At 62.9% G+C, this 225280-nt stretch carries 215 protein-coding genes and 5 pseudogenes (2 of these 220 cut by a window edge); 120 read left to right on the top strand and 100 right to left on the bottom strand.

The annotated features are described in order from the left end of the window. A protein-coding gene (gene aspS / locus ACVWVY_RS30985; protein WP_456629933.1) for an aspartate--tRNA ligase crosses the window boundary here: on the top strand, positions 1-956 show its 3' portion. Its footprint begins 820 nt before the window's first position; 956 of the gene's 1776 nt are visible here — the last part of the coding sequence; its start codon lies off the left edge, out of view; its stop codon occupies positions 954-956. 13 nt (positions 957-969) lie between these two features. Here aspS and ACVWVY_RS30980 read toward each other — a convergent pair whose 3' ends face one another. Beyond that, entirely contained in the window at positions 970-2937 is a 1968-nt protein-coding gene (locus tag ACVWVY_RS30980; RefSeq protein ID WP_456629932.1) for a hypothetical protein, read from the bottom strand. A 259-nt stretch (positions 2938-3196) separates the two neighbouring features. Between ACVWVY_RS30980 and ACVWVY_RS30975 the strand changes: the two genes are divergently transcribed. Together ACVWVY_RS30975 and ACVWVY_RS30970 are read left to right on the top strand one after the other, a co-directional pair. Then, positions 3197-5506 carry an NADP-dependent malic enzyme gene (locus ACVWVY_RS30975; protein ID WP_456629931.1) on the top strand — a complete coding sequence of 770 codons (2310 nt, stop codon included), beginning with the start codon at positions 3197-3199 and terminating at the stop codon, positions 5504-5506. Positions 5507-5769: 263 nt separating this feature from the next. Further along, complete coding sequence (locus ACVWVY_RS30970) at positions 5770-6222, top strand: DoxX family protein (protein WP_456629930.1); 453 nt, start codon at positions 5770-5772, stop codon at positions 6220-6222. Positions 6223-6229: 7 nt separating this feature from the next. On the opposite strand, the gene ACVWVY_RS30965 is transcribed toward ACVWVY_RS30970, so the two are convergent. The 4 genes from ACVWVY_RS30965 to ACVWVY_RS30950 all read right to left on the bottom strand — a co-directional run bounded on the left by ACVWVY_RS30965 (position 6230) and on the right by ACVWVY_RS30950 (position 10352). Further along, positions 6230-6745 (bottom strand): dihydrofolate reductase, encoded by a 516-nt coding sequence (locus ACVWVY_RS30965; protein WP_456632349.1) that lies wholly within the window; start codon positions 6743-6745, stop codon positions 6230-6232. Between the two features lie 67 nt (positions 6746-6812). Continuing rightward, positions 6813-7757 (bottom strand): polysaccharide deacetylase family protein, encoded by a 945-nt coding sequence (locus ACVWVY_RS30960; RefSeq protein WP_456629929.1) that lies wholly within the window; start codon positions 7755-7757, stop codon positions 6813-6815. Between the two features lie 197 nt (positions 7758-7954). Further along, positions 7955-8545, bottom strand: coding sequence for a glutathione peroxidase (locus tag ACVWVY_RS30955; protein WP_456629928.1), 591 nt, complete (start codon positions 8543-8545; stop codon positions 7955-7957). An 82-nt stretch (positions 8546-8627) separates the two neighbouring features. Continuing rightward, the gene (locus tag ACVWVY_RS30950; RefSeq protein WP_456629927.1) at positions 8628-10352 is read right to left on the bottom strand and encodes a L,D-transpeptidase; all 1725 of its coding nucleotides are present in this window, start codon (positions 10350-10352) and stop codon (positions 8628-8630) included. Positions 10353-10680: 328 nt separating this feature from the next. Here ACVWVY_RS30950 and ACVWVY_RS30945 point away from each other — a divergent pair, with 328 nt between their 5' ends. Next, positions 10681-11229: a CreA family protein gene (locus ACVWVY_RS30945; RefSeq protein ID WP_456629926.1), complete on the top strand. Its 549-nt coding sequence runs from the start codon at positions 10681-10683 to the stop codon at positions 11227-11229. 51 nt (positions 11230-11280) lie between these two features. Here the strand turns inward: ACVWVY_RS30945 and ACVWVY_RS30940 are convergent, their stop codons facing one another. After that, complete coding sequence (locus tag ACVWVY_RS30940; RefSeq protein WP_456629925.1) at positions 11281-11526, bottom strand: hypothetical protein; 246 nt, start codon at positions 11524-11526, stop codon at positions 11281-11283. A gap of 385 nt (positions 11527-11911) precedes the next feature. On the opposite strand from ACVWVY_RS30940, the gene ACVWVY_RS30935 reads away from it, so the two are divergent. The 4 genes from ACVWVY_RS30935 (at position 11912) to ACVWVY_RS30920 (ending at position 13545) form a co-directional block, all read left to right on the top strand. Beyond that, positions 11912-12073 (top strand): hypothetical protein, encoded by a 162-nt coding sequence (locus ACVWVY_RS30935; RefSeq protein WP_456629924.1) that lies wholly within the window; start codon positions 11912-11914, stop codon positions 12071-12073. 58 nt (positions 12074-12131) lie between these two features. Beyond that, a complete protein-coding gene (locus tag ACVWVY_RS30930; RefSeq protein WP_456629923.1) occupies positions 12132-12530 on the top strand; it encodes a hypothetical protein in 399 nt (132 codons plus the stop codon). A 204-nt stretch (positions 12531-12734) separates the two neighbouring features. Continuing rightward, complete coding sequence (locus ACVWVY_RS30925; RefSeq protein WP_456629922.1) at positions 12735-12929, top strand: hypothetical protein; 195 nt, start codon at positions 12735-12737, stop codon at positions 12927-12929. A 166-nt stretch (positions 12930-13095) separates the two neighbouring features. Next, positions 13096-13545: a nuclear transport factor 2 family protein gene (locus tag ACVWVY_RS30920; RefSeq protein WP_456629921.1), complete on the top strand. Its 450-nt coding sequence runs from the start codon at positions 13096-13098 to the stop codon at positions 13543-13545. An 18-nt stretch (positions 13546-13563) separates the two neighbouring features. Here the strand turns inward: ACVWVY_RS30920 and ACVWVY_RS30915 are convergent, their stop codons facing one another. Next, positions 13564-13818: a DUF6719 family protein gene (locus tag ACVWVY_RS30915; RefSeq protein ID WP_456632348.1), complete on the bottom strand. Its 255-nt coding sequence runs from the start codon at positions 13816-13818 to the stop codon at positions 13564-13566. A 14-nt stretch (positions 13819-13832) separates the two neighbouring features. After that, positions 13833-13985 (bottom strand): hypothetical protein, encoded by a 153-nt coding sequence (locus ACVWVY_RS30910; RefSeq protein WP_190241957.1) that lies wholly within the window; start codon positions 13983-13985, stop codon positions 13833-13835. Between the two features lie 525 nt (positions 13986-14510). Between ACVWVY_RS30910 and ACVWVY_RS30905 the strand changes: the two genes are divergently transcribed. Then, the gene (locus ACVWVY_RS30905) at positions 14511-15641 is read left to right on the top strand and encodes an FAD-dependent oxidoreductase (protein WP_456629920.1); all 1131 of its coding nucleotides are present in this window, start codon (positions 14511-14513) and stop codon (positions 15639-15641) included. A 19-nt stretch (positions 15642-15660) separates the two neighbouring features. Here ACVWVY_RS30905 and pdxR read toward each other — a convergent pair whose 3' ends face one another. Continuing rightward, a complete protein-coding gene (pdxR, locus tag ACVWVY_RS30900) occupies positions 15661-17112 on the bottom strand; it encodes a MocR-like pyridoxine biosynthesis transcription factor PdxR (protein WP_456629919.1) in 1452 nt (483 codons plus the stop codon). A gap of 48 nt (positions 17113-17160) precedes the next feature. Here pdxR and ACVWVY_RS30895 point away from each other — a divergent pair, with 48 nt between their 5' ends. Together ACVWVY_RS30895 and ACVWVY_RS30890 are read left to right on the top strand one after the other, a co-directional pair. Further along, positions 17161-17913: a pyridoxamine 5'-phosphate oxidase family protein gene (locus ACVWVY_RS30895; RefSeq protein ID WP_456629918.1), complete on the top strand. Its 753-nt coding sequence runs from the start codon at positions 17161-17163 to the stop codon at positions 17911-17913. A gap of 56 nt (positions 17914-17969) precedes the next feature. Continuing rightward, on the top strand, positions 17970-19247 hold the full coding sequence (locus ACVWVY_RS30890) for an ArgE/DapE family deacylase (protein WP_456629917.1): 1278 nt from the start codon (positions 17970-17972) through the stop codon (positions 19245-19247). A gap of 10 nt (positions 19248-19257) precedes the next feature. Here the strand turns inward: ACVWVY_RS30890 and ACVWVY_RS30885 are convergent, their stop codons facing one another. Then, on the bottom strand, positions 19258-20214 hold the full coding sequence (locus ACVWVY_RS30885; protein ID WP_456629916.1) for a LysR family transcriptional regulator: 957 nt from the start codon (positions 20212-20214) through the stop codon (positions 19258-19260). 98 nt (positions 20215-20312) lie between these two features. On the opposite strand from ACVWVY_RS30885, the gene ACVWVY_RS30880 reads away from it, so the two are divergent. Beyond that, positions 20313-21188, top strand: a complete 876-nt coding sequence (locus ACVWVY_RS30880; protein WP_456629915.1) for an ABC transporter substrate-binding protein — start codon at positions 20313-20315, stop codon at positions 21186-21188. Positions 21189-21218: 30 nt separating this feature from the next. Continuing rightward, positions 21219-22388: an ABC transporter substrate-binding protein gene (locus ACVWVY_RS30875; RefSeq protein WP_456629914.1), complete on the top strand. Its 1170-nt coding sequence runs from the start codon at positions 21219-21221 to the stop codon at positions 22386-22388. Between the two features lie 8 nt (positions 22389-22396). Here the strand turns inward: ACVWVY_RS30875 and ACVWVY_RS30870 are convergent, their stop codons facing one another. Next, positions 22397-23179, bottom strand: coding sequence for a cobalamin-binding protein (locus ACVWVY_RS30870; protein WP_456632347.1), 783 nt, complete (start codon positions 23177-23179; stop codon positions 22397-22399). Between the two features lie 124 nt (positions 23180-23303). On the opposite strand from ACVWVY_RS30870, the gene ACVWVY_RS30865 reads away from it, so the two are divergent. Next, the gene (locus tag ACVWVY_RS30865; protein ID WP_456629913.1) at positions 23304-23702 is read left to right on the top strand and encodes a PaaI family thioesterase; all 399 of its coding nucleotides are present in this window, start codon (positions 23304-23306) and stop codon (positions 23700-23702) included. 2 nt (positions 23703-23704) lie between these two features. Here ACVWVY_RS30865 and ACVWVY_RS30860 read toward each other — a convergent pair whose 3' ends face one another. The 3 genes from ACVWVY_RS30860 to ACVWVY_RS30850 all read right to left on the bottom strand — a co-directional run bounded on the left by ACVWVY_RS30860 (position 23705) and on the right by ACVWVY_RS30850 (position 26918). Then, entirely contained in the window at positions 23705-24754 is a 1050-nt protein-coding gene (locus ACVWVY_RS30860; protein WP_456629912.1) for a phenylacetaldoxime dehydratase family protein, read from the bottom strand. 31 nt (positions 24755-24785) lie between these two features. Then, positions 24786-25799: a carbon-nitrogen hydrolase family protein gene (locus ACVWVY_RS30855; protein WP_456629911.1), complete on the bottom strand. Its 1014-nt coding sequence runs from the start codon at positions 25797-25799 to the stop codon at positions 24786-24788. Positions 25800-25964: 165 nt separating this feature from the next. Beyond that, a complete protein-coding gene (locus ACVWVY_RS30850; RefSeq protein ID WP_456629910.1) occupies positions 25965-26918 on the bottom strand; it encodes an AraC-like ligand-binding domain-containing protein in 954 nt (317 codons plus the stop codon). 259 nt (positions 26919-27177) lie between these two features. Between ACVWVY_RS30850 and ACVWVY_RS30845 the strand changes: the two genes are divergently transcribed. Further along, positions 27178-27798, top strand: a complete 621-nt coding sequence (locus ACVWVY_RS30845) for an N-acetyltransferase family protein (RefSeq protein WP_456629909.1) — start codon at positions 27178-27180, stop codon at positions 27796-27798. 162 nt (positions 27799-27960) lie between these two features. Here ACVWVY_RS30845 and ACVWVY_RS30840 read toward each other — a convergent pair whose 3' ends face one another. The 3 genes from ACVWVY_RS30840 to ACVWVY_RS30830 form a co-directional block, all read right to left on the bottom strand. Then, positions 27961-28263, bottom strand: a complete 303-nt coding sequence (locus tag ACVWVY_RS30840) for a hypothetical protein (RefSeq protein ID WP_456629908.1) — start codon at positions 28261-28263, stop codon at positions 27961-27963. A gap of 87 nt (positions 28264-28350) precedes the next feature. After that, positions 28351-28650 (bottom strand): putative quinol monooxygenase, encoded by a 300-nt coding sequence (locus ACVWVY_RS30835; RefSeq protein ID WP_456629907.1) that lies wholly within the window; start codon positions 28648-28650, stop codon positions 28351-28353. 27 nt (positions 28651-28677) lie between these two features. Continuing rightward, complete coding sequence (locus ACVWVY_RS30830; protein ID WP_456629906.1) at positions 28678-29364, bottom strand: DUF2161 domain-containing phosphodiesterase; 687 nt, start codon at positions 29362-29364, stop codon at positions 28678-28680. Positions 29365-29557: 193 nt separating this feature from the next. On the opposite strand from ACVWVY_RS30830, the gene ACVWVY_RS30825 reads away from it, so the two are divergent. Next, positions 29558-30271 carry a GrlR family regulatory protein gene (locus tag ACVWVY_RS30825; protein ID WP_456629905.1) on the top strand — a complete coding sequence of 238 codons (714 nt, stop codon included), beginning with the start codon at positions 29558-29560 and terminating at the stop codon, positions 30269-30271. On the opposite strand, the pseudogene fabG reads toward ACVWVY_RS30825, so the two are convergent. Continuing rightward, positions 30268-30949, bottom strand: a pseudogene (gene fabG, locus ACVWVY_RS30820) (3-oxoacyl-ACP reductase FabG). The gene ACVWVY_RS30825 and the pseudogene fabG sit on opposite strands and share 4 nt — an antisense overlap. 242 nt (positions 30950-31191) lie before the next feature. Between fabG and ACVWVY_RS30815 the strand changes: the two are divergent. After that, positions 31192-31392: a hypothetical protein gene (locus ACVWVY_RS30815; RefSeq protein ID WP_057839937.1), complete on the top strand. Its 201-nt coding sequence runs from the start codon at positions 31192-31194 to the stop codon at positions 31390-31392. An 80-nt stretch (positions 31393-31472) separates the two neighbouring features. Continuing rightward, positions 31473-32168, top strand: a complete 696-nt coding sequence (locus ACVWVY_RS30810; protein WP_456629904.1) for a hypothetical protein — start codon at positions 31473-31475, stop codon at positions 32166-32168. A gap of 14 nt (positions 32169-32182) precedes the next feature. On the opposite strand, the gene ACVWVY_RS30805 is transcribed toward ACVWVY_RS30810, so the two are convergent. Next, positions 32183-32929 (bottom strand): tyrosine-protein phosphatase, encoded by a 747-nt coding sequence (locus ACVWVY_RS30805; RefSeq protein ID WP_456629903.1) that lies wholly within the window; start codon positions 32927-32929, stop codon positions 32183-32185. A 94-nt stretch (positions 32930-33023) separates the two neighbouring features. On the opposite strand from ACVWVY_RS30805, the gene ACVWVY_RS30800 reads away from it, so the two are divergent. Then, entirely contained in the window at positions 33024-33341 is a 318-nt protein-coding gene (locus ACVWVY_RS30800; protein WP_456629902.1) for an MliC family protein, read from the top strand. 93 nt (positions 33342-33434) lie between these two features. Here ACVWVY_RS30800 and ACVWVY_RS30795 read toward each other — a convergent pair whose 3' ends face one another. Further along, a complete protein-coding gene (locus tag ACVWVY_RS30795; protein ID WP_456629901.1) occupies positions 33435-33632 on the bottom strand; it encodes a DUF2735 domain-containing protein in 198 nt (65 codons plus the stop codon). Between the two features lie 572 nt (positions 33633-34204). Here ACVWVY_RS30795 and ACVWVY_RS30790 point away from each other — a divergent pair. The 4 genes from ACVWVY_RS30790 (at position 34205) to ACVWVY_RS30775 (ending at position 37988) form a co-directional block, all read left to right on the top strand. Continuing rightward, on the top strand, positions 34205-35242 hold the full coding sequence (locus ACVWVY_RS30790; protein ID WP_456629900.1) for a glutamine synthetase beta-grasp domain-containing protein: 1038 nt from the start codon (positions 34205-34207) through the stop codon (positions 35240-35242). 211 nt (positions 35243-35453) lie between these two features. Beyond that, positions 35454-36158, top strand: coding sequence for a GrlR family regulatory protein (locus tag ACVWVY_RS30785; protein ID WP_456629899.1), 705 nt, complete (start codon positions 35454-35456; stop codon positions 36156-36158). 6 nt (positions 36159-36164) lie between these two features. Beyond that, positions 36165-36851 (top strand): substrate-binding domain-containing protein, encoded by a 687-nt coding sequence (locus ACVWVY_RS30780; protein ID WP_456629898.1) that lies wholly within the window; start codon positions 36165-36167, stop codon positions 36849-36851. Between the two features lie 90 nt (positions 36852-36941). After that, a complete protein-coding gene (locus ACVWVY_RS30775; RefSeq protein ID WP_456629897.1) occupies positions 36942-37988 on the top strand; it encodes a GDSL-type esterase/lipase family protein in 1047 nt (348 codons plus the stop codon). A gap of 41 nt (positions 37989-38029) precedes the next feature. On the opposite strand, the gene ACVWVY_RS30770 is transcribed toward ACVWVY_RS30775, so the two are convergent. Next, positions 38030-38485 (bottom strand): DMT family transporter, encoded by a 456-nt coding sequence (locus tag ACVWVY_RS30770; RefSeq protein ID WP_456632346.1) that lies wholly within the window; start codon positions 38483-38485, stop codon positions 38030-38032. 129 nt (positions 38486-38614) lie between these two features. On the opposite strand from ACVWVY_RS30770, the gene ACVWVY_RS30765 reads away from it, so the two are divergent. Together ACVWVY_RS30765 and ACVWVY_RS30760 are read left to right on the top strand one after the other, a co-directional pair. Further along, complete coding sequence (locus tag ACVWVY_RS30765; RefSeq protein ID WP_141686549.1) at positions 38615-38764, top strand: hypothetical protein; 150 nt, start codon at positions 38615-38617, stop codon at positions 38762-38764. Positions 38765-38844: 80 nt separating this feature from the next. Next, positions 38845-39549, top strand: a complete 705-nt coding sequence (locus ACVWVY_RS30760; protein ID WP_456629896.1) for a GrlR family regulatory protein — start codon at positions 38845-38847, stop codon at positions 39547-39549. Between the two features lie 100 nt (positions 39550-39649). On the opposite strand, the gene ACVWVY_RS30755 is transcribed toward ACVWVY_RS30760, so the two are convergent. The 3 genes from ACVWVY_RS30755 to ACVWVY_RS30745 form a co-directional block, all read right to left on the bottom strand. Beyond that, the gene (locus tag ACVWVY_RS30755; RefSeq protein ID WP_456629895.1) at positions 39650-39850 is read right to left on the bottom strand and encodes a hypothetical protein; all 201 of its coding nucleotides are present in this window, start codon (positions 39848-39850) and stop codon (positions 39650-39652) included. After that, positions 39847-40950, bottom strand: coding sequence for a PepSY-associated TM helix domain-containing protein (locus ACVWVY_RS30750; RefSeq protein ID WP_456629894.1), 1104 nt, complete (start codon positions 40948-40950; stop codon positions 39847-39849). Before ACVWVY_RS30750 ends, ACVWVY_RS30755 begins: the two co-directional genes overlap by 4 nt. Before the next feature lie 61 nt (positions 40951-41011). Beyond that, positions 41012-42979 carry a TonB-dependent siderophore receptor gene (locus ACVWVY_RS30745; RefSeq protein WP_456629893.1) on the bottom strand — a complete coding sequence of 656 codons (1968 nt, stop codon included), beginning with the start codon at positions 42977-42979 and terminating at the stop codon, positions 41012-41014. A 49-nt stretch (positions 42980-43028) separates the two neighbouring features. Between ACVWVY_RS30745 and ACVWVY_RS30740 the strand changes: the two genes are divergently transcribed. From ACVWVY_RS30740 to ACVWVY_RS30725, 4 genes are all read left to right on the top strand, one after another. Then, a complete protein-coding gene (locus ACVWVY_RS30740) occupies positions 43029-43472 on the top strand; it encodes a hypothetical protein (RefSeq protein ID WP_456629892.1) in 444 nt (147 codons plus the stop codon). Positions 43473-43588: 116 nt separating this feature from the next. Continuing rightward, positions 43589-44464, top strand: a complete 876-nt coding sequence (locus ACVWVY_RS30735) for a S1C family serine protease (RefSeq protein WP_456629891.1) — start codon at positions 43589-43591, stop codon at positions 44462-44464. Beyond that, positions 44461-44838 (top strand): response regulator transcription factor, encoded by a 378-nt coding sequence (locus ACVWVY_RS30730; protein ID WP_456629890.1) that lies wholly within the window; start codon positions 44461-44463, stop codon positions 44836-44838. Before ACVWVY_RS30735 ends, ACVWVY_RS30730 begins: the two co-directional genes overlap by 4 nt. Positions 44839-44996: 158 nt before the next feature. Then, complete coding sequence (locus ACVWVY_RS30725) at positions 44997-46619, top strand: ABC-F family ATP-binding cassette domain-containing protein (protein WP_456629889.1); 1623 nt, start codon at positions 44997-44999, stop codon at positions 46617-46619. A gap of 3 nt (positions 46620-46622) precedes the next feature. Here the strand turns inward: ACVWVY_RS30725 and ACVWVY_RS30720 are convergent, their stop codons facing one another. Beyond that, the gene (locus ACVWVY_RS30720) at positions 46623-47603 is read right to left on the bottom strand and encodes a glycerophosphodiester phosphodiesterase family protein (protein WP_456629888.1); all 981 of its coding nucleotides are present in this window, start codon (positions 47601-47603) and stop codon (positions 46623-46625) included. 107 nt (positions 47604-47710) lie between these two features. Next, the gene (locus ACVWVY_RS30715; protein WP_456629887.1) at positions 47711-48586 is read right to left on the bottom strand and encodes a dienelactone hydrolase family protein; all 876 of its coding nucleotides are present in this window, start codon (positions 48584-48586) and stop codon (positions 47711-47713) included. 124 nt (positions 48587-48710) lie between these two features. Here ACVWVY_RS30715 and ACVWVY_RS30710 point away from each other — a divergent pair, with 124 nt between their 5' ends. Genes ACVWVY_RS30710 through ACVWVY_RS30700 form a run of 3 tightly spaced genes read left to right on the top strand, consistent with a single transcriptional unit; the run spans position 48711 to position 50905 of the window. Beyond that, on the top strand, positions 48711-49586 hold the full coding sequence (locus tag ACVWVY_RS30710) for an MBL fold metallo-hydrolase (protein WP_456629886.1): 876 nt from the start codon (positions 48711-48713) through the stop codon (positions 49584-49586). Positions 49587-49594: 8 nt separating this feature from the next. After that, a complete protein-coding gene (locus tag ACVWVY_RS30705; RefSeq protein ID WP_456629885.1) occupies positions 49595-49732 on the top strand; it encodes a hypothetical protein in 138 nt (45 codons plus the stop codon). Between the two features lie 12 nt (positions 49733-49744). Then, the gene (locus ACVWVY_RS30700; protein WP_456629884.1) at positions 49745-50905 is read left to right on the top strand and encodes an acyl-CoA dehydrogenase family protein; all 1161 of its coding nucleotides are present in this window, start codon (positions 49745-49747) and stop codon (positions 50903-50905) included. 10 nt (positions 50906-50915) lie between these two features. Here ACVWVY_RS30700 and ACVWVY_RS30695 read toward each other — a convergent pair whose 3' ends face one another. Continuing rightward, entirely contained in the window at positions 50916-53000 is a 2085-nt protein-coding gene (locus tag ACVWVY_RS30695; RefSeq protein WP_456629883.1) for a methyl-accepting chemotaxis protein, read from the bottom strand. A 167-nt stretch (positions 53001-53167) separates the two neighbouring features. On the opposite strand from ACVWVY_RS30695, the gene ACVWVY_RS30690 reads away from it, so the two are divergent. Beyond that, entirely contained in the window at positions 53168-53917 is a 750-nt protein-coding gene (locus tag ACVWVY_RS30690) for an SDR family oxidoreductase (RefSeq protein ID WP_456629882.1), read from the top strand. A gap of 62 nt (positions 53918-53979) precedes the next feature. Here ACVWVY_RS30690 and ACVWVY_RS30685 read toward each other — a convergent pair whose 3' ends face one another. Beyond that, on the bottom strand, positions 53980-54234 hold the full coding sequence (locus tag ACVWVY_RS30685; RefSeq protein ID WP_456629881.1) for a hypothetical protein: 255 nt from the start codon (positions 54232-54234) through the stop codon (positions 53980-53982). A gap of 217 nt (positions 54235-54451) precedes the next feature. Between ACVWVY_RS30685 and ACVWVY_RS30680 the strand changes: the two genes are divergently transcribed. Beyond that, positions 54452-54691: a hypothetical protein gene (locus ACVWVY_RS30680; RefSeq protein ID WP_456629880.1), complete on the top strand. Its 240-nt coding sequence runs from the start codon at positions 54452-54454 to the stop codon at positions 54689-54691. 28 nt (positions 54692-54719) lie between these two features. On the opposite strand, the gene ACVWVY_RS30675 is transcribed toward ACVWVY_RS30680, so the two are convergent. Continuing rightward, entirely contained in the window at positions 54720-55154 is a 435-nt protein-coding gene (locus ACVWVY_RS30675; RefSeq protein ID WP_456629879.1) for a hypothetical protein, read from the bottom strand. Between the two features lie 493 nt (positions 55155-55647). Between ACVWVY_RS30675 and ACVWVY_RS30670 the strand changes: the two genes are divergently transcribed. The 3 genes from ACVWVY_RS30670 (at position 55648) to ACVWVY_RS30660 (ending at position 57790) form a co-directional block, all read left to right on the top strand. After that, positions 55648-55848 (top strand): hypothetical protein, encoded by a 201-nt coding sequence (locus ACVWVY_RS30670; RefSeq protein WP_456629878.1) that lies wholly within the window; start codon positions 55648-55650, stop codon positions 55846-55848. 35 nt (positions 55849-55883) lie between these two features. Continuing rightward, on the top strand, positions 55884-56843 hold the full coding sequence (locus ACVWVY_RS30665; RefSeq protein WP_456629877.1) for an aliphatic sulfonate ABC transporter substrate-binding protein: 960 nt from the start codon (positions 55884-55886) through the stop codon (positions 56841-56843). 158 nt (positions 56844-57001) lie between these two features. Then, complete coding sequence (locus ACVWVY_RS30660) at positions 57002-57790, top strand: SDR family NAD(P)-dependent oxidoreductase (protein ID WP_456629876.1); 789 nt, start codon at positions 57002-57004, stop codon at positions 57788-57790. 103 nt (positions 57791-57893) lie between these two features. Here the strand turns inward: ACVWVY_RS30660 and ACVWVY_RS30655 are convergent, their stop codons facing one another. Together ACVWVY_RS30655 and ACVWVY_RS30650 are read right to left on the bottom strand one after the other, a co-directional pair. Then, positions 57894-58049 carry a hypothetical protein gene (locus ACVWVY_RS30655; RefSeq protein WP_456632499.1) on the bottom strand — a complete coding sequence of 52 codons (156 nt, stop codon included), beginning with the start codon at positions 58047-58049 and terminating at the stop codon, positions 57894-57896. 9 nt (positions 58050-58058) lie between these two features. Then, positions 58059-58292, bottom strand: a complete 234-nt coding sequence (locus ACVWVY_RS30650) for a DUF6894 family protein (protein WP_456629875.1) — start codon at positions 58290-58292, stop codon at positions 58059-58061. A 244-nt stretch (positions 58293-58536) separates the two neighbouring features. Between ACVWVY_RS30650 and ACVWVY_RS30645 the strand changes: the two genes are divergently transcribed. Then, positions 58537-58722 carry a hypothetical protein gene (locus tag ACVWVY_RS30645; protein WP_456632345.1) on the top strand — a complete coding sequence of 62 codons (186 nt, stop codon included), beginning with the start codon at positions 58537-58539 and terminating at the stop codon, positions 58720-58722. Between the two features lie 198 nt (positions 58723-58920). Here the strand turns inward: ACVWVY_RS30645 and ACVWVY_RS30640 are convergent, their stop codons facing one another. The 3 genes from ACVWVY_RS30640 to ACVWVY_RS30630 all read right to left on the bottom strand — a co-directional run bounded on the left by ACVWVY_RS30640 (position 58921) and on the right by ACVWVY_RS30630 (position 60574). Beyond that, positions 58921-59892 carry a hypothetical protein gene (locus ACVWVY_RS30640; RefSeq protein WP_456629874.1) on the bottom strand — a complete coding sequence of 324 codons (972 nt, stop codon included), beginning with the start codon at positions 59890-59892 and terminating at the stop codon, positions 58921-58923. 256 nt (positions 59893-60148) lie between these two features. Further along, positions 60149-60331, bottom strand: a complete 183-nt coding sequence (locus ACVWVY_RS30635; protein ID WP_456629873.1) for a hypothetical protein — start codon at positions 60329-60331, stop codon at positions 60149-60151. Positions 60332-60340: 9 nt separating this feature from the next. Continuing rightward, entirely contained in the window at positions 60341-60574 is a 234-nt protein-coding gene (locus ACVWVY_RS30630; RefSeq protein ID WP_456629872.1) for a DUF6894 family protein, read from the bottom strand. 448 nt (positions 60575-61022) lie between these two features. Between ACVWVY_RS30630 and ACVWVY_RS30625 the strand changes: the two genes are divergently transcribed. The 3 genes from ACVWVY_RS30625 (at position 61023) to ACVWVY_RS30615 (ending at position 62442) form a co-directional block, all read left to right on the top strand. After that, the gene (locus tag ACVWVY_RS30625; RefSeq protein WP_456629871.1) at positions 61023-61613 is read left to right on the top strand and encodes an NADPH-dependent FMN reductase; all 591 of its coding nucleotides are present in this window, start codon (positions 61023-61025) and stop codon (positions 61611-61613) included. 175 nt (positions 61614-61788) lie between these two features. Further along, entirely contained in the window at positions 61789-62139 is a 351-nt protein-coding gene (locus ACVWVY_RS30620) for a hypothetical protein (protein ID WP_456629870.1), read from the top strand. A gap of 120 nt (positions 62140-62259) precedes the next feature. Further along, a complete protein-coding gene (locus ACVWVY_RS30615) occupies positions 62260-62442 on the top strand; it encodes a hypothetical protein (RefSeq protein ID WP_456629869.1) in 183 nt (60 codons plus the stop codon). A 101-nt stretch (positions 62443-62543) separates the two neighbouring features. On the opposite strand, the gene ACVWVY_RS30610 is transcribed toward ACVWVY_RS30615, so the two are convergent. Then, entirely contained in the window at positions 62544-63455 is a 912-nt protein-coding gene (locus tag ACVWVY_RS30610) for a ketopantoate reductase family protein (RefSeq protein ID WP_456629868.1), read from the bottom strand. Positions 63456-63611: 156 nt separating this feature from the next. Here ACVWVY_RS30610 and ACVWVY_RS30605 point away from each other — a divergent pair, with 156 nt between their 5' ends. The 3 genes from ACVWVY_RS30605 (at position 63612) to ACVWVY_RS30595 (ending at position 66171) form a co-directional block, all read left to right on the top strand. Next, positions 63612-63887 (top strand): hypothetical protein, encoded by a 276-nt coding sequence (locus ACVWVY_RS30605; RefSeq protein ID WP_456629867.1) that lies wholly within the window; start codon positions 63612-63614, stop codon positions 63885-63887. 121 nt (positions 63888-64008) lie between these two features. Then, a complete protein-coding gene (locus ACVWVY_RS30600) occupies positions 64009-65415 on the top strand; it encodes a DUF5939 domain-containing protein (protein WP_456629866.1) in 1407 nt (468 codons plus the stop codon). Between the two features lie 168 nt (positions 65416-65583). After that, a complete protein-coding gene (locus ACVWVY_RS30595) occupies positions 65584-66171 on the top strand; it encodes a septal ring lytic transglycosylase RlpA family protein (protein ID WP_456629865.1) in 588 nt (195 codons plus the stop codon). Positions 66172-66230: 59 nt separating this feature from the next. Here ACVWVY_RS30595 and hisC read toward each other — a convergent pair whose 3' ends face one another. Together hisC and pdxY are read right to left on the bottom strand one after the other, a co-directional pair. Continuing rightward, on the bottom strand, positions 66231-67295 hold the full coding sequence (gene hisC, locus ACVWVY_RS30590; protein ID WP_456629864.1) for a histidinol-phosphate transaminase: 1065 nt from the start codon (positions 67293-67295) through the stop codon (positions 66231-66233). 13 nt (positions 67296-67308) lie between these two features. Then, the gene (gene pdxY, locus ACVWVY_RS30585; RefSeq protein WP_456629863.1) at positions 67309-68157 is read right to left on the bottom strand and encodes a pyridoxal kinase PdxY; all 849 of its coding nucleotides are present in this window, start codon (positions 68155-68157) and stop codon (positions 67309-67311) included. Positions 68158-68266: 109 nt separating this feature from the next. On the opposite strand from pdxY, the gene ACVWVY_RS30580 reads away from it, so the two are divergent. From ACVWVY_RS30580 to ACVWVY_RS30570, 3 genes are all read left to right on the top strand, one after another. After that, complete coding sequence (locus ACVWVY_RS30580) at positions 68267-68536, top strand: DUF2312 domain-containing protein (protein WP_334387805.1); 270 nt, start codon at positions 68267-68269, stop codon at positions 68534-68536. Positions 68537-69057: 521 nt separating this feature from the next. Beyond that, the gene (locus ACVWVY_RS30575) at positions 69058-69180 is read left to right on the top strand and encodes a hypothetical protein (protein ID WP_456629862.1); all 123 of its coding nucleotides are present in this window, start codon (positions 69058-69060) and stop codon (positions 69178-69180) included. A gap of 40 nt (positions 69181-69220) precedes the next feature. Then, positions 69221-70078, top strand: coding sequence for a hypothetical protein (locus tag ACVWVY_RS30570; protein WP_456629861.1), 858 nt, complete (start codon positions 69221-69223; stop codon positions 70076-70078). A gap of 207 nt (positions 70079-70285) precedes the next feature. Here the strand turns inward: ACVWVY_RS30570 and ACVWVY_RS30565 are convergent, their stop codons facing one another. Next, positions 70286-70459: a hypothetical protein gene (locus ACVWVY_RS30565; protein ID WP_456629860.1), complete on the bottom strand. Its 174-nt coding sequence runs from the start codon at positions 70457-70459 to the stop codon at positions 70286-70288. A gap of 141 nt (positions 70460-70600) precedes the next feature. Here ACVWVY_RS30565 and ACVWVY_RS30560 point away from each other — a divergent pair, with 141 nt between their 5' ends. From ACVWVY_RS30560 to ACVWVY_RS30540, 5 genes are all read left to right on the top strand, one after another. After that, positions 70601-71524 (top strand): DMT family transporter, encoded by a 924-nt coding sequence (locus ACVWVY_RS30560; protein ID WP_456629859.1) that lies wholly within the window; start codon positions 70601-70603, stop codon positions 71522-71524. Positions 71525-71709: 185 nt separating this feature from the next. Continuing rightward, complete coding sequence (locus ACVWVY_RS30555) at positions 71710-72354, top strand: FMN-binding negative transcriptional regulator (RefSeq protein ID WP_456629858.1); 645 nt, start codon at positions 71710-71712, stop codon at positions 72352-72354. Positions 72355-72573: 219 nt separating this feature from the next. Next, positions 72574-73287, top strand: a complete 714-nt coding sequence (locus tag ACVWVY_RS30550; RefSeq protein WP_456629857.1) for an ROK family protein — start codon at positions 72574-72576, stop codon at positions 73285-73287. Between the two features lie 189 nt (positions 73288-73476). Then, a complete protein-coding gene (locus ACVWVY_RS30545) occupies positions 73477-73692 on the top strand; it encodes a hypothetical protein (protein WP_456629856.1) in 216 nt (71 codons plus the stop codon). A gap of 277 nt (positions 73693-73969) precedes the next feature. Beyond that, positions 73970-74944, top strand: coding sequence for a tripartite tricarboxylate transporter substrate binding protein (locus ACVWVY_RS30540; RefSeq protein WP_456629855.1), 975 nt, complete (start codon positions 73970-73972; stop codon positions 74942-74944). A gap of 88 nt (positions 74945-75032) precedes the next feature. Here ACVWVY_RS30540 and ACVWVY_RS30535 read toward each other — a convergent pair whose 3' ends face one another. Beyond that, complete coding sequence (locus ACVWVY_RS30535; protein ID WP_456629854.1) at positions 75033-75881, bottom strand: hypothetical protein; 849 nt, start codon at positions 75879-75881, stop codon at positions 75033-75035. 99 nt (positions 75882-75980) lie between these two features. Between ACVWVY_RS30535 and ACVWVY_RS30530 the strand changes: the two genes are divergently transcribed. The 3 genes from ACVWVY_RS30530 to ACVWVY_RS30520 all read left to right on the top strand — a co-directional run bounded on the left by ACVWVY_RS30530 (position 75981) and on the right by ACVWVY_RS30520 (position 78356). Further along, positions 75981-76256, top strand: coding sequence for a hypothetical protein (locus ACVWVY_RS30530; protein ID WP_456629853.1), 276 nt, complete (start codon positions 75981-75983; stop codon positions 76254-76256). A gap of 96 nt (positions 76257-76352) precedes the next feature. Further along, positions 76353-77288: an oxygenase MpaB family protein gene (locus tag ACVWVY_RS30525; RefSeq protein WP_456632344.1), complete on the top strand. Its 936-nt coding sequence runs from the start codon at positions 76353-76355 to the stop codon at positions 77286-77288. Between the two features lie 477 nt (positions 77289-77765). Continuing rightward, on the top strand, positions 77766-78356 hold the full coding sequence (locus ACVWVY_RS30520) for a hypothetical protein (RefSeq protein WP_456629852.1): 591 nt from the start codon (positions 77766-77768) through the stop codon (positions 78354-78356). A gap of 160 nt (positions 78357-78516) precedes the next feature. Here ACVWVY_RS30520 and ACVWVY_RS30515 read toward each other — a convergent pair whose 3' ends face one another. Beyond that, complete coding sequence (locus tag ACVWVY_RS30515) at positions 78517-79305, bottom strand: hypothetical protein (protein WP_456629851.1); 789 nt, start codon at positions 79303-79305, stop codon at positions 78517-78519. Positions 79306-79635: 330 nt separating this feature from the next. Further along, the gene (locus ACVWVY_RS30510; RefSeq protein WP_456629850.1) at positions 79636-81036 is read right to left on the bottom strand and encodes a serine hydrolase domain-containing protein; all 1401 of its coding nucleotides are present in this window, start codon (positions 81034-81036) and stop codon (positions 79636-79638) included. 139 nt (positions 81037-81175) lie between these two features. Between ACVWVY_RS30510 and ACVWVY_RS30505 the strand changes: the two genes are divergently transcribed. The 4 genes from ACVWVY_RS30505 to ACVWVY_RS30490 all read left to right on the top strand — a co-directional run bounded on the left by ACVWVY_RS30505 (position 81176) and on the right by ACVWVY_RS30490 (position 85226). Continuing rightward, complete coding sequence (locus ACVWVY_RS30505) at positions 81176-81895, top strand: Crp/Fnr family transcriptional regulator (protein WP_456629849.1); 720 nt, start codon at positions 81176-81178, stop codon at positions 81893-81895. Between the two features lie 152 nt (positions 81896-82047). Next, positions 82048-83043, top strand: a complete 996-nt coding sequence (locus ACVWVY_RS30500; RefSeq protein ID WP_456629848.1) for an SH3 domain-containing protein — start codon at positions 82048-82050, stop codon at positions 83041-83043. Between the two features lie 1147 nt (positions 83044-84190). Continuing rightward, positions 84191-84757 (top strand): hypothetical protein, encoded by a 567-nt coding sequence (locus tag ACVWVY_RS30495; protein ID WP_456629847.1) that lies wholly within the window; start codon positions 84191-84193, stop codon positions 84755-84757. Between the two features lie 169 nt (positions 84758-84926). Next, positions 84927-85226, top strand: a complete 300-nt coding sequence (locus ACVWVY_RS30490; protein WP_456629846.1) for a cytosolic protein — start codon at positions 84927-84929, stop codon at positions 85224-85226. A 178-nt stretch (positions 85227-85404) separates the two neighbouring features. On the opposite strand, the gene ACVWVY_RS30485 is transcribed toward ACVWVY_RS30490, so the two are convergent. Further along, the gene (locus ACVWVY_RS30485; RefSeq protein ID WP_456629845.1) at positions 85405-86100 is read right to left on the bottom strand and encodes a hypothetical protein; all 696 of its coding nucleotides are present in this window, start codon (positions 86098-86100) and stop codon (positions 85405-85407) included. A 312-nt stretch (positions 86101-86412) separates the two neighbouring features. Here ACVWVY_RS30485 and ACVWVY_RS30480 point away from each other — a divergent pair, with 312 nt between their 5' ends. Then, on the top strand, positions 86413-87528 hold the full coding sequence (locus ACVWVY_RS30480) for a toll/interleukin-1 receptor domain-containing protein (protein ID WP_456629844.1): 1116 nt from the start codon (positions 86413-86415) through the stop codon (positions 87526-87528). Between the two features lie 79 nt (positions 87529-87607). On the opposite strand, the gene ACVWVY_RS30475 is transcribed toward ACVWVY_RS30480, so the two are convergent. From ACVWVY_RS30475 to ACVWVY_RS30465, 3 genes are read right to left on the bottom strand one after another with little or no spacing between them, the layout of a single operon-like run. Further along, entirely contained in the window at positions 87608-88666 is a 1059-nt protein-coding gene (locus ACVWVY_RS30475) for a TIR domain-containing protein (RefSeq protein WP_456629843.1), read from the bottom strand. Then, entirely contained in the window at positions 88659-89087 is a 429-nt protein-coding gene (locus ACVWVY_RS30470) for a hypothetical protein (protein WP_456629842.1), read from the bottom strand. Before ACVWVY_RS30470 ends, ACVWVY_RS30475 begins: the two co-directional genes overlap by 8 nt. A 10-nt stretch (positions 89088-89097) precedes the next feature. Then, positions 89098-92835, bottom strand: a complete 3738-nt coding sequence (locus ACVWVY_RS30465) for a vitamin B12-dependent ribonucleotide reductase (RefSeq protein WP_456629841.1) — start codon at positions 92833-92835, stop codon at positions 89098-89100. 745 nt (positions 92836-93580) lie between these two features. Between ACVWVY_RS30465 and ACVWVY_RS30460 the strand changes: the two genes are divergently transcribed. The 3 genes from ACVWVY_RS30460 to ACVWVY_RS30450 all read left to right on the top strand — a co-directional run bounded on the left by ACVWVY_RS30460 (position 93581) and on the right by ACVWVY_RS30450 (position 95970). After that, on the top strand, positions 93581-94477 hold the full coding sequence (locus ACVWVY_RS30460; protein WP_456629840.1) for a DMT family transporter: 897 nt from the start codon (positions 93581-93583) through the stop codon (positions 94475-94477). 169 nt (positions 94478-94646) lie between these two features. Beyond that, a complete protein-coding gene (locus ACVWVY_RS30455) occupies positions 94647-95711 on the top strand; it encodes a ketopantoate reductase family protein (RefSeq protein ID WP_456629839.1) in 1065 nt (354 codons plus the stop codon). Then, a complete protein-coding gene (locus tag ACVWVY_RS30450; RefSeq protein ID WP_456629838.1) occupies positions 95692-95970 on the top strand; it encodes an FCD domain-containing protein in 279 nt (92 codons plus the stop codon). The genes ACVWVY_RS30455 and ACVWVY_RS30450 overlap by 20 nt, the downstream gene beginning before the upstream one ends. Here ACVWVY_RS30450 and ACVWVY_RS30445 read toward each other — a convergent pair. Beyond that, positions 95967-96305 (bottom strand): HNH endonuclease, encoded by a 339-nt coding sequence (locus ACVWVY_RS30445; RefSeq protein ID WP_456629837.1) that lies wholly within the window; start codon positions 96303-96305, stop codon positions 95967-95969. The two genes, ACVWVY_RS30450 and ACVWVY_RS30445, sit on opposite strands and share 4 nt — an antisense overlap. 284 nt (positions 96306-96589) lie before the next feature. On the opposite strand from ACVWVY_RS30445, the gene ACVWVY_RS30440 reads away from it, so the two are divergent. Together ACVWVY_RS30440 and ACVWVY_RS30435 are read left to right on the top strand one after the other, a co-directional pair. Continuing rightward, positions 96590-97084, top strand: coding sequence for a GDSL-type esterase/lipase family protein (locus ACVWVY_RS30440; protein ID WP_456629836.1), 495 nt, complete (start codon positions 96590-96592; stop codon positions 97082-97084). Between the two features lie 53 nt (positions 97085-97137). Then, positions 97138-97431, top strand: a complete 294-nt coding sequence (locus tag ACVWVY_RS30435; protein WP_456629835.1) for a hypothetical protein — start codon at positions 97138-97140, stop codon at positions 97429-97431. 59 nt (positions 97432-97490) lie between these two features. Here the strand turns inward: ACVWVY_RS30435 and ACVWVY_RS30430 are convergent, their stop codons facing one another. Together ACVWVY_RS30430 and ACVWVY_RS30425 are read right to left on the bottom strand one after the other, a co-directional pair. Further along, positions 97491-99734, bottom strand: coding sequence for a CHASE3 domain-containing protein (locus ACVWVY_RS30430; protein ID WP_456629834.1), 2244 nt, complete (start codon positions 99732-99734; stop codon positions 97491-97493). An 18-nt stretch (positions 99735-99752) separates the two neighbouring features. Next, the gene (locus ACVWVY_RS30425; protein ID WP_456629833.1) at positions 99753-100157 is read right to left on the bottom strand and encodes a response regulator; all 405 of its coding nucleotides are present in this window, start codon (positions 100155-100157) and stop codon (positions 99753-99755) included. 181 nt (positions 100158-100338) lie between these two features. On the opposite strand from ACVWVY_RS30425, the gene ACVWVY_RS30420 reads away from it, so the two are divergent. Continuing rightward, entirely contained in the window at positions 100339-101229 is an 891-nt protein-coding gene (locus ACVWVY_RS30420) for a DMT family transporter (protein ID WP_456629832.1), read from the top strand. A 61-nt stretch (positions 101230-101290) separates the two neighbouring features. Here ACVWVY_RS30420 and ACVWVY_RS30415 read toward each other — a convergent pair whose 3' ends face one another. Further along, a complete protein-coding gene (locus ACVWVY_RS30415) occupies positions 101291-101956 on the bottom strand; it encodes a BA14K family protein (protein ID WP_456629831.1) in 666 nt (221 codons plus the stop codon). Positions 101957-102221: 265 nt separating this feature from the next. Between ACVWVY_RS30415 and ACVWVY_RS30410 the strand changes: the two genes are divergently transcribed. Beyond that, the gene (locus tag ACVWVY_RS30410) at positions 102222-102632 is read left to right on the top strand and encodes an NADH:ubiquinone oxidoreductase subunit NDUFA12 (protein ID WP_456629830.1); all 411 of its coding nucleotides are present in this window, start codon (positions 102222-102224) and stop codon (positions 102630-102632) included. 382 nt (positions 102633-103014) lie between these two features. Here the strand turns inward: ACVWVY_RS30410 and ACVWVY_RS30405 are convergent, their stop codons facing one another. Further along, complete coding sequence (locus tag ACVWVY_RS30405; RefSeq protein ID WP_456629829.1) at positions 103015-103719, bottom strand: DJ-1/PfpI family protein; 705 nt, start codon at positions 103717-103719, stop codon at positions 103015-103017. Positions 103720-103831: 112 nt separating this feature from the next. On the opposite strand from ACVWVY_RS30405, the gene ACVWVY_RS30400 reads away from it, so the two are divergent. Continuing rightward, positions 103832-104770 carry a GlxA family transcriptional regulator gene (locus tag ACVWVY_RS30400; RefSeq protein WP_456629828.1) on the top strand — a complete coding sequence of 313 codons (939 nt, stop codon included), beginning with the start codon at positions 103832-103834 and terminating at the stop codon, positions 104768-104770. A gap of 50 nt (positions 104771-104820) precedes the next feature. Here ACVWVY_RS30400 and ACVWVY_RS30395 read toward each other — a convergent pair whose 3' ends face one another. Continuing rightward, complete coding sequence (locus tag ACVWVY_RS30395) at positions 104821-105291, bottom strand: Lrp/AsnC family transcriptional regulator (RefSeq protein WP_456629827.1); 471 nt, start codon at positions 105289-105291, stop codon at positions 104821-104823. Positions 105292-105486: 195 nt separating this feature from the next. Here ACVWVY_RS30395 and ACVWVY_RS30390 point away from each other — a divergent pair, with 195 nt between their 5' ends. The 6 genes from ACVWVY_RS30390 (at position 105487) to ACVWVY_RS30365 (ending at position 112745) form a co-directional block, all read left to right on the top strand. Continuing rightward, the gene (locus tag ACVWVY_RS30390) at positions 105487-106209 is read left to right on the top strand and encodes an aspartate/glutamate racemase family protein (RefSeq protein ID WP_456629826.1); all 723 of its coding nucleotides are present in this window, start codon (positions 105487-105489) and stop codon (positions 106207-106209) included. Positions 106210-106332: 123 nt separating this feature from the next. Beyond that, a complete protein-coding gene (locus tag ACVWVY_RS30385; protein ID WP_456629825.1) occupies positions 106333-108642 on the top strand; it encodes a molybdopterin guanine dinucleotide-containing S/N-oxide reductase in 2310 nt (769 codons plus the stop codon). A gap of 39 nt (positions 108643-108681) precedes the next feature. Then, the gene (locus tag ACVWVY_RS30380; protein WP_456629824.1) at positions 108682-109623 is read left to right on the top strand and encodes a 4-hydroxy-tetrahydrodipicolinate synthase family protein; all 942 of its coding nucleotides are present in this window, start codon (positions 108682-108684) and stop codon (positions 109621-109623) included. A 19-nt stretch (positions 109624-109642) separates the two neighbouring features. Further along, entirely contained in the window at positions 109643-110422 is a 780-nt protein-coding gene (locus tag ACVWVY_RS30375) for an SDR family oxidoreductase (RefSeq protein ID WP_456629823.1), read from the top strand. A 24-nt stretch (positions 110423-110446) separates the two neighbouring features. Further along, positions 110447-111421, top strand: a complete 975-nt coding sequence (locus ACVWVY_RS30370) for a Bug family tripartite tricarboxylate transporter substrate binding protein (protein WP_456629822.1) — start codon at positions 110447-110449, stop codon at positions 111419-111421. Beyond that, entirely contained in the window at positions 111312-112745 is a 1434-nt protein-coding gene (locus ACVWVY_RS30365) for a D-amino acid dehydrogenase (RefSeq protein WP_456629821.1), read from the top strand. Before ACVWVY_RS30370 ends, ACVWVY_RS30365 begins: the two co-directional genes overlap by 110 nt. A 27-nt stretch (positions 112746-112772) precedes the next feature. On the opposite strand, the gene ACVWVY_RS30360 is transcribed toward ACVWVY_RS30365, so the two are convergent. The 4 genes from ACVWVY_RS30360 to ACVWVY_RS30345 all read right to left on the bottom strand — a co-directional run bounded on the left by ACVWVY_RS30360 (position 112773) and on the right by ACVWVY_RS30345 (position 116674). Next, positions 112773-113285 (bottom strand): hypothetical protein, encoded by a 513-nt coding sequence (locus ACVWVY_RS30360; RefSeq protein WP_456629820.1) that lies wholly within the window; start codon positions 113283-113285, stop codon positions 112773-112775. A 166-nt stretch (positions 113286-113451) separates the two neighbouring features. Next, positions 113452-114348: a hypothetical protein gene (locus ACVWVY_RS30355; RefSeq protein WP_456629819.1), complete on the bottom strand. Its 897-nt coding sequence runs from the start codon at positions 114346-114348 to the stop codon at positions 113452-113454. Positions 114349-114512: 164 nt separating this feature from the next. Continuing rightward, entirely contained in the window at positions 114513-114638 is a 126-nt protein-coding gene (locus ACVWVY_RS30350; RefSeq protein ID WP_456629818.1) for a hypothetical protein, read from the bottom strand. A 167-nt stretch (positions 114639-114805) separates the two neighbouring features. Then, a complete protein-coding gene (locus tag ACVWVY_RS30345) occupies positions 114806-116674 on the bottom strand; it encodes an adenylate/guanylate cyclase domain-containing protein (protein ID WP_456629817.1) in 1869 nt (622 codons plus the stop codon). A gap of 114 nt (positions 116675-116788) precedes the next feature. Here ACVWVY_RS30345 and ACVWVY_RS30340 point away from each other — a divergent pair, with 114 nt between their 5' ends. After that, complete coding sequence (locus ACVWVY_RS30340; RefSeq protein WP_456629816.1) at positions 116789-116944, top strand: hypothetical protein; 156 nt, start codon at positions 116789-116791, stop codon at positions 116942-116944. Here the strand turns inward: ACVWVY_RS30340 and ACVWVY_RS30335 are convergent. From ACVWVY_RS30335 to ACVWVY_RS30325, 3 genes and pseudogenes are all read right to left on the bottom strand, one after another. Then, on the bottom strand, positions 116941-118158 hold the full coding sequence (locus ACVWVY_RS30335) for a citrate transporter (RefSeq protein ID WP_456629815.1): 1218 nt from the start codon (positions 118156-118158) through the stop codon (positions 116941-116943). The genes ACVWVY_RS30340 and ACVWVY_RS30335 overlap by 4 nt on opposite strands. A 40-nt stretch (positions 118159-118198) precedes the next feature. Continuing rightward, entirely contained in the window at positions 118199-119146 is a 948-nt protein-coding gene (locus ACVWVY_RS30330) for an alpha/beta hydrolase (protein ID WP_456629814.1), read from the bottom strand. 32 nt (positions 119147-119178) lie between these two features. Next, a pseudogene (locus ACVWVY_RS30325) lies at positions 119179-119268 on the bottom strand (SDR family oxidoreductase); the annotation flags it as partial. A gap of 360 nt (positions 119269-119628) precedes the next feature. On the opposite strand from ACVWVY_RS30325, the gene ACVWVY_RS30320 reads away from it, so the two are divergent. After that, on the top strand, positions 119629-120618 hold the full coding sequence (locus ACVWVY_RS30320; protein ID WP_456629813.1) for a DUF2155 domain-containing protein: 990 nt from the start codon (positions 119629-119631) through the stop codon (positions 120616-120618). Between the two features lie 90 nt (positions 120619-120708). Here the strand turns inward: ACVWVY_RS30320 and aat are convergent, their stop codons facing one another. Further along, entirely contained in the window at positions 120709-121383 is a 675-nt protein-coding gene (aat, locus tag ACVWVY_RS30315) for a leucyl/phenylalanyl-tRNA--protein transferase (RefSeq protein ID WP_456629812.1), read from the bottom strand. A 94-nt stretch (positions 121384-121477) separates the two neighbouring features. Between aat and ACVWVY_RS30310 the strand changes: the two genes are divergently transcribed. From ACVWVY_RS30310 to ACVWVY_RS30300, 3 genes are all read left to right on the top strand, one after another. Beyond that, entirely contained in the window at positions 121478-122920 is a 1443-nt protein-coding gene (locus ACVWVY_RS30310) for a DASS family sodium-coupled anion symporter (protein ID WP_456629811.1), read from the top strand. A 222-nt stretch (positions 122921-123142) separates the two neighbouring features. Continuing rightward, positions 123143-128680: an AAA family ATPase gene (locus ACVWVY_RS30305; protein ID WP_456629810.1), complete on the top strand. Its 5538-nt coding sequence runs from the start codon at positions 123143-123145 to the stop codon at positions 128678-128680. 27 nt (positions 128681-128707) lie between these two features. Next, positions 128708-129649 (top strand): AEC family transporter, encoded by a 942-nt coding sequence (locus ACVWVY_RS30300; protein WP_456629809.1) that lies wholly within the window; start codon positions 128708-128710, stop codon positions 129647-129649. 22 nt (positions 129650-129671) lie between these two features. Here the strand turns inward: ACVWVY_RS30300 and ACVWVY_RS30295 are convergent, their stop codons facing one another. The 6 genes from ACVWVY_RS30295 to ACVWVY_RS30270 all read right to left on the bottom strand — a co-directional run bounded on the left by ACVWVY_RS30295 (position 129672) and on the right by ACVWVY_RS30270 (position 134313). Then, positions 129672-130547, bottom strand: coding sequence for an amidohydrolase family protein (locus ACVWVY_RS30295; RefSeq protein ID WP_456629808.1), 876 nt, complete (start codon positions 130545-130547; stop codon positions 129672-129674). 24 nt (positions 130548-130571) lie between these two features. Next, entirely contained in the window at positions 130572-130955 is a 384-nt protein-coding gene (locus ACVWVY_RS30290) for a RidA family protein (protein WP_456629807.1), read from the bottom strand. Between the two features lie 27 nt (positions 130956-130982). After that, positions 130983-131786: a 2-oxo-hept-4-ene-1,7-dioate hydratase gene (gene hpaH, locus ACVWVY_RS30285; RefSeq protein ID WP_456629806.1), complete on the bottom strand. Its 804-nt coding sequence runs from the start codon at positions 131784-131786 to the stop codon at positions 130983-130985. A 3-nt stretch (positions 131787-131789) separates the two neighbouring features. Continuing rightward, complete coding sequence (locus tag ACVWVY_RS30280) at positions 131790-132641, bottom strand: fumarylacetoacetate hydrolase family protein (protein WP_456629805.1); 852 nt, start codon at positions 132639-132641, stop codon at positions 131790-131792. A gap of 73 nt (positions 132642-132714) precedes the next feature. Further along, the gene (locus tag ACVWVY_RS30275) at positions 132715-133332 is read right to left on the bottom strand and encodes a flavin reductase family protein (protein WP_456629804.1); all 618 of its coding nucleotides are present in this window, start codon (positions 133330-133332) and stop codon (positions 132715-132717) included. Between the two features lie 3 nt (positions 133333-133335). After that, positions 133336-134313 (bottom strand): Bug family tripartite tricarboxylate transporter substrate binding protein, encoded by a 978-nt coding sequence (locus ACVWVY_RS30270; protein WP_456629803.1) that lies wholly within the window; start codon positions 134311-134313, stop codon positions 133336-133338. Between the two features lie 169 nt (positions 134314-134482). On the opposite strand from ACVWVY_RS30270, the gene ACVWVY_RS30265 reads away from it, so the two are divergent. Next, positions 134483-135283: an IclR family transcriptional regulator gene (locus tag ACVWVY_RS30265; RefSeq protein WP_456629802.1), complete on the top strand. Its 801-nt coding sequence runs from the start codon at positions 134483-134485 to the stop codon at positions 135281-135283. A gap of 326 nt (positions 135284-135609) precedes the next feature. Here the strand turns inward: ACVWVY_RS30265 and ACVWVY_RS30260 are convergent, their stop codons facing one another. The 10 genes from ACVWVY_RS30260 to ACVWVY_RS30215 all read right to left on the bottom strand — a co-directional run bounded on the left by ACVWVY_RS30260 (position 135610) and on the right by ACVWVY_RS30215 (position 145221). Beyond that, complete coding sequence (locus tag ACVWVY_RS30260; RefSeq protein ID WP_456629801.1) at positions 135610-136029, bottom strand: hypothetical protein; 420 nt, start codon at positions 136027-136029, stop codon at positions 135610-135612. 90 nt (positions 136030-136119) lie between these two features. After that, entirely contained in the window at positions 136120-137211 is a 1092-nt protein-coding gene (locus tag ACVWVY_RS30255) for a sensor histidine kinase (RefSeq protein ID WP_456629800.1), read from the bottom strand. After that, a complete protein-coding gene (locus ACVWVY_RS30250) occupies positions 137208-137648 on the bottom strand; it encodes a response regulator (protein ID WP_456629799.1) in 441 nt (146 codons plus the stop codon). The genes ACVWVY_RS30255 and ACVWVY_RS30250 overlap by 4 nt, the downstream gene beginning before the upstream one ends. Continuing rightward, complete coding sequence (locus ACVWVY_RS30245; protein WP_456629798.1) at positions 137645-139192, bottom strand: sensor histidine kinase; 1548 nt, start codon at positions 139190-139192, stop codon at positions 137645-137647. The genes ACVWVY_RS30250 and ACVWVY_RS30245 overlap by 4 nt, the downstream gene beginning before the upstream one ends. Before the next feature lie 116 nt (positions 139193-139308). Continuing rightward, positions 139309-140667 carry an acetyl-CoA carboxylase biotin carboxylase subunit gene (accC, locus tag ACVWVY_RS30240; protein ID WP_456629797.1) on the bottom strand — a complete coding sequence of 453 codons (1359 nt, stop codon included), beginning with the start codon at positions 140665-140667 and terminating at the stop codon, positions 139309-139311. Between the two features lie 23 nt (positions 140668-140690). Next, a complete protein-coding gene (gene accB / locus ACVWVY_RS30235; protein WP_456629796.1) occupies positions 140691-141185 on the bottom strand; it encodes an acetyl-CoA carboxylase biotin carboxyl carrier protein in 495 nt (164 codons plus the stop codon). A 77-nt stretch (positions 141186-141262) separates the two neighbouring features. Beyond that, entirely contained in the window at positions 141263-141742 is a 480-nt protein-coding gene (gene aroQ / locus ACVWVY_RS30230; RefSeq protein WP_456629795.1) for a type II 3-dehydroquinate dehydratase, read from the bottom strand. Positions 141743-141980: 238 nt separating this feature from the next. Further along, positions 141981-142727, bottom strand: a complete 747-nt coding sequence (locus ACVWVY_RS30225) for a DUF1236 domain-containing protein (RefSeq protein WP_456629794.1) — start codon at positions 142725-142727, stop codon at positions 141981-141983. A 197-nt stretch (positions 142728-142924) separates the two neighbouring features. Beyond that, positions 142925-143692, bottom strand: a complete 768-nt coding sequence (locus ACVWVY_RS30220) for a DsbA family protein (RefSeq protein ID WP_456629793.1) — start codon at positions 143690-143692, stop codon at positions 142925-142927. Positions 143693-143814: 122 nt separating this feature from the next. Then, a complete protein-coding gene (locus ACVWVY_RS30215; RefSeq protein WP_456629792.1) occupies positions 143815-145221 on the bottom strand; it encodes a M48 family metalloprotease in 1407 nt (468 codons plus the stop codon). A 292-nt stretch (positions 145222-145513) separates the two neighbouring features. On the opposite strand from ACVWVY_RS30215, the gene ACVWVY_RS30210 reads away from it, so the two are divergent. The 3 genes from ACVWVY_RS30210 to ACVWVY_RS30200 all read left to right on the top strand — a co-directional run bounded on the left by ACVWVY_RS30210 (position 145514) and on the right by ACVWVY_RS30200 (position 148813). Next, the gene (locus ACVWVY_RS30210; protein ID WP_456629791.1) at positions 145514-146701 is read left to right on the top strand and encodes a pyridoxal phosphate-dependent aminotransferase; all 1188 of its coding nucleotides are present in this window, start codon (positions 145514-145516) and stop codon (positions 146699-146701) included. A 53-nt stretch (positions 146702-146754) separates the two neighbouring features. Beyond that, the gene (locus ACVWVY_RS30205) at positions 146755-147372 is read left to right on the top strand and encodes a biotin transporter BioY (RefSeq protein ID WP_456629790.1); all 618 of its coding nucleotides are present in this window, start codon (positions 146755-146757) and stop codon (positions 147370-147372) included. Positions 147373-147484: 112 nt separating this feature from the next. Beyond that, on the top strand, positions 147485-148813 hold the full coding sequence (locus ACVWVY_RS30200) for a dicarboxylate/amino acid:cation symporter (protein WP_456629789.1): 1329 nt from the start codon (positions 147485-147487) through the stop codon (positions 148811-148813). 71 nt (positions 148814-148884) lie between these two features. Here the strand turns inward: ACVWVY_RS30200 and ACVWVY_RS30195 are convergent, their stop codons facing one another. Continuing rightward, on the bottom strand, positions 148885-152037 hold the full coding sequence (locus ACVWVY_RS30195; protein WP_456629788.1) for an Rne/Rng family ribonuclease: 3153 nt from the start codon (positions 152035-152037) through the stop codon (positions 148885-148887). Positions 152038-152771: 734 nt separating this feature from the next. Here ACVWVY_RS30195 and ACVWVY_RS30190 point away from each other — a divergent pair. From ACVWVY_RS30190 to ACVWVY_RS30155, 8 genes and pseudogenes are all read left to right on the top strand, one after another. Beyond that, on the top strand, positions 152772-154124 hold the full coding sequence (locus ACVWVY_RS30190) for an N-acetylmuramoyl-L-alanine amidase (protein WP_456629787.1): 1353 nt from the start codon (positions 152772-152774) through the stop codon (positions 154122-154124). A 234-nt stretch (positions 154125-154358) separates the two neighbouring features. Further along, a pseudogene (locus ACVWVY_RS30185) lies at positions 154359-156858 on the top strand (penicillin-binding protein 1A). A gap of 165 nt (positions 156859-157023) precedes the next feature. Next, on the top strand, positions 157024-159519 hold the full coding sequence (locus ACVWVY_RS30180) for a penicillin-binding protein 1A (RefSeq protein WP_456629786.1): 2496 nt from the start codon (positions 157024-157026) through the stop codon (positions 159517-159519). A gap of 81 nt (positions 159520-159600) precedes the next feature. Then, a protein-coding gene (gene prfB / locus ACVWVY_RS30175) for a peptide chain release factor 2 (RefSeq protein WP_456629785.1) occupies positions 159601-160732 on the top strand; the annotation gives its coding sequence in 2 pieces (ribosomal slippage) (positions 159601-159669 and positions 159671-160732; 1131 coding nt in all). A 3-nt stretch (positions 160733-160735) separates the two neighbouring features. Beyond that, on the top strand, positions 160736-161605 hold the full coding sequence (locus ACVWVY_RS30170; RefSeq protein ID WP_456629784.1) for an NAD(P)-dependent oxidoreductase: 870 nt from the start codon (positions 160736-160738) through the stop codon (positions 161603-161605). A gap of 73 nt (positions 161606-161678) precedes the next feature. Further along, positions 161679-162584, top strand: coding sequence for a DMT family transporter (locus ACVWVY_RS30165; RefSeq protein ID WP_456629783.1), 906 nt, complete (start codon positions 161679-161681; stop codon positions 162582-162584). An 84-nt stretch (positions 162585-162668) separates the two neighbouring features. Beyond that, a complete protein-coding gene (locus ACVWVY_RS30160) occupies positions 162669-163352 on the top strand; it encodes a helix-turn-helix domain-containing protein (protein WP_456629782.1) in 684 nt (227 codons plus the stop codon). Beyond that, complete coding sequence (locus tag ACVWVY_RS30155) at positions 163349-163846, top strand: cupin domain-containing protein (protein WP_456629781.1); 498 nt, start codon at positions 163349-163351, stop codon at positions 163844-163846. The genes ACVWVY_RS30160 and ACVWVY_RS30155 overlap by 4 nt, the downstream gene beginning before the upstream one ends. A gap of 35 nt (positions 163847-163881) precedes the next feature. Here ACVWVY_RS30155 and ACVWVY_RS30150 read toward each other — a convergent pair whose 3' ends face one another. Further along, positions 163882-166050, bottom strand: a complete 2169-nt coding sequence (locus ACVWVY_RS30150) for a carbamoyltransferase C-terminal domain-containing protein (protein ID WP_456629780.1) — start codon at positions 166048-166050, stop codon at positions 163882-163884. 174 nt (positions 166051-166224) lie between these two features. On the opposite strand from ACVWVY_RS30150, the gene ACVWVY_RS30145 reads away from it, so the two are divergent. Continuing rightward, a complete protein-coding gene (locus ACVWVY_RS30145; protein ID WP_456629779.1) occupies positions 166225-167448 on the top strand; it encodes an ABC transporter substrate-binding protein in 1224 nt (407 codons plus the stop codon). A 37-nt stretch (positions 167449-167485) separates the two neighbouring features. Here ACVWVY_RS30145 and ACVWVY_RS30140 read toward each other — a convergent pair whose 3' ends face one another. From ACVWVY_RS30140 to ACVWVY_RS30130, 3 genes and pseudogenes are all read right to left on the bottom strand, one after another. Beyond that, entirely contained in the window at positions 167486-167935 is a 450-nt protein-coding gene (locus ACVWVY_RS30140) for an SRPBCC family protein (protein WP_456632343.1), read from the bottom strand. A gap of 231 nt (positions 167936-168166) precedes the next feature. After that, positions 168167-169523 (bottom strand): annotated as a pseudogene (locus ACVWVY_RS30135) (peptidoglycan DD-metalloendopeptidase family protein). A gap of 123 nt (positions 169524-169646) precedes the next feature. Then, positions 169647-170705, bottom strand: a complete 1059-nt coding sequence (locus ACVWVY_RS30130) for a peroxiredoxin (RefSeq protein WP_456629778.1) — start codon at positions 170703-170705, stop codon at positions 169647-169649. Here ACVWVY_RS30130 and ACVWVY_RS30125 point away from each other — a divergent pair. Continuing rightward, positions 170649-174332: a hypothetical protein gene (locus tag ACVWVY_RS30125; protein ID WP_456629777.1), complete on the top strand. Its 3684-nt coding sequence runs from the start codon at positions 170649-170651 to the stop codon at positions 174330-174332. The genes ACVWVY_RS30130 and ACVWVY_RS30125 overlap by 57 nt on opposite strands. Here the strand turns inward: ACVWVY_RS30125 and ACVWVY_RS30120 are convergent. Continuing rightward, on the bottom strand, positions 174329-175576 hold the full coding sequence (locus ACVWVY_RS30120; protein WP_456629776.1) for an MFS transporter: 1248 nt from the start codon (positions 175574-175576) through the stop codon (positions 174329-174331). The genes ACVWVY_RS30125 and ACVWVY_RS30120 overlap by 4 nt on opposite strands. Before the next feature lie 68 nt (positions 175577-175644). Continuing rightward, positions 175645-176898 (bottom strand): tyrosine--tRNA ligase, encoded by a 1254-nt coding sequence (tyrS, locus tag ACVWVY_RS30115; RefSeq protein WP_456629775.1) that lies wholly within the window; start codon positions 176896-176898, stop codon positions 175645-175647. Positions 176899-177075: 177 nt separating this feature from the next. Between tyrS and ACVWVY_RS30110 the strand changes: the two genes are divergently transcribed. The 3 genes from ACVWVY_RS30110 to ACVWVY_RS30100 all read left to right on the top strand — a co-directional run bounded on the left by ACVWVY_RS30110 (position 177076) and on the right by ACVWVY_RS30100 (position 179416). Beyond that, complete coding sequence (locus ACVWVY_RS30110; protein WP_456632342.1) at positions 177076-178176, top strand: anhydro-N-acetylmuramic acid kinase; 1101 nt, start codon at positions 177076-177078, stop codon at positions 178174-178176. A 224-nt stretch (positions 178177-178400) separates the two neighbouring features. Next, positions 178401-179078: a glutathione S-transferase family protein gene (locus ACVWVY_RS30105; protein ID WP_456629774.1), complete on the top strand. Its 678-nt coding sequence runs from the start codon at positions 178401-178403 to the stop codon at positions 179076-179078. Between the two features lie 8 nt (positions 179079-179086). Beyond that, on the top strand, positions 179087-179416 hold the full coding sequence (locus ACVWVY_RS30100; RefSeq protein WP_456629773.1) for a DMT family transporter: 330 nt from the start codon (positions 179087-179089) through the stop codon (positions 179414-179416). A 103-nt stretch (positions 179417-179519) separates the two neighbouring features. On the opposite strand, the gene ACVWVY_RS30095 is transcribed toward ACVWVY_RS30100, so the two are convergent. After that, a complete protein-coding gene (locus ACVWVY_RS30095; protein WP_025589847.1) occupies positions 179520-180167 on the bottom strand; it encodes an alpha/beta hydrolase in 648 nt (215 codons plus the stop codon). Positions 180168-180459: 292 nt separating this feature from the next. Between ACVWVY_RS30095 and ACVWVY_RS30090 the strand changes: the two genes are divergently transcribed. From ACVWVY_RS30090 to ACVWVY_RS30050, 9 genes are all read left to right on the top strand, one after another. Beyond that, positions 180460-181614 carry a cysteine desulfurase family protein gene (locus ACVWVY_RS30090; RefSeq protein ID WP_456629772.1) on the top strand — a complete coding sequence of 385 codons (1155 nt, stop codon included), beginning with the start codon at positions 180460-180462 and terminating at the stop codon, positions 181612-181614. A gap of 88 nt (positions 181615-181702) precedes the next feature. Next, positions 181703-183184: a Fe-S cluster assembly protein SufB gene (gene sufB, locus ACVWVY_RS30085; protein ID WP_456629771.1), complete on the top strand. Its 1482-nt coding sequence runs from the start codon at positions 181703-181705 to the stop codon at positions 183182-183184. Positions 183185-183309: 125 nt separating this feature from the next. Further along, entirely contained in the window at positions 183310-184062 is a 753-nt protein-coding gene (gene sufC, locus ACVWVY_RS30080) for a Fe-S cluster assembly ATPase SufC (protein ID WP_456629770.1), read from the top strand. Positions 184063-184079: 17 nt separating this feature from the next. Then, positions 184080-185405: a Fe-S cluster assembly protein SufD gene (gene sufD, locus ACVWVY_RS30075; protein WP_456629769.1), complete on the top strand. Its 1326-nt coding sequence runs from the start codon at positions 184080-184082 to the stop codon at positions 185403-185405. 8 nt (positions 185406-185413) lie between these two features. Further along, positions 185414-186661, top strand: coding sequence for a cysteine desulfurase (locus ACVWVY_RS30070; RefSeq protein WP_456632341.1), 1248 nt, complete (start codon positions 185414-185416; stop codon positions 186659-186661). Next, positions 186658-187029, top strand: coding sequence for an SUF system Fe-S cluster assembly protein (locus ACVWVY_RS30065; RefSeq protein WP_025589839.1), 372 nt, complete (start codon positions 186658-186660; stop codon positions 187027-187029). The genes ACVWVY_RS30070 and ACVWVY_RS30065 overlap by 4 nt, the downstream gene beginning before the upstream one ends. Positions 187030-187038: 9 nt before the next feature. Then, entirely contained in the window at positions 187039-187452 is a 414-nt protein-coding gene (locus ACVWVY_RS30060) for a VOC family protein (RefSeq protein WP_456629768.1), read from the top strand. 128 nt (positions 187453-187580) lie between these two features. After that, positions 187581-187970, top strand: a complete 390-nt coding sequence (locus ACVWVY_RS30055) for a HesB/IscA family protein (RefSeq protein WP_456629767.1) — start codon at positions 187581-187583, stop codon at positions 187968-187970. Positions 187971-188119: 149 nt separating this feature from the next. Further along, positions 188120-188542, top strand: a complete 423-nt coding sequence (locus ACVWVY_RS30050; RefSeq protein ID WP_456629766.1) for a TfoX/Sxy family protein — start codon at positions 188120-188122, stop codon at positions 188540-188542. Here the strand turns inward: ACVWVY_RS30050 and ACVWVY_RS30045 are convergent. The 3 genes from ACVWVY_RS30045 to ACVWVY_RS30035 form a co-directional block, all read right to left on the bottom strand. After that, complete coding sequence (locus ACVWVY_RS30045; protein WP_456629765.1) at positions 188539-189606, bottom strand: GGDEF domain-containing protein; 1068 nt, start codon at positions 189604-189606, stop codon at positions 188539-188541. The genes ACVWVY_RS30050 and ACVWVY_RS30045 overlap by 4 nt on opposite strands. A gap of 129 nt (positions 189607-189735) precedes the next feature. Beyond that, entirely contained in the window at positions 189736-191289 is a 1554-nt protein-coding gene (locus ACVWVY_RS30040) for a DEAD/DEAH box helicase (RefSeq protein WP_456629764.1), read from the bottom strand. Positions 191290-191538: 249 nt separating this feature from the next. Next, positions 191539-192222 carry a helix-turn-helix domain-containing protein gene (locus tag ACVWVY_RS30035; protein WP_456629763.1) on the bottom strand — a complete coding sequence of 228 codons (684 nt, stop codon included), beginning with the start codon at positions 192220-192222 and terminating at the stop codon, positions 191539-191541. A gap of 308 nt (positions 192223-192530) precedes the next feature. Here ACVWVY_RS30035 and ACVWVY_RS30030 point away from each other — a divergent pair, with 308 nt between their 5' ends. Both ACVWVY_RS30030 and ACVWVY_RS30025 read left to right on the top strand, forming a co-directional pair. Further along, positions 192531-194030 (top strand): caspase family protein, encoded by a 1500-nt coding sequence (locus ACVWVY_RS30030; protein WP_456629762.1) that lies wholly within the window; start codon positions 192531-192533, stop codon positions 194028-194030. A 504-nt stretch (positions 194031-194534) separates the two neighbouring features. Then, the gene (locus ACVWVY_RS30025; protein WP_456629761.1) at positions 194535-195854 is read left to right on the top strand and encodes an O-antigen ligase family protein; all 1320 of its coding nucleotides are present in this window, start codon (positions 194535-194537) and stop codon (positions 195852-195854) included. Between the two features lie 80 nt (positions 195855-195934). On the opposite strand, the gene ACVWVY_RS30020 is transcribed toward ACVWVY_RS30025, so the two are convergent. Next, positions 195935-196600 (bottom strand): response regulator, encoded by a 666-nt coding sequence (locus ACVWVY_RS30020; protein ID WP_456632340.1) that lies wholly within the window; start codon positions 196598-196600, stop codon positions 195935-195937. Positions 196601-197077: 477 nt separating this feature from the next. Then, a pseudogene (locus ACVWVY_RS30015) lies at positions 197078-197521 on the bottom strand (histidine kinase); the annotation flags it as partial. Between the two features lie 1261 nt (positions 197522-198782). On the opposite strand from ACVWVY_RS30015, the gene ACVWVY_RS30010 reads away from it, so the two are divergent. The 4 genes from ACVWVY_RS30010 to ACVWVY_RS29995 all read left to right on the top strand — a co-directional run bounded on the left by ACVWVY_RS30010 (position 198783) and on the right by ACVWVY_RS29995 (position 202698). After that, positions 198783-199241: a hypothetical protein gene (locus tag ACVWVY_RS30010; protein WP_456629760.1), complete on the top strand. Its 459-nt coding sequence runs from the start codon at positions 198783-198785 to the stop codon at positions 199239-199241. Between the two features lie 295 nt (positions 199242-199536). Continuing rightward, the gene (locus ACVWVY_RS30005; protein ID WP_456629759.1) at positions 199537-200571 is read left to right on the top strand and encodes a catalase; all 1035 of its coding nucleotides are present in this window, start codon (positions 199537-199539) and stop codon (positions 200569-200571) included. Next, the gene (locus tag ACVWVY_RS30000; protein WP_456629758.1) at positions 200555-201280 is read left to right on the top strand and encodes a hypothetical protein; all 726 of its coding nucleotides are present in this window, start codon (positions 200555-200557) and stop codon (positions 201278-201280) included. The genes ACVWVY_RS30005 and ACVWVY_RS30000 overlap by 17 nt, the downstream gene beginning before the upstream one ends. A 5-nt stretch (positions 201281-201285) precedes the next feature. Then, the gene (locus ACVWVY_RS29995; protein ID WP_456629757.1) at positions 201286-202698 is read left to right on the top strand and encodes a Dyp-type peroxidase; all 1413 of its coding nucleotides are present in this window, start codon (positions 201286-201288) and stop codon (positions 202696-202698) included. Positions 202699-202755: 57 nt separating this feature from the next. Here the strand turns inward: ACVWVY_RS29995 and ACVWVY_RS29990 are convergent, their stop codons facing one another. Further along, complete coding sequence (locus tag ACVWVY_RS29990) at positions 202756-205974, bottom strand: adenylate/guanylate cyclase domain-containing protein (protein WP_456629756.1); 3219 nt, start codon at positions 205972-205974, stop codon at positions 202756-202758. Between ACVWVY_RS29990 and ACVWVY_RS29985 the strand changes: the two genes are divergently transcribed. Beyond that, on the top strand, positions 205973-206230 hold the full coding sequence (locus ACVWVY_RS29985) for a hypothetical protein (RefSeq protein ID WP_456629755.1): 258 nt from the start codon (positions 205973-205975) through the stop codon (positions 206228-206230). The two genes, ACVWVY_RS29990 and ACVWVY_RS29985, sit on opposite strands and share 2 nt — an antisense overlap. Here ACVWVY_RS29985 and ACVWVY_RS29980 read toward each other — a convergent pair. The 4 genes from ACVWVY_RS29980 to ACVWVY_RS29965 all read right to left on the bottom strand — a co-directional run bounded on the left by ACVWVY_RS29980 (position 206206) and on the right by ACVWVY_RS29965 (position 211149). After that, positions 206206-207900, bottom strand: coding sequence for a sulfatase-like hydrolase/transferase (locus ACVWVY_RS29980; RefSeq protein WP_456629754.1), 1695 nt, complete (start codon positions 207898-207900; stop codon positions 206206-206208). The two genes, ACVWVY_RS29985 and ACVWVY_RS29980, sit on opposite strands and share 25 nt — an antisense overlap. A 40-nt stretch (positions 207901-207940) precedes the next feature. Then, a complete protein-coding gene (locus ACVWVY_RS29975) occupies positions 207941-208159 on the bottom strand; it encodes a hypothetical protein (RefSeq protein ID WP_456629753.1) in 219 nt (72 codons plus the stop codon). A 454-nt stretch (positions 208160-208613) separates the two neighbouring features. After that, positions 208614-209699 (bottom strand): transporter, encoded by a 1086-nt coding sequence (locus ACVWVY_RS29970; RefSeq protein WP_456629752.1) that lies wholly within the window; start codon positions 209697-209699, stop codon positions 208614-208616. Between the two features lie 598 nt (positions 209700-210297). Then, positions 210298-211149, bottom strand: coding sequence for an outer membrane protein (locus tag ACVWVY_RS29965; RefSeq protein ID WP_456629751.1), 852 nt, complete (start codon positions 211147-211149; stop codon positions 210298-210300). A gap of 568 nt (positions 211150-211717) precedes the next feature. Here ACVWVY_RS29965 and leuC point away from each other — a divergent pair. Genes leuC through ACVWVY_RS29930 form a run of 7 tightly spaced genes read left to right on the top strand, consistent with a single transcriptional unit; the run spans position 211718 to position 218908 of the window. Then, entirely contained in the window at positions 211718-213121 is a 1404-nt protein-coding gene (gene leuC / locus ACVWVY_RS29960) for a 3-isopropylmalate dehydratase large subunit (protein WP_456629750.1), read from the top strand. A 1-nt stretch (position 213122) separates the two neighbouring features. Beyond that, a complete protein-coding gene (leuD, locus tag ACVWVY_RS29955; protein WP_456629749.1) occupies positions 213123-213770 on the top strand; it encodes a 3-isopropylmalate dehydratase small subunit in 648 nt (215 codons plus the stop codon). Beyond that, a complete protein-coding gene (leuB, locus tag ACVWVY_RS29950; protein ID WP_456629748.1) occupies positions 213767-214906 on the top strand; it encodes a 3-isopropylmalate dehydrogenase in 1140 nt (379 codons plus the stop codon). Before leuD ends, leuB begins: the two co-directional genes overlap by 4 nt. Next, entirely contained in the window at positions 214906-215952 is a 1047-nt protein-coding gene (locus tag ACVWVY_RS29945) for an ABC transporter substrate-binding protein (protein WP_456629747.1), read from the top strand. The genes leuB and ACVWVY_RS29945 overlap by 1 nt, the downstream gene beginning before the upstream one ends. Then, entirely contained in the window at positions 215949-216782 is an 834-nt protein-coding gene (locus tag ACVWVY_RS29940; protein WP_456629746.1) for an ABC transporter ATP-binding protein, read from the top strand. Before ACVWVY_RS29945 ends, ACVWVY_RS29940 begins: the two co-directional genes overlap by 4 nt. After that, positions 216779-217651, top strand: a complete 873-nt coding sequence (locus ACVWVY_RS29935) for an ABC transporter permease (protein ID WP_456629745.1) — start codon at positions 216779-216781, stop codon at positions 217649-217651. Before ACVWVY_RS29940 ends, ACVWVY_RS29935 begins: the two co-directional genes overlap by 4 nt. 48 nt (positions 217652-217699) lie before the next feature. Further along, on the top strand, positions 217700-218908 hold the full coding sequence (locus ACVWVY_RS29930) for an FAD-dependent oxidoreductase (RefSeq protein WP_456629744.1): 1209 nt from the start codon (positions 217700-217702) through the stop codon (positions 218906-218908). A gap of 69 nt (positions 218909-218977) precedes the next feature. On the opposite strand, the gene ACVWVY_RS29925 is transcribed toward ACVWVY_RS29930, so the two are convergent. The 4 genes from ACVWVY_RS29925 to ACVWVY_RS29910 all read right to left on the bottom strand — a co-directional run bounded on the left by ACVWVY_RS29925 (position 218978) and on the right by ACVWVY_RS29910 (position 222182). Then, entirely contained in the window at positions 218978-219748 is a 771-nt protein-coding gene (locus ACVWVY_RS29925; protein WP_456629743.1) for an outer membrane protein, read from the bottom strand. Between the two features lie 374 nt (positions 219749-220122). Then, entirely contained in the window at positions 220123-220851 is a 729-nt protein-coding gene (locus ACVWVY_RS29920) for an outer membrane protein (protein ID WP_456629742.1), read from the bottom strand. 252 nt (positions 220852-221103) lie between these two features. After that, the gene (locus tag ACVWVY_RS29915; RefSeq protein WP_456629741.1) at positions 221104-221874 is read right to left on the bottom strand and encodes an SDR family NAD(P)-dependent oxidoreductase; all 771 of its coding nucleotides are present in this window, start codon (positions 221872-221874) and stop codon (positions 221104-221106) included. A gap of 122 nt (positions 221875-221996) precedes the next feature. Beyond that, a complete protein-coding gene (locus ACVWVY_RS29910) occupies positions 221997-222182 on the bottom strand; it encodes a hypothetical protein (protein WP_057835483.1) in 186 nt (61 codons plus the stop codon). 152 nt (positions 222183-222334) lie between these two features. On the opposite strand from ACVWVY_RS29910, the gene ACVWVY_RS29905 reads away from it, so the two are divergent. Then, on the top strand, positions 222335-222985 hold the full coding sequence (locus ACVWVY_RS29905) for a hypothetical protein (RefSeq protein WP_456629740.1): 651 nt from the start codon (positions 222335-222337) through the stop codon (positions 222983-222985). Positions 222986-223078: 93 nt separating this feature from the next. Here the strand turns inward: ACVWVY_RS29905 and ACVWVY_RS29900 are convergent, their stop codons facing one another. The 3 genes from ACVWVY_RS29900 to parE all read right to left on the bottom strand — a co-directional run. Then, entirely contained in the window at positions 223079-223873 is a 795-nt protein-coding gene (locus ACVWVY_RS29900) for an outer membrane protein (protein WP_456629739.1), read from the bottom strand. Between the two features lie 271 nt (positions 223874-224144). Next, a complete protein-coding gene (locus ACVWVY_RS29895; protein WP_456629738.1) occupies positions 224145-224930 on the bottom strand; it encodes an outer membrane protein in 786 nt (261 codons plus the stop codon). Between the two features lie 252 nt (positions 224931-225182). Continuing rightward, positions 225183-225280: the final stretch of a DNA topoisomerase IV subunit B gene (parE, locus tag ACVWVY_RS29890; RefSeq protein WP_456629737.1), read on the bottom strand. It continues 1957 nt past the right edge of the window; 98 of the gene's 2055 nt are visible here — the last part of the coding sequence; its start codon lies beyond the right edge, outside the window; its stop codon occupies positions 225183-225185.

The following is a 225280-nucleotide window of genomic DNA, read 5'->3' as shown; positions in this document are numbered from 1 at the left end:
GGCCACGGATTCCGTTCGCCGAAGCGCTGAAGAAATACGGCAGCGACAAGCCCGACCTGCGCAACCCGATCATCATGCAGGACGTCTCCGAGCACTTCCGCGGCTCCGGCTTCAAGGTGTTCGCGCGGATGCTGGAAGACCCGAAGAACCAGGTCTGGGCAATCCCCGGCGTGGGCGGCGGCTCACGCGCGTTCTGCGACCGCATGAACTCCTGGGCGCAGGGCGAAGGCCAGCCCGGCCTCGGCTACATCATGTGGCGTGAGGGCGGTGAGGGTGCGGGGCCCTTGGCCAACAACATCGGCGCGGAGCGGACGGCGGCGATCCGTGCGCAGCTCGGCACGAAGGAGGGCGATGCCGCCTTCTTCGTCGCAGGTGACCCGGAAAAATTCTGGAAGTTTTCAGGCCTTGCCCGCACCAAGGTGGCTGAGGAACTGAACCTGATCGACAAGGATCGGTTCGAACTCGCCTGGATCGTCGACTTCCCGATGTACGAGTACAACGAGGAAGACAAGAAGGTCGACTTCTCGCACAACCCGTTCTCGATGCCGCAGGGCGGCCTCGACGCGCTCAACGGGCAGGATCCGCTGACCATCAAGGCGTTCCAGTACGACATCACCTGCAACGGCTATGAGATCGCCTCCGGCGGTATTCGTAACCACAAGCCGGAAGCGATGGTGAAAGCGTTCGAGATCGCGGGCTATGGCGAGAAGGATGTCGTCGAGCGTTTCGGCGGCATGTATCGCGCGTTCCAGTACGGCGCCCCGCCGCATGGCGGCATGGCGGCCGGCGTCGACCGCATCGTGATGCTGCTGTGCGGCACCACGAACCTGCGCGAAATCTCGCTGTTCCCGATGAATCAGCAGGCCGTCGACCTGCTGATGGGCGCGCCGTCGGACGTCGCGATGAAGCAGCTGCGTGAACTGCACATCCGGCTCAATCTGCCGGACAAGACATAGGGCTCGGGCTAGCTCACAGTCCCGTCGAAGCCTCGATCCGGAATTGCGCCAGCGCGAGGAGCGGATCGGTCTTCAACAACTGGACAAGCTGCAGCGCCGGCACCTTGGCGCGCGGCGTCAGCTTGATGACCAGTGTCTGCCCCGGGCTCTCGAGAAAGCTGACCAGCGGGCCCCTGATCGCCTCCGTAATTGTCTCGGTTGTGCTGGTGTCCCTGATGCCTTGAGCGATCGCTTGCCGCGCGGCCTCTTGGCTGACGTTCTGGGTGCGCGCATATTGGGCGACCGCGACATCGACGCCGCCCAGATCGCGCAGCGTGAGCTCGATCGTGCCGGCTTCGATCTGCGCCGCCGCGCCCATCGCCTGGGCTGCGTTGGCCGAAAATACCTGCCGCGGTACGTTGGCGAGCGCGATCCGCGCCGATGCTTTCACGATCCCGCCGATCTCGAGCTTCGGGATGTCGACAACGAAGTTGCGGGCCGCCTCGGTCCATTCCGCGCCGATATCACCATCAGCCGAAAGCGTGTCCAGCCCGGCCGCAATGAGCGCTTTCATCGAAGGATTGGTCGCATCGACCGGCGTGGTCATTTTCGCGGTCAGGCGCACCTTGCTCGGAATGGGTCCGACGAATTGTCCCCAGTTCACGTCGAAGCCATCGAGGTTGACGAACTTGCCGGTGCTCCTGAAGGGCGCCGTGACGCCCTTGATCTCGACACCCCCGATGAGAGGAAACAGCCCCGCGATCAGTTCAGGGGTGGGCGTTTGCGCCGGATTCGCGAACTGCGCCGACATTCGCATGAAGTTGGCGATATCCAGCGACTTGAGCGCGAAGCGTCCGATTTTGACGGGCCCTTTCGGCGCGCTTGTATCGAGCCCTTCGAGCGCAAACTCGCCGATCTTGCCGTCTTCCAGGTTGAACCTGATCGCCTCGAGCTTGAACGGGCCTTGCGGTGTTTCGGCCGAAAGGCCGCGCATCTCGGCCGTTCCGATACGCATGCCCTCGTAGATCGTGGCCGCTCTATCGATCAGTTCGCGCACCTGCGTGGGTGAAGGCTGGGCGGTTCCGGCAGCCTGTATCGTCGCAAGCAGCGCCGGAAGTTGCAGTTTCGACGGGCGTACGGCGACGTCGTCGAGCGTCATCGCGTCGATGCGCATGCGAAGACCTTGCGCAGAAGTGACGGTGTAGGGGCCGGCGGTCGTCTTGCCGTAGGCGCGAATATAGCGATCGTCGTTCGCCTTTTGCGGGTCCAGGGTGGCGGCAAGCGCAGCGGCATCGAAGTCGCGCGAGGCAAGATTGGCCATTTCGCCGGTCATTTTGTCAGGCTTGCCGGCGTGTTGCGTATTGATCGTAAAGTTAACCCGCTCGACCTGCATGGTCGCGATCCTGCCGCCCTTGATGTCCTGCAGGGCCATGCCCGAATAGGCGAACTCTCCCGACATGGCGGCGCCGAAGTTGATCGTCCCCGTAAAGCTCGGTGCCGAGACCGATGCCGCCGAGATCGCGGCGAACCGCTCCAATCCGGATCGATACGCGTCGATGATGGACGTCGAAGTCGATGGCGTCTGCATGCTCGCGGGGCAGGAATAGTCCTTCACCACGAGGCGCGGCATTTTGTAGGTGAATTTCGCGTCCGTCGGGCCCGCAGCGCTGCTGCCGATCTCGATATCCGAAGCTTCGATCGTGTCGGCCGAGAAGCGGCCCGCTTCCTGCTGGCCGACCCCTGAGGCGGTGACGCCGGCGATCTTCAGGCGGAGTGGCGGCTGCGTCGCCGTTTCAGTCGCGATATCGTCTATCCGGAGCGTGCGGCTCTTCAGGTCGAACGACACCTTGCCGTGGCTTGCCTTGCCGCCGCCCGCGCGAATCTGTGCGAATGCGGCCTCGACGTCGCCTTCGATCCGGTGCTGCGTATAAAACTCGAAGCCGAAGAAGCCACCCACCGCGATCACGACCGCAGCGGCCAGGCCCATCAGTATCTTTACCATTAGTTGTGCTCCGGGCACCGACATTAGCGGGAGGCAAAATTGCCACATGTCGGTCAAGGGGATGGGGTAGGGAGGATAATATGCTACCGGCTTTGCTGCTTTGCGTCGATGCCCCCTGTTGATGGGAACGCTCTCGGATATTGCATCCGAGCGGTTGCCCGTGCTTCACATCCGGCTCAATCTGCCGCACAACTAACGGTTCGAACGAAGACCGGCCTCGGCGCGTAATTCGGGGTCGAGGAAGCCCGTGGGGGAGTGTATGTCGTCCTATTCTGAAGATCTGCGCTCTGCGGCGCTCGCGTATCACCGGCTGCCGCGCCCGGGTAAACTCGAAATCCAGGCCACCAAACCGCTCGCCAACCAGCGTGACCTCGCGTTGGCCTATTCGCCGGGCGTTGCTGCGGCCTGCACCGAAATCGCTAACAATCCGGCCGAGGCGGCGTCACTGACGTCCCGGGCGAATCTGGTCGCAGTGGTCTCCAACGGTACCGCGGTGCTCGGGCTCGGCAATATCGGGCCATTGGCCTCCAAGCCCGTGATGGAAGGCAAGGCGGTCCTGTTCAAGAAATTCGCCGGGATCGACGTGTTCGACATCGAAATCGCCGCCGACACCATCGAGCGCGTGGTCGAGACGGTGGCAGCGCTGGAACCGACCTTCGGCGGCATCAATCTCGAGGACATCAAGGGACCGGAGTGTTTTGAGATCGAGGCGCAGCTCAAGGAGCGCATGAAGATCCCGGTGTTCCACGACGACCAGCATGGCACCGCCATCATCGTGGGCGCCGCCATCGTCAATGCGTTGCTGCTGAACGGCAAGAAGCTGCCTGATGTGAAGATCGTCTGTTCGGGCGCCGGTGCTGCGGCGATCGCGTGCCTGAATCTCCTCGTCTCAATGGGTGCGCAACGCAAGAACATCTGGGTCTGTGACATCGACGGCGTGGTGCACGAGGGCCGAAACACGCTGATGGACCGCTGGAAAGCGGTCTATGCGCAGAAGACCAATGCCCGCGTGCTGGCGGACGTGATTGGCGGCGCCGATATCTTCCTGGGGGTTTCCGCGCCCAACGTGCTCAAGCCCGAGATGGTCCAGTCGATGGCGGACCAGCCGCTGGTGATGGCGCTGGCCAATCCGAACCCGGAAATCATGCCGGACGAGGCGCGGAAAGCGCGCTCCGACGCGATGATCTGCACCGGGCGCTCCGACTTCCCGAACCAGGTCAACAACGTCCTGTGCTTCCCGTTCATCTTCCGCGGCGCGCTCGACGTCGGCGCCACCAGCATCAACGAGGAAATGAAGCATGCCGCCGTCGACGCGATTGCGCAGCTCGCGCGCGATCCGCCGTCGGATGCGGTCGCCCGCGGGTTTGACAGCGGCGAGACGCAGGGCTTCGGTCCGGGCTCGCTGATCCCGAGCCCGTTCGATCCGCGGCTGATCCTGCGCATCGCGCCGGCGGTGGCGAAAGCGGCGATGGAATCCGGCGTGGCGACGCGGCCGATCACGAATTTCGACGAGTATACCGCATTGCTGGAGCGCTTTGCGTTCCGCTCCGGCCTCGTCATGAAGCCGGTGTTTGCCAAGGCGAAGACGCAGCCGGTCCGCGTGATCTATGCCGAGGGCGAGGACGAGCGCGTGCTGCGCGCCACGCAGGTCGTGCTCGAGGAAAAACTGGCGCGGCCGATTCTGGTCGGACGCCCCTCCGTCGTCGAGGCAAGGCTCCAGCGGTTCGGCCTCTCGATCAAGGCCGGGCAGGATTTCGATCTCATCAATCCCGAGGACGATCCGCGCTACCGCTCCTATGTGCAGACCTATATCGACGTTGCCGGCCGGCGTGGCGTGACGCCCGAAGCCGCGCGCACCGTGGTTCGCACCAACAACACGGTGATCGCAGCGCTTGCGGTGGTCCGCGGCGAAGCCGATGCCATGATCTGCGGCGTCGAAGGCCGCTATATGAGCCATCTACGCCATGTCCGGGAGATCGTCGGTTTCCTGCCGGGCGCCAGCGATTTCGCGGCGCTGTCGATGATGATCACCAGCAAGGGATCCTATTTCATCGCCGATACGCAGGTGCGCCCGAACCCGAGCGCCGAGGAACTCGCGGAGGTGGCCTCGCTGGCGGCAAACCACGTGCAGCGGTTCAACATGAAGCCGCGCGTCGCCTTCGTGTCACATTCCGACTTCGGCAGTTACGACACCGACTCCTCGCGCAAGATGCGCCGCGCCACCGCGCTTCTGAAGGAGAAGCATCCGGAGATCGAGGCCGATGGCGAAATGCAAGGCGATACCGCGCTCTTGGCCGCGGCGCGCAAGCTCGTGCTGCCGCATTCTAACCTGGAAGGCGATGCCAACATCCTGATCATGCCGAACCTCGACACCGCCAACGTCGCCTACCAGATGATCAAGACGCTGGCGGATGCGCTACCGGTCGGTCCGATCCTGATCGGGCCGGCGCGCCCGGCGCATATTCTCACCCCGGGGGTGACGGCGCGCGGCGTGCTCAACATGACGGCGGTTGCCGCTGTCGAAGCCCAGGAGCGCGCAGGCCGCCAGCAGCCAACCTTATTTGGCTAGATCCCGGTTCAGATTGAACCAAAATCGGGATCTAGCATTTTGTTCCGGCGTATTTTCTTCACGCGGACCGCTACCAGCGTCGCTTGAAAACGCTATGATCAAAAAAGGGCCTTGGTTCTGCTTCTATCAGAAGGTCTGGTGAGGCCCGTGCAGGCCCCTGCGCGGATGGTTTCGATTTGAGCGTTTGAAAAGCGGAGACGGAACGCCCATAATCGTTTCGCGCCGCCTGCTACCATTGCATGCCATTCAGTGAGGCCATTCCCATGCCAGCGTTAGTTACCTTCGGGCGAGTCCTGTTCGCCGTCCTCTTCATGTACACGGGAGCGACCAAGCTCTTCGCGATTCAGCAGACGGCGGACTTCATCGCAACCAAGGTGACCATCCCGGCGATGCTCGCGCCCTATGCCTCGCAGCTCGAAACCATGACGGGGATGCCGATGCCGCAATTGCTGGCGTTCGGCGTCGGCGGCTTCGAGATCCTCGCCGGGCTGATGATCGCAGTCAATTTCGGGGCGCGCTTCTTCTCGATCCTGCTGATCTTCTTCGTCATCGCGGCGACCTTCTACTTCCACGATTTCTGGAACCAGCCGGCGCCCGAAAATGCCAAGACGCTGATCGACGCCTTGAAGAACCTGTCGCTCATCGGCGCGCTGTTCATGATCGCGGGCTACGGCCGCGGGCCGCGGCCGAATGAACCGGCCTACGGGGACGTATAGTTTCAATTCATTCTAAGGCGTCGCGCCGCCATGGCGTGACGCTGACCTCGTTAGCTGCATCAAGCATCTGCGGCTGGCCGGCGCGCAAGCCGTGCGCCGCGAGGATTTGCTGCGGCGTACGGGCCGGGACGCCGGGAAAGCAGGGTTCGCCGCCGGGAAGGCGGATATGCGGCGCCACCGAGAGCCAGAACTCGTCATAGCGGTCCATGAACATGCCGAATACGCCGGGGCCGCCGATCACGGCGACGGTGCCGGCGTCGACGCCCGCATGTTTGCATGCGGCGTCAAACGACGCGCCCGCGGGATTCCACAAGAGCGCTTTCGGATTGGACGGATCGGGCGCGATCGCGTCGACCGTCCGCGTCAGGATGATGCGCCTGCGTCGCGGTGAGTTCGGCTGGTCTTCATAGGAATTGCGGCCGTGCAGGATCAGATCGGCGCGGTCGAGGGCAGCAGTAAAAAATGCCTTGTCGCCCTCGAACTTCAATTCGTCCGGCATGACATTGCGCGCGTCGGCCAGCATGCCGTCCGCGGAGACGATGACATAGCCTTCGAAACGCAGCAACGGCACGGGCTTGTGTCGCCTGGTGTTATTCCGAGATCGTCTGCACGACGCTGGAGACCGGGCGCGAACTCACGGTCGGCAGCTTCAGATCCTTGACGATGTCTTCGTCATACTGGGCGATGGTCTGCACCGGCGTCTTGGCGCGCATTGCCACCACCTTGTAGCCACCTTCCTTCAGCTTCTTCAAGAGCTCGGGCAGGGCTTCGGCGGTATGCTTCTGGAAGTCGTGCATCAGGATGATGCCCTTGCCGTGCTTCTCGACCTTGCGCATCACGTTGTCGATGATGGTTTGCGCCTTGCTTGCCTTGAAGTCGAAGGAATCGAGGTCGCAGGAGAATATCCCGATGTTGCGGGTGCCGAGATAGGTCACCATCTCCGGCGGGTGTTGCAGTGCCGGGAAGCGGAAGAACGGCGCCGGCGCCTTGCCGCCCAGCGCCCATTTTACGGCGCTGAATCCCTTTTCGATTTCGTCCTTGCGCTGCTGCTCGTTCAGCTTCTTGTTGACGAGGGCGGCATGCGACCAGGTGTGCGACCCGATGGAATGGCCGGCCGCCATCACCTGCTTGAGAATTTCCGGATAGTAGGTGGCGTGCTTGCCGATCGGGAAGAAGATGCCGGTGGTGCATTCCTCCGCCAGCGCCTTCAAGACCGCAGGCGTATTCACCGGCCACGGACCGTCGTCAAACGTCAGAACCACTTCCTTGTCGCGCAGGAAGTCGAGTTCCTTGAAATGTTCGAAGCCGAAACCGGGACCGCCGGTCGTGTCGATCTCGACGGTGCGGCCGATGCCGAGCGCGTTCGGATTGTTGCAGGGCGGACGGGTCGAGGCCGGCGCCGGCGGCGGGGCGGGGGCTGGAGCTGCCTGCGGCGGAGCAGCCGCGCCCTTGGCGGGTGGCGACTGCGACCACGCCGCGCTTGATGCCAAAAGCGAAACCGCGCCTGCAAAGATCAACCCTGCCGCAATACGCATCTTGTTTTCCCTAGATTCGAATCCCGCTCCCGGTCGCGGCATTGCCGTCGTCCGGTCTGCCTCCATGCCCCGGAGCACATAGTAACCTAGTTGGAGCAGACGCGCCAACGCAACCGCTGTGGTTACGCCCAGCCGATTTGTCGCTCATTTCAGGAGTCTTGTAGTCTTTTTGACACGCGTTTCCTTTACGCGAACCGCTACCCACTTCGCTCGGAAACGCCTTGGGTCAGCGCCCGCGCGATGGCGGTTTTCACCCGTGTATCCACGGGTTCGACGGATTCCGGGAAGACGTCGGCGATATAGCCGTCGCGGCCGATCAGGTATTTGTGGAAGTTCCAGCGTGGAACATCCTTCGGCCGCGCCTCAGCGGCCCATTTGTAGAATGGATGCGCGTCCGGCCCCTTCACGACGGCCTTCGCGGCGATCGGAAAGGCGACGTGGTGGTTCTGCGCGGTCGCAGTGATTTCGGCCGTGCCGCCCGGCTCCTGGCCGCCGAAATCGTTGGAGGGGACGCCGATGATCATCAGGCCGCGTCCGCCGAACTCGGTCCACAATTCCTGCAGCCCGCCATATTGCGGCGTGAAGCCGCAGAGCGAAGCGGTGTTGACGATCAGGATCGGCCGGCCTGCAAACTCGGAAAGCCTGATATCGCCGCCGGCCAATCCCGGAAATGAAAACGCGTAAGCCGTGATCCGGCTCATGCCGGCCTGCGCCAGGGATTGCCGGTTCGAGGCGACGGCGGCGATCGCGGCCAGCGCCGCTGATATCACGCTCCTGCGGTCCATCATGAAAAGCCTCGCGCTGCGGTTCAGCAGCGCAGAGCATAGCGCAACGCGCGGGCCGCTACCGCTCAACAAGCTGTTATGGGGTCTACCGCAGGGGCACGATGAAGTCGGTGCCTTCGCCGGTTTCGCCGCCCTGGTTGATGCCGTGATCGGACACTATGATCGAGCTGCCGGTGCTCAGGACTTCTGCGATCCGCGCCATCGCCTCGGGAGCGATGGTGATGCGGTCCAGAGCCTCGGCAGGGCTGTTCGACGCCGGCAATGGCTTGGCCTCGGCTCCGCCGGCTATCTTGCGGCGCCGTGCAGCGCGGTCGTCCTCGTCGGTCCGGGTCGCATTGCGCGCCGTGACCGGCAGCGAGACCACCGACCAGCGCAACAGGTTCGGATCCTTCTTGTCGGCCTCGGCAGTGAAGACGTGCGTGCCCAGCGGCCGGTCGCTCGGCGCGATGGTGATCGGAACGTCGAACTGCGGCTTGAAGTTCTCGCGGACATACAGCTTGGAATCCTTGCGGCTTACGAACACCGCGATCTGGCCTGGACGCCTGGGCGGTTCGGCCTTGGCAGCCTTGTCCCCGCCAGGCAGCCGCGCCGTATCCTTCTTCACGTCAGGTGCAACGGCCGGTGCAGCCGGCGCATCGGCGACCGCCTTGACGGGCTCGGCGGGCTTTTCGGCGGCCTTGGATTCAGCTGGCTTGGACTCAGTGGGCTTGGATTCAGCAGGCTTGGATTCGGGAGTCTTGGCTTCCTCGCCCTTGGTAATCGCTGCCGTCGGAGCCTCGGCGTTCACTGCGTCGGATTTCGCTTCGACTTTCGCCTCGCTGGACTCGGCGGACGGCGCGGGGGCCGCGGCCTCCTCGACTTTCTTGTCATCCGTCCCAGCCGTGCCGGTCTCGGCCGATTTGAGGTCAGTTGCCGCGGGTTCAATCGCCGGCTCGGATTGCGTCGCGTCCGGCGCATCGCTGGCAGTTGGAACCTTGGCTGCAGACGGCATTGCATCGGACATGGTCACGACGGCGTTGTTGGCTGGCAATGCGCTGCGGGCATCCGCGGTGTGGGTCTGTTCGCGCAACGGCGCCGCGTGGCCGACAGTCGGTCGGAGATCGAGGCTCGCCTCCGAATTAGCAAGACGTGCATTCGCAGGCCTGGTCGCATGGCCTGCGTCCGCGCCCTTGTCGCTCTTCACCGCGGGCGCGTCGGTCGCCGGATCGTTGGCGATGAGAGGCTGCGGCACGACCTTTTGTGCCACCAGCAACGGATGGGAGAAGCTGGCCGGCGTGATCGGGCCGGGCGTGACGATGACGCGCGCGCCCATCCTCGTCCAGTTCCACATCTTCACGGCAAAAGCCATCGGCATGCGGATGCAGCCGTGTGACGCTGGATAGCCGGGCAATACGCCAGCATGCATCGCAACGCCCGACCACGTGATGCGCTGCATGTAAGGCATCGGCGCGCCGCTGTAGATGTTGGAGCGGTGCATCTTGTTCTTCTGAATGACGCTGAACACGCCCATCGGGGTCGAGTGACCCTTCATGCCCGTCGACACCGGGCTTTCGGCGAACAGGCCATTGGCGTCGTAGACGCGGACCTTCTGCTGATCGATCGAGACGGCGATGATCAGCGGGCCCTGCGGCTTGGCGTTGGTTTCCTTGATGGCGGCCCCGGCCTTGGCCGAAGGCCGGCGGGCTTTCGGCTTGCGCGGCTGCGCCATCGGCGCCGGCCGGTAGTAGCTGGGATCGGAGTCCTGCCAGTAGAACATGGCGGCAGCATCTGCCTGCGGGGCGGCAACCAGGGTGCCGGCCGCCGTCAACATCGCAATCTGCCAAAATCGCCGTTTGGAATTGGTTGCGCCCGCAATACCCGCACTAGAAAGCCGATGCCCGCTCACGCGCTTGATCCTCAAATCCGGTTACTCGAATCTACTCTTTTCTTCCGATAATTATTTGTTGTTGCAGAGGCAAAAAGCGTTCACCAGCGTAGGCCTTCTAATTCCAGCGCTTTTCGCCCCAATCGTAGCAAAAAAGCCTCACATTCCGTTAAACGGCGGCCGGTCGGGCGCCTTCGGCCGGCACCCGGACGGCGGTCTTCCCGTGCGGCTTTCTGCCACTACATAGGCGGCGAGCCATTCAGTGGAGAAATCAATGACATCCAAGGCCATCGTTAAGTATGACAGGAAGTGGCGAAGTCTGGCCTTGGGAGTGTTGGCGCTGGTGCTTTGGCAGGCCGGCCCGGCGTCGGCGGGCGACGAACCTGACCTGATTTTCCGCCGTTCGACGGTATTCAAGCTGCTCAGCCCGAACGACAAGCTCGCGACCTACGCCGTCGACGACCCCGAGGTCGAGGGGGTGGCCTGTCACTTCACGGTGCCGGAAAAGGGTGGCTTCAAGGGCTGGCTCGGCCTCGCCGAGGAGGTCTCGGACATTTCGCTGGCGTGTCGCCAAATCGGCCCCATCAAGTTCCAACATAAACTGGAACAGGGCGACGACATGTTCCGGCGGCGCCGCTCGCTGTTCTTCAAGAAGATGCAGATCGTTCGCGGCTGCGACGCCAAACGCAACGTGCTGGTCTATATGGTCTATTCAGACAGGCTGATCGAGGGTTCACCCAAAAACTCGACGTCCTCGGTGCCGATCATGCCCTGGGGGGCCGCCGACGCCGCGATTCAGAAATGCGGTGAATTCGTCCAGTAAGTCCGATGCCAGCCGGGATCCCAGATCGGATCCGGGTTCAGGGGTTTGGGCTTACCGTTTGACCGGATTGGAATATTGGCGGACCTCCTGGCCGGGCTCGACTTTGCGGTCACGGCAACCGACCAGATGCACGAATTTTTGCGGCGCCGAGACATTGCCGCAAAATTCGCTGCCTTGCTGCGACATCGCGCCACAAAGGCTCACGGGATGCTCTGAGGTTTTTCCCTCGCGCTCCACCGGCTGGCCGGGTTTGCGGGTCGGGGTTGCACTGCCAACATCGATGTTGCCACTACCCACGACGACTATCCTTTGTTGAGGAAGGGGTCACAACGCACAAGCACGCGCAAGGTTGCACGTCGTTCGTCTGAGTCGGCCGGACCGAGGCTTTGGTTCATCCAGTCGGCCAGTGAACGAGGCCGTACTCATCCACGGAAGGATGGCCAAAGTGGCCCCAATGGCCGGTTTTCCGGGTTCAGCCTGATCCTTTCAAGCGAGGACGTCACCGCTGAATTCATTGAATTTTTCCGGCTATTGTTTCGTTCGCTCGAACTGACGAAACAATTCTCCTGGGCGATGAAACCATTTTGCGTTTTTGGTGCAGAGGTCCGGAAACAACCGATGGCTATCACGTGTTCAACGAGACGGCGGGCGCTGCCGGCCACGGACAACCGGAGACTGTCAGATGCGGACCCTCAGCTTCATCCTCGCCTTCGCCTTCATCCTGGCGGGTCCCTCGATGGCTGGTTCGTCAGACCAGAACTTGCCGGGCGTCGGCACCTTCGCCTATACCGGCTCGCCGGTTGCGTCCCCGGCGTCGCAGCCGATCGTTGTGGCCGCCAACTAAGCGTAGCGGACCTTTGAAAGGTCGCCGACAGCAAAAAGATCGTCGATAAAGGCTCTGTATGTTCGCACGCATCTGTTCTGCTGTAATCCTGTCGTTCCTCCTTATCAGCGGCGCGGCGCAGGCGCAGGTCCAGTTTCAGCCGCCGCAGACCTCGTTCCGTTCCCTGTTCAAAGTGCCCGATCCGCGCGGCGAGTTCGTGCGGCTTTGCGCGCCCCATATGGTCGGACGCTGGGCGCATCCCGAAAGCGTTTGCGGCTGCCTGCACGACTACGCCGCCGCGACCGTGGAAGATGCCGACCTGCGCGAAGCGCTGCTGCGCGGCATCAGCGAGACCGGGGTGCCGACCATCGAGACCGCGTGGGTGCCGCCGTCAAAGCAGTCCGAGATCGGCCCGACCTTCACCAAGATCGCAAAGCCGACGCTGCAATGCATGTTCGATCCGGCGACGAAGCAGTAACGCGGGCTCGCCAACCTCCATCGTTAAAGTTGTGTCGCTTGCCGACTGATACCTTGCGCCCCGGCCTCGCGGGCCGGTAGGCTTTGCGGTATCGAACGGGCAGGGGCGACGGCCATCGACGCTTTAATCTACTTTCTCCACTTGGGCCTGCTTCTGTTTTCGGCATGGCTTTGTTTTGTCATTCGGTACTGGCATGCATGGACCGTGTATGCGCTGGTGACGATCCTGCTGCTAACTCCGGTCTCGGTTGTCTCGTTTCAGTGCTTCATGGCCACGATTTGCGATTTGGGCATGGGATTGGCGGTGCTGTTCACCGGTTCATGGCCCCTGGCCTGGCTCATCGGATCGCTGCTCGGACTGGCGTTTCGTTTCCTGAACAGGCCGCCAAAGCCAAACTGAACCTTAACAACCGCCAAGGTGCAGCAATGGCCTGTCGGCGCCGTTGCCGGCTCGATATGCTGGGGCGTTTGCGCGGTGATGCGTCCGCTATGGCGCAGGGTCGTCGCCAGATACGGAAGCTGGTAGGTTGGCGCTCATACCTGCAACAAACTGTATAGGGGCAACCATGCGATTCATCCTCATCGGCCTCATCGGCGTATTGCCGTTGATTGCTTCCCCGGTTCTCGCCGCCGATGCGGCGACACAGGAAGCCAACAAGAAGGCCGTGCTCGAATTCTACGATGCGGCGCTCAATCGCAAGGATTTCGACGCCGCTGCGAAGTTCTTCGGACCGCACTACATCCAGCACAACCCGACGGCGCCTGACGGCATCGAAGGCTTCAAGGCGTTCCTCGGCTTTCTGCGCGAAAAATTCCCGGACTCGCACAGCGAGATCAAGCGTGCTTTCGCCGACGGCGATAACGTGATCCTGCACGTTCACAGCGTGCGCGAGAAGGGCACGCGCGGCCGCGCCATCGTCGACATTTTCAGGCTCGAGAACGGCAAGATCGTCGAACACTGGGACGTCGTGCAGGAGATTCCCGAAAAGGCCGCCAACACCAACGGCATGTTCTAGCGCCAACGAAAATTGCAGCTAGCGCTTCTTCGTCCCCAGCCGCTGAATGCATTTGCGGGTGCGCAGCACGCCTGAGGTCGTCATCTGCGAGCCCATGACTTCCATGATCTGCCCAGCCGGGCAGGATCCGTCGTCAACGAGGACACGCTGGCCGAGACGCAGGTCGGCTATATCCTGCTCGCGCGAAAACACTTGGGCGAGGGCGGGGCTTGTGAGCAGCCACAGGGCGAGGCCGGCGGGCAGGGCAAGGCATCGGGCGGCCTTTGTCGTCATCATTCCTGCCTCGCTCACTTGGTCTTGATCTTCAGCCCGTCGGGCCCGACATTGATCTGCAGGCCCTCGGGTTCCTGCTTGGCCTTATAGAGATTGTAGCTGAGTACGCCGACCGCGACGATCAACACGCCGATGACGAGATACAGAACGTTGCGATTGCCGGGCATTCGGTGTTTCCGCCGTGATTGAATCCGGCGTCGAGCTTAGTGACGCGCCGGCGATTCTGATAGGCCGCCGGCCGGTGTGCGGTCAGGTCGCGGCCTTCGGCCGCTTGACCATGCTGGTTCCGCCCGTGGCGCTGGCAAACGGATCGCGCGGGATGTGCTTGCCAGCGGCGGCCGGCATTCAAGCAGAATTTGGTCGGCACATGGCCGCGGACAGGCTGGCGAAGCTCCCCCCATAGAAATTGCATCTGATCCATCAGGCATAGCCCGCCCAGCCGCAGTCGCCATGACAAGCCGCATGGCGATTCATCTTGCTTCGCCCGGTGAATCGATCTACTTCACCGCCGTCGCGAAAAACGACTGCCTGACCTCGGCGTGACACGCTGGGCAGGCTGTCGAATACACGTCAACCATGCGCTTCGCACGGTTCGGCCAGCGTCTCCGAAAGCAACTGTCTGACGACACACGTCAGGCGGATGGCAGCCGTCAGCACCAACGAACGCTGACTGCGACAACAGGAGCGCGAAAATGCGAAATCCGATTACGATCATCGGTGCTGGACTTGGTGGGCTCACGCTCGCCCGCGTTCTGCATCTTCATGGCGTCGCAGCCACGGTCTATGAAGCGGAAGTCTCGGCTGACGCGAGGGGACAGGGAGGACTGCTCGATATTCACGAATATAACGGTCAGATCGCCCTCAAGGCCGCAGGTCTGTTTAAATCATTTCTTCGACTTGTTCGTCCGGGCGAAGACGCAAAACGCATTGTCGATAAAGGCGGCAATGTTTTATTTGACAGACCTGGCCGCCACACCGGCGAGTGCCCCGAAGTGGACCGGGGCGATCTTCGGAAGATGCTTATCAATTCGATCCCGACCGGAATGATTCATTGGGATCACAAGGTTACGTCTGTGGCAGCGATCGGGGGCGGACGACACCAAGTCACCTTCGCGAACGGCTCCACGGTTACTTGCGACGTTATTGTAGGCGCCGATGGTGCGTGGTCGAAGGTCCGTCCACTTCTTTCGGATTCAAGGCCCACCTACACGGGCACCTGTTTCGTCGAGATATTCCTTTTCGATGGTGACACGCGCCATAAAGCAAGCGCGGACGCGATCGGCAGCGGCACGCTCATGGCAGTTGCTCCGGGCAAAGGCATCCTGGCGCATCGCAATGCAGACGGAACACTGCACATCTACGTAGCGTTAAATAAGCCAGAAGACTGGGCCAATTCCTTCGATCTCAGCAACGCAAAAGTTGGCCTGGCTCAAATCGCTGATCAATTCAAAGGATGGGCTCCGCAGCTGACTGCCCTTATTGCGGGTAGCGACATCGATCCAGTGCTTCGACCGATCTATGCGCTCCCGGTCGGACATCGATGGAACCGGGTGCCTAGCTTAACTTTAATTGGCGACGCGGCGCACCTGATGTCTCCTTTCGCAGGCGAAGGCGCCAACCTTGCCATGTATGATGGCGCGGAGCTTGCCCAAGCGCTTCTTGCCAATCCTGATGACATCGAAGCCGCACTCGCGGTCTATGAAAGCGGCCTCTTCCCCCGAAGCGGTGAAGTTGCCCGAGAGACTGCGCAGAACCTCAAGCGGTTTTTCGACGATACCGCGCCCCAGAGCGTGGTCGCCCTGTTCAGCAAGCATCTTGCGTGAACGGAGAGACCGTATGACTCTATCTAGTTTGCAAGGCGGCCAGCGATGACTTCGCCAGCCGTTCGGCGGACGCGATCAGTTGCGGCAGGGCGTGGCCGGCAAATCCCAGCACGAATCCCGGCAGCGGGCGCGCACGAAAATAGGTTTCCGCCAGCAGCCAGCCCGCGACGCCGGCCTCGGCCTTTGCCTTGGCGGCCACTAGCGGATCGGTCGATGGATCGAACCGCGCGACCAGATGCAGGCCCTGCGAGGGCACGGGCACCGACAGCTTGCCATTCGATGCGGTCGACAGCGTCGAGGCCAACACGTCGCGCGCTTCGCGATAGATCCCGCGCACCTTGCGCAGGTTGGCCGCGAACGCGCCGGAATTGAGCATGTCTGCCACCGCGCCCTCCATCAGCGTGCCGGGAAAGCGGTCGAGCGCGGCGCGGGCCGTCGTCACTGGTCCGACCAGCCGCTCGGGCAGCGCGCAGTAGCCGATGCGCAATCCCGGAAACAGCGTCTTTGCAAATGTGCCCATGTAGATGACGCGCGAGAGGTGATCGATGCCGGCGAGCGACAGCAAGGGCGCTCCGTCGTAGCGAAACTCGCTGTCGTAATCGTCCTCGATCACGAAGGCGCCAGCATCCCTTGCCCAGTCAAGCAGTTCCAGCCGCCGCGGCATCGACATCTGCACGCCGAGCGGAAACTGGTGCGACGGTGTCACATAGGCCGCGCCCGCGGACGGCGCCAGCGCCCGGCCTTTCGCCACGATCATGCCTGATCCGTCGACCGGGACGGAGACGGGGCGCAGGCCATAATGTCCGATCGCTCGTCTCGCGGCGGGATAGCCCGGATCCTCGCACCAGATGTGATCGCCGGGCTTGAGGATAGCGCCGAGCACGATCCGCAACGCGTGCTGCGTTCCCGACGCCAGCATGATCTGGTCCGGATCGCAGCGCAGTCCGCGCGCCGACAGCAAATGATCGGCAATCGCGGCGCGCAGCTCACGGCTGCCCCTGGGGTCGCCGTATTGCAGGTGCTCGGCGCCGAAGGCGCGCATGCGCCGGCCGGCAAACGACCTGAAGCGCTGCAATGCCCTTTCATCGATATGCGTGCAGCCAAGTGCCAGCGCGCCTTGCTGCGGCGCCTCGATCTCGATCCTGGTCTTGCGGGCGTCGCTGGCGCGCGCGGGAATGCGTGCGGCGACGAAGGTGCCGGAGCCTGTGGTGGCGACCGCAAAGCCGTCCGCGATCAGCCGCTCATAGGCCGAGGTGACGGCGTTGCGGCGAAAACCGGTCTGTTTTGCCAGCGTCCGCTGCGGCGGCAGCGGCTCGCCGGGCTTTGCAATCCCGCCCGTGATGGCGTGGCAAAGCGCCTGATAGAGCCGGTGCTGTGAGGAGGCATCCGGCGTCACGTGAGGCCCATCAAGGTCGAGCGGAAGCTCCGCCTTGGGCAGCGTCGCCGGAGAATTGGTCGGAATTTTTCGCATGGAATTGGCACTATCGCAGACCAAATTGGCAGCTACAACTGGTTCGACATGCCAATACCGCAAGGAGCTGCCGTGACGATCGAAGGCGAGACCACCACTTCCTATCCATTGTCGCCGCGCAACCGCGTCAAGCGCTTGCACGAGCGTGGCTCCTATGATCGGGCGAAGATTCACGGCCTGCTGGACGCCTCGATGCTCTGCCACGTTTCCTACGTGGTCGACGGCCAGCCTTACTGCACGCCGACGTTCTTCTGGCGGGAAGGAAACACGCTGTACTGGCACGGCAGCAGCGCGAGCCGCATGTTGCGCAACCAGTCTGACGGCCAACGCGCATGTCTCACCGTCGCGCATCTCGACAGCCTGGTGCTTGCAAGATGTGGCTTCAATCACTCGGCCGATTACCGCGCCGTGATGGCGTTCGGCACTGCCCATCTCGTCGACGATCCCGCCGAGAAGGAGCGCGCGCTGGTCGCCATGGTCGACCGCTTCTTTCCCGATCGCACTGCCGGCCTGCGGCAAAGCACGGTGCAGGAGATCAAGGCGACATCCGTCATCGCGATGGAGATCGAAGAGGCTTCCGCCAAAATTCGCGCCAAGGGCGTTGGCGACGACGAGGAGGATTATGCCTTGCCCATCTATGCCGAGCGCATTCCGGTGCGCACCGTGCTGGGCGCGCCCGAACCCTGTCCGCGGCTTCTCGATGGCGTCGAGCGCCCGGCGTCGCTGCGCGGCTATTCGGAAGGCCGCCTGCTCGAAGATGCATTGCGGGATGCGCATTTTGCGCATTACGCCGGCGGCTGAGATCGGGGTAGGGTGCGCGCTCCCGACCTCTTTGAATTCGCGACTGGAGCCGCCGCATGACGACCGATACGCAACGAAAAATCCTCGACGCCGTTGATGCCGGCTTTGATGCGCAACTGGCGACGACAAGGGATTTCGTTGCGATCCCCTCGACCCGCGGCGCCGAGGGGCCGTGCCAGGACATGATCGGCGACCTCCTGCGCCAGCGCGGCTATGAGGTCGACGACTGGCATATCGACGTCGAGGATTTGAAGGATCTGCGCGGTTTTGGACCGATCGAGCATGATTTCTCGAAAGCGCGGAGCGTGGTCGGCACCTACCGGCCTTCAAACAATGCCGGCAAATCGCTGATCCTGCAGGGCCACTGCGACGTCGTTCCGACAGGCCCCCTCGACATGTGGGAGACGCCGCCATTCTCGCCGGTTATCAAGGACGGCAAAATGTACGGCCGTGGCGCTTGCGATATGAAGTCCGGCACCATCGCCGCGCTCTATGCGCTGGATGCGATCAAGGCGGCGGGCCTGAAGCCCACGGCGCGCATTCACTTTCAGTCCGTGATCGAGGAAGAGTCCACCGGCGTCGGCGCGCTCTCGACCTTGCAGCGCGGCTACCGTGCGGACGCCTGCTTCATCCCGGAGCCGACCGGCGAGACGATGGTGCGCTCGCAGGTCGGCGTGATCTGGTTTCGCCTGAAGGTGTGCGGATTGCCCGTTCATGTGGCCGAGGCCGGCTCCGGCGCCAACGCGATCATGGCCGCCTACCATCTGATCCATTCGTTGCAGAAGCTCGAAGAAGCGTGGAACGCGCGCGCCAAGGCGGATCGCCATTTCAAGGCGGTCCCCCATCCGCTCAACTTCAACCCCGGCATCATCAAGGGCGGCGACTGGGCTTCCAGTGTGCCGGCGTGGTGCGACGTCGATTGCCGGATTGCGATCCTGCCGGGCTGGTCGATCGCCGAATGCCAGAAGGAGATTCTGGCCTGCGTGTCGGCCGCCGCGCGCGACCACAGATTCCTCTCCAACAACCCGCCGCAGGTCGAATGGTCGGGCTTCTTGTCGGAGGGCTATGAATTGACGAATTCCGCCGAGCCGGAAGCCGCATTTGCAAAAGCGTTTGACGCGGTCTATGGCGGCACGGTGCCGGACCGGGCGTTCACCGCGCTGACGGATACGCGGTTCTACGGCTTGAACTACAACATCCCGAGCCTCTGCTTCGGCGCAAAGGGCGCGGCGATGCACGGCTTCAACGAATATGTCGAACTGGACTCGCTGCGGAAGTCGACCAAAGCGACCGCGCTGTTCATCGCGGAATGGTGCGGGGTGGAAAAGATCTAGTTGACCGCGATCAATCTGATGCGACGGTCCGCCCGCGCATGCTTGCCGCTGCGCCAAAGAGTTCGGAGGTAATCGACCTGAACCAGCGATGAGCGGGATCGCGATGATACCGTTCGTGCCAATATTGCGTGATCTCGATGCGTGGCAGGGCGATCGGCGTTTCGAATGCCGCCAGGCCAAGCGGCCCTGCAAGCCGCTTGGCCAGATTGGCCGGCAAGGTGGTGAGCCCGTCGGTCTCCGCCGCGACGATGGCGCCGGCAATGAAGCTTGGCACGCGCAACATGATATTCCCGGGTGCTATCTGCGAAGCGAGCACGCGCTGGGCGGTTCCGTGCGCGGCATGACCGGTCTCCGAGGCGGTGATGAGGATATGCCGCTGGGCGAGAAAGCCTGCGCGCGACCTCACGGCGGGTATTTTGGGATGTTCCTTCCGGACGACGGTGACATAGCCGTCGAAATACAATCGCTGACGCCGCAAATGGCGCGGTGCTTTTGGAAAGGCGCCGAGCGCCAGATCGGCTTCACCTGCTTCCAGTTTGAGTTCGAACTGACGTGAGTCCAGCGGCATCGCCCGGATGTTGACCCTGGGCGCGATGGCAGCCACGTGCGCGATCAGGGGAGGCAGGAAGCGGATCATCCCGACATCGGTCAGCAGCAGGCTGAAGGTGCGGTCCGATCGAACGGGATCGAACACGGTCGCGGAGGCGCGCAGACTGTCGGCGACGCCGAGCAGCGTGCGGACCTGATCCGCGATTTCGAGCGCCTTGGCCGTCGGCTGCATCGCATGTCCGTTCCGGACGAACAGCGGATCGCCGAACTGCGCACGCAGATGCCGCAGCACCTTGCTGATGCCGGGCTGCGTGGTCGCCAGCAGCTCTGCGGTCCGGGTGATGCTGCGTTCGTGCAGCAGCGCGTGCAGGATCCGCAATTCTCTCAGGTTCAACTCTGATGATGCAATATCGGCCATATCATCTATTCCCATATGGACATGGCGATAATGACGCTTGTCGGATAGGCTCCTGTCAAACAGAAACTTGAAAATGTTGCGCTTCAGGGAGATACGCCGTGAGCAAATTCATCATCGAACCGCACTTCCGGCTGCAGGAATGGGTTGCCGAGGAGAAGGGCTATTTCCGCGCCGAAGGCCTGGACTACGAATTCCGCGAATTGATCCGCTCAACGGCCGGCCAGCATCACAACAAGGTCAATGAGGGCGCCTTCCAGAGCATCGAGAAGGGGCGCGAAGCCGATGTCAGCTGCGCCTGCCATTGGACGGTGAACGTGGCGGCCTCAAACGGCCACGCCAAGCTGTACGCCGATGCTTATTCGGTCGCCCCGTCAGGGATTTTCGTTCCCGCCGATTCCCCGATACGCACTCCGCGCGATCTTGCGGGCGTGCCAATCTCGGTTGGGTTCCAATCGGGAAGCCATTACTCGACCATCCAGGCGTTGGAACAGTATATGACGGCAGCCGAGATCAACCTGACGTTCGAGGACGGCATGCTGTTTCATCGGATGGCGCAGCTGATCGAGGGCAAGAGCCCGGCGGCGGCGCTATTCAACGGGCCTTATTACCTCGCCGAGCAATTGGGCTTCCGCAAGGTGATCGATACCACCTTCATGATTGCGGCCATGATCAAGGGCACGGTCGATCCCGAAGACGTCAGGCGGTACTTCCGCGCCTTGCGGCGGGCGCAGCGCGATATCGATCTGCGGCCGGAACTTTATACGCATTACTACAAGAACGAATTCCCGGAGCGTTTCCATGCCGTCATGGATACGCGCAGCTGGGGGCCCGGCGAGCGGATTGTGTTCGAGACGTATTCGAAGGAAGTCTTTGAACAATCATTCGACTGGATCGCCGAGCACGAGATCTTTGCCAAGGGGCGGATGGGATCCGGCGAATACGACCGATCGACCATCTCGTTTGCGGCGGAGTAGGGCTCTTTCAACTCTGCCGGAGAACGCGCCATGCGAAAGCAAATCCTGGCTTGTCTGCTCACAGCCTTCGGTTTTGGATGGGGGGCTTCCGCGGCATCGGGTCAGGAGACGGTCAAGATCGGCTTGATCGTGCCGCTGACCGGCGGTCAGGCCTCGACCGGCAAGCAGCTTGATAACGCCGTCAAGCTCTATATGCGACAGCACGGCGACATCGTCGCCGGCAAGAAGATCGAGGTGATCGTCAGGGACGATGGTGCAATCCCTGATAACACCAAGCGCATCGCCCAGGAATTGATCGTCAACGACAAGGTCCAGATCATCGCCGGCTTTGGCATCACGCCGGCCGCGCTGGCGGCGGCGCCGCTGGCGACGCAGGCCAAGATTCCCGAGATCGTGATGCTGGCCGGCGCTTCGATCGTGACGGAACGGTCGCCCTATATCGTCCGGACCAGTTTCACGCTGGCGCAGTCCGCCGTCATCATCGGCGACTGGGCGGCAAAGAACGGCATCAGGAAGGTCGCGACACTGACCTCCGATTATGCTCCCGGGAACGACGCACTGCAGTTCTTCAAGGCGCGCTTCACCGCAGCCGGCGGTGAAATCGTCGAAGAGGTCAAGGTACCCTTGATGAATCCCGATTTTGCGCCGTTCCTGCAGCGGATGAGGGATGCGAGACCCGACGCGATGTTCGTGTTCGTGCCCGGCGGCCAGGGCGGCAATTTCATGAAGCAGTATTCCGAGCGTGGCCTCGACAAGAGCGGCATCAGGATCATCGGTCCCGGCGACGTCATGGATGACGACCTGCTCAACGACATGGGAGATGCCGCGCTGGGCACCGTCACCGCGCACATGTACTCGGCAGCCCATCCTTCGCCCGTCAACGAGCAGTTTGTCACGGGCTATAGGAAGGCCTTCAACTCACGTCCGGGGTTTGTCGCGGTTGGCGGCTACGACGGCATTCATCTCGCTTACGAGGCGCTGAAGAAGACCGGGGGCAAGACGGACGGCGATCTGCTGATCGCGGCGATGAAGGGAATGGCCTGGGAAAGTCCGCGCGGGCCGATCTCGATCGACCCTGAAACACGGGATATCGTTCAGAACATCTACATCCGCAAGGTCGAGAGGGTGAAAGGCGAGCTTTACAATGTCGAGTTCGAAACCTTCAAGGACGTCAAGGACGCGGGCAAGTCGCAGAAATAGCTCGGGTATCAACGCGCCCACAACGCCTTCACGATCGCGTCCAGCCCGTCGGTCAGTGCCGCCGGTCCTGGCTGCAGAATGATCGTCGACTTGATCTCGACAATGCGGTCGTTGCGCACCGCCGGAATATCGCTCCAGCCCGGACGCTGCCGGATGCGATCCGGCACGACCTTCTTGCCGCACCAGGACGCGAGGATCACGTCGGGCGCGGCTTGGCGCACCACGTCAGGCGCAATGATCCGGTCCTTGGCCGCCTGCTGAAACCGCAGTTTTGGTAACGCGTCCTCGCCGCCGGCGACCTCGATCAGTTCCGACACCCAGCCGATGCCGGAGATCAGCGGATCGTCCCATTCCTCGAAATAGACTTTTGGCTTGGGCGAGGGGCGGGGTGTCGCCGCGATATGCGCGAGGCGCGCTTCAAGGCTTTGGGCCAGTTGATCGGCGCGCTCGGCGGCACCGACGATGGCGCCGAGCGTGCGGATCATCGCGAAGATGCCCGCTATGTCGCGCTGGTTGAAGACGTGGATGGCGATGCCCGCGCGCACCAGATCGGCGACAATGCCGGCCTGCAGATCGGAGAAGGCCAGCACCAGATCGGGCTCGAGCGCGAGAATTTTCGGAATGTCCGCGGAGATGAAGGCGGAAACCCGCGGCTTCTCGCGGCGGACCTGCGGCGGCCGCACCGCATAGCCGGAGACGCCGACGATGCGGTCCTGCTCGCCGAGCAGGTACAGCGTTTCGACGGTCTCTTCGGTAAGGCAAACGATCCGGCGGGGTGGGAACTGGCGCATGGCGCCCATATGCCGAATTCCGGACGCCATGTCACGGCAGCCATTACCTCAGAGGTCATTGCCTGATTTACCGGCACCTTCCATTCTGCTTAAGAGATCGCTTCAAGGAAAAACCGGAGGACTGATGACGCCGCTCGAAAAGATCCAGTCGATGAAGATGCCGTTTGCAGAACTGAAGGGGGTGACCTTCACGGAAGCCGGAATGGATCGGGTGGTGGCGAAGATGCTGGTGCGGCCGGATCTGTGCACGCTCCATCATGCCCTTCACGGCGGCGCGATCATGGCATTCGCGGATTCGGTCGGCGCGGCCGCGACCGTCATCAACCTGCCCGCGGACGCCAAGGGCACCACCACGATCGAGAGCAAGACCAATTTCATCGGCGGTGCCAAGGAGGGGTCTACGGTGATCGCCACCGCGACCCCGGTGCATCGGGGACGCCGCACGCAGGTCTGGCAGACGCGGCTGGAGACCGAGGACGGCAAACTCGTGGCAATCGTGACCCAGACCCAGATGGTGCTGTAGCGTCAGGCCGCCTCCACCGTCTGCACGGCGTTCAGCATCCCGGTTTGCGGATGACAATCCACATATTCGAAAAGCTGTTCGTCGGCGCGGGCGACGGTGACCTCGTGGTAGAGCCGCAGCTTTGCGGCCGGCCCCAGCGTCGATAGATACTTCATGGCGGCACCGAATATCTTGACGTGGGTCGGATGCGATTCAGCCCAGCGTTCGAGCGCCGACAGGCTTTTCCACCAGCTCATGCCGTAGGACTTTTCGGTTGTCGCGCCGTCGGGGCCGAAGACGGTCATGTAGCGGTTGGCGTAGCAGCCGATCGAACGCCCCTGGTCGCGCAGAAAATCCATGCCTTCGCGCAGCACCGGCTCGACATCGCCGAGATACATTTTGCGTTCGGCCGCTTCGGTGTCGCCCCAATCCTGGCCCGACCGGATCAGGCAGAGATTGTCATGTGGGACGATGCGAATGCGCGCGCCATCGCGGACCGCACGGGCAGCGCCTGAAGGCGCCATCTCGCTGGTTTGGGACAACGGGATGCGGTCGCGCATGCCGCCCCAATAGGCGTGCTCCAAAACCTCGCCGCTCATACCGTCAGCGAGAACAGCAACGCCTTCGGGCCTGTCGAGGGATGAGAACAGCGTCTCATAGCCCTCCACGGAGGGATAAAGCGCTTCGATGAAGGTCCCGAACCCGCTGTTGGTCCGCTGCTCGCCGGTCCAGCGCGCGCGTGCGGCCGGAAACCAGCGATCGAATTTTTGACGGTCGTCCCAGTACGCCACTGTAACGACGTTGGTGAAACCGGCCTCGTCGACATAGCTCGCCCGGTCCCAATGGGTTGGGCCATCGGCCGCTGCAAATTCCGACGCGAGCCGGGCCAACGCCTGCTCCGCGGCGGCCGGGGGCGCGCCGCGGGTCTGGATGCCGAAATAGGCCATCACCACCCGCGCCACGCTTGGCTTGTGCCGCGCCACGAAGGACGGGTAGGGCGGCGCATAGTCGTCGCCGACACGGCGGTGGCGGGTGCGTGCGGTCTGCAGATGCTCGGGGATCGCGGATTCCATCGGCCTGCTCCTTGTCCGAATTGAAGCGCCTTTAGGCCTGCAGCCTGACTTCGCTCATGACCTCGGCATCGACGGGAAGTGAGAAGTGCTCGACGCGGTTGGCGCGCGTGGTGTTGAGCAACAGCCGCGTGACGTCGGGTCGCGAATAATGCCCGGCCGGGTCGGCGGCGTTCTTCGCCACCCCGATCATGCCGAGATCGATATCGGCGTACAAAATGCCTTCCTGGTCGGGCGGCAGTTTTTCGGCCAGCGAACTGCCGTCCGGTCCGTAAATCACGGCGTGGCCGCCGCCGGCATGCAGGAAGGCGTGTTTTTCGGGGGAGTCGCAGAGTTCGTCGATCATCGCCTGCGAGACGACGGCGCAGGGACCGAGGAAGAAACAGGAGCCTTCGACCGCATAGACCTTGCTGGCGGCGTTGTTGACCTCATGGCCAAGCGCATGCGCGAACGGATCGTACAGCGAAAAGCTCGGCCAGGCGCCGACATGCACCTGCTCGTTCTGGGCGTACATCGCGTATTTCGATAGCGGCTGCAGGTGCTCCCAACAGCACATCGCGCCGAGCCGTCCAACGTCGGCGCGATCGTGCACCGCGAGATCGCTGCCGTCGCCTTCGCCGAACACGGTGCGTTCGGCATGGGTCGGGCGCAGTTTCCGGCGCTTGGCGATGGTCTCGCCGTCGGGGCCGATCAGCCATTGCGCGATATAAAGGCTGCCGCCGTCGCGTTCGGACAGTCCGAGCACTGCGGTCAATTTGGCGCGCTTCACGGCTTGGCGGATCTTCTCGGCTTGCGGGCTGTTGAACGCGAGCGAATTATCAAAATAGCGCTGCACAAAGCCGCGGCCGATCGCCCAGGCCGGCGCGCCAAGCCAGATCTGCCACGGATATCCGGGAATGAAGGTCTCGGGGAACGCGATCAGCTTGGCGCCTTGCGCGGAAGCTTCCTCGATCAGTGCGATGGTCTTGTCGACGGTTGCATCGAGATCGAGAAAGACCGGCGCCGCCTGAACCACCGCCACCTTGTATTTCTGATGAACCAGACCCATCGCACCATTCCTTTCGCGTTGGCGACCGACACTCGCTCGGTCGCCAGCCTACGGCCATGACAACGCGCGCCGCTTGTCTGCAGCGGAACGAAAACTTGTCTTAACGCGCAGATCGTCGCCGGATGGCTGGTGGCGTGGCAGGAAGGAGAGCGCCGGAGGAAGGCGCTATTGGCGCAGCTGCTCGCGCCATTCGCGCGGTGAGACACCGAACCGCTGCTTGAAGATGCGGCTGAAATGGGCGAGGTCGTTAAAGCCCCACGCGAAGGCGATCTCGCCGATGTGCCGGGCCAGGTGCGCGGGGTCGCCAAGGTCGCGCTTGCAGCGTTCCAGCCGCTGCGTCTGGACGTAGCCGCGGAACGAGGTCTGTTCGGCGGCCATCAGATCGCTGGCGTAACGCGGCGAGATTCCCGTCGCCGCCGCGGCGCGCGGCAGCGATAGTTCGGGATCGGCGAGATGCGTCAGGATATGATTCTTGAGGCGATAGAGCAGCGCCGAGCGGTGGACCGACTGATCCGGCAGGCGCGCGTGCAGCCTGTCGGCAAGCGTCATCGCGAGCAGGTCGAGCGTCTGGTCGAGCAGGCGGCTTGCGGCCGCGGGATCGACCTGCTCGATCGTCCTGCTCACATTGCGCGCGAAATCATAGGTCAGTCGTTCCAGCGGACGATCGCCGGCGAACGTGGTCGCGGTCAAACCATCGAACGAGCCGACGCGCTGTTGCAGCAGCTTGCGCGGCATCTGGAAGATGGTTTGCGAAAAGCTGTCGTTGAAGCGCAGCTCGTAGGGGCGGGTGGTGTCGTAAATGACGAATTGTCCCGCGGAGACGATCGCCTCACGGCCGTCCTGGAAGACGCCGTTCACGCCGTGGTTGCCCAGCGCCATCAGCACGAAATCTTCGCTGGCGCGGGCTATTCGCGACGGCGTGCGAAATACCCGTTGCGCGGTGGAATCGACCTGCGTGAACGCCACCGGTCCGATTCTGGATTGCGACACCGCGCCCCAGAAGGCGCCGCGCATGTCCGATTTGCAGTCCAGGCCAACGAAAGTGTCGCAGACGATGTCCTGCCACACCGCCAGCCGACGTTCCGGAAGGCACGAACTCGTGTCGAGCACGACAGCCACGACGGACCTCCACGAACCATCCGAGCGTTCTTTGGACCTTGGCTCGTTCAGAAATAAGCAATCCCCATGCCCAGTCTGCGCCGGGCGGCCAGCGTTAACAATTGGTTAATGAATATGCCGGTAAGCCGCTGCAATTACTGCCATTATTTAGGGCAATATACCGGGAATTCGGGCTTGAATTTCATGCTGCGACGCACAATATTGGTGGTCTAGGGATTCGACGCCTCCTCGAGGGCTTCTCTCAGAGGAGTTTTAAGATATGTACCTCACCCACATTGCGGCCGCGCTCGCCAACTCCAGCGTGCGCACGCTGAGCCAGCAGGAAGAATTGCCGCTGTTGCGCGATCACCTGCTGCGGCTCGACCGCACCAGCCGCCATGACCGCTTCCATGGCTTCATGGACGACAGCTTCATCGAGCGATACGCCGAGAAATGCGCCAATGACGGCACGGTCATTATCGCCTTCTTCGAAAACGGCGTGGTTCGGGGCGCAGCGGAGCTGCATACGCCGGACCAGTCACCGGACTCGCTGCCCGAGATCGCGTTCAGCGTCGAAGCATCCGTGCGGCGGCGGGGCGTCGGCAGCATCCTGTTCCGCAAGCTGATCGCGGAAGCGCGCGCCAAGGGCTACAAGAGCCTGCGGATCACCACCGGTGCGCAGAACGAGGCGATGCGGGCGCTCGCCAACAAGTTCGGCGCGCAGCTCGTGTTCCGCCACGGCGAATCCACCGGCACCATCGACCTGACGAAACAGGATCAGACGGAGCTCGCGACCACCTGGGCGGATAACACGCTGAATGCCGCGCGCACGGTCGCGAATATGAACCGTGCCTATTGGCGGATGCTGATTCGGATGTCTGGCTGGAGCCGCGCCGCCTGAGCAGCGCGTTTAATCCGGGCAATTCGCTGGCTTTTGATCCAGCGAATTGCCCAAAACCTTCAGAGCCCGGTTCTGATGAATCAGAACCGGGCTCTGGTCTTTTGTTTTGACGTGTTTCTTTACGCGAACCGGTATCCGCTTCGCGCAAAAACGCTACGGGCTTCAGGTACCGGTCCGCTTGTCGTTACCGAATCGCCTGATGACGCGGCGCTCGACCACGACGGCGCGCTGGGCGCCTTGTTCGCCCGCAATGATGCGGGTGGCCGATCGCGCTACCGCGCGGCCGGTCTTTTTCACTTCAGTCAGCACTTCCTCGTAGGGCAGGCCCATCAGCGCAGCGGCGATTTCCGCCTGCTGCTGCTGGTCGTCGGTAATCCCGACCGCGGCGAAGATTGCCTCCTCCAGCGTCGGCGGATCCCGCCGGACGCGCCGTGTGCCGTATTTCGTGTTCCAGTCTTCGCTCATGGGGCCTCGCAATATGATTGCAGAGATACCTAGGTGCCCTCATGTTGCATTGCAATATGAATTTGGCATGGCAATCCAGCCATGCATCTACAATTTCTCCAGTCTGGTAGCTTCATACAGTTCGATGGTGGTGGCCTGGTCCGCGAGCGATTGCAGCGCGCGGACGAAATCGCGCGAATCGGGGACCGCAAAATGGGCCAATAGGGCGGCGCGATCGGCCCATTGCTCGAAAAACACCAGCCGCAGCGGATTTTCGCAATCGACATGGACGGCGTGGGAAATGCAGCCGGGCTCGGTCCGCGAGCGACGGACGTGCTCGAGACTAAGCTTCCTTACCTCGTCAAAACTGTTCGCGCGCGCGGTCACGCTGCCGGTCACCACGATCATGTTGTCCTCCCGTTTTTGTCGCAGCTCTCATGCCGCCGAATCGCCGGCGGCGGTCAGATCCAGCGGCTGCTGCGGCCAGCGTTTCAACGCGGCATGTCCGGCATCGGTCAGCACATAGATGCCGCGCTCGGCGCGGTCGAACCAGCCGTAGACATTATGCAGCAGGATCTTGCCGGCGTCGGGAATATCAGCCCGCAAATCCTTCACACGTCGCGGCCCACCTGACAGCGCCGAGGCGCAGGCCAGCGCCTGCTGGCGATAGGCCGTCATGATCGGCGCGCGCGTCGAGCCGCCCATCGCCGGATCGCCCTTGCGCTTCTGATGCTCGGCGACCAGCCGCGACCGCTTTTTGGGATTGCGGCGAGGGGCTGCCGTCGCAGGCTGCACGATCACCTCGACGTCGCCCGTGTTGGTGACCGCCAGCATGCCGAAACCGAGCCGGCGGCAGAGATTGCGATAGCGCGCGTCGCTCTCGCGGCCCTTGCCGCGGGCCGATAATTTGGCCGCGAGCCAGACCTCGTCGGCGGCGGCGGCGCGATCGACCGCCTGCAGGATCAGTTCCAGGTTGAAGGAAAGCTTCAGCTCGCCGATCACCACGATCGGCGGATCGCCGCCGCTCAGCGCCACCAGATCGCAGCCCCCGACCTCGCCCTTGACGGTAAAGCCGAGCTTTTCGAGGAAGCGTTTGACGGGAAGATAAAGCGCGGTTTCCAAAATTCGCTCCGGCGGCCGGTATGGCTGCGACTCAATGCCCGAACTCTAGCCGAATTCCGGCAAAGCGTTTGATTGGGCGCCAACGCAGCGGCTATTCTGGGCTAAGGGACAAGGCCATGCGGCAATTGCGGGAACCTGCGAATCGAGTGTTCGCGGGCAAATTGGCATTTGCCGAATTCGAAGCGAGCAGGGCGTGTTGCAAGGACTGTATAAGTTCCGTTTCACCACCGAGCGCGGGACGGGCTGCGGCGTGATGTTCGCCACCGCGGGCGGCAGGCTGTATGGCGGCGATTCCGGCTCTTCCTTTGTCGGCAGCTTCACCGAGGCCGACGGCGTCGTCTCGTGCGAAGTCACGATGTCGCGCCATTATCACGATGCCAAATATGTTCCGATGTTTGAAGTCGAAAATGCGGTGATGAACTTTACGGGCGCGCCCCGCGGCGAGGAAATTCATTTTGAGGGCGGCAGCGCGGCCTTACCCGGCGTCCATTTCACGACCATTCTCAGCCCCATCGATGATGCCGATGCGCCGCCGCCCGGTGCAGTCGGCCCCGACGGGATCGGCAACGGACTCTATTCCATCCACATCCGCATGCTCGACGGTATCGATGCCGGCAACAGCGGTGTGATGATGCTGCGTGACGGCCTGATCAGGGGCGGCGATGCGTTCTTCGATTATGTCGGAGCGTATTCGGCTTCGAACGGCCGATGGAAGGGGGAGATCGTCAACCGCGAACATACGCCCAGCCGCGGCGAGCGGCCGGTGTTCGGTGGTCATGAGGTCGGCATCGGCTTTTCCGGAACCTATGACGACAAAGGCGCGGAAGGCGAAGCCACCGCGCTTGCCGGCAAGCGCAGCATCCGCTTCAAGGCGGTGCTGCGAAAGCTGGTGGAGGTCGAGGGTTAAACCCTCCCGCTCACCGGCAGCAGCGCGCCGGTGACGGCGCTTGCCGCGTCGCTGGCGAGGAACAGGATCACGTCGGCCAATTCCTTCGGCGTCACCCATTTGGTGAAATCGGCTTTGGGCATGCTGGCGCGGTTGGCCGCGGTGTCGATGGTCGACGGCAGTACGGCGTTGACCGTGATCTTGCCTTTGAGTTCGGCGGCCAGGGCCTCGGTGAGGCGATGCACGGCGGCCTTCGATGCGGCGTAAGCGCCCATGCCATTGCCGGCCTGTAGCGCGCCCATCGCCCCGATATTGACGATGCGGCCGGCACCCGACGAGACGAGATGCGGGATCGCCGCGCGCGAGGCGTTCAGCGCGGTCATGACGTTGAGCGCGTACATCCGTTGCCAGGTCCTGGGATCGCCGTCCGCCACCGTCTCGAAGGCGAAGCCGCCGGCGATGTTGATCAGCGCATCGAGCTTGCCCGAAATGCGCCGCCGCGGCATCGATTGCTTTTCTGGCATGGGCCGCATCGGTCAGATCGACGCCGCCGAGTTCGAACAGATCTGCCGTGGCCGGGGCTTGCGTCGGCGCATGATCGACGCTTGCAATCCGGGCTCGGCGCGCCAGCGCTTCGTCCACGACCACCCGACCGAGCGCACCCAGCGCGCCCGTTACGACAACGACTTTTCCATCCATGAAGGGCCTCCGCCTGCCGGGTAACGGGAGCTCAGCCTATCAGGAGTTTCGCGGGCAATGCGGTGAATTTCTGCATGGAACGATCTGTCTGACGCGCCCAAATTGCCGCGGGGCCCGTCCGCGCGGCTACGTAGGACTACGGGATGGGGCGGAATCGATAAAATTTGCCGGAGTTCTGTAAGCCGTTTTCAGAATCCGTTCGGTACAACCGGCTACCAACAAAAGGCGCAGGGGGATTTGTCATGGGTTTGCCGGATCATGGTTTACCGCTTGTTCAGCTTAAGGAGCAGCGGCGCGACCTGGTCGTAGCGCTGCAAAATCGCAGCGGTCCGGTCTCGAGCTGGGAATTGATGCAGATCGCTGCGATCCAGCAGGCGATCTCGGCGTTCGAGGATGTCATCGCCGATCTCGATGCCGAAATGGAAATGGAAGCCGCGGCCTGAGCCGATAGCGCTGACGTTCCGCGCCGCCCAAGGCTTGTTTTTTGGGTGCTTTACTCGCGCGTAGCGGGTAGGATCGCGGTATGCACCGCGCTTGGGCATTCCCGTTCGTTCTCATCGCACTCTATGTGCAGCAAGCCGCTGCCGTGCATGCGCAGGTCTGCGTTGCCGATCAACAAGGCGGCCTCGTGTGCGGCGAGGGGAAGGCCGCGATGCGTGTCGTTGCCGACACCACCTCGCCTTCGAAGACTTATGCATTCGCCTGGCGCGGCGATCAGGGCCTGCCGTCAGGCCGCGATCAGCCGCCATCCGGCGTCGAAAATCTCCTGATCCGCATCAGTGACGGTGCCGTGCTGGCCAAGCTCGGCGGCGAGTATTGGGCGACCGGAGAAATGCGCGCCAACCGCCACGATCTGCTGGCGGCCTGGTCGCCGGACAGCCAAGCCGTCATCGAGGTCTCGAACAGCCGCTGGAACAGCGATTCCTTCGCCTATTATCGAATTTACGGTGAAACGGCGACCAAGCTCGATCTGCGTGCGCTGGTTGAGCCTGCCATGATGGCCCGGCTGCCGCCGCGAAATCGCCAGGGCAATTCCTTTCGCGTGCGTGAGGATCTGCCGGTGACGCTCGATGCGCGCGGCCGCGTGCGCTTTACCGCGATGCTCTATGTGCCCAAGGGCGAAACCAGCAACGACTACAAGGTCCACGTCAATGTAAGGACGACGGGCGGCAAGCCGTCCGCGCAGGTCGTGTCGCTGCGGCGGGTGAAGTCGAAATAGGTCAGCGCTGTAAATCAGTCTTCCAGATAGCGCGCTTCGAGATGGGCGCGTTCGGCTTTGCCGAGACCTAGGCCATCGCGAAGATAGCTTTCGAGATCGCCATAATCCGCCTCGATGGCCTCGAAGGCGGCGGCGAGGAACGATGCCTGCACCGAGCCGAGCACTTGCCTGATCTCGTCGGGCAGATCGGTGCTGTGATTGGGATCCCTGCGGTAGAAGCGGTTGGTCAGGAGATAGTCTTCCGAGATGATCTGCTCGGAAACGCCGAGCGTATGCAGGATCAGCGCGCACGCGAAACCGGTGCGGTCCTTTCCGGCGGTGCAATGGATCACCAGCGGCGCGCGATCCTCCAGCAGATGCGCAAACAGCGTGCGGAAATGCTGCGTGTTGTTCTGCACATAGCCGCTGTAGGAGCCGCGCATCACCTCGACGGCGTGCTCCGTCGACAGCGGCGTGCCGGCGGCCGCGATGGCGCGCAGCGCGGCTACGACGGTGGGTTCGACCGGCAGCGAATGAACTGATATTTCAGGCATGCCGCATAGCGCGGCGGCGCGCTCCTCGGTGCCGCGAAAGTCGAACGCGCTGCGGACGCCGAGCTCCCGCAGGATGGTGACATCGTCGTCGGTGAGATGGCCGAGATGGTTGGAGCGGAAGATCTGCCGCCAGCGCACGGTCCGGCCGTCGTTCGTCGGATAGCCGCCGAGATCGCGGAAATTGCTGGCGCCGGCGAGGTCGAGATGGCGGGCGGGGGGAGCTGACATTGGCTGGTTCGGACGATCTTGAGTGGCGGAGGGGCGGGAAGGGCATGTCGCCCGCTCCCGTCTCGTCTATACTGGAGTCTGCAGGGGGCGAAATATGAATTGTCTTGGGAACACGATTTTTGGCGCGGCGCTATGCGCCGTGGCTGTTGCAGCCGCACCGTCGGCCGCGTTGGCACAGTCGACTTTCCGGAACTATCGCTGTGCCGACGGGGCGCAATTCATCGTCGGGTTTTTCCAGTACGATTCCCGCGCCCATCTGCAGCTCGACGGCAAGGCGCTGACTCTGCCCAAGCGCGTGGCGCTGTCGGGCTCGCGTTATCAGGCGAAGGGCGTGACGCTGAGGATCACCAAGGCCGGGGTCGCAACGCTCAAGCATGCCAAGCGGCCAGTCACCACATGCGAGCAGACATGAAAAAGGGCCGAAACGGCGTTGTTTCGACCCTTTTTTAGTTCACCGTCCGCGCCTCACTGATCGGGCGCGTCCCTGCAAAACACCTCCCGGACATCAGTGGTCTCGCCCGCTCTTGTCGTCCTCGATGGCGGCGGCGTGGTACCAGCTGTCGCTGCAAGCTGCGAGGTTGGCCGGCGGGGCGGCAAACTCGGTCTTGGTCTCGCCGTAGCGACGTCCCCCGAGAGCCGCACGGCCCCCGGCAGGGAATTGGTAGATCTTGGCGGATCCCTGATTCAAACCCGTATTCATCATCTCCAGTTTCTCCTTTTGTCGAAGCGCCAGCCTTCATGGTGCGCCCGACTCGTTCTCTAGTGGTTACATAAGTCGATATTGTCGGTGCTCCGAGCGAGGGCAAGGTGATCAAGAGAGCGCCACTTGCTGTCTAAATCGTAGGCATTCTTGGCATTGCTACCTGCAAGGCAGCGGGCGGATGACCAACGCGTGAGCCGGCGGGGTGGTTGCGTGGATAGGTCGGCATCCCCCACGGATGCCTCGAAGGGGTGGCGCAGCTTTAATCGCGGAGCGGTCTGGAAGCGGAATTGCCGTGGAAATGGGCTGGATTCGGACAGCAAACCTGCCGCTGCGCCGCCCGATTTGTGGGCCTGCCGCGCTTCTATGTCGCAGCTTTTATTTTGGACTGTAGCCAAGTAGCCCTGTGGATAGCCTCTACCGCAGTGCAGCGATTGGCACGTTACGTGCTTAGTAAGGTGTGGCCTGACGTGGCCGGGTACACGTATGCGGAAACTTCCAGGGGGCTGGGCGTCAAAATCCAGATTTCAAGGCTTCGGTTTTCCGCATTCCACTAGCAACTCAAGAGAGGCTCAATGACCAAGTACAAGCTCGAGTATATTTGGCTCGACGGCTATACGCCGACGCCGAGTCTGCGCGGCAAAACGCAGATCAAGGAATTCGACAAGTTTCCGACGCTGGAACAGCTTCCGCTGTGGGGTTTTGACGGCTCGTCGACCATGCAGGCCGAAGGCCACAGCTCCGATTGCGTGCTGAAGCCGGTCGCTGTCTATCCGGACGCCGCGCGGGAAAACGGCGCGCTCGTCATGTGCGAAGTCATGATGCCCGACGGCAAGACCCCGCACGCCTCGAACAAGCGCGCGACCATCCTCGACGATGAAGGCGCCTGGTTCGGCTTCGAGCAGGAATACTTCTTCTACAAGGACGGCCGTCCGCTCGGCTTCCCGTCGGATGGCTATCCTGCGCCGCAGGGCCCGTACTACACCGGCGTTGGCTACTCGAACGTCGGTAGCGTTGCGCGCAAGATCGTCGAAGAGCACCTCAACCTCTGCCTCGCCGCCGGCATCAACCACGAAGGCATCAACGCCGAAGTGGCGAAAGGCCAGTGGGAATTCCAGATTTTCGGGAAGGGCTCCAAGAAGGCCGCGGACGAAATGTGGATGGCGCGCTACCTGATGCTGCGTCTCACCGAATCTTACGGCATCGACATCGAGTTCCACTGCAAGCCGCTCGGCGATACCGACTGGAACGGCTCCGGTATGCACGCCAACTTCTCGACCAAGTTCATGCGCGAAGTCGGCGGCAAGGAGTACTTCGAGAAGCTGATGGCGGCCTTTGACAAGAATCTCATGGACCACATTGCCGTCTACGGGCCGGATAACGACAAGCGCCTGACCGGCAAGCACGAGACCGCCCCCTGGAACAAGTTCTCCTACGGCATTGCCGACCGCGGCGCCTCGATCCGCGTTCCGCACTCCTTCGCCAACAACGGATACAAGGGCTATCTGGAAGACCGCCGTCCGAACTCGCAGGGCGACCCATACCAGATCGCGTCCCAGATCCTGAAGACCATTGCGGAAGTCCCGACCGGCGCCAAGGCGGCTGCGGCCTGAGGACCTGCGATTTGACCCGGGCGCGCCCGGGCTGCAAAGCTGATCCGCCAAGGCGAAACCGCCTTGGCGGATCATTGCGTTTTGATGACACGGCGCATCCTGATGACACGACGTCTTGATGAGTTTGATTCAATTCCGCGGGTTCAAGGCCGTTTCCCTGCGTTGTGAACCGCGCTAGACAACGGCCGTGGCGCTTGCCGGGGACACGGCATTGTTTGAGGGATTTTACAAAGTCAGGTTTCAGCTTGGCGCTGCGGTCGGCCGCAGCGTGATGTATGCGCGCGACGGCAGGATGCTGGGCGGCAATTCGGCCTTTGCCCATATCGGCACCTACGAAAAACGGGACGATGGCGTCGACATCGTGATCCAGACCGTCCGTCATAACCCCGACCCGAACTACCGCGCGATGGCCGGCACCGACGATGCCACGCTGCTGGCGAAGGGCAGCGCGGACGGAGACCTCTACCGTTTTGAAGGCGGCTTGAAGGAATTGCCCGGCGTGGCGTTCCACTCGCTGATGACGCCGATCGAGCAGGACGCCGGACCGATCGCCGGTGGCGTCGGCGAGGGGGGCGTCGTCAACGGCCTCTATTCCATTCACATCCGCATGCTTGACGGTGTCGAGGGCGGCCTGACCGGCGTCATGCTGCTCAATGATGGCCGCATCCTGGGCGGCGACGCCTCGTTCTATTATCTCGGCACCTACACCTCGGAGAAGGGCCGCTGGAAGGGCCAGATCCTGAATCAGGAGCACACGCCGGCCATGGGGGAGAACCCCATCTTCGGCGGCCACGAAGTCGGCATCGGCTTTTCCGGCACCTGCGACACGGAGGGCGCGCTGCTGGAGGCAACCGCGCTCGCCGGCAAGCGGAGCCTTCGCATGACCGCAGTGCTGAAGCTGATGCACCGGGTGTAGCAGACAATGAGCGACGCCATTCGCGTGCTCTCGACGCTTGCGTTGAAGGGCGCCGTCCACGGCCTGGCCGGCCAGTATCAGGCGGCCTGCGGCGCCCGTATCGACGCCGATTTCGCTCCGACATTGGCGCTGCTGGAGCGGTTGCGGGCCGGTGAGGCCGCCGACGTCGTCATCCTGACCCGTGAGGGGCTGGACGAGGTCGCCCGCGAGGGGCGGGTGGCGACGGAAAGTTGCGTGGATCTCGCGCGATCCTTTGTCGGTATCGCCGTGAAAGCCGGCGCGGCTCGGCCGGATATCTCAACCGAGGTGGCGCTGCGCGCAGCATTGCTCGGCGCGCGCTCGGTGGCCTATTCGCGGCTCGGCGCCAGCGGCATTCTGTTTGCAAAACTGATCGAACGGCTCGGCATTGCCTCCGACGTCAATGCAAGGGCGCAGATCATCCCGCAAGGCTTCACCGCTGAGAAGCTCGTGACCGGCGAAGCCGATCTCGCGGTCCAGCAGATCAGCGAGTTGAAGCAGGTCGGCGGCATCGACGTGGTTGGGCCAATTCCATACGAACTGCAAACACCCGCGGTGTTTTCCGCGGGACGCATCACGGCATCGCGCCGTGCCGCCCAGGCGGACCGGCTGTTGCGGTTTCTCGCCTCGAGCGAGGTCGCGCCTGTGCTTCGCGAGAGCGGGCTTGAGAAGTAGGCTTTGCGGGAAAGGCGGGCTCATCGCCCCTTGCTTGAATTAAACCACGAGTTGTACAGTGTCGCGGTTTATTCACGAAAGGGGAATTACATGGCAAAGAAATCGAAAGCCGATGCCGGAAAGACTCCATTCCATGCCGTTGTCGAAAAGATTCAGCGCGGCACCATTACCGACAAGGAAATTTCAGATTATTTCGTTGCGCAGCCCAATCCGCAAAAGCCGTTTGACTTCACGGTCGGTCTGAATCGCGCAGCTGTCGACTTTCAGGGCGTCGAAAAGTCGAGCAAGCTTGCCGACGCGCTGGCACAGGATGCCACGATCGGTCGCGACCGGCAGATGCGCGCGGCGGCCCCGCCCAAGGGGTTTCAGCGCAAGGCTCCCATCGTTGCCGAGGGCGATTCATGGTTTCGACTGCCCCATCTGATCATGCCGCCGACGCTGGTCGATCTGTTGCAGCAAACCTACGGCTATCCGATCACCAACATGGCGCATTGGGGCGATACCCTTGCCGATATGATTCTGGCCGGGCAATTCTGGCCTCCGCTCGTATCGGGGGAGGCTGACACCTTTCTGTTTTCGGGTGGCGGCAACGACGTGCTTGGCGGCGAGAGCGGAATCGCGCGATTCCTGAGACTGTTCGATGTCGATCACACCAAGCCTTCCGATGCGGCGTACTACATCAAGCCTGAATTCTACGACAACCTGAAGCTGATCCTGCAGAACTACGAATCGCTGATCCAGCGCGTCCACGTGCGCGCGCCGGACGTGATCATGCTCGGGCACGGTTATGATTACGTCATTCCGCGCGTCGACGGGCCATGGATTGGAAACGGCATGATGTTTGTCGGGCTCGATCCAACTTTTCACGCCAACCTCTGCCAGGCTATCGTGCGGATCATGATCGATGCTTTCAATGGCGCCTTGGCAGCGTTCGAGACGACTTATTCCAACTACCGTTATGTCGATCTCCGCGGCGCGATCGGCAAGAACCAATGGCGAGACGAGCTGCATCCGACGGCGGCCGGCGCTGCGAAGACAGCGGCACGATTTGATAGTGCTTTGCGCAAGCTGCCGAAGTCCGACACGTTTGCATCGCCGTTGATCGCTTCGCGCGCGATGTTCAGGCGAGCGGCATGACACCGACAGCGGCGGGCATCTCGCGCGCCCGCCACTGATTTTCAATCCCTGATCAGGACGACGCCGGCGATCAGAAGCGCCGCGCCTGCCAGCCGCGCAGCGCCGATGGGGTGCGGCGTCAGCCCAAACGCGCCGAAATGATCCAGCGTGACCGCGGCGAGCACCTGACCGGCAATCACCAGCGCAAACAGCGTCGCCGCCCCGAGCGAGGGCAGCAGCAGGATCGCCAGCAGGATGAAGGCGGCACCGAACACGCCGCCGGACCACGCATACCACGGCACACCGGCCGCGGTTTTCCACGATGGCACCTGCTCGCCGAGCGCGATCACCGCAACGATCATGGTGATGAGGCCGCCGGCATAGCTGATCAGTCCCGCCCAGGCCGGCGACGCAAGCGCCGTGCGCAGGCTGCCATTGAGCACCTGTTGGGTGGCGACGCTGACACCGGCGCCGAGTGCGAGGAGATAAAGGAGGAAATGCTGCACCGAAGCCCCCATTGATTCCGTGCCGGCAGAGTGATCCGGCATCGCAAGGCCTGAAGACAACGCGAATAGCCGGACCGGAACAAGAGGGCACGCAGCGCAATTGTTGCGGACGGGGGGCTCGCCAACAAGCGGTGCATTTCCATGATCCGAAAACTGCAATCGGGCGAATACCGGCTCTATTCCCGCAAAATCAACCCGAAAACGGGCAAGCGCCGCAACCTTGGAACCTTCAAATCCCGCGCGGCGGCGGAAAAGCACGAGCGCGCCGTGCAGTATTTCAAACGACATTGAACGTGCGTGAAAAGGCGGCTGGTTCCGGGCTTCCGGCGGTGCTATGCCCCGGGACAATTCCATAATGCGGGACATCTTCGTTGCTGAACGGGCTCTACAAGGTCGAGTATGGCGTGAACGATGCGTTCGGCCGCAGCATCATGTGCATGCACAATGGCAAGCTGCTGGGCGGAAATTCCGCCTTTGCCCATCTCGGCACCTATCAGGAGAGCGGCGAGGAAATTCTCGGTGAAGTCATCACCCAGCGTCACAATGACGATCCCCACTACAAGCCGCTGATGGACACCGACGTCGCCGCCATCAGCGTGCGAGGCAAGCTGCAAGGCAATAAGATTCGCTTTGAGGGCAGCGCCGCGCCGCGGCCCGGCGCCTTGTTCTGGGCCGAACTGACGCGGCTCGACGACGAGGGGTTGCCGCCGGTCGGTACCGTCGGGCAGGGTGGTGTCGTCAACGGGCTCTATTCCCTCCAGCTTCGCGCGCTCGACGGCGTCAAAGCCGGCCTGTCGGGCGTCATGCTGCTTTTGAACGGCCGCATCCTCGGCGGCGACGCTTTCTTCTATTATCTCGGCGCCTATTCCTCGGCCGACGGCCGGTGGAAGGGCGAGATCCTCAATCAGGAGCACACGCCGGCCAAGGGTGAAAACCCCGTGTTCGGCGGCCACGAGGTCGGCATCGGTTTTGCCGGTACCTGCGACGTGGCGGGTGCTGAACTCGAAGCCATTGCGCTCGCGGGAAAGCGCAGCCTTCGGCTGGCCGCCACTCTGAAGCTGATGCGGCCAGCGTAGCGTTTTCAAGCGAAGTGGACGCCGGTTCGCGTGAAGAAAACGCGTCAAAACGAGAATCTAGGGCGGTATCGCTTCTGATTTAATCAGAAGCGATACCGCCCTAGCCCTGCTTGCGCCGCGAAAAAAACCACGCGGTGATGACGATGGGCGCACCAACGGCGAGCCAGGAAAAATAGCGGCCGGCACCTTCGGAGAGCAGCGCCGTTAATAGCCCTGCGGCCGACAGCACACCGAGCAGGAGTGGGCCGCCATACACGGCGCGCCAGTTGCCGCTGGATCGTGATTTGCGTGCCGCGGTCATTCGGACGGCTGCAACAATGGCTGCCTCGCGATCGCGTGGCTGCGGTGCTTGCGGCGTTTGACGACCCATAGATAGAGCCCGCTGCCGATCACCACGATGGTCATAACGTCCAACAGTGCCCAGATGATCTTCAGCGGCATGCCGCCATAGTCGCCAAAATGCAGCGGCTGCGAAACCAGCAGCGCCTTGAGATAGACGGGAAGGTCGCGCGCATCGGACACTTCCCCGGTTTCGCCGTCCAGCAGCACCGGCTTGAGCAGCCGCGACGTCAGCGGCGTGTGGCCGCGCATGAACACCGCGAAGTGGTGCGAGCTCGTGAACGGCGTGCCTGGAAAGGCAACGAACGAGACATTCATGTCGGGCGCGCTCTTCCGTGCTTTATCGAGCGTTGCGTCAAGCGAGGCGAGGTGCACCGGCGGCGGCTTGCCGGCATAGGGCTTGACCATGTCAGCGAGTTCGTTGGCCTTCCACTGGCTCAGCATCACCTCGGCCAGTGTATTGATGACGCCGGTGGCGCCAACCACCAGCGCCCAGGCGATGGTTATGGCGCCGAGCAGATTGTGCCAGTCGAACCAGGCAATACGGCGCGACTTGTCCCGCAGCGTGCCAAACCTCAGGCGGCGCGTGAACGGCCAGTACAACACGACGCCGGAGATGATCGCGACCAGGAACAGGAACCCCATCGCGCCGAGGAACAGCTTGCCGGGCTGTCCCGCAAACATATCGACGTGAAGCTTCAGGAATATCAGCATCGGGCCGCCGCCGACCGGGCCGAGCGGCTTGGCTGTGTGGGCGTCGTAGGCCCTGAGCGTCGCCGCATCCGGATCGCCATCGACCTTGTTGTTGGTGAAGGCGATCACCGTGTTCGGTTCATCCTTGTCCCACAGGATATACTGCAGGACGCGGCCGGGATCGTGCGTGAGCGCAGTCCGGGCGATCTCGTCGATGCTCCGCTTCACCGCGCCCGGCTGGGCGATTTCGGGCTTCGGATCGTAGCCCAGCAGTTCGTCGATCTCGTGATGGAAGATCAGCGGCAGGCCGGTGACGCACAACAGCAGCAGGAACAGCGTCGATATCAGGCTGCTCCAGGTGTGAACCACCGACCAGATGCGAACGGTTCTCGCTTTCAGCGCGGCCTCCTTCCACTCGACCTTCGGCGCGTTACCATTTGTACGACAGGCTCGCCGTCGTCCGGCGCCGATCGCCGTAGAAGCAAGCGTTCGCCGACGAACAGCTCGCCACGTAGATCGTGTCGGCGATGTTGATGACGTTGAGCGCCGCGCGCCAGTTCTGCCATTCGTAGTGGATGGTGGCGTCTCCCAGCACGACGGAGGGAACGGGCATCGTGTTCGCCTGATCGGCAAAGGACGAGCCGATATAACGCACGCCGCCGCCGAAGCCGAAGCCGGTCAGCGCTCCCTCCTGGAAGGTGTAATCCATCCAGCCCGAAGTCAGTTGTCGCGGCGTGTTGGTCGGGACCTTGCCGATCAGCGCCGGGTTCAGATCCTTGCTGACGAACAGATCGTAGGTGGTGAACGCGCCGACCAATTTGAGCCCGGGGAGTGGATTGGCGACGGCCTCAAATTCGAAGCCGCGCGACGTGACTTCGCCGCTCTGGGACGGCTGCAATACATTGTTCGGATCGGTCGTCAGCGCGTTCTGCCGCTTCAAATCGAACCATGCCACACCAAAGTGACCGTTGAAGCCGTTCGGCTGGAATTTGAACCCGACCTCGGTCTGCTGGCCGGTCTCCGGCAACAGCAACTGACCGGAATTGATGCCGATGACCGGATTGTAGCTCGTTGCGTAGGAGACATAGGGCGCAAGGCCAGAATCGAAATTGTAGATCAGGCCCGCACGTCCGCTGAACTTGCTGTCTTCGCGGCTCTGACCGGCTCCGATGTGATTGTCGTTATTGGTTGCAACCCAGTCGTTGCGGCCGCTCAGCACGAGCGTAAAGCGGTCCAGTTTGATCTGATCCTGAATATAGAGGCCCGCCTGCTTCTGGGTGAGCGTCGTATCCGCAAGTGTAAAGCCGCCGAAGGGCGCGTTGTATCCGTAAACCGGATTCAACAGACTAAGTGAGGGGGCGCCGCCAAAACCCTGCCAGTCGTCAATCTTGTAATGCTTGAGATCGAGGCCGAACAGCGCAGTGTGGCGGAGAATGCCGGTGTTGAAGCGGTATTCGAGCTGACTGTCGAGATTGCCCTGATTGGCAATGCCATGGGTGAGGAAGTAGCCGCGCGACAGAGACGCTGTGGCGGGGTCCGCGTTGACATAGCCGAGACCAAACAGCGTCGACAGGGTGACGTCGACATGGGCGAAGCGGGCGTTCTGCCGAAAGGTCACGTCGTCGGACAGATGGCGCTCGAACTGGTAGCCCAGCATTTCCTGCTCGCGCGTGAACCGATCGACGCCGGGATCGCTGGCGAATAGTTTTGTCGGAATCCGGCCGAACGGCGCAGCGGTGACGGTACCGACATAGGGCAGAAAGTTGAGGCTGCGGGTCTCGTACTTCGAGGCTGACGCCAACACGGTGAAGGTCGTATCGGCGTCGGGCTTCCAGGTCAGCGACGGCGCGATGAAGTAGTTGTTGTCGGGCGTGAAATCGACCTGGGTGCCACCGTTCTGAACTTGCCCGACCAGGCGGTAGAACAGTCTTCCGTTCTCGGGAGAGGTCGCGACCGGGCCGCCGAAATCGAACGACAGATAGGCATTGCCGAAATTGTTCACCCCGGTCTCGAGATAGCGGATCGGCTCCGTCGGAGGCGTTTTGCTGATGGCGTTGACGATGCCGCTCGGGCTGGAGCCGCCATACAGCACGGCGGAGGGACCGCGCAGCACTTCGACACGGGCGAGATTGAACGGCTGCAGCTTCCAGCTTGCGTAAGACGTGTAGAACAGCTGCAGCCCGTCGAGGAACAGGCCGACATCGTCGGATTTGAAGCCGCGGATCAAAAACCAGTCGTTGCGGGTGTCGGCGCCGAAAGTCCCGGCGACAACGCCTGGCGTGTAGCGCAGGATCTCGTCGAACTTGCCGGGTTTCTGGTCGCGAATCTGTTCGCTGCCGATCACCGAAAGCGACTGCGGCGTCTGCATGATCGGCGTGTTGGTCTTGGTGCCCGACATCGAACGGCCGGCGACGTAACCTTGGACCGCGCCGCGCGGATCTTCGACGATGGTGGTTGCCTCGCGTTTCGGTTGGGCCCTTCGTGAAGCGGCCGCGGTTTGCGCTATTGGGCGCCGGCTGCGCCGCGTCGTCGTTGCGGCGGTTCGCTTTTCGGGTGAGGTGACCACGACTGACGGGAGTGATTGCGACGCGGAGCTGGAACTCGACTGCGCGAATGTCGCCTGCGGCCACAACACCAATACGGACGCGGTCGCCGACGCGGCGACCCTCAACAAATCACGAGACTTCAAAGCGTCACCCACCTGCGAGCACTTGTCGCGCTTTCAGGAAACTGGGCAGCGCAACTCCAGTGCGACGCATAACGCGAGGGACGACGATTCCTCTAATGGAAGAGTTCTTAGAGCAGCTCTTAGATCATCTCCAAAAATGAATGCAGAAAATTGCTCCTCGTCGCAACAACACGCGGTAGCTGAGAAGTCGGTACACGGCTGATATTGGTTCCGTGCTGATACGCTCGTCGTCGAAAGCACTCCGCGCCTCCCCATCAGGCTAGTTCCCGATCGCAATCAGAACTCCCACATTGGACCAAACAATCAGGAGCTCCTGCCATGACCGACCCGAGCGCAACCATCCTTTCCTCGTTCTCCTCCGCCCTTGCCGAACTCGTCGCCCGAACAAAGTCCGCGATCGTCTCGGTGCATTCGCACCGCTTGAGGGCCTCGGGCTTCGTGTGGAAACCCGGCCTGATCGTGACCGCCGACGAGGCGTTGGCTGACGAAGGCGAAGTCTCGGTCAAGCTTGCAGACGGAACGACGCGACCCGCCAGCATCGCGGGACGCGATCACACGACCGACATCGCGCTGTTGCGATTTGATGCCCAGAATATTGCGCCGGTAGCACTTGCATCGGTCGTTCCGGATCTTGGCTCGCTGTCGGTCGTGGTCGCCGCCGAGCACGGCATTCCCACCGCCGCGCTGGGTACCGTGTCGCTGGTTGGCGGCCGCTGGCGAAGCCTGCGCGGCGGTGAGATCGACGCCAGAATCGAACTCGGCGTGCGACTGCGACACAGTCACGAGGGAGGGCTTGCGCTCACCGCCTCCGGCGAAGCCATTGGCATGGCTGTCCAGGGCGTGCGACGTGTGCTTGTCATTCCGAGCGCGACAATCGGCCGGGTCGCGGGAAGACTTGAAACCCACGGCCGGATCGCGCGGGGCTATCTCGGGGTTGGGCTGCAGCCCGTCAAGCTCGACGATGGGGTCGGCGCGATGGTGATGAGTGTCGATAGGTCGGGCCCATCGGCCGCCGCCGGCATCCGGCAAGGCGATATTATCGTCGGCTGGAACGACGAGAAGCTCTCCGGGGTGCGTTCGTTGTTAAGATCGCTCGGGCCCGACAGCGTCGGCTCGGTCGTTGACGTCACGATTCGGCGCGGCGGCGAGCCGGTGCGGATCAAGCTCACGATCGGCGAAAGGGCGGACACGTGAGCGAGGAGGTTGCACCGGTCGTTGTCGTCGCCATCGAGATTTCCGATGCCGCGTTGGCGGACCGGCTTGCATCGCTGCTCGGCGGCGTTACCGGCATCCGACTGGCGGCACCGGGGGAGGCCGCCGCGGTCGCGCTCGTGTCACGTGAGGCGCAAGCGGTCATCGAACCTGACGACATCGAGCTTACGCCGCGCGAACGCGACGTGCTGGTGCTGATGGCCGAAGGCGCATCGAACAAGGCGATTGCGAGACGGCTTGGAATATCCGTTCACACGGCCAAATTCCACGTCGGATCGCTGCTCGAAAAGCTCGACGCCACCGGCCGCACCGACGCCGTAGCACACGCCGCGCGCCGCGGCGTCATCCACCTGTAACGCCGCGCGCCCGGCGGCGAGGGAGCAGTCGCAGACCCTTGGTATATAATCCTAAAGATGGCGGGATCTGCGTCGGGAGAGCGGTCCGGAACCGCTTCCACTAGCGCGCCGGATGTCCTAAGCAGCGGGCCGCAGCGATTTCCTCACTTCAGGCCCCAATGATCCGTCTCGATAACGTCAGCAAGCAAGTCGGCCACCAGATCCTCTTCATCGAAGCCTCCGCGGCCCTCCAGAAGGGCGAAAAGATCGGCTTGGTCGGCCCAAACGGGGCCGGCAAAACTACGCTTTTCCGGATGGTCTCGGGCCAGGAACTCCCCGACGAGGGCCAGGTCTCCCTCGATCGCGGCATTACCATTGGCTATTTCAGCCAGGACGTCGGCGAGATGTCGGGCCGTAGCGCCGTGGCCGAGGTCATGGACGGGGCGGGGCCCGTGAGCGTCGTGGCGGGCGAGTTGAGGGAACTCGAGGCCGCGATGGCCGATCCTGATCGGGCCGATGACATGGACGAGATCATCGCGCGCTATGGCGAGGTGCAACACCGCTTTGAGGAACTCGACGGCTATGCCCTCGATGGCCGGGCGCGCGAGGCGCTGTCGGGCTTGGGTTTCAGCCAGGAGATGATGGAGGGCGACGTCGGCACGCTGTCGGGCGGCTGGAAGATGCGGGTCGCGCTGGCGCGCATTCTCCTGATGCGGCCCGACGTGATGCTGCTGGACGAGCCGAGCAACCATCTCGATCTCGAAAGCCTGATCTGGCTCGAGCAGTTTCTGAAGGGATACGAAGGCGCGCTATTGATGACGTCGCATGATCGCGAATTCATCAACCGCATCATCAACAAGGTCGTGGAGATCGACGGCGGCACGCTGACGACCTATTCCGGCGACTACGAATTCTACGAGCAGCAGCGCGCGCTGAACGAGAAGCAGCAGCAGGCGCAGTTCGAGCGCCAGCAGGCGATGCTGGCCAAGGAAATCAAGTTCATCGAACGGTTCAAGGCCCGCGCCTCGCACGCCGCCCAGGTGCAGAGCCGGGTCAAGAAGCTCGACAAGATCGAGCGCGTCGAGCCGCCGAAGCGCCGCCAGACGGTGGCGTTCGAATTCCTGCCGGCGCCGCGCTCGGGCGAGGATGTCGTCAGCCTGAAGAACGTCCACAAGGGCTACGGCAGCCGCAGCATCTACCAGGGGCTCGATTTCATGATCCGCCGCAAGGAGCGGTGGTGCGTGATGGGCATCAACGGCGCCGGCAAGTCGACGCTGTTGAAACTGGTGGCGGGCTCAGCCGAGCCTGACGACGGCACGGTCGCCGTCGGTGGCAGCGTCAAGATGGGCTATTTTGCCCAGCACGCCATGGACCTGCTCGATGGCGAGCGCACGGTGTTCCAGTGGCTGGAGGATTCGTTTCCGCAGGCAGGCCAGGGTAGCTTGCGCGCGCTCGCCGGCTGCTTCGGCTTCTCCGGCGACGACGTCGAGAAAAAATGCCGGGTGCTTTCGGGCGGCGAGAAGGCGCGGCTGGTGATGGCGCAGATGCTGTTCGATCCGCCGAACTTTCTGGTGCTGGACGAGCCGACCAACCATCTGGACCTCGCGACCAAGGAGATGCTGATCAATGCGCTCTCCGAGTTCGAGGGCACGATGCTGTTCGTCTCCCATGACCGGCATTTTCTGGCGGCGCTTTCCAACCGTGTGCTCGAGCTGACGCCCGAAGGCATCCATCAATTTGGCGGCGGTTACACCGAATATGTCGCGCGCACGGGGCACGAGGCACCGGGATTGCGGAGCTAGCGGCTAGTTTTTCTTACTGGCGAGCGGCGCGATGGCCTCGATCTCGTTGGTCCAGATGCCGCCGGAATAGTCTTGTGGCAGCCGCGCAAATTGCTCGGGCGTGTCTATTCCGGTCGAGAACTCACCACCGCGGTACGGACCGAGCACGAACACCTCGCTGTTGGCGGCCTTCATGCGGTTGAGGAAGCGGTCCGGCCAGCCCCACATCCACGGGGCGGCGTTGATCGGCAGCATCACCATCGCGTTACGGCAGGCTTTCGGCACCACGCCGCTCCAGCCGTAGCCGATGTAGCCGAGCAGACAGCTCTTGATGTTCGCGCGCGAGATTGTTCGGACATCGGGCATGCGCGTACGCACGATTTCGACCGGCTCGTCGCCGCCATAGACCATGATCTGCGCCCGGCGTTCGGCGGGAAGCTTGTTCAGCACGGCTGCGAGATTCTCTCCCTCGGACGGGTCGCGGCTCTTTACATTGATCAACAGCCGCTGCTGCGGGAAGGCCTCCAGCACCTCGCCTAGCGACGGCATCATGCCAACGGCCTTGCCGCGAAAGGGAAAGGTCTTGCCGCCATCGGCGGTATAGCCGTGGCCGATGTCGAGCTTCTTCAAATAGGCCATGGAGTGTTCGCGGGTGACGCCCTGACCGTCGGTGCGGCAATCCAGCGTCCAGTCGTGAAACACCGCGAACTCGCCGTCGGTGGTCGGATGAACATCGAGTTCGACGATATTGGCGCCGGCCGCGAAGCCGGCCCGCATCGAACTGATTGTATTCTCCAGATATTCGTGCGTCGGTGGCAACATCCGCGCCGCGGTGCAGGTGTCGTTCTTCAGCTCGCGTTCGTCGAAACGTTGCGCCATTCCGCGATGCGCGAGAAGGACAGGTGGGCCGTCATGATGCCTGGCGAGAAGATTGGTGTTGTTTAGGTAGATCGCGGCCGCGAGCACGGCAATTGCCGCCGCGGCATATTTGAGTTTCTTCTTCAAGGCTTGCCCCCGCGTACGAGGTGCATTCGCTAGGCAGCATTTCTGTTCGATTTGCGGCGGAGAACACGGGAAAGCCGAAACGATGGCGATGACGTCCTTCCGCGCTGCTAATCCCTTATCCTCTCCACAAACGCGATCGCGCGCATCAGTGCATCCTCGAGCGCAGAGCGGTTGCCTGGAATGGATTGGTGGCTTCGTCCGGGGTCGTCAAAGCCATGTGTCGCGCCGGGATAGAGCACGACATCGACCTTGCTGCCCGCGGCGATGGATCGCTGGGCCATGTCCTGGCACCTCGCAGGCGAGACCTCTTCGTCGTCTGAACCGAGCAACAAGGCGACCGGCGCAGTTGTCGCGAGGTCAGGTGCAAGCAAGGCTTTCGGCCCGCAGCCGGGATAGAACGCCAGTGCGGCGCGATAGCCCGAAGTCTTCGCGCCCTGCCGTTGCATCACATTCAGCGCGGTGCTGCCGCCGTTCGACCATCCCTGCAGGAAGATTCGATGGGGAATGACGTCGCGCTGACTGCGCAGCCAGTTCAGCGCGCCCTCGGCATCGAGCGGCCGCACGGTCTTTTCATTGACGTCGGTGCGATCGGGATCATCATGGGTGAAGCGGTCAAATCCGTGCGCCTTGCCGCGCGGTCCAAAACTGTCCGGAAGCAGTGCAATGTAGCCGCGCTCCGCCCAATACTGGCCCCACATCATGTGCCGCTTCGACAGGCCGCTCGCATCGCACGCCGACGGACTGGCACGCGACACCAGCGTGCAGCCCTTGTTGACGTTGGCCGAGTAGGGCCCGCCACGACCGTGCAGCATGACGACGGCGGGGTGGGGGCCCCGCGTTTGCGGCCTGAAGAGATAGGCGACGATTTCGGTCGAGCCATCGGCGCTCGGAAAGAACACCGTGTCCGGAGCCGCGAGGGCCGCCGACGTTGGCAGCATTGCAAGCGTCAGGAGGGCGAGAAGCTCTATCGGTCGGTTAGCCATCTGCGCAGCATTAGCAACGTTTCGGACGGGCAATGCAAGGACGCATGGCATAGCATGCCGTACTCGGCTTGTGGAGATTGAGGCTCGCAGCTACGCTTTTCAAAAATTGGGGAGCGTAACAGCCATGAAGCAGCTCAGGATCGGCGATGTCACCATCGACGCTGTCATCGAGCGCGAGGGACCATGGCGGCGGCCGCAGGATTTCTTCCCGGCTTATGACGAGGCGGTATTCAGGCATCATCTCGCCGGGATGGAGCCGGAGGTGTTCGACACCGCGCTGGGCATGATGATGATCACCTATCAGACCTTTGTCGTCCGTACGCCGCGCTACACCATCCTGGTCGATACCTGCACCGGCGAGGACAAGGGCCACCCGCCGCCGTTCGATTTTCCCGGCAAGGAGCGCTGGCGCAACGAGCTGTTCGCGCTCGGCATATCCTACGAGCAGGTCGACTACGTGTTCTGCACCCATCTGCACATCGACCATACCGGCTGGAATACCACGCTGCGTGACGGGCGCTGGGTGCCGACATTTCCAAATGCCAAATACATATTTCACAAGAAGGAATATGCGGCGTGGGAGGCGGAGAATGCCAAGGGCGCCAACCCGCCCGGCACGGTGTTTCGCGACAATTGCCTGCCAATTGTCGAGGCTGGGCAGGCCGTTCTGGTTGACGACGATTACGCGCTCGACGATACCGTTACGCTAACGCCGACGCCGGGGCATTCGCCCTGTCACTGCTGCGTCAACATCTTCTCAAGGGGCAAGCGCGCGGTCGTGGCCGGCGATCTCATGCATCACGTCATTCAGTGCCGCGAGCCGGAATGGTCGGCGAAGCCCGACTGGGATCCGAAGCAGTCGGCGATCTCGCGGCGCAAGTTCTTTGCTTCCGTCGCCGGCACCGACACGCTGATCCTGCCGGTCCATTTTCCGGCGCCCACCGCAGGCCTGATTACCGCCGATGGTGACCGCTTCGATTATCGTTTCAAAAGGGACTGAAGATGGGAATGCAACGGACGGACGGAATGCAACGGATGGATTTCGAGACGCTGGTTCAGACCCGCAAGAGCGTGCGCGGGTTCACCAAGGAGCCGGTTGCCCGCACGAATGGCGATTTCGTGCGGTATGTCGGGTTTGCGAACTGAGAGGTTTTGTCGATGAGCAGCGATGAAGAGACCGCCATGATCCGCGAGACGGTCGCTAAATTCGTCGACCGCGAGCTGATTCCACTCGAGCCGCATTACCTGAAGTCCAAGCTGCCGGGCTCCGATCATCCGGAACTGACCATCGAGCAGAAGCAGCGGCTGCGGACGGTCTCAAAGGATCTGGGATTGTGGGGCCTCGATGCCCCCGAAGATCTGGGTGGCCACGACCTGCCGACCCGAACGATGGCGGCAGTCCACGAGGAACTTGGGCGGACCTGCGTACCCTTCGTGCTGCCACCGGACTCGCCGAATTTGCGGATGCTGCAGGCGGTCGGGACCGATGCGCAGAAACGAAAGTACATGCAGCCCTATATCGAGGGGCGCATGACGTCCGAGATCGCGATCTCCGAACCTGGCGCCGGCGGCGATCCGGCTGCGATGAAGACGCGGGCGGTGCGCGACGGCGAACAATGGGTGCTGAACGGTCGCAAGATCTGGATCAGCAATGCCCGCGCTGCCGACTTCATCATCGTCATGGCCCGCGTCGGCAACGATGCGCGGCAGGGCGGCATCACCTCCTTCATCGTCGAGAAGGGAACGCCCGGCTTCATCATCGAGCGCGAAATCCCGATGATCGGCGGCGGCTCGACCTACGAAATCGTGTTCGAGGATTGCCGCATCCCGGCAGACTCGGTACTCGGCGAAATCGGCAAGGGCTACGCGCCGATGCAATTGCGGCTGCGCACGCGCAGGCTCGAAATGGGTTCGACCTGCATCGGCATCGCGCGGCGGGCCTGCGACATGCTGTGCGAGCACGCCAAACAGCGCGAGACCTTCGGCGTCAGGCTCGCCGAGCGCCAGGCGATCCAGTGGTGGGTCGCCGACATCACCACCCGCATGCACGCCTGCCGGCTGATGGTGCTGGACGCCGCCGACAAGGCCGACCGCGGCGAGGACGTCCGCCACGAAGCCTCGATGATCAAGGTGTTCGCGACCGAGATGGCCTATGATGCCTGCGACCATGCCATGCAGACGCTGGGCGCGCTCGGCATGACGCTGGAATTGCCGCTCAACGCGTTGTGGCAGAAGGCGCGGCTGATGCGGATGTACGAGGGACCGAGCGAGGTCCATCGCCAGTCGATCGCCCGTCGCGTGCTGGGCCTGCGCGGCTAGCGCAAGCGCCTTACGCCGAACGCACCTCCGACAGGAAGCGGTTGACCTGCCCGGCGAGATCCTTCGACTGCGAGGACAATTGCTCGGCAGCGCCAAGCACCTGATTGGCGGCGGCGCCGGTGTCGTCGGCGGCCTTCTGCACGCCGGTGATGTTGGAATTGACCTCCTGGGTGCCGCGCGCGGCTTCCTGGACGCTGCGCGAGATTTCCTTGGTCGCGGAGCCCTGTTCCTCGATCGCGGCTGCAATCGCGGTGCCGATCTGGTCGATTTCGGCGATCACGTTGGCGACGTTCTGGATCGCCGTCACGGTCTGGTCGCTCGCTGCCTGAATCGAGGCGATCTGCTCGGAGATTTCGGTAGTCGCCTTCGCGGTCTGGCCGGCCAGCGATTTGACTTCGGAAGCGACGACGGCAAAGCCGCGGCCGGCATCGCCGGCGCGCGCGGCTTCGATAGTCGCGTTCAGCGCCAGGAGGTTGGTCTGCGCGGCAATGCTCTGGATCAGCGTCACGACGTCGCCGATCTTCTGCGCGCCATCGGCGAGCGAGCGAGCGCTGTCGCCGGTGCGTCGCGCATTGTCGACCGCGCGGGCGGCGATTTCGGTCGATTGCGCGACCTGGCGGCCGATTTCCGAAATCGAGGAGGCCAGTTCCTCGGTGGCGCTTGCCACCGTCTGCACGTTGGCGGAAGTCTGTTCGGACGCGGCGGCGACGATGGCCGCCTGACGATTGGTGAGGGTCGCGGTCGATGACATCGACTGTGCGGTGTCTTCCATCACGGACGATGCCGACGAAAGCCCGCCGACGAGTTCGGTGACCTTGGCTTCGAATACGCGGGTGAGTTCGTCGAGCACCTGGGCGCGGCGCATCTTGCCGTCGCTCTCGGCGGCCTTCTCGGCGGCGAGCCGTTCCGCCTCGATCATGCTGTCCTTGAAGACGGCAACGGCAGCAGCCATCGCGCCGATCTCATCGCCGCGCCCGGTGCCGGCGATTTCACCGGAGACGTCGCCGCTTGCCAGCCGCGACATCGTGGTGGTGAGGTCGACGATCGGCCTGCAGACGCGGCGTCGCACCATCACGATAAGCCCGGCGCTGGCGGTGGCAACCGCAATGAGGACCGCGAGCGCGATCAGGAAGCTGAAGCGCGCGGAGGAATAGTTGGCGCCGAGGATTTGCTCGGCATTGTCGTAGAAGGCGTTACGAACATCGACGACGGCGCCGAGGGCCACCTGGGATTCGGCATAGAAGAAGTCGACGTTATGTTCGTATTTGCCTGAAGCCGCGCCGTCCTTGACGAGCTTCAGTTCCTTGCCAAAACGCGTGACGAAGAGGTCGCTCATCTTCTCCAGCGCAGCTGCCACGTTGGCAGGCGTTGCCGGGTTGCCGCGCAATTCCAGCAGCGACATCTGGATCTGGTCGGCACGGCCCTGCGAGCGCGAATACTCCATCTTTTCCGCTTCGGTGGCGGCGCGGTTAGCGCCAACGAGGTTCTTGTGGAGGCTGGAGTTGTAACCGCCGACGTCGCGCAAATTCCAGGCGATGTTGGCATAGATCGCCTGCCGGTAGGCGTCACCGTCGAGCTGCGCCATGCGGCGCACCTGCTCGTCGAGCAGCTTGGTGGCCGCGGCGTTGAACACGGCATTGTCGGCGACGATTTTTCTGGCGGCATCCTTGCGCGGTTCGGCCGGGCCGTCCATCGCCTTGTCCATGGCGTCGCGCAGCGCGTTGAACTTCACGTTCAGATCGTCGATGCCGGTGCCTATCGCCATGGCGTCGTCGAGGCCGCCCGACAGGTTCTTGCGTACCGCGTTCATCTTGTCGCGCGCGCCATCAGTATTCTTGCGCACCTTCTCGTTGAGCTCCCTACGGATCGCGGGGTCCACCGCCGGCGGCCCGTAGAGGATGTTGGTGGCAAAGCCGCGCTCGGAGTTCATGTAGCGCGGGATGTCGCCGACCGCGCGCACCACCTCCAGCCGGCTCTGCGCCAGCGAGACCTTCTCCATGGTCTGGTACTTCGAAGCCGCCACATAGACGGCGAGCCCGCCGCCGACGGCGGAAAGCGAGACGATGGCAGCGGTGAGGAGGGTGCCGATTTTCATGGGATTTTAGACCATTTGCGCTGGCGCGGGCGTGCGGGGCCACCAGTATAGGTGGTGCAAATTAATCCAGAGTTTACAGTGGGGCGTTTCACAACGGCACCTTGCAGCTCGTCTTGGTGATGCAGCGCGCGGGGTTGCCGGGCTTTCGGGATAGAGGAGCTAAGGAAATGAAGATCGTTATCATCGGCGGTACGGGCCTGATCGGCTCGAAATTGGCCCCGTTGCTTCGGTCGCGCGGTCAAGAGGTGCTGCAGGCGTCGCCGAGCAGGGGCGTCAACGCCGTGAGCGGGGAGGGCCTGCAACCAACGCTTGCAGGCGCCGATATTGTCGTCGATGTGTCGAATTCACCCTCGTTCGAGGACCAGGTGGTGCTGCACTTCTTCGAGATGGGGACGCGCAATCTGATCGCGGCTGCGAAGCAGGCCGGCATACGGCATTGCGTCGCGCTGTCGGTCGTCGGCACCGACCGGCTCGAGAGCAGCGGCTATTTCCGTGCCAAGCTGGCACAGGAGCGGCTGATCGTGAATTCCGGCCTGGCCTACACGATCCTGCGCGCCACCCAGTTCTTCGAGTTCGTCGGCGGGATCGCGGATTCCGGGCGCAGGGATGGCGCGATTCATGTCTCCAGCCAGTTGATGCAGCCAATGCTTTCCGACGACGTCGCCGCAGCGCTCGCCGACGTCACCCTGGGCGAGCCCGCCAACGGCATCCGCGAGGTCGCAGGTCCCGAAGCGGCACCGCTTGCGGACTTCGTCGGCCGCTGGCTCCGCAAGCAGGGCGACACCAGCAGGATCGTAGCGGGCGCCGACGTGCCGTATTTCGGTGCGCCGCTTGCGTTGCGCACGCTGGTGCCGGACGACGGCGCGCGGATCATGCCGACGCGTTTCGAGGATTGGCTGGCCAGGGCGGTGGCGTAGGTCGCCATTCCGGAGGTCGCGCTATGCGCGCCTCGGACTGACGGAGGAAACGTACGGCGTATTCACTGCGTTTCTTCGGTCGCGCTCTTTGCGGCGGAGTGGGGTTGAGCTGACCCCTCGGAGCCCGTCTCGCGACAGGGCAGTTGCGTCCATGAACCGTCCGCGGCCTGCTGATAGGCATGGCAGGTAGCGACCGCGGGCGCCTCGGTTGCCTTCGCGGCAGGGGAATTCGTGCTGGAGTTCCTGGCGAGCGTCGGCGCTGCCAAAGTGAGGAGGGCGGCAGCCGCACCGAAGAAGATCGCTTGTCCTAACCGCATGGGAAATTCTCCTGATCTCGAAAGCGAATGCCTTCTTCCTAAAGAGGATTGTGGAAATTTTTGGAAATGTCGCTGAGTGTTGGCAGCGCTTGCTTAACGCTTTGCAAACGACCGGAGCCGCTGATGCGCCAGCAAGGCTGGACGAATTCTGTTCTCTCAATGAGGAACCAGTTCGTTCGGGCGTGCGTTGGTGGCATCATGCCGAAGGCACGGCGTCATGCGTCCAAAACAATCACTCTTCAATGCGCTGTTGACCCATTTCCTGATGGGCGTGGCGCTTGGGCTATCGCTGGTGCTGTTGCTCAGCCTGATCGATGCCTTCCACGTCAGGGACCTCGTCGCCAAAAGCTCCGCACCTGCTCAGACGATGCTGATACTGGTCACGACCTACGGGCTGATGTTCGGCATCGGCGCGGCGCTGACCGGTCTGGTGCTGACGCTGGAAGACGAGAGCTGACGGCGAATAGAAGGCTGCCTGCTGCCGATTAGCGGCGCAGGCGGGCGATCGTGCCGGCGATGATCTGCATGGCGACGCCGACCACCCATCCGGCCATGATCATCGATATCCATACCAAATGCGGATCGTGGCGCAGCACGATCACGCCGACGGAAGCGAACGCCGAGAACGCCGCGAGAAAGGTACCGATCGCGCTGAGCAGTTCCGGCGTATCGATCTTGCCGACCCACGTGTCATCGGCGGGCCGACCGGTCGATGCGTTGAAGGGCAATGGCGGCGTATCGATGCCGAGATAAAAGCCGACGGCGCCGCCGATCATCATCAGCAGCAGGAACGCCTGATTGGTGAGTGCGGAATGGCTCGTTCCCACCAGAGCCGCCACAAACAACCCGCTCGCCGCGCCTGCCATGGCAAGCCCAAGGCGTTCCAGAACATGGGCGACTTTTCGAACGCGGGTTCGCATGATGGTAGCCCGCCAGGTTACAAGCCAAGGTTAGGACGATTCTGGGTGAGGTGGAAGCAACCTGACGATGCAGCTATGTGCCGAATTGAGCCAGCGCAAGGCGCGGAAAGCGCGTCGCGCTGGGCTGGTCGCGAGGCGCGCGAATGCCATGGACGTGCCTGGAGCGGAGTGCGCGCTGCGGCTTCGCACTTACAGGTCGCGCAAGACGGATCCGTCCGTTTTGCAGCGCTTGTGGAGAAAAGCACTGATGTCGCGGTGAAAAGATTGGACACCCATTTCATTGACCAATTCGGCAAACCGCCGGATATTTGATGTACTGTTCGGGGTCACCGCATGAAATTGAATCCAAAGCCAGCCGTGGGCGATATGCGCAAGCGCATCACCCGTCGCTGCGTCTCGGCGGCGACCGGCGCCTGTTGCTGATCCTCCCGTAGCAAAACCCAGAGATCAAGTACGCAACAGGAGCGCCGACATTGTCGGCGAATGAAGATCCATGTCCAAAGCCTACATCATCGAAATTCACAACCGCACCGCCGGTATCGTCGCAGGCGACGAGGGCGGGTTCACCTTCTTCTCCGCCGATCGGGCTTTCGATCGTCTCGATGGCCGCGATTTCCGCTCGGCCCGCGAGGCGGAACGCGCGGCGAGGGCGGTGCTGGGCGGCAGGCAAACCAGCACGCATTCACTGTCGTGAACCGACGCCTCGATCAAGTCAGAAAGGAAGAACGCATGACCACGAGAAGAAATATCATCGCCGGCGCGCTGATTTTTGCATCGCTCGCGATATCGCCCGCCCATGCGCAGGCACAGGACAAGCCGGTCGAAATCCGTATCGGCACGCAAAAGGGCGGGTTCTTTCCGGCTGTGCGGCAGCGCCACACCGTCGAGGACGCCTTCAAGCCGCTCGGCATCGAGATCAAGTGGGTCGATTTCCAGTTCGGTCCGCCGCTGCTCGAGGCCATCAACGTCGGCAGCGTTGACTTCGGATTCGTTGGCGATTCCCCGCCGATTTTCGCGCAGGCCGGTGGCGCGAGGATACGATACGTGGCCGCCGTCAAATCGGACGGTAACAACCAGGCGATCATCGTTCCCAAGGACTCGCCGATCAAAACGATTGCCGATCTCAAGGGCAAACGTATCGCCTTTGCCAAGGGATCGAGCGCGAATAATCTGCTGGTCGCGGCGCTGGAGAAGGCCGGGCTATCCTATGGCGATATTTCGCCTGCGCCGCTCGCGCCGGCCGATGCGACGGCAGCCTTCCTCAAGGGCTCGGTCGATGCGTGGTCGATCTGGGATCCCTACCTGGCGCTCTCCGAGTTGAAGGAGAAGGCGCGGGTCATCGTTTTCGACAAGGACGTGCACAAGCCCAATGCGTTCTATATCGCGGGATCGGACTTCGTGGACAAGCATCCGGCGCTGGTGGCAAAGCTCAACGCCGTCTTTGCCTCGGAGGGACGGTGGGCGGACAGCCATCACGACGAGGTGGCGGAGGCGCAAGCCGAGGCGACCGGGGTCGATATCGACGCGGTCAAACGCTTCGTCTCTCGCTCGAGCTACCGGGTCGTGCCTGTCGATGATGAGGCCGTTAAGAGCCAGCAGGCGATTGCCGACCGTTTTGCGAAGCTCGGCCTGATTCCGAAACCGGTCAACGTGTCTGACATCATCTGGAAGTGGTCGCCGGGGTCCTGATCCAAGCGCGTCCATTCCGGTATCCGGACACGTATGGGGCGGACATGACGGGTCCGCCCCATTTTGTTGGAGGGCGTCGCGGCCGGAGATGAGTTGCGCCAAACCGCAATTGATGGCGGACTGCGGGCCACTTGCAACGCCTTCGGGAGCCGACCGTCATGAGCATCTTCGACACCCCCTTCGATCCCGCGGGCGAGGCGGCGCTCGTCACCGGCGCGGGCAACGGGATCGGCCGCGCGATTGCGCAGGCGCTGGTGGGCGAGGGCGTACGCACGGTGTTTGCGGACGTGAATCCGGAAACGGTAACTGCGGCGATCAAGGCGTCGCCGCGACCGGAACTCGCCGTGCCCTGGATCGGCGATCTCGCCGATCCTGCCGCGCGCGATGCGCTGCTGGCGGAAGCAGCCCGCGCGGTCGGGCGCGTGACGCATTTCGTGCACAGCGCCTCGCCGCCGCGGCGCGAGACCGATCACGCGCTTGGCGTCAGCACGGAGACCTGGGCGCAGATGCATGCGGTGAATCTTGAAGCAGGATTCCATCTCTCGCGCGAACTGGCGCGAAAGCTGATCGCCGGCAACCAGCCCGGCTCGTTCCTGCTGCTGACCTCGCTGCATGCCGGTACGCCGCGCAACCTGCCGCACTACTCGACATCGAAGGCGGGGCTTTCGATGCTGGTGAAGGAATTGGCCAAGACGTTCGGCCGCTTCGGCATCCGCGTCAACGCGCTGGTGCCCGGCGCGATCGCAGCCGGCGGCTTCGTCGCCGATCCCGCGCTCGCCAGACACATTCCGCTCGGCCGGCTCGGCCAGGCCGCCGACCTTGCGCCGCTCGCGCTGGCGGTGCTGTCAAACCGGATATCGGCCTACGTCACGGGCGCCGCGATCGTGATCGACGGCGGCCTGTCGCTGACCAACTGGTTCGAGCCGCCGGAGTTGGGGGATTTGTAGGGATGGAGAGGCCGCGTATCTTGTAGCCCGGATCAGCGTCGCGATATCCGGGACCGCTCCGACCACCGCCCCGGATGTCGCTTCGCTCATCCGGGCTACAGGGCTACCGAATGCCCTGATGCTTGGCGTGCCATTTCGGGCCGGGGCCGCGCATGTAGTGCAACTCGGGGCGGTAAGGGTGGCGGGCAAGGTCGACCAGCCGGTGCCAATGGACCGCGATCTCTGTCAGGCGTTGGAGCAGCGGTTGCATGACCAGCACGGCGACCTCTCAATGCAGCCTGCCGAGCACGGACGAAAACGGCAGCACGAAGATTTCGTCGTTGAGATCGTCGCTGACATGCAGCGTCCAGTCGCGCCAGTCTTCTGGGCCTTGCACCGCTATCAGCGACTGTACGACGCGGGCGGCGTGGTCGCGCACCTCAGTCAGGTTTCCGACGGCGGTGCCGCGCTGGTCGACACATACGCCCTCGGAATTGGAGTAGTGGAAATAGACTCTGGCCATACCCGACTCCCGCGATTGCGATTCGCGCTGAAAAGTAGCAGGCGGAAGACCGGCTTAATATTCGGGAAGATTGCGGACGGGATATTACGGGGGCCGGCGACCTCAGGTGGAACCGACCCGTAAACTTGTCCGAAAATTATCTATCGCAGCGGGAGGAACGAGACTTTCGGTTCGGCCGTTTCCACGGGAAGCCGCGATGCGCCAAACGCTGCGGCGTGGACTGGTGGAACCCGGGGAGAGCGACATGATGTCGGAAATGCAGATCCACACGATTGCGCGCCAGATGATGGAGAAGCACGGTCTCACCGCGATCGCGCAGGCCGCCCACAATGCGCTGGCTTGCGAGACCAAGGGCGATGCCGAGGAAGCCAGGGAGTGGCGGCATATCGAGGACGCCATGAAGATGATGCGGGGACCGCACCAGAGCTAGGATTGGCGCGGTCACTTGTCCCGGCCGCGGTGCGGCCCAGGCGATGCGGAGCATCGTCCGGTAACGCCGCTCCGCTGAGCCGGGACCCATCTCTAGCGTGGACCCCGGATCAGCAGCGCATGACGCCGCAAATATAGCGCCCGGAGATGCGCGTGAACGCGCCGTTGGCGCCGCGCAGCATCCGGGGATCGCAAGTACCTACCGCAGCGGCATCGGCGGGCGCACCACCGGCTCGCCGTCATCGGCGATCGTTTGCTTGGGCGGCCCGGGCGGTAACGGTGCAGCGGCTTGCGCCGGCGGGAGCGGCGCTGCGGGAGCGGCGGCAATCGGCGCAGGCGAATAGGAATAAGCCGGCTTCGGCTTGCGCACGGGCGGCGGGACGGCCGGCCGCGGCGTCAGCGCCGACACCCTGGGTCCCTGATTCGGCTCGGCAGGCCTGGTTTCGGTCGCTTTGGCCTCCGAAGCTTTGGCAAATTCACGCGCCATCTGCGCCTGACTCGCCCTGAGCTGCGCGACGGTGGTTTTCAGCTCCTGGACCTGCTGGTTCATCGCGGCGAGATCCTGCGCCATCGATTGCAACTGGGCCGATTCCGCTGAAGGAGCAGCCGCGGCGGTGGCGGCCGGTTCGGGCTGAGCCGGTGCTGATGCCGCCGCCGGTTGCGCGTCAGCCTGATCTGCTGCGGTGGCCTCGGTGGCGGGGGCGATTGGTTGCTCCGGGACGGCAGGTTTGGTTGCCGAAGGCAATGCAGCCAGCACGAAGGGCGGCGCCCACTCGGCGGCCATCGCCTTGGCCTGATCGCCATAATGCTGCCAGGCGGCGGCGGCCATGGCGCCGCACAGGCCGAGCAGCGCCATGATCACGCGCTTCGTCCATTTGCCCATCGACTGTTCGCCGGGAGGCCTGAGACCCTCCACCTTGATTTCGCTTGGACTGACATTCTCGACATGGATATCGCGCGCGTCGGGGTCGCGAAACGTCGGTTCAATCTGGGGAATTGGCGCGCTGACCGAAATCTGGGGTGCCGAAATCTGGGGTGCAACGTGGACTTGCGGCGCCGCGGCTGGATCGTGCGCCAGCGGGGGCACTTTTTCGGCATGCGCGTGCAGCAGCGTTTCGATCGCAAAGACGTCGTGCGGATCGGTGTCTTTCAGCGTTGGCGTGGTTTGCATTGGCGGTCCCTTGCTCAGTCCAATGTCACCCGCATCGAGCGGCGAGCATTCTTTGCGGCGTGGAAAACCCTCTGCCCAGAAAGCCTTGTCCAAGCCGCCACACGGCCAGCGAGGTTTGACCAAAGCAAGGCAATCTCGTGGAGAGGTTGGGGCCGTAGGTTCCAGGGGGTTGGAACTGGAGCGCAGGGAAAGCGCGAAGGAATGGGGATTTTCCAAAGCTGGCGCAGCAAGCGCCGGGTGCGCGGTCGGCCGCGTCTTAGAAAGCAACGCCTGCGATGTCGGCGCGATGCCTGGCGTGCCATTTCGGGCCGGGGCCGCGCATGTAGTGGCGCTCGGGACGATAGGGGTCGCGGGCGCGCTCGATCAGGCGGTGGCAGCGCGCCACGATCGCATCGAGGCGGCGGAGCAGCGGCATGAAGGGCGGACGCGCCGGCAGCATGGCAACCTCTCAGTGCGGTTTGCCGAGGACGAAGGCGAACGGCAGAACGAAGATCTCGTCGTCGAAATCGTCGCTGACATGCACGACCCAGTCGCGCCAGTCTTCCGCGTCGCGTCCCATGATCAGCGACTGGACGATGCCGGCTGCGCGGTCGCGTGCCTCGGCGAGGTCGCTCACCGCTTCGCCGGATCGATCGATCCGCACTTCGCGGGAATTCGAGCAGTGAAAATAGACTTGCGTCATGTTGGCCTCCTGTAGGCAGCTACTCTTATTGGTACGAAGCTAGCGCCAGAAGGTTCTGCCCATCCGTGATGCACCTCACATCCAGTCGTTAAGATTTTATTAATGCTGTAGAGGTCAAACTTTAGGCATGGAATCGCAGCGGAACCGGACCTCCCGAGCCGGCAGTTGCAAGAGAAGGCCGGCGGCGTAATGCCCGCCGGCCTTTTCTCTTGATCAGCAAAGCCCGGATGAGCCAGCGGGTCGCGCGAATGCTCGCGACGAGCGCACCCGCCGTGATGACAGGCTCGGCGATATCCGGGGGCGGTGTTCGAGTGGTCCGGGATATCGCCAACGCTCTTCCTGGCTACGGTGTGTTCGCGACAGCGCAAGACGCGCCAGGCCGGGGCCTTGCATGGGAGGGGCCCGCATGGTTCGACTGCATCATCCAATGTCTTAAGGTGCAGGTGTGATGAGCAACCGCATTCTCGTCTTTTACGGTTCCTACCGCTCCGACCGCATGGGCATCCGGCTGGCGCAATTCGTCGTCGAGGGGTTTGCCGCGCGCGGCGACGATGTCGAACTGATCGACGCCAAGGCGATCGGCCTGCCGATGCTGGACCGGATGTACAAGGAACATCCAAAAGGCGGCGCGCCGGACGCGCTCGAAAAATTAGCCGAGCAGATCCGCACCGCCGACGGCTTTGTCTTCGTCACCGGCGAATACAATTGGGGCATGCAACCGGGGCTGAAAAACCTCACCGACCATTTTCTCGAAGAATGGTTCTGGCGCCCGGCCGCGATTGCGAGCTACTCCGCCGGCCGCTTCTCCGGCGCGCGTGCGGCGCTGGCATGGCACGGCACGCTTTCGGAAATGGGCATGGTGGTAATTTCGAGCTCGATCGCCGTCGGGCCGATCGCGCAGACGCTGACCGACGACGGCAAGCCGACCGGCGAGGGCGGCAAGGCGCTGTCGCACGCGTTTCCGCGCTTTGCCGATGATCTCGAGTGGTGGATGGAGGCGGCAAGGGCGCAGCGGGAAAAGAAGAAGCCGCCTTATTGAGAGACGGATGTGGTAGGCGCGCGCTCCATGCCTCGATTGGAACGCAATGATGGCGAAAGTGCACCCACTTTTCGCCACGCCTGGACAGCAGATTGCGCTTCGCCTCTGCCATCTTCCGCCTTCTTTCTCGAGCTGCCGAGGGCGGCTCATCCGCTCCCGCGTACCGGAAAAACTGATGTCGCCAATGAAAGCGCGCTGCGGTCTGCTCGTTCTTGCCGTGATCGTCGCGACGGGCGGATCGGTGGCCGTCGCGCAGAATCTCGATCAGGGCAAACCGGCGCCAAAACTGTTCGCCGAAAGCTGCGTGTCCTGCCATCGCAGTCCGCGCGGGCTCTCCAAGGGCCGCTTTCACCTCACGCTCTATCTGTTTCTGCAAAAACACTATTCCAGCGGTTCCAGTTCGGCCTGGGCGCTGACGTCCTATCTGGAATCGATCGACAGCGGAAAGCGCGTCGCGACGAAACGGCCGGCTGCGAGCACGGCGCGGTCATCGTTGCGCCCGCCGGCGCCGGTTCCGGCGCGATAGGTCCGCGCGATCAGCCACGACTTGCTCACGGCTACGCTGCGAAATCTCCCCAAGGCCGTCATCTTTTCGACCTTTGCCGGCCTAGCATATTGGGCGTGCGTGTGGCGGGGAGTAACGACGATGGTGGTGGCCGAGCTTAAGACCAAGGTAGAAAAGTACGAGACGAAAGCCTCGCGCTGCGAACAGCAGGCGCGGGCAGCAACGGATAAGGCCGAGCAGACCTTTTACGAGGTGCTGGCCGGCTACTACGGCAGCTTGGCAACGGATTTTCGGAGAATCCTCGAGAAGCGGGTAATCGCGTAGGCGGTCGCCGGCGCGGTCATAGCCCGGATGAGCGTCAGCGAAGTCCGGGGCGGTGTTGGCGTGGTCCCGGATGTCGCTAGCGCTCATCCGGGCTACACGTGCTACGTCCGTCGACCGGATATCGCCTTGCCCCGTTGCGTCAGCTTCACCATCACCTGTAGCGCGTGATTGGTCGGGGTTGGAATGCCGAGTTCGGCGCCCTTGCGCACCACATAGCCGTTGAGAAAATCGATCTCGCTGGGCTTGCCGCGCGCCAGATCCTGCGCGGTCGACGACATCTGGTTCGGCATGATGGCCGGGATGTTCAGGATATGCGCGAGGAGATCGTCGCCGATCGATACGCCGCAGGCGCGGGCGACGGTTATCGCCTCCTGCACCGCGCACGTGACGACATCCCGCGTGCCTTCGACTTCCAGCATCGGCCCGTAGGAAATATCAGCCACGGCGGAAAGCGCGTTGAAGGCGCAGTTGATGGTCAGCTTGCTCCATAGCGTCTTGTCGATGTCATCGGCGATCGTGATGCCGATGCCGGCGGCTGCAAGCGTTTGCGCCAGCGCTTCGCTCGCGGCGGAGGGGCCGATGGCGAGGTCGCCGCCGCCGTGATGCCTGACATGGCCGGGCCCGGCCATCTCGCTGCCGACATAGACGACGACAGGAATGACGGCGTGGCCGGTGACGGCGGCAAGACGCGGCGCATTGTCGACGCCGTTCTGCAGGCTGAGAACGGAAGTTTCCGGCCGCAAGTGTCCGGCCAGCGACCGGCCGGCCTGCTCGGTATCGGCCGACTTCACGCAAACCAGCACCAGATCGGGCGAGGCAAGCGCGGTTGCGTCGGTCGCGGCTTTGGCGGGCAGGTGGCCGTTGAAGGTCTTGGTGTCCAGCAGCAGGCCGTGGGCGTTGATGGCGTCGACATGCGGCTGCCGGCCGATGAACGTCACGTCATGCCCGGCCCGCAGCAGCAACCCCCCATAATAACATCCGACCGCTCCAGCACCGACGACTGCGACTTGCATGATCTTCTCCGTTCGGCAGGCCCTGCTGCTAACCGGTTGGGCTCTCACCTTTAATTGAGTGCGGGGAACTGCATTGTTGCAATGCAGTACCGTGATATCGCACTGCAACAAAAAGGGTGTAGGCTGCCGCTTCGAATCCTACCCCGGAGAATTGAAGTGCAGAAGACTTACCTATCCATCGCAGCCGCCGCCCTGATCTCGATCGCGGGTGCCACTGCCGGCTTTGCGGCGGAGTTGCCGACCTTTGAAGCGAAGGGTTTGCCGATCTCGGCGGTGCAGGTTGGCGTGCTAGGCGCCGCTGATGTCAGGGAACAGTCCCCGGTGTCGACCGCTGCAGCCTCGCCGCATCAACTCAGCGTCCTGACCCCGCGGACGACACGGACGGCCGAGACGGCCGCGCCAGCCCCGACCACCGGTCGCGCCATTCGCTAACGGCATCCACATCGCCACTTGCGCAAAAAGCCCGCGATTTCGTCGCGGGCTTTTTTGTCTCTGCACGCACGGGGGGAGTTAGCGGGTGTTCGCGCTGCCTTCTTTCAGGTAGCATTGTCGCATGAGTGAAACCGAGACCTTGTTTGCGGCCCTGCGGCAGTCGTCCGACGAAGCCGTTGTCGACATGCTCGAGCGTATGGTGCGGGATGCCCCGGATCATGCCTTGAACAAGATAAACGCGCTCGATCTCGCAGGCACGGCGGGCATCGACGAAGAGCGGGTCATCGCAGCGCTGCTGAATGCGGTGGGCCTCGGCATGTTCGAGATGACCTGGAACGTGATGTGCCCGAGCTGCGCCGGGGTTCTTTCCGCCAACAAAAGCCTGAAGACCCTGGATCGGGCGCAGTACCATTGCGCGTTCTGCGCCGCGGGCTACGAGACGACGCTCGATAATCTGGTCGAGGTGACCTTCACGGTGAGCCCGCGCGTGCGGAAGATCGCGGCTCATAATCCCGACGAACTGTCCGCGGCCGAATATTATCGCCAGATCTTCTGGAGTTCGGCCATCGATCTTCCAGCCGATCTGGAGAAGCTGCTGGACGACGTCACGCTCGAAATCGTCGACTTGCCGGCAGGCGAAAGGGCCATTCTTTCCTTGCAGGTGCCGCAGGGCACGTTGATCGTGTTCGACCCCGTGACGCATGCGGCGCAGTTCCTGGAGGTCAGCGGCGAAGAGACCGGCGAGCGCCAGAACCTGTCGGTGATCTTCAACAAGATCCAGGTTCCCGTCGACAATGTTACCTTGCGCCCCGGCCCGCTGCGCCTCGCCCTGGACAACCGGACCGACAGTCGTGTGTTGCCGGCGGTATGGGTCACGAACCCGGCGCTGGATGACCTTCTGAAGCGACGCAAGTCCGTTCTCACGGCAGCGCGTCTCCTCACCAATCAGACTTTTCGCGATATCTACCGAACCGACACGCTCGCTATCGGCCAGCGCCTGAAGATCCTGAGTCTGACGTTCCTGTTCAGCGATCTCAAGGATTCCACGGAGCTCTATGAGCGCGTCGGTGACCTCACAGCCTTCGATCTCGTCAACGAGCATTTCAGGCTGCTGCAGGAGATTATCACGTCCGAACGGGGAGCGGTCGTGAAGACCATCGGCGACGCGATCATGGCGACCTTCGAGACGCCCGACCGCGCCATTGCCGCGGCGATTCGGATGCGCGAGGCGATGAGCGATCTCGGCGCCGAGCGTCAGCATCAGAGTCTGCGCCTGAAGATGGGCATCCATGAAGGCTCATGCCTCGCGGTCACCCTCAATGGCCAGCAGGACTATTTTGGCCAGACGGTCAATATCGCCTCGCGCGTCCAGGGTCTTGCGGCCTCGCGTTCGATCGTGGTGACGGAATCGGTGGTGGAGAACGCGCGTGCTCACGCCCTGCTCGAGACTAGCGGGCTGAAGCCAACGCCGAGACGCGTGGCTCTGACCGGCATCGCCGACAAGGTGTCGGTCTACGAGATTTCCTGACGTAGCTGGCTACAGCTAATCCTGTGTCGCAATCACCACACTCGAACGGAATCGCGCTTAGGAACCCGCATCCGAGTGCCTCCGGCCACGCTTCCGCCCGGATTCGGTCCCGCCATTGCCGCGTGTTGGTTTTCGGCTTGGGCTGGGGCGCGAGCGGGGGATTGCAACATGTCTTCCATTGGCTGCACCAGTACATCGTGCGTCGACGTCCGAGCAGGCCGTACTCGACTTGAAGCGTTGATCCCGGCCGCGCGTGCAGGAACATTCATACGGCTGCTTGCTGTCTCGCTCGCAGCCGCATCGCTTGCGGCCTGCGCGCAGTCCTCGGTCGTTACCCAAAAATCCGAACTTCGTGCCAGCAGGCAGGCGTCGCTGGATCAGGAGCGAATGGCAACGCCCATGATGAAGAGGCGCGTGGCCGCGGTGAAAAAGCGTACCTCGGTCGCATCGCGCAGGGATGCGGGCGATAACAGGACGCCCTCGCATGGGGTGGCCAGTTTCTACACCGAGGGAACGAAGACCGCGAACGGCGAAAAGTTCAACACGCTCGATATGACCGCGGCCCATCCGACGTTGCCCTTCGGCACCAAGTTGCGCGTGACCAACGTCGCGAGCGGCCAGTCGGTGACGGTACGCGTCAATGACCGCGGTCCCTATGTTCGGGGGCGTGTTGTCGACGTCTCCTATTCCGCGGCCGACGCGCTGGGAATGGTGGGGAAGGGTGTTGCCAAGGTCAAACTCGACGTTGTGGAGTAGCTGACGGGAAGCACGGGGGGCGGTAGCGAGTAGCCCGGATGAGTGAAGCGAAATCCGGGCTACTTGCTACCCAGGATGTCCGATAGGGCCGACAGCAGCCGGTCGATCTGCCCGTCGGTGCCCACGGTGATCCGCAGATAGTCGGAGATGCGAGGCGCGGAAAAATGCCGGACGATCACCGCCCGTTGGCGCAGCGCGGTGGCCAACGCCCCGCCCTCGTGCGCCGGATGCCGCGCGAAGACGAAGTTGGCGCAGGACGGCAGCACCTCGAAGCCAAGCCGGACCAGGCCGCGGTTCAGCCGCTCCCGGCCTTCGATCACGCGCGCGCGGCTCTGCTGAAAATAGGCTTCGTCCTCCAGGGAGGCGATGGCGCCGGCCTGGGCGGGCCGGCCGAGGGGATAGGAGTTGAAGCTGTCCTTTACCCGGGTGAGCGCCTCGATCAGGTCGGCGTCGCCGATCGCATAGCCAACCCGCAAACCCGCCAGGGCCCGGGACTTGGACATGGTTTGAACGACCAGAAGATTCCGGTGGGAGGCCACCAGCGGTATCGCGGTCTCGGCGCCGAAATCGACATAGGCCTCGTCGATGACCACGGGCGCTTCGGGATGTTGCTCCAGCAGGGTGACGATCTCGGCCCGTGACAGCGCAACGCCCGTTGGCGCATTCGGATTGGGGACGATGAGCGCGCCGGCCGACCGGCGATAGTCGGAACTGCGGATCTGCATGGCCTGATCGAGCGGCACGGTTTCGTAGGCGATGCCGAACAGGCGGCAATAGACCGGGTAGAAACTGTAGGTGATGTCAGGGAAGAGCAGCGGCGCATCATGCTTCAGCAGCGCGACGAAGGCGTGGGCCAGCACCTCGTCCGAGCCATTGCCGACGAACACCTGCTCGGGCCGTACCTGGTGATAGGCGGCCAAGGCAGCCCGCAGCGCAGTGGCCTGTGGGTCCGGATATAGACGCAGCGTATCGATCGCCTCGCCGCGGATCGCTTCCAACGCGCGTGGGGAAGGACCAAACGGACTTTCATTGGTGTTGAGCTTGACCAGATCCGCCATGCGGGGCTGTTCGCCCGGCACGTAGGGCTTCAGGTCGTGCGTCAAGCTGCTCCAGAAACGGCTCATTTTTCTCTCCGCCCTACGGGCTGATGGCGATGCATTCGAATTTGCGCTTCGGGTGAGCCAGCTGCTCCGCGCTTTCGACGATGCGCATTTCCGTTGTCGCGCTGGCCGCGGTGCGTTCCAGCACGGCGAAGATGGCGGATGCGGCATGGCTCAGCGCCTCCGGCGTGTCGGCACCGCGGAGGCGCGCTGACACCAACAGCGCGGCAAACAGATCGCCGGTGCCGTTCGGGCTGATCGGCAGTTTTGGCGTGCGCACGCGCCAGGCGTTGGCGCGTTCGACCGCCAGCGCCTCGATCTCGCCCGCAGGCGTGTCGGCCAGCTCGGCGCTGGTGACGACGACCGTCCCGCGCGCCATGAACGCGCGCGCCGCCTTGAGCGCCTGGTCGATCGTCGCGGTCTTGGCCCCGCTCAGCCATTCGAACTCGAAATGATTGGGCGTGATGATATCGGCAAGCGGGCACAGCAGATCGCGCACCAGCGGCGGGATGTCGGCGTGGACGAACAGACCGCGGTCGCGATCCCCGAGCACGGGGTCGCAGCAATAAAGCAGCGCGGGATTTTTGGCTTTGGCGCGCGCGACAAAATCCGCGACCACGGTGGCGTTGTCGGCCGAGCCGAGATAGCCCGACAGGATCATCGTGGCGGTATCGACCGCGCCGCGCTCTTCGATCCCGCGCAAGAGATCGGCGACCAGCGCTGCATCGAGCACACGGCCGCGGATGGTCGGGTAGCCCGGCCGGTTGCTCAAAAGCGTGGTCGGCACCGCCACCACATCGATGCCGTGCATCTGCATGGGAAAGACCGCGGCGCTGTTGCCGACATGGCCGAAAGCGACCTGCGACTGTATCGAAATTATGTTCATGGTTAAGTCTGGGAATTATCTGATTTGCCGGGGCGGGAACCTTCCGAGGTTAACACATTGGTTATTTGTTTGCGGGCATTTTCACAACCTCATTCAACAGGGAGGCACCATGTCTGACGTCACCATTCCCGGCGGCAAGATCCGTTCTTTCGTCGAGCGGATCGAGAACATTGACGGCGAATTGGCCGAACTGAACGAGCAGAAGAAGGAAGTGTTCGCGGAGGCCAAGGGCGAAGGGTTCGATGTGAAGATCCTCAAGGAGATCATCAAGCTGCGCAAGCAGGACCAGGATGAGCGCGATGAGCGCGAAAGCCTGCTCGATCTCTATATGCGGGCGATGGAAACCGCGCCGCCGGAGAAGGTAGCGAAGGCGGCGTAAGCGGAACGACAATACGATCGTAGCCCGGATGAGCCAGGGGTCGCGCGAAGGTGCGCGCCGCCGGTTCATTCGGGCTACGTGTTTTTGTGCTCACGGTGCATGCATGCACCGGCGCGAACAAACGCCTTGTTAAGAATTCACCCGCGCTGATTTGCGCGACTCCGATTCGTTCTTTGCGAACAGAATGGAGTCGGATGGAGAACAAAGCCGCGTCTGCGCCGCGGGCGGCGTCAGGACACCGGCTCACCGATCGCGACTTCGCTGCGCGGGCACCGAAACCGTCGGTCGCGTCATTCAGTGAGTTTCCGCGCGGTCGGCGCCCGAGGCGGCGCCGACATGCGCGCACTTTTCTGAAAGCTTGCGGGAATCCCGCGATGCCGTCGCGGGCTTCCCGTCGTGGCTCGTCTCCGGAAAAATCTTGGGTTGAATGTGAACCAGTTCACGTGCGCGATGGATACGGGCAATTATGCTGCCTGTGGTTGAGTGCAACGTGCCGATCCTCATTGATAGGGAGACGGGCCATGCGTGCGATCATTATTTTCAAAATCATTTTCACGATCCTGACGGCGACCTGTGTCGTCACGTCTGCAGCCGCTTGCCCGGGAGGCTACCGCCCGTGCGGCGGCGCCTGCTGCCCCGGCTAACGAGCAATTTGGACGAGCGCCTGGGACAGAGGAGGCGGTCATGCGCATCAGATATCTGGTTGCAATAGCGGCAGTCGTGGTGGCAGCGCCCCTGGCGGCGCATTCCTTTCAGAGGCCCAGCGGCGATCAGCTCGGCGACACACTCCGGGAATTGGGATTCATTCCGAGGAGTCCGCCGACCACGTTGATGACGCTCGGTTCGATCTACTACATCGATCCGGACGGGAAGCATTTCTTTCCGATCTGCATCGCCGAAAAGGACGACCTTGGCGATTCCGTGCGCTCGTCTCGCAGCATAGAGCTGCAGCAAAAACTCGAGCGCAAGGGACAGGCCGCGACGGGGATCAGCGTCGATATCGGATGGCTGCTCAAGGGTAGCACCGACAACAACTATGTCGTGAAGGTGAACTATTCGCTCACCGACGTCCACGTGGAAGAAATTGCGCTCGGCGCCAATTCGCAGGTCTACGGCAGGCTGATGAACCAGCCCCAGTGCAGCAGGATGGCAAACCAGTATCTGCGCGCCGCCGGCTATGTGTGCCAGGTGGCCAGCATCCTGTCGGCGACCGCCGAGTTCAAGCTGGACAGCGACAGCCAAAGCAAGCTGTCGACAACGTCGAGCGCGACGGTCAACGAGGTCAAGGACATCATGAAGCAGGCGGTCGAGGCGCAGGGTAATCAGGACGTGGTCAGCAAGGAAGGCCGGCTGCTGGCAGGGAAGGCCTTGCAGTATGGCGCGGCGTTGACTCCGATGTGCGTCGCACCGGCGACGGCCCGGTTTGCCCGCGCCGTCCCCAGCACGACATTCGGACGTGTCTGGAACTACGTGCTGTTCAATATTCTCGAGCCGATGCTTCCGGTGAAGGCCGACGGCACCGAAGTGCCCCCCGGGGTGTGAACGAGACGAACTAACGGGCCGCGCGACGCGCGGCCCGTTCACGCTTTCCGCGCCGCCCGGATCAAGGACCCATCACGGCCTTTTTGTCGCGACGGACGGGCAGGCGGGAAGGAGAACAGCGCGTAGCCCGGATGAGCGCAGCGATGTCCGGGGCGATTGTAAAGGTTGTCCCGGGATGTCGCTCTCGCCCATCCGGGGCACTTGCTATCACCCAAACAGCGCGACGTAGATCACGTAGAGCCAGCCCAGGATACCGTGGATGATCGCCCAAAGGATCGAGTGGTTGTTGGTATAGGAGATCGCGATGGCGAGTGCTGAGCCAAAACCCACGCCGTATTTCGCGCCCTCGACCCGAACCCCGTAATACCGATTTTCGTTCATGGCGATCCTTCCCGCTATCAGGGTGAGTTAGCGTAGCGCGCCGGCCACCGCGCGTGAATGGCGAATTGGTCCGGCAATGCGCCCGTCAGCCCTGCATGGGTGTGGGTTGAACCGCGGTTCGGGCCAAGTTAAGCGTCCGCGATGAACGAGCCGACCGGCGGCGCTGATATTCCAACCCAAAAGTCCGATGCGAAGCCGGCCCTGCTGGGGGTCGCGTGTGGCGCAGGTGCTGCGCTGTTCTGGGCGCTCGGTTTCGTGGCGACACGGCACGGGCTGAAGGTTGGCTTCACGCCGCCGGATTTGCTGATGCACCGCTTCCTGTGGTCGGGCATCGCGTTTCTGCCGCTCGTGCTGCGCGCGGGCATCGGCAATCTCTGCGGCATCGGATGGGGCCGCGGAATGGTGCTGATGGTGCTGGGCGGGCCTGTCATGTCGCTCATCAGCTATACGGGATTCCTGTTCGTGCCGCTCGGCCATGGCAGCGTCATCCAGCCTTCCAGCGCGACGCTCGGCGGCCTGCTGCTCGCCGCGGTGTTCTTGCGTGAGCGGGTCCCGCTGTCGCGCGTGTTGGGGGCAGTCGCCATCGTCGGCGGTCTTGTGGTGATCGGGGCCGAGTCGATCGGTCATATCGGCCCCGACGGCGTGCTTGGCGATTTGCTGTTCGTGATGACCGGATTCATGTTCGCGGTGTTCGGCACGCTGCTGCGGCATTGGCGCGTCAACGCGTTCTCGGCGGCCACCGTCATCAGCGTGCTGTCGCTCGCGCTGCTGCCCCTCTATGCGGCTTCCGGCGGCTTCGCCCGCGTCGCGGCGCTCGGCCTCGGTGAAAACGCACTGCAGGCGCTGGCGCAGGGCATCCTGGCCGGCCCCGCCGCGCTATATCTGTTTGCGTTCTCGATCCAGACCATCGGCGTCGCTCGCGCCGCGGTGTTCCCGGCGACCGTGCCGGCGCTGACGATCCTTATCGGCTGGCTCGTGCTCGGCGAGCAGCCAACGGCGCTGCAGGCGGCGGGGCTGGTCACGGTGCTGTTCGGATTCTATCTGGCGCAGCGGCAGCGAGCGTAACCCGCTGTTTTGTTGCCAACGCTGCGCGCCTGCTAATTTCGGGAAAGATCAAAAAACGCGGACATTCGCAACGTCGGGTTACGGCGAACGTGGTCGGCTAATTCCCCTTACGCTCGATGACCTCAAGTGAAGAATAGGCTAGCTTTGCTCGAGACGACTATCCTCCAGCCGCTCGAGCTTGCGCCATGCATGTTCTCCGACCCCAGTTTCGCATCGAGGAGAGCCGCGCGCTTGCCTTCGCGGCCGAGCGCGGCTTCGGCACGATCGTTGCCGCGGATGAACGTGGCCCGCGCGGGTCCCACGTGCCGTTCGTGATCCAGCAGCGCGACGATCGCGTGATCGTCCAAATCCATCTTACAGCCAGAAATCCACTCGTCGAACTCGCCGACAGCATCAGGCGCTTTCTCCTGATCGTCGCCGGCGACGACGCCTATATCTCGAACGACTGGTATGCCTCGCACGACAACGTCTCGACCTGGCTCTACGAGGCCGTGCATCTCTCCGGCGTCGCGCATCTGCGTGAGGGAGGCGAGAACCGCGGCCACGGCGACGCGTTGCTCGCGGTCTCCGAGGCGCGGCTGCCGAAACAGCCCTGGGAGCTCACCCAGATGGAACCCACCAAGCGCGAGACGATGCTGGCCTCGATCCGGGTCATCGATCTCGTCGTCGACCAGATCGAGGGCCAGTTAAAACTCAACCAGCACAAGAGCGATGAGGATCATGTGGCGGTTGCCAAGCAGTTGGCCCGCGCCGCGGAGACGGGCAGCCGGCGGCTGGCCGAGAGGATGCGGGCGTTGCGGCCGGGACTGAGGTATGACGTTGAGCAGTAGCGCGGATGAGCCAACGGGTCGAGCAGGGTATCCATGCTACGCGAACACGAAACAAACGCGTTGTTAAGAATTGGCTCGCGCTGATTTGCGCGATTCCGATTCGTTCTTTGCGAACAAAATGGAGTCGGATGGAGAACAAAGCTGTGGTGCTGTTTGTTTGTCTACTCGGCGGATTATCGGCTACAGTTGTGATCGTCCGGCAGCGCAGGGCGTGAATTCATGGTGAAGAAAACCGGCAAGCGTGCATCGCGACCCACGATCATGGCGATCGACATCGGCGGTTCGCGCGTGAAGTTCATGACCGACAAAGGGCGAACCAAACGCGCGTTTGCGTCCGGTCCCGATCTCTCCGCGAAAGCGATGGTGAGGCAGGTCAAGGCGCTGACGAAAGACTGGTCCTATGACGTCATCTCGATCGGATATCCGGGGCCTGTGATCAACAACCGGCCCTTGTCGAAGCCTCACAATCTCGGTCTCGGATGGGCCGGCTTCAATTTCGAAAAGGCGTTCGGCCGCCCGACGAAGGTCATCAACGATGCGCTGATGCAGGCGGTCGGCAGCTATCAGGGCGGCCGGATGTTGTTCCTCGGCCTGGGAACGGGTCTTGGTTCCGCGATGATCGTGGATGGTATCCTGGAGCCGATGGAGCTCGCCCACCTGCCGTACCGCAACGGCAAGACGTTCGAGCAATGCGTCGGCGCCGCAGCCCTCAAGCGCGTTGGCAGGAAGAAATGGCAACGCGACGTAGATGACGTCCTGAAGCGTCTGCTCGCTGCACTGGAGCCGGATTACGTCATGCTGGGCGGTGGAAATGCCGACAAGATCGACAAGCTGCCGCGCAAGATCCGCCTCGGCGCCAATACCAACGCGTTCGAGGGTGGATTTCGGCTGTGGAAGAAGGGAGCATTCAAACCGGCCAGCGTACGGCGATAGAGAATGCCCGCCCTGGCGGCGTCAGCGCATTTGGGTGTCAGTTCGAGGGACGGCCGTGGACGCAAGCGCGAGGCAAAAGGCCCGCGTTGGCCCAATTAGCATTGCCGCGATTTAACTGGTGCATTTTGCGGGATCAGCGCAACACGCCGGCAGCGCTGGGGCGCGCGAGGACTTCCTTCTATTCAAACGATGCCGGATACCGAGATCACCGAGGAGTGCCGCGCCCTGATCGCGAGCGTGTTCGAGCTCCCGCCTGGACGGCGCCTGCCGAGCGGCAACTGGCGGATCGAGATCGACGCGACAACGTTGCAGTGGCTGCAAGGGTTGCGACTGCAAGACGAGTCGATATCGGACTGCATCATTCGCATCGTAATCATCGCCTTGCATAAGCGCGGCTTGCGATAGTGAGGCAAGGGGCGAGTAGGGCCGCGGGTTAGCCAACGGGTCGCGCGTATACGCGATCGATGATAAACTCCGGTAACCCGCCGGCTTGGTCACTTGGAATGGCGGAATACGCTTTCCGGCTTCGCTCTTCGAGCTACGGCGGACAGGTCCGCTAGCTAATCCTGGGCTTGCTTCCCCTTGACATGTCAGCGCTCCGCCGTCCGAATGGCGGATAGCGCATAAGCGCGCGTCGTGGTGTCGCACCCGGCGCAAAAAAACAAAGCGGGAGGATTTGCGAATGTTTCGCCATGTCAGAAATTTTCTGCTTGCGGCGCTTGCGGCCGCAAGCCTGTTCGGTGCCGGAAACGTCCAGGCGGCGTTCCCGGAGCGGCCGGTCACGCTGATCGTGCCGTGGGCCGCCGGCGGCGGCACCGACGCGGTCGCGCGCCAGATCGCCCTCATGCTGGAACGCGATCTCAAGCAGCCGGTGAACGTCGTGAACCGCACCGGCGGGTCGGGCGTGGTCGGCCACCAGGCGATTGCCACCGCAGCACCCGATGGTTACACGTTCGGCCTCATCACGCTCGAGATCACCCTGATGCACTGGGCGGGGCTCACCGATCTCACCTTCGAGAAGTTTACGCCGCTCGGGCTGGTCAACCAGGACTTCGCCGCGATCCACGTCAAGGCGGACTCGCCCTACAAGAACGTCAAGGAGCTGTTCGCGCATATCAAGGCGAACCCGAACAAGGTGGTGGCCTCCGGTACGGGGCAGGGCGGAAGCTGGCATGTCGCGCTCGCCGGCCTGATGCAGGCCGACGGCGTTTCGCCCACCTCGATCCGCTGGGTGCCGTCTACGGGTGCGGCGACCGCGCTGACCGATCTCGCCGCCGGCGGCGTCGACTTCGTCGCCTGCTCGATGCCGGAAGCCGAGGCGCTGATCAAGGCGGGGCGTATCCGCAGCCTGGTGTTCTTCTCGCCCAAGCGTGCGCCGAACTTCCCTGACGTGCCGACCACCGAGGAGGCGACGGGTCACAAGTTTCACAAGGGAGTGTGGCGCGGCTTTGCGGCGCCCAAGGGCCTGCCGCCGGAGATTGCCAAGACTTACGAGACCGCGATCAAGAAGGCCTGGGACAGCGACGAGTTCAAGGAGTTCATGACCCGGCGCGGCTTCGACATGATCTATCAGGATGCGGCGAAGTACGGCGAGTTCATGAAGGCGGACGACGAGGACAACGGCAAGGCGCTGAAGTCGCTCGGGCTGGCGAAGTAAGTGAAGTGAGTAGGGCGGGTTAGCCAACGGGTCGCGCCTTGCGCGGACCCGTTGGGCAAATCCGCCCTGGCTTGCTTCGCTCGTTGAGCTACGGCGGACAAGCCGGCTGATCCACCCGATGCGCAGCGTGACCGTCATGCGAAAATCGTCGGATCAATCCCCAGACAACGGCAGCCGTGGCTGCCGTCGCGATCAGATGTTTCAAGGTGTGTCCGGTGACGAAACCGAAAGCGTTCGCGATCTCGTGGTCGAGCACCTCGGCCAACTTGGCCAGGATGTACAGCACCATTGCTGTACCGAATGCGATGCGATCGGTGCGCGGGACGCGATGGATCGCTTGCCACAGCGGGATGAGGATGAGAGCAAGCCCTTGCAACAGGAGATACGGTCGCAGGTCACCCGCGCCGTTCCTGTCTGACATGGCCCACCATGCGACGCTGGCGATGGCGTAGAGGCTGAGAACGATCGCGTCGAACCCAGTCTTGGATCCGCCCTGAATGTCTCCGCGGACGCCGGCGAGCAGGCCGGCGCAAACCAGCGCGATCGGTAGCCTGTCCCAGATCAGGCGGGCATTGTCGGGGGCGAGATGATAGAACGCGGACCCGAAAGCGGTCAGGAACAATCCGATCAGGAACAGCCTGTAGCCGGGCCATCCGGCGCGCAAATGGTCGCTGGCGCGTCGGGGTCGCAATGTCCGCCAACCCCAGATCGCGACCAGGGCGAACCCCGCGTTGGAAAACACATCGGCTGCATGAGGAATGCCGAAGGTGGCGGACTGGTCGGCGAATTCGTTGTAACGCGCCGGCTGCGCGATGCGTCCGTGCAGCGCCAGGATCACGATCGTGCCGACGGTGATGATCGTCGGAGCGTGCTTGATCCATGGGGCCATGGGATGGCCCTGGCCGATCGAGACGTCCATACCGGGGGCGGGTTGCATTGTCGGCCTCTCGCATTATTGAGCGTTGCTCAAGTATGTGTAGTCTGAAAATGAACAATGTTCAATAAGAATTTTCGATAGGTCCTTTGGCTACCGGGGATGACCGACCTTGTCGTCGATCCGGCGGGGCGTATCCGTAGTCTCGTGTTCTTCTCACCCAATCGCGCGCCGAACTTTCCGGACGTGCCGACCACTGAGGAAGCGACGGGTCACAAATGGCACAAGGGTGTGTGGCGCGGCTTCGACATGATCTATCTGGACTCGGCTGGCTTCGCGGAGTTCATGAATGAAGTGAGTTACAACAAGCGTAGCCCGGATGAGCCAACGGGGCGCGCTAATGCGCGCCCGACGAGGAGCGCAATTGCGCGCGTGTAGCGCGGATGAGCGAGCGATATCCGGGGCGATACTAGAATTGTCCCGGATGTCGCTCTCACTGGTCCGGGCAGTGCTTGCTTGAGGGACATGCCGTTGTTGTTATCCGCCGATGATTTTGAAAACAGGCTCAGCACCGTTCGCGAGGCGGCGGCCGGACCGGTCGAGGGAATCTTCGGGCCCGAGTCCCTGACGTGGCGGGTTGACCGCGAGGCGGCGGTTTTCCTTGGCGCCGGGCGGGCGCTGTTGCTCCAGTTGGCGCACCCCTGGGTCGCCGCCGCCATATCGGAGCATTCCAAAACCTTTGCCGATCCGGTTGGCCGGTTTCACCGGACCTTCAACATCACGTTCACGATGGTGTTCGGCACGCTCGATCAGGCGCTGGCCGCAAGCCGCCGGCTGCATCGGCGTCACGCCGTGGTGACCGGAAGTTTGCCACAGGCGGCAGGCCGCTATGAGGCCGGCTCGAGCTACAGCGCCAATGAGGTCTCGGCGCTACGCTGGGTTCACGCCACGCTGGTGGAGACCGCCTTGCTGACGCATGACCTCGTGTTGCCTGCACTCACCAACAGCGAGCGCGAACAATACTGGACCGAGGCAAAGCTGTACGCGGCGTTGTTCGGTGTTCGCCCGGCCGACTTGCCTGCGGACTGGACGTCGTTCACCGCCTACACGGAGGCGATGTCGCAGTCGGATAGTCTCGCGGTCAGCCCCGCCGCGCGCGACATTGCGGAGCAAATCTTTTCCGGGCGCGCCACAGGACTGCGCGTGCCCAGATGGTATCGCGCGCTGACGGCCCATTTGTTGCCGGTGCGGTTGGCCCGGGAATTCGGATTTGAGTTCGGCGAACGCGAAGCGCGCAGCATGAAGGCGGCGCTGGCGTGGATCCGCCGCATCTATCCCCGGCTTCCCATGCGCCTGCGCGCGGTGGGCCCTTACCAGGAGGCGCTGGCGCGCTTGCAGGGCGACAAGCAGCCGGACCTGGCCGTGCGCTGGCTGAACCGGCTTTGGATCGGCCGGCCGATGATGGAATGAGTTTGGCGCAGGGTGGGTAGCCAACGGGTCGCGAATGCGCGCCCGGCGACGAGCGCAAATGCGCTCGCGCAGTGCGACGAACGCAATGGCGTTCGCGCAGTGATGACAGGCTCCGCGATATCGGAGCGCAACACGAAGTGAACCCGTTGTTAAGAATTCCCGCGCGCTGATTTGCGCGATTCCGATTCGTTCTTTGAGAACAAACTAGAGTCGGACGTAGAACAAACCAGATGGCGGATTGCACATTCGGCTGATCCGTCCTGCGAGCTGATCAACCTGTTCGACGACTACGGTCAACGCAAGGCCGAGCCGGCATACCGCGTGCGTGTCTCGCAACGGAACCCAAGGGTAACGGTAGCTCGTTCCTCCGGTCATGGCATTGGCCGCTGAAGATTCTACCTGAGATATTTTTTGAATGAGGCGCCCGCTTGGTCGGGTGTACGATTGATGTCGGTTGCCCACTACAGGAGGTAAGCCATGAACAGGCTCTATGCTCTCGCGTCGGTTGGGTTCTGCGTCGCTTCGGCAGCCCTCACCACCACATCGGCATCGGCGCTTCCCACCGAGGAAATCCCGAAGGCCGAACCAGCGTACATCGCGAAGGTAAAGACCGCGGCTCCGGCGTCGGTCGTGAACAATGCGACCATCACCATGCCGCAGCCGGATGGGTCTTCCAGGACGGTCCAAACCGGATCGAACGGTTTCACCTGCTTTATCGGCAATGACGGAACGCCCGAATGCGATGACGAGAACGCCATGGAATGGCGCAAGGCGCTGATGGCCAAGCAGACCCCGCCGAACAAGATTGGCTTCATTTTCATGCTGGATGGTGACACCGGCACGAGCAATCATGATTCCGCCGAACGGCACACGCACACGCATTGGGTCCAGACCGGGCCGCATGTGATGATCGTCGGTGGCGCAGTACGCGAGATGCTCAGTGCCTATCCGCGCGATCTGGATGTCAAGGACCCGACCCAGCCCTACGTCATGTTCCCCGGCAAACCCAACGAGCACCTGATGATCCCGGTGCATGCGGAGCCGCTTACGACGGGCAGTGCGCGGTAACGCGCGTGAACTTCGCCGTGCCTGGGGCCACGGGCACGGCGGCTCCGCGATGCCAGCAGTGATGCAGCCGAGCAGGGTGGGTTAGCGCTGCATAACCCACCGCCCTGTCGCGAGCGAGCGGCGGAGTACGCTTTCGCTCATCCGTCGCCGCGCCCGCGGCCTATCGGCAAGAATGGGTCTGGCCGTCGTAGCCCCGGTAAGTCTTGGACGACGGATTGTAGGTGCGGAACTGGGTGCAGAGCATGGCCATGGTCCGCTCGCGCGGCTTCTGGACTGCCTTGCCCGGTTGCACCGACTTGGCCGGTTGCACCGATTTACTGAGCTCTGCCGCTGTGCCGGGGACGGCGCTTGCTGATTGCCTGGCGACAGATTGCCTGGCGACGGATTTCTGCTGCAAGGCAGGCTTCGCGAGCGCAACCGCTGTTTTTTTCCTGGCAGGCGCCAGCTTCTGCTCGACGATCGCTGGCTTCGCGGCCGGGACGGCCGGCTTCTGCTCGATGATGGCAGGTTTGGCGTCCACGGCAGCCGACTTCTCGACCGCTGCGGGCTTGTCCTGCGCGATGGCTGGTTTCGCCTCTGATGGAGCCGGCTTCGGCTCGATGATGGCAGGCTCGGCGTCCACGGCAGCCGACTTCTCGACCGCTGCGGGCTTGTCCTGCGCGATGGCCGGTTTCTCCTCGGGGGGCGCCGGCTTCTGCTCGACGACGGCAGGCTTGTCGTCCACGGCAGCCGACTTCTCCTCGACGCCAGCGGGTTTGTCCGGCGCGATTGCTGCTTTTTCCTCCGCGGGCGCCGGCTTCTGCTCGGCGGTGGCGAGCTTGTCGTCCGCGGCCGGCGGCTTCTCTTCCGCAGCGGCTGCAGGTTTTTCCTGCGCGGGCACGGATGCCTGCGCTGCGGTCTGGCCCGGATTGTCCGTGGCCGAATTCTGCGCGAGCGCTTGCGCGCTCATCGCCATAAACAAGACACAACAAAGTACACCGGCGCGCTCGGCGGCGGCGGTCGATAAAGCCAAAAAACGCATGGATTGTTACTCTACTGGTTGTCCCCAATGAAAGTTCCACACTCATTTGCGGCAAGTCTGTGAACAGTGCGGCGCTTTCGCGCGACGACGCGCTTAAGACCGAGAGTGTGTGCCGGCCGCCACACCGCGCGTCTTGAGAGGCGAGCGTCAAGACAGCGAAAGCATGCTGGGTGTGCAGCTATGCAAAGAGATTTGCTCGCTCCACAACCAAAGCGAGCACACCGCCCCGGACATCGTTGCGCTCATCCGGGCTACTCACTACTCACTCCGGGCCGGCTGCAGTGCCGCAATGGTTTCCCTGACCAGGCGCTCCACCGCGACGTGGTCGTCATGCGGCGTGTAGGCCCAGCCGAGTTTGACGATCACGAGGTCGCGGGAGGGGATGACGATCGTGTACTGGCCCTGGCTGCCGATGGCCATGAAGCTGTCGGCGGGGAAGCCTGCGGCGATACGCGCGCGGGCGGCGGCGGAGTTGCCGCGCTGGGTCCAGAACCCCGCGCCGTAGCCGTATTCGTCGGCGCTTAGCGGGGTGAGCGTCGCCGAGTAGTCGACCCAGCCTTCGGGCAGCAGGCGCAGGCCGCTCTCCGCCACGCCGTCCCGCAGATACAGCAGGCCGAAGCGCGCCCAATCGCGGGCGCTGGCCCAGAGATGAATCGTGCCAAGCGGGACGCCGGCGCTGTCATATTCGAGGGTGGCGTGCTCGAAGCCGAGCGGCGCGAACAGTTCGCGCGCGATGAATTTTTGCGAAGACGCCGCGTCACCGCCGGCCGCATCGCGGATCATCCGCGACAGCAGGATGAAATTGCAATTGGTGTAGCGCCACTCGGCTCCTGGCCTGGCGCGCAGGCGCGCATTGGCGGCGAAGGCCGATTGATCGGCCATGTCGAACTCCATTTGCGTGTCGGCATCAAAGAGCGTGGTAAATCCCGTTTTGAGCGACTGGCCGCAGCCGATGCCGCTCACCATGCGCAGCAGCTGGTCGGCAGTAATAGTGTGGCCCGGGTCTGAAGGCGCCGACCATTCAGCGATGGCGGCCGGCGCCTTCATATCCAGCTTTCCGTTCCGCACGAGAATGCCGAGCAGCGCGTTCGTCACGGACTTGGTCATCGACCAGCCGATCAGCGGCGTCGCCGGCGTGACGCCGGGCGCATAGCGTTCGCCGACCACGCGGCCGCGATGCAGCACCACGACGGCCTTGGTGAAGCGGCGCGGCCCGGCTTCGGATTCGGCAAACGCATGATCCAGCGCCTCGGACAATCCGTCGTTGGCGGGGGCGACAATGCCGGCGCCTGCAATCGACGACGGCGACACGATGCGCGGTTCGTCGGCCTTGCTTGGAGCGAAGCGTGCCTCGCGCCCGGGATGCAGGACGCGGCATCCGAACGGCCCGTCATGGACCGCGCGGCTGTGCAGAAGACCGGCCAGGTGGGCGCGGACCTCCTGCCGCTCGCGATCAATTTCGTATCGGAGGATGGCGCCGACCGGGCCGAGCTTGGGCTTGATCGCCTCATTGAAGAATTCGGTGGGGTCCAGCCCGCCGACGAACGTCGCCGAGCAGAGCTGATGGCTGGTAAAATGAACGGGAACGCCGGCCACGCGTGCGGGGCCTTCGCAACTAACGAGCGCGGCGGCTGCCGCGCCAATGCCAGTAAACGTCAACGCGAGCCTCCAGTTTTTCCGCAAGTAGATCATCCACGTCGCCCATCAGTATTGCGCGGGCGATTGCTTAGGCGGCATCATGCGCTGCCGTCTGTCGGCGCGCCGACACAGCGCGAAATTACGAAAGGCAGGAGGAGCGATGAACGAGGTCGTCAGATCGGCTGCGATCACATCGGAGCAACTCGCCGTTCTGAAAGGCAGCGAATGGTTCGGCGCGCTGGAGCCTGCGTTTCAGGAGGCCATGCTGGCATCGTCGCGCGTCAAGCAGCTCGGCGCAGGCGAAACCGTGTTCCACCGCGGCGACGCCTCCGACGGCATTTATTGCGTCCTGTCCGGCGCCGTCTGCTTCGGCGCCATCGCGCCATCGGGCAGGGGATCGATCGTAGCCCTTGCCGAAGCGCCGCAGTGGTTCGGCGAAGTCGCGTTGTTCGATGGCGGCGCGCGCACCCATGACGCCTGGGCCGACGTTGCCTCGACATTGCTGCATCTGCCGTTGCGTCACCTGACGAAAATTCTCGCCGAGGATCCAGCGAGGTGGCAGCAGCTCGGCCGATTGCTGGTGCGAAAGCTCCGGATCGCGCTCTCGCTGCTCGAGGACATGGCGCTGGAGCCGCCAAGAGTCCGGCTGGCGCGATGTCTCATCCATCTGCTTGAAGGCTATGGTGCGCGCAAGGCCGCGCCGTCGTGCCACGTGCGCGTCTCGCAGGAGCGGCTCGGGATGATGCTCTCGCTCAGCCGCCAGACGGTGAACGAACTGCTGCGGCACATGGAGCAGGAGGCGATCATCCAGTGCGAGCGGGGCGGGGTGCGCGTGCTTGATGCGGGGAGGCTGAGGGAGGTGGCGCAGGGCTCGGAATAAGCTTTGTGGCGACTTCGAGCGTATCCCGGAATGACAAACAACAACGGCGCGTCTCGCGCTTGCGAGACGCCAGCATTCTTTGGCTGACGCGACCACTCCCTTGGGAACGCCTGTTTCGCTGCGGCGTTCCAACTCAAGAGGAGGAACACGCCATGAAACTGAGAGGATTGTTTATCGCAGCAGCCTTGCTGCTGCTGCCGACCGCCGCGTTGGCGGCGCCAGGCATCGTCACCACCACGGTAAGCCTCAAGGCAGGGCCCGGTGAAGGCTTTCCAACGGTCGACCGCATTCCGGGCGGCGACCGTGTCAACATCCACGGCTGCTTCAGGGGCAAGGCCTGGTGCGATGTGAGCTGGTCGGATGATCGCGGCTGGGTGTCGTCGCGATATCTCGAATACCTCTACCGCAACCGCTACGTCTATCTGCCCGACTATGTCGACGAGATCGACGTTCCCGTCGTGCCGTTCGTGCTGACCTCGTACTGGTCGAGCTACTATGCGGGACGTCCCTGGTATCACCGCCGCGCCCACTGGGGCGGCTACTGGCAATCGAATGAGCGTTTCGCGACGCGGCTGACGATCGACCGTTCGGCGGCCAGGATCGGCCGCGCGGCGGCAGCGCGCGACGCGGCGCGCCCCGAGGCAGGGACGCGTGCAAATGCGCGTGTCGGTGTCGAGGAGAGGTCGCGTGCCCGCGTCGAGGAACGGTCGCGCGCCGGCGTGACCGAACGCGTGACGCGGGAGAAAGACATCGCACCGCGCAGCGCGCGCGAGGTGCGCGAACGCGCGGCGGTGCAGCCCCGCATGACGCGGGAAAACGCGCGGATGACGCGTGAGAACGTGCGCGAGCAGCCGATGAGCCGCGCCCGCACGCAGACCCCGCCGATCATGGCCCGCGGTCATGACGAACCGCGCGCGGCTGCGCCGCGAATGGAGCGCGCCGCGCCCCACATGACGCAGCCCAATGCCGCGCGTGGCGGCCCGCCGATGAACGCACGCGCGCAGCAGATGCCGGCCCCGGCGGCCCCGCGCGCAGCAGCGCCCGCGATGCCGCAGGGCGGCGGCGCACCGCACATCAACGCCGCACCGCGCGGCGGTGGCGGCGGAGGACCGGGCGGTGGCGGCGGCCACGGTCAGGACAAGCGCTAACGAAGGAAAAGCCCGGCCTTGAGCCGGGCTTTTTCTTGCTCGACGAGCGAGCAGGCGGGACTGGTGACGGTGCTGTCGGGGTTCTATCTGGCGCAAAGGCAGCAGCAGCTTCCTGGACATTCGTGGTGTTGCCCTGACGATCATTATCCACGCCTCCGCGATCTCGCGGCGCATTCCGCCCGAGGTTTGCGATTTCGTTGCCCTCCGCTTGAAGATGAGGGCGCAGGGAAGACCGGGTGCTTGCCGCACCCGCGGTCTCGCGTGCCGATGCACATGGCAAAAAGCGCACACGAGCATACAGGTTCGGCGGGAGCATCCCGGCCTTCCCTGCGCAATGGTTTTACGGCTTACTTCGCGCTCTTCCCGGAGAACGGCTCTTTTGCCTCCGTCGCCTGCGCTTCTTATCGCAAGCTTAGCGCCAGCACCGCGGCGCCCGAACCACGCGACTTCGCCGTACGCGTCGGGCGCGTGCGTCTCGCGCGCCACCTGCGTCCACCGCATCCCACCGCGCGTTCGTGACGTGCGCAACGCCCCTCTCATCGGGTGAGACGGGCGGAGTCAAACCACTGATTTGCCCGACAACGAAAGCGAAATATTTTTAGCAGGAGGTCTGGACAGGTTTTGGGTGATTTGCCCGTCGTGTTGTTTTGCCGCATGTGGCGCGGCCAGATTTGACTTGCGCGCCAGGCAAATCAGCCGGCAGCGGAGGCGGATTACACTCGGCGGGCTGCTTGCGGCTGGGGCGGATAGGTCAGGCCAGTTGACGATACACGCCGCGCTTTCCAGACCATGATGGCTGACGTTGGGCGCGCTTGATGCTACCATGCCGCACGCTCGGATCGTGCGGGTTATGCCTTCTTGCAGGTGTGTAAGCCGTTTGCAGGTATGCAAACCGTTCATCGGCCCTGTCTTAAGTCCGGTTCTGCGAGAGAACGTCATGAACCGGCGATCGGAGCCACAATCTCCCACATACTTCGTCCGTCTGCGGCGAAGCGTTAGAGCATGATCGCGTCGGCGTTCAGCGCCTGCGCGAAGTTCGACATCAGCAAGGACAACGATACGTGTCTTGCGTGCAAGCACGTCGTCTCTAACTCCGCGGTGGTTCGCGGCATAGGCGTGAGCCGCCGCTTGATCCAGGGAGGAACCAATGAAGTCCATCAACCCAAGCAAATACGCGACATCAGCCGCAGCGATGACACTTGCGAAAGCAACGCTCTTCGCCGGGGCACTGGTAGCCATTGTTCCTGCGGTTGTTCTGGGAGAGCCGATTGAAAAGAAGGGGACTACGCCCTACGTGACGCACTTCATTTTTAAGCCGTTGATGAGCATTGACATCGCCGGATTAGGTACGGCCACCACGCTGGAGGCGGTCGGGACCACCCAAAACTTGAAGGGAGAGAAGATGCTGGACAAGATGTCGGCCCATTGCACGGCGTTGAACGTGGCGTCCGGCGAAAAGAAATACATTGATGGCGCCTGCGTGCTGGCCGACAACGACGGCGACAAGATTTTCTCGACCTTCGATACCCGCGACCTCGATAAGTCGCAGCCGAAAATGGATTGTGGCACCCACATCATCACCGGCGGTACCGGGAAGTATAAGGGGATCACCGGGAGTGAGCCATTTGCCTGCATAACCATGCCTGCGCCATCTGGCCCGGGCGGCTATTTCGCGATGGACATCCCGCATAACACGACGTGGGAAATCAAGTAAGAACCTCGATTTCCCTGGCACCGGGGGGCAGCGAGCGTAGCCCGGATGAGCCAACGGGTCGCGCGAATGCGCGCCCCGCGACGAGCGCAATTGCGCTCGCACGGTGATGACAGGCTCCGCGATATCCGGGCTGCTCGCTGAGTTCAGTCCAACCGCGAAGGAGCGTCCGATGAAATCGCTTTTGCTGCTTACGGCGAGCGGTCCGCTGCTCATTCTCACATCGCACGGGTCCTTACGCGATCAGAAGCTTCTTGAGGTGCTCAAGCACAAAGGGATCGGCAAGTTCGTCGCGTTTGAGGTTCCGTTGTCGCTAGCCAAGGAGCGCTACGGCGGGCATTTTCAAGCGGTCGAAAGCAATCTGCACGAGACTGATGATTTGAGGATCCTCGACTTCAACGGCCAGCGGATCTTTCAGCTCTTCCGTTTCGATGAACTCGGTCCGCCGATCCTGCAAGAACAGCGAGCGTAGCCCGGATGAGCCAACGGGTCGCGCGAACGCGCGCCCCGCGACGAACGCAATTGCGCTCGCACGGTGATGACAGGCTCCGCGACAATCCGGGGCGGTGTTAGAGTGGTCCCGGATGTCGCTTCCGGCTAGGCTCTTCGAGCTACAGCGGACAAGCCACTCATCCGGGCTACTCGCTGCTCTATCGCTTCGGTCCCTTTTGATAGACCCCTGAAAACGACACGTTTGCGCCGCCGCAATGGAGATTGTCGCCGACGACCAGGTGCTTGCCGACGAGCTGCATGGTGACCTGGCAGTCGAGTTCGTCCGTCCCGTCGCCGAACTTCATTTTATCGGCAGAAGGTTTTGCGTCGTAATCGAGCTCGCCGGCATGGGTGCGGCTGCCCGAACCCCATGTGGCCTCGCCCTTGATGGCGAGCCCGCCGGCCTCTTTCGATTTCGAGATGCTGATAACATTGTCTTGGGCGCGCCATTCGCCGAGCCAATCCCGCATCTCCGGTGGTCGGATGTCCGCCTGCCACACAAGCCGGTCGGTCTCGATCCAACCGACCGTTTCGGTACCCTTGCGAGGCTGAAACCAGCTGCATGCGAACTTGCCTGATGTCCGGGAAACAATGACTTCATCGTTGCGAATGACATAGGTTTTCAGACGGCAGGCCTGGTCGTCGGGGCAACGCTCGTTGTCATCGCCGTGGAAATAGACCCTGTCGCCGGCCGCGCCCTTGATCTTCGCCAGCCTGTAGTTCGTGCTCTCGCGTGGAAAATATCCGTTCCGGCAAATGTTGTCGGCGTTGCCCTTGAGCTGGGCGGATGCGGGCGAGGTCTGGAAAAGGCTCCATGCGAGGAGTCCGAGCGAAGCTTGGACAAGGCGTCTCATTGGATTTTCATCTTCGGATTATTCTCAGCGTGAAAGACGGCCGCGTGGTTGCGCGGTGATTCCATTCTAATTTGGCCCGTCAGAGCGTCGCAGATCAATCGCATAGAAGCATGATCAAAAAGTTTGTTGCCAGCGAGTAGGGTGGGTTAGCGAAGCGTAACCCGCCGACTTGGTCACTTGGAATGGCGGATTACGCCTTCGGCTAATCCGCCCTACGCTTGCTGCACACCAATCCGCCTTTCGGGCTGTCCTTCTTCAACAACCATAGGTACAGTGTTCGCAAAGCGTCGTTTGGCTGGGTGAGAGGCTAAAGTGCTAGATGTATTCATAAGCTATTCAAGCGCAGATCGGAAATTTGTAGAAACGTTTTGCAGTCGCCTCAAAAAGTCGGGCGTTACCTATTGGTTCGACAGAAATGAAATCAAGCCGGGCGACTATCTGCGGGACAAGGTAAATGCTGGTTTAGATGACGTAAGATATTTGATCGCTATCCTGAGTTCAAGCTCGGTCCAATCTGAATGGGTCAAGCGAGAAATAGACGCCAGTATGATGCGAGAGCTTTCAAGGAAACAAATCGTTCTCATTCCTCTCCTTATCGGCGATATCAAAATTGAGGATATTCCCCCCGACTTGCGGGGGAAAAGTTATGTTGATTTTCGCGATGGAAGTGGCCTCGCCGAAGCTGAATTTGGTAGGTTGCTCGCGCTTCTCAAGCCAGAGATTCATCGGCAGAAGGAGTTGGTATCAGAGCTCCGTCAAGGTTTGCCGAATACACGACGAAGGGTTTCTAAACTTCGAGATTTTGCTCTTCAGTACCCCGACCAAAGAATCCAAATGGCCGCCCTTACTGGGTTAGAGAAGGTGGGGACTCCCGAAGCTATTGTCGTCATCACCCAGCGCTTATTAAATGACTGGGGAGTAAACACACTGAATCATTCCATGAAGAGGTTGGCTAAATTAGGAGATGTTGGCGGCTACGTGGCCCTATCTGCTGCTATTTTCTGGGATGAGCGTAACACCTCGACAATACTCGAATTTCTAGTGAGGGCTCATAGAAAGGATCATCCTCTAGTCGCCTATTTGAAGGAGCATTCGAGAGATGGCGCCATTCCGCTGATCAGCATTTACGCCGGTATTGCTGATCATGCATCCAAGGAAATCTCGGCAGCTTTGCGATATAGTTCTCAGTATTGGTACTCCGACCAGAAAGCACCGTTCTATTTACCGCGCCTGCCTCGATCGTTGGTTTCCGAATCGAAACGCATAGTTGACAGTGCTGTCCCTGGGTTATCTGATATGATTGCTCGTGAAATGACATTTCGCGGATTCAGCGAAGAAGAAGATGCTTCTCACGTCGGTCCCGCTCATTTTCTTATTGATGACTCCGTTTTGGATCGAGCGATCTTGAACAAGAAGTTCTTCGAGTAATGAACAGTTTGTTGAGGTAGTAGTCAGTGGTATCGTGTCCCCATTGATAATGGCTTGCGACAGCCGTCCACCTTTTGGGCTAACGACCCGCTTGTCTTGCGGCTTTATCGATCCAGCTTCCGATGCTCCGATCGCCTCCGTCGATCTCATAATCGTATTCGGCTGCGTTCGCTGCTAACGGGACAACATGGTCTAAGGGAGGGTCGTCTAGCCAAGCTGGCTTTTTTACTGGCAGAGTGTAGTCATCGTAGCGGGTCCACTGCTCGACCAATCCACCATCGCTATCCAGCACAAGCTTCATCTCGTAAAGAAAATACTGAGGTGGGAAGCGTTTATTCGGCTGTAGCTTTGCAACTCCCATGTGGGCGAGAGGGTTAAGGCCGAGTGGATGGGGACCCTTCGTTTGGTGATGGTTGATGCTATTGATATGGACGGTCAGAAGCCCACGACCGTCGATGACTGCTCTCGCAATCTCGTATTTCACCCAGCGCCTGTCCCAAGTTAATGAGCCGGCCAAGACACAGACGGCAGACGTGCGGAGTACGCCTGAACGGATGAGTTGCTTGATACTCTCGGGGGCCACAAGTTTCCGGGCTTCCCAAAGACTGCTGTCGTAGAAGCTGCGGCTCAATGCGCTATTCGGATGGGTAATTTTCCAGGCGTTTCGCACGTTGTTCACGCGCATGATGTCCTCAAAGTGGAAGCTAAAAAACACCTTGCGCTTCGTCTCGGGGACAACTGGCTTGGGTTTCGGCGGCGGATACAACTCATTGAACGGAGTTGGTGCCGTGGGTGCTACAAGATTGAACTGCGAGCCGAACGCGTTGGGCGGTGGCGGCGGAGCGAAAAATGGTGGCGGCGACGTCGTCAAATTGGCAAGGGCGTTGAATGTTGGTCTTACCGGTGCCGCGGGAGCGGGATTTCCGAACAGACTTGCAAGGCTTGAGCCGTATGCGTCGGGGCTGACGGGCAGCTTCGGTTTGTCCATCAACAGATCAGCTATTGCACGGGCCATAGGGCTGATCTCGGGCTTGGATGTCGGAGGCGCAACGTAGTCGAGGAGTGAGTTTCGACGCGGTTCAGCACTGAGCGCTGCCAAGAGTCCGAAGTTCTTCTGGTCGAAGGGGTTGTTAGCCATAGACCAAAGCCCCAAGCACCGCCAGGACAACGCCGACAGCTAGTGGCGAGTAGAACCAGACAATCGACCATGAAGTGGCGGCGCTCAAAAATGACTGGATAGGCGCACCTTCCGGATTCATGTCAAAAGACGGTATCGTGTCCCAGCTTTCCTTGCGGACCCGACTGAATACGTCTCGAAAGCGGCGCTCGACTCGGAGACACTGGGCGTCAGCTATAGCGAACGCGATGACGGGAAGGAGGGCGAGAGCCGCCACTGCCGGGCGGTGCAAAGTGAAAGCGAATCCGATGACGGCAGTGGTGACCGTGATGCAATAGGATTTGAATGACGCGCCATAGCTCGCCATTCGAGTGATAAGGCTCTGCAGCATCTCGAGATGCTTGACGCGCAGCTCTGCGATTTTCTCAGCTGCAATCGTCATGCGTCTTCTCTCACGAACACCCCGTCGTGCTGCCACACGTATCGCACTTCATGCACGTGCCATTCCGCACCAGCGTGAAGTTGCCGCACTCCGAGCACATCTCGCCTTCGTAGCCTTTGGCCTTGGCTTCCGCGCGGCGTTCGGCCTTGGACGGGGCGACCGCCACGGCGGCGCTGCCGGCCTTGCTCCACTGCATGGCTTCCAGCTTTTCCGTCGGCGACAGGTCGTGGCTCGTTTCCTGCTTCAGTGCCACCGCGCCTTCGACGGTGTCGCTGTTGCGGGCGCTGGGGCCGTGGCCGGCGATCGCGGTGACGTTGCCGGAACCGCGGGTGTCGACGTCGACGCCGCGCATGACGACCAGATTATCCGTGCGCGAGCGGGTCAGGCCCTTGGACAGATACTTGCTGCTCGGCTGCTCCGGCTGCTTGCCTTCCTCGACGCCTTTGCCCATCGCGTCGAAGTTGGACTCGCTGGGATCGACGTGCGCGAGGTCGAAGCGCGACATGTAGCTGACCGCGAGTTCGCGGAACACATAGTCGAGGATCGAGGTCGCATACTTGATCGAGTCGTTGCCCTGCACGGGGCCCGCCGGCTCGAAGCGGGTGAAGGTGAAAGCGTCGACATACTCTTCCAGCGGCACGCCGTATTGCAGGCCGAGCGAAACCGCGATGGCGAAGTTGTTGATGAAGGAGCGCAGCGCCGCGCCTTCCTTGTGCATGTCGATGAAGATCTCGCCGAGACGGCCGTCGTCATACTCGCCGGTGCGCAAGTACACCTTGTGGCCGCCGACGACCGCCTTCTGGGTGTAACCCTTGCGGCGATCCGGCATCTTCTCGCGATCGCGCATGACCACGATACGCTCGACCAGCTTTTCGACGATCTTTTCCGAGACCTGGGCGGCACGCGCGGCCATCGGCTTGTCGTAATACGCTTCCGTCGCATCTTCCTCGTCGTCATCGTCGCTGATGAGCTGCGAGTTCAGGGGCTGGCTCAGCTTCGAGCCGTCGCGGTAGAGGGCGTTGGCCTTCAGCGCGAGCTTCCAGGACAGCAGGTAAGCCGCCTTGCAATCCTCGACGGTGGCGTCGTTCGGCATGTTGATGGTTTTCGAGATCGCACCCGAGATGAACGGCTGCGACGCCGCCATCATGCGGATGTGGCTCTCCACCGACAGATAACGTTTTCCAATTTTGCCGCAGGGGTTGGCGCAGTCGAACACCGGATAGTGCTCGGCCTTGAGGTGCGGGGCTCCCTCGACCGTCATCGCGCCGCAGATGTGCACGTTGGCGGCCTCGATCTCGCGCTTGCTGAAGCCGAGCGCCGAGAGCAGGTCGAAGCCGGGGGCTGCGATCGCTTCCGGCGCGATGTTGAGCGTCTCGCGCAGAAAGTCTTCGCCAAAGGTCCACTTGTTGAAGGCGAACTTGATGTCGAACGCGGTCGGCAGCGCCTTTTCCACTTTTGCAAGAGCTTCGTCGGTGAAGCCTTTGGCTTTCAAGGTGGAAACATTGATGCCGGGCGAATTGGAGAGCGAGCCGTGGCCGACGGCGTAGGCCTCGATCTCCGCGATATCGGCTTCACTATAGCCGAGCGTCCGCAGCGCCACGGGGACGGCCTGGTTGATGATCTTCCAGTAGCCGCCGCCGGCGAGCTTCTTGAACTTCACCAGCGCGAAATCAGGCTCGATGCCTGTGGTGTCGCAATCCATCACGAGGCCGATGGTGCCGGTCGGCGCCACGACCGTCGTCTGCGCGTTGCGGTAGCCGTTGAGTTCGCCGAGTTCGAGCGCGTTGTCCCAGGCGGCCTTGGCGTGCGTGATGACGTCAGCCTGCGGGCACGAAGCGTGATCGAGCGGCACGGGACTGACCGCCAGCGCCTCATAGCCGCGGCTCTCGCCATGCGCGGCACGGCGATGGTTGCGGATCACGCGCAGCATGTGCTGGGTGTTCTTCTTGTAGCCGGGGAAGGGGCCGAGCTCCTTGGCCATTTCGGCCGAGGTGGCATAGGCCACGCCGGTCATGATCGCGGTCAGCGCGCCGCACAGCGAGCGGCCTTCCTTGCTGTCGTAAGGCAGGCCCATGGTCATCAGCAGGCCGCCGATGTTGGCGAAGCCGAGGCCCAGCGTGCGGAACTCGTAGGAGAGTTCGGCGATCGCCCTTGAGGGGAACTGCGCCATCATGACGGAGATTTCCAGCACGATGGTCCAGAGCCGGCAGAGGTGCTCGTAGGATTCGACGTCGAACCGCTTTGTGGTGGTTGAATAGAACGTGATGAGGTTGGCCGAGGCGAGGTTGCACGCGGTGTCGTCCAGGAACATGTATTCCGAGCACGGATTTGACGCGCGGATATCGCCTGACGACTTGCAGGTGTGCCAGTCGTTCATGGTGGTGTTGAAGTGCAGGCCGGGATCGGCCGAGGCCCAGGCGGCGTGGCCGATCTTTTCCCAGAGCTCGCGGGCCTTCAGCGTCTTCGTCACCTTCTTGTTGGTGCGGCCGACCAGGTTCCAGTCGCCATCGGTTTCAACGGCGCGGAGGAAATCGTCCTTCAGCGAGACCGAGTTGTTGGAGTTCTGGCCGGATACCGTGAGGTAGGCTTCCGAATCCCAGTCGGTGTCGTAGGTCGGGAAGTCGATCTCCTTGTAGCCTTGCTTGGCAAACTGGATCACCCGCTTGATGACGTTGTCGGACACCAGCGCACGGCGCGCGAGCTTGATCTCGCGGCGCAGGGCAGGGTTCTTTTCGGGATCGAAACAGTCGTCGCCCGAGCCTTCGCAATTCACGCAGGCCTTCAGCACGGCCTTGAGGTGCTTCTGGTTGATCTTGGAGCCGGTGACCAGCGCCGCAACCTTCTGCTCCTCCTTCACCTTCCAGTCGATATAGGTCTCGATATCGGGGTGATCGGCATCGACCACGACCATCTTGGCCGCGCGGCGCGTGGTGCCGCCAGACTTGATCGCGCCCGCGGCGCGGTCGCCGATCTTCAGAAAACTCATCAGGCCGCTTGAGCGGCCGCCGCCGGACAGCTTTTCGCCTTCGCCGCGCAGCCGGGAGAAGTTGGAGCCGGTGCCGGAGCCGTATTTGAACAGGCGCGCCTCACGCACCCACAGGTCCATGATGCCGCCCTCGTTGACGAGGTCGTCACCCACGCCCTGGATGAAGCAGGCATGCGGCTGCGGATGCTCGTAAGCCGACTTCGACTTTGTGAGTTTGCCGGTGAAGGGATCGACGTAATAGTGGCCCTGGCCGGGGCCGTCGACGCCGTAGGCCCAGTGCAGTCCGGTGTTGAACCACTGCGGCGAGTTCGGCGCGACCATCTGTTTTGCGAGCATGAAGCGCAGCTCGTCGAAGAACGCCTGCGCGTCTTCCTCCGTGGAGAAATACTTGCCCTTCCAGCCCCAATAGGTCCAGCAGCCGGCGAGGCGGTCGAACACCTGTTTTGCGCTGAGCTCGCTGACGAAGCGCTCGGATTCCGGGAGGAGAGCCAGCGCCTCGGTGTCGGGCACCGAGCGCCACAGCCAGGACGGCACGGTCTCTTCCTCGACCTTCTTCAGGCGCGCGGCGACGCCGGCCTTGCGAAAATACTTCTGCGCCAGCACGTCCGAGGCGACCTGCGACCAGAACTGGGGCACTTCGACATTTTCGAGCCGGAACACGATCGAACCATCGGGGTTGCGGATCTCGGATGTCGTCAGCCTGAAATCAATCCCTGCATAGGGTGACTGGCCGGAAGTGGTGTTGCGCCGTTCGATTCGCATAGTCGTGCCCCGTCTTCTTGCCCGGTCCGCTTTTTCGCGGTTGCCGGATGTTTTCAATCAGCGAACCGCCGCCCCACATTTTCGCGTGAAGATGTGGCCCCAACGGCTTCGCCAGCTCGACCGGTGGACCCGGCCCTGTTTCTGTCTTCGCCACCCCAAGGGGTTCGTCCCGCCCACCAGCGAGGCCAACCCCTCCACGCGTTACCTGGGCCAGTTTCAGCCCGTTTTTCGTCGCCCCGGATCACCTCGTTTCAAGGCAGACGAACCCTCTATCCGTGCCTCAACCGGCCAACGGAGCGATGGTTCTGGAACCCATTTGGGAGCGACCGGCGGGACCCAAAACTCACTCGCGCCGAACAGGAAGAAAGCTAGGCCAAACCCGTCGGGCCCGTCAAGGACTAGTACGAGTTCCTGAATCAAATACTAAATATGGTGGAAAGTAAGGGATAACAGGGGGCGATGCCGCCCCTGTGATGGCCCCAAGTATCAGTGAGTCCTCAGGGATTCCCAAGGGAAAAAAATTATCCCCACCCTGTGGAACGAGGCTTCGCCCACTGTTCACAGGGCAGGAATTTTTTCAGCCCCAGGGATTGCGTTGCCGAGACTCACGTAAGCGCACGGGGCGCGCTTCCGTAAGGCTACGGGCAGGGGAGGTCTGGCATGCCCGCGCATCCGTGGCGGCGCGGGCGGATACGCGCCATGGTGGGCGCTGATTCCATCTCTTTTTCGTCCCTTGCCGGGCTCCATGACAGAATCAAAACCCACCGCGCCGGCGCGGATCGCGCCCGCCGGGCTCATGTTCCTCGCCATCACCTCGGTGGGCTGGGGCTTTAATTGGCCCGTCACAAAATACCTCCTGAGCGAGCTGCCGCCGCTGACCTTGCGCGGCTCGACCGGCATGGTCGGCGCGCTGCTGCTGGCGGTGCTGGCGCTGGCGCGTTCCCAGAGCCTGAAGGTCGAGCGGCAGCTGTGGCCGCGGCTGATGCTGGCGGCGCTGCTCAACGTCACGGGCTGGATGGTGCTGATGGGGCTGGCGCTCTTGTGGCTGCCGGCGAGCGAGGCGGCGCTGATCGCCTACACCATGCCGGTGTGGGCTTCGCTTTTGGCCTGGCCGGTGCTCGGCGAGCGGCCGACGATCTTACGCACGGTAGCGCTGGTGATGGCGTTTGCCGGCCTTGCTGCCATCATGGGCGGCAACGGCATATCAGCCACGACCGAAAAACTGCCGGGCATCGTGATGGCGCTCGGCGGCGCGCTCGGCTTTGCGCTCGGCACCGTGCTGGCGAAGCGGCTGCCGGTGCCGCTGCCGCCGATACCGGCCGCGGCCTGGCAGATCGGACTCGGATGTTTTCCGATCGTCATCATCGGTCTCGCCTTCGAGACCACGCATATCGAGAAGGTGACAGCGCTCGGCTGGTGGCTGCTGGTCTATTCGACCGTGATCCAGTTCTGCATCGCCTATGTGAGCTGGTTTGCGGCACTGGCCCGCCTGCCGGCCTCGGTGGCGGCGATCGGCACCATGGCGGTGCCGGTCATCGGCGTCGTCGCATCCGCGATGGCTCTCGGCGAGCCGCTCGGGCTGACCCAGATCGTGGCGCTGGTGTTCACGCTGGCCGGGGTGGTGCTGGCGACAAGGTCCTGAGTAATTCTCTCCCTTTCAATCCCATTCCTGGCGACCAGCGGAGGGCGAAATTGCGGCGCTATGTGATTGTAACGCCTATTAATATACTGTATGCCACGGGCGAAATTTGCGGCCCGGCTGGGGTCGGGTCGTTCGGGATAATTCCGGCATCATCCGTGAAAGAGAGAGTATGGCGCGCAATATTTTGATCCTTGGGGCCTCGTATGGCTCCTTGCTGGCGACGAAGCTTTTGATGGCGGGTCACAACGTGACCCTGGTTTGCCGGAGGAAGACGGCAGACCTCATCAATCGCGACGGTACCGAGGTTCGCATCAAGCTGCGCGACGAGGCGGTGCACCGCGCGATCTTCTCGCGCGATCTGCCCGGCAAACTGGATGCGACCACGCCCGCCGAGGTCGATCTTTCCCGCTACGATCTGGTCGGCCTTGCGATGCAGGAGCCGCAATACACCAACCATACGATCCGGGTTCTGATGATCAAGATCGCCGAGGCCAAGCTGCCTTGTCTGTCGATCATGAACATGCCGCCCTTGCCCTATCTCAAGCGCATCCCCGCGCTGGCGGACATGGACCTCGAGGAGGCCTACACCAATGCGTCGGTATGGGAGCGGTTCAAGCCGGGACTGGTGTCGCTGTGCTCGCCCGATCCGCAGGCCTTCCGGCCGCCGGAAGAGGCGGCGAACGTGCTTCATGTCGGCCTGCCGACCAACTTCAAGGCCGCGGCCTTTGAGGACGCGCAGCACAACGAGATGCTTCGCGAGCTCGAAGCCGATATCGACGCGGTGAAGCTGGATGGCCATGACGTTCCGGTGAAGCTCAAGGTGTTCTCTTCGCTGTTCGTCCCCTTGGCCAAATGGTCGATGCTGCTGACGGGAAATTACCGCTGCATCACGCCGCATGAGCCGCAGTCGATCCGCGACGCCGTGCACGGCGATCTGAAACTCTCGCAGTCGATCTATGACCATGTCGACGGTATCGCCCGCCGTCTGGGCGCCGACCCGGCGGATCAGGTGCCGTTCGAGAAATACGCCAAGGCGGCGGAAAGCCTGCTCAAGCCGTCATCGGCGGCCCGTGCGGTTGCTGCTGGCGCGCCCTTCATCGAGCGCGTCGACCTGCTGGTGAAGCTGGTTTCCGATCAGCTCGGCGCGCCCAGCGCCGAGATCGACCGCACGGTGCAGACCGTCGATCAGAAATTGAACGAGAAGATCGTGGCGGGTGGCTCCGGCTCGCAGTGACGGGTTTGCGATCGCGGCGGATGCGGCGCTGGCGCGCTCCAACCGCGACATCGCCCGCATGGAGGCCATTCTCAAGGAGATGCGGGAGGCGATCGGCGATCGCGAGCACGGCGCCGAGCGTCATTTCGAGGCCGAGCGTCAGCTGATCCACGTCATCGCCAAGGTGGCTGACAATGAGCACGCGCTCAATTCAACTTGGAGAAGCCTGCACGCATTTCAGCCGCGCACCCCGATAGCTTCCCGGCGGATCAAGCCTTAGACGTAAACCTGCTTCACCAATTCGGGCAGGATTTCCTTGAGCCGCCGGTGGCTGATGAGCGGGGTGGCGGCGATCTCGGCAAGCCGGCGTTCAATATGGGGCCATTGATTTGTCTCGCGCGGGTCGGTGTCGTCCTTGGCGAGATTGCAGGGGTAACAGGAGAGCACGCGATTGCCCCGGCTATTCTGCCCTCCCTTTGAAAGCGGGATGAAATGGTCGATGCCGGCTCTGACTTTGCCGTCCCATTTAATTCTTGGGAGTCCAATGTTGCAGTAGGCGCATCGTCCACCCCAATCGACGTAGCAGCGCTTGTAGTTCAAATTGGGCACGGTCATTGGCTCTTCCGAGGATCCTTATCTCCAAGGTTTTCCTTCTCCGTACACTAACTCGGCACTCAAAACGAGCTGGCGCGGAGAAGCTTGCGCCTTGTGCCAGCTTACCCCGTTGAGATCGAACGCCTGGCCGCCTTCGATCAGGTTCAGCGCCGTTGGCGGCGCCCACCGTTTGCTCATCAAGATGCCGATCAGGGCCTGGTCGAATAACCACCCATAATCTCCGCGCTATTCCCTCGCGAGTAGGATAAGCTCAAGCGATATTTTTAAAGTATATTGGAGGTAACATGCTGAATTTGTGGAGAATAGCAGCCGCGATATTATTGTCCTTCGCACTCATGGGCGCAGCGTCCGCGCAAGTCGTGGCGCTAGGCGCAAGCAATACTCAAGGCCACGGTGTTGGCGCGTCCGAGTCTTATCCGGCGCAACTACAAGCAATGCTGCGGGCCCGGGGGTCCGGCCTGCGTGTCACGAATGCAGGCGTATACGGAGATACAACGGACGGCATGCTGGCTCGACTGTCGAGTGCCGTTCCTGATGGTACCAAAATCGTCATCCTGCAATTTGGAGGCAACGATCGGGGCAAAATTTCCCCCGCCATGCGCCAGGCGAACATCGCCAATATTCAGCAGCAACTTCGCAAACGTGGAATCAGGATCGTCCAGGCTGATGGATTGGTATTATCCGCTCGGGCGGCTGGCCTGGTTCAACCGGATCATGTTCATCTAACTGCGGAGGGTTACCGACGAGTTGCTGCTCAGTTGCTTCCATCGATTCATTGATCGCAATTTCGAGTGTCTTCAAACCACAAGGCCCGGGTGCCCGCGGGAAAGCGTTGCCCCAAAGCGCGGTGTTGCAATTCGATTACGCCGAAGATTTGAGAAAAAACGGCAAGCTACGCGAGGCACTCGGCCCGCTGAGAAAAGCGCACGAACTACAGCCAGACAACCTGAATTTTGCTGTTGCCCTGGCAGAAATGGAATTGATCGAGGGGCGCGAGACTGAAGCCCGTCGACTGGCCTCAATAGTCAAATCGCGGCTGCGCAGCGGCGAAAAGATACCACCAAACTTCAAGACCCGATCGGATGCCCTGATCGCTCGTTTGGAAGCAAAAATTACTCTGGAATAGTTTGAGCAAGGTGGCTCATGTCGCCTCATGGCGCTTTCGGAGGTGCCGTAATGCCCGACTTATGCCGTGCCGCCCGTCAGGGCGCGGCGGATCATGTTGGCGAGTTGAGACTTCCGATACGGCTTGGTCAGCAGCAGCACGCCGGGATCGAGGCGGCCCTGATGCACGATGGCGTTGTCGGTATAGCCTGATGTGTAGAGCACCTTGATGCCGGGCCGGAGCTTCAGCACCTTCTCCGCCAGTTCACGGCCGGACATGCTGCCGGGCATGATCACATCGGTGAACAGGAGATCGAATGCCTCGCCGCCATCGATCAGGTTCAGCGCCGCCGGTCCATTGGCGGCGCCGACCGTGCGGTATCCGAGGCTCTGCAATTGCGTGGTGACGAAATTGCGCACCAGCGCGTCGTCTTCCACCACCATGATGGTTTCGTCGCCATGCGGCAACGCCGGCGGCGCCGCCGGCGCGGTTTCGACCTGGCCGCGGGCCGGCGGAAGATAGAGCTTGATCGTGGTGCCGTGGCCGATCTCGCTGTAGATCCGGATGTGTCCGCCCGATTGCTTGACGAAGCCGTAGACCATGCTCAGGCCGAGGCCTGAGCCTTTGCCGACCTCCTTGGTGGTGAAGAACGGCTCGAACACCTTGTCCAGCACGTCCCGCGACATTCCGGCGCCGGTGTCGCTGACCGCTAGCATCACGTAGGGGCCGGGCTTCACGCCGGGATTTCCTTGCGCATAGGCTTCGTCGAGCACGACGTTGCGCGTCTCCAGCAGCAGCTTGCCGCCGTTCGGCATCGCGTCGCGGGCGTTGATCGCCATGTTGAGCAGGGAGTTGGCGAGCTGCGAGGCGTCGATATGGGCGGTCGCCACTTCCTGCTCGAGGATCGAGTTGACCTCGATCTGCTCGCCGAGCGTCGGACGAAGCAATTTTGCGATGTCAAGCACGGTGGCGTTGACGTCGACATTGCGCGGCTGCAGCGGCTGGCGGCGGGCGAAGGCGAGCAGATGCTGGATCAGCTCGCTGCAGCGTTCCGCCGCCTGGTCGATCAGTTCGGCGGTCTTCTGCAATTCAGGCTCATGCGCGAGGCGCGCGACCAGCGTTTCGGTGGTGCCGGTGATCACCGTCAGCATGTTGTTGAAGTCGTGCGCGACGCCGCCGGTGAGCTTGCCGATGGCGTCAAGCTTTTGCGATTGCAGCAGCTTGTGCTCGGTTTCGCGCGAGGCGGTGGCGTCGTGATAGACCAGCGCTGCGCCGCTGATGGCACCCGCGCCATCGCGAAGCGGCCGGCCGCTGATCATGAGGTGAACGGGTGGATTGCCGCTGACGGGGCGAACCACGAGTTCGGTGGCGTCGAACGCTTCGCCGCGCAGCGCGCGCGAGGCGGGCATGTCCTGGACAAGCAGCGGCGTGACGCCGTCGGAATGAAAAACCGTGCTGAGCGACCGCAGCAGTTCGACCGTCATTCCCGGCCGGTAGCGCAGCATCTTCTCGGCGGCCGGGTTGGAGAGCAAGACCTCTCCCTTGGGGTCGATAACGAGCACCGCCTCCGCCATGCTGTGAAAGGTGCTGCGCAGCACGGCCGCCGAAAGCCTGAGTTCGTCATGGGCTGCGACCAGATGCTCGGTGCGCTCGGCGACCGCCGCCTCCAGCGCCTCGTTGGTGGCCCGGGTGGCGCTGAGCGAGTCCTGCAGTTCCCGGCGCGAGCGGCGGGCCGCCAGCGTCAGTACGGTGGCAAGGATCAGGATCAGTGCAACGCCGGCGAGATCGATCGCCAGCAGGAACGTCCCGTTGGTTTCTGATTCGGCGCGCTGCGCGAAGAGCAGCCTGCGCTCTTCCGCCACTGCCTTTTCGAGGTTTCCGGCGATCGCGGCCGTCGCCCCACGGTCCTCCTGGCCGACGAGTGCCGCCACGGCGGCGGCATCTCCCGCGGTCCGGAGCCTGATCAGCTCGCCATCGATTGCAACCTGGCGCTCCATCAGCGCCTTGGTCTCCTCGATCAGCTGCTTTTCGGTGGGATTGCCCTTGACGGCTTCGATCAGTGCCGCGAGCGCCGGCAGGATCGCGTCGCTGGCCTCGCGGTAATCCCTGGCGAATTGCTGATCGCCGGTAAGTGCGAAGGCACGCGCCGCGCTTTCCGCCCGGCGCAGCTGCGGGCGCATATCGGAGATTTTCGCAAGGATTCCAAGCGCACGATCGACGGAAGCGTTATCGGACCGCGACTTGAGATCCAAACCGATCGAGGCAGCGCCGATAATGAGGAGGATAGCGAGGCCAATTCCAAGGATGATACGCTGCGAGGGCATTGCCAGTTGCTTACTTCACTATTTCGAGTGGCGCACGGAAGCTTTCGGTGTGGTGATGCACTGATTGACCGAGGTCAACAGCGCATCCGGCGTGAAGGGTTTGCGCAGGCAGCACGCCGCGCCGAGCTCGATGGTCATCCGCAGGAAATCCGGCGCGCGTTCGGCGTTGGCGAAAGCGTAGCCCGACATCGCGATAACAGGCACGTCCGGCCTGCGCTCCTGGAACATCCGGATCGATTCGAAGCCGCTCATATGCGGCATGAACACGTCGATCAGCATCACGTCGAAGTCGCAGACTTCGAGTGCGCGCATTCCCGCTTCACCACCGTCGGCAACGGTGACCTTAAAACCCTTGCGGGTCAGACAAGCCTCGATGGCAACACATACCACCGGGTCGTCATCGACCACGAGAACGCGCGGCACGATGATTCCTTCTTCCTCGGGCGGCGGCCAGGAGGACCAGCACATCCCATGTGACGATTAAGTCGTAACGCCGACAGGTCGTCTGTATGGTAGAGTGCACATAAAAGTTGTTGAGGGCAATTCCGTTTCGCTGTGTCAGAACGAGAACAAATGTACTTCCGGTTCCGGATCTAAGCATATCATGCCCCCGATCAATCGCGCGGGGCGGCTGTCGCCGCTCGGGCTCGTCTTGCTTGCCATTACGTCGGTCGGGTGGGGCCTCAACTTCCCAATCGTGAAAAATTTACTGACCGAATGGCCGCCATTGTCCTCGCGCGGCCTGTGCGGCATCGCCGGTGCCGCTGCGTTGGCGCTGTTTGCGCTCGCGCGGCGGCAGAAATTGCGCGTGCCGCGGCCGATATGGTTGCGGTTGCTGCTGGTCTCGATGCTGACGATCGGGGGCTGGGTTGCGTTCATGGGGCTCGCGCTGCTGTGGCTCAACGCCAGCGAGGCCGCGGTGCTCGGCATGTCGATTCCGGTCTGGGTGGCGATTCTGGCATGGCCGATCCTGGGTGAACGGCTGTCCCCGCTGCGCGCCGTCGCGCTGGCGGTCGCGCTGGGCGGCATCGCCGTGCTGATCGGTGGCAACGGCATCGACGCCAGCGTCGGAAAATTGCCGGGCATCGCGTGTGCGCTGGCAGGCGCGCTGTGCGTCGGCCTCGGCACCGTACTGACCAAGCATTTCCCGCTGGCGATGCCGCCGCTGTCGCTGGCCGCCTGGCAAATCGGGCTCGGCTGCCTGCCAGTCGCGATCGTTGGCCTTGCGGTCGAGCAGCCGCAGCTGGCCGCGTTGTCAGCCGTCGGCTGGGCGTCGCTAATCTATATGACGCTGATCCAGTTCTGCCTGTGTACCGTGTGCTGGTTTGCCGCGCTCGAGCGGCTGCCGGCGACGACAGCCTCGATTGGAACCTTGCTGGTTCCGGTAATTGCGGTGCTGGCCGCAGCCGCGGTTTTGCATGAGCCGCTCGGGCTGCGCGAACTTGGCGCACTGGTGGTCACGCTCGGCGGCGTCGCGCTGGCGCTGCGCGCGTAATCTTGCAACGAAAAAGGGCGGCGCACCGAAATGCGCCGCACTTCGAATTCATGACATCGTGCTACTGCGCCGGGCAGGGATGCCGTAGCCCGTCATTGCCGAGATAGGTTCCCGACGCCGGATCGTAGGATCGGTACCTCTGCGTGCAGTACGCCACGGCATCATCGTCGGTCGGAGGAGCCGCTGCGACCACGCCCTCGTCGTAATATCCGTACGAGTCATCGTAGTAGGAGGGGCTGCCGTAATAGCCGTAGCTCGACCCGATGCCGATGCCCGCGCCGACCGCGACGCCCGGCCAGAAGCCGCCGCCTCGGTGATAGTGGCGATAGCCGCCGCCGTAATAGCGGCCGCCGCCGCCTTGATAGACGCCACCCGCGACGCGACCTCCACCCACGCCGGCAACGGCGCCAGACCTGAAGCCGCCACCGCCGCCGGGTGCAACGGCCACGCCGCCGCCTCTAAAGCTGCCACCGCCGCCGGGTGCAACGGCCATGCCGCCACCTCTAAAGCCGCCACCACCGCCGGGTGCGACGGAGCCGCCGCCACCGCCTCTAAAGCCACCGCCACCGCCGATAGCTGCGCCGCCGCCGCCGCCGGCCCTGGCACCGCCGCCGCCACCAACACCGCCTCGGCCCTCCTGCGCCTGAGCGGCGCTGAGGCTTGGCGCGACCATCGGCAAAAGCAGTGCCATCGCTGCCGCAGTACTCAAAACTTTCAGATTGATCATTGTTGGCTCCATTTGCGGGATATAGGTCCTAACCCGTTCAGCGGGCGGACGTTCCCGAGCCCGCGTATTGATTGCGCGCGAGCTGAACCTGTCAGACCGCAACTGTACGCGGAATGAACGGATTGCGCCGATTCCGCGACATGCCCCGAGCGCGTACCGGTGTGCCAAGGCTGCAATACAAGGCTGCAATATCAGCCTTTGTCTGGACAATCCGCCGCACCGGTGGCATCAGGGCTTCACGACATCTCGAACCGGCCGAGCCCTCATGAAGCTGTTTCTGCTGAAATTTTTCACCTGGTGGAGCGGCCAGACGTTCGGCACGCAATTGTGGACGTGGCGATTCGGCGAGCTGGTCGGCCAGGACGAGCAGGGCAACAGCTACTATCGCACCAAGGGCCGCAAGATCGATCCGACCCTCGGCTTCGAGCGGCGCTGGGTGATCTATAACGGCTACGCCGAGGCGAGCCGGGTGCCGCCGTCATGGCATGGCTGGCTGCATCACACCGTCGATGTCGCCCCGACCGAGGAGAGCTACACGCCGCGGGAATGGGAGAAGCCGCATGTTGCAAACATGACCGGCACGCCTGCGGCCTACCGTCCCTCCGGCTCGACGCTTGCCAGCGGCCGCCGCCCCCAGGCGACCGGCGACTACCAGGCCTGGACGCCGGGTAGCTGAAGCGATTGTCATCGCGCGTTTCGCGGTCGCACGCGGTTGCACGCGCCTAGACCACAGCCATCAACCCTGTGAATAACGGGATCAGCGGGGACATCCGCCGCCACCGTCTTGTGCCGTCCGCGTTTTCGCGGCTCAATGGGGACATCTTACGGAGATGGGAAACCATCGCGTCGGTGTCGGGATCCAGTCGCGACTGCCCCGATTTGCAGCGGTCACCGAGTAGGACACGGCCGGGAAATAGGCCCCTGGTGCAGAGGTTCTGAAATCGCCCGCTAATGTGTGGCTGCCGTAGGACAGGAAAGGCCGTCTGGGAAACCAGGCGGCCTTTTTCTTCTTTGTGCGGCGACAGCTGCGTGTCCCGGAACGCGGTACCGCGTGGTGCTTACGTCAGCCGCGCGGCGGCGCGCTCGATCATCTCGCCGCGGCGGATTTGCGCCGGCGCAATTCTGTCTTTCATGATGGCGAGGACTTCCGTCGGCGCGGTGTCCGGCGAGCCGGAATTGAACGGCGGCGCGGGATTGTATTCGAGGCGGAGCTGGATCGCCTCTGCGGTCCGCCTGTCGTGCAGCAGCGAGACCAGCGTCAGCGCGAAATCGATGCCTGCGGTGACGCCGCCGCCGGTGACGCGGTTGCGGTCGACGCAGACGCGCGTCTTGGTCGGGATCGCGCCGAACGCGCTCAGAAAATCCATCGCCGTCCAGTGCGTCGCCGCGCGATAACCCTTGAGAAGGCCGGCGGCGCCGAGCACCAGTGAGCCCGTACAGACCGAGGTGACGTATTTTGCACCAACGGCCTGCTTGCGCAGGAAGGCGAGCATCTCCTCGTCGTTGACCATGTCGTCGGTGCCCGAACCGCCGGGCACGCAGATGACGTCGAGCTGCGGGCAGTCCGCAAAGGTCGTTGTCGGCGTCAGCACCAGCACGGAATCGCTCGTGACCGGCTCGATCCGTTTCCAGATCAAATGCACCTTGGCGCCGGGCAGGCTGGAGAACACCTGCAACGGACCGGTGAAGTCGAGTTGGGTGACCTTGGGGAACAGCGCGAGACCGATCTGCAGCGGCGTGGGCGTGGGAGACGGCGCGGACATCGTGACCTCCGGAAAATTTGGCTTGACGAACCGCATCCTGACATGGTCGCTTCATGTCAGAAATGGCATATTTCCCTCATTTCAGGACATCAGCCAAAAAGCGAGCTGCATGATGATCGGCGTTCTCGTGTTTCCGGGTTTCCAGTTGCTCGACGCCGCCGGCCCGATTTCGGTGTTCGAGATCGGCGCGCGCTTCGCCGAAAACGCCCCCTCGATCAGGGTTGTGGCGGTGACGCCGGGACCGGTGCGCTCATCCTCGGGCGTCGAGATGCTCGCACGCGGGCTAAGGCCGTCGGGCGCGATCACCAGCTTGATCGTGGCGGGGGGCGAGGGCGTTCGGCAGGCGGCGACCTGCGCGAAGACGCTCGGTTTCGTGCGCGCTATTGCCAAACGCGGCGTTCGCATCGCCAGCGTCTGCTCCGGCGCTTATATCCTCGCCGAGGCCGGCCTGCTCGATGGCCGCCGCGCCACCACGCATTGGCAGCGCACCCCGCATTTTCTCAAAACCTATCCGCAGGTGAAGCTCGAGTCGGACCGCATCTTCGTCCGCGATGGCGACATCTGGACGTCCGCCGGGATATCGGCCGGCATCGACCTGTCGCTGGCGATGATCGCGGAAGATTACGGCGACGAGATTGCGCAGAATACCGCGAAGCAACTGGTGCTCTATCACCGCCGCAGCGGCGGCCAGTCGCAATTCTCGTCGCTCCTGGAATTGAAGTCGCCGAACGGCCGGTTCGGACCTCTATTGGCCTGGGCGCGCGAGCATCTCGATGCGCCACTCACGGTCGAGGATCTCGCCGAGCAGGCCGGCATGAGTTCGCGGCATTTCACCCGCGCCTTCATGGCGGAAACCGGCACCACACCGTCAAAGGCGGTGGAGCGGCTGCGCATCGAGGTGGCGCGGCAGCGCGTGCAGTCCTCCAGCGAGGCGATCGAGCGGGTTGCCGAAACCACCGGCTTTCGCGATCCCGAGCGGATGCGCCGCGCCTTCATTCGCGCCTTCGGCCAGCCGCCGCAATCGCTGCGGCGGGCGGCGCGAGCAGGGTAGGGGCATTGGAAAGCCGCTAACGCCGCCGCGGCAAGCGCCAAGATCCGAGCTTATGATTTCACCTTGATGTAGCTGGTCGGAACGGCGGTGGTGAACTTGAGCTCCTCCATCGCGATGGACGAGTTGACGTCGGAGAATTCCAGCCGCTTGATCATCCGCTGATAAACCGCATCGTAGGTTTCGATATCGGGCACGACGATGCGCAGGAGATAGTCGGTTTCACCGGTGAGCCGCCAGGCTTCGACAATCTCGGGGATATCGACGATCACCCGGCGGAATGCCTGCAGCCATGCGGCCTCGTGGCGCGGCGCCTTGACCGACACGAACACCGTCATCGGCACATTGACCGAGCGTCGGTTCAACAGCGCCACGCGCCGGACAATGACGCCGTCCTCGTCGAGCCGCCGGATCCGGCGCCAGCAGGGGGCGGGGCTCAACCCCACCTTTTCGGCAATCGTGGCTACGGGAACGAGAGCGTCGGTTTGCAGGATATCCAGGATTCGGCGGTCGATCGCATCCATCGCGTCGCCTTTCATTTAGGCTGAGTGTCTATTTCTTATTCAAACAGAATATTGAGAGTAAATATCTCATATTAGCAAATCTTAGCAATAGCATTGCTCATTCTGACCTGGTTTCGAAAAAATTCGATACCAACGTTGCATCCCCGGCTTGCTATCGTTTGCGGCACGGATTCGAACCAGCAGAGGCGGACGGCAATGCGAACGATCGGGCTATTGGGCGGCATGAGCTGGGAGAGCACGGCGGTGTACTACCGGCGGATCAACGAGCTGACACGCGATCGCCTCGGCGGCCTGCATTCCGCCGAAGTGCTGATGCGCTCGGTCGACTTCAACAAGATCGTGGCGCTGCAGCAGGCGGATGCCTGGGACAAGGCCGGCGCGGTGCTCGCGGGCTTCGCGCGAGATCTCGAAGCCGCCGGTGCGGCCTGCATCGTCATCTGCACCAACACCATGCACAAGCTGGCCGACACCGTGCAAAGCGCCGTGACGGTGCCGCTGTTGCACATCACCGATGTCACCGGGCAGGCGGTCAAGGCGGCGGGCGTGAAGCGGCCGTTGCTGCTCGCGACCCGCTACACCATGGAGCAGGACTTTTATCTGTCGCAACTGCGGGACAAGCACGGCATCGCCGCGATGGTGCCGGATGCCGAGGACCGCACGACCGTTCACGACGTCATCTTCGGCGAACTCTGCCGCGGGATCGTGCTGGAACAGTCGCGGCAGCGTTATCTCGACGTGATCGCCAAAGCGAGGGCGGCCGGCGCCGACGGCGTGATTCTCGGCTGCACCGAGATCGGTCTCCTGATCGGCCCGGAGCATTTCGACCTGCCGACATTCGATTCCACGCTGCTGCATGCCGATTCCGCCGTCGACTTTGCACTGGAGCAGAACGACGCGCCCCGGCGCAACGCCGCATAACCCGGCCATGGCGCCTGCATCCGCCCCACTTCTCCATCGGACGCTTTTCACGTTAAGAGGTGTCCTCGCTATCCCCATCCTGCGGCCTGCGGATGGCCGCGGTATCCTGGAACCCTGTGTTCGATGACCATTGCCCGAACCCCTTCACTTGCCCATTGGGGCGCGTTTAACGCGCTGGTGGAGAACGGCCGGGTGATCGGATGCGAGCCGTTCGTGCAAGACGCGCTGCCGTCACCAATGCTCGCCGCCATGCCGGAGATGGTTCATTCACCCCTGCGGATTGCCCGGCCGGCGATCCGCGAAGGCTGGCGCGAAGGACGGCCGCGCAGCGGCGCCGATCGCTTTCGGGAAGTGAGCTGGGACGAGGCGCTCGATCTGGTCGCCGGCGAACTGACGCGGGTGCGCGGCGCCTACGGCGACACCGCTATTTTCGGCGGCTCCTACGGCTGGTCGTCGGCGGGACGACTGCATCACGCGCGCACATTGGTACGTCGCTTCCTGTTTCTCGGCGGCGGCTGCGTCGATCAGATCGGAAACTACAGTTGGGGCGCGGCGCAGTTTCTGCTGCCACATGTGATCGGCACCTACCAGCCGGTGACAGGCCGCGTGACCGACTGGAGCTCGATGGTCAAGCACACCCGGCTGGTGATCGCATTCGGCGGATTGCGCCTCGAGAACAGCCAGGTGACGTCGGGAGGCACCGGCTCGCACGTGCTGGAATCATGGCTCGGCCGGGCCAAAGCTTCCGGCATCGAATTCGTGGTGATCAGCCCCAACCGCTCGGATGCACCCGGGTTTCTCAACGCCGAGTGGCTGGCGATTCGTCCGAACACCGACACCGCGCTGATGCTGGCGCTCGCCCATACGTTGCTGGTCGAACAGCGGCACGACGTCGCATTTCTGGATCGCTATTGCACCGGCTTCGAGACGCTGCGCCGCTATCTGCTGGGCGAGGATGATGCCACGCCCAAGGATGCGGACTGGGCCTCGGCAATCTGCGGCATCGATGCGAACGGCATTCGCAATCTCGCGCGGCGCGCAGCTGACACCCGCAGCCTGATCACCTGCACATGGTCGTTGCAGCGCGCCCATCATGGCGAACAGCCTTACTGGGCCGCGATCGCGCTCGCCGCGATGCTCGGCGGCATCGGCTTGCCGGGTGGCGGTTTCGCCTTCGGCCACGGCTCGCTCAGCGGCGTCGGCGTGCCGCGCGCGGACTTGCCGGGCCCGGAAGTCTCGATGCCGCCGAATCCGGCCCGCAGCGCCATTCCTGTCGCGCGCATCGCCGACATGCTGCTCGCGCCCAATGGCGCTTACGAGTTCAACGGCCGTCGCGAGATCTATCCCGACATCCGTCTGGTCTATTGGGCCGGCGGCAATCCCTTCCATCATCATCAGGATCTCAACCGCCTGCGCAAGGCCTGGCAGAAGCCGGACACCATCATCGTCCACGACAGCTGGTGGACGCCGACCGCGCGTCATGCCGATATCGTGCTGCCGGCGACGACCTCGCTGGAGCGCAACGACGTCGGCGGCTCCTCACGCGACCCTTACGTGTTCGCGATGCACCGCGCCATCGCGCCGCTCGGCGACGCGAGACACGATTTCGAGATTTTCCGCGACCTCGCTGGCCGCCTCGGCTACGAGGATGCCTTCACCGAGGGCCGCGACGAGATGGCCTGGTGCCGCTGGATCTATGAACGCGTGCGGACCGGCTCCGCCAAAAAGAACATCGCGCTGCCGGACTTCGACACCTTCTGGGCCGACGGCTTTGTCGAGTTGCCGCCGCCCGACGAAGATTTCGTGCTGTTCGACGATTTCCGCCGCGATCCGCAGCTTCATCCGCTCAAGACGCCGTCCGGAAAGATCGAGATCGCGTCGCAGACTATCGCCGGCTTCGGCTACGCGGACTGCCCGCCGCATCCGGCGTGGCTGCCGCCGGCGGAATGGCTCGGCAGCAGCACGGCCGAGCGTTGGCCGCTGCATCTGATCACCCATCAACCGGCTGGCCGGCTGCACAGCCAACTGGACCCGGCATCGGTCTCGCGCGGCTACAAGCTGCACGGACGCGAGCGGATTCGCCTGCATCCGCAGGACGCCGACCCGCGCGGCATCAAAACCGGCGACGTGGTCCGCGTATTCAACGATCGCGGGGCGTGCCTCGCGGCGGCGCAGGTCGACACCGCCATGCTGCCGCGGGTGGCGATCATGGCCACCGGCGCCTGGTTCGATCCGGCGCTGGCGGCCGGAGAGCCCGAGCGGCACGGCAACCCTAACGTTCTCACCCTGGATATCGGCACGTCCCGGCTGACCCAGGGCCCAAGCGCGCTCAGCGCACTGATCGAGATCGAGCGCTGGGATGCCCTGCCGCCGCCAGTGGAGGCGTGGTCCCCGCCGCGGCTCGCCACGATCGCAACTGACAATCGCAACTGACAACCGCTAGACTGCGGGAAATTGAAAAGGAGACATGAAATGTCGAACAAGAAGCTGACCGGTTCATTCGTTGCCCTGATCACCCCGTTCAACAAGGACGGGTCGGTGGACTTCGCAGCGTTTCGGACCCTGCTCAAATTCCACGAGGACAACGGCACCAGCGCAATCCTGATCATGGGCTCGACCGGCGAAAGCTCGATGCTCTCCCCGGAGGAGAAGAAGCAGATCATCGTCGAGACCGCGAAAATGAAGACCAGCCGCATGCCGATCTTCTTTGGCTGCACCGGCAGCAATACCGAGACGACGATCGCCAATGTCAGGTTCGCCAAGGACAACGGCGCCGACGGCGCCATCCTTGCGGCTCCCGCCTATATCTGCGCCCCCGAGGCCGACATCGAGGGCTTCTTCCTCGATGTTGCCGATGCCACCGACCTGCCGCTCGGCATCTACAACAATCCGCCGCGGGTGAAGAGCGATCTGCACTGGGATCATCTGCTGCGCATCTTCAAGCACCCGAACTACGTCGTGCACAAGGAATCCACCGGACGCGTCGGCCAGGTCGCGCAGGTGCTGGCCGGCAAGCCCAATGTCGCCGTGATGTGCTGCGACAGCCCCAATCTGGGCCTGGTGGTGCCGACCATGAGCCTCGGCGGACACGGCACCGCCAACATGACCGGCAATATCGCGCCAGCCGAACTCGCCACCATCTCGACGCCTTGGACCAGCTATCGCGAGGCCGAAGGCTTCAAGAATGCCTATCTCTCGCTGTTGCCGCTGCTGCACTACACGTATTCGGCGATCAATCCGGTGGCGGTGAAATCGCTGATGAAGGCGCTGGGCATGCCGGCGGGCGATCTGCGCAAGCCGCTGACCAATCTCGAAGGCGAGGCACTGGCCAAGGGCATTCGCATCGTTCAGGAGCTCGGCCTCGACAAGCGCTACGGCTACAACATCAAGCCGCTTTCGGCCGTCGCAGCCTGAACCAGGGATCGACGCAACCATGGATCTCGGTATCCGCGGCCGCAAGGCTCTGTTGAGCGGCGCCAGCCGCGGAATGGGCAAGGCGTGCGCCATGGCGCTCGCCGAGGATGGAGTTGACCTCTTCATCGTGGCCCGCACCCGCGACGTTCTGGAAAACACCTGCGCGGAGATCCGCGCCGCGACCGGCGTCACGGTGACGCCGGTGGTGGGCGACATCACCACGGCGCAGGGACGCGCCGATGCGCTGGCGGCCTGTCCCGCGCCCGACATCCTGCTCAACAATGCCGACGGCCCGCAGCCGGGCGATTTCCGGAGCTGGACGCGTAATGATTGGATCGCCGCGTTCGACGCGATGATGCTGTCCCCGATCGAGATGATGCGCCTGACGGTCGACGGCATGATGGAGCGCGGCTTCGGTCGCATCGTCAATATCGTGTCGCGCAGCGTCAAGATTCCGCAGATCGAACTCGGCCTGTCGAACGGCGCGCGTTCGGGCCTGGTGGGTTTCGTCGCCGGGCTGTCGCGTCAGACCGTTGCGCGCAACGTCACCATCAACAACCTGCTGCCCGGCATCTTCGACAGCGATGCGCAGGTCCGGCACATCGAAGGCATGCTGGAGCCGGGCGGCAAATCATTCGATCAGATCTGGCACGAGCGCGCGGCCGCCAACCCGGCCAAGCGCTACGGTCGGCCGGCTGAGCTCGGCGCTTATTGTGCATTCCTGTGTTCCGCACACGCCGGCTTCGTCACCGGCCAAAATATATTGATCGACGGGGGAAGCTACCCAGGAACCTTCTAATCGCAAACGCTGAGAGGATCCTTCGTGAGACATCTTAAATTCATTGCCGCACTGGGCATCGCCCTGTTCGGGTTTACCCCGGAATCCGTGATCGCCGACACCTATCCAGCTCGGACCGTCACCATCGTCGTGCCGTATCCCGCCGGCGGTTCGGTCGACGGCGTCGCTCGCATTATCGCGCAGAAGCTGAACGAGACGCTCGGGCAAAGCTTTATCGTCGAAAACCGGGCCGGCGGCGCCGGCGGCATTGTCGGCGCGAACTACGTCGCCAAGGCGGCGCCCGACGGCTACACCTTGATGCTGACGGCCTCGATCCATGTGGTGACGCCGTTCCTGCGCAAGACCGTCCCCTACGATGTGGTCACGGATTTCACGCCGATCACGCTGGTGGCGTCCGGACCGCTGGTCGTCAGCACGACACCGGGCGTGCCGGCCAAGACGCTGAAGGAATTCTTCGATCTCGTGCGCAAAGACCCGAACAAATACACCTTCGCGACCTCGAGCTTCGGATCGGCCGGCCACCTCGCGCTCGAACTGCTCAAGCGCGATGCCGGCGTCGAAACGCTGGTGATCGCCTACAAGGGCGCGAGCCCGGCCTTGACCGACTTGATGAGCGGCCAGGTGCAGTTGATCGCCGATCCGATGCTGTCCTCGCTGCCACTGGCGAAAGCCGGAAGCATCAAGGCCCTGGCCATCACCAGCACCAAGCGCGTCGCGATCGCACCCGAAATTCCCACCATCGCCGAATCCGGCATGAAGGGCTTCGATTTCGCCTCGTGGTACGGCTTGTGGGCGCCGAAAGGTCTTCCCGCCGATCTGGTGACGAGGATTCAAGGCGACGTGGCGAAAATCGTCGAGAGCCCGGACGTCAAGGAACGGCTCGGGGTGCTTGGCTTCGAACCGATCGGCTCCACGCCGGACTATTTCACCAAATACATCAAGGACGAGATGGCGAAGTACGAGCAGATCGTCAAGGACGCCAACATCAAAGCCGAATGACGGCAACGAGAGCCTGATCGCGTCATGCGGATCGAGCTCTCGATGTCGGTCTCGAAGTATTCCGGACGACGCCATGAAAGTTATCGTTCTCGGCGCCGGCGTGATCGGCACCGCCTGCGCCTACTATCTGTCCAAAGCCGGCCACGAAGTGACGGTGGTCGACCGGCGATCGGGGCCGGCGCTGGAAACCAGCTTCGGCAATGCCGGCGGGGTCTGTCCCGGGTTCGCCGGTCCATGGGCCGCGCCGGGCATGCCGCTCAAGGTCGTGCGCTGGCTGTTCGCGCAGCATGCACCGCTGATGCTGCGTCCCCGGCTCGACCTTCGGCAATGGCGGTGGCTGGCCGCCTTTGTCGCCAACTGCACCAGCGAACGTTTCGCGGTCAACAAGGCGCGGATGCAGGGCATCGCGCATTACAGCAAGGCCTGCCTGGTGCAACTGCGCGAGGAGACCGGGATCGCCTATGATCACGGCAGCGGCGGCGTGCTGCAGGTGTTCCAGACCGAGGACGAACTCGCGGCGGCTTTGCGCGCCACCAAAGTCCTGCAGTCCTTCAATGTCGCGCATCGCATTGTCGATGCCGCGGATGCCGTCGCGATCGAACCGGCCCTGGCCAAAACATCGGTGGCGCTGGCCGGCGGGCTGCACCTGCCCGACGACGAGACCGGCGACTGCTATCTCTTCACCACGCGGCTGGCGGAGCTGCTGCGCAGTCGCGGCGTCACGTTCCAGACCGACACCGTGATCCGCGCGATCATGACCGAAGGCGACACGGTCACCGGCGTCGCCACCGATCGGGGCGTGCTGCAGGCGGAGCGTTATGTGGTGGCGCTGGGGAGCGAGGCGCCGATGCTGCTGCGTCCGCTCGGCATCGACATTCCAGTCTATCCGGTCAAGGGTTACGCCATCACGGTCGACGTGGCAGACGGTGAAAGTGCGCCCCGCTCCTCGGTGATGGACGAGCACAGCAAGGTCATGGTGACCCGCCTCGGCAATCGCGTTCGCGCCGCCGGCGTCGCCGAAATCTCCGGCTACGATCGCGCTGTCGACAAACACAAGGCAGCGAGCGTGATGCATGCCGCCCGCGCCCTGTTTCCGGATGCCGGCGACTATGGGCAGGCGGCGTACTGGGCCGGCCTGCGCCCGATGACCCCGGACGGACCGCCTTATCTCGGCGCAACGCCGGTCCGCAACCTGCTGCTGAATCTCGGCCAGGGATCGAACGGCTGGACGCAGGCCTGCGGCTGCGGCCGGATCGTCGCTGACATCGTCAGCGGGCGCGCACCGGATATCGATCTCAACGGACTGATGCTGGCGGGGCGATAACCGAGCCTGGGCTGGTGGAAAGGCCCGTCATCGGCGGAAGTCCACCCGGCCCAGCGAAAAGTAACCGTCTATTCGCTGATCGCTCACCACCAGGCCGACCCAGGGCACCGTGATTTCCGGGTTGTTCAGGTTGATATACTTGCCCACCAGCCGCTGTGGACCTTCGCGCCGCGCGTCGATGAGTCCCCGGCGCTTGCCGGAATCCCAATCGAACAGCAGGTACACGCTGTCTCCCGCGATTTTTGCTTCGCCCCGGCCCTGTTTCCATTTGTCGGGGGTATCGCCCGGTATGGTGGGGTCCGCTGCACCGTTCCAGCGGCTCGACCACTCGCCTTCGATCGCGCCGCGCTGGTAACTCGCTTCTCCAACGCTCCATGGCTTTGCATTCTCATCGGCGGCGGATTCTTCCGGCACCGTGTTGCGGGCGAACTGCGTCACGTCATCGTCGTTGGGGGTTGGAACATCCATGACGCCGAATGGATTTCGGGTTGCCGGATCGTTTTCGGATGTGACGTTTCGCTTTGCGCTTTCGGAATTCATTGATGTCTCCAACTGCAATGGCCTGCTTCGCTTCGAACGGCATGGCCGGCTTCGTGAGCGTTGCGATCGCAGAATGGAGACGTGGCGGCCACCCGATTTCCGGGAGAACCTTGCGGGTTATGTCGAAGCTCTCCGGCGCTCGATGATTCCGCGCCGTTCGCCGGGCTTACGCAACGTCGGCTTGCGCGCTCGGCGTCTCTTCAGTGAGCAAGGCATCGAGATCGACGAGCTGCGGATCGTCAGCCTCGGGTTCGCCTAACCCTGCGCTGCCGTGAAGATGCATCAGGGTCTGCACACGGCGGGCGTTGAGATGGTCGACGTGCTGATGCTGCAGCGCTATCGGCAGCAGCGCCTTGGGCAGTCCGACCAGCGCAAAGGCCGGAACTCGGCGTATCTCGCCGTCCTCGCGCCAAAGCAGGGGATGGAGGGTGTATATCAACTGCCGATCAATCTCGGGCGATAGCAGTTGCTCCGACTCTGACAGCGTGGGGTCGGCCAGGTTGGCGTTGCCCGCACGGGTGCGCACGGCCGCGGATCGCAGCTCCCAGCATATCAAGTCCGCGGCTGCGAGAACCTCGCGGCGCACGGCATCCACGTTGTTCGAAAACCTGGTTGCGTCCGCTATCGACAGCGCAGCTTTGGTGACAGCCTCGACCAGCGCCGTGGCACTTGCGTCAAATCCCGGCGCAGCGCGCTCGACGGCCGTAGCCATCGCTTCGATCTGGTCCGCCATCGTGTCGCGGTCGCGCTGTGCCTTGGCATCGGCCAGTGCGCGCTCGGCTGATGCGACCTGCTCGTCGTGTTCCACCAACGCGGCGCGCCACGTCTTGGTGCGCTCTTCGACAGCACGCATGTCGGCCTCTGCCCGATCGAGCCGGGCAGCGGCAGCTCCTGCCACCGCCAGCCGTTCGGCTGCGGCGCGTTTCTCTCCGAGTTCCGTTTCGGCAACGCTTAAGCGGTCGGCCAGCTTCTGCCGGACCGCCAATTTCTCCTTCAGCGCGTTCTCGAAGCGCTCGATCGGGTCGAGTTCCCGCTTAAAAAATTCGCGCTTAAAAAATGCCATGGCAATACCCCCGCGCGTCACGATCATCCGCCGAATCAGCAGGCAGATTCGTTATTTGCGAAGACTAGCCCGAAAATGGGAGAGATTGCGGCTTGATGACGGCCGATAAACAAGATGGTGGCCGGGAAGGGGGTGGCCATCACCTCCGGTGCGCATTTGCCAAGCTAATGCGGCGTGTCGGGGTTCCAGCCGAGCAGGGCTAGCATCACGAAGAATCCGACGACGTAGGCCACCGCCACGGGCCAGCCCTGGCTGACCCAGCGGCCGACCGACTTGGCTTCCGGATACATGTTCGACAGAGCGACGTCGGCGGATGAGCCGCGCCTTCATCCGCGATTCCGGCCAGCCGCCGCAATCGCTGCGCCGCGCGGCGCGAGCGGGGTAGGCTTGGAACATGTTCCCGGAAAGCGGGAGCCCTCTGTGGCGCATGGCAAATATTGCCAACCGCGAAGTGAGGTCAAATCGTATCGCTCGAGACACCGTTCGGCCTGCCGACGAGCTGATAAACATCCAGGCTATCGTGCTTGCCCTTGACGAGATGCGATCCACGGCTGACGAGATGGAAGCCGTCGGGCAAAGCTTCAAAAACCTTCCGGCTGACCAGGGTGATCGACTCGGCGTCAGGATCAATCGACTTGCCAAGGCTCTCCAGCCGTTGGGTCGCGTTCACGGCGTCGCCGACGATCGTGTAATTGATCCGGTTGGGTGCGCCGATGTCGCCGACCACTACCGTTCCCATATGGATGCCGATCCGAATGCGAACCGGCTCGAGTCCCGCAGCGGTCCGTCGCTGATTTTCCGCGGCTATCTCAAGCTGTATGGCAACGGCTGCCCGGCAAGCCGACGCCGCCGGGTTCTCTACCCGCCCCGGAGCACCCCAGAAGGCCATGACGGCATCCCCGATAAATTTGTCGATGGTGCCGCCTTCCTGTTCGACGCAGGCGGCGACGAGAGCGAGGTGGTGATTGATGTATTCGGCGACCTCGCGGGCGCTCAGCTTCTCGCATGCCGAGGTGAAACCGACGATGTCGGTAAACATGATGGCGAGGGTGCGTTCCTCGGTACCCGCGCCGACCCGGCCTTCCTTGACGAGCCGCGTTACCAGCGTGCGTGGAACGTAGCGGCCGAAGGCGCGCAGGCCGTCCAGCATCGCGTTGAAGGAATGCGCGAGGTCGTTTATCTCGCGAAAGCGGCTGTGCTCCAAGGGAGCGACCTTGTCGAAGTCCAGGGTACCTATGGCGGCGGCGCCTCTCGCTGCCCGGCGGATCGGGCCTGAGATTGTCCTGGCCATCAGTGCGGCCGCAACCAGGGATGCCCCGAGCATGACAAGCGCAATGATCGATGCCCAGTAGAACAGCCGAAGCGGCGCGTCGACGGCCCGCGCCAGAAAGTAGGCGCCTATCGTGATCGGCAGATCGCCGTAGCCGGTGATGTCCCGCGTAAAGAGGAAATAGGATTCCCCATCGACCGCCTGCTGACGGGCCACCGCTCCGGGCGGCGGCGTTATGCCGGCCTTGTCGAGCGGTTGCGCGCTCGAATAATTTTCGATGACCCGATCCCCAAACGTTCGGAGCAGGTGCAGTGGAGCGTCTTCCGACGCATGCCGGATTCCATCAAGCATCGCCTGATGCGCAAGAACGCGGTCTTGCCCGTACAGCATGAATGCGAGGGATCGCGGCGGCTCGCTCAGTTCCTTTACAAGGATCGAAAGGGCCTGCGTTGAGACTGCCAGGGCTACGAACCCCAAGTAGAGATCTCCTTTTCGAATAGGCATGCGATAGTTCAGAGAAGTCGTCTGTGTCTTCTCGCGATAAACCGGCGGTCCCCAATAGGGGTCTTGGTGGAGCCGGATCTCGTCGGCAATCTCAGCAAGCTGGCGATCTCCTGTGATGTCCGGATGGTCCAGTTGAAGAGTCGTGTTGGGCACACCGCGCACGACGCGTAATGCCTTCCCGCTCGGATCGGCGAGGATCAGTCCCCCGATCTGGGGCGCCGCGGCCATGGTGCCGCTGATAAAATCGTCCAGCGCAGGGTCGAAGAGTTTATAGCGACCGTCGCGGATTGCATCCGCAATGAAAGTGGCCTGATCGACGGCCGCATCAAGGTGCCGTCGCAGCGCCATCTCCTGTATGGAAAGTCCTCGCGTGATGAGGCGGGTGGCGAACTCCTGCACGATGGCGCGGCCGGTGACCCAGTTCACCGCCACAATCAAGCCGGCCGACAGCAACACCAGCAGTCCTATGCTCAGCATCAGCGTCGGCATCAGCGCCAGGTTGCCGGGTTTCGGGTCCCCGGAAGCGATGCGTTTGGGTGTGGGGGCTGTCATCGACTTCACAGCATTTGATCGCTGTCCTCTCGCGCGTGCGCGCCATCACAAACATTCGACGGATCGTACCATCCCGGTCACGGCATGCGCGGCAACCGATATCCACAACGCTGCATGAACGGCATCGGCATCATTGTTGCTTGGGTGCTGGCAGTTGGTTTGACGCAGATCAATGGCCGGTTTGAACCGGTAATCGCCGTCGAAGCGCGCGCCGATTGGCGCGTTCCTTCAATTGCGTTTCCAAAGGTTAGCCAAGCCGAGAACGTTTAGCGCGGCGCGTCGGGATGCCAGCCGAGCACAGCGAGCATCACGAAAAATCCGACGACGTAGGCGACCGCGACGGGCCAGCCCTGACTGACCCAGCGTCCGACCGATTTCGCTTCCGGATACATGTTCGACAGCGCGACGCCAGCTGAAGAGCCGAACCAGATCATGGAACCGCCGAAGCCGACGGCATAGGCAAGATAGCCCCAATCGTAGCCGCCTTGTTTCAGCGCAAGTGCGGTGAGAGGAATGTTGTCGAACACGGCGGAGACGAATCCGAGGCCGAGCGCGGTCGGCCATGACGCCGCCGGCAGCTTCTCGACCGGCATCAACGATGCCGCCGTTACCAGTGCGAGCAGGAAGATCGTACCCTTGAAGGTTTCGGGCATCACCTTCCAGTCCGGTGCGCGCAATCCGGCCGTCAGCAGAACGACCGCCCAGACGGCGATGCCGAGGACGGGCAGGGCATCGAGCAGGGCCGGGAACCTGACGTTGGCGGTGATGTTCGCGGCCAGTGCGGCAATCAGAATGGCGGCGACGATGAAGACCCGCGCCGGGTCGATCGTCAGACCTTTCGATGCGTCCTTCTGGATCGGCGAGTAGCGCTGTTGCTGAATCGAGGCGGGCACGGCGAAGATCAGCATGGCGACGATGGCCGCGACATAGGCCTCCACCACCGCGAGCGGACTGACGCCCGCGATCCACATCATGGTGGTGGTGGTGTCGCCGACGACGCTGCCGGAACCGCCGGCGTTCGAGGCCGCGACGATGGCGGCGAGATAGCCGATGTGAACCTTGCCCTGGAATACGTGCCGCGCAACGGTGCCGCCGATCAGGGCGGCCGCGATATTGTCGAGGAAGCTCGACAGCACGAACACCAGGACGAGCAGCACGACGCCGCCCTTCCAGTCGTCCGGCAACAGCGCCGGCATTTTGTCCGGTACGCGGCTTTCCTCGAAATGCCGCGACAGCAGCGCAAACCCCATCAAGAGCAGGAACAGATTGGCGAGCCCGACCCACTCATGCGCCATGTGGTGGCCGAGGCCGGCCAGGCCCGTGCCGTGCTTGAAGCCGGTGAAAATCAGTTTGTAGACGACGATCGCGGCAAGGCCGGCGAGAGCGACCTGAAGCGTCCTGTGATGGAACAGCGCGACCCCGAGCAACGTCAGCGCGAACAGCATGAAGTCGACGGGTATTCCGAACACAAGTATCGGCTCCATCGCTTGGCCTCGGTACGCGCGCTGAACTGGTACTGTAGCGTTATTTCAGCGCCCTCAGCCATGCGGCGATTTCGCTGACCGCGACGTTGGCCTGCTGCAGCAGCTTGCCCATGGTGAAGAAGCCGTGGAATTGGCCGGGGAAGTGCCGATAGGTCATGGGCACGCCGGCTTCCTTGAGCCGCGCGGCATATTCGTCGCCCTCGTCGCGCAAGGGATCGGCGCCCGCGGTCAGCACATAGGCCGGCGGCAAGCCGGCCAGCGTTTTCGCGCGTGCGGGCGAGGCCTTCCAATGGTCGATGTCGGCCGCGCCGTTGAGATAGTGGTTGCAGAACCATTTGATCACGGAGTGCGTCAGCAAGATGCTGGTCTCGGGCTCGCTGTGCGAAGGATGCTTCATCGCAAAATCGGTGGCGGGATAGATCAGCACCTGGCCGGCGAGTTTTGGGCCGTCGCCGTCGCGCGCGGCCAGCGCCACCACGGCGGCGAGATTGCCGCCGGCGCTGTCGCCACCGACCAGCAGGTGCCCGGCGTCGATGCCGAGCTGTGTGGCGTTGGCGGCAATCCATTTGGTTGCGGTGATCGCGTCGTCGGCGGCGGCGGGGAATTTGTGCTCGGGCGCGAGGCGGTAATCGACCGAGATGACGATCAGCTCGCCTTCATGGGCAAGCTTCTGGCAGACCACTTCATGGGTATCGAGATCGCCGATTACCCAGCCGCCGCCGTGAAAGAACACCAGGCACGGCGCAAGGCCGTTGTTCTTTCGCAGCGTCGTCGGGGTGTAGATGCGCGCCGGGATCGCGCCGTGCGGCGCAGGGATCGACAGCGGCTTGTTCGATTCGAGCGCGGGCGGCTCGGGGTTCATGACGTCGCGGGCGTTCCGGTAATACTCGCGCGCCTCCGGTGCGGTCAGCGTTTCGTAGGCGGGACGGCCAGCTTCCTGAAAAGCCTTGTAGATGGCAGCGGCATCGGGATCGAGCGTAACTGGCATGGCGGCGAAGACCTCGTGCGTTGATTGAAAGCTCAGGCGGCGGTTCGGCCGCCGTCGACGGTATAGGCGGAGCCGGAGACGTAGCTCGCCTCGTCGGAGGCCAGGAACGCCACGATGGAGGCGGTTCCGATGACGCCTGCCGCGCCGGTTACGACGGCAACCCGGCCATCGAGGCGAATTCGATCGGGCATGTCTGGGTTTCCTCTCACTCCTCCGGTTATCCCGGATTTTGGTGGTTTTCGCGCCAAGAGCGGGCACCTCGCCCGAACGGAAGCGACTATTTCATCTGAAACGGGGCATGACTAGATCACGGCACACGATCCGAAACCCGGTTTCCGCCTTTCCGAGCCATGATCGAGTGCGGCGGGAAGGGGGCAAGCCGCCCTTTCCGCGCCGTATTCGCCGTGTTAACCGGGAGGGACGCGAGCGGCGGACAAGTCTGTATGATGTCGCGAGCCCGATTCGCCTGTAAAAGCCGCGAGATGCTTCGAACCATTGCCCTGACCGGTCTTGCGGCCCTGATCGCCGCCAATATGACGTCGCTTGTGCCGCCGGCGCAGGCGCAGATCGGCAATATTTTTTCCGATCCGCCGCTGCGGCCGCCGGGTGCCATTCCCCGCGGTAACCAGCCGCAGCAACCATTCCCCGACGATGACGAGGAAGTGCCGGAACTGCCGCGCGGCCGGCTGTTGCCGACCCCGAACCGTCCGCCGCCGGGGCAGGGCGCGCCGCCGCCGGGAAGCTTCCAGTCGCAGCCGCTGGCGCCGCCGCCGGGAACGACCGTAGCTCCCCAGGGCACGCAGCCGGGTGTCGCGGCTCAGCCGCCGCAGCCGGGCCAGCCGGGCGTTGCCAACGTGCCGCCGGGCCAGCGCCAGCCGCCAGCCAAGGGCGTGCCGCAATCGCCGGCGACGCTGCAGCCCGGTGACGAGGTCGTGTCCGAGCCGCCGGCCACCAAGATCACTAACAAGAAGGCGAGCTTCTCCGGCCTCGACAAGATCACCGGCCGCATCATCAATTTCGACGAGGATATCGGCGAGACCGTGCAGTTCGGCGCGCTGCGCGTGAAGACCAGCGCCTGCTACACCCGGCCGTCGACGGAAGCTGCCAACACCGATGCCTTTGTCGAGGTCGACGAGATCACGCTGCAGGGCGAGGTGAAGCGGATCTTCTCGGGCTGGATGTACGCGGCAAGCCCCGGCCTGCATGGCGTCGAGCACCCAGTCTACGATATCTGGCTGACCGACTGCAAAGGCCCCGACCAGACCATCGTCAGCGCACAGCCCGATCCGCCGAAGCCGACCGCGCCGCCGCCGGGCGCAAAGCGTCCGCCGCAGCCGAAGCAGGCGGCTCCGCGCCCGCCGGGACAGCCGCCGCAGCCGCAATTCCAGCCGCAGCAGCCGCAACAGGCCCCGCCGCCGCCTCCGCCGCAGCAGCGGCCGGGTGGACTGTTTGGCGGATTGTTCGGGAATTAGACGCAATCGAGAGCGTAGCCCGGATGAGCGAAGCCATATCCGGGGCTTTCCTCGCCGCGCGATTCCCGGATGTCGTTCCGCTCATCCGGGCTACGGGCTCCGTGCAATATTCGCGAGAGCGTCGGCACCGCTGATGCTGGGCGGTAATCGCATGAAATCTGCAGGCTCCCCCGCGATCGCCTTGTCGAGCAACGCGCGATAGCGGCGCCTCGAAATTTCGACCGCGCCGAAGCTGCGCAGATGCTCGGTGACATATTGGGTGTCGAGCAGCTCGTATCCGCCCGCGATCAGCCGCGCCACCAGATGCACCAGCGCCACTTTCGAAGCGTCGCGGGTACGGTGAAACATGCTTTCGCCGAAGAAGGCGCGTCCCAGGCTGACGCCGTAGAGGCCGCCTGCGAGGTCGCCGTCCTGCCAGACCTCGACGCTGTGGCAGTGCCCGAGCTCGTAGAGTCCGACATAGAGATCGCGGATGCGCTTGTTGATCCAGGTGTCGTCGCGGCCCGGCTGTGGCGCCGCGCAGCCCGCGATGACCGCCTTGAAGGCGGTATCGACGGTCACGCTGAAGGTATCCGAGCGCACGGTGCGGGCCAGCCGCGAGGCGACACGGAAGCCTTGAAGCGGAATCAGGCCGCGCATTTCCGGCTCGACCCAGAACAGCGTCGGGTCACCGGCGCTCTCGGCCATCGGGAAGATGCCGCAGGCATAGGCCCGCAGCAGCACCTCGGGGGTGATTTCGGAAACGGCTGACTCGCGCGATGTCATGCGCGACAGAATAGCAGGACGACGCGGGCCTATGCTACGCTTCCGAAAAACGGCGGCGGCCTGAACTCGGGCGCCGGGAGGAAAAGAGGGACGCGTGAAAATCACCTGGAAGACCATTGCGCCGCTATTGGTCTGGCTGGCGCTCTATCTCGTGCCGGTTCCGGCCGGCCTCAACGCCAATCAGTGGCACTATTTTGCGATCTTTGCCGCTGTCATAGCCGGGCTCATCCTGGAATCGATGCCGGTCGGCGCCGTCGGCATCATCGGTCTGACATTCGCGGGGATCTCGGGATATGTCGAGCACGATCCCAACAAGGCGCTGCGCTGGATGCTGGGCGGGTTTTCCGAAAGCACGGTGTGGCTGATCGTCGGCGCCTTCGTGTTCTCGATCGGCTACCGCAAGAGCGGGCTCGGCCGAAGGCTGGCGCTTTTGCTGGTGCACAGCCTCGGCCGCCGCACCATCGGGCTCGGCTATGCGGTCGCCTTCTCCGATCTCGTGCTGGCGCCGGCGACGCCGTCCAACACCGCACGCAGCGGCGGCACCGTCTATCCGATCGTCAGCAACATCCCGCGCATCTATGGCTCCGAACCGGGCCCAACCGCCGGCAGGATCGGCACCTATGTGATGTGGACGGCGTTTGCGACGACCGCGGTGACGAGTTCGCTGTTCCTGACGGCGCTAGCGCCGAATGCTGCCGCGCTTTCCATCGCCAAGAAGATCTCCGGTGTCGAAGTCAGCTGGTCGCAATGGTTCATCGGCTTCGCGCCGCTTGGCATCCTGCTGCTGATCCTGGTGCCGCTGCTCAGCTACCTGGTCTGCCGGCCCGAGGTGAAGGAAAGCCCCGAAATCGTCGAATGGAGTGCGAACGAGCTCAAGACGATGGGGCCGCTGTCGCGCAACGAATGGATCATGGCGGCCCTGGTGCTGCTGGCGATGTTCCTGTGGATCTGCGGCTCCAATCCAACCATCAGCCTGCCGGTGCTGGGATCGAACTTCATCAACCCGACCATGGTGGTCTTTGTTGTGATCTCGCTGATGCTGCTGACCGGCGTGATCGAGTTCGAGGACATCGTGCGCGAAAAGAGCGCGTGGGAAGTGTTCTTCTACTTCACCTCGCTGCTGACGCTGTCATCGGGCCTCAACGAAATCGGCTTCATAAAATGGGTGACCGAGGGTTACGCCAAGGAACTGGCGGGCCTCGGGCCGACGGTGGGACTGATCCTGCTGGTCTCGTTCTTCTTCTGGGTCCACTATTTCTTTTCCAGCATCACCTCGCACGCGGCCGCGGTGTTGCCGGTGGTGCTTGCGGTCGGCCACAGCATTCCCGGATTGCCGATTCCGACGTTGACGCTGCTGTGCGTCTATTCGCTGGGCCTGATGGGGGTGATCTCGCCCTACGCGACCGGGCCGGCGCCGATGTATTACGGCAGCGGCTACATCGGGAAGGGCGATTTCTGGAAGTTCGGCCTGATCTTCGGCGTGATCTATTTTGCCGGCCTGCTGCTGATCGTGCTGCCGTGGCTGCGGGTGGTGTGATGCGATACTTGTAAATCGCGCTTGATCGATGCGTCTCAATCGATGCCCGCTGTTGAATTGCGACAGAATTCGACAGCGTGACCAAATGACGAGGGTGCCAATGACAGGCATCGCCAGACTGTCTCGTGTATGGCAGACTTCCTCCTCAAAGCTCGGTCTGGCCGGGCGGAGAGGTGCCTGTCAGCCTGACTTGCCTTCCCTTGTTGATGGCGGAGGCCTGCGTTGAGCCAAACTTCTGGGTTCCAGAGTGGGGAGCACGACGGCCTCCAAGCGCTATGGGAGGACGGGGATCGGGCCTTCTTCCGATTATGGCGTTCGGGCACCGACGGGAAGGGCCGGTCGGTATTGGCGGTTCGGCCCGTCGCGGAGCGCCCGCATCCCACCGTTGTTGATCGTCTCACACATGAATATGGATTGAGGGACGAGCTCGACAGTGCATGGGCGTTGCGGCCGCTCGAGCTGGTCAGTGAGGCCGGCCGGTCCATGCTGGTGCTCGAGGATTCCGGCGGCGAGCCGCTGGGGCGCCAGCTCCACGCGCCCATGGAACTGGCGAGATTCCTGGGTCTCGCCGTCCAAATCACGGCGGCGGTCGGCAAGGTCCATCAGCACGGACTTGTGCACAAGGACATCAAGCCGCACAACATCATCGTGAATCGCGCCGGAGACGTCAAACTCACAGGCTTCGGCATCGCGTCGCGACTCCCGCGCGGGCGCCAGTCCCCCGAACCGCCTGAAACCATCGCCGGCACTCTCGCCTATATGGCGCCCGAGCAGACCGGGCGAATGAACCGGTCTGTCGACTCCCGGAGCGATCTCTATGCACTGGGGGGCACGTTTTACCGGATGCTTACAGGCTCGCTGCCGTTTAGCGCATCCGATCCGATGGAGTGGGTGCACTGCCACATCGCGAGGCGACCCACCACGCCCGCCGAGCGGCTGAAGGACGTGCCCGGCGTCGTGTCGAAGATCATCATGAAGCTGCTCGCCAAGACGGCCGAGGACCGCTATCAAACCGCCGCTGGCCTGGAGAGCGATTTACGGCGCTGCCTCGCTGCACGCAAAGCTCAACGCTGGATCGAGGAATTCCCGCTCGGCGTGCAAGACGTGCCAGACCGGCTCGTGATTCCGGAAAAACTTTATGGGCGCGAGCGTGAGATCGAGACCCTGCGCGCTGTCTTTGATCGCATCGTCGAGAGCGGGAGGGCGGAGCTGGTGCTGGTCTCCGGATATTCCGGTATCGGCAAGTCCTCCGTCGTCAATGAACTGCACAAGGCCCTTGTTCTGCCGCGCGGGCTCTTCGCCTCCAGCAAGTTCGACCAGTACAAGCGCGACATCCCATTTGCGACCCTGGCGCAAGCCTTTCAGCGCCTCATTCGGCCACTTCTCGGCAAGGACGAAGCCGAACTGGCGCCCTGGCGCGACGCGCTTCTGGAGGCTCTCGGTCCGAGCGCTCGGCTCATGGTCGATGTCGTTCCGGAGCTGAAGCTCATTATCGGCGACCAACCGCCTGTCCACGAGCTTTCGCCCCAGGCCGCGCAATGGCGTTTCAAATTGCTGTTTCGGCGCTTTATCGGTGTCTTCGCCCGACCGGAGCATCCGCTGGCGCTTTTCCTCGACGACTTGCAATGGATCGACGCGGCGACCCTCGATTTGCTGGAGGACCTGCTAACACGCTCTGACGTGACGCACCTGATGCTGATCGGCGCTTATCGTGACAACGAGGTCGATCCCACACATCCCCTGAGGCGCAGGCTCGACGCCATCAAGACCGGCGGCGGGAAGGTAGCGGAGATCACCCTTGCGCCGCTCGCCGGAGAGCATTTAGGGGAGCTGATCGCGGACGCTCTTCGCTGCGAGCCGGCGCAGGCCGCGCCGCTTGCGCAACTGGTGCACGGAAAGACCGGTGGCAACCCGTTCTTCGCCATTCAATTCATTTCTGCACTTGCCGACGAGGGGATGCTTTCCTTCGATTATGATACTGCGCGCTGGTCGTGGGATATCAAGCGCATTCATGCCCAGGCCTACACCGATAACGTGGTGGATCTCGTGGTCGGGAAGCTCGCCCGCCTGCCGGCCGAAACGCAGGAAGCATTGCAGCAGCTCGCCTGCCTCGGAAACAGCTCTGAGAGCACCACCGTTTCGATCGTGCTCGGAGCTCAGGAGGAACAGGTTCACGCGGCTCTATGGCCGGCAGTCGCCCAGGAGTTGGTCGAGCGCCTGTCGGGCGCTTACCGGTTCGTCCACGGCCGTGTTCAGGAGGCGGCCTATTCGCTGATTCCGGAGCAACAACGCGTCGAGGCGCACCTCCGCATCGGAAGACTGCTTTTGGCCCACACACCTGCCGAGAAGCAGGAAGAGGCAGTCTTCGACATCACCAACCACTTCAACCGCGGCGCAGCCTTAGTCACCTCAAAAGATGAGCGCGAGCAGCTCGCCGAGCTAAACCTGATTGCCGGCCGGCGGGCGTGGGCTTCGACGGCCTACACATCGGCGCTTAACTATCTCGCCGCGGGCTCGGCGTTATTGCCGGCCGACTGCTGGGAGCGCCAGCATCCGCTTGCCTTTTCTCTAGAACTGCATCGGGCCGAATGCGAATTCGTGACCGGCGCCGTTCCGGACGCGGAGCGGCGTTTGTCTGCCCTGGCCGAGCGCTGCGCGACGGTCAGTGAGCATGCCACCGTCGCGCGCCTGCGGGTGGACTTGTATATGGCACTTAGTCAGCCCGACCACGCGGTCAGTGTCGGTCTTGGCTACCTGCGACGGCTCGGTATTGATTGGTCGGGCCATCCGGGCGACGATGAGGTGCGACGGCAATATGAGGGCGTCTGGTCCCGACTCGGGAGCCGGACCGTCGAGGAACTGTTCGACCTGCCGCTGATGACTGATGCAGGCGCCCTGGCGACCTTGGATCTTTTAATAGCGCTCATGCCGGCGGCGTTCTTTACTGATGCGAACCTTCGCTCGCTGGTGGTTCTCAAAGCTGTGGATCTCAGTCTCGAGTGGGGCCACAGCGACGCTTCGTGCGTGCCTTACGTCATGTTCGGTGCGATCGCCGGCGCGCGTTTCGGCGACTATCAAGCGGGGATTCGATTCAGCAATATCGGAATCGATCTGGTAGAACGGCGGGGACTTTCCCGCGTTCAGGCCCGGACCTATCTGAACTATGGTAACCTCGTCCTGACATGGACCAAGCATCTCCGGCACGCCCGCGATGCGTTTCGTCGCGCCTTTGAGACCGCGAACGGCAGTGGCGACGTCACGTTCGCGTCCTTCAGTTGCGCCAGTTTGAACGTGAATTTTCTTGCGGCGGGCGACCCGCTTTCAGAGGCGCAGCGTGAGGCCGAGTACGGCGTGCAATTCGCCGAGAAGGCGCATTTCGGGTTGCTGGTCGACATCATGATGCCGCAGCTCGGATTGATCCGGATGTTGCGGGGCTTGACGCGGCGATTCGGCACACTCGACGATGGACAATTCGACGAGCTTGCGTTCGAGCAGCGCCTCTCTGCCGATCCGGCGTTCGCGGTGCCTGAGAGCTGGTATTGGATTCGCAAGCTGCAAGCACGGTTCTTTTCCGGTGAATATGCGTTAGCCATCGACGCGGCAGCGAAGGCGCGCCGGCTGCCGTGGTCACCGCCGCAGTTGTTCGAGACGGCAGAATACGAGTTCTATGCCGCGCTGTCCCACGCCTCGCGCTGGGATTCGGCGCCGACCGACCAGCGCCAGCAGCACCGTCTGGCATTGTCCGCCCACCACGGGCAGCTCGAAGTCTGGGCGCAGAATTGCCCCGACAATTTCCGTGATCGTGCGGCGCTGGTCGGGGCCGAAATTGCTCGCATCGAAGGCCGTGACGTTGACGCAATGCGCCTCTACGATCAAGCTATCGGCGCGGCTCGCGCAAGCCGCTTCGTCCAAAACGAGGCGCTCGCCAATGAAGTGGCTGCACGCTACTACGCAGGACGCGGGTTCGAGAAGATCGCGAATGCCTATCTGCGCGACGCGCGATACTGCTATGTCCGTTGGGGGGCGGATGGCAAGGTGCGGCAACTCGATGAGATGTATCCGCACCTGAAGGAGGCAGACCCGGCGCTCGTTCCGGCCGGTGCGATCGGGGCGTCGGTTGAACATCTCGATCTCGCAACTGTGATCAAGGTGTCGCAAGCAATATCCGGTGAGATCGTTCTCGAAAGGCTGCTCGACACACTCATGCGCACTGCGATGGCTCAGGCAGGTGCCGAGCGGGCTGTGCTCATTCTGGCTTCGGGAGCCGAACCGCGTATCGTCGCGGAAGCCACAACAAGCGGCGATGCCGTGACGGTGCGTTTGCGCGACGAGCCCGTGACCGCGGCCATGCTCCCGGAGTCCGTGCTCCGTTACACCCTGCGCTCGCAGGAGAGCGTCATTCTCGACGATGCCTCGGCGCAGTCCCCGATTGCCGCGGATCCGTACGTCCGTGAGCACCAGGCCCGTTCAGTTCTCTGCCTGCCGCTGCTCAATCGGGCCAGGCTGATCGGCGTGCTGTACCTTGAGAACAATCTGGCTGCTCGGGTGTTTTCACCAGATCGGATTTCTGTATTGAAGCTGCTGGCCTCGCAGGCCGCGATCTCACTCGAGAATACCGACCTGTACCGCGATCTCGCCGAACGCGAAGCGAAAATCCGGCGCCTGGTCGACGCCAACATCATCGGGATCTTCGTCTCGGATATCCAAGGTCAGGTGATCGAGGCCAATGACGCTTTCCTGCACATGGTGGGTTACGACCGTGAAGACCTCGCCTCGGGGCGCGTGAATCGGACAAACCTGACCCCGCCGGAATGGCGCGATCGCGACGTACGGACAGTGGAAGAGGTGAAGGCCACCGGATCCGTGCAGCCTTTTGAAAAGGAGTTTTTCCACAAGAATGGTAGTCGTATCCCCATCCTGATCGGCGTCACCGCGTTCGACGAGCGACGAATCCAGGTGGTCGGCTTCGTACTTGACTTGAGCGAGCGCAAGCGCGCGGAAGCCGAAGCACGCGACAGCGAGCGCCGCTATCGCGAAGTGCAGGCGGAGCTGGCGCACGCCGGCCGCGTCGCAACGATGGGGCAGCTCACGGCTTCGATTGCTCATGAAGTGAAACAGCCCATAGCCGGGAGCGTTACCAACGTTCAGGCGGCGCTGAACTGGCTTAATCATTCAACGCCGAATTTGAAGGAGGCGCGGCAGGCGCTTGCTTGCGCCGTCAACGATGGCATTCGGGCGGCGGAGGTCATCGACCGGATCCGTGAACTCGTAAGGAAGGCGCCGCCGCGGAAGGATCGCTTTGAGATCAACGGAGCGATCCGTGAGGTGATTGAGCTCACCCGTGGCGAAGCGGTCAAGAACCGCGTCTCGGTACAGATGCAACTCGCGGAAGGCTTGCCGCTCATAGCTGCAGATCGGGTGCAACTACAGCAAGCGATTCTGAACCTGATCATCAACGCTATCCAGGCCGTGACCGTCACCAGCGACGGGCCCCGCGAATTGCTGATCAGGACCGGAAGAGCGGACGGCGGTGGCGTGCTCGTCGAGGTGCAGGATTCCGGTCCCGGACTGCCGCCTGGGACCCTCGAAGATTTCTTCGAGCCCTTCCACACGACCAAGCCGAACGGTCTGGGACTGGGGCTCTCCATTTGCCGCTCGATCATCGAAGCGCTTGGGGGGCGAGTTTGGGCCAGCGCAAACATGCCTCGCGGTGCCAACTTTCAATTCACGGTGCCAGCCTGCTCCGATCGCGCTTCGTGATGCCGTGGTTGCGGGTGGTGTGATCGAATGAACGCAGTGTTGATCGTCGTTCCGGTGTTCGCGTTGATCGCGGCCGGCTATGCGGCGGTGGCGCTGCGCTTCATCTCTCCTACGGCGCACAAGGGCATTTCCGAGTTCGCCTTCAGCATCGCCATTCCGGCGCTGCTGTTCCGGATCGTGGTCGTCGCGGAATTTCCCGCCGTCAACGCCTTCGCGGTGTGGAGCGCCTATTATGGGGCAACGGCGGCGACATGGATCGTCGCGCTTCTGGCGTCATCCGTTCTTCGGCAATCCCGGGCCGACGGCGTGGTGCTCGCGATCGGCTCGATCTACGGCAACATCGTGATGCTCGGCCTTCCCCTGACGTTGTCGGCTCTGGGCAGTCAGGCGGCTGGTTCGATGGCATTGATCCTGTCGGTCAACACGCCGCTGCTTTGGCTTTGCGGCACGCTGCAGATGGCATGGGCCGAGCGGAAGTCTTCCGAGAGTGCGCCGCTTCTGGTCCTGCGGGCTATCAGCGAGATCGCGCGCAATCCAATCATGCTCGCGCTCGGCTTAGGCTTTCTCTGGCGCCTCACCGGATTGGGGCTGCATCCCGTCGCGGACAAGACGCTCGAACTGCTGGCGCAGGCCGGTTCGCCCACGGCGCTGATCGCGCTCGGCATCAATCTGTTCGGATTCAGGATCAAAGGCCAGGCGCTCGCGATGGCCGTGATGTGCGCGCTCAAGCTGCTGGCGATGCCGGCCATCGCCGCGATCCTTGCGTTCTACGTGCTGGCGCTGCCGCCCATTTCCGCCGCTGTGGTGGTCCTCTTTGCCGCGATGCCGACCGGCGCCAATGCCTACATCTTCTCGGCCCAGTACGGACGGCTGACCGAAGCCGTCTCGGGCGCGGTGGCGCTTGGCACGGTCCTGGCCGCGGTAACGTTGCCCGTCATCGTCGCATTCCTGACGGTCGCGCTGCGCTAGGCGTGGGATGACTGTCGCGATCCTAGTCCTCGTAGCCGAACAGCCTGGCCGGATTTGTCACCAGGATCTTCCGCAACTCGGCCTCGTCAGGCGCGTAGCGATAGAGCACTTCGAGCAGGTCGGCGTCGTTGGGCGGCTGCACCACCGAAACCGGATGCGGCCAGTCGCTGGCCCAGACGCAACGGTCGGGGGCGGCTTCGATATAGGCGCGCGCGATCGGGATAACGTCGTCCCAGGGCGGGCCTTTTTTCGACGTCTTTTCGCCGAGCGACAGCATCACCCAGAAATTGCCCTTCGACAGAAGCTCCAGCATCTTCTGCAAGTTCGGGTCTTCCTTGCCGCGCACGGGGTCGGGGCGGGCCATGTGGTCGATCAGCACCGGCAGGTCGAGGTTTTCGTATTTGGCGGCGCTGGAGACGATGCCGTCCTTCTCCGGCTGGATCTTTACGTACCAGCCGAGTTCGCGCATCCGCGCGATCGCTCGCGCAAAATCCTTGTCCGAGAGCACCGCGCCCAGTTCCTGCCGGAAACTGAAGCGGGCGCCGCGCACGCCGGCGTCGTTCAGTTTGGCAAGATAGGCATCGTCGGCTTCGGCAAACACCAGCGCATTGGCGCAAGCGCGATAGTTCGGCCCCATCGCCGCGAGGGCGTCGAGCACCACGGAATGATCGGCGCCATAGGTCGTGGTCTGCACGATGATGCCGCGTTCAATGCCGAGCGCCTTGTGGACGCGAAGCGCGGCCTCCCAGGTCGCGGTCGGCATCTGGTAGGCCGCACCCGGCCGTACCGGATATTTGTCCAGCGGGCCCAGTACGTGAAACTGGCTGTCGATGCTTTTTGCCGGCGGCAGTTTTGAGGGGCGGCGCGGGTTCGGATCGAAGGGGAGATAGGTCGGCATGTCAGGTTCCTTGACTGGTCGCGATCAGCCGATCACGGCGGTGAAATCGCATTGCACGAGCGCGCCGTTTTCCATGTCCATCTGCAGCGCATGGCGGGCGGGGCGGGAATGCTCGTCGGGAAACATTTTCAACCATTCGGTGTTTACCGGCGCGCGCTGGGTGCGATCCTGCAACCACACCGTCATCTTGATGATGTCGGAGGTCGCCCCGCCGCCGGCTTCCACGATCGCCTTCATGTGGCCGAACATGTTGGCGCACTGGTCCTCGATCTTTTCCGGCATCTTGCCGGTCGCGGGGTCGCGGCCAAGGATGACGCCCGACATCAGGAGATTGCCGATGCGGCAGGCATTGGGAATGGGATTGGCGTGCTTGAACTCGCCGATATGAATGCTCTTGCGCCTTGTCATCGCTTCTCTCCCTCAGACGTTTCTTGTTCAGACGAACTGGCAGGACACCGATCCGAACTGGCCGTAATCGGCATGAAACGTGTCGCCCCTGATGATGTCGACCGGGCGTGTAAACGATCCCGCCAGCACCACTTCGCCGGCGTCGAGAAACTCGCCCTGGGCGGCCAGCCGGTCGGCGAGCCAGGCCACGCCGTTGGCGGGATGATTGAGAACGCCGGCGGCGATGCCGGTCTCCTCGATCTGGCCGTTGCGAAACAACAGCGCGCCAATCCAGCGCAGATCGAAATCGAGCGGGCGAATGGGGCGGCCACCGACGACCAGTGCCGCGTTCGCGGCATTGTCGGAAATGGTGTCCATCACCTTCCGCGGCGCCTTGGTCTCGGGATCGACGCGATGCATCCGCGTCTCCAGGATTTCCAGCGCCGGCGTGACGTAGTCGGTGGCGTTGAGCACGTCGAACAGCGTGCACTCGGGACCTTCCAGCGGCGTCTTCAGCACGAAGGCCAGTTCGACCTCGATACGGGGCGCGTGGAAACGGTCGAACGGGATCGGCGATGCATCCGGATAGAACATGTCGGCGAACAGCACGCCATAGTCCGGCTCGGAAATGCCGACGGCGTTCTGCATCGCTTTCGATGTCAGGCCAATTTTATGGCCCTTGACGATGCGGCCGCGGGAGAGCTGCAACCTCGTCCAGGCGCGCTGAATGGCGTAGGCGTCTTCGATCGTGAGATCAGGATATTCGCGCGTGAACGCAGGTATCAGCGACTTGCTGCGTTCGGCGTCATCCAGGCGCTGCGCCAGCCGTTCGACGGTTTGTTGATCGAGCATGGGCTATTGCTCCTCCGTCACGGTGTTGCGGAGGAGGCCGATCCCTTTGGATTCCACCTCGACGATGTCGCCTGGCTTGAGCCAGCGTGGCGGTGTGAACCGGGCGCCGGCCCCGGTCGGGGTGCCAGTCGCGATCATGTCGCCGGGTTTCAGGGTGGCGAAGGTGGAGAGGTAGGCGATCAGGCAATCGAACGGAAACATCAGCCGCTCGGTGGAATCGCTCTGGCGCACCTCGCCATTGACGCGGGTAATAATTTCATGAGGTCCGCGCGGATCGCATTCGTCCGAGGTGACGATCCACGGCCCGATGCTGCCTGAGCGGTCGAAATTCTTGCCTTGCGTAACGTTGAACTTGCCGTGGTGCAGCCAGTCGCGCACGCTGCCTTCGTTGCACAGCGTCATGCCGAAGATGTGTTCGAAGGCGCGCTCGCGGGGGATGTGCCGTCCTTCCTTGCCGATCACGATGACAAGCTCGCCCTCGTAGTCGAGCTGTTCGGAAATCCTCGGCTTTTCGATCGGCTGACCGGAGCCAACGACGGAGGAGGGGTTGCGGACAAACAGGCTCGGATATTTCGGCAGGTCCGAATTGTCCTTGTACTCGGCGTTGCGGTCTTTGTAGTTGACGCCGATGCACCAGAGTTTTTCCGGGTTCGGAATCGGCGGCAGCAGTACGAGATCGTCGAGCGCATGGCTCGGCTTGAGGTCGGCGACCATTTGGCGCGCAACTTCCAGGCCGTCCCTGGCGATCAGGCTCCGAAGGTCCGGGCCTAACTGTTGGGTGAGGTCGACCACGCCGCCGGCCACGGCCGCGCCGAAACGCGGCTTTCCTTCCACCAGATAACTCACCAGTCGCATGGTCGTCCTCTTCGAGAATTCTGCTTCGATCTGCGTCCGACGTCAGCAAGCTCGCTACGGGTTGCTGCCACCGCTAATCGGTCGATTTCGGGGTTTGGAAGACGCCGCGTAGCGTCACGATCTCGCCGAGCCGGGCGTAGCGGGGCCCACCGATGCGGGCGATCGGGTCGAGCGCTTCGGTCTCGACCTTGCCGTTGTTCACGAGACCGTCGCGGATGTGGAACATCACGACCTCGCCGACGATGAGCCGGCTGCGCGCCTCGCCGAATTCGAGACATTGCCGAAACACGCATTCCATCGCGACCGGCGCGGCGGCGAGCCGGGGCACCTTGATGCGCTCGCTGGGACGCGTTTCCAGGTCGAGCTCTTCGACCTCGCTGACTTCGGGCGGATGCTCGACCGAACTGTCATGCACCGCACCCATCAGCGGCGTATCGGCGATGTGGATGACGTACTCCTCGGTGTCGAGGATGTTGTGCGCCGTATCCTTGTAGTCGGGGCCCTTGCGGCCGACGCTGATGGCCAGCATCGGCGGCTTCTGCGAGACGAAGGTGAAGGCGCTGAACGGGGCGAGGTTGAGCACGCCCTTGCGCGACAGGCTCGTCACCCAGGCGATCGGACGCGGCACCACGATGCCGGTCATCAGCCGGTAGATCCGCTCCGCGCCGAGATCGCCGGGATCGATCTGCATGGATCAGTCAGCCTTGATGTTCGCCTTGCGGACCACCGGAATCCACTTGGCATCTTCGCGTTCGAGATAGCTGGTGAAATCCGCCGGCGTCATCGCCACGGCCTCGGCGCCGAGCGCGTTGAACTTCTCGACGATGGCGGGATCTTTCAGGATCTCCGCGAGGGTATCGTGGAGCTTGGTCACGATCTCGTCCGGCGTGCGCGCAGGCGCGAACAGGCCGGTGAAGGTCTGGCCGTCAAATTCCTTGTAGCCGAGTTCGGTGAAGGTCGGGACATCCGGAAGCCAGGAGGCGCGGTGGCTGCCGGTGACGGCAAGCGGGCGCAGCATGCCGCTCTTGATGGAGGGCAAACCGACCGAGATCTGGTCGAGGGCGAATTGCACCTGACCGCCGATCAGGTCGTTGAGGGCAGGGGCGTTGCCGCGGTAATGCACCGTCAGCCATTCCAGGCCGAGCGTCGACTGCATCAGCTCGCTGAGCAGATGGTTGGTGGTGCCCTGGCCGGGGGAGGCCATCGTCAGCTTGCCGGGATCGCGGCGGGCAAGCGCGATGAATTCGTTCAGATCCTTGGCTGCCACCGAGGGATGCACTTCGAGCACCAGCGGCGTCATCGTGATCGAGGTGATGGGGACGAAATCCCGCTTCCAGTTATAGGCCTCGCGCTTGGCGATTTCGGGCGCGAACAGTACCGGGCCGTTGGCGCCGACGAACAAGGCGTAACCGTCGGGAGCCATTTTCGCGAACGCCTCGCCGGCGATCAGGCCGCCTGCACCGGCCTTGTTTTCCACGATGAAGGGTTGGCCCAGCTTCGCCTGCAGCCTGTCGGCGATGACGCGCGCCGCGCTGTCGACATTGCCGCCTGCCGGATAAGGGACGATCAGGCGCACCTGCCGCGCCGGCCATTGCTGGGCGTCGGCCGGCGTGTTCAGGGTTAGCGCTGACAGTACCGATACGGCGACGCCTGCGATCGCGAAAAATTTCATCGCATTCTCCCGAAAAGCGGCACATCGGCCGCTACATTCTTGTTTTGCGCGAGCCCCGTCCCAGCGGCATGCGCATTTATTGTTCCGCGCCGCGATGTTGCGCGTGCCCCTTCCACTGTCGACTAAATTGTGGTGTTTCTGTCCACATTGTGGACAGCGGACAACGCGTATGACAAACGGCCGGTTAAGGGGGCGCGCGCGAGGGCCGCGGCAGGGCGGGCAGGCGATCCGCCGGGCGGTGGCGGTGCTGCGGACGCTCGCGGTTGGCGGGGAAAGAGGCGTACCCCTGGCTGAGATCGTGCATGCGACCTCGCTCGCCCGCCCGACGGTGCATCGCATCGTGCATGTGCTGATCGAGGAGGGGATTGTCGAGCGCAGCGAGCGAACGGGAAATTACGTCGTCGGCCGCCAGGTGCCCGAACTGGCGCTGGCGCGTCCCTCGCGTTCGCCATTGCTGATTGCAGCCGAACCGCATCTCGCGGAGGCGTCGGCGCAACTCGGCGATACGCTGTTTCTCACGGTGCGCACCGGGCTCGACACCCTGTGCGTGGCGCGTCGCATCGGCGGCTATCCGATCCAGGTATTGTCGATTGAGGTCGGTGTGCGGCGTCCGCTGGGCGTCAGCAGCGCAGGGGTGGCGATACTGGCTGCCATGCCTTCTGCGGAGGCACGCAAGATCGTGTTCGCCAACGAAACAAGATTTGGCGCCTACCGAACCGATACGGCCACCGTACTCGGCCAGATCCAGCTTGCACGCCGCCGTGGCTACAATTTGCGTGATGTCGGCCTCGTGCAGGGAACGAAGTCAATTTCAGCCTGGATACGGACGCCGGACGGCCAGCCCGCCGCCGCAATCACGCTCTCCGCCATACGAAACAGGCTAAGTCCTCGTCGCGCGATCGAGGTGGCGGACGTTCTCGTCGCCGCCGCACGCGCGATCGAGGCGGCGACGCCGAGCGGTTCAGCGTAAATCCAGCGCTAGAAATCCAAGGCTACTGGAGCTGAAGCAGGCACCGAGATCTGGATCGATACGCGCCACAACGGCCGTCAGGTTGCCTGCATTATTCCGGGGAAGCTAACTTGGGTGGCTTGCTAGTACCAACCAATCAGCCAATTCAGGATGACAAGTGCCGTCCCTAACGTGACGAATACGAACAAAGAGATTACCAGCCAATCGCGCTTTGAAAGTCTGTCCATGCTCTACCCGTGATGCCCCCTCAATTGGCCGTAGCCGCTTTCTCGCCAATCGGGATCCATTTCTCAGCATAATAGGCCTGCGCGCAGAGAGCCAGCCCGTCACTTCGTACGGTTGAAGACCACGTCGAACTTTTGCTTTACGACAACCTGGTCGTAGACGCCTCTCAGGCTGTCGCTGGCAGCATCATAGTTGAGCGTGTAGGTTGACCCGCCATAGCCCGCAGCGCGCAATTCAAAGTATAGCTTTAGTGCGTTGCCATCCCGGGTCGCTTCTGCTCGGTAGAAGGGCAGCGGCTTTGGGTTGGCATAGCTAGCGTCAAGCCTGCCGCTGTCATCGACCGCATCGATACTGATTACATAGGGTCCTTGAGTCCTCGTCCACCGGCCCACCAAGACGCTGAACGCCGGAGCCGAATTGGTTGCCGGGACTGGAGGCGACTGCGCCAATGCAACACCAGAAGTGACCACAACAGCGCTAGAAAGTGCGATCAGGCCAATTCTAACGGCAACCTTCTTCATGGTTCGTCTCCCGCGGCATGAAGCCGGGGCCATGATACCACGGCGTACATCTGCACGGACAGTTAGGACGCACCGTCGAAAAGTCCAAGACTAGCCTGCCGCGGCGTTGGTCGATTTCGGCGCCGCCGCCGGGACGCGGCGGAAGCGCAGTACGATCCTGGTGCCGTGATGGTTGGGATCGCGCTCGGCACTGGCGTCCAGTTTGGCGGCCATCGCGGTCACGATGCGTTGTCCCATACCGGTGGAGCGCGGATCGGCCTTGGCGTTGAGACCGACGCCGTCGTCTGCGATCGCGACCATGATGTCCTCGCCCTCAGGCTTCAGCTCGACGTGAATGGGCCCGGCGCCGTCGGGATAGGCGTACTTGACGGCGTTCATCACCAGCTCGTTGACGATGATGCCGATCGCCACCGCGCGGTCCGGGTCGATCTCGATCGGTTCGGCCGTGAGCGTCAGCCGTGACATCTTGTTGCCTTCGGCCGAACGCCGGAGGTCTTCCAGCAGGGCTTCGAGATACTGGTTCAGCAACACGCTCTTGAGATCGTGCGAGGTGTAGAGGCGGCGATGCACCTGGGCGACCGCGGCGACGCGGCCCATCGCATTGGTCAGCGCCGCCTTGACGTCGTCCTGGGTGGTCGAATTGGCCTGCAAATGCAGCAGTGAGGCGATGATCTGCAAGGAGTTGCCGACGCGATGGTTGACTTCGCGCAGCAGCACTTCGCGTTCGGCGGCGAGCGCCGCATAGCGGTCGCGCGAGCGGTGAACCTCGGCTTCGGCCTCGTCGCGGGCGCGCTGCAGCTCGGCCTGCCGCAGGGCGCCGTTGACGGCGACCTGGAGCAGCGGAATGAAATCGCCCCTGACGTCCTTGACCAGATAGTCGGCGGCGCCGGCCTTCAGCGCCGTGACGGCGATCGCCGAATCCTGCGAGGCCGTGACGAACACGACCGGCGGCGCATTCGGGGTCGCCATGATCCGTTCCAGCGTTTCGAGACCATCGAGGCCCGGCATGTACTGGTCGAGCGCAATCACATCGATGTCGCCTTGCGCCAGCCGCGCCAACCCCTGCTCGCCGCCCGCCGCGTGGACGACCTTGAAGCCTGCCCGCGTCAGGCCGCGGTCGACCAGCCGGGCGAGGCCGGCGTCGTCATCGATGTACAGCAGTGTCGGCGTCGCGGGTTTCATATGGCGGCCGGGGGGACCTGAATGACGGAGAAGAACAGACCGAGCTGGCGAATGGCGTTGGCGAAGCTTTCGTAGTTCACGGGCTTGGTAATGTAGACGTTGCAACCGAGTTCGTAGCAGCGCTTGATCTCGTGGGAATCATCGGTCGTGGTCAGCACCACGACCGGCGTAGCCTTGAGATATCTGTTTTCCTTGACCCGCTTCAGAATGTCGATGCCGGTCGTGTCGGGCAAGTTGAGATCGAGCAGGATCAGGAGCGCGTTGCCTTTATGGTCCAGGCCCGTTCCATCCTTGCCAAACAGGTAGTCTAGCGCGGCTGTACCGTTGGTGAACGGGATTATCTCATTGCTGACACCGGATCGGCGGATATTCCGCTCGATCAGGCGGGCATGGCCCTCATCGTCCTCGATCATGATGATAGTGACGGGATTTGTCATGTCCGTGTGTTCCGGTTAGCGATTGGCCAATTGATAGGCAGCGTAATCGTGAATGTGCTGCCCTGGTGAAGTTCCGACGCGACCGACATGGTGCCTCCCAGGCGACGCACCAACGCGCGGACATGGGCAAGGCCGATGCCCTGTCCCGGTTTGTCCTGGGTTCCGGCGCGGCGGAACAATTCGAAAATGCGCTGATGGTCTTTGGGATCGATGCCGCGTCCATTGTCCGCTATCTCGAAAATCGCAAAACCGAGCTTGGTGCGGCCGCGCACCGAGATTTCGCCGGGGACTCCGGTCTTGAGGTATTTGAGCGCATTGTCGATCAGATTGGAGAAGATCTGCTCCAGCGCAAGGCGATCGCTGACGATATTCGGCAGCGCGTCGATCCGGATCTCGGCCTGGGCTTCCGCAGCCTGGTGCGCCACGGTGGTCACGACACCCTCGATTAGCCCCTTGGTATCGATCCAGACCGGCTCGAACTCGCGCCGCCCTTCGCGGGTGAGACTGAGGATCGCCGATATCAGCCGGTCCATCTTGCCGATCGACGATTTGATGAAGCTGAGCGCCTCGGAGAAATCTTCCGAAAGCTGCTTGTCGGAGCCTTCGAGCACGGGTTCGGCGGTATCGGTGGCGTTTTCCGGCGCTGACGGTGCGGCGGACTGCTCGCGGGAAAGCGCTGCGATCCGCTTGAAGATGTCGCCGCGCAATTCCTCCAGCTCGCTGGTGAAACCCATGATGTTCACCAGCGGCGAGCGCAGGTCGTGGCTGACGATGTAGGCGAAGCGCTGGATCTCGTCATTGGCTTCGCGCAGGTCGGCGGTGCGCTCGTCGATCGTGGCCTCGAGGTTGACATGACTGTCTCGCAGCCTGGCGTCCGCCTGGTCGCGCGCGCGCGACGAACGCTGGACCAGGAAGATCGCGATGCCCGCCAGCGCGATCACGAGGCCCGAGCCCGTTACCGTCACGAGCGAGGCCAGTTGCTGGGTGCGGTCGGCGGTTGCAGTACGCATTATGAACAGCCGATCTTCCTCGGCTCGCATCGACTGCGCCCCGTCGCGGATCGTGGTATTGAAATTGCCTGCAGCGGCTTCACGGACCAGAGCGGTGGCCTTGGCGGTCTCGCCCTGTTTGACGAGGTTCATTTCCGTCTCGAATTGCTTCAACCGAATTTCGATTGCCGACCGCAATTTCTTCGAAAGCTCGACCTGAACGGGATTGTCGCTGATCGACTGCGTCAACTGCTCCAGGACGGGAAGGACGTTCGCCACCGCGGCCTCATGGGCGCTTAGGAATTCAGGTCCTGAAGTGAGCAGGTAGCCGCGCGCGTTGCTCTCGGCCCGACGTACTTCGAGCAGCAGTAGATTGATGTGATTTTCCACCTCGACGGTATGAACCACCAATGCGCTGTCTTTTCGGGCTTCGTTGACCAGCACCACGGAGGTCGCGCTGATCGCCACCAGCACCAAAAACGCCGTGGCGAGCAGCAGGATTTGTCCCAAGGCGCGTCGTCGGCGCTGAGCCTCAGCGGTCACAATGGTCGTCATGAAACGGAATAATCCCACCCTGCCAGAAGGGATCCAGCCGTCATCAACGCCGGTGGAAACAGCAGGTTCCATTCCGGCATCAGGATTTTTTCATGTTCGGGACGCGGCGTTCTCGTTCAGGTCTTGCCGTCCACCGGCTGGCCGGCGAGATACTGCTCGAGCCAGTGGATGTGGTAGTCGCCATTGATGATATCGGCCTCCCGGACCAGCGCCCGGAACAGCGGCAGGGTGGTTTCGATCCCGTCGACCACCATCTCGTCAAGCGCCCGGCGCAGCCGCATCAGGCATTCGGCGCGGGTCTTGCCGTGCACGATCAGCTTGCCGACCAGTGAGTCGTAATAAGGCGGAATGACGTAGCCTTGATAAACGGCCGAATCGATCCGCACGCCGAGCCCGCCAGGCGGGTGGAATTGCGTGATCCTGCCGGGTGACGGGCGGAAGGTCTGCGGGTTCTCCGCATTGACGCGGCATTCGATGGCATGCCCGATGATGGCGATCTCTTCCTGCTTCGCGGGCAGGTCGCCGCCGGCGGCAATGCGGATCTGCTCCAGCACGAGGTCGATGTCGGTGATGCTCTCGGTGACGGGATGCTCGACCTGGATGCGGGTGTTCATCTCGATGAAGTAGAACTCGCCATCCTCATAGAGAAATTCGATGGTGCCGACGCCGAGATATTTCATGTCCCGCATCGCCTTGGCACATGTTTCGCCGATCCTGGCGCGGGCGGCGGCGGCGAGAACCGGCGACGGGCCTTCTTCCCAGACCTTCTGGTGACGGCGCTGCAGCGAACAGTCGCGCTCGCCGAGATGGATGGCGCCGCCGCGGCCGTCGCCGAGAATCTGGATCTCGATGTGGCGCGGCTTCTGCAGGTATTTTTCGAGATAGACCGAAGCGTCGCCGAAGGCCGACTTGGCCTCGTTGGATGCGGTCGACAGCGCCATCATCAGCTCGTCGGCGGTGCGCGCCACCTTCATGCCGCGTCCGCCGCCGCCGGCGGCAGCCTTCACCAGCACGGGGAAGCCGATCGCCTTGCCGATCGCCATAGCGTCGTCGTCGGGCGTGACCGCGCCATCGGAGCCGGGCACGACCGGGATGCCGAGACGCTTGGCGGTCTTCTTGGCCTCGATCTTGTCGCCCATCAGGCGGATATGCTCGGCCTTCGGGCCGATGAAATGCAGATTGTGCTCGGCAAGGATTTCGGCGAAGCGGGCGTTCTCCGACAGGAAGCCGTAGCCGGGATGCACGGCATCGGCGCCCGTGATCTCACAGGCCGCGAGCAGTGCGGGGATGTTGAGATAGGAATCCTTTGACGGCGGCGGCCCGATGCAGACGCTCTCGTCGGCGAGCCGAACATGCATGGCGTCGGCGTCGGCGGTGGAATGCACCGCGACGGTGTTGATGCCGAGCTCTTTGCACGCGCGTAGCACGCGGAGCGCGATCTCGCCGCGATTGGCTATCAGAATCTTATCGAACATCGCAGCGCCTGACGTTGACGAACTTATTCAATGATCACGAGCGGCTCGCCGAATTCGACCGGCTGGCCGTCCTCGACGAGAATTTGCGTCACCGTGCCCGCGCGTGGCGACGGGATCTGGTTCATCGTCTTCATCGCTTCGATGATCAGCAGAGTTTGCCCGGCCGATACCTTGCTGCCTACCTCGATGAACGGCTTGGCGCCGGGCTCGGGCGACCAATAGGCGGTACCGACCATCGGCGAGGGGACCGCGCCTGGATGCTTGGCGAGATCGGCGGCCGCTGCCGGTGCGGCGGAGACGGCTGCCGCGGCACCCATTGGCTGGAAGCCAGCCGGCATCGCTGCCGACACGGTGATGTTGCGCGCGACACGCACCCGCAAGCCGGCGCGCTCGATTTCGATCTCGGTCAGGCTGGTCTCATCCAGCAGCAGCGCGAGTTCGCGAATGAGCGCGCTGTCGTCGCTCTTCAGGTTTGCGGCTGATTTGTCCGCTGACTTGTTGTCGGGCTGGCGGGCCATGCTCTTGATCCGGAATTCTCGATGTGGGTGACGGCTTAAGCGTCAGGTGTGGTGTCGTTCGATGTCAGGTTTTGAAGTCAGGATTTGGCCTTGGCGCCGAGTTTGGCGGCAAGGCCATTGATTGCGAGCCGATAGCCATCGATGCCGAAGCCGCAGAGCGAGGCAAAGGCGGCCATGGCCGTGTAGGAATGATGACGGAAGCTCTCGCGGGCGTGGATGTTGCTGATATGCACTTCCACTGTCGGGATTTTTACCGCGACCAGCGCATCGTGCAACGCGATCGAGGTGTGCGAATAGCCGCCGGCGTTGATGATGATGCCGACCACCTTTTTGGCATGCGCCTCGTGGATGAAGTCGATCAATTCGCCTTCGCGGTTGGACTGGCGGCAATCGGCCTTCAAACCGAATTGCGCTGCGGCTTCCACGCACAGCTTTTCGACATCGGCGAGCGACGCATGGCCATACTTTTCCGGCTCCCGTATCCCCAGCATGTTGAGGTTCGGGCCGTTGAGGACATAGATCGTCGCGGCAGAGGCTTGGGCGCTTCCTTGGGCCATCCGGATTCCAGCAAAGAGGGGCGGGGCAGGTCGCGGGGTTATAGGTAACAACGCGGCGAAGGGGAAGCCTTCCGGCCTGCCGGAATGCCGCCCAAATGCCTCATCCAGTTCGTGAAAAGCCGCGTGGAACCTATGGAAATCGTTCGTTAACCAATTTTTGGACGAGGGGCCAAGAAAAAGGGGTGGGCATCTCTGCCCACCCCCGATTGCTTCTCAGCGAAGCTGCGACCCGAACGCGTTAACCCTCGATGATGTAGACGATCTCGTGGGTCTGCGGACGGACGATGACGTAGCGGCCGTGCACCAGGATCACCTCGTAACCACGCCACTCCGGATAGATCTCGACGATCCGGGGCGGAAGCGGGTGGAAGCGAACGCCGGTGGGCACCACGGTGCCGACCGAAACGTTGAAGTTCACGTTGGTGGTTTCCTGGATCTTCTCCGACCGGATGGCGGAGACGATCTGGGTGCGCTTCTCGGCCGGCGGGGCAGCAGTCGCTGTTGTCGCGGCGTTGCCCGTCGTGGTCGGCGACTTGGTGTCGCTTGCAGCGGCGCCCGACTTGGTGTCGGTCGTGCCCTTGGTTTGGGCGTTCGTGTTGCCGGTCTTGCTGTCGTGACCCTCGGCCTTCATTTCCTTGCTGCCCTTGGCCGAATCCTTGGTCGAGTCGGTCTCGGAATGCATGCTCTTGGACTTCTCGCCCTGCATCCGGTTGCTGTCCTGAGCGCTCTTGCTCGGGGCCATCTTGTCGGACGAGTCCGAGGCCTTTGAGCCAGGCTCCGCACCCTTCTCGGCGCCCTTCATGCCGGACGGGCCGCTATCGCGTTGCATTGCGCCGCCCGACGAGGCACCGCCGCGGTCAGAAGAAGGCGCGCTCTGCTGCGCCGTGGAACCTGCTGATCCCGGTGCGGCACCCTGCGCATTCGCAAAGCCGGTTCCGGCAATCAGGGCCGCCGCGGCGACCGAAATCAAAAAGCGATTAGTCATTACGATGTCTCCTCACGTGTTTCTGCATTGCCCGACCGACAACGAAAGGAATTGCGCGATGTTCCGGAACATTGGTGGTTCGGCCGACTTTGTTTTGTGAATGCGGAATGAACCGTCGCGCCAGAGAAAGCCTCAAACAAAAAGGCCGGCTGTTGCGCCGGCCTTTCGTATCGATCGTTGAAGCGTAAGGCGCTGTTTCAGCACGTCGCCTTGCCGCAACGGGCGTTGCCGATCTTTTCCCGCAGACTTTCGACGCCGACCGCGCCGATCACAACCTGCTTGCCGATCACGTAGCTTGGCGTGCCGTTCATGCCCATCGCCTCGGCGAGCTTGAAATTTTCCTCGAGCGTGTTGCGCACTTCGGCGCTCGAGAGGTCCTTCTCCAGCTTCGCCATATCGAGGCCGACTTCCTTGGCAACGGCCATCGCGCGCGCCTTGTCGGCGGCGCCGCGGCCGGTAAGCAGTTTCTGATGGAAGTCGAGATATTTCTTGCCGGTCGGATCCTGCATGCGCACCGCGACGCCGACCTGGGCGGCTTCGACCGATCCCGCGCTCAGCACAGGAAATTCCTTGAGCACGACCTTCAGCTTCGGATCAGCCTTCATCAGCTCCATCATGTCGGTCATCGCGCGCTTGCAGTAGCCGCAATTGTAATCGAAGAACTCGACGAACGTGACGTCGCCGTCCTTGTTGCCGAGCGTGACGTTGCGCGGCGAGTTGAAGATCGCGTCCGCATTGTCGGCGACGCCGGAGGCGTGCTTGGCAGCTTCGGCCGCGGCCTGACGCTTGCTGAGTTCGGCCATCGCCTCTTCGAGCACTTCGGGGTGTGCGATCAGGTAATTCCGGACGATGGTCTCGATGTCGCCGCGCTGGGTGTCGCTGAAGCTCTGCGCGGAAGCGGACATCGGCGCGCCGCAGAGCGCCAGAGCGAACAATGCGGGAATGAGAAGACGGAACGAGGGCATCGGTAAATCCTTATGCGGTTCCCGGGCAATTCTGCTGAAGGCCGGCTCCTGGAGAATATCCTGGTCGCGGGTGACCAAGTCGTTGGTGATCAAGTCCGATTATAGCCGAACGCGGCTGATTTCTAGTTGCTCTTCTGGCCCGGCAGCGGCTTGGCGCTCACAATGTCGTCAGCCTTGACCCACCCGGGCGTTCCGATGGCGAAGCGCGTTTTCGCGCGCGATGCAAGATCGCGTGCCGTCTTGTTGTCGCCGCGAAGGTAGGCGGCCTGGGCCGATGCCAGATCGGCCTGCGCGTAATCGCCCTTGCGGCCATAGGCCATTGCGAGCTGCATGTAGCCGATCGGCGCTTCGGTCTCGCGCGCAACCGCCGCGCGCAGGATGGCGATCGCCTCGTCGGTGTAGGCGTTGTTGCCGGTTGCCACGAGGGCCTGACCGAGCAGCATCTCGACGAGCGGCGCGCTGTTGGAGAGCGCGACCGCCTTGCGCAACGGGGCAATCGCCTCCTGCGGCTTGCCGCCCTCCAGCAGCGCCTGGCCGCGCACCTCGTAGAAATACGGATTGTTGGGCTGCTGCTGGATCAGGGCGTCAATCTGGGCGAGCGCGCTGCGCAGGTCGCCGTGCAGATAGGTCGAGATGGCGTGGGCATAGCGCGCGGGCAGGCTGTTGTTGGACAACGGATAGCGCCGGTACACGGTCTCCTGTCGCTCCATGAAGGCCGAGATCTTGGCGCGCGCCATGTCGTGGCGCAGCTGCAGGGCAGCGTCGTCCTTCTTGTCCCAGTAAGGGCTCGATCGCGCCAGTTCTTCGAGCGCGGAGACGCGCTGGGCCGGCATCGGATGCGACTGAACGTAGGGATCCGCGCCGCGCGCCGCAAACAGGCTCTCGTCGGTGAAGCGCTTGAAGGTCTCGTACATGCCCCGGGAGGACTGGCCGGTGGCGTTCAGAAACTTCACGCCGGCCTTGTCGGCGTTCTCCTCCTGCTGGCGCACGTAAGACAGCAGGTTGCGGCGGATCACTTCTCCCGGTGCGGAGAACATGGCCGCTCCGGCGTTCGACAAGCCGCTGTTGCTGCCGCCGCTCTTCGCGCCCGCCACCATCGCGCCGGCGCCGAGCAGCATGGCAATGATCATCTGCGTCTGGGCCTGCGCCATCTGCTCGCGCATCTTGGCGAGATGGCCGCCGGCAAGATGGCCGGTCTCGTGCGCCATCACGCCGATAATCTGGTTCGGCGTCTCCGACTGCAGGATCGCTCCGTAGTTCACGAAGATGCGGCGGCCGTCGGCAACGAAGGCGTTGAAAACGCCCTGGTTGATGATCACCATCTGGATGTTGTGTTTTTCCAGGCCGGCGGCGCGCAGGATCGGCCGCGTATATTCGCGCAGCAACTGCTCCGTCTCGGTGTCGCGGAGCACCGGTGGGCCCTTGTTCTCCTGCGCCACAGCCGCCATCGGCGCAACGGCAAGTGCGACAGCCGCCATGAGCGCGGTCAACTTCAGTGGCTTCTTGCGTAAGGTGATGCGGAGCAGCATGAGCGATCTTTGGCGATTGGCGATGGGTCCGGATCTGCCGGACGCCCGGTTCGGTTTCCGGTTCGATCAGAAACGGGTCCTGGTTTGTTGTTTCAACGTGTTTCTTTCACCCGAGCCAAGGTATCACGCGTGAACCCCGGGTATCACTGCGTGAACCCCGGGGTATTGCTACGCGAACCCGGTATCCCTTCGCTGGAAAACGCTATAACAAGCCACCGAATACGGCCAGTCTGGGGCGGTAGCCGGTTCGGAACCTGAATTCGGCCGCGGCCCGTGCAAATAGCAGATATCGATGCTGGAATCGACACTTAGAGACCGCGCAACGGCGCTACTGACCCCCTCGGCACGGAGCGACGTTCCGCCCTTCATGGTGATGGACGTGATGGCGGCCGCGGCCCGCATCGAGGCGGCCGGCGGCAATGTCATCCACATGGAAGTGGGGCAGCCGGCGGCGTCGGCGCCGCAAGTCGCAATCGCGGCCGCGCATGCCGCGCTCGATGCGGCGCGGATCGATTACACGTCCGCGCTCGGCATTCCCACGCTGCGCGCGCGAATCGCAAAACACTACCGCGATACTTACGGCTGTGCGGTCGATCCCGAGCGCATTGTGATCACGACCGGCTCGTCCGGCGGTTTCATCCTGGCGTTTCTGTCGATGTTCGAGCCGGGCGACCGGGTGGCGGTCACGGTGCCGGGCTATCCGCCATACCGGCATATCCTGACGGCGCTCGGCTGCGAGCCGGTGCTGATCGAGACATCGAGTGCGACGCGGCATGCGCTGACGGGCGAAGCGTTGCTGGCCGCGCATCGCAAGGCGCCGCTGAAGGGCGTGCTGGTCGGCAGCCCCGCCAATCCGACGGGAACGATGATGTCGCGCGAGGCGCTCACCGGCCTGATCAACGCGGCGGAAGGCGCGGGCATCCGCTTCATTTCCGACGAGATCTATCATGGCCTCGACTATGCGTTTCCGGCGGTGACGGCCGCGGAGCTTTCGCCACATGCGCTCGTGATCAACTCGTTCTCGAAATATTTCTGCATGACCGGCTGGCGGGTCGGCTGGATGGTAGTGCCGGAGCCTTTGGTGCGGCCGATCGAACGGCTGCAGCAGAACCTGTCGATCTCGGTGCCGACGCTGTCGCAGATCGCGGCCGAAGCGGCATTCGAAGGCCGCGAAGAGATGGAAGCGATCAAGCGCGGCTATCAGGAGAACCGCCGCATCCTGATCGAGGGACTGCCGAAGGCCGGCCTCAGCAAGTTCCTGCCCGCGGACGGCGCCTTCTACCTCTACGCCGATGTTTCGGATTTCACCGCCGACAGTTTCGAATTTGCCGGCCGCATGCTGGAGAAGGCGCATGTGGCGGCAACGCCGGGCGTCGATTTCGATCCGATCCACGGCCGCAGCTTCATTCGCTTCTCCTACGCGCGCTCGGCCGACGAGATGCGTGAAGCGGTGACGCGCATCGCGCGGTGGCTCGGTTAGTACCGACCGGTCAATCATCCAAATCATACATATCTGAAAATCGGGAGCCATCCGTGTCCACCAGAACCATGCCTGAAGCTGTTGTGCCGTCGCATTTCCCGCTCGCCGCCCTGCTGTGGCCGCATCGTGCTGATGGATCGTCGGGTCTGTTGCGCAGCGTGATCCTGGTCGCGCTGGGGACGGCGCTGCTGACCTTGTCGGCCAAGTTCAATCTGCCGTTGCCCTATGTGCCGATGACGCTGCAGACACTGGCCGTGCTGGTGATCGGCGCGGCCTACGGCTGGCGGCTCGGCAGCGTTACGCTCATGGCCTATCTGGCCGAGGGGGCCATTGGATTTCCGGTATTCGCAGGCCCGGTGGGCGGCCTTGCGCCGTTGATCGGTCCGACGGCCGGATATCTCTTCGGCTTCGTGGCGGCGGCCTTCGTGACGGGATGGCTGAGCGAGCGCGGTTGGGATCGATCGGTGCTCCGGCTGTTCGTGGCGATGGCGTTCGGACACATTCTGATTCTCGCCGCCGGATTTGGTTGGCTTGCGTTCGGCATGAAACTCGGCGTCGAAAAGGCGTGGCTGGTCGGCATTGCGCCGTTCATCGCGGCGTCCTTGATCAAGAATGCGCTCGGCGCGGCACTCGTGCCGGCGATCCGGCGAATTTTCGACGCGCGCGGTTAGACAAGTCGCGTCGACGCAACACCATTGACTCCGTTGGCTAAAGGATTTTGGCTACGTGCGACGGATTGGCGCGTGCGTGACCGGTCCGCGATACGGACGGGGAGTAAACGTCATGGCGGCAACGATTGCGGCTGAAGCGCCCGCGAGTGCAGCAAAGCCCTGGTATCGGGTTCTCTACGTTCAAGTCTTGATTGCGATCGTGGTCGGCGCGCTGTTCGGCTGGCTGTGGCCTGCGCTCGCGACCAACGACTGGATCAAGGCGCTCGGCGAAGGCTTCATCAAGCTGATCAAGATGGTGATCGCGCCGATCATCTTCTGCACGGTGGTATCCGGCATCGCGCATATACAAGATGCCAAAAAGGTCGGTCGGATCGGCATCAAGGCGCTGGTCTATTTCGAGGTGGTCTCCACCTTCGCGCTGGTGATCGGTCTTATCGTCGGTAATGTGGTCAGGCCCGGCGCGGGTTTCGGCGGCGCCATGGCGAACGCGCAGGCGGTAGCCGGCTATGCCAAGCAGGCGGAAGCGCAGAAGAGCGTCGATTTCTTCCTGCATATCATTCCCGATACCGTCGTCGGCGCCTTCGCCCAGGGCGAAATCCTCCAGGTCCTGCTGTTTTCGATCCTGTTCGGCTTTGCGCTGATGGGTCTCGGCGAGCGCGGCCATACGCTGCGCGCCTTCATCGACGATGCCGCCCATGGCGTTTTCGGCGTCATCGCCATCGTGATGAAGGCAGCCCCGATCGGCGCGTTCGGCGCGATGGCGTTCACCATCGGCAGGTTCGGAACCGGCGCGATCCTGAACCTGATGGGCCTGATCGCGACCTTCTACGTCACCGCGGCGCTGTTCGTGTTCGTGGTGCTCGGCGTAATTGCGCGGATGGTCGGTTTCTCGATCTTCAAGTTCCTCGCCTACATCAAGGACGAGCTCTTGATCGTGCTTGGCACCTCGTCCTCGGAAAGCGCGCTGCCCTCCTTGATGGAAAAGCTCGAACGGCTCGGCTGCTCCAAGTCGGTGGTAGGCCTCGTGGTGCCGACCGGCTATTCGTTCAACCTCGACGGCACCAATATCTACATGACGCTGGCGACCCTGTTCATTGCGCAGGCGCTTGGCTTCGATCTAACGTTCGGCCAGCAAATCACCATCCTCCTGGTGGCGATGCTGACCTCCAAGGGGGCGTCCGGCATTACCGGTGCCGGCTTCATCACGCTGGCCGCGACGCTCGCCGTGGTCGATCCGCGGCTGGTGCCGGGCATGGCCATCGTTCTCGGCATCGACAAGTTCATGAGCGAGTGCCGCGCGCTGACCAATCTGTGCGGCAACGGCGTCGCCTGCGTGGTGGTGTCGTGGTGGGAAGGCGAACTCGACAAGGACAAGCTGCACGCCAATCTGAACAAGCAGGTTGATCCGTCCGACATGGAGACCGCGATCACGACGGGCTGACGATCAGCTCGACGCAATAAAAAAAAACCGCCCGATTTTCGCCGGGCGGTCTTCTTTTTTGGTTCGATTCCTTACTCGCCGCTGCCGAAGCGCCGCGACCACCAGCCCGCCTTGCGGGGCGCGTCGTCGGCCGATGCGGCCGGCGCCGGTTGGGTCGGGGCAGGCGCCGCGGGAGCCTCGACCGGCTCCGGCGCGCTCTGGCTGACCGAGGGCGCCGGCTCGGCCGGAGCGCTGGTCACGAAGCTGACCTTCTCGCGCACGGTCGAACGCCTTCGCGCCGCGGCCCGCTCGGCCTCTTGCCCGGTTTCTTCAGCTGACGGCGCGGGCGCGCTCTCGACCGGCTCGGGCCGGGCGTAGGCCGCAGGCTGCATCTCCGCCGGCTGCGAAACCGGTTCGGGCGCAACGTCGGCCTGTACCAGCGATGGCGCGGGCTCGGACGCGCCGCCGTCGAAATCGGCAACCGCGCTGGTCACCTCGGAAGCCGGCGCCGGCCCGAGTTCGTCCGCGATCGATCCGGCAAGGCCGTCCTCCAGCTCGGTACCACGCCGGCGGCGTCCGCCGCGACGGCCGCGACGGCGCGGGCGCCGCTCGCCATTGGCAGGCTGATCGCCGCGGGCCATGCCGGGCTGTTCGTCGCCTTCGTCCTCGTCGGCTTCGCCGTCCTCGGCGGTTACGCCTTCAACGGCATCGCCTGCGACGCGCATCGCGTCACCGTCCTCGCGCGGCGCGGCGCCGTCACGGGGCTCGCCACGGCCGCGCCGGCGTCGGCGCCGCTTGCGGCGGTGGCCGTCTCCTTCGCCTTCGCCCGACGCCGCTTCGGCGGCATCATCGGCCAGCCCTTCGGTCTCCTCGGCTTCGACCTCGGATTCGGTTTCGATGTCGAACGGCTCGTCGTCGTCATAAGCCTCCTCGACCTGGGGCGGGAAGGCGGCAGCCTGCGCCACCAGCAGCGCCTTGGCGGCTTCCAGCGTGTGCACCTGTTCGCCGCGGTCGATAATGAACGACTGCTGGCCGGCGACGGTTGGATCGGCGCTCACGGCGAGCGACACCTTGAAGGCGTTTTCGAGATCGCGCAGATGGCCGCGCTTGTGGTTCAGCACATACAGCGCGACGTCGGTGCGGGTGCGCACCACCAGATTGTGGGTCGCACCCTTCATCAGGATTTCCTCGATGCCGCGCAGCAATTGCAGCGCGACCGACGAGACCGAACGCACATGACCGCTGCCGCCGCATACCGCGCAAGCATCGGTCGAACTCTCCAGCACGCTGGCGCGGATGCGCTGGCGCGACATTTCAAGCAGGCCGAAATGCGAGATGCGTCCGACCTGGATGCGCGCGCGATCCTGCCGCAGGCAGTCGGAGAGCTTGCGCTCGACCGCGCGGTTGTTGCGCTTCTCGTCCATGTCGATGAAGTCGATGACGATCAGGCCGGCGAGATCGCGCAGGCGCAATTGCCGGGCGACTTCCTCGGACGCCTCGAGATTGGTCTTGAGGGCGGTGTCCTCGATGTGATGTTCGCGGGTCGAGCGGCCGGAGTTGACGTCGATCGAGACCAGCGCTTCGGTCTGGTTGATGACGATGTAGCCGCCGGAGCGCAGTTGTACGGTCGGCGAAAACATCGCGTCGAGCTGGCTCTCGACGCCCATCCGCGAAAACAGCGGCTGGCCGTCGCGATACTGCCTCACCGCCCGCACGTTCGAGGGCATCAGCATCTTCATGAAGTCGCGCGCTTCCTGGTAGCCGGCCTCGCCGGCGACCTGGATTTCGTCGATTTCCTTGTTGTAGAGGTCGCGCAGCGAGCGCTTGATCAGCGAGCCTTCCTCATAGACGAGGGTGGGGGCCTGCGACTTCAGCGTCATGTCGCGCACGGTTTCCCACATCCGGATCAGATATTCGAAGTCGCGCTTGATCTCGGGCTTGGTCCGCGAGGCGCCGGCGGTGCGCAGGATGATCCCCATGCCCTCGGGCACGTCGAGGTCCTGCACCACTTCCTTCAGTCGCGAACGGTCCTGGGCCGAAGTGATCTTGCGGCTGATGCCGCCGCCACGGGCGGTATTGGGCATCAGCACGGCATAGCGGCCGGCCAGCGACAAATAGGTCGTCAGCGCCGCGCCCTTGTTGCCGCGCTCTTCCTTGACGACCTGTACCAGCATCACCTGGCGGCGCTTGATGACTTCCTGAATCTTGTACTGGCGGCGCGGGCGGAACGGGCGCTCCGGAACTTCCTCCAGAACGTCGTCGCCACCGACGGATTCGACGACTTCCTCTTCGGCGTCCTCGCCGTCGTCCTCATCGTCGTGGCCATCGTCGCCTTCGGGCGCGCGGGCGAGTTCGTCGGAAGAAGCAACCGCGTAGCCTTCGCCGGCGTGCTCGATATGCGGCGCGTCGTCGGCATGGGCCGCGTTTTCTTGCGCGTGTTCCTCGTCATGATGCTCATCACGAGCGTGTTCAGCCGTCGCCTCGGGGGCGGCCGCCTCGACCGCCGCAACGGCGGGCGCGCCGGATTCCAATTCCCCGACCGGTGCTTCGCCCGCGGTATCCGTCCGTTCGTCAGGACCTTGGGCTGCGTGATCGTGGTGACCATCGTGGTCGTGGTGATCATGCGAATGATCGTGATCATGCGCGGCGTGATCATGCGCATCATGGTCGTGATGCGCCGTATCCTCATGATGCCCGGCATCATTCTCATGATGCCCAGCATCATTCTCATGATGCTCAGCGTCGTGCGGATGCACTTCGCCGGCATACGCGCCTTCGTGCTGATGCGCCTCGCCTTCATAGGGCTGGGCCGCCTGCGCGGGATCCTGGCCGGCGGTCTCGACGACGTCGCTCTGGACGCGGTCGCCATGGCCGCGGCGGCGCGCATTGCGGTGGCGCGAGCGGCCACGGTGGCGGTTGGAGGAGCGGTTCTCGCTCTCTTCCTCGGCCTCGCGGTGGGCACGCTCGTCGGCTTCGATCAGCGCCTGACGGTCGGCGACCGGGATCTGATAGTAGTCCGGATGGATTTCGCTGAACGCCAGGAAGCCGTGGCGGTTGCCGCCATATTCGATGAACGCCGCCTGCAGCGACGGCTCTACGCGCGTGACTTTGGCGAGATAGATATTGCCGCGGAGCTGCTTGCGCTGGGCGGTCTCGAAATCAAATTCTTCGACGCGGTTGCCGCGGACCACAACGACCCGGGTCTCTTCCGGGTGGGTGGCGTCGATCAACATCTTGTTGGGCATTTTGGAACTCTTGACGGCGGCGGGCGCGGTGCATGGCGCGCGCAAATTGCGCGGCCCGGTGACGCGACGGTCCACCTGATTCGGGGGTGAGGGGAAGGCCAAAACGCAATTCTTGGCGCCGCGCCGAACGGGGAGCCACCAGAGCGAGGCGACGTGCGAAGCTTTCGCTTCGCGTCGGCGCGATCGTTCCCTGGATCCTCGTCGGCAACACAGTCTGGCGCATCAAGCGTCGGCCCGTCTAAACATGTTGGCGGAAAAGATACCGCCGTATCTATCGCTGAAGACCCGGTTCGGCGCCTAAACGCCCGCCGGCCATCGCATATCGGACCGTTTTGGGTCCGGATAATCAGTTTTGCCGTGTCTTAAACCGTCCCTGGAAAAGGTACCTGGGACCGGACGCCGCTCGGGCTCGAAACCGTCACTCCGTGTCAGCCGCGCGCGGCGCTGGCTGTGGAGGGATCGGGAAAGACGCAGGTTCCTTCGGCTTCGAAGGTTCCGGCGCTGCACCGGGAGGCTGAACGCGACACAACCGGGAGTATTAGCCGTCAGCACCTCGTACATACGTGGATTGGCGGCTGCGTGCAAGGGAAGCGCAAGGGAACCCCCAAGGGCCCCCCATATCGAGCGTCGCAGCCCAGCAACACTTGCTCCTTTTCACAGATTCGCCCTTAAGGTTCGATTAACCCTGTCCTTCTAATGCGGTAAGGGAGGGCTCCTCCGGAGGCACCGAATCGTTGGCGAGCCGCGCAAATCACCTTGTTTTGCTGGGATGTGGCCTATTGTGCGCCGCAGCATTCTTGTGCACCCAAATGGTCGGCCCCAGCGCGGCCCAAGCGCCGGCTTATCAAGCACCGGCTTATCAGTGGCCACCGGCCCAAGCCGCCATTCCGAGCCCGGCGGGGGTATCGAATTTCCCGATCGCGTCTGACGCTCGCCTGGCCGGCGATGCCAAACAGACCCGTTTCATCCTCGATCTCGACAAGGCGGTCCAGTTTCGGGCCTTTGCCCTGGCGGACCCGTATCGCGTGATCGTCGATCTTCCCCAGGTCAGTTTTCAGCTTCCGGCCGGAGCCGGTGTCGCGGGGCGGGGATTGGTCAAGGCGTTCCGCTACGGCCTCGTGATGCCGGGCGGATCGCGGATCGTGTTTGATCTGACCGGACCGGCCAAGATCGCCAAATCCTATGTGCTGGAGGCGGCCAACGGCCAGCCGCCGCGACTGGTGCTCGAATTGGAAGAGGTTGACCGCACCGCCTTTGTCCAGTCGCTGGCGCCCGAAAACCGTCCCGAACTGAGGCCCGCGATCGCCGAGGCCAACGCCGCCGCTGCCCGGCCGGATGCGCCGGCCGCGCCGAAGCCTGCACCCGGGCCGCCGGATAAGCGGCCGGTGGTCGTGATCGATCCCGGCCATGGCGGCGACGACAACGGCACCCAGGCCGGCGGCGGCGACATCATGGAAAAGAATCTGGTGCTGGGCTTTGGCCTGGCGCTACGCGATCGAATCGAGAAATCGGGCAAGTATCGCGTCGTCATGACCCGGACGGACGACACCTTCATTCCGCTCGGCGACCGCGTGAAGATCGCGCGCAACGAGTCGGCGGCACTGTTCGTCTCGATCCATGCCGATGCCTTGCCGCGCGGCGAGGGCGATGCCCAGGGCGCCACCATTTACACGCTGTCCGACAAGGCCTCCGACTCCGAGGCCGAACGGCTGGCGGACGCCGAAAACAAGTCGGACGCGATTGGCGGGGTCAGTCTCGCCGACGAGCCGACCGAAGTCGCCGATATCCTGATCGATCTGGTGCAGCGGGAGACCAAAACCTTTTCAAACCGCTTCGCCCGGGTCTTGATGGGCGAGATGAAGAATACGGTCCGGATGCACAAGCATCCGTTGAAATCGGCTGGATTCAGGGTCTTGAAGGCGCCGGACGTGCCCTCGGTTCTGGTCGAACTCGGCTATGTCTCGAATAAGGGCGACCTTGAACATCTGGTGTCAGAAAACTGGCGGAACCGGACGGTCGGATCGATGGCGCAGGCAATTGATACGTTTTTAGCCAAACGGCAGGCAACTGCCGGACCGGGCAAGTGAAAAGTCCGGTGCGCATCGCCTAAGGGCAGGCTGAAAAGCGTCCCCTCCGGTGGCCCAAGCCCTAGTTTGGCCACAGCGGCAACGGTATAGAAAATTGGCTGTGGTCTTCGGAATCGGTATTGTCCGCCGGACCTTTATTGTTCGACCGCGTAGCGGCAACTCGTTCGGCGGGATTGCCGTATCAGGATAGGCGCCGCAGATTCCGGCGCACAGGGTTGGAACGGAACTTCGATAATGCGATTGCTGGTCCGGTTTTTGGGTTTCCTGTTCGCCGCCGGGACCGTCGTGTTCCTGGTCGGCGTGGCCGGAGTCGCGGGCGCGATCTGGCATTTCTCCAAGGACCTGCCCGACTACTCACAGCTTCAGGATTACGAGCCTCCGGTGATGACGCGCGTGCATGCGTCCGATGGTGCGCTGCTCGGCGAATATTCCAAGGAGCGCCGTCTCTATCTGCCGATCCAGGCGGTGCCAAAGCTCGTCATCAACGCGTTCCTGGCGGCCGAGGACAAGAACTTCTACGAGCACGGCGGCATCGACTTCACCGGCATGGCGCGCGCGGCCGTGGTGTATGCGCAGAACTTCGGCTCCAACAGGCGCCCGCAGGGTGCTTCGACGATCACCCAGCAGGTCGCAAAGAACTTCCTTCTGACCAACGAAGTGTCGTTCACGCGCAAGATCAAGGAAGCCTTGCTGGCGATGCGCATCGAGCGCGCCTATTCGAAGGATCGCATCCTCGAGCTCTATCTCAACGAAATCTATCTCGGTCTTGGCGCCTACGGCATCGCGGCCGCGTCGCTGGTCTATTTCGACAAATCCGTGAACGAACTCACGATCGCGGAAGCCTCGTATCTGGCGGCGTTGCCCAAGGCGCCCGCGGTCCTGCACCCGGTTCGCAACCGCGATCGCGCGGTCGAGCGGCGCAATTACGTGGTCGATCGTCTGCTGGAGAACGGCTGGATCAAGCAGGCCGACGCCGACAAGGCGCGCAAGGAAGCGCTCAACGTCACCAGCCGCGGCAACGGCGCGCACATCTTCGCCGGCGAATATTTCGCCGAGGAGGTCCGGCGCGACATCTTCGAGCGCTACGGCGAAAAGAAACTGTACGAAGGCGCGATTGTCGGTTCGCGCCACGCTCGACCCGAAGATGCAGGTCATGGCGCGCAAGGCCATGGTCGCCGGTCTCGTCAAGTATGACGAGGCGAGCGGCTGGCGCGGCGCGCCGTCCAAGCTGGACATTTCCGGCGACTGGGGCGTGAAGCTCGCCGACGTCAAATCGCTCGGCGACATCTCGCCGTGGCGGATGGGCGTGGTGCTGGAGACTTCCGACCAGTCGGCGCGGATCGGTTTTCAGCCAGGCCGCGAACTCGGGGGCGCCATCAGCAAGGTCAGGCAGACCGGCATCGTCACGCTCGACGGCGTGCGGTGGGCGAAGGCCGCGTCGGGTCCTGCAAAGGGCAGGACACCGACCTCGGTCGCGCAGGTCCTTGCGGCCGGCGACGTGATCTATGCCGACCCGCTGTTCGACAAGGATGGCAAGCCGATCGAAGGTCAGTATCGGCTGCGTCAGTTGCCGGAAGTTTCCGGCGCGATGGTCGCGATGGACCCCTGGACCGGCCGCGTGCTGGCGATGGTCGGCGGCTTCTCGTTCGACCAGAGCCAGTTCAACCGTGCCACCCAGGCCTATCGGCAGCCGGGTTCGTCGTTCAAGCCGCTGGTCTATTCGGCGGCGATGGACAACGGCTACACCCCGTCGACCGTCGTGGTCGACGCGCCGATTGAAATCGATCAGGGGCAGGGCGGCGGCGTCTGGCGCCCGGAAAACTATTCGTCGGGCAAATATCAGGGACCGGTCACCCTGCGCAATGCGCTGAAGAATTCGCTGAACACCGTGACGGTGCGGCTGGCGCAGGACATCGGCATGCCCTTGATCGGCGAATATTCCAAGCGCTTCGGCGTCTACGACGATCTGCCGAATTATCTGTCCTATGCGCTCGGCGCCGGCGAAACCACGGTCATGCGGATGGTCACGGCCTATTCGATGTTCGCCAATGGTGGCCGCCGCGTGAAGCCGACGCTGATCGATCGTATTCAGGACCGCTACGGCCACACCATCTTCAAGCATGACGCCCGCGAATGCCGCGGTTGCGACGCGCCTGGCGGCTGGAAGAGTCAGCCCGAGCCGCAGCTCGTGGACCGCCGCGAGCAGGTGCTCGATCCGATGACGGCCTACCAGATCACCTCGATGATGGAATATGTGGTGCAGGCCGGCACCGCGACGGTGGTCAAGGAAGTCGGCAAGCCGATCGCCGGCAAGACCGGCACCACCAACGATGAAAAGGACGCCTGGTTCATCGGCTTCTCGCCGGACCTCGTGGTCGGCATCTATGTCGGCTTCGACAAGCCGCGCAATCTCGGCCGCGGCATGACCGGCGGTCATCTGGCCGCGCCGATCGCCAAGGACTTCCTGAAGCTCGCGCTCGCCGACAAGCCTGCGATTCCGTTCAAGGTGCCCGCCGGCATCAAGCTCGTCCGCGTCGACCCCAAGAGCGGCATGCGCGCCGGTCCGGGCAGTGGCGGCCTTCTGGAGGCCTTCAAGCCGGGCACCGCGCCACCGGATAACTACTCGGTCATCGGCGTGGCCGATGCGGACGGCCGGACGCCGCAGGGATACCAGCAAGGGTATCAGCCCGACGCGGGCAATATCATGCGTCAGGGAACCGGCGGGCTGTACTGATCCGCACGGAGTGTTCACAACCTAAGGGCGTATCTTCGGACATCACGTTATAATGTTTGCGCCCGGCGGATCTGAGCGATCCGTGTCGCGGGAGAGGGAATGTCCGATGGACACGAGGACGAGCGCCGGCTGTTTCGGTGCTAAGGTTGGAATGGAACTTCGATAATGCGCTTTCTGGTCCGGTTTTTGGGTTTCCTGTTTACTGCCGGGACGGTCCTGTTCCTGGCGGGCGTGGCCGGCGTCGCAGGCGGGATCTGGTATTTCTCCCGGGACTTGCCGGACTATTCGCAGCTTCAGGATTACGAGCCGCCGGTGATGACGCGCGTGCATGCGTCCGATGGTGCGCTGCTCGGCGAGTATTCCAAGGAGCGGCGGCTCTACCTGCCGATCCAGGCGATGCCAAAGCTCGTCACCAACGCGTTCCTCGCAGCCGAGGACAAGAACTTCTATGAGCACGGCGGCATCGACTTCACGGGCATGGCGCGCGCGGCCGTGGTGTATGCCCAGAACTTCGGCTCCAACAGGCGCCCGCAAGGTGCCTCGACGATCACCCAGCAGGTCGCGAAGAACTTCCTTTTGACCAATGAAGTGTCGTTCGCGCGCAAGATCAAGGAAGCCTTGCTGGCGATGCGCATCGAGCGCGCCTATTCCAAGGACCGCATCCTCGAGCTCTATCTCAACGAAATCTATCTCGGTCTTGGCGCTTACGGCATCGCGGCCGCATCACTGGTCTATTTCGACAAGTCGGTGAACGAACTCACGATCGCGGAAGCCGCGTATCTGGCAGCCCTGCCGAAAGCGCCGGGAACGTTGCATCCGGTCCGCAACCGCGACCGGTCTACCGAGCGGCGCAACTACGTGATCGACCGCCTGCTGGAAAACGGATGGATCAAGCAGGCCGATGCCGACAAGGCCCGCAAGGAACCGCTGGTCGTGGCCAGCCGCGGCAACGGCGCGCATACCTTTGCCGGTGAGTATTTTGCCGAGGAAGTCCGGCGCGACATCTTCGAGCGCTACGGCGAAAAGAAACTCTATGAAGGCGGCCTGTCGGTTCGCACCACGCTCGATCCGAAGCTGCAGGTGATGGCGCGCAAAACCGTGGCCGCCGGCCTCGTGAATTTTGACGAGGCCCAGGGCTGGCGCGGAGCGATGAGCAAGCTCGACATATCAGGCGATTGGGGCGTGAAACTCGCCGACGTCAAATCGCTCGGCGACATCTCGCCGTGGCGGATGGCCGTGGTGCTGGAGACATCCGACCAGTCGGCCCGGATCGGCTTCCAGCCCGGCCGCGAACTGGGGGGCGCGATCTCCAAGGACCGGCAAACCGGTCTCATCACGCTGGAAGGTGTCAAATGGGCGAGGGCGGCTTCCGCTTCGGCTCGCGGCAAGACGCCGGTCTCGGTCTCGCAAATTCTTGTCCCGGGCGATGTGATCTACGCCGATCCGCTTTTCGGCAAGGACGGCAACGCGGTCGAAGGCCAGTATCGCCTGCGGCAATTGCCTGAAGTGTCCGGCGCGATGGTCGCGATGGATCCGTGGACCGGCCGCGTGGTTGCGATGGTGGGTGGCTTCTCGTTCGACCAGAGCCAGTTCAACCGCGCGACCCAGGCCTATCGGCAGCCGGGATCGACGTTCAAGCCGCTGGTCTATTCGGCGGCGATGGACAATGGCTACACGCCGTCGACCATCATGATCGACGGGCCGATCGAGATCGATCAGGGGCAGGGCGCCGGGGTCTGGCGTCCGGAGAACTTTTCGGTGGGCAGTTACCGTGGCCCCATTACCCTGCGTGAAGCCCTCAAATGGTCGATCAATACCGTGACGGTGCGGCTGGCGCAGGATGTCGGCATGCCCTTGATCGGCGAATATGCCAAACGCTTCGGCGTCTATGAGGAATTGCCGAACTATCTTTCCTATTCGCTCGGCGCCGGCGAAACCACGGTCATGCGGATGGTCACGGCCTATTCGATGTTTGCCAACGGCGGCCGTCGGGTGAAGCCGACCCTGATCGACCGTATCCAGGACCGCTACGGACGCACGATTTTCAAGCATGACGCGCGCGAGTGTCGTGGCTGCGACGCGCCGGGCGGCTGGAAGAACCAGCCCGAGCCCCAGCTTGTCGACCGCAGGGAGCAGGTGCTTGATTCGATGACGGCCTATCAGATCACCTCGATGCTGGAGGGGGTGGTGCAGGGCGGCACGGCGTCGGTCATGCGCGAGGTCGGCAAGCCGATCGCCGGCAAGACCGGCACTACCAGCGACGGAAAAGACGTCTGGTTCATCGGCTTTTCGCAGGATCTCGTCGTTGGCCTCTATCTCGGCTATGACAAGCCCCGCAGCCTGGGCAGGGCCGCGCAAGGCGGCCATACCGCCGCTCCGATCGTCAAGGATTTCATGAAGCTCGCGCTCGCCAACAAGCCGGCGACCCCATTCAAGATTCCCGCCGGCATCAGGTTGGTCCGCGTCGATGCCAAGAGCGGCACGCGCCCCAGCCCCGGCGGCGAGGGCGGCCGCACCATCCTGGAAGCGTTCAAGCCGGGCACCGTGCCGCCGGATAATTACTCCGCCGTTGGCGTTGCCGACCAGGATGGACGCGTGCCGCAGGAAATCCCGCCCGACGCGGGCAGTATCATGCGTCCCGGAACCGGCAGGCTTTATTAGCCGATTGCGCTTTGCGACGTACGCCGCTACATCCGTCGCATCATAATTCAGTAGCGGTTCCGACCGCAGACAGAAGAGACCATGCGCGCCGAAGTCGAACGCCTCGTAGAAGAGATCAAGCAGTCAGTCGGGCTGCTGAGGAGGCATCTTTGACGTCGAGAAATCCACGGCTCGCCTCGCCGAGCTGAACAAACTCGCCGAAGATCCCAATCTCTGGAACGATCCCCAGAAAGCCCAGAAGCTGATGCAGGAGCGCACCTCGCTGGTGGATGCGCTCGAGGGCATCGGCAAGGTCGAGAATGAGCTCGACGACAATGTCGAAATGATCGCGCTCGGCGAGGCCGAGAACGATGAAAGCGTCGTGGTCGAGGCGGAGATCGCGCTTAAAGCCCTGAAGAAGGAAGTCGCGCGCCGCGAGCTGGAAGCGCTATTGTCGGGCGAGGCCGACCGGTTCGATTCCTATCTCGAAGTGCATGCCGGCGCCGGCGGCACCGAGAGCCAGGACTGGGCCGCGATGCTGCTGCGCATGTATACGCGCTGGGCCGAGGAGCACGGCTTCAAGATCGAGTATCTGGAAGAAACCCCCGGCGAAGAAGCCGGCATCAAATCCGCGACCATCCAGATCAGCGGGCACAATGCCTATGGCTGGCTGAAGACGGAAGCTGGCGTGCACCGCCTGGTGCGAATCTCGCCGTTCGATTCCAACGCGCGGCGGCATACGTCGTTTTCGTCGGTGGCGATTTTTCCGGTGGTCGATAACAGCATCAAGATCGATATCGCCGAGTCCGACGTGCGCACCGACACGATGCGCTCGGGCGGCGCCGGCGGCCAGCACGTCAACAAGACCGAATCCGCGGTGCGCCTGACGCATATTCCGACCGGCGTCGCGGTGGTCTGCCAGGCCGGCCGTTCGCAGCACAAGAACCGCGCCCAGGCCTGGGACATGCTGCGCGCACGGCTCTACGAAATCGAGTTGAAGCGACGCGAGGAACAGGCCGCCGCCGACCAGGCTGCCAAGACCGACATCGGCTGGGGCCACCAGATCCGCTCCTACGTGCTGCAGCCCTACCAGATGGTGAAGGACCTGCGTACCGGCGTGCAGACCTCGGATACGTCGGGCGTACTCAATGGCGACCTCGACGAATTCATGGCGGCGACCCTGGCGCAGCGCGCCTTCGGCACCACGCCTGGCGCGATCGAGGATGTGGATTAATCCATGACCAAAGTGGCCTTCATCGGGCTGGGGCGCATGGGCCATGGCATGGCCGGCCGCTATCTCGATGCAGGTTTTTCGGTTGCGGTGTGGAATCGCAGCAAGGCCAAGGCGGAAGACCTGATCGCGCGCGGCGCGCACTGGGCCGCCTCTCCAGCGGACGCTGCCGATGGCGCTGATGCCGTCGTGACCATGGTCGCCGACGATGAGGCGTCGCGTACTGTCTGGCTCGGCAAGGATGGCGCGGCTGCAACGATGAAGGCGGGCAGCCTCGCGATCGAATGCTCGACGGTCTCGCATCAGCATGCGCTCGACATGGCGCGCGAACTGCGCGGCCGAGGCCTCGTCTATATCGATTGTCCCGTCACTGGCCTGCCGCAAGCGGCGGCTGCCGGAAAGCTGACCTTGCTGGTCGGAGCTGACGCGGCCGATCTGGATCGGGCAAGGCCTTATCTCGCGCCGATCGGCGACGTGGTCAGGCATTTTGGCGCGGTCGGCACCGGCACCGTCTTCAAGCTGATCAACAACCTGATGGGCGCGGTGCAGATCGCGAGCCTCGCCGAAGGCGTCGCGATGGCCGAGCAGGCCGGGCTCGACATGAACCTGGTGGCGGAGGCGCTGGCGACCGGCGCGGTGGCGAGCCCGCAGGTGATCCGGCATTCCAAGCGCATGGTGGCGCGCGATTTTTCCGGCGCGTCGTTCACGGCTGCGCTGCGCCACAAGGATGCGGCCTATGCGGTGAGGCTGGCCGAAACGCTGCTGCCCGGCGTGCCCGTCAGCCGCGCCGCGCTTGCCGCCTATGAGAGGGCGAAGGCAAACGCGGCCGACGATGACGAAGGCAAGATGATCGAGATCGTGTCGCAGCCGAAATAATCATCGGAAATCGGGTGGACGGCGGCGTGCGTCCGGTCTAGCTGGTTGCGCGAGTTGACTAGGTTCCTGTGAAATGACAGTTGGCGACGGCCGGATCGATGCGCGCGACTGGTCGCTGCTCGCCGCATTGTCGGTGCTGTGGGGCGGATCGTTCTTCTTCAATGGCGTGGTGCTGCGCGAGCTGCCGCCGTTCACGCTTGTGCTATTGCGCGTGCTGCTGGCCGCCATGATCCTGCTGCCGGTGCTCTGCGCGCAGCGACTGCTGTTTCCGAAGGGTTGGATGGGCTGGAGGCCGTTCTTCCTGATCGCCTTGTTCAACAATGTGCTGCCGTTCTCGCTGATCGTCACCGGACAGATGTACGTCGCGAGCGGGTTGGCTTCGATCCTCAATGCCACCACGCCGCTGTTCACGGTGGCGGTGATGGCGGCGGCGGGCGAGGAGAAGCTCGTCGTCAGGCGGGTGGTCGGTGTGATCGTCGGCCTTGTCGGCGTGGTGATCCTGCGCGGCAGCGGACTAGGCTTTGCCAGCGGGCAGGGGCTCGGCGTCCTGCTGTGTCTCGCGGCGGCGCTCAGCTACGGCATCTCCGCCCTGATAGCTCGGCGCGCGCTATCGGATTCGCCGCCGCTTGCCACCGCCACGTTTCAATTGATGGCATCGAGCCTGATGATGGCCGTCGTCGCCGGCATTTTCGAGCACCCGTGGCAACTGCCAATGCCTGATACGGTGACATGGCTTGCGGTGCTCGGCCTTGCCGCGTTGTCGACGGCGCTGGCCTATATCGTTTTCTTCCAGGTGCTGCGGCGCTCCGGCGCCACCAACGTCATGCTGGTGACGCTGCTTGTGCCGGTCACGGCCATCCTGCTCGGCTCGCTCGTGCTCGGTGAGCAGATTTCGCCGCGTGAAATCGCGGGCGCTCTGGTGATCGGCAGCGCGCTGTTGTTGATCGACGGCCGCGTGCTGAAGTTTCTGGAACGTTAGTTCGCTGCTGCAGGCGACGCGAGCCAGCTTGACATTTGCCTATTTGGCAATACGATTTGCCTTATAAGCAAATGGGAGGGCCGCGTGGTTTCGGCAGATTCTGGCCGGCGTACGCGCGAGGCGGCGCGTCTTGCCGCAATTGGAGCCGTCATTCGCAGGGCCCGTTCGGCGCGCGGTTTGACGCTCGATGAACTCGCCGGAATGGTCGGGCTATCAGTGACATTTCTCTCGCGGATCGAGCGCGGGCTCATCGCGTGTTCGATCGGTAATCTCCTGGAAATTGCCGGCGTCCTTCAGGTGCTGCCGGCCGAATTGTTCGCCGACATCGAAGGTGAGGACCGGACGCGCGCTTTTCGCGTGGTGCGGTCAATCGATGCCGTTCCATCGAAGGACGCGGACGCCAATTATGCCTGGCGCAAGCTCGCTTCGGGCATCGGCGAGCAGCGGCTGGAAACTTTCCTGCTCGAATTGTCGGCAAAACCGCGCAAGCCGACGCTGGTCGCGCATCCCGGCGAAGAAATGTGCTTTGTCCTCGAAGGCAGCGTTGAATTTCAGGTGGGCGACGAAACCATCGCGCTGGAGCGCGGGGACTCGATTCACTTGCGCTCAGACGTACCGCATATGGCATGGGCGCGCGGGTCCGGCAGTGCGCGCCTGCTCATGGTGACATCAATCGAAAATCAGTCGGCCATCGCGGTTGAGTGGTGGAGCAACATTGCGGGCAGGAAAAGCGAACGAGAGAGCACGGCAAAAGGGAGAGCAAAATGAGTGCTGTCACGAGCAAGGAGATTCCCGATACGGCGGCCGCAAATGCGGAATTGACGACCGCGCGCGAAGCGTCGCGAAAGGACCACAAGCCCTACGAGGCGCGCCATTTCGAGGAAGTCGATTGGGAGACAATCCGGTGGCCGGGCGAAACAGGCAAAATGCTTTTTCATCCGCGACTGGAACGTCCGACCGAACCGAACGCGGGAATTCTGCGGCTAGAGCCCGGCGCCTATCACCCCGAGCACTATCATGGCTTCGCGCAGGTCTGGCATATCCTGAAAGGCGAGTTTTCAATCGACGGAACGCTGCATGGTCCGGGGACGGTGCTGTTCCATCCCGATCCGCACTTCGAGGGCGAATTCCGCACCGAAACGGGCGGGGAGATATTCATCGTCCAGTATCCCGGTCCGACCACCGGCGAGCGCCCGATCTATGGCGGCCGGTTCAACATGGCGGAACGCAAGGCGGTTGCGAGCGAACGCATCGATCTCTGAACCGGCGGATCACCCGATCTCAGGGAGGAAGCGAATTATCGCGCAGGCTGGCTGGATGCCGATGTCTTCTTCCAGTCGGCGAGCCAGTTTGTGAACCTTCCGCTGTCGCGCTCGCCGCCGTGCCAGGCCGCGTTCACGGTGCCGTCGTCGGCGATCATGATGACGGCATCGAGCCCCTTGGAACGGCGCAGCGTGTCGATTGCCTGCTGCGGCGTCTGCGCAATCGGTCCGGCGACGTTGAAGGACGTGTTGACGGACAGCTCGACGCCGATATGGCGGCCGAGCGCCTTGAGATAGGCAAAGGTGAGCGGATCGTCTTCGGCGCGCACGATCTGGATGCGGCCGGTGCCGTCGGCGTGAATGACGGCTGGAATTTTTTCGCAGGCATTCGGCTTCGAATGCGCCGTCAGCACCATGTAATTGTAGGCGTTGTAGTCGGCATCCGCAGCGCCGGGCAGCAGTTCGAAATATTCCCGCGCGGCCTCCAGCGTCGCCATCGGCGCCAGCGGGCGAATGGCCTCGCGGTATTTGACGCGCTCGTTGAGCCGTTCGCGCGCTCGCGCGTCGCAGGGGTTCGCGAGGATCGAGCGGTGGCCAAGCGCGCGGGGACCGGTTTCGGCCCCGCCTTGATAGATCGCGATGACGCCGCTTTGCGCCACCATGAACGCCATCAGATCGGCGATGGCGTCGCGGCCTTCAGCCGTCGAGATATCGCCGATGCGTTGCGAGGCGATGTCGTCGGCCGCGAGTGCGCTGACGATGTCTTGCTGCGAGGGCGGCGTGCCGCAATAGAAGGCATGCGTCATCGGCGCACCGCGCGGGGCGCCGGCGAGATGGGCGAACAGCCAGGCGGCGCCGATGGTGACGCCGGGATCGCCGGGGACCGGCGGCACCCACAGCTTCAGGCGCGCGTTGCGTTGCTGCGCCTCGGCGAACCAGGCTGCGTCGAAATGTTCGAGCAGCCGCATGTTGCCGACCGCATTCAGCGCGACGCCGCCGGTCAACACCAGCCGGTTCGCGCCTGATACGCGCAACAGGTGATCGACGACATGGATCATGGCGTCCTCGAACACCAATTGGGTCGCAGCGGCCTTGTCGAGGCGGTCCCTGGTATCGGCGCGGTGATGGATGTCCTCGACCCGCAGCACCGCATCCGGATTCCAGAGCTGGTCCGGCCTGAGCGGTTCGCCGAGTATCTCGGTGAGCGCCTGCTTGTAGGGGTGATCGAAGGGATCGCAGTACCAGTTCGCCATCGCGCGGTTGAGCCGGACTTCGCCGCCTGTGCCGAAATGCAGCACATCCCGCAGCCGCGCATAATAGGGATTGCTGGCGCGGTCCATGTCGCCCCAGGCGGCGGCGCCCATGTAGCGGCCCTCGCTGGAAAGCCAGGTCCAGCCACCCTGTGTCGATGAGATCACGCTATAGAACGCGCCGAGTGAATCGAACATGCTGTCGTTGCAGTAGAGGCGGCGCATCCCGCCGTTCTCGACCGCATAAAGCGAGATCGAGCCCTGATCGCCGGTGCCGTCGAGCACCGCAACCGCCGTCGGCTCGCCGTCATCGGCGAACGGTGAGGCGGCGTAGGAAAACCAGGCGTGGTTGTCGTGATGCGGCAGGCAGATCAGCGGCACGCGCCCGGTAAGCCCGAGCTGGCGGGCGAGGATCTTCGGCGTCCGCGTCATCTGGTCGAGGCGGCGGCCGTCGAAGCCGGCGGCTTCCGTGGTACGTACGAGCTTGAAACTCTGCGGCAGTTCCTCGATCACCGAGCGCGCCAACGTACCGGCCAGCGTCGGATAATCCCAGCTCGTGAGCCAGGCATCGATGTCGCCGATATCGCGGCCCATCTGCCGCAGCGTCGCCACAACAGCGTCGATCGACAGTTTTGGATACTCGGTCGTATGCTTGTTGCCGGAAAAGCGCTCTTCCTCGTTGTTGACGATCAGCCGTGGCCCGCGCGCCCGCGTCACCTCGACCAGCGCCAGACCTGAATTATGCGTGCCGGGTGCGCCGAGGCCAGCGAGATAGACCGTTTCGCCGCGCGCGAGCTTGTCGCGCACATGCGCGATCCGCGCATCGGCGAATTCCGAGCCGAGCTGGTGAAATCCCGCAGCCCCCATGGTTTTTGCCGCCAGCCAGCGCGCGAAGCGGAAGCCGATGCCGGCGAGCCTGGGATGCCGAGGACCAATTCGTATCTCTGGTTTCAACCTGTCCAACCTCTGGGCCTTGCACGCATGCTAATGATGCGAACCTGCATCAATCACAATTGCCGTCAGGCAACAATGCTGTTTCGTCATACGGAATAAGCACATGCTTGCAAGCGTTGATGCGACTTGCGAGACTTTGCCCGCAACAAGACTGAAAAAATGAGGGAGAAAACGATGCCGGTTCGCCTGCAGAACCTTGTGGCCGTGACAGTGTTCGCCGTCGCCGCAACGGTCGCCACCACGGCCCAAGCGCAGAAGAAATACGATCCCGGCGCCAGCGATACCGAAATCAAGATCGGCAACATCATGCCCTATAGCGGCCCGGCGTCGGCCTACGGCACGATCGGCAAGGCGCAGGCGGCCTATTTCAACAAGATCAACGCCGAGGGCGGCATCAACGGCCGCAAGATCAATTTTGTCAGTTATGACGACGCCTTCAGCCCGCCGAAGGCGGTCGAGCAGGCGCGCAAGCTGGTGGAAAGCGACGAGGTGCTCTTGGTCTTCCAGCCGCTCGGCACGCAGTCGAACTCCGCCATCCAGAAATACATGAACGCCAGGAAGGTGCCGCAGCTCTTTGTGGCGACGGGTGCCACGAAATGGGGCGATCCGCAGAATTTTCCGTGGACCATGGGCTGGCAGCCGAACTACCAGAGCGAAGGCCGCATCTACGCCGCCTACATTCTGAAGAATTTTCCAAACGGCAAGATTGCAGCGCTCTGGCAGAACGACGATGCCGGCAAGGACCAGATGAAGGGCTTGCGCGATGGCCTTGGCGACAAGGCCGGCATGATCATATCAGACAAATCCTACGAGGTCTCCGATCCCACCATCGATTCGCAGATCGTCGCGCTGAAGGATTCCGGCGCCGACATCATGATGACCTGGGCGGCGCCGAAGGGCGCGGCGCAGGCTATTCGGAAAGTTGCCGAGCTTGGATGGAAGCCGGTTTATTTCCTCGGCAATGTCTCGACCTCGGTGGCGGCGGTGCTCAAGCCGGCCGGCCTCGATAACTCGAAAGGCATTATTTCAACCGCCTATCTGAAGGATCCGACCGATCCGTTGTGGAAGGACGATCCGGGCATCAAGGCCTGGCTTGCCTTCATGGACAAGTATTTCCCTGACGGCGACAAGACCAACATCAACAACGTCTACGGCTATGCGACGGCGCAAACCATGGTGCAGGTGCTGAAGCAATGCGGCGACAACCTCACGCGCGAGAACGTGATGAAGCAGGCCGCGAGCCTGAAGGATTTTACCAGCGACGCACTGCTGCCGGGCATCAAGGTCAACACGGCCGCCAACGACTTCTTCCCGATCGAACAGATGCAGCTGATGAAGTTCAACGGCGAAGCCTGGGAAGTGTTCGGCGACATCATCACCGGCGAGGTGGGGCACTAAGGAGAGGCACCACAGCGTGGTGCCTCTCGACAAGTCACTATCCGGGAATGTCCGGCTCCACGAGGGACGCGAGCTGGGCGAGCGACTGTTGCCAGCCGAGATAGCAGGCTTCGACCGGAATCACCGTCGGCAGATTTGTCTGTTCGATGTTGATTTCGGTTCCGACCGAAACCGCTTTCAGGGTCACGGTGACCTCAATGACGCCAGGCAAATTGGGATCGTCGAAACGATCGGTGTAGCGGATACGCTCGTTAGGCACGATTTCCAGATATTCCCCGCCGAACGAATGGCCCGTATTCGTGGTGAAATTCGAAAACGACATCCTGAATGTGCCGCCAACCTTGGCCTCCAAATGGTGGACCTTGCAGGTGAAGCCGTAGGGCGGCAGCCACTTGGCCATGGCGTCCGCATCGAGGAAGGCACGAAAAACCTTTTCCGGCTTGGTGGCGAGAACACGATGCAAACGAACGGTGTTGCCTTGGGACATGACGTTATTTTCTCCATGACTGAGCGGAGTATATCGCAGGATTTGTTTGGGTAACTCAGTCTCTGCCACAAGGACGCCCGGCCTCACCGCGAGCCGACAAGGAGCGAAAAAAAATCACTGATGCGGGCGCGCGCCGGTTCCATCTTGGGCGACTGTGGAACGGCGAGGGTAGGATAGCGGACTATTCCGCGTGCGATCGACAAGCGAGCAAGCCGTTCTGACGGCGCGATGCTAGCCCGAGCTCAGCCTGACGCCTGCGCGCAAAAACTTCTGCGGGTCGACGGCATCGCCGTCGATCCGTGTTTCGTAGTGCAGGTGCGGGCCGGTGGAGCGACCGGTGGAGCCGACGGCGCCGATCACCTGTCCGATCTTGACGACGTCGCCGACCTTGACGTGAATTTCAGAGAGATGGCCGTAACGGGTCGACAGGCCGTTGCCATGGTCAACCTCCACCATACGGCCATAGCCGCCCGTCCATCCCGATGACAGCACCTTGCCGTTCGCGGTGGCGCGGACGGGATCGCCGGTGGCGGCGCGGAAGTCGAGGCCGGTATGCATGGCCGGGCGACCGAGGAAGGGATCGCTGCGGACACCGAAGCCCGAGGTAAATTCGACCTCGCCGACAACGGGCTTGCGATAGGGCACCAGCGCCAGCGTCGCGTTGAGACGCTGCACCTGGGTGCGGGTGAGGTTGATCCGGTAGAGCTGGCGCTCGAACGCGCCGGCGTCGGCCGAAAGCTTCACCGGCACGAACGGGCCGCCAATGGCGGAGCGCGGGGTGGCGGCTTCGAGCTGCGCCATGGTCGAGGCCGAGATCGCTGAACACGCCGCGCATCCGGCGGAGGCGCGATTCCATTCCATCCTCGACTGAACTCAAGGCCGCCATCTGGCGTCGCTCGACGGAATCGAGCGAGGTCTGCAGGCGGACCAGCACGTTGTCGACGCCCTGAACCTTGGCAAACTGATTTGGCTGCGGCTTGACGACGGTGGGCGCGCGCGATTCCAGCCGCGCTTCGCGATCCGGCGGTGCCACGAAGATCACGGTGTCGCTGATCGGGGAGGGTTTTAGGGTGCCGGAAGGTGGCGTCTCCGCGGCCGCGCCGCGTGCCGCGGGCCTGATCGAACCGGTGGCTGCAGTATCCGGGATCGCGCCGAGAGCAGTGGCGCGCGATTCGAGCGCGGTCTGGCGCCGCATGATCTGGTCGAGCTTCTGGTCGAACTGTTCCTGGTCGAGCAGCTGGCGGCTGGTGGTGCGGTCGACCTTGGAGCGCAGTTCCGCGATGCGGTCTTCATAGGCGTATTGCATTTCGGCCTGACGGGCGATCAGCCGGGTCAGGACGTCGTCGCGAAACGCGAAATAGGTGGCGGTCGCTGCCGACCACATGCCGAGCAACACGATCGTGCCGACAACGATCCAGAACACGACGGGGCCGAGCCGGACCTGCTTGCCGGCATGCACGATGGTGTAGCCGTCACCGTCTATCGCTGCGGCCTTTGCCACGTAGTTGGCGGGACGGCGGGGCGGTGTCCGGCCATGGTCGTGAGGATGGTGGTGGTCGGCATAATGGTGACCGGAACGGTACGACATCGGCACTCCCGCGCCGGTCGGAGATGAGTTCCGTACGGCTCAATTGTCTGCCGATTTGACCCTTTCATGGTTAATTTTTGGAAAATGGAGCCTGCCAAATCGCCTGCCAAGTCACCCACCAGGTCATATGGCCCGGACGGCGGCCAGCACCTCGTCGGCATGGCCGTCGACCCGCACATTGCGCCAGATTTTGGCGATCCGCCCATTGGCGTCGATCAGAACCGTCGTTCTAATGATCCCCATGAAGTTCCTGCCGTACATCGATTTTTCGCCCCATGCGCCATAGGCCTCCAGCATCTCATGTTGCTCATCCGAGATCAGAGGAACCGAAAGCTGGTGCTTGTTACGGAAGGATTCCTGGGCCTTGACGGTGTCTGCCGAGATGCCGAGTACCGCGGCTCCCTCGTCGGCAAACGCGCTCTCGAGCCGCGTGAAGTCGATCGCTTCCCGCGTGCAGCCGGGGGTGTCGGCCCTGGGATAGAAAAACAGCACCAGTTTCCTGCCGGCATAGTCGGCCAGCGAGACGCTGTCGCCGCCATCGCGGGGCAAATTGAAGGGGCGAGCCATCGCGCCTTCGACCAGTTCGGTTCCCGCATCCGGCTCAGGCGGAGCCGATAGATTGGATTTTATTAACTGTTTCGATGCCGGCTTGTGCGACGCTTTTGCTGACGTGGTTTTGGCCGTCTTGTCCGGTTTCGTGACGGTCGTCTTGGTGGCGGTTTTGGCTGCCTTGCTGGCTACCTTGGCGGCCGGCTTTTTGGCCGATGTCATCCCGCTGCGGAGGGCAGCTTTGCTGGGGGTCTTGATGGGGGACTTGATAGGGGTCTTGGCCGCGGCTGGTTTACGGGCGGGCGTCTCGCGGCTTTTGGGGGCTGGCTTGGAGGATTTCTTGCGCGTTTTCTTGGACATACGCCTTCCTTTCGTCGCTTTCCGCAGATCAACCATTAGGGTATTGCGGGTCTCGCCTTTGACCGCCGGATTCGCTCCGGCTGCTGGGCAAGTTTGATGACCCGGGAGTATGGTTACAAGGAATTCGACGCTACCCCCGTCCGCTCGTCGATGGGACCACCCAATCAATCCTTGGGCCCGACCACGAGTAACAGTATTAATCGAGGATTGGCAGCGATGCCGGCACAGGAGCGCTCGATAACGATCGAAGAGCGGGCCCTTGGCGGCAATCAACCTCAGCGCCGGCACCGAGAGGCAATGGCTAGGAATACTTCGCCCAAGGGGTCGAATCCGCGTGCCGAGGCCCACAGCTCGCAGTGGGATGATGCGGCTGGCTGGGATCAAGAGCCCGACGAGGCGGCGCGCCATCGGACAAAGCGGCTGCTCTCCCGCTCCAGTTCCGGCATGGACCGTCTGAACGACAAGTTTGCAGCGCTGCAGCGATGGCTGACCGGCGAACGCTGGGTCAAGCGCGTGGCAATTGTGATCGGCGTACTGGCGGTGATTTTCACCGGCTGCTTCGGCGGGCTGTGGTGGCGGCTCGGCGCCGGGCCCATCAATCTCGACGTCGCAACGCCCTGGCTGGCAGCGGCGATCGAGGAAAATATCGGCCACGGCAATACGGTTGCAGTCGGCGGTACACAGATCGAGCGCGCCGGGCGGATTCGAATCGCGGTGCGCATCCGCGACATCGTGGTGCGCGACCGCGACCAGGTCATCGTCGCCACCGCGCCGAAGGCCGAGGTGAAATTATCAGGCACGGCGCTTCTGATGGGGCGGCTGCGCGCTGAAAGCCTCAATCTGGTCGACGCCGAACTTGCGGTGCGAATCACGCCGGACGGCCAGGTGACGGTGTCCGCCGGCGATACCGCCAAGCCGCTGGCGACGGGTGTCGCCTCCAAGCGCGATGCCGGCATGGCGCCGACATTCCCCCGCCAGGCGCCTGCGCCCGCCCAAGGCGCGGCGGCTGCAGTTCCCGACACGATGCAGAACGGATTGCTGGCCGGCCTCGACTGGCTCGACAGCCTCAGCCTGACCGGCCTCGACGGACAGAATCTGAATGAGATCGGCCTCAAGAACGGCAATCTCATCGTCGACGACCAGCAGCGCGGCAACAAATGGACGTTTGAGAATATCAGCCTCAGCATGCGCCGGCCGCGCAGCGGCGGGGTCGCGGTGAGCCTTGGCGAGGAGGGCGCGCGCCCGTGGTCGCTCAAGGTCGTGGTCGGGCCGCAGCAGAACGGCGTGCGATCCGTCGATCTTCACGCCGACAAGTTGCCGGCCGCCAATATCCTGCTGGCGATGCGGGTCAAGGATCTCACCTACAGCGCCGAGCTGCCGCTTTCCGGCGAACTGAAAGGCGAACTGGGCCGCGACGGCCTGCCGACCTACTTCCGCGGCAAGGTCACGGCGGGCGCCGGGCATCTCATCGACAGCGATACGCCTGACTATCCGATGCCGATCGATTCGGCAGAGATGAGCGTCGAATGGGATGCCGGACGGCGCGTGCTGGTCGCGCCTTTCAAGGTCGTTTCCGGCGCGAACCGGATCACGTTGCTGGGTCATCTCGAACCGCCGAACGGGGCCACCACTGAATGGCAGGCCGGCCTTAGCGGTGGCACGATCCTGCTGGCCGGCACCGACAACGAACCGCCACTGATCTTCAACCGCATCGCGATCGGGATGAAGTTCGACACCGACCGGAAGCGCGTGCTGCTCACCCAGGCCGATATCAGCAATGGCGAGATCGGCATCGCCGGCACCGGCAGCATCGACTATGCCAACGAGGCGCGTCTGCAGCTTGGTTTCGCGGGTACGCCGATGTCGGCATCGGCGCTGAAACGGATATGGCCGATCCTGATCGTGCCCGAAGTGCGCGAATGGGTGATCGAGCGGATCGAGAAGGGTACGCTTCAGCGCATCGAGGTCGGCGTCAATTCGCCGGTGCGTAATCTGCCGCGCAAGGGGCCCCCGATTCCGGATGATGGTCTCGCCGTCAACATCGTTGCGTCGGGCGTCACGGTTCGCCCGGTCAACGGCATGCCCGCGGTCCGCGATGCGGATTTGAAAGCGCGGGTTACCGGGCGAACGGCAACGGTGACGATCGGGCAGGGAATTGCCGACACGCCCGCCGGGCGCAAGATCAACATTTCCGATTTCTCGTTCGAGGTGCCGGACATGGCGCCGAAGCCGTCGCCCTCGCGGGTGAAGTTCAGGGTGGATTGCCCGGTGCCGGCGGCGGCCGAGATCCTGGCTTCCGACCGCATCAGCGATCTCTCCGGCACGCTGATTGATCCGAACGCCAGCAAGGGGACGGTTGCCGCCACCATCACGCTCGCCATGCCGGTCACGGGATCGATGACCAAGGCCGACACCACCTACACCGTCATGGCGGATCTGGTCGGGTTTGCCGCCGACAAGCTCGTGATGAACCAGAAGCTGGAATCCAATACGTTGAAGCTGGTCGCCAACAATGCCGGCTACCAGGTCAAGGGTGACGTCAAGATCAACGGTCAGCCGGCCTCGCTGGATTATCGCAAGGCGAACGAGGGCGACGCCGACATCAGGCTGCAGGCGACGCTGGATGACGCCAGCCGGCAACGCCTCGGGATCGATCTCGGATCCGCCGTCACCGGCGCCATTCCGATCAAGGTGATCGGCAAGATCGGCGAGAATGACAGCCGCGTCGGCATCGAGGCCGATCTGACCTCGCTGCGTCTCGACAACATCCTGCCGGGCTGGGTCAAGGTGCCCGGCAAGTCGGGCAAGGCGACGTTCATCGTGGTGAAGAAGGAACAATCGACGCTGTTCCAGGACATCGTGGTCGAAGGCGGCGGCGTCTCGATCAAGGGATCGCTGGAAGTCGATCAGAACGGCGACCTGTTGAACGCGAACTTCCCGACCTACGCGCCGTCGGACGGCGACAAGACCTCGCTGAAAGCCGAGCGCGGCGCCGACGGCGTCGTCAAGGTCATGATGCGCGGCGACGTGTTCGACGGCCGCGGATTCCTCAAGTCGGCGATAACCGGCAAGGATGCCGATCCCAAGAGCAGGTCGAGGAACATCGACCTCGACATCGACCTCAAGCTCGGCGCGGTGCAGGGATTCGGCGGCGAGGCGTTGCGCAGCGTCGATAGCAAGTTCTCCCGCCGCAACGGTATCGTGAAAAACTTCACGCTCTCCGGCAAGGTCGGGCGCGACACTACTCCGGTGACGGCGGACTTGCGCGGCCGCGGACAGGGGCGGGGACGCGACGTCATTGTGCTGCAGACCGATGACGCCGGCGCTTTCTTCCGCTTCACCGATATGTATTCCAAGATTATTGGCGGCCAGCTCGAACTCGCATTGGAGCCTCCGACCGTCGAACCCAGCGCCAAGGAAGGCCTGATCAACGTCCGCAGCTTCTCCATCAAGGGTGAAGCTTCGCTCGACCGCGTCGCCGCGGGAGGGTCTACCGGCACCCAGAGCGGCGTTTCCTTTTCGGCATTGCGCGCCGAGTTCACCCGGCAGAGCGGACAACTCGCGATCAGGGATGGTGTCGTGAAGGGGCCGATGATCGGTGCGACCATCGAAGGCAATATCGATACCGTCGCCAACCAGGTGCGCATGAGCGGCACCTTCGTTCCGATGTACGGGCTGAACAACATGTTCGGCCAGATTCCGGTGCTCGGCCTGTTCCTCGGCAACGGCAACAATGAAGGCTTGATCGGCGTGACCTACGAGGTCGTCGGCACGCCGGGGCAACCAGTGCTGCGCGTCAATCCGATTTCGGCGATCTTTCCCGGCGTGACGCGAAAGATCATGGAATTCAACACCGGCAAGCAGAACAACAGCCCGATCGAACTGCCGCCGAATAACTAGCGCCGCAGCGCCGGAACGACCAGAAACGGGATCATCCCGAGCACCACGGCGACCAGCGCGAAGACGATCACGGGATCGTAGCTGTGGGTCCAATCGTGGATCAGGCCGCCGGCCCAGGCGCCGAGCCCCGAGCCAAGACCGCTACCGATCGAGATCGTGCCGTAGATCGTGCCGACCCGTTCGCCGCGAAAGATCTTCATCGCGGTCGCCGTGATCAGCGGGCCGCGCGAACCGATCATGCTGCCGAAGGTCACGACGAAGGCGCCGAGCAGCCAGAAGTTCGGATAGAACCGCAGCAGCCAGAGCAGGATGATGCCTAGAATCGAGACGGCGTAGCTGAGCAGCACCGATGGCCTTCGTCCGATCACCGTATCGAGTTGCGTCACGCCCAGCATACCGAACAGCAGCACCACGCCGGAAAAGCCCCAGGCGGTCGCCGCCTGCAGCGGCGGAAACCCAGCGTCGATCAGATAGGCAACGATCTGCGCGGCAAGCGCATACATCCCCACCGCCGTGAAGAAGAAGGTTGCAAACAGCGCCCAGAATGCGTGGTGGCGCATGGCGCTCGCGAGCGTCCAGCCCGCGTCGACGAAACCGGAATCGGCTTTTCTGGCGATGTGCGGCGAGCCCCTGGAAAACAGCCGCCACGGCAGCAGCAGCAACGGCGCCAGCAGGCACAGCGCGACGATGCCGAAAATCTGGTAGGCGCCGCGCCAGCCGAGATGATCGATCAGCAGTTGCGAGGCGGGTAGCACCACCAGCACACCCGCGCCTGCCGCGGAATAGACCACCGCCATCGCCGTCGGCAGGCGTGGGCCGAACCAGCGGCCGAGCAGGATCGAATTTGGCACGTTGCCGATGAAGGCGATGCCGATCCCGACGGCGAGCCCTACGCTCAACTGGAATTGCCACAGCGCCTGCGCCAGCGAGGCGACCAGGAACGCACCGCCGAGCAGCAACAGTCCCAGCGAATAGACGGTGCGGGGGCCGTAACGGTCGAACAGCCGGCCGACCACCGGGGCCGTCAGTCCGCCCGCCAGCCAGGTCAGTGAATAGACCGAGACCACCTGGGCGCGGTCCCAGCCGAAATTCTCCGCGATCGGTTTGAGGAAAACCGTAAAGCTCTCGCCGAGGCCGCGGCCGACAAGCGCCAGCGTAGAGCAGAGCGCCAGCACGTTGAGCGCAACCCGCCCCGGCTTGAGCGGCCTGGCCAACGCATCTCCCTCTGGCGTCTTGCTGTCCATGGGACGCAGGGAGCGCGTTTCCGCAGCTCCCGCAAGCATCAAAAGCGAATGCGCCTATGCAGGCCCGATCAGGTGGGTTTCAGCAGGACGTGCTTTTTCTTCCCCATGGAAAGCTTGATGACGCCTTCCGGCGTGAGGCTGGACGACGTCAGCACCATCTTCTCGTCGGTGACGGCGTCGTCGTTGACGCGCAAGCCGCCACCCTTGATCTGGCGCCGTGCCTCGCCGTTCGAGGCCACGAGGCCGGCCTTGACGAAGGCGCCCAGGACGCCGATGCCGGCCTCTAGCTCGCCGCGCGAAACTTCCACGGTCGGCAGGCTCTCCGCGATCGCGCCTTGCTCAAACGTTTGCCGGGCGGTTTCGGCGGCCGTGTTGGCGGCGTCGCGACCGTGCAGCAGCGCGGTCGCTTCCGTCGCCAAAACCTTCTTGGCTTCGTTGATCTCGCCGCCCTGCAGCGCCGCCAGCTTTGCGATCTCGCTCATCGGCAGGATCGTGAACAGCTTTAGAAACTTGACGACGTCGGCGTCCTCGGCGTTGCGCCAGTATTGCCAGAAATCGTAGGGCGAGAATTGATCCGCATTGAGCCACACGGCGCCCTGCGCGGTCTTGCCCATCTTGGCGCCTGACGCGGTCGTCAAGAGCGGCGTCGTCAGCGCGAACAATTGCTCCGTGCCCATGCGGCGGCCGAGATCGACGCCGTTGACGATGTTGCCCCATTGATCGGAGCCGCCCATCTGGAGGCGGCATCCGGTGCGCCGCGCCAGTTCGACGAAGTCGTAGGCCTGGCAGACCATGTAGTTGAACTCGATGAAGCTCATCTCCTGCTCGCGTTCGAGACGCAGCCGCACCGAGTCCATCGTCAGCATGCGGTTGACGGAGAAATGCCGGCCGATATCGCGCAGCATCTCGATCCAGTTCAGCTTCGTCAGCCACTCGGCATTGTCGAGCATGATGGCATCGCTCGGGCCGGAGCCGTAGCGAAGTACCTTCGCGAACACGCCGCGGATCGAGGCCTTGTTGGCCTCGATTTCCTCGATCGTGCGGATGGCGCGCGATTCATCCTTGCCGGAGGGGTCGCCGACCATGGTGGTACCGCCGCCCATCAGAGTGATCGGCTTGTTTCCGCTCTGCTGCAGCCAGTGCAGCATCATCATGGTGAGGTAGTTGCCGATATGCAGCGACGGCGCCGTGCAGTCGTAGCCGACATAGGCAGTCGCCTGGCCCTTGGCGGCAAGCGCGTCGAGGCTCTCGAAATCGGAGCATTGGTGGATGAAGCCGCGTTCTTTTAAAATGTTCAGGAAATCTGATTTAAATGCGGTCATGGGCGGGCTGCTTTGATCATTCTATTTTCACTGTAATTGTAACTGTTTGCGGAACCATGGCGGAACGGGCTGCCGCAAATCCGGCCGCTGTGGCATTATAAGATGTCCGTGTTTGGCACAAGCTGGTCGTCGTCGGCGGGACGGATCGAGCAGGGCGTTGCAAAGGCACGATTTGCGATGATGTTGACGGCACTTGGTCTGATGAGCGGCACCTCGCTTGACGGGGTGGATGTCGCTTTGATTGAGACCGATGGCCGCCGGGTAAACGCCCTGGGGCCGTCCGGATACCGGCCCTACACCGACGCGGAGCGCGGCCTGCTGCGCCAGGCGCTATACGAGGCCGCCGACCTGCCGGATCGCGAGGCGCGGCCCGGCTGCCTGCGCGAGGCCGAGCGGGTCGTCACGGCTGCGCATGCCGAGGCGGTGGCCGCCTTTACCGCGCAACACCGGATGCGCTTCGACGATATCGACATCGTCGGCTTTCACGGCCAGACCGTGCTGCACCGGCCCGAGAAAAAGCTGACGGTCCAGATTGGCGACGCAGCCGCTCTTGCCAGGCTGATCCACGTTCCGGTCATGTACGATTTCCGCGCTGCCGACGTCGATGCCGGCGGGCAGGGCGCGCCCTTTGTGCCGGTCTATCACCGCGCGCTCGCCCAATCGCTGGATTGGGAGGGGCCGACCGTCGTGGTCAATATAGGCGGCGTCGCCAACATCACCTATATCGACGGCGACACGCTGATCGCCTGCGACACCGGCCCGGGCAACGCGCTGCTCGACGACTACATGTTCCGCTGGCTGAACCAGCGTTTCGATAACGAGGGCCGCACCGCCGCGCTGGGCAAGGTGGATGCGGCCTGGATCAACCGCGCGCTGCAGATGCCGTTCTTTTCGCTGCCGCCGCCGAAATCGCTCGATCGCAACGACTTTGAGAGGTTGAAGCTCGGCGACATACCGCCCGAGGACGGCGCGGCGACGCTGACCGCGTTTACTGTCGCCGCGATCACTCGCGTGGTGCCGCTGCTGCCGAAGGAGCCCAAGAACTGGATCGTGGCCGGTGGCGGCGCCCGCAACCTCACCATGCTGCGGATGCTGCGCGAGTGCCTGGAGCCTGCGACCGTCCGGGCCGCGGACACGCTGGGCTGGGCGTCCGACGCCATCGAGGCGCAGGCCTTCGGATTCCTTGCGGCGCGCGGCCTGAAAGGCCTGCCGCTGAGCTACCCCGCCACCACGGGGGTGCCGTTCCCGATGACCGGGGGCATCATCGCGCGGCCTTGAGGTCAGATACCCGTCGGCGGCGCGCCGCGGGCTCACAACACAAAACATCGAAAACAACCCCATGCAAAGTAGAACCGGGGCGGCCGTTGCGGCGGCCCGGGCCGCGCGCACCCCGGGGAGGGACGGCGCGTACACGCCTTGTTGTTCGGCCAGGGTCGGCGGCCGGTTGACAGATTGATGCACTTGCATCTAAATAGATGCAGATGCATTAATTGGAGGATACCATGCCCGCCAAATTGAAACTGATCAGCCACAAGCTTTGCCCCTATGTGCAGCGCGCCGTCATCGCGCTCACCGAAAAGGGCGTTCCGTTCGAGCGGATCGATATCGATCTCGCGAACAAGCCGGACTGGTTTTTGAAGATTTCGCCGCTCGGCAAGGTGCCGGTGCTGCTGGTCGAGACCGCGGACGGCGAAGCGGCGCTGTTCGAGAGCAACGTTATTTGCGAGTACATCGAGGATACGCAAGGCGGCGCAAGACTGCATCCGCTGGATACGCTGCAGCGCGCGCAGCACCGCGCCTGGATGGAGTTCGGCTCCGCAATTCTGAGCGAGCTCTGGGGCCTGGAGACGACGGGCGATCCCGCGGTCTTTGAAACCAAGCGGAAGGCCGTTGCCGCGAAGTTCGCGCAGGTCGAAAAGACGCTCGGCGCGGGACCGTTCTTTGTGGCCGCGGATTTCAGCCTGGTGGACGCGGTGTTCGCGCCGATCTTCCGTTACTTCGACGTGTTCGATGAATTGATCGATCTTTCGGTGTTTGCCGATACGCCGAAGGTGCGCGCATGGCGAAAGGCGTTGGCGCAGCGGCCGAGCGTGCGCACGGCGGTCGGGCCCGACTATCCGCAATTGCTGCACGCGTTCCTGGTGCGCCATGACGCGCACATGCTGAAACTCGCAGCCTAGGCACCGCGATGTCGCCGCAGATCGCCTGGGTCGCGCTCGTCACCGCCGGCCTTCTCGACGTTGGCTGGGCGATTTCGATGAAATACGCCGACGGCTACACGCGCCTCGGCTGGAGCATCGTCTCGCTGGTCTTGCTGGCGGCGTTCGTTTTCCTGCTTGGGCGCGCGCTGCAGGTGCTGGAAATCGGCGTTGCCTACACGGTGTGGACCGGCATCGGTGCGGTCGGCACCTTGACCATGGGCGTCTTGCTGTTCGGTGAGGCGCTGAGCCCGATGAAGATCGCAGGCATCGTGCTTGTGCTGATCGGGATCGCGGCGCTGAAGTTCGCGCCGGCGTAGGTCCTTAGAGCGTAGGGCGGATTTGCGAGGCGCAATCCGCCGTCTTCGTGAACATCGGTGGGTTACGGCTTCGCCTAACCCACCCTACAGAGCATCGACAATGCTAGCGGACGTTCGCCAGCCGCATGTCGAGATAGCCGGTCACCGTCTCCATCAGCGGCTCCAGCTTGCCGTCGAAGAAGTGGTTGGCGCCGGGGATGATCTGCTGGTCGATCACGATGCCCTTTTGCGTCTTCAGCTTCTCGACCAGCGTGTTGACGTCTTTCGGCGGCACCACCGCGTCCTTCTCGCCATGCACGATCAGGCCCGAGGACGGGCAGGGCGCGAGGAAGGAGAAGTCGTAGAGATTGGCGGGCGGCGCGATCGAGATGAAGCCTTCGACTTCGGGCCGGCGCATCAGGAGCTGCATGCCGATCCAGGCGCCGAACGAGAAGCCGGCAACCCAGCAGGCGCGCGCTTCGGGATTGATGGTCTGTGCCCAGTCGAGCGCGGAAGCCGCATCCGACAATTCGCCGGTGCCGTGATCGAACGAACCCTGGCTGCGGCCGACGCCACGAAAATTGAATCGCAGCACCGAGAAGCCGCGATGCGCAAACGCGTAGTAGCACTGGTAGACGATCTGGTGATTCATCGTGCCGTGAAACTGCGGGTGCGGATGCAGGATCATCGCGATCGGCGCGTTCTTCTGCTTGGCCGGGTGATAACGGCCTTCGAGGCGGCCCGCAGGGCCGGTGAAAATGACTTCAGGCATTCATGATCCTTGGAAGTGTTCCTTGGCAACGGCCGTGATCAGGTGGAGAAGGAATGCGATCAGGCGTCGTTGGGTGGTGCGCAAACGGCGCTCCCGTGAAACTGGTGGCGGCGTTCTAGCATGAGGCGAGGGGCAAAAAGCAAGCATCTTGAACATCTGGAAGGCAGTTCAAGGCGTTAGGCTTTGATTGTAAGAGACGGCGCGATCCCCAATTGCGATAAGGCATCTTGCGCCGGCGTGAGGCCGACGCTCGCTGGAGCTGCTCTGCCGATATAGGTAATATTGTACTGAAATGCCTGACCGGGTCTATCTCGACTGGAATGCGACGACGCCGCTTCGCCCTGAGGCCCGGCAGGCGATGGCGGCTGCCTGGGAGGTGGCCGGCAATCCGTCCTCGGTCCACGCCGAAGGGCGTCAGGCGCGCCGGCTGGTCGAGGACGCGCGTGCCGCCATCGCGGCGGCGGTCGGCGCCCGTCCGCAGGATGTGGCGTTTACGTCGGGTGGCACCGAGGCAAACGCGCTGGCGCTGACGCCGGGGCTACGACGGGGCGCGGGCGAACCGGTCCGTCGGCTGTTGGTCTCGGCCATCGAGCACACGTCGGTGCTGTCGGGGGGGCGTTTCTCGCCGGAGGCGGTCGGGACCATCCAGGTCACCGGATCCGGCCTGATCGACCGCGACCATCTGCGGAGGCTTGTTGCCGATGGGCAGCCGGCGCTTGTCTCGGTCATGCTGGCCAATAACGAGACCGGCGCGCTTCAACCGGTCGGCGAAGTCGCTGACATCGTGCATGAAGCAGGCGGGCTGCTGCACGTCGATGCAATCCAGGCGCTGGGAAAAATACCGTTTGATTTGAAATCGATGAAGGCCGATCTGGTTACGCTTTCTGCGCACAAGATCGGCGGTCCCAAAGGCGTCGGCGCACTGGTTCTGGCCGAGGACGTACAGGGGCTGGAGCCGCTGCTGCGCGGCGGGGGTCAGGAGCTGGGCCGCCGGGCCGGCACCGAGAATGTCGCAGGGATCGCGGCGTTTGGCGCTGCCGTGCGGGCCGCCATGGCCGCCCTGGAGGGCGATGCCGCCCGGCTGCGGGGCTTGAGGGACCGCCTTGAGGCAGGCCTGAAGCAAACTCCTGATATGATCGTGTTCTCCGAGGACGTGCCGCGCCTGCCCAACACCACCCTGTTCACGGTTCCCGGGCTCAAGGCCGAAACGGCCGTAATTGGCTTCGATCTGGGCGGTATTGCGGTATCCTCGGGGTCCGCCTGCTCGTCCGGCAAGGTTCAGCCCTCGCACGTCCTGGCCGCCATGGGGGTTGGCGGGGAACTGGCGCAGGGAGCGGTGCGGCTCAGTCTGGGCTGGTCTACCTCTGAGGCGGGCATTGATTTGGCCCTTCAGGCTTGGCGAAAGCTCGCCGATGCCTTACTTAGAGGGCGACGAAACACGGCTTGAAACGTTCTAAGTATGTTTCGCCGGAACGCATCGTCACTGATTTGGAATTGTTCCACCGCGGTCCTTGAAACCGCGAGCGGAGGATGGAATGCCAGCCGTACAAGAGACGGTCGAGCGCGTGAAGCGCATCGACGTCGACCAGTATCGATATGGGTTTGAGACGCTGATCGAGTCCGACAAGGCCCCCAAGGGTCTATCGGAAGACACCGTCCGCTTCATTTCTGCGAAAAAGAACGAGCCGGCCTGGATGCTGGAATGGCGTCTGGAGGCCTATCGCCGCTGGCTGACCATGACCGAGCCGACCTGGGCCCGCGTCAACTATCCGAAGATCGACTACCAGGATCTCTATTACTACTCGGCGCCGAAGCCGAAGAAGCAGATCGGCTCGCTGGACGAGATCGATCCGGAAATCCTCAAGACCTATGAGAAACTCGGCATCCCCCTGCGTGAAGTCGAGGTGCTGGAAGGCGTCGTCAAGCCGGCAGGCGAGCGCAAGATCGCGGTCGACGCCGTGTTCGATTCGGTTTCGGTGGCCACCACGTTCCAGAAGGAATTGAAGGCGGCCGGCGTGATCTTCATGCCGATCTCGGAAGCCATCCGCGAGCATCCCGAACTGGTGAAGAAGTATCTCGGCACGGTCGTGCCGACCTCGGATAATTACTTCGCGACGCTGAACTCGGCGGTGTTCTCCGACGGCTCGTTCGTCTACGTGCCGCCGGGCGTACGCTGCCCGATGGAGCTGTCGACCTATTTCCGCATCAACGAGCGCAACACCGGCCAGTTCGAGCGCACGCTGATCATCGCCGACAAGGGCGCTTACGTCAGCTACCTCGAAGGCTGCACCGCTCCGCAGCGCGACGAGAACCAGTTGCACGCCGCAGTCGTCGAACTCGTCACGCTCGACGATGCCGAGATCAAGTACTCGACGGTGCAGAACTGGTACCCCGGCAATTCAGAAGGCGTCGGCGGCATCTACAATTTCGTCACCAAGCGTGGCGACTGCCGCGGCAACAATTCAAAAATCTCCTGGACCCAGGTCGAGACGGGGTCGGCGATCACCTGGAAATATCCGAGCTGCATCCTGCGCGGCGACAATTCACGCGGCGAGTTCTATTCGATCGCGATCTCGAACGGTCACCAGCAGGTCGATAGCGGCACCAAGATGATCCATCTCGGCAAGAACACGACGAGCCGGATCATCTCCAAGGGCATCGCGGCGGGCGTCTCGCAGAACACCTATCGCGGCCTCGTCACCGCGCACCGCAAGGCGACCGGCGCGCGCAACTTCACCGCCTGCGACTCGCTCCTGATCGGCGACAAGTGCGGCGCGCACACGGTGCCCTATGTCGAGGCGAAGAACTCGTCCGCGACCTTCGAGCACGAGGCGACGACCTCGAAAATCTCCGAGGACGTGCTGTTCTACTGCGTGCAGCGCGGGCTGAGCCAGGAAGAAGCCGTCGGCCTCGTGGTCAATGGTTTCGTGAAGGACGTGCTGCAGCAACTGCCGATGGAGTTTGCAGTTGAGGCGCAGAAGCTGATCTCGATCTCGCTCGAAGGTTCGGTTGGATAGGCCTCATTCTGAGGAGGCCGCACAGCGGCCGTCTCGAAGGATGAGAGGAAAGATTGTTGGCCACGTTCTTCGAGACGCGCCTGCCGGCGCTCCTCAGGACGAGACGCAAAAAACGGAAAAACGAAATGTCATTGCTTGAAGTGAAAGATCTGAAGGTTCGCGTCGAGGATCGCGAGATCCTTCACGGACTGACGCTCACGGTAAACCCGGGCGAGGTGCACGCGATCATGGGGCCGAACGGCTCCGGCAAATCGACGCTGAGCCACGTCATCGCCGGCAAGCCAGGCTACGAAGTCACCGGCGGCGAAATCCTCTTCAAGGGCGAAGACCTGCTGGAGATGGCGCCGGACGAGCGCGCCGCCAAGGGCGTGTTCCTGGCGTTCCAGTATCCGGTCGAGATTCCGGGCGTCGCGACCATGACGTTCCTGCGCACCGCGCTGAATGCCCAGCGCAAGGCGCGCGGCGAGAGTGAATATTCGACGCCGGACTTTCTGAAGAAGGTGCGCGAGGTCGCGAAGTCGCTGAACATCCCGCAGGACATGCTGCGCCGCGGCGTCAATGTCGGGTTTTCGGGCGGCGAGAAGAAGCGCAACGAGATCTTGCAGATGGCGCTGTTCGAGCCGGCCGTTTGCATTCTCGATGAAATGGATTCCGGCCTCGACATTGATGCGCTCCGCGTCGCGGCCGATGGCGTCAACGCGCTGCGTTCGCCGGACCGTGCGATGGTGGTCATCACGCACTACCAACGGCTTCTCAACTACATCGTGCCTGATTTCGTGCACGTGATGTCGAAGGGCCGGGTCGTCAAAAGCGGCGGCAAGGATCTGGCGCTGGAGCTCGAGGCTTCCGGCTACGCCCAGTTCGAAGACGCAGCCTGATCGCGAACGGATTTGTGATGAATTTAGCTTTGGCAAAGAACGAGACCGGACGCGCGCTGAGCGACAGCTTTGCCATCGCGCGCGACCGGCTGCCGGGCACCGGCTTGGTCGCCGAGGCGCGAAGTGCCGCCTTCGAAGCCTATGACCGTGTGGGCCTGCCGCACCGCCGGCTCGAAGACTGGAAATACACCGATCTGCGCGCGCTGATGCGCGAAGTGCTGCCGCTAGCAGCTGCGCCGGATGCTGCCGCGCTGACACGGGCCGCTGCGGCCGTGAAGCTGCAGGCGATCAAGGACGTGCGCCGGCTGGTGCTGGTGGATGGCGTGTTCGCACCAAAACTCTCCGAACTGGATGGGCTCGAGAAGGGATTGACCATCCGCACCCTGCGCGAAGTGCTGGAGACCGGCGACGCCACGCTGCAGTCGCAGTTGCTCGCGCCCGACAACGCCAATCCGTTGGTGGCGCTCAACAGCGCCATGATGACCGATGGTGTGGTGATCGAGATCGCCAACGGCGTCGTGCTGAAGCAGCCGCTGCAAATCATTCATGTTGCGGGTGGTGCCACGCCCGCGGCGATGTTCACCCGCTCGCTGCTGCGGCTCGGCAAGGATGCCGGCGTGACGCTGGTCGAAAGCTACATCGCGGCTGATGGCGCGAAGACTTATCAAGCCCACGACTCGCTGGTCATCGCGATTGGTGACAATTCGCGGCTCGACCATGTTCGACTGGTCGAGGATAGCCGTGAGGCCGTCAATATCTCCTCCGCCGTAATTACGCTGGGCGCGCATGCGCATTTCAACACTTTTGGCATGACCTCGGGCGCTGCCGTCAGCCGCTATCAGGCGACGATTGCTTTCGCCGGCGAGGGCTCCCGGGTCGAGACCAACGGCGTCAATCTGCTCAATGGCCGCCAGCACGCCGACACCACGCTGTTCATGGACCACGCGGTGCCGCATTGCGCTAGCCGCGAGGTGTTCCGCGCCGTCGCCGACGATCGCGCCCATTCGGTGTTCCAGGGCCGCATCATCGTGCGCCCCCACGCGCAGAAGACCGACGCCAAGATGATGACGCGGGCGCTGCTGCTGTCCGACGAGGCCGAGGCCGACAACAAACCGGAGCTCGAAATCTTCGCCGACGACGTCACCTGCGGCCATGGCGCCACCACCGGCGCGCTCGACGACAGCCTGCTGTTCTACCTGCGTGCCCGTGGCCTTTCCGAGAAGGAAGCCCAGGCGCTGCTGATCCAGGCCTTCGTGGGCGAGGCGATTGAATCGATCGTCAACGATGATCTGCGCGAACTCGCGATTGCAGCCGCGCAGCGTTGGCTGGAGGCAAGGGGATGACCAAGGGGATGACGATGCATCCGGCGGTTTCCAACGGTGCATATGACGTCGCCCGCGTGCGGGAAGATTTCCCCGCGCTGGCGATGAAGGTTTACGGCAAACCGCTGGTCTATCTCGACAACGCCGCTTCCGCGCAGAAGCCGACCGCCGTGCTCGACCGCATGACGGAAGCCTACAGAAGCGAATACGCCAACGTGCATCGCGGCCTGCATTACCTCGCCAATGCCGCGACCGAGGCGTATGAGGGCGGCCGCGCCAAGGTGGCAAAATTCCTCAACGCCGCGCGTACCGAAGAGGTCATCTTCACCCGCAACGCCACCGAGGCCATCAACCTCGTGGCGTCGTCCTGGGGCGAGCCCAACATCAAGGCGGGCGACGAAATCGTGATCTCCATCATGGAGCATCACTCGAACATCGTGCCCTGGCACTTCTTGCGCGAGCGCCATGGCGCCGTGATCAAATGGGCGCCGGTCGATGACGAAGGCAATTTCCTGATCGAGGAGTTCGAGAAGCTTCTCACCGATCGCACCAAGCTGGTCGCGGTCACGCAGATGTCGAACGCGCTCGGCACCATCGTGCCGGTCAAGGACGTGGTGCAGCTGGCGCACGCCCGCGGCATCCCGGTGCTGGTCGACGGCAGCCAGGCCGCCGTGCATCTGGCGATCGACGTGCAGGATATCGACGCCGACTTCTACGTCTTCACCGGCCACAAGCTGTACGGCCCGACTGGCATCGGCGTGCTCTATGCCAAGCATGAGCACCTGGTCGCGATGCGTCCCTTCAACGGTGGCGGTGAGATGATCCGCGAAGTCGCCCGCGACTGGGTCACCTATGGCGACCCGCCGCACAAGTTCGAGGCCGGCACCCCGGCGATCGTGGAATCGATCGGGCTGGGCGCTGCCATCGACTACGTCAATTCGATCGGCAAGGAGCGCATCGCCGCCCACGAGCACGATCTCCTGACCTACGCCCAGGAGCGCCTGCGCGAAATCAACTCGCTGCGCCTGATCGGCACCGCGCGCGGCAAGGGACCGGTGATTTCCTTCGAAATGAAGGGCGCCCACGCCCATGACGTCGCGACCGTGATCGACCGGCAGGGGATTGCGGTGCGCGCCGGCACCCATTGCGTGATGCCGCTTTTAGAGCGGTTCAATGTCACAGCCACCTGCCGCGCGTCGTTTGGAATGTATAATACCCGTGAAGAAGTCGACCATCTGGCACAGGCGCTGATCAAGGCGCGGGAATTGTTCTCATGAGTGATACGGCCGAAGTCAAAACCGCCAACATGGAAACCCAGTCGGCGCTGCCGCCGGAGGAGACCGAGCGGCTCGGGACCGAAATCGTCGCCGCGCTAAAGACGGTATTCGATCCGGAAATCCCGGCCGACATCTACGAGCTCGGCCTGATCTACAAGGTCGACCTCAAGGACGACCGCGGCGTCGACGTGACGATGACGCTGACCACGCCGAACTGTCCGGCGGCTGGTGAATTGCCGACCATGGTGGAGAACGCGGTTGCCAGCGTTCCGGGCGTCGGTGTCGTCAATGTGAACCTGGTGTGGGACCCGGCCTGGACGCCGGATCGGATGTCGGACGAGGCGCGCCTCGTCCTCAATATGTGGTGAAGGGATCCGTTGCCGAAATTATCCGGTGTCATCGAGACCGCGCTTTACGTTGATGACCTCGACCGCGCCCGCGCATTTTACGAGAAGGTGCTCGGGCTTGTGCCGCTGACGGCCGACTCGCGATTTCTTGCCTACAATGTCGGTGGCCGCAGCGTATTGCTGATCTTTCTCCGCGGTTCGACACCCGAGCCGATCCAGCTCCCCGGCGGCACCATTCCGCCGCATGACGGCAGCGGCCCTGTTCATATGGCCTTTGCCATTGCGGCGGCCGAACTGCCGGCATGGGAAAAGTCGCTGGGTGAGCACGATGTCGCGATCGAAGGCAGGACAGATTGGCCGCGCGGCGGGAAGAGTATCTACTTCCGCGACCCGGACAATCACCTGCTGGAATTGGCGACACCGGGAATTTGGGCGATTTACTAGGAAATTGACGGTTCGTTTCGACGGGTTCTGATCGAGTTAGTGACGAGAGACCTTCACAGGGGGAATTTCGTTGTTATTTTAATGGCAAGATAGTTCGTCGCCACAAGCGACGCCGGAGATCGACTGCAATGGATACCACCGTCCAGTCTTCCAAGCCGAAGCCGCGGCCGCGCCCGCAGGTCATGAAACTGACCGAGGCGGCCGCCCAGCGGATTACGGAGCTGACCAAGCGCGCCGATTCCGAGATCGTTGGGCTTCGCGTCGGGATCAAGAACGGCGGCTGCGCCGGGCAGTCCTACACGGTGGAATATGCCCATGAGGTCCGGCCGACCGACGAAGTGGTCGAGGACCGGGGCGTGAAGATCCTGGTCGATCCCAAGGCGGTCCTATTCCTTCTCGGCACCGAGATGGACTACAAGGCCGACAAGATGCAGGCCCAGTTCATCTTCAACAATCCGAACCAGGTCTCCGCCTGCGGTTGCGGCGAATCGGTGCAACTGACGCCGGCGAAGGTTTAAGATCGGGCCAAGCGCACAGACCTCATCCTGAGGAGCGCGCATCGCGCGCGTCTCGAAGGATGGCCGCGGGCGACGTTCGGGGCTCTCATGGTTCGAGACGGCGCTGACGCGCCTCCTCACCATGAGGGATGTAGACGGGGGCTGCCGCAGTGGACCGCGATTTCCTGATTGACCTGTTCGCCGATTTCGGCCCGATCACCATCCGCAAGATGTTTTCGGGCTACGGCATCTCCGCCGACGGCACCAACTTCGCACTCGCGCTGCGCGCCGGTCTGTATTTCCGCGCCGACGACCAGACCATTCCGCAATTTGAAGCGGAGGGATCGCAGCCGTTTCAGTATCAGACACGGACCAAGACGGTCACGGTGAACTCGTACTGGCAACTGCCCGCGCGCCTGTTTGACGATTCCGAAGAACTGGCCGATTGGGCGAGGACCGCGCTGGCCGCTGCGCAACGCGCGGCTCTACGCAAGCGACCAAAGCCGCGTAAGGCAGCGAAGTCGAAGGTTGCTAAGAAGGCTGCGCGCAAGCCGGCGGCTAGTCGTAAGGCGGCGAAGAAACGGAAGGCTTAAGCCACCTGGCTGCGGGTCTCGGCGGCGTATTCCGGATCGACTTCGCAGATCACGCGGTTGCGGCCGTTACGCTTGGCGGCGTAGAGGCAGGCGTCGGCGCGCTCGATCAGCGAATCCGTATCATCGTCCGGCTTCAGCATGGAGACGCCGACGGAGATGGTGACGCGGCCGAGAATTTCGCCTGTCGATTTCTTCTTCAATTCCTTCGCCATCACGGCGCGGCGAATGTGGTCGGCGACCGTCAGGGCTTGACGCAGCGCCGTGTTGGGCAGCACCACCGCAAATTCCTCGCCGCCATAGCGGGCGGTGATGTCCTGGCCCTTGATGGTCTGCTTCAGCGACAGCGCAACCAGCCGCAGCACCTGATCGCCGGTGAGATGGCCGTAGGAATCGTTGAACGACTTGAAATGATCGATGTCGAACATCAGGAGCGACAACGGCTCACCGCTCGCCAGCGCCGCCCGAACCGCCATGTCGAACGAGCGGTCGAAATATTTGCGGTTGCCCAATCCCGTCAGCGGATCGGTCAGGCTCTCGGCACGGATCGCCTCAAGGCTGTGCTGAAGATTACTGATCTCGGTCTTCGACAGCGTCAGCCGGTTTTCCAGCGCCTTATTGGTCTCTTGCATTTCGCGGGTCGATTTCATCAGGCCGTCGACGACTGCCTTGATCTGATCGCGGTTCTTTGCATTCCTGAGCTTCTCGTTCGCGCCGGTCAGCTTGGCGTCGTAGCTCTGCGACATGCCGAGCGCATCCGTGATCAGGGTCATCACGTCGTCGATTTCGCCGATCACGCGCGCGCCGACCTTGTCGATGCGGTCGGAAGCCTTGATGTGCGAGAGATAGGTTTCGTAGATCTGTTCGAGATCGGACTCGCTCATTCTGCCGTTGCGCGCCAGCGTCTCGTTGATGATCTTGTTGAGGGGAGCGTTGTATCCGGTCGCGTAGACGTACCAGATCTCGTAATTGCGCGGGACGGCGGTCTGTCGGAGGGATTTGATCTGGCCCAGGGCGACTTCGGCAAACGCCAAAGTGCGTTCGTGTTCGTCCAGCAGCTTGACCACTGATCCGTCCCCAATATCGAGCAGCGCCGCTCGTTGCCGTGCCGCAATGAATAAATTATCTGCGGCAGGTTAATGGAGGAGAATGAACGGCCGGTAAATGTTCCGGCCGTTGGGTCGTGCAGGCTTCGTTCAGACGCGGGCGCGAACCGGCCGCAGCAGGAACGCCGGAAGATGCGAGTGATCGGCGGGCTCCGATTCAGCGTCGCGCTGGGCGCGGCGCGGTTCGGGGCGACCGATCGAAGGCACGCGCGAGGACTGTGCAGGGGCGGGCGGTGTGAAGGGCGCAGCCGCTGCTTGCGGGTGCGGGCCGGCGTTGCGGCCGGCGCCCTTGGCATGCCGCGGTTCGCGGTCGCCGCTCCTGTCGCTGCGCTTATCAGCGCTCTTATCAATACCTTTGGCGGCGCGCGGCTCGCGTTCGCTGCCATCGTTGCCCCTCGCGGCTCGCGGCTCGCGCTCACGCCGCGGCTTGCGGCCGCCGCGCGAACCTTCCCGGGAACCCTCGCGTGAGCGATGTTCGCGCGGCTGATCGGTCTCGCCGGACGAATCCGAACTCACGGCATAGTCGCCTTCGGCGGGGGGAATGTTTTTCCCGATCAGCCGTTCGATCGCGGCGATCGATTTGTTGTCGAGCGAGGTGACGATTGAAATCGCGGTGCCAGCGCGGCCAGCGCGGCCGGTACGGCCGACGCGATGTACATAGTCGTCGGCATGATGCGGCACATCGAAATTGAAGACGTGGCTGACGGCGGGAATGTCGAGGCCGCGGGCCGCGACGTCGGAGGCCACCAGCAACGGGATCTCGCCCTTGCGGAATTGATCAAGTGCGGCAGTACGCGCCGATTGATCCATGTCGCCATGCAGCGCGCCGACGCTGAAGCCGTGCTTCTGCAGCGATTTGTAGACGACGGCGACTTCGCGCTTGCGGTTGCAGAAGATGATCGCGTTCTGAAGATCCTTGGCGTCGCGCAGCAGGCGGCGCAGGATCTCGCGCTTCTCGTGTACCTCGCGTCCGGAGGGGACCTGGAATTGCGACACGCCCACTGCAGTGGTCGCCGGCTTCGAGACTTCGATCCGCTCGGGATTATGCAGGAAGGCTTCGGAGATGCGGCTGATTTCCGGCGGCATCGTCGCGGTGAAGAACAATGTCTGCCGCGTGAACGGCACCAGCTTGCAGACGCGTTCGATGTCGGGGATGAAGCCCATGTCCAGCATGCGGTCGGCTTCGTCGATGACCAGCAATTCGACGCCGGTGAGCAAGAGACCGCCGCGTTCGGTGTGGTCGAGCAGGCGGCCGGGGGTCGCGATCAGGACGTCGACGCCGCGGGTCAGTTTGGTGTCCTGGTCGCCGAACGAGACGCCGCCGATCAGGAGCGCGACGTTGAGTTTCTGGCCGATGCCGTATTTATCGAAATTCTCTTTGACCTGGGCCGCGAGTTCGCGGGTCGGCTCGAGGATCAGGGTGCGGGGCATTCGTGCCCGGGCGCGGCCCTTTTCCAGCATGGTGAGCATGGGCAGGACGAAGGCAGCGGTCTTGCCGGTGCCGGTCTGGGCAATGCCGAGAACGTCGCGGCGCGCCAGAACGTGGGGGATCGCCTGTTCCTGGATGGGGGTAGGGGTCGTGTAACCGGTGGCCGCTACAGCGGCGAGAACCTTATCGGACAGGCCGAGATGGGAAAAAGACATTGAGCCTCTAGTCGACACCGCCGTTCGGAATCGAGGGTAAAAAGGCTGTCGCGTTTTGCCCCGAAACGGCGCGCTTTTGAAAAGCTGGGGGCTCTGACTTACGCAGACGAGCGGCTAACCTAGAGAATCGCGTTTCGATCCAAGGCCGCGTTGAGCGCGAACATAGGGGCGAAATGGCCAAAGTCAATCTGGGAACGGCCAAATCCCCGAAAAAGCTTAATGTTCTCGCACAAATAACGGCGAAAACCGTCATTTGGCGGTCAAGTGAGTCGATGCTGGGTGGGCGGTGACGGGAGACTGAAGCGCCGCCGATTGAGCGTCGCGCGCCCTGAACGCGCCCGGGGGCATCCCCTCGATCGCATGAAAGACCCGATAGAACGTCGCCAGACTCTCGAATCCACAGGCGCGGGCGACCTCGGCGATTGGCCGCCCCGGTGCTTCACGGAGCAACCGGCCGCTTAGGCGGATGCGCTGTGCGGTCACGGTCTGGGCGAAGCTCTGGCCTGTGCCCTCGAACAGCATGTGCATGTGGCGGACCGAAACCCCAAGCAGGTCGGCGACCATCGCGGGCGAGAGGCTCGCTCGCGACAAAAGGCGCGTGATCGACCGGCGCGCCAACGACAGCCGGGCCACGCGCAATGCCCGTAGCCCGCGTCGGCTTCCTGCCGCGATCATGCCGCGCTCGATCAGCGCCAGCTCGGCCAGCGCATTGACCAGCGACGTTGATCTCGCCGTATCACCATCCTCCACCGCCTCCTTGAAGTCGGCGGAGCTGGCTTCCACGAGGGAGGCCCATCCGCGATCGCCTGATGCCTCCCGGACGACGTCATGGCAGGCTAAACCGCGGGCCGGCAGGTCAAGGCCGTCAGCGGCGGGAGGTGAGCCGACAGCCGCTGATCCCGGATCACAATCGAGTTCGTGCTTGCCGTGCATAGCGAAAGACACCTCTGCCTGCGTAAGAACGCGTGGACTCGCTTTTCCCAGAGGTCGCTCAGCCCGTCCTGAAACGAGGGGTGAAAACTTCTGAAATCTTTCTGAAATTGAGCGTATTCGGCCGCCAGGAGAGGGCTGTTCGGCCTTTTCCGGCGGTTGCCGATCCGTGATACGGAGGTCGTGGCCCGGCGCGCCTGACTGATGCGGCGCGACGACGGGAGCCGGGTGATTGAACCGCTGCGGTAGGCATGCCGACTACGTCATGAAACGGCCGCAGCGCCGGGATTGGTCGTGCCAGGGGAACTTTGATGAGGCGTTGGATTTCCAGATTTTTGGCGGCGGTGGGAATGGTTGCTGCCTTCGCGGTATCCGCCGTGCCCGCGCACGCGGAAAAGCGCGTTGCGCTGGTGGTCGGCAACAACGACTACCGGAACGTGCCCAAGCTGCAGAAGGCGGTGAACGACGCCCGCACCATGGGCGATACGCTCAAGCAGCTCGGCTTCACCGTGATGGTGGCGGAGAACCAGAACCGGCAGGCGTTCAGCCAGACGCTGCTCGCGTTCGACAATGCGGTCGAGGCCGGCGACACCGCGTTCTTTTTCTTCGCCGGCCATGGCTTTGAAATCGCCGGCCAGAATTTCCTGCTGCCGACCGACGTGCCGGCGGCGACCGAAGGCCAGGAAGAGCTGGTGCGCGACGCCTCGGTCCTCGCCGACCGCATCATCGAGCGGCTGCAGAACCGCAAGGTGCGGACCGCCATCCTGGTGTTCGATGCCTGCCGCAACAATCCGTTCGAGCGTGCCGGCACGCGTGCGATTGCCGGGCGCGGCGGGCTGGCGCCGATGACGCAATTGCCGGAAGGCGTGTTCTCGATCTTCTCGGCCGGGCCGCGGCAGACCGCGCTCGACCGGCTCTCCAATGACGACGCCAATCCCAATTCGGTGTTCACGCGCACCTTCGCCAAGGAGCTGACGCAGCCCGGCGCGAATCTCGTTCAGGTCGCGCAGCGCACGCGGCGTCTGGTCAGCGAAATGGCGGAGACCGTCCGCCACAAGCAGATCCCGGTTTATTTCGACCAGATGGTTGACGACGTGTTCCTGAACGGCCTGGCGAAAGCCCAGCCCGAGGTCGCGGTGAAGCCCGCCGAAGCGCTGCCAAAGCTGGCGGCCTTGCCGCCGGTGCAGCAACTCAAACCGCAGAACGATTCCGTCAACGCGCCGATCGCGATGTTCTCGCGCCACAATGGCGGCTGGACGGTGGTGTTCTCGATCGCCGATCCGACACTCGGCATTTCCTGGCGGCTGGGGGAGGTCGGCGATTTCCGCGAGACCGGCTTCATGGATACGCTTGACCCGCGGACCCGCAAGCGGATGCCCAACCCGTCGGTCGAACTGCCGGCAGATGCGCCGGCGGCCATGATCCAGGTGCGCTATGTCGACACCAATGGCGAATTGCAGGGCCCGTTCCCGATCCGCTTCGATCCGGAAGCCGCTTTGATCCGCGACCAGCGCAAGATCCTCGACATGACCGCGACAAGCTGGCTGTCGTTCCGCGAATTCAACGGTCTCCTGGTCTACTACACGCATCTGATGTCGTATCGCTGCGCCATCCGCGAAGTGCGCGTCGGCATCGACTCTACGGTGCCCGACAAGGTGCTGAAGATGCCGCCGTGCGATCCCCGGGACCCCAGCGCGATTCCGCACGAAGCGACGCCGTATTTGAAGCTCGCGCCGCAGACCAGGTCGGTCTCGGTGGAATTGACGTACCGCGACGGCAGCGTTTCGGAGATCAAGAGCTTTCGGCGGTAGAGTTTTCGTCGCACTAACGGTATCCAGTACGCTGCGGCTTATCGATTCAATCACTGCTGCCTCTGTTGCGCGCCGTGTTCGCTCGCGGATAACCGCCCTGCAAACACGCTTCGCGCCTGACGCTGCCGCGTCCATCGCATCCCGTCCCGCGTTCGTGACGACGCGCGATCCGCCCCTCTTGTCGAGATGGGACGGCGCAGAAAAAGCCACCGATTTGGGGGGAGGGAAGGCGGAATATTTTTTGCGCAGGAGGCGGGATGACCCAAATCAGCCAGAAATTATTCAACAAAATGCCGTTTGCGCACAACGATACTGGGAGCCTTCGGAAGGCGGGGTGTGCCGGGAGATGAAGGCGCACGGTTAGATAGTGTTTAGTCAAGCAAGGTGTATGTACGTGCGTATCTCGGATGATTGTTTGAAAGCCGAGCCGATCGCTCCGGGGACGCGTCCGCCGGCATCGCTGCAGTTCTTTGTTGCCGATCATTCTCGAATGGCAGGCGTGCGATGTCAGAACTGACCGTCACCGTCGCACGGCCGGGAATTCCGGCATTTATCGGCGCGTGGCCGCAATCCCGGTTCTGGCTTCTTTGCGTCGATCTTTACCCGGCGCTGGCCGCCGCGTCGCTTCCATGGTCCACAACGGCGGTTTCCGTTTTCATGGTGCTGTGGTTGATCGCGGTTCTTCCCACGATCCGCTGGCCGGCGTTTTTCGAGGCGCTGCACGCACCGGCCAGCTACCTGCCGCTGGCCTTCTTCGCACTGGCGTGTGCAGGCCTGCTCTGGACCGCGGACAGCTGGCCGGTCGGATTTCAAGGCCTCCTGCCCGTTGCAAAGCTGCTGGCCGTTCCGCTTCTTCTCTATCACTACGAGCGCTCCGAGCGCGGGCATTGGGTGTTGTTCGCTTTCCTGGCTGCCTGCGTCCTGCTCATGGGATTGTCATGGGTGACATACTTCGCCGACTGGAAACCCTCGCCCAATGGGCTCGCTGGAGTCCCCGTCAGAAACTACATCGATCAAAGCCACGAATTCGCGTTGTGCCTGTTTGTGATGGCGCCGCTGCTGCTGTCATTCGCAGCCAACGGTCATCGTGCGTGGACCTTCGCCTGCGCAGCCGTCATGTTGGGTTTCTACCTCGACATGCGGTTTGTCGCGACATCGCGCACGGCATTCGTCTACCTGCCGGTGTTGTTGATCCTCTTTGCCGTCAAATATCTGAACCGGAGACATGCGATTTATTTTCTGCTGTTTGCGGCAGTCGTCGAGTTCGGAGTTCTGCTCTCATCGCCCTATCTGCGTGACCGGGTCGTGCGCACCGTGCAGGACTACAAGGTGGATCGCGATACCAATGCCTACAAGGAGGCGGATCGCGATACCAGTACCGCGACTTCGAACGGCCTGCGACTGGCGTATTGGCGCGTTTCCATCCGGTCGATTTCCGAGGCGCCGGTTTTTGGCCACGGCACCGGATCAACCCAGCAGCTTTTCAGCCGCGAAGCCGAAGGCAAGAGCGGCGAATGGGCAAACATCATCCGCAACCCTCATAACCAGACGCTTTACGTCGCGATCCAGTGGGGCGTGCTGGGTTGCCTCGTGCTCTATGCGATGTGGTACTTCCATCTGCAGCTGTTTCGCGGATCCTTTTTTGCATCATGGATAGGCCTCGTGATCGTGGTTCAGAACTTCATCAGCTCGCTGCTCAATTCCCACCTGTTCGATTTTCACGAAGGGTGGGTATACGTGCTGGGCGTGGGGGTCGCGGGCGGTATCGTCGCTCGCGCGCAACGCGTGTCCGGCTCTGCGCGAGCTCGAAATTGGCAAGCGTGATTTCGGCGAGGCGGCTCGCCCAAGAAGAGTGCGCAAGACAAGCGCGCTTCGGTCGTGGCGGTCGATCGCCGGATCATGAACTACTGGTGCTCGCGTCCCTCCACCAGGGTTATTAGCCCGTTTCGCAGCCCAACAAGCACGAGCTCAACGTCGGATGAAACGCCGAGCTTCGATTTGATGGCGTAGTGATAGTTCGAGACCGTCTTCGGGCTGAGATAGAACGCGGCGGCTATCTCTTCGGCCGACCGGCCATCGAGTAACATGCGTAGTATCTCGAATTCACGAGGGGAAAGACTGTCAATGACACTTGCATCCTCCTGTAATCGGCTCCGTGCAATGGCCTCGCTGATCTCGGGGCAGATTGCAACACGGCCGGCAGCCACGTCGCGCACCGCACTAACGAGTAACTCGGGCGGGCTACTCTTTGTGACAAAGCCCTTTGCACCGGCCCTGAAGGCCTGGAGAGCGAATGTAGCGCTCAAGTGCATGGTGAAAACCAGCAGGCGCGCCGCTGGATCCCACTGACGTATCTGGCGAATGGCATCAATGCCTCCGCGACCTGGCAATGAAACGTCCATCACCACAACGTCGGGCTGTTTGCTCTTGTAGGCTTGATAGGCGCCCGCCGCATCGGCGGCCTCGGCGACGACAGTAATGCCTTCATGCTTTTCAAGAAGCCGATGGTATCCCTCACGCACAACCGCGTGGTCATCGACAAGCATGACACTGATACTTCGCGGCCTCATAATGCTGGACCCGCGGTATTCGTAATAGGAATCGTGACGCTGAGGATGAGGCCCTTCTCCGGCCTCGACACAACGCTCATCTCCCCGCCCAGCGCGAGCGTTCTCTCGCGAATCCCGATCAGCCCAAGGCCAAAACCCAGCCTCTCCCTTGATCTCGTGCGCCAATCCCTCACCATCATCCTCAACGGTCGCCTCGACCAAGCCAGCGCCAGACCGTGGCTCACCGCCTTGAGCAAGGTCGATGCGCACCACGGCACGCACGTTGGCCGCCTGCGCATGCTTCGATGCGTTTGTCAGACCCTCCTGAACGATATGAAAGATGTGACCGGTAATCGCCAGGGGTAGCTCGTTCACGTCGCCGTGCGCCTCAAGCAGGAATTGGGTCTTCCCGCAACCGAGGCGATTATGATCGGCGATTAATCCCTCAAGGCTCGCGAGCAGACCGGTATCGTCGATCTCCTGCAGTCTCAACTCCTGCACGGTACTGCGAAGCCCCTTCATGATATTGCCCGCAATTTCCGTAAGGGCCTGAGCTTCGGGAACGAGAGATGGACAATCAGTCGAGGCGGTAATTTTGATCGAAGCTGCCGTCGCACTCATGGCGCTGAGGTTCTGGGCCAGCTCGTCATGAAGCACCCGTGCGAGGTGACGCCTTTCCTGCTCGCGGGCTTCCACCAGACGTCGCGCAAGGTCGGCACGCTCGGCGGTCGCGACTTCCAGGGTGTTCGCCAGATCGTTGAAGACGTCGCTTATCCTTTGCATCTCGGCAAGCCGGAACGGCGGGAGCCGGCACTTCAGATCGCCCGCGGCCAACCGGTTGAGGCCGCTAACGACATCTCTCGTCGGTCGCAGCGCGCGCTCGACGACAAAATACACCAAGATGCCCAGAGCGCCGATCGTCGCGGCGGAGAGGCCGAGCATCCGCGAGATTTCAGACCAGGCGCGCGCCGTCACGGCTGACGGGTTCGAGCTGACGACGACCGTGCCATGTACGAGACCCCGGTGCGTGACGGGACGCTCGTAAGTCATCCGACTGCCGGCTGCCCGCTGATAGAAAGCCGAAAACCATGCCGGTGCCTCGGCCACCTGATCGTGGAAACCCAGACAGCGGGAGATGGGATCCTTCTCGGGTTCGTTGAACTGCAAGCACTGACCCGGGCTCATCAGCTGATCGAGAAAGGCATCCATCAGACGAAAGCGCCCTTGCAGATTAATGCGGTTACCGAAGATGTTGGTCAAAAGCGGCGCTTCCAGATACCTGCCAACAGTATCTGCTACGGCCCGATTGGCCTTCAACGTCTCCTCTTCTGCCTGGTGCACGGAGAGAGCCGCTCCACCAAGAAAACAGAATAGCGCGACGGCCGCTACTTGCTTCAAGAGCGACCATTTGAGATCGAAGACCGGTCGGTGCCGAAGAGCCCTTGTCTCCTGCATGGCGGGGACCCGTGACGCTTTCTTCAGACTACAACATTCAGCCGCCGCTCGATACTGCCCGGTTCGACGTCGGGCAAATTGCCCAAGACGTCGCAGGGAGTTCGCTCTGTTTCCCTGAATGACGGTGTGTCAGATCATGGGCAAGCGGCGCACACCGATCGCGCGGAAAAATTGAAACGAGGGTCAATTCGAAATCGTGGTGCAAATATCTCTATCAAGAGGAGATTGCCATGAGGAAAATATTCCGGATAGCTGCTGCCATCGCGCCGGTGATGGTAGTCGGCTTCAGCGCAGGATCTGCGGAGCTTCCTACCTTTGAGGCGAGGGGCTTTCCGATCTCGCGGCACCAGGTTGCGGTGCTGGGGGCGGCCAACGTTCAAGAGCAATCAGCCGTTGCCACGCTCACATTGAGCGAAATGCCAGCCTCTCCGCATCAGATCGCGGTCTTGACGCGGCGGCAAAGAGTAAACGACCAGCAGACTGCCATGAGCGGCGAGCGAGCGACTATAGGTTCAGCCCGGCTCTCACCGGTTGTCGCGATCGAGCGGCCGCACTAAGCCGCGCTCCTGCGGCGTCTGGCCTGCCATGAGCCGCCGCACGGAGCCTTTCGGTTTTGAGCCTCAGAGCCAAGCTTCTATCTTTTGCGTTCTCCGTGCGAACCGGCAACGAGCCATTGAAAATCTTGAGCGTCGTGTTTTCGGCAATGTTTGTCACCGTCTCTGATGCCGGCATTGGAAGGAGAGCTGTAGTGTCAGCACTTTTGGGGCAGAAAGACATCACGATGTTGACCAGTCCCGGTGGACGCAGGCCGACACACCCTTGCCGGTTGATCGTGGCGCTCATGGGCGGAGTGAGTGCGGTTGCTTTTCTCGCGCTCGGCACGGCCTATGCGCATGACCCGAACCGACCAGAGCTCAACGCGTGGTTCAAGAGTCTCAAGAACAAGGTAGGTGAGCCGTGCTGTGACACCGGAGACGGCCAGCACGCGGAGGCCGAGTGGGACATGGCAAAGGGTGGGTACAGGGTCTTACTGAAGCATCCGCACAGGCCAAACGAACCAGGACAATGGTTTGACGTGCCGTATTCCGCCGTGATCGATCAGCCGAACCTCAGCGGCATCGCAATGGTTTGGTGGTGGCCGTCCTACTCCATGGATGGAAGTATGACCCCCAAGTGGCGTTGTTTCATTCCGGGAGCAGGGGGCTGATTCTGCGAGGATCGGCACATCCTTTGGGCCACATCCGGAGTCTTGCACCGCAACAAGACACGCACCCAGCCGATCACTTTGTCGGTGCGCGCGAGCCCCATCGGGGCTGTCGAACCCTGCTATTTCGAGTTGTGCGGCGCTTCATTCGGCTAACTTTGTGAACGACATCACACATGCGGCCGGCGATCGAATGTAAGGTTCGCGCGAAGGGTGTAGGCTGAATTCGATCAACTTCGCTAACCCATCGGGCGCACCAACGGCACCCTCAGCGGTCCGTCCATCATGGAGAGGGACAATGGTCGATGTGGCAGTAGCAAAGCGGCTCGTCGAGGTCATCATTGCCAATTTGCCGGCTCCTGTCCCCGGGAAGAGGCCGGTCCACACGATCGGCGTAGGCGTGAAGGGCGAGTTCGTAGCGTCGGACGTGGCGCGCACCTATTGCGTCGCGGAGCACTTCAACGGTCAGACCATCCGCGTGTCGGCGAGGTTCTCCAACGGGTTGGGTGGCCTGGAGCAGCATGACGGATGGTCCGATGTCCGTGGCATGGCGGTGCGCTTCCACCTGCCGGACGGGACGGGAAGCGACCTGATCGCGACGACGCTTGGTGAATTTTTCGTCCGCAATGTCCCGGACTTTTTTGAATTCGCTGAGGTCGCGAAGCTCGAACCATATCGAAGACGACACTGGCTGCTAAAGATTGCAGATTATCTGCGGCTCAAGGTACCTCCCCGCAACCCGTACCCGAACGAAACCCAGAGCGTCGACGCGGGAGCACTCCGTTATGCCGACCGGCACCGGTTCTCCCAGTTGGGCATATTCCAGGTCGCTTCGATCGGCGCACCGGAGAGCTATGCCCGCGCAAGCTACCACGCCGTCCATACCTTCTGGGTGACGGCCCCCAATGGCGTTCGCCGCCCGGTTCGCTTTTCCTGGCAGCCGGTCGCCGGCGTTCGCAACATCGCTGCTGAGGACGTATCGCGCGACAAATATCTGTTCAAGGAAATCGAGGACCGGCTGAAGCGGTGGCCGGCCCGATTCATGCTGATGATGACCATCGGCGAAGCGGGCGATGCGCTCGACGATCCCACGAAGCCCTGGCCAAGCACACGGATCCGGATCGCCATGGGTACTCTTACACTCACCGAGGTCCCCACGGATCAGGAAGCGGCTGGCGAGCGCATCAGTTTCAATCCCTGTCGCCTCGCGCCCGGCATCGAAGTCTCCAATGATCCGATCCTCGAGGCCCGCCGGAATGCCTACGAAGTCTCGCGCGAAATGCGCGGTGGATGTCCCTTCACGTGGAGGCCGGACAATGCCAATCCCAAGTGACGAAGGGCGGATCGATCGCTTTGTGGACCGGTTGCCCAAGACTCGCTTCTTCGAGCTCGTGGCCTCATGGATCCTGGTGCCGTTGTGGGCGCGATTGACGCCGGTGAAGCCTCTGCCCGGTGGTCCCCACCCGTCGTTTCGGCACGGTGACAACGTCCAGTGCATGATGAATCTGATCATGCCGCTCAAGAACAAGTCACCGGTCGGGCGAGCGCTGGCCGCGCTGGCGATCGCGCAAAACAAGGATGCGATCTACGCCGGATTGAACAATGTCGGCACGGTGCATTTCGCGCGCTTCGTCATCGTCGGCGACAACATCTGCATGTTCTCCGTCTATGACGGGGATTTTACCAATTACATTCGTGATTTCATCGCGACGATCGGCAGCGTGTTCAACGCCGTGGTCGAACTTGTCGAAGGCGGAGAACAAGTGACCCCTTGCGAAAAGAATGTCGAGGCATTCATCCAGTGGGTGCACGAGCGCGACCTGTACCAGGTACCGGACACCGCCACCGACTTTCTGCGAGACCAGGAAGCCTTGATTGGAGACAACGCCGTATTTCCGGTCAATGACGATCTGACTCTCCTTCCGCGCAAACTGATCCTGCAGCTTCGCGCCAACGCGAACGTTTCGCTCGGCAATGGCTACCGGGCTTACCCCGGATTTTCAGTGGCTCAGGTTCGCAAACAATTGGGGTTAGGCTGGTGAGCGCTATGTTCGACCTCGCTGATCTGCAGGGCAATATCTTGCGTGGCTACACCAAGATGCCGTACGTGCGCTACCTCATCCTTGAAGTCGCGGATCGCATTGCGGCACGGCGCTGGCTCGCCGCCTGCATATCCGGCCGCGACCACGACGTTCCGCAGATCACAACAGGAAATTGGGGGGCAGCCAAGCCGGACACCTGTTTCAACATTGGCCTGACCTACGAGGGATTACGCGCCCTCGGCACGCCGAGTTCTTCGCTTGAGATGTTCCCCAACGAATTCATCGAGGGCATGACCGCACGCGCCTTGAAGCTCGGAGATGTGGGGTGGAGCGCGCCGGAAACCTGGCCATCGCCCTTCGATGAGCCCGAACGGATCCATCTCATCGCAACGATCTACGCGGGAGATGTCAAGCAACTGGACCAGGTTCAGCAGCGCGCCCTCGACCGAAACGCCCTGACGCTGCTCGGCACACGCCAGGGATATAATTTCGCGGACGACTTTGTTCACTTCGGGTATCGCGACAACATCATGCAACCGAGATTCGAGGGGGTTCACGACCCGGAGCGCTATCCCGACGGACAACCCATGGCCCCGCTCGGTACCGTGTTGCTGGGACATCCGACCAACCTGGAAGGTTTGACGTGGCGGGTTCCTCAACCCGAAATCCTGGGGCACAACGGCACCTTCAACGCCTTTCGCGTGCTGAAGCAGGACGTGGTCGGCTTCGAGGAGTATCTCGATCAGGCGGCATCCTATTTGCTCACGCACCCGAAGGTCGACGAATTGCTGCCGCCCGGGGCTGAAGTGAAAATCTGCCAGGTTCTCTCAATGGCACCCCCGTCGCGTCATGACGCCTTGCGCGAGATCGTCGCCGCCAATCTGTGCGGCCGATGGCGCGATGGCACGCCGCTGGCACTGTCGGCAGATGCACCTGATCCCGACGTCAACAAGGCGAATTTTGACTACGTCGGCGACTCGCGCTGCCCTTATGGGGCCCATATCCGGCGGTGCAACCCGCGCGGCGGGCATATCGTACAGCGGATAGCGAACAACAGTCGGCGCCTTGTACGGCGTGGCATGCCCTATGGACCAAGCTATGATCCGGCGAAGCGTAAGCGGGACGAGACCGAACCGGAACGAGGCCTCCTGGGCAACTTCATCGGAGCCAGCCTCGGCGCGCAGTTCGAGGCCATGTCCTGCGACTGGCTCAACCTTGGCCTGCAGGATCCGCGCATCACCGGCTCGAACGACCCGATCACCGGCACCAACAATCCCCACACCAGCTGGTTCGACCTGCCGCTCGCATCCGGCGACACGATCCCGCTGCGCGGATTGCCCGAGTTCGTCACCACACGGGGCGGCGCCTATACGTTCCTGCCGAGCCTCTCTGCGATCCGTTATCTGGGATCGCTGTGATGCAAGACGCCCAAACAGGCCGAGGGCTTTTAGCCGGCCCTCGCAAGGCGTGATTCACTAGTTCAGCTCTCTCACCAGATCATCGGCCTCGCGCAGATCGCGGGAAGTTTCCGCGGATGCAAATTTCGCCCGGGTCGATATCAGCAGGTCGCGTGCTTCGGCGCGTCCGGATGCGCTCCCGCTGGCGCTGACCAGGCGCGCGATGCTGATCGCCGTGCGCAATTCCCAACCGACCGCGCCGAGCTTTCTGGCGGAGGCAAGCGAGCGTTTGAACAAGCGCATGGCGGCCCGGTCGTCCCGCATTGGTTCGCGACACAGCAGCGAGCCGTGTATCCGATAAATTTCGGGAGCAGCCCAGCGCTCGCCGGTTTGCTTCACCAGGGACTCAGCCGAAGCAGCAAAGCTTCGGGCCCTTTCTAGCTCCCCGATCCGTCCGAATTCCGTGGCGAGCAGAATTCGATAGAGCGGAATTTGAATGCACCTATTCTCGGCGGGTAGTAAGCGGAGCAGACCGCATAGCTGTTCGAGCACCTTTGGCGCCGGGCCTCGTGCGGCCAATGCCGCAGTCGCCCACAACGGACCGATGGTCCGGTACATTGGATAATCGTATTCATCAGCGACCTTCAGGCCGCGTTCGACGCTGGCAAGGTTGGCCGCAAGATCGCCTTCATACCAGTGATCGGACACGCCAAGAATGGAGGCAAATGCGAGCATGAACGGGTGCCCGATCTCGTTCGCGAGTTGCCGCGCCGTCTCACAGCACTCTCTGGCCCGAGTGGGCCGACCCAACAGCCATTCGATGTGCCCGGAATAGACGAGCGACACGATCAATGGATCATGCTGATAGATCTGGACGAGCTTGCCGTGCTCGCGAGGATTGTAGCGGGCGCTGATCAGAGCCGCGAGCTCACTTGCCTGCTCCAGACGACCGAGAAAGAAGTTGGCGATCACGGCAGCAGCGTACGCCATGAGGGCAGCCTCGTCGTCGCGCCACTCCTCTGCCCGTCGGACGAAATCCTGCGCATGCGCGAGGCCCTTGGTGAGCTCGCAGTTGACCAGTTTGGCTATGATACTTCCCCACAGCACCGTCGCCTTCTCGCGAATGGTGCCATAGCTCGCGCAAAGCTTGAGTGCGCGACTGTAGGGCCCATAGACGTGCGGATCGGACCATCCTGTGGTGGCGATGTACGCCATCGCCAGGTTGGATTGCAGTGCCATTTCAGCTTCGAAGCGCTGTGGTGAAGCGGGCAGCTTCGGAATTAGCGAGAGGCCCTCGCGAAGATGCGCCACCGCCTCCTTGTTGGCTGACCGGCGGAGCGCCGATTTACCCGCCTGAAGCCAGGCCTCAATCGCTTCAGCAATGTTGCCTGCGCGCGCATAGTGATAGCCGAGCACGGCGGGCTGGCTGCTCTCCCTGATCGCGGCCTCCTGAAGCAGCCACGAGGCGACGCGCGCGTGGAGCTCGCGCCGCTCTTCCATGAGCAGCGAGGAGTAGGCGGCTTCCTGTATCATCGCGTGCTTGAACGTGAACATCTCAACCTGAGATTCGATGCGGTACACAATCCCGGCGCTCTCCAGTGCCTCCAACGCATGTTGCAGCGTTTGGCCTCTGCCTGGAAGCACGTTCAAAATAGCGTCATGAGTGAACTGCCTTCCGAAAACGGAAGCGATCTGCGCGACGCGCTTGGCAGGACCGAGACGATCAAGGCGCTCCATCAGTGAATCGTGAATACTTGACGGCACTAATGGCTTGGGCAATCTTTCGCTCAACGCCAGGGCGTCGGCGTCGCGCCCGCCTGCGCGGGAATCGATCACGGCCCGCGTAAACTCCTCGACGAAGAGCGGCACGCCATCGGTTCTTTCCACGATCTGGCTGGTAATCCGGCGCGATACGATATCGCCGCCTGCGACGGCTGCGACCATTTGCTCGCATTCGTGCGGCGCCAGCTTTTGCAGGGCAATCCTTCGAACGGCCAAGCCTGACAACCAGTCCGCCTCGTAGTCATCGCGATGCGTGATCAGGATCATGATCCGCTCGCCAGAACAGCGAGCAATTATGCGTACCAGCAATGCGGTGGTGGTCGGGTCCATCCACTGGACGTCTTCGATGATCCCCAGGATGGGCCGCTTGCGCGAGGCCGCGATAAGAACGTCGGTGAGCATCTGAAAAGCACGCTCGCGCTCAAAGGGAGAGCCGAGATCCGCGGGTTCGTAGTCCGGGCAGGCCGGTATCGATAGGATCGCTCCGTAGTATCGAAGTGCGTGCGCGACATTGGGGACGGCTCTTGTCAGGAGCGCGCGCAATTTCGCCAATGCAAGTTCCGGGTCGTCGGTTTCCTGGATGCCGGTTGCGCGCCTAAGCCTCTCGATTTCCGGGGCGAACGGCGTGTTGACGTGGAATGGCGAGCATTGCAACGACAGAACATCACGCGCAGACCTATCGAGATCACTGCGGAACTGGCGGATCAAGCGTGACTTGCCGATGCCGGGTTCGCCGGAAATGACGCCGACCTGTCCCGAGCCCGATACACTCTGCTGCCACATCTCAGCAAGCAACGCGCTTTCGCTGACCCGGCTGATCATCGGGGCGAGGGGCGCCCTCCGCGCCCTATCGAACCTGCTTTCGCTGGGCCTGAGAGCTTCCGCACGCCAGGCTTCGACCGGCTCCTCCACGCCCTTGAGCGGCCGCCTGCCAAGCGGCGCGTAGCTGAATGTGCCGCGCGTCAGCTCGTAAGTGCTGGAACCGACCACGACACCATTTTCGCTGGCGAGCCCTTGCAGGCGGGCCGCGACGTGTGCCGAACTGCCGAACACCTCCCGCCGATCGAGAGGCTCGCCAGGCACGCTGCCGACGACGACCACTCCGGTGTTGACGCCGATGCGCACGCCGAGGTGGACGAAGCTGCCGTCCGACAACAGAAACTTGTGTTCCTTGATGGCCGCGGCGATCGCCAGCGAGGCCCGAACCGCGCGTTCGGGATCATTTTCATGGGCTTGCGGCACGCCGAAATATGCCAGCAATCCGTCGCCGATCATTCTGGCAATGTGACCGCCGTAGCGGCGGATCTGCTCGTCGCAGATATCGCGGTAGGTTCTGATAACCGCGAAAAACTCCTCGGGATCGATCCGCTCACTCAGGGGCGTCGAGCCAACGATGTCGACAAATGCCACGGTGAGCTGCCGGCGTTCGGCGTGCAGAGCTTCATTCTCGACATTCGGCGGCGCCTGCGTCCGCTGAAGTCCACCCGAACGATCGGGCTTCGGTTGGCTGCTCATGTCCCACCATGTTCAGTTTCCGACGCACCTGTCGCAAGACAAGATAGACGTCGAGCCGCATCCGGTTGACGCTGTCGAGCGGCCTGTGCTCGGGCTGAAAGTTCCGGGGATTGAACACCATGTGCTCGCAGTCGTACAGCTGATTTTGCGCCGGAAAACCCTGCTTTTGAATGGCAATGCTTCCCAGCCATGTCTCAAGGTGCCAGCACCGGACATAGCGGGCCCACTCGATCACTTCGTCGGCGTCGGCGAATAGCGGCCGCGTTGAACGCTCGGCCCCATGTCGATCATGCCCAGATCCACAAGCGTGCGATGGAAGCGGCGCTTCCGTTCGGAAGGCGATGCAAAGTAGGTTTCCCGGCAATGGTCAAGCAAGCTGGCGCGAGTGGCAAATATCGGATCAAGCGGCAGACCTGCTTGCTGGAGCGCCACGGTCCCCAGAAAAGCAATATCCAGGTCCGCACCCGGTCCGGAAGCAAGGCGATCAGGGGAGATGTTTAGCGCCTCCATCGCATAAAATGTGCGGAACGCGCGCCGTGCATCGTCGGGGAGTTTGAGTTGCCGATCAATGCGCTTCGTTACCACGGGCTGATGGTCTCCGTAGTGCACGATGAGAACAGGACGTTTTGGAAAATTCGTTGCCAGCGCAAACTTGAGCCGTTTCCAGGTCGAGGCCGTCTCCGCAAGCCTTGCGTAATACTCGGCATATTGAACATCGGGGAGGCTTGATGCGGCAAAGGCACGTTCGTTCTCGAACTGTCCGGGTGCCGCCAGCCTTCGATTGTGGGGGCCGTGATTGAAGTTAGTCAGCGCGTATAGAAAGCGGGGCGCCGGGTCGTCGGCAATACCCTTCGCATGGGCCGCGAACGCCGCTTCCAGAAAAATTGCATCGGAATTTGTCGTCTCGAACTGGCGGACGTCGAACGGTGGAGGGAAATCGTCCGCAAAGATGCGTTCGCCAATGCCTATCGAACGATAAAATTCATCGTAGTTGAGAAAGCTGCGACGGCAACTCGACGCGAGCATGGTCCTGTAGCCAAGCGCAGCCAACGAATGGGGAAGACTGTTGTGAAATCGGCCCGCGCCCTGCTTGAAAAGGTAATAGGCTTTTGAGCCGAAGCTTGCACTTGAAAGACCGGTCAAGAGGCTAAATTCAGATTGCCACGAACCTCCGCCGAAAATGTCGACGTTGAGGATTCCATGGAGGCCATTCTTTGGGGAGAGAAACGCTTCGACAGTGGGCTCGATCGGAAGTCCAAAAATGCGAGGATCGAAGATCGATTCATGCTGGATGACGATGATGTCGGGGTATTCGACGGTGCGCGCCGGTACGGCCGCCATTAGCGGCAACGGGTCATTTGCAATATCGCTCAGAGCCAATCGGCCGGCTTGCCGCCAGGAATGTGGATCGATTAGCGAGGCCATGAAGGTCGAGTAAAAGCACCGCCGTTGGGCCATGATCCGCCGGAAGGAAATGCCGCCGCCGCTTGTCCTGAAAGCCGTTACAACGCAAATAAGCGTAGCGCTGAATAAAAAAACTCTGACGTCTAGAGGAACGGACGGCCCGGTTCCATGGATCATGGTCGCGACTGCAGCCAGGATGAGTACGGCAGCCCCGGTCAGAACGGCGAATACGGCGCGCGGGTACTGCGATATGAAAAAGGGAACTGTGCCTGCAAACATCAGCGGCAAGTCCGTTACGATCAGCTTAAGCGCGCTGTAATTATGTTTGGTGGTTGATGCGGCGGTGATGGCTGCGGCCAGCACACCGGCCAGCAATATCGCCCTGTCGAAATCGCCAACGATGAATGAGATCGCGGTCGCGCTAAGGGAAAGCGTCGAGATCGCGAATGGCAGGTGCTCGGCGCTGCGTTCGGCCAGCAGAATGACACCGATAGCCGCCAGCAATATCAGGGTCAGAGTCATGTGGGCAAGGTAGCCGGAAGTGAGCGGAATTCAACCCGCGTCACCTGCTGGCAGCTTGCGATTTGATCGAGACGCCGAGTCGCATGGCCCGCTTCCGGATGCGTTCCGGTGATCGATCCATCGCCTTTGCTATCTGCTCAAGCGCCTTTTTGGATTTGGCTAACTCCAGCAGGCGGCGATCGTCCTTGAAGGACCAGGATTTCCGAACCATCGCCAAAAAGCTTTCTCTGCAGACAAACTCTCCGCAGACAAACTGCAAGATGAGTACCCAAGCAGTGAGTAGGTCGCCGGAACCTCTCAAAGGTTCATTGAAGAGGGCGTCTGCGCCTTGGGGAGCAAGTCTTGCTCAGGCTCTCTTGTGTAGAACCGCCGCTCGCCGTCAGGCATTTTGTTAACCGTAGCTCTGTATCTTCGTGGCAATCGCGGATTGCCCCCAAGGCCCCGCGGGATCTAGTAACCGCGTAGGAGGCCCGCCAACTCAACCTGGCGGGCTTCTTTGGTTGCGGGACCGTCGTGGCGGTTCGCGGCTGCCTTGGCGGCGACGGAATCTTGCGAGGAGCGGGGCAGTCCCGGCATCAGGCCATGCGGTGTATCGCCCGCGTGGCCTTTGTCTTGGGGGCGGGTCCGCCTCCAGGGCACGAGGCCCCCTGATCGCGCAGTACGCAGGGCTAAACTCGGGGACTGGCCAATCTGCGCGACTGGGTTTGTATGGATCAGGGCCCGAAGACGGCGGAGAACCCCGTCAAAACGCGCCACGTGGGGGTCGCTTGAATCCCGTTGTAGTCGTTGACGACCGGAATGCCGACCAGCACGTAGCCCGACCAGTTCTCGATCGTCAGGCGCAGACCCGGCGAAATGAAAATCGTGTTGCCGCCTGAATTTGGATCGGCGATTCCGAAGGTTCGCTGCTTGTCGTGCCACTCTCCATTGATCTCAAGCAGAGCGTCCAAGGCAACATGCCCGTGCGGAGCGGTCACCATCGGAGCCTTGGTCGCCATCCGCGAGTGATCATGGCCGGCATGCGCAAGGGCGTTGCGCGGGTCATGCGAATGCGGCTCGCTCGCGGTTTCGCCGAACAGTCGGTAGGCCAACGCGCCGTTGTAGAGAAGTCGGTTGCCGAGATTGGTGTCTTGCGTCCCGGTCCCGGTTGCAATCGCGAGTATGTTGGCGTGAAAGCTCAAGGCGGGAGTCAAGCGCTGGCTGAAAGCGGCGCCGAACAAGCCATCCCAAGAGCCCGATCCAGGTTGGAACTCGGCCTCGAAGATTTCTCCGAACGGGTCAACCAGGTTGGTTGCGCCGGTCGGCGCCTTGAAGCCGAACAGTGCCGCCGCCTGCGTTCCGCTCGCTTGATTGTTCAGGAAGCGATACTGGCCCAGCACGGTCACATCGCCGAAACCCGACGTGTTGCCGCGGTCACGCACTGTGGCGGGATCGGCCGGGTCTTCCTGCACGCCTTCGAGAATGCCGGTGCGGCGGACCAATGGCAGGCGCACCGACACCGTCAGGTCGTTGGTGATGCCATAGGCAAACGCAAGCGACCGACTTTCGACCGATTGCAGTCCATGGACGTCGTTACCAATATTGGCGAGCAGAGTTGGATCGCTCAGTTGCTTCAGCCGCAAATAGTCGACGAACAGGGAAAAGGCGAACTGGCCTTGATCGAGTGTACCGGCGCCGATCGTGAAAATGCCGCCGGCACCGCCAATGCCGCCGATGCCTGGATGATGCGCCGAGGCAGTGCTCGCGCCGATGGTCATCGATACTACCAGCGCTGCAGTGAACGAGCGTCGCTTCCTCATTGCCAGCTCCGTTCACGTCGTCCGCGACGGGCGCAAGGGATTCGAAACTACGTGGCCATCACCAGGGATCGACGTTCACTGACAATGTGAGTATCCGGCGCGGCGCTTGCACTCTCGGAATAACGCACGTCCTATGTGACGATAGTCGATCTCCGTGCGACTGCGACCAGTCGTCAACCGCGGGGATTTTCTTTTTTTGAGCTTGTCACCCAAAAGATACATGTCACCGTTGACCGCGCCGACGAGGTGATTGAATAGCCCTTTGCTGCCGCCTACAGGCAGGCCGCGTGGCCTTTGCCTTTGGGGGGGGCGGGGCCGCCTCTAGGGTTACAAGGCGGCCCCTGACCGCGCAGTACGCTGGCTAAATTTGGGGACTGGCCAATCTGCGCGACTGCAGCCACGCTAGACTTGTTTGGATCGGCCGCAACGAAACTCGCATGTTAAGCTTGATGTTGGTCGCGCAGGTTAATTCTGGAACCCGGACAGTATCAGGCGAACAGGTCGGCGCCGCTTTGCGTGAGCACCACCAGGGTGCCGGCAACAAAAAGCCCCGAACGATGTCGGGGCTTTGTGCGAGATGCTCCGGCGAGCGGTGAGATCAATACCTGGCGACCACCTGACCGCCGAACTTGTAGTTGACGGTCAGCCGCACCGTGTCCTCGGTGAAGCGCTGGCTCTGCGTGATGCTCGTGGTTGGAAAGCCTCCGTTCGTGCTAAAGCCCGTCACGGACGAACGTCCCAGGTCAATGTGGAGATATTCGACGCCGACATTCCAGTTGCCCGCGAACGCCTTCGAGATGCCAGCACCGGCGGTCCAGCCGACCTTGACCTCTGAGCTATTGCCCGCGAAGGAGACGCCTGCGCAGCCGCCACCTCCGGGTGTACAAAAGAAGTTGATGCTGCTTTCGGTGTTGCCGTAGGCCAGACCACCGGTGCCGTAGGCCAGCCAGTCGCCCATCGCAAAACCGGCCTTGCCGCGGACCGTTCCGAACCAGGTGATTTTTGCAGACAGGCCCTCAGTCGTATCGGCCGCTGTGGCGGCAAGTGTCGTTAATGCGTTCCGACGGGCGGTGAAATCTGCGCCCTGGATATCGGCGACCACACCCAATACCCAGGTGCCAAATTGACGGTCGTAACCGATCTGCAAACCTCCGAACACGCCATCCGGGTTGAGGTTCGGAAACTGGTTGCCACTGCTGAAGCCGGGGAAGCCTGTGGTGAGAAAGGTCGTGATGTTTCCGGCATTTCCCGGATTCACCAGGGAAAGGCTTGGATCGGTGTTTCCACCCCAGCCATAACCGACGTTGCCGCCAACGTAAAACCCGGTCCAATCGTAGACCGCAGCCACGGCCGGCGGTGCCTTGGTGTATGGGCGGGCAGCCAAATCCGCAGCCTGGGCGCCGGAGGCGCTGCTGAGCGCGACCGCTGCAGCAATCAAAATACGCTTCATTTCAACATTCCTAACGCGTCAAATCTCGATGTGAGAGAGTAGACCGGTTCGGCCGGTAAAACTGTAGCGCGAGGAACACACGGTGGAACAATACACTCGTCATGGTGGCAGTGCCGGCTCCATAAGGGTTTGGACGGGCGTTGTTGCATCGTCGGCGGCAGGCCTGCCGGAATGATGCTCGGCTGTTTGCTCGGACGGGCGGCATCGATGTCGTGTGCTTTGAGGAGCTGGCGATTTTCGCGGCGACACCGTGTATCGCTCGACGCTGAGGTGATGGACAAACTCGGGCTGGTCCAAGGCTTCGTGAGACTGCTTCCTGAAATTGGCGCGTCAGCGCCGGCAGCGGATCGACGGGATGGATTGGATGCGCCGCTTCGATCTGACGGCGTCCCACGCCAGTGTGGGGCCTAGCCCACCAAATGAGGCGTTGGCCCACGGGCTCCGATATGTTTTGATAATCGCAAGCGAGTTCGGGCGACGACCTGAATAGCAGGCCGTGCAAAACGGCCGGTGGCGGTGCATCGACCTGCCATCGAAGAAGAAAAAACGGGAGGATACGGCAGTGCAAATGCCCGCCCGAACGCTGCTGGCCAAGATCTGGGACCAGCACGTCATCTGTCGCGTCAGCGACGACACCGATCTGCTTCATGTCGATCGTCATCTGTTGCACGATCTGGGCGGCTCGCGTGGCTTGCTCGATCTCAAAAGCCGCAACCTGCCGGTACACAATCCGGAGCTGACCTTCGCAACGCCGGATCATGCGATTTCGACGGCGCGCGGGCGGGCCGGCACCAGCAAGGTCGGGCTGGAATTGCTGGCGGGCCTGCGGGCCGAGACGTCGGCGACCGGCATCCGGATGTTCGATGTCGACGAACCCGGGCAGGGCATCGTTCATGTGATCGGGCCCGAGCTTGGCCTCAGCCTTCCGGGCTGCCTGATCGTCTGCGGCGACAGCCATACCTGCACCCATGGCGGACTGGGGGCGCTGGCGTTCGGCATCGGCTCCAGCGAGCTGACCCATGTGCTGGCGACGCAGGCGCTGATCCAGCGCCGGCCGAAAACCATGCGGGTGCGGTTCGAAGGCCGGCTGCCGGCTGGCGTCACGGCCAAGGATCTCATCCTCGCCCTGATCGGTCATGTCGGCGCCGCGGCCGGCACCGGCTACGCGGTCGAGTATGCCGGCAGCGCCATTCGCGATCTGCCGGTCGAGGGCCGGCTCACCATCTGCAATCTGTCGATCGAACTCGGCGCCAAGATGGGCCTGATCGCGCCGGACGAGAAGACGTTTGAATATCTGCGCGGACGGCCCTATGCGCCGCAGGGTGCGATGTGGGAGCAGGCGGTTGCGGCGTGGCGAAAACTGCCGAGTGATCCCGATGCGGTGTTCGACAGCGAAGTCGTCATCGATGTCGAAAAAATCATTCCGCAGGTGACCTGGGGCATCAGTCCGGAACACGTCGTCGGCGTTGATGGCCGCGTGCCCGATCCGGGCGAGGTCGCTGACCCCGCGCGCCGCGCCGCGATCGAGACGGCGCTCGACTATATGGGACTGGTCGCAGGCGCACCGATCGCCGGCACACCGGTCGATTGGGTCTTCATCGGCTCATGCACCAACAGCCGGCTCAGCGATCTGCGGGCCGCCGCCGAGATCGCCCGCGGCCGCAAGGTTGCGTCGGGCGTCCGTGCCTGGGTCGTGCCGGGTTCGGAGACCGTCAAGCGCGATGCGGTCGCCGAAGGGCTGGACAAGGTCTTTACCGATGCAGGCTTCGAATGGCGCGAGCCCGGATGCTCGATGTGTCTTGCCGCCAACGGTGAAACCGTGGCCCCCGGTCAGCGTTCGGTCTCGACGTCGAACCGCAATTTTGTCGGCCGCCAGGGTCCGCGGGCACGTACCCATCTGGCAAGCCCGGCCAGTGCGGCCGCAGCGGCCATCGCCGGCGCCATCGCCGACGTGCGAACGATGGGGCGCTGACATGCCGAAACCGTTCAACACCCTGACGGCGATCGCCGCCCCCATCATGCGCGGCAATATCGATACCGACGTCATCATCCGCATCGAGCGGCTGGTCGGAAATTCCATTCGCGGAACGCTCGGCAAATGGGCTTTCGGCGCGCTTCGCTATCTCCCCGACGGTTCGGAAAATCCTGAGTTCATCCTGAACCGTGAGCCTTATCGAAGCGCGGAAATTCTCATTACCGGTCCAAATTTCGGGTGCGGTTCCTCGCGCGAAGGCGCGGTCTGGTCGTTGCAGGAAATGGGCATCCGCGCCGTCATCGGTTCGAGCTTTGGCGACATCTTCTTTGCCAATTGCTTCCAGAACGGCATCCTGCCTGTTGTCGTCGACAAGGCGATTGTCGATGGCCTTGCTGCCGAGGTGCAGCAGACCCAGGGTGCCGGGCGTATCAGCATCGACCTGCAGCAACAGACGATCATCTCGCCTTCGGGACAGCGGCACGATTTTGCAATCGATCCGCGCCGGCGCGCGGGCCTGCTGGAGGGGCTCGATGAAGTCGCGCTGACATTACAGCGCGATGACGAGATCCGCGCCTTTCAGGCGGCCGACCGGGCAGAACGGCCCTGGATCCACTTTGCAAAGAAAACGGCAGGGAACGCGGCATGAAGGACCGGTCCAACATGATCAAGGTCGCCGTGGTCGGCGGCGAGGGTATCGGCCCCGAAGTGACCGCGCAGTCGCAGCGGGTGCTCAACTGGTTTGCCGCCAAACGCGGCGTTCCCATGGTGTTGCGCGAAGCGCAATACGGCATCATTCCCTATCTCGCGACCGGCAAGGTGATGCCGCCTGACACCGTCGAAGCGATGGAGGAGGCCGACGCGATCCTGTGGGGCGCGACCGGCGGCCCGGAGACGAAGGAAGTGCCCGCAGCGGCACGCAAAGCGGGCAGTCTGCTCGGCCTGCGCAGCAAATACGATCTTTACGCCAATCTCAGGCCGATCGTCGCCCATCCGGCGCTGGCGGAGTCGGCGCCGCTCAAGGCCAGCGTGCTGAGGGACGTCGATTTCGTCATCATCCGCGAACTGACCAGCGGCATCTATTTCGGCGAGCCGCGCGGCATCGAGACGCTTGCCGACGGGCAACGCCGTGGCTTCAACACCGAGCAATACACGACCGATCAAATTCGCCGCGTGGCGCGTTCCGCCTTCGAGCTGGCGCGGACGCGTAGGAACAAGGTTTGCTCGGTCGACAAGGCCAACGTGCTTGAAACCAGCGTGGTGTGGCGCGAGGAAATCATCGCCTTGCACGCCGCGGAATTTTCCGATGTCGAGCTCACACATATGTATGTCGATAACGCCGCGATGCAGATCGTGCGCGAGCCCAGGCAATTCGACGTGATGGTCACCGGCAATATCTTCGGCGACATCCTGTCCGATTGCGCGGCGATGGCGTCCGGCTCGCTCGGCATGCTGCCATCGGCCTCGTTGGGTCCGCTCGACAAGTTCGGCCGGCGCAAGGCGCTTTACGAGCCGGTCCATGGCAGCGCCCCCGACATCGCCGGCAAGGGCATTGCCAACCCGCTCGGCTCCATCCTCAGCGTCGCCATGATGCTGCGCATGACGCTCAGCCGGCCCGAGGATGCGGACCTGCTGGAAGGGGCCGTGGCAAGCGCCTTGTCGGGCGGCGCGCGAACCGCCGATATTGCCGAGCCGGGAGCGAAGCGGCTGTCAACGCAGGAAATGGGCGATGCGGTGCTGAACGCGCTGGAGAAGGTCGCCGGCAAAGAAAAGGAGCGCGCCTGATGGCACATTTCACCAGACGTTCGGCGCTCACGGTCATCGCGGCCGGTGGCGCTTCCATCGCCTCCGGCAGGGGGTGGGCCGAGGACAAGCCCGGCCGCGTCATCTATCCCGTCGCCGTGCCGGTCTATCAGACGCAGTTCCTCGCCGACAGATTGGGATACTTCAAGGAAGCCGGTCTCGACTGCAAGCTGATCCAGGGTGGCAGCGGCGTCAAGACGCGCGAAATCATCGCCTCCGCGCAGGGCGACATTGGCATCGGCGATATCACCCATCCGATGCAGCTCTCTAATCGCGGCCGCAATGGCCGCGTGCTGATGCCGGTCGATACCCGTTCCTCTTCGGTGATGTTCATCATCCGAAAGGATCTTTGGGATCAGGGCATCACCTCGCTGGAGAAGCTGACGGAATGGAAGCGACCCGACGGGCGAAAGCCGATCGTCTCGGTGTCGTCGCTGGGCGGCACCAACCACGTCTGGTCGTCCTATTACATGGAGACGATGGGGCTCGACCAGAAAGTCACCTGGATCGGCACGGGCAATGTCGACACCATGCTGGGCTCGCTGAAGACCAAGCAGGTCGATGTCCTCGTCAGCTCGCTGTCGTTGCTCAACGACTCGAAAGAACAGGGCTGGGGCACGCTGCTTTTCGACGGCACCGATGAGACGATCTGGAACAAGTACATCGGTGGCAAGGTGCCGGTTACGGCACATTTCACGCTGCAGGCGACCATCGACAAGGACCCGCCCAAGATGCAGGCCTTCGTCACCGCGATCTGGCGCGCGACGCAATGGATCAGGAAACATTCGCCCGACGAAATCTACGACACGATCGAGCCTTATGTCGGCAGTACTTCGCGCGCCGCCAACATCCTCGAGATCACCGCGCTGCAAAAGGTCACCGACTATGAATCGTCGATCGATGCGGCGGCTTTCGCCCGCGGCGAAAAGGTCTGGTTCCGGGAAATGACCGGCATCAAGCCGCTGACGCCGGCCGATCTGGTCAGCCCGACCTTTATCGAGGCAGCGCGAAAGGCGTATCCGGCTTGAACGTCCAGAACCTTTCGACTGGCCTGCCGGATGGACAATCCAGTGTCCAGCGCATCGACGTCAGGGGATTGAGCAAAACGTTTCAGCTTGCGGGGAACGCGATCGAGGCGGTGCGGGACGTTTCCTTCGGTGTCCGCCGCGGCGAGTTCGTAGCACTTCTGGGGCCGTCCGGCTCCGGCAAGAGCACCGTTCTCAACATGATCGCGACGCTGATCAAGCCGACCAGTGGTCAAATCCTGATCGACGGTGTGCCGGTCGTTGCGGGCAAGGCGACGCCCAATGTCGGCTACATCTTCCAGCGCGATACGCTGTTCCCCTGGCGCACCGTCGCCGACAACATCGGCTACGGCCTCGAACTGGCGGGCGTTCCGGAAACCGCGCGCAAGCAACGCATCGCGGCCTGCGTGGCGCAGGCGGGCTTGCAAGGCTTCGAACAGGCCTATCCATCCGCGCTATCGGGCGGCATGCGTCAGCGTGCGGCGCTGATGCGGACGCTGGTGGTGGAGCCGCAAATATTGCTGATGGACGAGCCGTTCGGCGCGCTCGATACCCACACCAAGATCGACATGCACGACGTGCTGCTGCGGATCTGGGAGCGCGAGCAGCAAACCGTTCTGTTCGTGACCCACGACCTCGGCGAAGCCTTGACGCTGGCCGACCGCATCATCCTGTTCTCGGCGCGGCCGGGCCGGATCAAGGACATGTTCGAGGTGGACTTTGCGCGACCGCGCGATGCGGTCAAGGTGCGTGAGACGCCGCGCTACGCCGAGCTGTTCCAGCACATCTGGCACTCGCTCGGCGAGGAGTTCGTCAAGGGACGCACGCCATGAGAACACGTCGTATTGGCAATACGCTGGCCTGGCAGGTGTTTATCTGCGTGGCTGTATTGTCGATCTGGCAATGGGGATATGACCTCCATGCCAAAGTCCCGTGGCTGGTGCCTGATCTGCTCGATCCCTATTTCGTGTCAAAGCCCTCGCAGATCTTCGAGCACTTCCTGATCCTGAGCTGCCTCAAATCCAAGCTCGGCGTGTTCAATGGCTGGTTCAATGGCGACTTTGCCAAGTGCATGGTGCGCAACGAGAACAATCTCTGGATCGCGACTGCGATCACGCTGAAGAACACGTTCTTCGGCTTTGTCACGGGGGTGTCGAGCGGCTTTGTCGCAGGGCTTATCCTTGGACGTTCGGACCGGCTCAGCGCGATCTTCCAGCCTTTCATTACGGCGGTGAATTCGATTCCCCGGATTGCGCTGGCGCCGATCATCGTGCTGGCGTTCGGGATCGGCGACACCTCGAAAATCGTGACCTCGTGGATCGTGGTGGTGTTCCTGGTGTTCTTCAACACCTTTGAAGGCGCCCGTTCGATCGACGAAGGCTTTATCAATGTCGCGCGGCTGCTGGGCGCGAGCGAATGGCAGATCACCCGCACCGTCGTGATCCCCTCGACCATGGCCTGGGTGTTTGCTTCGCTCTCGCCGGCGATCTCCTTTGCGCTGATCGGCGTCATCGTCGGCGAATTCATCGGCGCGGAGCGCGGGATCGGCCGGCTGATCATCGAGTCCGAGGCCCGGGCGGAAGCCTCGGGGATGATGGTTGCGGTGATCGTGCTGATGCTGGTGGGGGTGGCGCTTTCGGCCATGATCTGGCGGTTGCAGGCCCATCTGTTGCGCTGGCAGCAACACAATATGGTTGAGTAGGCTTGATGGTTGAGTAGGCTTGGCTCTATCGATGCGAGGGAGCGAGCGATGAAAACACGTTGCTGCATCGTGGGCGGCGGCCCGGCCGGCATGATGCTCGGGTATCTGCTCGGACGTGCCGGCGTCGACGTCGTGGTGCTGGAAAAGCACGCGGACTTTTTCCGCGATTTTCGCGGCGATACCGTGCATCCCTCCACGTTGCAGGTGATGGACGAGCTCGGGCTGATCGACGGCTTCCTGAAGCTGCCGCATCAGCGCCTGCAGAGGATGGAGGGGATGTTCGGCGGCGAGACGGTGCGGATCGCGGATCTCGGCCGGCTCAACGTCAAATATCCCTTCATCGCCTTCATGCCGCAGTGGGACTTTCTCAATTTCCTGCGCGAGAGCGGCAAGCGGTTTGCGTCGCTCAAGGTGATGATGTCGACGGAAGCGGTCGATCTCATTCGTGACGGCGAGCGCGTCACGGGCGTGAAGGCGAAGACGCCGGATGGCGTGATCGATATCGCGGCCGACCTGACCATTGCCTGCGACGGCCGCCATTCCCTGGTGCGCGAACGCGCCGGGCTCGAAGTCGAGGAAGTCGGCGCGCCAATGGATGTGCTGTGGTTTCGCGCCGGCAAGCGGGAAGGTGAAAGCGAAAACCTGTTTGCGCGGGTCGATCCCGGCAGGATGATGGTGACGTTCGATCGCGGCGACTATTGGCAATGCGCATACGTGATTCCAAAGGGGCAGTATGACGCCGTGCGGGCGAGGGGGCTGCCGGCGCTGCTCGACGACATCGCGCGGATGGCGCCGATCCTGAAATCGGGGCTATCAGAGGTGAAGAGCTGGGATGAGGTGAAGCTGTTGACGGTTGCCGTCAACCGGCTCAAGCGCTGGACCCGGCCGGGGCTGTTGTGCATCGGCGACGCCGCACATGCGATGTCGCCGATCGGCGGCGTCGGCGTCAACCTCGCGGTGCAGGATGCGGTCGCGACCGCCAATCTGCTGGCGGCGAAGCTGGCGGACGGCTGCCCATCCGAGGACGAACTCGACGCGGTACGCCGGCGCCGTCAGTTTCCGGTCAAGATGACGCAGCGGATGCAGGTCGTCGTGCAGAACAATATCATCAACGCCGCGCTGAAGCCGGGCAACGCGCCGCTAAAGGCGCCGCTCGTTTTGCGGCTGGTCACCGCCGTGCCCTGGCTGCAGGGCATCACGGCGCGGTTTGTGGGGTTAGGCGTACGCCCCGAGCATGTGCAGTCGCCGGGTGGTTAGTTGAGTCGACCCCACAGCAAAAAGCCCCGGCTTGCGCCGGGGCTTTTGTTTCTCAGAGCTTTGCGACGATCAGTACCTCGCAACCACGGGGCCACCCCAGCCGAAGCGGTAGTTGAGGCCGACCTTCACGAGGTCGACGGTCTGATTCACGTCATACCGGAAAGCAACGCAGCCGCAGCCCGGCAGCGCCTGGAGCGTCTCGGTTTCCCTGCCGAAGTCCATATGGTTGTACTCGGCCTTCACCGACCAGTTGTTGGCGAAAGCGTATTCGATACCAACACCGACCATCCAGCCCCAGCGAGTCGAGTCGGTCGCCTGAGCGCCGATGCCTGTACCGGTGAAGGAGGTGAAGAAGCGCTCATCGGCGAGGGCTGCACCGCCCTTTGCGTAGAACAGGGCTGGCCCGGAAGCGATACCGACCCGGCCTGCAAATGTGGCGAGCGCGTCGATGCGTGAATTGTTATTCACGATAGCAGTCAGTGTGCTGAGGTTGGAACCGCGCAGCTCGGTCCAGCTACCATCGACTTCCGCGCCGATCACAAACATACCGGTCTGGTAGTTGACGCCAGCCTGTCCACCAACCAGCCAGCTGGAGCCGGAATGGCCGCCGGCGGAGACCGGGCAGGGGGCTCCGCATCCGCCGCCGCCGATGAGGCCTACTCCGGTCCAGTCATTGTCGAACCAAGCGCCACCGCCGTGGATACCGATGTAGAAGCCGGTCCAGCTGAATACGGGGACCGGGGGAACGACGGGCTGGGCCTTGACCGCCATGTCGGCGGCGGAGGCAGTGCCGGTGAACAGCGCGAAAATCGCAGCGGCTGCCAAAGCAAGCTTTTTCATTGAGAGCGCCCCTTGGTTGGACAAATTCATTTACGGGTAACCAAATTCGAGTCTCAGCATAGGCGGAAACTGGCCACCCGTCCGTCACCCAACTGCCACAGGTAAGTACAATCGACGCTGGCAATTGGGTTCCCACTCGCGGAACCGGAATCCCGTGAATCCCGTGGCCGGGCAGGCTGGGCCGCCCCCAGGTCACCCCCGACGCCCACCCCTGCGGTTGAAGCCGGGCGGAGCGCCGAGCAAAGCCGCCGTTGGTCCTGTGGCCCCGCCCGATGCCGCAGGAAGGTCACTCCCGCAAACGCAACAAAAAGCCCCGGACGATGCCGGGGCTTTAAGCTGTTGAGGGCTATCAGGTAGCCGGATCAGTACTTGGCTTAGTACTTGGCGACGACCGGGCCGCCGAAGCGATAGCTGATACCAGCGCGCACGGTCTGATACACCGGATGGTCCTCGTAGGTGAATCCTGGGAACGAGAAGGTGGAGCGGTCCCGGTAGCTGCCGAAGTCGGTGTAGCGATACTCGACACGGGCCGACCAATTCGGCGCGAAGCCATACTCCCAGCCCGCGCCCACGGTCCAGCCGGTACGGGTAGTCGAGATTCGTTCGAAGAGGGTGTTCGCGAAGACGTAGGTGTGATCGATGTCCGCGAAGGCCGCACCACCGGTCACGTAGAGCAGCGAGTTGTTGAAGGCAACACCGGCACGGCCACGGATAGAGGCCTGATCGCGCAGCCGATAGTCCGTTCCGTTAGTATTTACCAGGCGATAGCCGCCCTTGATGTCGGCGCCTTCAACGTCACCTTCAAGACCGAGTACGAACTGACCGAACTGCCAGTTGTAGCCGGCGTGAACGCCGCCAACGACGCCATTGGTGTTGTAGTTCTGGTTGAAACCAGAGGGCAGGCCCGTAGCGGTGAAGAATTCAGTGGTGCGGTTGTCACCCCAGGCATAACCGACCTGTCCGCCGATGTAGAAGCCGGTCCAGTTGTAAACGGCGGCAACAGCCACGGGAGCCTTCGTGTACGGCCGAGCGGCCAGATCCGCGGCCGAGGCACTGACGGTGCCGACGACCAAGGCAGCGGCAGCAATAGCGAATTTTTTCATTAATTTCCCCAATCCAGTACAAGTCGCGCGAGCAACTGATGTGCACGCAACATAGACTAGGAACCGCAGCGGGGCTGTCACCTGCACGCCACAGTCGTGCAAGTTCGACACGATTACACCAATAGATTGCCGGGGGATGGCCGCTATTCGGCTCAAAAGGTTCACGATTGGGCCGTTTGGTCGGCACCGGGACACTCCCTTGCCCACGAATCGCTTTCCTCAGCGTTACGGGCAGCCTAACAAACGGTCCCCCTATCCCATAACCGAATACCCACCATCGACGGGAATCGCCGTGCCGGTGACGAAGTCGGACGCGGGCGAGGCGAGGAAGACCGCGATTCCGGCAAAATCATCGATGGCGCCCCAGCGCGCCGCAGGCGTCCGCGCCAGCACCCGGTCGTGCAGGCCGTCGATCTCCTTGCGGGCGCGCTTGGTCAGATCGGTATCGATCCAGCCCGGCAGCACCGCGTTGGCCTGGATGTTGTCGGCCGCCCAGGCGCAGGCGCAGGAACGGGTGAATTGCACGATGCCGCCCTTGCTGGCGGCATAGGCCGGCGTGAAGCTGGCCCCGAAGATCGACATCATCGAGCCGATATTGATGATCTTGCCGCCGCCGGCCGCCTTCATGGCGGGATAGACCGCCTGCGAGCACAGGAAGGCGCTGGTCAGGTTGGTCTGGATCACGCTGTTCCACTCGGCGATTTCGAGCGCATGCGGCGGCTTGCGGATATTGATGCCGGCATTGTTGATGAGGATGTCGATCCGGCCGAGCTCGCCGGCGACGCGGCCGACCATGGCGGCGACCGCTTCCTTGTCGGTGACGTCGGCGGTGATCGCAATCGCCTTGGCGCCGCCTTGCTTTAGCTCCGCGACCGCGGCGGCCGACTTGGCCTCGTTGCGGCCTACAACCGCGATCGCCGCGCCGGCTTCTGCCAATCCCCTGGCCATGCCGAGCCCGATGCCGCCATTGCCGCCGGTGACGATGGCTACCTTGCCGGTGAGATCGAAGGGTCGTGCTGTCATGGTGATTGTCCGTTGTTGTTTGGGTAGGGTGGGCAAAGCGAAGCGTGCCCACCATCCGTGCCGCTGGAGAGATGGTGGGCACGGCTCAAGCGCGCCTTTGCCCACCCTACGAATTAACGAATCTAGCGGTTGCCTTGCCAGATCAGGATCAGGCCGACGGCGCCGAGCAGCGCGCCGTATCCGGCCCATTGCAGTTGATTGATCATGAAGCTCGACGGCGGCCAGCGAATGGCGCCGGTGCCTTGCCCGATCCACAGCAAGCCGATGGCGAGCGCCAGAAAGCCGATGATCGAGAGCGATCTGGCCATGGATTCCCTCCTGTTGCCGTCTCAGACCCGCGGCTTGTCGTGCGGCCGGCTTAAGGAAACCGTTGCCCGCGGCGGCCGTACTTCCGATCGAATACAAAGCCGGCCGGCTTCGCAAGGCCGGAAGTCGTTGCACTGCGATCTCAGGGGCCATCATGAACCGCCGGACGGTCATTCTCGCGCTTGCGCTTCTCCTGGGCGCGATCGGCACCTACGCGTCATGGCCGCGGCATGCGGATTTGCGCGGCTTCGAGCCGGCTGAGATCGCACGGCTGGAGACGGCGATGTGGCGCGATTATTACGAGAAGCGCTATGCCGCGCTGTTCGGCCATCTCTACGAATTGTCGCGGACGCAGTTCGGCTTCTCGCCGCTGGACAGTTTTCGGATCGCGCTGGCGGCGGCGCAGGCCGCGAAAGCGTTCCAGCCGACGCGCTCCCGCGAGGCGGCCGACGCCGCGCTGCCGCCGCTCGTGACCTACTACCGCCTGCTCGCATCCGCCACATCAGGCGGCTTCGATGTCGCGGAGGCGGCGCGGCTCGAGCTCGACTGGTGGCAGGCGAGGCGCGAAGCCGTGGGCCCAGAGCAATACGGCGTGACGGTCGCCCGCGTCGCCGCCATCACCTATGGCAAGTCGGCAGACCACCCGTCGCTGCTGATATCAGGCATCGGCCGCGCCGAGGCGATGGCCTATCGCGACGCGCGCGGGCAGGCGATGACGGATCCGGACTGGTCCGAGATCGAGTGCCGGTTGCGCCGTGCGTACCGGTCGCTGCAGGCGGCAGTGGTGCCAGGCGGCGGCTCGTGAAGGCACCGCCGGCGACAAGTTGGCGCGGCTGTCTGCAGACGCAAAAAAGCCCCGGACGATGCCGGGGCTTTTGAGCCGCTGATTTAGCAGAGATCAGTACTTGGCGACGACCGGAGTGCCACCCCAGTTGAAACGGTAGGACAGAGTCGATGTGACAGTTTGGGTGAACATTCTGTCGCGGCTTACGTTGCCGGTGAGCACACCCGTCGCAGTGACAAACTCAGCGTTATCGCGGCGGTCGAACTCGGAGAACCGGTACTCGGTCTTCCAGGTCAGGCCCGGAATCCATCCAACCGTGTGTTCGATACCAGAACCGAGAAACCAGCCCTTGTTCGTGCCACCCGAGAGGCCGACGCCGGTCGGAACGTTCGCAGTGGTCAGGTAGCTACCGAAGCCGGTGCGATGAGCCTCGGTGTAGCCACCAGAGAAATAAGTGAGAGTCTGGGGATTGACGAGCCAGCCGATGCGACCGCCGATCGCCCAGTACCAGTCGACCTTCTCCGTGTTGCTGACCAAGCCAACAGCGGCGCCGTTACCGGTGAAATCGCCCCTCATGTTAGAGAAATTGTAATCGCCGAAGGCGCCGACAACGAACTGGTTCGAACCCATCGGGAACTGATAGTCGCAACCTGCCTGCAGGGTGCCGATCCAGCCCCGGCCACCTTGGTCCACTGAGCGGTTGAAGGCGAGGCCGGTCGGAATGTTAACCTGCTGCGTTTCGATGTCGAAAAGACCATAGCCGCCACCGCCGCCGACGTAGCAGCCGGTCCAGCTCGGGGCGACGGCAATAGGCGCAGCCCGCAAGGGAGCCTTCGCGGCCATATCGGCGGCAAGAGCCGGGCCAGTGAAAGCCGCCGCGGCGGCCAGAGCAATCACCAATTTTTTCATGTCCAATCCCTCGATCTAGAAGCGCCCCGTTGGACCGCTCTGATGGTGTGCGCGAGCACCGATTCCCAAAACCCAATACGGTGACTATACGCAGTCCCACCCAAAAAGCTGTTGCGGGAGGAACACACTCGTCCACAAAGCTACTTATCCGATCAGATCGGCCCGTCCTACACGTAATCGTACAGGTACGGGGGTAAGGGGGCTGAGCCGGTCGGAAATACAAAAAAGCCCCGGACGATGCCGGGGCTTTTGAGCTTTTATGTAGCAGGGATCAGTACTTGGCCGCCACCGGAGCGCCGCCCCAGTTGAAGCGATAGACCAGCTCGCTGCGCACGCTGTGCTCGCGGAATTTTTCGGTGATCGAGACGCCGGTCGGAAGGCCCGTGGCAGCAACGTTGACGCCAACGTTGACCGCATCGAACTCCGAATAACGATACTCGGTCTTCCAGAAAAGGCCGGGGAGGAAGTTCAAAGCATACTCGTCACCTGCGCCGATGAACCAACCACCCCGAGTGGCCCCAGGCAGGTTCCAAAGCGGCGCCGCGGCACCGAACTGCGTCAAGTTGGTCGACTTCCAGTGGGCCTGCGTATAACCGCCCGAGAAGTAGGTCAGCAACTGCGGCGTGATCAAGTAACCGACGCGGCCCCCCACCGCCCATTGCCAATCTTGCTTCTGCGATCCGACGCCCCTCACGATGGCAACGCCGTCGAAACCAATGTCGCCCTTTACATCCATGAAGTCATAGTCGCCGAAGACACCGACCACGAACCGGTCGAACTGGTAGTCGCAGCCCGCTCCTACGGTGCCGAACCAGCCGCGCGCTCCGCTCGACTCATTGAAGGACCTCGGAAGACCAGTGGCCGTGATGAATTCGTTGTGATCGTTGTTGGTGTAAGCACCGCCACCGCCGGCACCAACGTAGCAGCCCGTCCAGTTGGCGACGGGTGCTGGAACTGCGGCCGGAGCCTTGGTGTAAGGACGAGCCGCAAGATCAGCGGCCGAGGCCGATCCGGTGAATGCCGCCACAGCGGCCAGAGCGATCACCAATTTCTTCATTTCCAATTCCTTTAGTCCAGAAGCGTCGAACTCGACTGCTATCTAGAGGTGCTTTCGTACCGATCGCCGGAGCCCAGTACCGCGTGTATGTTCAGTACCGTGAATATACGCAGTTCCACCTAAAATGCTGTTGCGGGCGGAGCACACTCGCCCGAAAACGAAAGCCGCGGAAATGCCTGAAAGATGGGCAGAATTCGGCGCGATCCGGCCTTGTCGGCCGGAAAAGTCCGGAAAGCACCGGAAATCCAGGATTTACACGTCCAGCAGGTCGTCGCTGGCGAATTCCGCCTTGTCGGAGATGAAGGCGAACCGGGCCTCGGCCTTGGTTCCCATCAGCCGCTCGACCGAAT

The organism is Bradyrhizobium sp. URHC0002, from assembly GCF_054059515.1.
The sequence above is the reverse complement of the archived record's forward strand: the minus strand, read 5'-3'. Positions and strand labels throughout refer to the sequence as shown.

Coding starts and splice junctions, on each gene's coding strand:
- ACVWVY_RS30200 (WP_456629789.1), top strand. CDS start 147,485: ATGGCGGCAACGATTGCGGCTGAAGCGCCCGCGAGTGCAGCAAAGCCC.
- ACVWVY_RS30765 (WP_141686549.1), top strand. CDS start 38,615: ATGATCCGAAAACTGCAATCGGGCGAATACCGGCTCTATTCCCGCAAA.
- ACVWVY_RS30890 (WP_456629917.1), top strand. CDS start 17,970: ATGACGACCGATACGCAACGAAAAATCCTCGACGCCGTTGATGCCGGC.
- ACVWVY_RS30840 (WP_456629908.1), bottom strand. CDS start 28,263: ATGAGCGAAGACTGGAACACGAAATACGGCACACGGCGCGTCCGGCGG.
- ACVWVY_RS30395 (WP_456629827.1), bottom strand. CDS start 105,291: ATGGATGCGATCGACCGCCGAATCCTGGATATCCTGCAAACCGACGCT.
- ACVWVY_RS30600 (WP_456629866.1), top strand. CDS start 64,009: ATGAGTGAAACCGAGACCTTGTTTGCGGCCCTGCGGCAGTCGTCCGAC.
- ACVWVY_RS30320 (WP_456629813.1), top strand. CDS start 119,629: ATGCTTCGAACCATTGCCCTGACCGGTCTTGCGGCCCTGATCGCCGCC.
- ACVWVY_RS30895 (WP_456629918.1), top strand. CDS start 17,161: ATGCCAATACCGCAAGGAGCTGCCGTGACGATCGAAGGCGAGACCACC.
- ACVWVY_RS29920 (WP_456629742.1), bottom strand. CDS start 220,851: ATGAAAAAATTCGCTATTGCTGCCGCTGCCTTGGTCGTCGGCACCGTC.
- ACVWVY_RS30170 (WP_456629784.1), top strand. CDS start 160,736: ATGACCAAAGTGGCCTTCATCGGGCTGGGGCGCATGGGCCATGGCATG.
- ACVWVY_RS30930 (WP_456629923.1), top strand. CDS start 12,132: ATGTTCGCACGCATCTGTTCTGCTGTAATCCTGTCGTTCCTCCTTATC.
- ACVWVY_RS30810 (WP_456629904.1), top strand. CDS start 31,473: ATGCACCGCGCTTGGGCATTCCCGTTCGTTCTCATCGCACTCTATGTG.
- ACVWVY_RS30300 (WP_456629809.1), top strand. CDS start 128,708: ATGAACGCAGTGTTGATCGTCGTTCCGGTGTTCGCGTTGATCGCGGCC.
- ACVWVY_RS30020 (WP_456632340.1), bottom strand. CDS start 196,600: ATGAGGCCGCGAAGTATCAGTGTCATGCTTGTCGATGACCACGCGGTT.
- ACVWVY_RS30800 (WP_456629902.1), top strand. CDS start 33,024: ATGAATTGTCTTGGGAACACGATTTTTGGCGCGGCGCTATGCGCCGTG.
- ACVWVY_RS30090 (WP_456629772.1), top strand. CDS start 180,460: ATGCCTGACCGGGTCTATCTCGACTGGAATGCGACGACGCCGCTTCGC.
- ACVWVY_RS30905 (WP_456629920.1), top strand. CDS start 14,511: ATGCGAAATCCGATTACGATCATCGGTGCTGGACTTGGTGGGCTCACG.
- ACVWVY_RS30110 (WP_456632342.1), top strand. CDS start 177,076: ATGATGTTGACGGCACTTGGTCTGATGAGCGGCACCTCGCTTGACGGG.
- ACVWVY_RS30255 (WP_456629800.1), bottom strand. CDS start 137,211: ATGAAACCCGCGACGCCGACACTGCTGTACATCGATGACGACGCCGGC.
- accB (WP_456629796.1), bottom strand. CDS start 141,185: ATGGCCCGCCAGCCCGACAACAAGTCAGCGGACAAATCAGCCGCAAAC.
- ACVWVY_RS29995 (WP_456629757.1), top strand. CDS start 201,286: ATGTTCGACCTCGCTGATCTGCAGGGCAATATCTTGCGTGGCTACACC.
- ACVWVY_RS30105 (WP_456629774.1), top strand. CDS start 178,401: ATGCCCGCCAAATTGAAACTGATCAGCCACAAGCTTTGCCCCTATGTG.
- ACVWVY_RS30645 (WP_456632345.1), top strand. CDS start 58,537: ATGATGTCGGAAATGCAGATCCACACGATTGCGCGCCAGATGATGGAG.
- ACVWVY_RS30490 (WP_456629846.1), top strand. CDS start 84,927: ATGAAATCGCTTTTGCTGCTTACGGCGAGCGGTCCGCTGCTCATTCTC.
- ACVWVY_RS30195 (WP_456629788.1), bottom strand. CDS start 152,037: ATGCCCAACAAGATGTTGATCGACGCCACCCACCCGGAAGAGACCCGG.
- ACVWVY_RS30965 (WP_456632349.1), bottom strand. CDS start 6,745: ATGCTGGCCGACGCGCGCAATGTCATGCCGGACGAATTGAAGTTCGAG.
- ACVWVY_RS30330 (WP_456629814.1), bottom strand. CDS start 119,146: ATGCCAGTTACGCTCGATCCCGATGCCGCTGCCATCTACAAGGCTTTT.
- pdxY (WP_456629863.1), bottom strand. CDS start 68,157: ATGAACATAATTTCGATACAGTCGCAGGTCGCTTTCGGCCATGTCGGC.
- ACVWVY_RS30065 (WP_025589839.1), top strand. CDS start 186,658: ATGAGTGATACGGCCGAAGTCAAAACCGCCAACATGGAAACCCAGTCG.
- ACVWVY_RS30570 (WP_456629861.1), top strand. CDS start 69,221: ATGCGCATCAGATATCTGGTTGCAATAGCGGCAGTCGTGGTGGCAGCG.
- ACVWVY_RS30000 (WP_456629758.1), top strand. CDS start 200,555: ATGCCAATCCCAAGTGACGAAGGGCGGATCGATCGCTTTGTGGACCGG.
- tyrS (WP_456629775.1), bottom strand. CDS start 176,898: ATGACCGCATTTAAATCAGATTTCCTGAACATTTTAAAAGAACGCGGC.
- ACVWVY_RS30165 (WP_456629783.1), top strand. CDS start 161,679: ATGACAGTTGGCGACGGCCGGATCGATGCGCGCGACTGGTCGCTGCTC.
- ACVWVY_RS30345 (WP_456629817.1), bottom strand. CDS start 116,674: ATGACAGCCCCCACACCCAAACGCATCGCTTCCGGGGACCCGAAACCC.
- ACVWVY_RS30455 (WP_456629839.1), top strand. CDS start 94,647: ATGGCGCGCAATATTTTGATCCTTGGGGCCTCGTATGGCTCCTTGCTG.
- ACVWVY_RS30390 (WP_456629826.1), top strand. CDS start 105,487: ATGCGAACGATCGGGCTATTGGGCGGCATGAGCTGGGAGAGCACGGCG.
- ACVWVY_RS30040 (WP_456629764.1), bottom strand. CDS start 191,289: ATGTCTTTTTCCCATCTCGGCCTGTCCGATAAGGTTCTCGCCGCTGTA.
- ACVWVY_RS30875 (WP_456629914.1), top strand. CDS start 21,219: ATGCGAAAGCAAATCCTGGCTTGTCTGCTCACAGCCTTCGGTTTTGGA.
- ACVWVY_RS30035 (WP_456629763.1), bottom strand. CDS start 192,222: ATGCACGGCAAGCACGAACTCGATTGTGATCCGGGATCAGCGGCTGTC.
- ACVWVY_RS30140 (WP_456632343.1), bottom strand. CDS start 167,935: ATGTCCCAAGGCAACACCGTTCGTTTGCATCGTGTTCTCGCCACCAAG.
- leuD (WP_456629749.1), top strand. CDS start 213,123: ATGCCGAAACCGTTCAACACCCTGACGGCGATCGCCGCCCCCATCATG.
- ACVWVY_RS30755 (WP_456629895.1), bottom strand. CDS start 39,850: ATGACCGCGGCACGCAAATCACGATCCAGCGGCAACTGGCGCGCCGTG.
- ACVWVY_RS29910 (WP_057835483.1), bottom strand. CDS start 222,182: ATGGCCAGATCGCTCTCGATCATCGGCTTTCTGGCGCTCGCCATCGGC.
- ACVWVY_RS29980 (WP_456629754.1), bottom strand. CDS start 207,900: ATGACTCTGACCCTGATATTGCTGGCGGCTATCGGTGTCATTCTGCTG.
- ACVWVY_RS30870 (WP_456632347.1), bottom strand. CDS start 23,179: ATGCGCCAGTTCCCACCCCGCCGGATCGTTTGCCTTACCGAAGAGACC.
- ACVWVY_RS29905 (WP_456629740.1), top strand. CDS start 222,335: ATGAACCGCCGGACGGTCATTCTCGCGCTTGCGCTTCTCCTGGGCGCG.
- ACVWVY_RS30565 (WP_456629860.1), bottom strand. CDS start 70,459: ATGAACGAAAATCGGTATTACGGGGTTCGGGTCGAGGGCGCGAAATAC.
- ACVWVY_RS30915 (WP_456632348.1), bottom strand. CDS start 13,818: ATGACGACAAAGGCCGCCCGATGCCTTGCCCTGCCCGCCGGCCTCGCC.
- ACVWVY_RS29985 (WP_456629755.1), top strand. CDS start 205,973: ATGTCCCACCATGTTCAGTTTCCGACGCACCTGTCGCAAGACAAGATA.
- ACVWVY_RS30385 (WP_456629825.1), top strand. CDS start 106,333: ATGACCATTGCCCGAACCCCTTCACTTGCCCATTGGGGCGCGTTTAAC.
- ACVWVY_RS29930 (WP_456629744.1), top strand. CDS start 217,700: ATGAAAACACGTTGCTGCATCGTGGGCGGCGGCCCGGCCGGCATGATG.
- ACVWVY_RS30025 (WP_456629761.1), top strand. CDS start 194,535: ATGTCAGAACTGACCGTCACCGTCGCACGGCCGGGAATTCCGGCATTT.
- ACVWVY_RS30710 (WP_456629886.1), top strand. CDS start 48,711: ATGAAGCAGCTCAGGATCGGCGATGTCACCATCGACGCTGTCATCGAG.
- ACVWVY_RS30670 (WP_456629878.1), top strand. CDS start 55,648: ATGTCCAAAGCCTACATCATCGAAATTCACAACCGCACCGCCGGTATC.
- ACVWVY_RS30280 (WP_456629805.1), bottom strand. CDS start 132,641: ATGCGACTGGTGAGTTATCTGGTGGAAGGAAAGCCGCGTTTCGGCGCG.
- ACVWVY_RS30595 (WP_456629865.1), top strand. CDS start 65,584: ATGTCTTCCATTGGCTGCACCAGTACATCGTGCGTCGACGTCCGAGCA.
- ACVWVY_RS30845 (WP_456629909.1), top strand. CDS start 27,178: ATGTACCTCACCCACATTGCGGCCGCGCTCGCCAACTCCAGCGTGCGC.
- ACVWVY_RS29990 (WP_456629756.1), bottom strand. CDS start 205,974: ATGAGCAGCCAACCGAAGCCCGATCGTTCGGGTGGACTTCAGCGGACG.
- ACVWVY_RS30640 (WP_456629874.1), bottom strand. CDS start 59,892: ATGCAAACCACGCCAACGCTGAAAGACACCGATCCGCACGACGTCTTT.
- ACVWVY_RS30770 (WP_456632346.1), bottom strand. CDS start 38,485: ATGGGGGCTTCGGTGCAGCATTTCCTCCTTTATCTCCTCGCACTCGGC.
- ACVWVY_RS30340 (WP_456629816.1), top strand. CDS start 116,789: ATGAACGGCATCGGCATCATTGTTGCTTGGGTGCTGGCAGTTGGTTTG.
- ACVWVY_RS30475 (WP_456629843.1), bottom strand. CDS start 88,666: ATGGCTAACAACCCCTTCGACCAGAAGAACTTCGGACTCTTGGCAGCG.
- ACVWVY_RS30410 (WP_456629830.1), top strand. CDS start 102,222: ATGAAGCTGTTTCTGCTGAAATTTTTCACCTGGTGGAGCGGCCAGACG.
- ACVWVY_RS30955 (WP_456629928.1), bottom strand. CDS start 8,545: ATGATGGACCGCAGGAGCGTGATATCAGCGGCGCTGGCCGCGATCGCC.
- ACVWVY_RS30560 (WP_456629859.1), top strand. CDS start 70,601: ATGAACGAGCCGACCGGCGGCGCTGATATTCCAACCCAAAAGTCCGAT.
- ACVWVY_RS30975 (WP_456629931.1), top strand. CDS start 3,197: ATGTCGTCCTATTCTGAAGATCTGCGCTCTGCGGCGCTCGCGTATCAC.
- ACVWVY_RS30650 (WP_456629875.1), bottom strand. CDS start 58,292: ATGGCCAGAGTCTATTTCCACTACTCCAATTCCGAGGGCGTATGTGTC.
- accC (WP_456629797.1), bottom strand. CDS start 140,667: ATGTTCGATAAGATTCTGATAGCCAATCGCGGCGAGATCGCGCTCCGC.
- ACVWVY_RS30440 (WP_456629836.1), top strand. CDS start 96,590: ATGCTGAATTTGTGGAGAATAGCAGCCGCGATATTATTGTCCTTCGCA.
- ACVWVY_RS30350 (WP_456629818.1), bottom strand. CDS start 114,638: ATGTATCCGGAAGCCAAGTCGGTCGGCCGCTGGGTCAGCCAGGGCTGG.
- ACVWVY_RS30555 (WP_456629858.1), top strand. CDS start 71,710: ATGCATGTTCTCCGACCCCAGTTTCGCATCGAGGAGAGCCGCGCGCTT.
- ACVWVY_RS30545 (WP_456629856.1), top strand. CDS start 73,477: ATGCCGGATACCGAGATCACCGAGGAGTGCCGCGCCCTGATCGCGAGC.
- ACVWVY_RS30500 (WP_456629848.1), top strand. CDS start 82,048: ATGAAACTGAGAGGATTGTTTATCGCAGCAGCCTTGCTGCTGCTGCCG.
- ACVWVY_RS30145 (WP_456629779.1), top strand. CDS start 166,225: ATGCCGGTTCGCCTGCAGAACCTTGTGGCCGTGACAGTGTTCGCCGTC.
- ACVWVY_RS30155 (WP_456629781.1), top strand. CDS start 163,349: ATGAGTGCTGTCACGAGCAAGGAGATTCCCGATACGGCGGCCGCAAAT.
- ACVWVY_RS30290 (WP_456629807.1), bottom strand. CDS start 130,955: ATGACAAGGCGCAAGAGCATTCATATCGGCGAGTTCAAGCACGCCAAT.
- ACVWVY_RS30855 (WP_456629911.1), bottom strand. CDS start 25,799: ATGGGTCTGGTTCATCAGAAATACAAGGTGGCGGTGGTTCAGGCGGCG.
- ACVWVY_RS29900 (WP_456629739.1), bottom strand. CDS start 223,873: ATGAAAAAATTGGTGATTGCTCTGGCCGCCGCGGCGGCTTTCACTGGC.
- ACVWVY_RS30125 (WP_456629777.1), top strand. CDS start 170,649: ATGCCGGCACAGGAGCGCTCGATAACGATCGAAGAGCGGGCCCTTGGC.
- ACVWVY_RS30665 (WP_456629877.1), top strand. CDS start 55,884: ATGACCACGAGAAGAAATATCATCGCCGGCGCGCTGATTTTTGCATCG.
- ACVWVY_RS30660 (WP_456629876.1), top strand. CDS start 57,002: ATGAGCATCTTCGACACCCCCTTCGATCCCGCGGGCGAGGCGGCGCTC.
- ACVWVY_RS30210 (WP_456629791.1), top strand. CDS start 145,514: ATGCTGGAATCGACACTTAGAGACCGCGCAACGGCGCTACTGACCCCC.
- sufD (WP_456629769.1), top strand. CDS start 184,080: ATGAATTTAGCTTTGGCAAAGAACGAGACCGGACGCGCGCTGAGCGAC.
- ACVWVY_RS30420 (WP_456629832.1), top strand. CDS start 100,339: ATGCCCCCGATCAATCGCGCGGGGCGGCTGTCGCCGCTCGGGCTCGTC.
- ACVWVY_RS30360 (WP_456629820.1), bottom strand. CDS start 113,285: ATGAATTCCGAAAGCGCAAAGCGAAACGTCACATCCGAAAACGATCCG.
- ACVWVY_RS30100 (WP_456629773.1), top strand. CDS start 179,087: ATGTCGCCGCAGATCGCCTGGGTCGCGCTCGTCACCGCCGGCCTTCTC.
- ACVWVY_RS29965 (WP_456629751.1), bottom strand. CDS start 211,149: ATGAAGCGTATTTTGATTGCTGCAGCGGTCGCGCTCAGCAGCGCCTCC.
- ACVWVY_RS29935 (WP_456629745.1), top strand. CDS start 216,779: ATGAGAACACGTCGTATTGGCAATACGCTGGCCTGGCAGGTGTTTATC.
- ACVWVY_RS30675 (WP_456629879.1), bottom strand. CDS start 55,154: ATGCGAACCCGCGTTCGAAAAGTCGCCCATGTTCTGGAACGCCTTGGG.
- ACVWVY_RS30885 (WP_456629916.1), bottom strand. CDS start 20,214: ATGGCCGATATTGCATCATCAGAGTTGAACCTGAGAGAATTGCGGATC.
- ACVWVY_RS30575 (WP_456629862.1), top strand. CDS start 69,058: ATGCGTGCGATCATTATTTTCAAAATCATTTTCACGATCCTGACGGCG.
- ACVWVY_RS30945 (WP_456629926.1), top strand. CDS start 10,681: ATGACATCCAAGGCCATCGTTAAGTATGACAGGAAGTGGCGAAGTCTG.
- ACVWVY_RS30460 (WP_456629840.1), top strand. CDS start 93,581: ATGACAGAATCAAAACCCACCGCGCCGGCGCGGATCGCGCCCGCCGGG.
- ACVWVY_RS30270 (WP_456629803.1), bottom strand. CDS start 134,313: ATGAAATTTTTCGCGATCGCAGGCGTCGCCGTATCGGTACTGTCAGCG.
- ACVWVY_RS30700 (WP_456629884.1), top strand. CDS start 49,745: ATGAGCAGCGATGAAGAGACCGCCATGATCCGCGAGACGGTCGCTAAA.
- ACVWVY_RS30610 (WP_456629868.1), bottom strand. CDS start 63,455: ATGCAAGTCGCAGTCGTCGGTGCTGGAGCGGTCGGATGTTATTATGGG.
- ACVWVY_RS30970 (WP_456629930.1), top strand. CDS start 5,770: ATGCCAGCGTTAGTTACCTTCGGGCGAGTCCTGTTCGCCGTCCTCTTC.
- aat (WP_456629812.1), bottom strand. CDS start 121,383: ATGACATCGCGCGAGTCAGCCGTTTCCGAAATCACCCCCGAGGTGCTG.
- ACVWVY_RS30950 (WP_456629927.1), bottom strand. CDS start 10,352: ATGTTGACGGCGGCCGGCACCCTGGTTGCCGCCCCGCAGGCAGATGCT.
- ACVWVY_RS29915 (WP_456629741.1), bottom strand. CDS start 221,874: ATGACAGCACGACCCTTCGATCTCACCGGCAAGGTAGCCATCGTCACC.
- ACVWVY_RS30335 (WP_456629815.1), bottom strand. CDS start 118,158: ATGGAGCCGATACTTGTGTTCGGAATACCCGTCGACTTCATGCTGTTC.
- ACVWVY_RS30740 (WP_456629892.1), top strand. CDS start 43,029: ATGGTGGTTGCCTCGCGTTTCGGTTGGGCCCTTCGTGAAGCGGCCGCG.
- ACVWVY_RS30795 (WP_456629901.1), bottom strand. CDS start 33,632: ATGATGAATACGGGTTTGAATCAGGGATCCGCCAAGATCTACCAATTC.
- ACVWVY_RS30860 (WP_456629912.1), bottom strand. CDS start 24,754: ATGGAATCCGCGATCCCCGAGCATCTGCAGACCGCACGCACCCGCCAC.
- ACVWVY_RS30815 (WP_057839937.1), top strand. CDS start 31,192: ATGGGTTTGCCGGATCATGGTTTACCGCTTGTTCAGCTTAAGGAGCAG.
- ACVWVY_RS30705 (WP_456629885.1), top strand. CDS start 49,595: ATGCAACGGACGGACGGAATGCAACGGATGGATTTCGAGACGCTGGTT.
- ACVWVY_RS30580 (WP_334387805.1), top strand. CDS start 68,267: ATGTCTGACGTCACCATTCCCGGCGGCAAGATCCGTTCTTTCGTCGAG.
- ACVWVY_RS30805 (WP_456629903.1), bottom strand. CDS start 32,929: ATGTCAGCTCCCCCCGCCCGCCATCTCGACCTCGCCGGCGCCAGCAAT.
- ACVWVY_RS30505 (WP_456629849.1), top strand. CDS start 81,176: ATGAACGAGGTCGTCAGATCGGCTGCGATCACATCGGAGCAACTCGCC.
- ACVWVY_RS30055 (WP_456629767.1), top strand. CDS start 187,581: ATGGATACCACCGTCCAGTCTTCCAAGCCGAAGCCGCGGCCGCGCCCG.
- ACVWVY_RS30715 (WP_456629887.1), bottom strand. CDS start 48,586: ATGGCTAACCGACCGATAGAGCTTCTCGCCCTCCTGACGCTTGCAATG.
- ACVWVY_RS30790 (WP_456629900.1), top strand. CDS start 34,205: ATGACCAAGTACAAGCTCGAGTATATTTGGCTCGACGGCTATACGCCG.
- ACVWVY_RS30405 (WP_456629829.1), bottom strand. CDS start 103,719: ATGTCCGCGCCGTCTCCCACGCCCACGCCGCTGCAGATCGGTCTCGCG.
- ACVWVY_RS30630 (WP_456629872.1), bottom strand. CDS start 60,574: ATGACGCAAGTCTATTTTCACTGCTCGAATTCCCGCGAAGTGCGGATC.
- ACVWVY_RS30275 (WP_456629804.1), bottom strand. CDS start 133,332: ATGCAGATCGATCCCGGCGATCTCGGCGCGGAGCGGATCTACCGGCTG.
- ACVWVY_RS30685 (WP_456629881.1), bottom strand. CDS start 54,234: ATGCGGTTAGGACAAGCGATCTTCTTCGGTGCGGCTGCCGCCCTCCTC.
- ACVWVY_RS30245 (WP_456629798.1), bottom strand. CDS start 139,192: ATGACGACCATTGTGACCGCTGAGGCTCAGCGCCGACGACGCGCCTTG.
- ACVWVY_RS30540 (WP_456629855.1), top strand. CDS start 73,970: ATGTTTCGCCATGTCAGAAATTTTCTGCTTGCGGCGCTTGCGGCCGCA.
- sufB (WP_456629771.1), top strand. CDS start 181,703: ATGCCAGCCGTACAAGAGACGGTCGAGCGCGTGAAGCGCATCGACGTC.
- ACVWVY_RS30375 (WP_456629823.1), top strand. CDS start 109,643: ATGGATCTCGGTATCCGCGGCCGCAAGGCTCTGTTGAGCGGCGCCAGC.
- ACVWVY_RS30355 (WP_456629819.1), bottom strand. CDS start 114,348: ATGGCATTTTTTAAGCGCGAATTTTTTAAGCGGGAACTCGACCCGATC.
- ACVWVY_RS30095 (WP_025589847.1), bottom strand. CDS start 180,167: ATGCCTGAAGTCATTTTCACCGGCCCTGCGGGCCGCCTCGAAGGCCGT.
- ACVWVY_RS30690 (WP_456629882.1), top strand. CDS start 53,168: ATGAAGATCGTTATCATCGGCGGTACGGGCCTGATCGGCTCGAAATTG.
- ACVWVY_RS30550 (WP_456629857.1), top strand. CDS start 72,574: ATGGTGAAGAAAACCGGCAAGCGTGCATCGCGACCCACGATCATGGCG.
- ACVWVY_RS30935 (WP_456629924.1), top strand. CDS start 11,912: ATGCGGACCCTCAGCTTCATCCTCGCCTTCGCCTTCATCCTGGCGGGT.
- ACVWVY_RS30470 (WP_456629842.1), bottom strand. CDS start 89,087: ATGACGATTGCAGCTGAGAAAATCGCAGAGCTGCGCGTCAAGCATCTC.
- ACVWVY_RS30225 (WP_456629794.1), bottom strand. CDS start 142,727: ATGACTAATCGCTTTTTGATTTCGGTCGCCGCGGCGGCCCTGATTGCC.
- ACVWVY_RS30005 (WP_456629759.1), top strand. CDS start 199,537: ATGGTCGATGTGGCAGTAGCAAAGCGGCTCGTCGAGGTCATCATTGCC.
- ACVWVY_RS30960 (WP_456629929.1), bottom strand. CDS start 7,757: ATGCGTATTGCGGCAGGGTTGATCTTTGCAGGCGCGGTTTCGCTTTTG.
- aroQ (WP_456629795.1), bottom strand. CDS start 141,742: ATGGCCCAAGGAAGCGCCCAAGCCTCTGCCGCGACGATCTATGTCCTC.
- ACVWVY_RS30030 (WP_456629762.1), top strand. CDS start 192,531: ATGAGGCGTTGGATTTCCAGATTTTTGGCGGCGGTGGGAATGGTTGCT.
- ACVWVY_RS29895 (WP_456629738.1), bottom strand. CDS start 224,930: ATGAAGAAATTGGTGATCGCTCTGGCCGCTGTGGCGGCATTCACCGGA.
- leuC (WP_456629750.1), top strand. CDS start 211,718: ATGCCCGCCCGAACGCTGCTGGCCAAGATCTGGGACCAGCACGTCATC.
- ACVWVY_RS30530 (WP_456629853.1), top strand. CDS start 75,981: ATGACCGACCTTGTCGTCGATCCGGCGGGGCGTATCCGTAGTCTCGTG.
- ACVWVY_RS30380 (WP_456629824.1), top strand. CDS start 108,682: ATGTCGAACAAGAAGCTGACCGGTTCATTCGTTGCCCTGATCACCCCG.
- ACVWVY_RS30220 (WP_456629793.1), bottom strand. CDS start 143,692: ATGCCCTCGTTCCGTCTTCTCATTCCCGCATTGTTCGCTCTGGCGCTC.
- ACVWVY_RS30865 (WP_456629913.1), top strand. CDS start 23,304: ATGACGCCGCTCGAAAAGATCCAGTCGATGAAGATGCCGTTTGCAGAA.
- ACVWVY_RS30515 (WP_456629851.1), bottom strand. CDS start 79,305: ATGAGCGCGCAAGCGCTCGCGCAGAATTCGGCCACGGACAATCCGGGC.
- ACVWVY_RS30835 (WP_456629907.1), bottom strand. CDS start 28,650: ATGATCGTGGTGACCGGCAGCGTGACCGCGCGCGCGAACAGTTTTGAC.
- ACVWVY_RS30520 (WP_456629852.1), top strand. CDS start 77,766: ATGAACAGGCTCTATGCTCTCGCGTCGGTTGGGTTCTGCGTCGCTTCG.
- ACVWVY_RS30745 (WP_456629893.1), bottom strand. CDS start 42,979: ATGTCGGGCACCAAGACCAACACGCCGATCATGCAGACGCCGCAGTCG.
- ACVWVY_RS30535 (WP_456629854.1), bottom strand. CDS start 75,881: ATGCAACCCGCCCCCGGTATGGACGTCTCGATCGGCCAGGGCCATCCC.
- ACVWVY_RS30485 (WP_456629845.1), bottom strand. CDS start 86,100: ATGAGACGCCTTGTCCAAGCTTCGCTCGGACTCCTCGCATGGAGCCTT.
- hisC (WP_456629864.1), bottom strand. CDS start 67,295: ATGAGCCGTTTCTGGAGCAGCTTGACGCACGACCTGAAGCCCTACGTG.
- ACVWVY_RS30920 (WP_456629921.1), top strand. CDS start 13,096: ATGCGATTCATCCTCATCGGCCTCATCGGCGTATTGCCGTTGATTGCT.
- sufC (WP_456629770.1), top strand. CDS start 183,310: ATGTCATTGCTTGAAGTGAAAGATCTGAAGGTTCGCGTCGAGGATCGC.
- pdxR (WP_456629919.1), bottom strand. CDS start 17,112: ATGCGAAAAATTCCGACCAATTCTCCGGCGACGCTGCCCAAGGCGGAG.
- ACVWVY_RS30250 (WP_456629799.1), bottom strand. CDS start 137,648: ATGACAAATCCCGTCACTATCATCATGATCGAGGACGATGAGGGCCAT.
- ACVWVY_RS30780 (WP_456629898.1), top strand. CDS start 36,165: ATGAGCGACGCCATTCGCGTGCTCTCGACGCTTGCGTTGAAGGGCGCC.
- ACVWVY_RS30260 (WP_456629801.1), bottom strand. CDS start 136,029: ATGAAGAAGGTTGCCGTTAGAATTGGCCTGATCGCACTTTCTAGCGCT.
- ACVWVY_RS30725 (WP_456629889.1), top strand. CDS start 44,997: ATGATCCGTCTCGATAACGTCAGCAAGCAAGTCGGCCACCAGATCCTC.
- ACVWVY_RS29970 (WP_456629752.1), bottom strand. CDS start 209,699: ATGAGGAAGCGACGCTCGTTCACTGCAGCGCTGGTAGTATCGATGACC.
- ACVWVY_RS30415 (WP_456629831.1), bottom strand. CDS start 101,956: ATGATCAATCTGAAAGTTTTGAGTACTGCGGCAGCGATGGCACTGCTT.
- ACVWVY_RS30615 (WP_456629869.1), top strand. CDS start 62,260: ATGGTGGTGGCCGAGCTTAAGACCAAGGTAGAAAAGTACGAGACGAAA.
- ACVWVY_RS30400 (WP_456629828.1), top strand. CDS start 103,832: ATGATCGGCGTTCTCGTGTTTCCGGGTTTCCAGTTGCTCGACGCCGCC.
- ACVWVY_RS30910 (WP_190241957.1), bottom strand. CDS start 13,985: ATGCCCGGCAATCGCAACGTTCTGTATCTCGTCATCGGCGTGTTGATC.
- ACVWVY_RS30215 (WP_456629792.1), bottom strand. CDS start 145,221: ATGCTGCTCCGCATCACCTTACGCAAGAAGCCACTGAAGTTGACCGCG.
- ACVWVY_RS30695 (WP_456629883.1), bottom strand. CDS start 53,000: ATGAAAATCGGCACCCTCCTCACCGCTGCCATCGTCTCGCTTTCCGCC.
- ACVWVY_RS30465 (WP_456629841.1), bottom strand. CDS start 92,835: ATGCGAATCGAACGGCGCAACACCACTTCCGGCCAGTCACCCTATGCA.
- ACVWVY_RS30495 (WP_456629847.1), top strand. CDS start 84,191: ATGAAGTCCATCAACCCAAGCAAATACGCGACATCAGCCGCAGCGATG.
- ACVWVY_RS30180 (WP_456629786.1), top strand. CDS start 157,024: ATGCGCTTTCTGGTCCGGTTTTTGGGTTTCCTGTTTACTGCCGGGACG.
- leuB (WP_456629748.1), top strand. CDS start 213,767: ATGAAGGACCGGTCCAACATGATCAAGGTCGCCGTGGTCGGCGGCGAG.
- ACVWVY_RS30680 (WP_456629880.1), top strand. CDS start 54,452: ATGCGTCCAAAACAATCACTCTTCAATGCGCTGTTGACCCATTTCCTG.
- ACVWVY_RS30620 (WP_456629870.1), top strand. CDS start 61,789: ATGTCGCCAATGAAAGCGCGCTGCGGTCTGCTCGTTCTTGCCGTGATC.
- ACVWVY_RS30445 (WP_456629837.1), bottom strand. CDS start 96,305: ATGACCGTGCCCAATTTGAACTACAAGCGCTGCTACGTCGATTGGGGT.
- ACVWVY_RS30775 (WP_456629897.1), top strand. CDS start 36,942: ATGGCAAAGAAATCGAAAGCCGATGCCGGAAAGACTCCATTCCATGCC.
- ACVWVY_RS30625 (WP_456629871.1), top strand. CDS start 61,023: ATGAGCAACCGCATTCTCGTCTTTTACGGTTCCTACCGCTCCGACCGC.
- ACVWVY_RS30295 (WP_456629808.1), bottom strand. CDS start 130,547: ATGCCGACCTATCTCCCCTTCGATCCGAACCCGCGCCGCCCCTCAAAA.
- ACVWVY_RS30120 (WP_456629776.1), bottom strand. CDS start 175,576: ATGGACAGCAAGACGCCAGAGGGAGATGCGTTGGCCAGGCCGCTCAAG.
- ACVWVY_RS30265 (WP_456629802.1), top strand. CDS start 134,483: ATGACAAACGGCCGGTTAAGGGGGCGCGCGCGAGGGCCGCGGCAGGGC.
- ACVWVY_RS29925 (WP_456629743.1), bottom strand. CDS start 219,748: ATGAAAAAGCTTGCTTTGGCAGCCGCTGCGATTTTCGCGCTGTTCACC.
- ACVWVY_RS30635 (WP_456629873.1), bottom strand. CDS start 60,331: ATGCTGCCGGCGCGTCCGCCCTTCATGCCGCTGCTCCGCCGCCTCGAT.
- ACVWVY_RS30070 (WP_456632341.1), top strand. CDS start 185,414: ATGACGATGCATCCGGCGGTTTCCAACGGTGCATATGACGTCGCCCGC.
- ACVWVY_RS30980 (WP_456629932.1), bottom strand. CDS start 2,937: ATGGTAAAGATACTGATGGGCCTGGCCGCTGCGGTCGTGATCGCGGTG.
- ACVWVY_RS30430 (WP_456629834.1), bottom strand. CDS start 99,734: ATGCCCTCGCAGCGTATCATCCTTGGAATTGGCCTCGCTATCCTCCTC.
- hpaH (WP_456629806.1), bottom strand. CDS start 131,786: ATGCTCGATCAACAAACCGTCGAACGGCTGGCGCAGCGCCTGGATGAC.
- ACVWVY_RS30735 (WP_456629891.1), top strand. CDS start 43,589: ATGACCGACCCGAGCGCAACCATCCTTTCCTCGTTCTCCTCCGCCCTT.
- ACVWVY_RS29945 (WP_456629747.1), top strand. CDS start 214,906: ATGGCACATTTCACCAGACGTTCGGCGCTCACGGTCATCGCGGCCGGT.